Origin of the sequence: Wielerella bovis (assembly GCF_022354465.1) — a bacterium.
Lineage (GTDB): Bacteria > Pseudomonadota > Gammaproteobacteria > Burkholderiales > Neisseriaceae > Wielerella > Wielerella bovis.
Window position 1 is genome coordinate 1 of the sequence record NZ_CP092361.1, and the last position, 230,686, is coordinate 230,686.

221 protein-coding genes, 12 tRNA genes, 3 rRNA genes and 2 pseudogenes (1 of these 238 cut by a window edge) are annotated in these 230,686 nt (G+C 43.5%); 99 read left to right on the forward strand and 139 right to left on the reverse strand.

Going from position 1 to position 230,686, the window contains the following annotated elements:
* The 4 genes from dnaA (at position 1) to dnaN (ending at position 4,183) form a co-directional block, all read left to right on the forward strand.
* Positions 1–1,545 (forward strand): chromosomal replication initiator protein DnaA, encoded by a 1,545-nt coding sequence (gene dnaA / locus MIS45_RS00005; protein ID WP_249450600.1) that lies wholly within the window; start codon positions 1–3, stop codon positions 1,543–1,545.
* Positions 1,546–1,561: 16 nt separating this feature from the next.
* On the forward strand, positions 1,562–2,398 hold the full coding sequence (locus tag MIS45_RS00010) for a DNA adenine methylase (protein ID WP_249450601.1): 837 nt from the start codon (positions 1,562–1,564) through the stop codon (positions 2,396–2,398).
* A complete protein-coding gene (locus MIS45_RS00015; protein WP_249450602.1) occupies positions 2,395–2,940 on the forward strand; it encodes a hypothetical protein in 546 nt (181 codons plus the stop codon). The genes MIS45_RS00010 and MIS45_RS00015 overlap by 4 nt, the downstream gene beginning before the upstream one ends.
* 139 nt (positions 2,941–3,079) lie before the next feature.
* The gene (gene dnaN / locus MIS45_RS00020) at positions 3,080–4,183 is read left to right on the forward strand and encodes a DNA polymerase III subunit beta (protein WP_249450603.1); all 1,104 of its coding nucleotides are present in this window, start codon (positions 3,080–3,082) and stop codon (positions 4,181–4,183) included.
* Positions 4,184–4,251: 68 nt separating this feature from the next.
* Here the strand turns inward: dnaN and MIS45_RS00025 are convergent, their stop codons facing one another.
* Together MIS45_RS00025 and MIS45_RS00030 are read right to left on the reverse strand one after the other, a co-directional pair.
* Complete coding sequence (locus MIS45_RS00025) at positions 4,252–5,379, reverse strand: AAA family ATPase (RefSeq protein ID WP_249450604.1); 1,128 nt, start codon at positions 5,377–5,379, stop codon at positions 4,252–4,254.
* Between the two features lie 56 nt (positions 5,380–5,435).
* The gene (locus MIS45_RS00030; RefSeq protein ID WP_249450605.1) at positions 5,436–5,726 is read right to left on the reverse strand and encodes a hypothetical protein; all 291 of its coding nucleotides are present in this window, start codon (positions 5,724–5,726) and stop codon (positions 5,436–5,438) included.
* A gap of 57 nt (positions 5,727–5,783) precedes the next feature.
* Here MIS45_RS00030 and MIS45_RS00035 point away from each other — a divergent pair, with 57 nt between their 5' ends.
* Entirely contained in the window at positions 5,784–5,948 is a 165-nt protein-coding gene (locus MIS45_RS00035) for a hypothetical protein (protein ID WP_249450606.1), read from the forward strand.
* Between the two features lie 122 nt (positions 5,949–6,070).
* Here MIS45_RS00035 and MIS45_RS00040 read toward each other — a convergent pair whose 3' ends face one another.
* The 4 genes from MIS45_RS00040 to lspA all read right to left on the reverse strand — a co-directional run bounded on the left by MIS45_RS00040 (position 6,071) and on the right by lspA (position 9,644).
* Positions 6,071–6,859 (reverse strand): RNA ligase family protein, encoded by a 789-nt coding sequence (locus MIS45_RS00040; RefSeq protein WP_249450607.1) that lies wholly within the window; start codon positions 6,857–6,859, stop codon positions 6,071–6,073.
* 213 nt (positions 6,860–7,072) lie between these two features.
* A complete protein-coding gene (ispH, locus tag MIS45_RS00045; RefSeq protein WP_249448705.1) occupies positions 7,073–8,008 on the reverse strand; it encodes a 4-hydroxy-3-methylbut-2-enyl diphosphate reductase in 936 nt (311 codons plus the stop codon).
* Between the two features lie 195 nt (positions 8,009–8,203).
* A complete protein-coding gene (locus MIS45_RS00050) occupies positions 8,204–9,139 on the reverse strand; it encodes an Abi family protein (protein ID WP_249450608.1) in 936 nt (311 codons plus the stop codon).
* A gap of 22 nt (positions 9,140–9,161) precedes the next feature.
* Complete coding sequence (lspA, locus tag MIS45_RS00055; protein WP_249450609.1) at positions 9,162–9,644, reverse strand: signal peptidase II; 483 nt, start codon at positions 9,642–9,644, stop codon at positions 9,162–9,164.
* A gap of 140 nt (positions 9,645–9,784) precedes the next feature.
* On the opposite strand from lspA, the gene rpmE reads away from it, so the two are divergent.
* The 3 genes from rpmE (at position 9,785) to MIS45_RS00070 (ending at position 11,168) form a co-directional block, all read left to right on the forward strand.
* Positions 9,785–10,006 (forward strand): 50S ribosomal protein L31, encoded by a 222-nt coding sequence (rpmE, locus tag MIS45_RS00060; protein WP_249442679.1) that lies wholly within the window; start codon positions 9,785–9,787, stop codon positions 10,004–10,006.
* Between the two features lie 167 nt (positions 10,007–10,173).
* Positions 10,174–10,950, forward strand: coding sequence for a tetratricopeptide repeat protein (locus MIS45_RS00065; RefSeq protein WP_249450610.1), 777 nt, complete (start codon positions 10,174–10,176; stop codon positions 10,948–10,950).
* Entirely contained in the window at positions 10,926–11,168 is a 243-nt protein-coding gene (locus MIS45_RS00070; protein ID WP_249450611.1) for a tetratricopeptide repeat protein, read from the forward strand. Before MIS45_RS00065 ends, MIS45_RS00070 begins: the two co-directional genes overlap by 25 nt.
* Before the next feature lie 65 nt (positions 11,169–11,233).
* On the opposite strand, the gene pcnB is transcribed toward MIS45_RS00070, so the two are convergent.
* Positions 11,234–12,577 carry a polynucleotide adenylyltransferase PcnB gene (gene pcnB / locus MIS45_RS00075; protein WP_249450612.1) on the reverse strand — a complete coding sequence of 448 codons (1,344 nt, stop codon included), beginning with the start codon at positions 12,575–12,577 and terminating at the stop codon, positions 11,234–11,236.
* 131 nt (positions 12,578–12,708) lie between these two features.
* Here pcnB and MIS45_RS00080 point away from each other — a divergent pair, with 131 nt between their 5' ends.
* The 4 genes from MIS45_RS00080 to MIS45_RS00095 all read left to right on the forward strand — a co-directional run bounded on the left by MIS45_RS00080 (position 12,709) and on the right by MIS45_RS00095 (position 16,937).
* Positions 12,709–13,206, forward strand: a complete 498-nt coding sequence (locus MIS45_RS00080; protein WP_249450613.1) for a hypothetical protein — start codon at positions 12,709–12,711, stop codon at positions 13,204–13,206.
* A 294-nt stretch (positions 13,207–13,500) separates the two neighbouring features.
* The gene (locus tag MIS45_RS00085; protein WP_249444178.1) at positions 13,501–13,980 is read left to right on the forward strand and encodes an FKBP-type peptidyl-prolyl cis-trans isomerase; all 480 of its coding nucleotides are present in this window, start codon (positions 13,501–13,503) and stop codon (positions 13,978–13,980) included.
* A gap of 298 nt (positions 13,981–14,278) precedes the next feature.
* On the forward strand, positions 14,279–16,087 hold the full coding sequence (locus MIS45_RS00090; RefSeq protein WP_249450614.1) for an aminopeptidase P family protein: 1,809 nt from the start codon (positions 14,279–14,281) through the stop codon (positions 16,085–16,087).
* Between the two features lie 58 nt (positions 16,088–16,145).
* Positions 16,146–16,937, forward strand: coding sequence for a sulfite exporter TauE/SafE family protein (locus MIS45_RS00095; protein ID WP_249450615.1), 792 nt, complete (start codon positions 16,146–16,148; stop codon positions 16,935–16,937).
* A 170-nt stretch (positions 16,938–17,107) separates the two neighbouring features.
* Here the strand turns inward: MIS45_RS00095 and MIS45_RS00100 are convergent, their stop codons facing one another.
* Both MIS45_RS00100 and MIS45_RS00105 read right to left on the reverse strand, forming a co-directional pair.
* Positions 17,108–18,334 carry a capsule polysaccharide biogenesis protein gene (locus MIS45_RS00100; RefSeq protein ID WP_249450616.1) on the reverse strand — a complete coding sequence of 409 codons (1,227 nt, stop codon included), beginning with the start codon at positions 18,332–18,334 and terminating at the stop codon, positions 17,108–17,110.
* Positions 18,335–18,442: 108 nt separating this feature from the next.
* Positions 18,443–20,497 (reverse strand): capsule polysaccharide biogenesis protein, encoded by a 2,055-nt coding sequence (locus tag MIS45_RS00105; RefSeq protein WP_249450617.1) that lies wholly within the window; start codon positions 20,495–20,497, stop codon positions 18,443–18,445.
* 382 nt (positions 20,498–20,879) lie between these two features.
* Between MIS45_RS00105 and MIS45_RS00110 the strand changes: the two genes are divergently transcribed.
* From MIS45_RS00110 to MIS45_RS00135, 6 genes are all read left to right on the forward strand, one after another.
* Positions 20,880–21,749 carry a lytic transglycosylase domain-containing protein gene (locus tag MIS45_RS00110; RefSeq protein WP_249450618.1) on the forward strand — a complete coding sequence of 290 codons (870 nt, stop codon included), beginning with the start codon at positions 20,880–20,882 and terminating at the stop codon, positions 21,747–21,749.
* Between the two features lie 107 nt (positions 21,750–21,856).
* Complete coding sequence (locus MIS45_RS00115; protein WP_249450619.1) at positions 21,857–22,258, forward strand: TrbC/VirB2 family protein; 402 nt, start codon at positions 21,857–21,859, stop codon at positions 22,256–22,258.
* A gap of 17 nt (positions 22,259–22,275) precedes the next feature.
* Positions 22,276–22,704, forward strand: a complete 429-nt coding sequence (locus tag MIS45_RS00120; protein WP_249450620.1) for a VirB3 family type IV secretion system protein — start codon at positions 22,276–22,278, stop codon at positions 22,702–22,704.
* Positions 22,598–25,063, forward strand: coding sequence for a VirB4 family type IV secretion/conjugal transfer ATPase (locus MIS45_RS00125; RefSeq protein ID WP_249450621.1), 2,466 nt, complete (start codon positions 22,598–22,600; stop codon positions 25,061–25,063). The genes MIS45_RS00120 and MIS45_RS00125 overlap by 107 nt, the downstream gene beginning before the upstream one ends.
* A gap of 74 nt (positions 25,064–25,137) precedes the next feature.
* Positions 25,138–25,821 carry a TrbJ/VirB5 family protein gene (locus MIS45_RS00130; protein WP_249450622.1) on the forward strand — a complete coding sequence of 228 codons (684 nt, stop codon included), beginning with the start codon at positions 25,138–25,140 and terminating at the stop codon, positions 25,819–25,821.
* Between the two features lie 78 nt (positions 25,822–25,899).
* Positions 25,900–26,889, forward strand: coding sequence for a TrbL/VirB6 family protein (locus MIS45_RS00135; RefSeq protein WP_249450623.1), 990 nt, complete (start codon positions 25,900–25,902; stop codon positions 26,887–26,889).
* Between the two features lie 42 nt (positions 26,890–26,931).
* On the opposite strand, the gene MIS45_RS00140 is transcribed toward MIS45_RS00135, so the two are convergent.
* Positions 26,932–27,519, reverse strand: coding sequence for a hypothetical protein (locus MIS45_RS00140; protein ID WP_249450624.1), 588 nt, complete (start codon positions 27,517–27,519; stop codon positions 26,932–26,934).
* Positions 27,520–27,662: 143 nt separating this feature from the next.
* Between MIS45_RS00140 and MIS45_RS00145 the strand changes: the two genes are divergently transcribed.
* From MIS45_RS00145 to MIS45_RS00210, 14 genes are all read left to right on the forward strand, one after another.
* Complete coding sequence (locus tag MIS45_RS00145) at positions 27,663–27,836, forward strand: putative periplasmic lipoprotein (RefSeq protein ID WP_249450625.1); 174 nt, start codon at positions 27,663–27,665, stop codon at positions 27,834–27,836.
* Complete coding sequence (locus tag MIS45_RS00150; protein ID WP_249450626.1) at positions 27,829–29,946, forward strand: DNA topoisomerase; 2,118 nt, start codon at positions 27,829–27,831, stop codon at positions 29,944–29,946. The genes MIS45_RS00145 and MIS45_RS00150 overlap by 8 nt, the downstream gene beginning before the upstream one ends.
* A gap of 19 nt (positions 29,947–29,965) precedes the next feature.
* On the forward strand, positions 29,966–30,667 hold the full coding sequence (locus MIS45_RS00155; RefSeq protein WP_249450627.1) for a VirB8 family type IV secretion system protein: 702 nt from the start codon (positions 29,966–29,968) through the stop codon (positions 30,665–30,667).
* Positions 30,664–31,479: a TrbG/VirB9 family P-type conjugative transfer protein gene (locus MIS45_RS00160; RefSeq protein ID WP_249450628.1), complete on the forward strand. Its 816-nt coding sequence runs from the start codon at positions 30,664–30,666 to the stop codon at positions 31,477–31,479. The genes MIS45_RS00155 and MIS45_RS00160 overlap by 4 nt, the downstream gene beginning before the upstream one ends.
* An 11-nt stretch (positions 31,480–31,490) precedes the next feature.
* The gene (gene virB10, locus MIS45_RS00165) at positions 31,491–32,807 is read left to right on the forward strand and encodes a type IV secretion system protein VirB10 (RefSeq protein WP_249450629.1); all 1,317 of its coding nucleotides are present in this window, start codon (positions 31,491–31,493) and stop codon (positions 32,805–32,807) included.
* Positions 32,808–32,875: 68 nt separating this feature from the next.
* Positions 32,876–33,937, forward strand: coding sequence for a P-type DNA transfer ATPase VirB11 (virB11, locus tag MIS45_RS00170; protein ID WP_249450630.1), 1,062 nt, complete (start codon positions 32,876–32,878; stop codon positions 33,935–33,937).
* Between the two features lie 18 nt (positions 33,938–33,955).
* A complete protein-coding gene (locus MIS45_RS00175) occupies positions 33,956–36,073 on the forward strand; it encodes a type IV secretory system conjugative DNA transfer family protein (RefSeq protein WP_249450631.1) in 2,118 nt (705 codons plus the stop codon).
* Positions 36,070–39,561, forward strand: a complete 3,492-nt coding sequence (locus MIS45_RS00180; protein WP_249450632.1) for an LPD7 domain-containing protein — start codon at positions 36,070–36,072, stop codon at positions 39,559–39,561. Before MIS45_RS00175 ends, MIS45_RS00180 begins: the two co-directional genes overlap by 4 nt.
* Before the next feature lie 77 nt (positions 39,562–39,638).
* The gene (locus MIS45_RS00185; protein WP_249450633.1) at positions 39,639–39,818 is read left to right on the forward strand and encodes a hypothetical protein; all 180 of its coding nucleotides are present in this window, start codon (positions 39,639–39,641) and stop codon (positions 39,816–39,818) included.
* Positions 39,815–40,381: a plasmid mobilization relaxosome protein MobC gene (mobC, locus tag MIS45_RS00190; RefSeq protein WP_249450634.1), complete on the forward strand. Its 567-nt coding sequence runs from the start codon at positions 39,815–39,817 to the stop codon at positions 40,379–40,381. Before MIS45_RS00185 ends, mobC begins: the two co-directional genes overlap by 4 nt.
* Positions 40,356–41,483: a relaxase family protein gene (locus tag MIS45_RS00195; protein WP_249450635.1), complete on the forward strand. Its 1,128-nt coding sequence runs from the start codon at positions 40,356–40,358 to the stop codon at positions 41,481–41,483. Before mobC ends, MIS45_RS00195 begins: the two co-directional genes overlap by 26 nt.
* Before the next feature lie 461 nt (positions 41,484–41,944).
* Complete coding sequence (locus MIS45_RS00200; protein ID WP_249450636.1) at positions 41,945–42,370, forward strand: hypothetical protein; 426 nt, start codon at positions 41,945–41,947, stop codon at positions 42,368–42,370.
* Positions 42,371–42,383: 13 nt separating this feature from the next.
* On the forward strand, positions 42,384–42,632 hold the full coding sequence (locus MIS45_RS00205) for a hypothetical protein (protein ID WP_034292926.1): 249 nt from the start codon (positions 42,384–42,386) through the stop codon (positions 42,630–42,632).
* Entirely contained in the window at positions 42,633–43,001 is a 369-nt protein-coding gene (locus MIS45_RS00210) for a hypothetical protein (RefSeq protein WP_249450637.1), read from the forward strand.
* Positions 43,002–43,495: 494 nt separating this feature from the next.
* Here MIS45_RS00210 and MIS45_RS00215 read toward each other — a convergent pair whose 3' ends face one another.
* Complete coding sequence (locus MIS45_RS00215) at positions 43,496–44,275, reverse strand: hypothetical protein (RefSeq protein WP_249450638.1); 780 nt, start codon at positions 44,273–44,275, stop codon at positions 43,496–43,498.
* A 113-nt stretch (positions 44,276–44,388) separates the two neighbouring features.
* Positions 44,389–44,568, reverse strand: a complete 180-nt coding sequence (locus MIS45_RS00220; RefSeq protein ID WP_032133424.1) for a Cro/CI family transcriptional regulator — start codon at positions 44,566–44,568, stop codon at positions 44,389–44,391.
* Between the two features lie 105 nt (positions 44,569–44,673).
* Here MIS45_RS00220 and MIS45_RS00225 point away from each other — a divergent pair, with 105 nt between their 5' ends.
* From MIS45_RS00225 to MIS45_RS00260, 8 genes are all read left to right on the forward strand, one after another.
* A complete protein-coding gene (locus tag MIS45_RS00225; RefSeq protein WP_249450639.1) occupies positions 44,674–45,339 on the forward strand; it encodes a LexA family protein in 666 nt (221 codons plus the stop codon).
* Positions 45,340–45,860: 521 nt separating this feature from the next.
* The gene (locus MIS45_RS00230) at positions 45,861–46,286 is read left to right on the forward strand and encodes a hypothetical protein (RefSeq protein ID WP_249450640.1); all 426 of its coding nucleotides are present in this window, start codon (positions 45,861–45,863) and stop codon (positions 46,284–46,286) included.
* 118 nt (positions 46,287–46,404) lie between these two features.
* Positions 46,405–46,956, forward strand: a complete 552-nt coding sequence (locus MIS45_RS00235; protein ID WP_249450641.1) for a TrbM/KikA/MpfK family conjugal transfer protein — start codon at positions 46,405–46,407, stop codon at positions 46,954–46,956.
* A gap of 95 nt (positions 46,957–47,051) precedes the next feature.
* Positions 47,052–47,804: a nucleotide-binding protein gene (locus MIS45_RS00240; protein WP_249450642.1), complete on the forward strand. Its 753-nt coding sequence runs from the start codon at positions 47,052–47,054 to the stop codon at positions 47,802–47,804.
* On the forward strand, positions 47,788–48,228 hold the full coding sequence (locus MIS45_RS00245; RefSeq protein WP_249450643.1) for a hypothetical protein: 441 nt from the start codon (positions 47,788–47,790) through the stop codon (positions 48,226–48,228). Before MIS45_RS00240 ends, MIS45_RS00245 begins: the two co-directional genes overlap by 17 nt.
* 60 nt (positions 48,229–48,288) lie before the next feature.
* A complete protein-coding gene (locus MIS45_RS00250) occupies positions 48,289–48,513 on the forward strand; it encodes a hypothetical protein (RefSeq protein ID WP_034292940.1) in 225 nt (74 codons plus the stop codon).
* On the forward strand, positions 48,510–48,857 hold the full coding sequence (locus tag MIS45_RS00255; RefSeq protein ID WP_084693545.1) for a helix-turn-helix domain-containing protein: 348 nt from the start codon (positions 48,510–48,512) through the stop codon (positions 48,855–48,857). The genes MIS45_RS00250 and MIS45_RS00255 overlap by 4 nt, the downstream gene beginning before the upstream one ends.
* Complete coding sequence (locus tag MIS45_RS00260) at positions 48,797–49,795, forward strand: tyrosine-type recombinase/integrase (RefSeq protein WP_488153797.1); 999 nt, start codon at positions 48,797–48,799, stop codon at positions 49,793–49,795. The genes MIS45_RS00255 and MIS45_RS00260 overlap by 61 nt, the downstream gene beginning before the upstream one ends.
* Before the next feature lie 4 nt (positions 49,796–49,799).
* Here MIS45_RS00260 and MIS45_RS00265 read toward each other — a convergent pair.
* The 7 genes from MIS45_RS00265 to MIS45_RS00295 form a co-directional block, all read right to left on the reverse strand.
* Positions 49,800–49,875 (reverse strand) — tRNA-Lys (locus tag MIS45_RS00265).
* Positions 49,876–50,086: 211 nt separating this feature from the next.
* Positions 50,087–51,028 (reverse strand): Imm52 family immunity protein, encoded by a 942-nt coding sequence (locus MIS45_RS00270; protein WP_249450645.1) that lies wholly within the window; start codon positions 51,026–51,028, stop codon positions 50,087–50,089.
* A 43-nt stretch (positions 51,029–51,071) separates the two neighbouring features.
* Positions 51,072–51,428: a hypothetical protein gene (locus MIS45_RS00275; protein WP_249446947.1), complete on the reverse strand. Its 357-nt coding sequence runs from the start codon at positions 51,426–51,428 to the stop codon at positions 51,072–51,074.
* 332 nt (positions 51,429–51,760) lie between these two features.
* Positions 51,761–52,393 carry a nicotinamidase gene (locus MIS45_RS00280; RefSeq protein WP_249450646.1) on the reverse strand — a complete coding sequence of 211 codons (633 nt, stop codon included), beginning with the start codon at positions 52,391–52,393 and terminating at the stop codon, positions 51,761–51,763.
* 68 nt (positions 52,394–52,461) lie between these two features.
* Entirely contained in the window at positions 52,462–53,382 is a 921-nt protein-coding gene (locus MIS45_RS00285) for a DMT family transporter (protein ID WP_249451389.1), read from the reverse strand.
* An 84-nt stretch (positions 53,383–53,466) separates the two neighbouring features.
* The gene (locus MIS45_RS00290; protein ID WP_249450647.1) at positions 53,467–54,555 is read right to left on the reverse strand and encodes a hypothetical protein; all 1,089 of its coding nucleotides are present in this window, start codon (positions 54,553–54,555) and stop codon (positions 53,467–53,469) included.
* A 78-nt stretch (positions 54,556–54,633) separates the two neighbouring features.
* Positions 54,634–55,950, reverse strand: a complete 1,317-nt coding sequence (locus tag MIS45_RS00295) for a DUF2130 domain-containing protein (protein ID WP_249450648.1) — start codon at positions 55,948–55,950, stop codon at positions 54,634–54,636.
* 431 nt (positions 55,951–56,381) lie between these two features.
* On the opposite strand from MIS45_RS00295, the gene mnmG reads away from it, so the two are divergent.
* The 4 genes from mnmG (at position 56,382) to MIS45_RS00310 (ending at position 59,769) form a co-directional block, all read left to right on the forward strand.
* Positions 56,382–58,268: a tRNA uridine-5-carboxymethylaminomethyl(34) synthesis enzyme MnmG gene (gene mnmG, locus MIS45_RS00300; RefSeq protein WP_249450649.1), complete on the forward strand. Its 1,887-nt coding sequence runs from the start codon at positions 56,382–56,384 to the stop codon at positions 58,266–58,268.
* 32 nt (positions 58,269–58,300) lie between these two features.
* A complete protein-coding gene (locus MIS45_RS11290) occupies positions 58,301–58,429 on the forward strand; it encodes a hypothetical protein (protein ID WP_283397423.1) in 129 nt (42 codons plus the stop codon).
* A 10-nt stretch (positions 58,430–58,439) separates the two neighbouring features.
* Complete coding sequence (locus tag MIS45_RS00305) at positions 58,440–58,880, forward strand: hypothetical protein (protein WP_249450650.1); 441 nt, start codon at positions 58,440–58,442, stop codon at positions 58,878–58,880.
* Positions 58,881–58,971: 91 nt separating this feature from the next.
* Positions 58,972–59,769, forward strand: coding sequence for a formate/nitrite transporter family protein (locus MIS45_RS00310; protein ID WP_249450651.1), 798 nt, complete (start codon positions 58,972–58,974; stop codon positions 59,767–59,769).
* A gap of 48 nt (positions 59,770–59,817) precedes the next feature.
* On the opposite strand, the gene MIS45_RS00315 is transcribed toward MIS45_RS00310, so the two are convergent.
* Together MIS45_RS00315 and MIS45_RS00320 are read right to left on the reverse strand one after the other, a co-directional pair.
* Positions 59,818–60,093 carry a hypothetical protein gene (locus MIS45_RS00315; RefSeq protein WP_249442697.1) on the reverse strand — a complete coding sequence of 92 codons (276 nt, stop codon included), beginning with the start codon at positions 60,091–60,093 and terminating at the stop codon, positions 59,818–59,820.
* A 266-nt stretch (positions 60,094–60,359) separates the two neighbouring features.
* On the reverse strand, positions 60,360–61,298 hold the full coding sequence (locus tag MIS45_RS00320) for a D-2-hydroxyacid dehydrogenase (RefSeq protein ID WP_249450652.1): 939 nt from the start codon (positions 61,296–61,298) through the stop codon (positions 60,360–60,362).
* A 115-nt stretch (positions 61,299–61,413) separates the two neighbouring features.
* On the opposite strand from MIS45_RS00320, the gene MIS45_RS00325 reads away from it, so the two are divergent.
* Positions 61,414–61,740, forward strand: coding sequence for an FKBP-type peptidyl-prolyl cis-trans isomerase (locus tag MIS45_RS00325; protein ID WP_249448722.1), 327 nt, complete (start codon positions 61,414–61,416; stop codon positions 61,738–61,740).
* Positions 61,741–61,800: 60 nt separating this feature from the next.
* Here the strand turns inward: MIS45_RS00325 and MIS45_RS00330 are convergent, their stop codons facing one another.
* The 23 genes from MIS45_RS00330 to pdxH all read right to left on the reverse strand — a co-directional run bounded on the left by MIS45_RS00330 (position 61,801) and on the right by pdxH (position 75,216).
* Positions 61,801–62,466: a hypothetical protein gene (locus MIS45_RS00330; RefSeq protein ID WP_249450653.1), complete on the reverse strand. Its 666-nt coding sequence runs from the start codon at positions 62,464–62,466 to the stop codon at positions 61,801–61,803.
* Positions 62,467–62,548: 82 nt separating this feature from the next.
* Positions 62,549–62,917 (reverse strand): 50S ribosomal protein L17, encoded by a 369-nt coding sequence (rplQ, locus tag MIS45_RS00335; protein ID WP_249446958.1) that lies wholly within the window; start codon positions 62,915–62,917, stop codon positions 62,549–62,551.
* Positions 62,918–62,944: 27 nt separating this feature from the next.
* On the reverse strand, positions 62,945–63,931 hold the full coding sequence (locus MIS45_RS00340; RefSeq protein WP_249442701.1) for a DNA-directed RNA polymerase subunit alpha: 987 nt from the start codon (positions 63,929–63,931) through the stop codon (positions 62,945–62,947).
* A gap of 25 nt (positions 63,932–63,956) precedes the next feature.
* Positions 63,957–64,577, reverse strand: coding sequence for a 30S ribosomal protein S4 (gene rpsD, locus MIS45_RS00345; RefSeq protein WP_249450654.1), 621 nt, complete (start codon positions 64,575–64,577; stop codon positions 63,957–63,959).
* A gap of 10 nt (positions 64,578–64,587) precedes the next feature.
* Positions 64,588–64,983 carry a 30S ribosomal protein S11 gene (gene rpsK, locus MIS45_RS00350; protein WP_002216249.1) on the reverse strand — a complete coding sequence of 132 codons (396 nt, stop codon included), beginning with the start codon at positions 64,981–64,983 and terminating at the stop codon, positions 64,588–64,590.
* An 18-nt stretch (positions 64,984–65,001) separates the two neighbouring features.
* Positions 65,002–65,364: a 30S ribosomal protein S13 gene (gene rpsM / locus MIS45_RS00355; protein ID WP_249444189.1), complete on the reverse strand. Its 363-nt coding sequence runs from the start codon at positions 65,362–65,364 to the stop codon at positions 65,002–65,004.
* A 155-nt stretch (positions 65,365–65,519) separates the two neighbouring features.
* Positions 65,520–65,633 carry a 50S ribosomal protein L36 gene (rpmJ, locus tag MIS45_RS00360; protein WP_249450655.1) on the reverse strand — a complete coding sequence of 38 codons (114 nt, stop codon included), beginning with the start codon at positions 65,631–65,633 and terminating at the stop codon, positions 65,520–65,522.
* A 24-nt stretch (positions 65,634–65,657) separates the two neighbouring features.
* Entirely contained in the window at positions 65,658–65,876 is a 219-nt protein-coding gene (infA, locus tag MIS45_RS00365; RefSeq protein WP_003788578.1) for a translation initiation factor IF-1, read from the reverse strand.
* Between the two features lie 24 nt (positions 65,877–65,900).
* The gene (gene secY / locus MIS45_RS00370; protein WP_249444190.1) at positions 65,901–67,196 is read right to left on the reverse strand and encodes a preprotein translocase subunit SecY; all 1,296 of its coding nucleotides are present in this window, start codon (positions 67,194–67,196) and stop codon (positions 65,901–65,903) included.
* Between the two features lie 10 nt (positions 67,197–67,206).
* Complete coding sequence (rplO, locus tag MIS45_RS00375) at positions 67,207–67,644, reverse strand: 50S ribosomal protein L15 (protein WP_249444191.1); 438 nt, start codon at positions 67,642–67,644, stop codon at positions 67,207–67,209.
* A 1-nt stretch (position 67,645) separates the two neighbouring features.
* Complete coding sequence (rpmD, locus tag MIS45_RS00380) at positions 67,646–67,831, reverse strand: 50S ribosomal protein L30 (protein ID WP_249442706.1); 186 nt, start codon at positions 67,829–67,831, stop codon at positions 67,646–67,648.
* Positions 67,824–68,342: a 30S ribosomal protein S5 gene (gene rpsE, locus MIS45_RS00385; RefSeq protein WP_249442707.1), complete on the reverse strand. Its 519-nt coding sequence runs from the start codon at positions 68,340–68,342 to the stop codon at positions 67,824–67,826. The genes rpmD and rpsE overlap by 8 nt, the downstream gene beginning before the upstream one ends.
* A gap of 20 nt (positions 68,343–68,362) precedes the next feature.
* Positions 68,363–68,716, reverse strand: coding sequence for a 50S ribosomal protein L18 (rplR, locus tag MIS45_RS00390; protein WP_249442708.1), 354 nt, complete (start codon positions 68,714–68,716; stop codon positions 68,363–68,365).
* A 14-nt stretch (positions 68,717–68,730) separates the two neighbouring features.
* Positions 68,731–69,264 carry a 50S ribosomal protein L6 gene (gene rplF / locus MIS45_RS00395; protein WP_249450656.1) on the reverse strand — a complete coding sequence of 178 codons (534 nt, stop codon included), beginning with the start codon at positions 69,262–69,264 and terminating at the stop codon, positions 68,731–68,733.
* A gap of 15 nt (positions 69,265–69,279) precedes the next feature.
* Positions 69,280–69,672 (reverse strand): 30S ribosomal protein S8, encoded by a 393-nt coding sequence (rpsH, locus tag MIS45_RS00400; RefSeq protein WP_249442710.1) that lies wholly within the window; start codon positions 69,670–69,672, stop codon positions 69,280–69,282.
* 14 nt (positions 69,673–69,686) lie between these two features.
* Positions 69,687–69,992 (reverse strand): 30S ribosomal protein S14, encoded by a 306-nt coding sequence (gene rpsN / locus MIS45_RS00405; RefSeq protein WP_249442711.1) that lies wholly within the window; start codon positions 69,990–69,992, stop codon positions 69,687–69,689.
* 2 nt (positions 69,993–69,994) lie between these two features.
* Complete coding sequence (gene rplE, locus MIS45_RS00410) at positions 69,995–70,534, reverse strand: 50S ribosomal protein L5 (RefSeq protein WP_249442712.1); 540 nt, start codon at positions 70,532–70,534, stop codon at positions 69,995–69,997.
* Between the two features lie 2 nt (positions 70,535–70,536).
* A complete protein-coding gene (gene rplX / locus MIS45_RS00415; protein WP_249450657.1) occupies positions 70,537–70,872 on the reverse strand; it encodes a 50S ribosomal protein L24 in 336 nt (111 codons plus the stop codon).
* A gap of 12 nt (positions 70,873–70,884) precedes the next feature.
* Positions 70,885–71,253: a 50S ribosomal protein L14 gene (rplN, locus tag MIS45_RS00420; protein WP_027022366.1), complete on the reverse strand. Its 369-nt coding sequence runs from the start codon at positions 71,251–71,253 to the stop codon at positions 70,885–70,887.
* Positions 71,254–71,839: 586 nt separating this feature from the next.
* Positions 71,840–72,898, reverse strand: a complete 1,059-nt coding sequence (gene alr, locus MIS45_RS00425) for an alanine racemase (RefSeq protein ID WP_249450658.1) — start codon at positions 72,896–72,898, stop codon at positions 71,840–71,842.
* Between the two features lie 83 nt (positions 72,899–72,981).
* Positions 72,982–74,112: a M20 metallopeptidase family protein gene (locus tag MIS45_RS00430; RefSeq protein WP_249450659.1), complete on the reverse strand. Its 1,131-nt coding sequence runs from the start codon at positions 74,110–74,112 to the stop codon at positions 72,982–72,984.
* A 118-nt stretch (positions 74,113–74,230) separates the two neighbouring features.
* Positions 74,231–74,509, reverse strand: a complete 279-nt coding sequence (locus MIS45_RS00435) for a DUF3079 domain-containing protein (protein ID WP_249450660.1) — start codon at positions 74,507–74,509, stop codon at positions 74,231–74,233.
* A 74-nt stretch (positions 74,510–74,583) separates the two neighbouring features.
* Entirely contained in the window at positions 74,584–75,216 is a 633-nt protein-coding gene (pdxH, locus tag MIS45_RS00440; RefSeq protein ID WP_249442717.1) for a pyridoxamine 5'-phosphate oxidase, read from the reverse strand.
* A gap of 195 nt (positions 75,217–75,411) precedes the next feature.
* Between pdxH and hemA the strand changes: the two genes are divergently transcribed.
* The gene (hemA, locus tag MIS45_RS00445; RefSeq protein WP_249443864.1) at positions 75,412–76,659 is read left to right on the forward strand and encodes a glutamyl-tRNA reductase; all 1,248 of its coding nucleotides are present in this window, start codon (positions 75,412–75,414) and stop codon (positions 76,657–76,659) included.
* 342 nt (positions 76,660–77,001) lie between these two features.
* Here the strand turns inward: hemA and rpsQ are convergent, their stop codons facing one another.
* The 11 genes from rpsQ to MIS45_RS00500 all read right to left on the reverse strand — a co-directional run bounded on the left by rpsQ (position 77,002) and on the right by MIS45_RS00500 (position 82,478).
* The gene (gene rpsQ / locus MIS45_RS00450) at positions 77,002–77,265 is read right to left on the reverse strand and encodes a 30S ribosomal protein S17 (RefSeq protein WP_249442718.1); all 264 of its coding nucleotides are present in this window, start codon (positions 77,263–77,265) and stop codon (positions 77,002–77,004) included.
* Complete coding sequence (gene rpmC / locus MIS45_RS00455) at positions 77,265–77,456, reverse strand: 50S ribosomal protein L29 (RefSeq protein WP_249442719.1); 192 nt, start codon at positions 77,454–77,456, stop codon at positions 77,265–77,267. The genes rpsQ and rpmC overlap by 1 nt, the downstream gene beginning before the upstream one ends.
* Entirely contained in the window at positions 77,456–77,872 is a 417-nt protein-coding gene (gene rplP / locus MIS45_RS00460; RefSeq protein WP_249442720.1) for a 50S ribosomal protein L16, read from the reverse strand. Before rplP ends, rpmC begins: the two co-directional genes overlap by 1 nt.
* The gene (rpsC, locus tag MIS45_RS00465) at positions 77,856–78,557 is read right to left on the reverse strand and encodes a 30S ribosomal protein S3 (RefSeq protein ID WP_249442721.1); all 702 of its coding nucleotides are present in this window, start codon (positions 78,555–78,557) and stop codon (positions 77,856–77,858) included. Before rpsC ends, rplP begins: the two co-directional genes overlap by 17 nt.
* Positions 78,558–78,566: 9 nt before the next feature.
* Entirely contained in the window at positions 78,567–78,896 is a 330-nt protein-coding gene (rplV, locus tag MIS45_RS00470) for a 50S ribosomal protein L22 (RefSeq protein WP_249442722.1), read from the reverse strand.
* Between the two features lie 8 nt (positions 78,897–78,904).
* Complete coding sequence (gene rpsS / locus MIS45_RS00475; protein WP_009119027.1) at positions 78,905–79,183, reverse strand: 30S ribosomal protein S19; 279 nt, start codon at positions 79,181–79,183, stop codon at positions 78,905–78,907.
* A gap of 5 nt (positions 79,184–79,188) precedes the next feature.
* Entirely contained in the window at positions 79,189–80,022 is an 834-nt protein-coding gene (gene rplB, locus MIS45_RS00480; protein ID WP_249442723.1) for a 50S ribosomal protein L2, read from the reverse strand.
* Positions 80,023–80,024: 2 nt separating this feature from the next.
* Positions 80,025–80,339: a 50S ribosomal protein L23 gene (gene rplW / locus MIS45_RS00485; protein ID WP_179655859.1), complete on the reverse strand. Its 315-nt coding sequence runs from the start codon at positions 80,337–80,339 to the stop codon at positions 80,025–80,027.
* The gene (gene rplD / locus MIS45_RS00490; RefSeq protein ID WP_249446972.1) at positions 80,336–80,956 is read right to left on the reverse strand and encodes a 50S ribosomal protein L4; all 621 of its coding nucleotides are present in this window, start codon (positions 80,954–80,956) and stop codon (positions 80,336–80,338) included. Before rplD ends, rplW begins: the two co-directional genes overlap by 4 nt.
* Entirely contained in the window at positions 80,956–81,603 is a 648-nt protein-coding gene (gene rplC, locus MIS45_RS00495) for a 50S ribosomal protein L3 (RefSeq protein ID WP_249450661.1), read from the reverse strand. The genes rplD and rplC overlap by 1 nt, the downstream gene beginning before the upstream one ends.
* A gap of 302 nt (positions 81,604–81,905) precedes the next feature.
* Positions 81,906–82,478: a porin family protein gene (locus tag MIS45_RS00500; protein ID WP_249444202.1), complete on the reverse strand. Its 573-nt coding sequence runs from the start codon at positions 82,476–82,478 to the stop codon at positions 81,906–81,908.
* A 631-nt stretch (positions 82,479–83,109) separates the two neighbouring features.
* Here MIS45_RS00500 and ubiM point away from each other — a divergent pair.
* The 3 genes from ubiM to MIS45_RS00515 all read left to right on the forward strand — a co-directional run bounded on the left by ubiM (position 83,110) and on the right by MIS45_RS00515 (position 85,548).
* Entirely contained in the window at positions 83,110–84,288 is a 1,179-nt protein-coding gene (ubiM, locus tag MIS45_RS00505; RefSeq protein WP_249450662.1) for a 5-demethoxyubiquinol-8 5-hydroxylase UbiM, read from the forward strand.
* Positions 84,289–84,387: 99 nt separating this feature from the next.
* Positions 84,388–85,029: a LysE/ArgO family amino acid transporter gene (locus tag MIS45_RS00510; protein WP_249450663.1), complete on the forward strand. Its 642-nt coding sequence runs from the start codon at positions 84,388–84,390 to the stop codon at positions 85,027–85,029.
* A 78-nt stretch (positions 85,030–85,107) separates the two neighbouring features.
* On the forward strand, positions 85,108–85,548 hold the full coding sequence (locus MIS45_RS00515) for a YiiD C-terminal domain-containing protein (protein WP_249450664.1): 441 nt from the start codon (positions 85,108–85,110) through the stop codon (positions 85,546–85,548).
* A 63-nt stretch (positions 85,549–85,611) separates the two neighbouring features.
* Here the strand turns inward: MIS45_RS00515 and MIS45_RS00520 are convergent.
* Positions 85,612–85,685 (reverse strand) — tRNA-Gly (locus MIS45_RS00520).
* Positions 85,686–85,739: 54 nt separating this feature from the next.
* Positions 85,740–87,584 carry an excinuclease ABC subunit UvrC gene (gene uvrC / locus MIS45_RS00525; protein ID WP_249451390.1) on the reverse strand — a complete coding sequence of 615 codons (1,845 nt, stop codon included), beginning with the start codon at positions 87,582–87,584 and terminating at the stop codon, positions 85,740–85,742.
* A 296-nt stretch (positions 87,585–87,880) separates the two neighbouring features.
* Here uvrC and MIS45_RS00530 point away from each other — a divergent pair, with 296 nt between their 5' ends.
* Positions 87,881–88,318, forward strand: a complete 438-nt coding sequence (locus MIS45_RS00530) for a hypothetical protein (protein WP_249450665.1) — start codon at positions 87,881–87,883, stop codon at positions 88,316–88,318.
* Between the two features lie 57 nt (positions 88,319–88,375).
* Here MIS45_RS00530 and rnhB read toward each other — a convergent pair whose 3' ends face one another.
* From rnhB to MIS45_RS00645, 23 genes are all read right to left on the reverse strand, one after another.
* On the reverse strand, positions 88,376–88,978 hold the full coding sequence (gene rnhB, locus MIS45_RS00535) for a ribonuclease HII (protein ID WP_249450666.1): 603 nt from the start codon (positions 88,976–88,978) through the stop codon (positions 88,376–88,378).
* Entirely contained in the window at positions 88,971–89,156 is a 186-nt protein-coding gene (yacG, locus tag MIS45_RS00540) for a DNA gyrase inhibitor YacG (protein ID WP_249450667.1), read from the reverse strand. The genes rnhB and yacG overlap by 8 nt, the downstream gene beginning before the upstream one ends.
* A gap of 352 nt (positions 89,157–89,508) precedes the next feature.
* Positions 89,509–90,921 (reverse strand): SLC13 family permease, encoded by a 1,413-nt coding sequence (locus tag MIS45_RS00545; RefSeq protein WP_430472151.1) that lies wholly within the window; start codon positions 90,919–90,921, stop codon positions 89,509–89,511.
* Between the two features lie 175 nt (positions 90,922–91,096).
* The gene (lpxB, locus tag MIS45_RS00550) at positions 91,097–92,245 is read right to left on the reverse strand and encodes a lipid-A-disaccharide synthase (protein WP_249450668.1); all 1,149 of its coding nucleotides are present in this window, start codon (positions 92,243–92,245) and stop codon (positions 91,097–91,099) included.
* Between the two features lie 469 nt (positions 92,246–92,714).
* Complete coding sequence (gene rpoC, locus MIS45_RS00555) at positions 92,715–96,941, reverse strand: DNA-directed RNA polymerase subunit beta' (RefSeq protein WP_249450669.1); 4,227 nt, start codon at positions 96,939–96,941, stop codon at positions 92,715–92,717.
* A 138-nt stretch (positions 96,942–97,079) separates the two neighbouring features.
* Positions 97,080–97,550: a hypothetical protein gene (locus tag MIS45_RS00560; RefSeq protein WP_249442737.1), complete on the reverse strand. Its 471-nt coding sequence runs from the start codon at positions 97,548–97,550 to the stop codon at positions 97,080–97,082.
* 126 nt (positions 97,551–97,676) lie between these two features.
* Positions 97,677–101,864 carry a DNA-directed RNA polymerase subunit beta gene (gene rpoB / locus MIS45_RS00565; RefSeq protein ID WP_249450670.1) on the reverse strand — a complete coding sequence of 1,396 codons (4,188 nt, stop codon included), beginning with the start codon at positions 101,862–101,864 and terminating at the stop codon, positions 97,677–97,679.
* Positions 101,865–102,184: 320 nt separating this feature from the next.
* The gene (gene rplL, locus MIS45_RS00570) at positions 102,185–102,559 is read right to left on the reverse strand and encodes a 50S ribosomal protein L7/L12 (protein ID WP_249442739.1); all 375 of its coding nucleotides are present in this window, start codon (positions 102,557–102,559) and stop codon (positions 102,185–102,187) included.
* A 73-nt stretch (positions 102,560–102,632) separates the two neighbouring features.
* The gene (rplJ, locus tag MIS45_RS00575) at positions 102,633–103,130 is read right to left on the reverse strand and encodes a 50S ribosomal protein L10 (protein ID WP_249450671.1); all 498 of its coding nucleotides are present in this window, start codon (positions 103,128–103,130) and stop codon (positions 102,633–102,635) included.
* 422 nt (positions 103,131–103,552) lie between these two features.
* On the reverse strand, positions 103,553–104,251 hold the full coding sequence (gene rplA / locus MIS45_RS00580; RefSeq protein WP_249450672.1) for a 50S ribosomal protein L1: 699 nt from the start codon (positions 104,249–104,251) through the stop codon (positions 103,553–103,555).
* Entirely contained in the window at positions 104,251–104,685 is a 435-nt protein-coding gene (rplK, locus tag MIS45_RS00585; protein WP_249442742.1) for a 50S ribosomal protein L11, read from the reverse strand. Before rplK ends, rplA begins: the two co-directional genes overlap by 1 nt.
* A gap of 131 nt (positions 104,686–104,816) precedes the next feature.
* Positions 104,817–105,368 carry a transcription termination/antitermination protein NusG gene (gene nusG / locus MIS45_RS00590; RefSeq protein WP_249450673.1) on the reverse strand — a complete coding sequence of 184 codons (552 nt, stop codon included), beginning with the start codon at positions 105,366–105,368 and terminating at the stop codon, positions 104,817–104,819.
* A gap of 10 nt (positions 105,369–105,378) precedes the next feature.
* Positions 105,379–105,597, reverse strand: coding sequence for a preprotein translocase subunit SecE (secE, locus tag MIS45_RS00595; RefSeq protein ID WP_249442744.1), 219 nt, complete (start codon positions 105,595–105,597; stop codon positions 105,379–105,381).
* 86 nt (positions 105,598–105,683) lie between these two features.
* A tRNA-Trp gene (locus MIS45_RS00600) sits at positions 105,684–105,759 on the reverse strand.
* A 13-nt stretch (positions 105,760–105,772) separates the two neighbouring features.
* The gene (tuf, locus tag MIS45_RS00605) at positions 105,773–106,957 is read right to left on the reverse strand and encodes an elongation factor Tu (RefSeq protein ID WP_249442883.1); all 1,185 of its coding nucleotides are present in this window, start codon (positions 106,955–106,957) and stop codon (positions 105,773–105,775) included.
* Between the two features lie 43 nt (positions 106,958–107,000).
* Positions 107,001–107,075 (reverse strand) — tRNA-Thr (locus MIS45_RS00610).
* A 56-nt stretch (positions 107,076–107,131) separates the two neighbouring features.
* A tRNA-Gly gene (locus tag MIS45_RS00615) sits at positions 107,132–107,205 on the reverse strand.
* 26 nt (positions 107,206–107,231) lie between these two features.
* Positions 107,232–107,315 (reverse strand) — tRNA-Tyr (locus MIS45_RS00620).
* A 92-nt stretch (positions 107,316–107,407) separates the two neighbouring features.
* Positions 107,408–107,659: a YfhL family 4Fe-4S dicluster ferredoxin gene (locus MIS45_RS00625; protein WP_249444219.1), complete on the reverse strand. Its 252-nt coding sequence runs from the start codon at positions 107,657–107,659 to the stop codon at positions 107,408–107,410.
* 112 nt (positions 107,660–107,771) lie between these two features.
* Positions 107,772–108,341: a 16S rRNA (guanine(966)-N(2))-methyltransferase RsmD gene (rsmD, locus tag MIS45_RS00630; RefSeq protein WP_249450674.1), complete on the reverse strand. Its 570-nt coding sequence runs from the start codon at positions 108,339–108,341 to the stop codon at positions 107,772–107,774.
* Positions 108,342–108,612: 271 nt separating this feature from the next.
* Positions 108,613–110,508 carry a ribonuclease catalytic domain-containing protein gene (locus MIS45_RS00635; protein ID WP_249451392.1) on the reverse strand — a complete coding sequence of 632 codons (1,896 nt, stop codon included), beginning with the start codon at positions 110,506–110,508 and terminating at the stop codon, positions 108,613–108,615.
* A gap of 145 nt (positions 110,509–110,653) precedes the next feature.
* Entirely contained in the window at positions 110,654–111,310 is a 657-nt protein-coding gene (locus MIS45_RS00640) for a methylated-DNA--[protein]-cysteine S-methyltransferase (protein WP_283397424.1), read from the reverse strand.
* Positions 111,311–111,326: 16 nt separating this feature from the next.
* Positions 111,327–111,860, reverse strand: a complete 534-nt coding sequence (locus MIS45_RS00645) for a hypothetical protein (protein WP_249450675.1) — start codon at positions 111,858–111,860, stop codon at positions 111,327–111,329.
* Between the two features lie 226 nt (positions 111,861–112,086).
* Between MIS45_RS00645 and MIS45_RS00650 the strand changes: the two genes are divergently transcribed.
* Positions 112,087–112,326 (forward strand): hypothetical protein, encoded by a 240-nt coding sequence (locus MIS45_RS00650; protein WP_249442753.1) that lies wholly within the window; start codon positions 112,087–112,089, stop codon positions 112,324–112,326.
* The gene (locus tag MIS45_RS00655; protein WP_249442754.1) at positions 112,313–112,693 is read left to right on the forward strand and encodes a PIN domain-containing protein; all 381 of its coding nucleotides are present in this window, start codon (positions 112,313–112,315) and stop codon (positions 112,691–112,693) included. Before MIS45_RS00650 ends, MIS45_RS00655 begins: the two co-directional genes overlap by 14 nt.
* Positions 112,694–112,766: 73 nt before the next feature.
* Here the strand turns inward: MIS45_RS00655 and guaB are convergent, their stop codons facing one another.
* Entirely contained in the window at positions 112,767–114,233 is a 1,467-nt protein-coding gene (gene guaB / locus MIS45_RS00660; protein WP_249450676.1) for an IMP dehydrogenase, read from the reverse strand.
* A 167-nt stretch (positions 114,234–114,400) separates the two neighbouring features.
* On the opposite strand from guaB, the gene MIS45_RS00665 reads away from it, so the two are divergent.
* Together MIS45_RS00665 and MIS45_RS00670 are read left to right on the forward strand one after the other, a co-directional pair.
* Positions 114,401–114,814, forward strand: coding sequence for a hypothetical protein (locus tag MIS45_RS00665; RefSeq protein WP_249444226.1), 414 nt, complete (start codon positions 114,401–114,403; stop codon positions 114,812–114,814).
* Positions 114,815–115,230: 416 nt separating this feature from the next.
* Complete coding sequence (locus tag MIS45_RS00670; RefSeq protein WP_249450677.1) at positions 115,231–116,628, forward strand: chloride channel protein; 1,398 nt, start codon at positions 115,231–115,233, stop codon at positions 116,626–116,628.
* A gap of 58 nt (positions 116,629–116,686) precedes the next feature.
* On the opposite strand, the gene MIS45_RS00675 is transcribed toward MIS45_RS00670, so the two are convergent.
* Positions 116,687–117,094 carry a bacteriohemerythrin gene (locus tag MIS45_RS00675; RefSeq protein WP_249446991.1) on the reverse strand — a complete coding sequence of 136 codons (408 nt, stop codon included), beginning with the start codon at positions 117,092–117,094 and terminating at the stop codon, positions 116,687–116,689.
* A 329-nt stretch (positions 117,095–117,423) separates the two neighbouring features.
* Between MIS45_RS00675 and gyrA the strand changes: the two genes are divergently transcribed.
* Positions 117,424–120,159: a DNA gyrase subunit A gene (gene gyrA, locus MIS45_RS00680; RefSeq protein WP_249450678.1), complete on the forward strand. Its 2,736-nt coding sequence runs from the start codon at positions 117,424–117,426 to the stop codon at positions 120,157–120,159.
* Positions 120,160–120,239: 80 nt separating this feature from the next.
* On the forward strand, positions 120,240–121,811 hold the full coding sequence (locus MIS45_RS00685) for a phosphoethanolamine transferase (RefSeq protein ID WP_249450679.1): 1,572 nt from the start codon (positions 120,240–120,242) through the stop codon (positions 121,809–121,811).
* Between the two features lie 80 nt (positions 121,812–121,891).
* Here MIS45_RS00685 and MIS45_RS00690 read toward each other — a convergent pair whose 3' ends face one another.
* The 7 genes from MIS45_RS00690 to hemL form a co-directional block, all read right to left on the reverse strand.
* Positions 121,892–123,367 carry an aldehyde dehydrogenase family protein gene (locus MIS45_RS00690; protein ID WP_249450680.1) on the reverse strand — a complete coding sequence of 492 codons (1,476 nt, stop codon included), beginning with the start codon at positions 123,365–123,367 and terminating at the stop codon, positions 121,892–121,894.
* A gap of 403 nt (positions 123,368–123,770) precedes the next feature.
* Positions 123,771–124,754 (reverse strand): lipopolysaccharide heptosyltransferase I, encoded by a 984-nt coding sequence (waaC, locus tag MIS45_RS00695; protein WP_249450681.1) that lies wholly within the window; start codon positions 124,752–124,754, stop codon positions 123,771–123,773.
* Positions 124,755–124,916: 162 nt separating this feature from the next.
* The gene (locus tag MIS45_RS00700) at positions 124,917–126,920 is read right to left on the reverse strand and encodes a site-specific recombinase (RefSeq protein WP_249450682.1); all 2,004 of its coding nucleotides are present in this window, start codon (positions 126,918–126,920) and stop codon (positions 124,917–124,919) included.
* 316 nt (positions 126,921–127,236) lie between these two features.
* Positions 127,237–128,568: a murein transglycosylase A gene (gene mltA, locus MIS45_RS00705; RefSeq protein WP_249450683.1), complete on the reverse strand. Its 1,332-nt coding sequence runs from the start codon at positions 128,566–128,568 to the stop codon at positions 127,237–127,239.
* Positions 128,569–128,827: 259 nt separating this feature from the next.
* Positions 128,828–128,912 (reverse strand) — tRNA-Leu (locus tag MIS45_RS00710).
* A 154-nt stretch (positions 128,913–129,066) separates the two neighbouring features.
* A complete protein-coding gene (locus MIS45_RS00715) occupies positions 129,067–129,366 on the reverse strand; it encodes a hypothetical protein (protein WP_249450684.1) in 300 nt (99 codons plus the stop codon).
* 266 nt (positions 129,367–129,632) lie between these two features.
* The gene (gene hemL, locus MIS45_RS00720) at positions 129,633–130,919 is read right to left on the reverse strand and encodes a glutamate-1-semialdehyde 2,1-aminomutase (RefSeq protein WP_249450685.1); all 1,287 of its coding nucleotides are present in this window, start codon (positions 130,917–130,919) and stop codon (positions 129,633–129,635) included.
* A gap of 381 nt (positions 130,920–131,300) precedes the next feature.
* On the opposite strand from hemL, the gene MIS45_RS00725 reads away from it, so the two are divergent.
* Positions 131,301–131,843 carry a DUF924 family protein gene (locus MIS45_RS00725; protein WP_249450686.1) on the forward strand — a complete coding sequence of 181 codons (543 nt, stop codon included), beginning with the start codon at positions 131,301–131,303 and terminating at the stop codon, positions 131,841–131,843.
* Positions 131,844–131,897: 54 nt separating this feature from the next.
* Here MIS45_RS00725 and MIS45_RS00730 read toward each other — a convergent pair whose 3' ends face one another.
* Positions 131,898–132,200, reverse strand: coding sequence for a hypothetical protein (locus MIS45_RS00730; protein ID WP_249442769.1), 303 nt, complete (start codon positions 132,198–132,200; stop codon positions 131,898–131,900).
* A gap of 164 nt (positions 132,201–132,364) precedes the next feature.
* Here MIS45_RS00730 and MIS45_RS00735 point away from each other — a divergent pair, with 164 nt between their 5' ends.
* Entirely contained in the window at positions 132,365–133,624 is a 1,260-nt protein-coding gene (locus tag MIS45_RS00735) for a hypothetical protein (RefSeq protein ID WP_249450687.1), read from the forward strand.
* Positions 133,625–133,676: 52 nt separating this feature from the next.
* Here MIS45_RS00735 and MIS45_RS00740 read toward each other — a convergent pair whose 3' ends face one another.
* From MIS45_RS00740 to MIS45_RS00760, 5 genes are all read right to left on the reverse strand, one after another.
* The gene (locus tag MIS45_RS00740) at positions 133,677–134,993 is read right to left on the reverse strand and encodes a hypothetical protein (RefSeq protein WP_249450688.1); all 1,317 of its coding nucleotides are present in this window, start codon (positions 134,991–134,993) and stop codon (positions 133,677–133,679) included.
* Positions 134,990–137,722, reverse strand: a complete 2,733-nt coding sequence (gene mutS, locus MIS45_RS00745) for a DNA mismatch repair protein MutS (RefSeq protein WP_249450689.1) — start codon at positions 137,720–137,722, stop codon at positions 134,990–134,992. The genes MIS45_RS00740 and mutS overlap by 4 nt, the downstream gene beginning before the upstream one ends.
* Positions 137,607–137,870: a hypothetical protein gene (locus MIS45_RS00750; protein ID WP_249450690.1), complete on the reverse strand. Its 264-nt coding sequence runs from the start codon at positions 137,868–137,870 to the stop codon at positions 137,607–137,609. Before MIS45_RS00750 ends, mutS begins: the two co-directional genes overlap by 116 nt.
* Positions 137,871–138,035: 165 nt before the next feature.
* A complete protein-coding gene (gene ftsX, locus MIS45_RS00755; RefSeq protein WP_249442775.1) occupies positions 138,036–138,953 on the reverse strand; it encodes a permease-like cell division protein FtsX in 918 nt (305 codons plus the stop codon).
* Positions 138,950–139,603: a cell division ATP-binding protein FtsE gene (locus tag MIS45_RS00760; RefSeq protein ID WP_249442776.1), complete on the reverse strand. Its 654-nt coding sequence runs from the start codon at positions 139,601–139,603 to the stop codon at positions 138,950–138,952. The genes ftsX and MIS45_RS00760 overlap by 4 nt, the downstream gene beginning before the upstream one ends.
* 389 nt (positions 139,604–139,992) lie before the next feature.
* Between MIS45_RS00760 and ffh the strand changes: the two genes are divergently transcribed.
* The gene (gene ffh / locus MIS45_RS00765; protein ID WP_249450691.1) at positions 139,993–141,357 is read left to right on the forward strand and encodes a signal recognition particle protein; all 1,365 of its coding nucleotides are present in this window, start codon (positions 139,993–139,995) and stop codon (positions 141,355–141,357) included.
* A gap of 178 nt (positions 141,358–141,535) precedes the next feature.
* Here ffh and MIS45_RS00770 read toward each other — a convergent pair whose 3' ends face one another.
* A complete protein-coding gene (locus MIS45_RS00770; RefSeq protein WP_249450692.1) occupies positions 141,536–142,153 on the reverse strand; it encodes an inner membrane CreD family protein in 618 nt (205 codons plus the stop codon).
* A 317-nt stretch (positions 142,154–142,470) separates the two neighbouring features.
* Between MIS45_RS00770 and MIS45_RS00775 the strand changes: the two genes are divergently transcribed.
* The 3 genes from MIS45_RS00775 (at position 142,471) to dprA (ending at position 145,433) form a co-directional block, all read left to right on the forward strand.
* Complete coding sequence (locus tag MIS45_RS00775) at positions 142,471–143,148, forward strand: response regulator (RefSeq protein ID WP_249447008.1); 678 nt, start codon at positions 142,471–142,473, stop codon at positions 143,146–143,148.
* Positions 143,142–144,110 carry a histidine kinase dimerization/phospho-acceptor domain-containing protein gene (locus tag MIS45_RS00780; protein WP_249450693.1) on the forward strand — a complete coding sequence of 323 codons (969 nt, stop codon included), beginning with the start codon at positions 143,142–143,144 and terminating at the stop codon, positions 144,108–144,110. The genes MIS45_RS00775 and MIS45_RS00780 overlap by 7 nt, the downstream gene beginning before the upstream one ends.
* A gap of 120 nt (positions 144,111–144,230) precedes the next feature.
* Positions 144,231–145,433, forward strand: a complete 1,203-nt coding sequence (dprA, locus tag MIS45_RS00785; protein ID WP_249450694.1) for a DNA-processing protein DprA — start codon at positions 144,231–144,233, stop codon at positions 145,431–145,433.
* Positions 145,434–145,577: 144 nt separating this feature from the next.
* On the opposite strand, the pseudogene MIS45_RS00790 reads toward dprA, so the two are convergent.
* The 16 genes and pseudogenes from MIS45_RS00790 to MIS45_RS00865 all read right to left on the reverse strand — a co-directional run bounded on the left by MIS45_RS00790 (position 145,578) and on the right by MIS45_RS00865 (position 167,737).
* Positions 145,578–146,120 (reverse strand): annotated as a pseudogene (locus tag MIS45_RS00790) (IS630 family transposase).
* Positions 146,113–146,415 carry an IS630 transposase-related protein gene (locus MIS45_RS00795; protein WP_249441922.1) on the reverse strand — a complete coding sequence of 101 codons (303 nt, stop codon included), beginning with the start codon at positions 146,413–146,415 and terminating at the stop codon, positions 146,113–146,115. The pseudogene MIS45_RS00790 and the gene MIS45_RS00795 overlap by 8 nt, the downstream one beginning before the upstream one ends.
* A 318-nt stretch (positions 146,416–146,733) precedes the next feature.
* On the reverse strand, positions 146,734–147,588 hold the full coding sequence (gene tsf, locus MIS45_RS00800; RefSeq protein ID WP_249450695.1) for a translation elongation factor Ts: 855 nt from the start codon (positions 147,586–147,588) through the stop codon (positions 146,734–146,736).
* Between the two features lie 84 nt (positions 147,589–147,672).
* Entirely contained in the window at positions 147,673–148,401 is a 729-nt protein-coding gene (gene rpsB, locus MIS45_RS00805) for a 30S ribosomal protein S2 (RefSeq protein ID WP_249450696.1), read from the reverse strand.
* A gap of 264 nt (positions 148,402–148,665) precedes the next feature.
* Positions 148,666–148,777, reverse strand: a 5S ribosomal RNA gene (gene rrf / locus MIS45_RS00810).
* 133 nt (positions 148,778–148,910) lie between these two features.
* Positions 148,911–151,796 (reverse strand): 23S ribosomal RNA (locus tag MIS45_RS00815).
* A 335-nt stretch (positions 151,797–152,131) separates the two neighbouring features.
* Positions 152,132–152,207, reverse strand: a tRNA-Ala gene (locus tag MIS45_RS00820).
* 19 nt (positions 152,208–152,226) lie between these two features.
* A tRNA-Ile gene (locus MIS45_RS00825) sits at positions 152,227–152,303 on the reverse strand.
* Positions 152,304–152,397: 94 nt separating this feature from the next.
* Positions 152,398–153,934: ribosomal RNA gene (locus MIS45_RS00830) — 16S ribosomal RNA — on the reverse strand.
* Together the 16S, 23S and 5S rRNA genes with 2 tRNA genes alongside form the textbook arrangement of a ribosomal RNA operon.
* Positions 153,935–154,373: 439 nt before the next feature.
* Positions 154,374–154,811, reverse strand: coding sequence for a hypothetical protein (locus MIS45_RS00835; RefSeq protein ID WP_249450697.1), 438 nt, complete (start codon positions 154,809–154,811; stop codon positions 154,374–154,376).
* 233 nt (positions 154,812–155,044) lie between these two features.
* Entirely contained in the window at positions 155,045–155,611 is a 567-nt protein-coding gene (locus tag MIS45_RS00840) for an L-threonylcarbamoyladenylate synthase (RefSeq protein ID WP_249450698.1), read from the reverse strand.
* Between the two features lie 140 nt (positions 155,612–155,751).
* Complete coding sequence (locus MIS45_RS00845) at positions 155,752–156,150, reverse strand: murein L,D-transpeptidase (RefSeq protein ID WP_249451311.1); 399 nt, start codon at positions 156,148–156,150, stop codon at positions 155,752–155,754.
* A 41-nt stretch (positions 156,151–156,191) separates the two neighbouring features.
* On the reverse strand, positions 156,192–156,686 hold the full coding sequence (locus tag MIS45_RS00850; RefSeq protein ID WP_249450699.1) for an outer membrane protein assembly factor BamE: 495 nt from the start codon (positions 156,684–156,686) through the stop codon (positions 156,192–156,194).
* Positions 156,687–156,754: 68 nt separating this feature from the next.
* Positions 156,755–164,335: a YadA-like family protein gene (locus MIS45_RS00855; protein WP_249450700.1), complete on the reverse strand. Its 7,581-nt coding sequence runs from the start codon at positions 164,333–164,335 to the stop codon at positions 156,755–156,757.
* A 788-nt stretch (positions 164,336–165,123) separates the two neighbouring features.
* The gene (gene mnmE / locus MIS45_RS00860) at positions 165,124–166,506 is read right to left on the reverse strand and encodes a tRNA uridine-5-carboxymethylaminomethyl(34) synthesis GTPase MnmE (RefSeq protein ID WP_249442792.1); all 1,383 of its coding nucleotides are present in this window, start codon (positions 166,504–166,506) and stop codon (positions 165,124–165,126) included.
* Between the two features lie 85 nt (positions 166,507–166,591).
* Positions 166,592–167,737, reverse strand: a complete 1,146-nt coding sequence (locus MIS45_RS00865) for a Fic family protein (RefSeq protein WP_249450701.1) — start codon at positions 167,735–167,737, stop codon at positions 166,592–166,594.
* Positions 167,738–167,947: 210 nt separating this feature from the next.
* Between MIS45_RS00865 and tsaA the strand changes: the two genes are divergently transcribed.
* The 4 genes from tsaA (at position 167,948) to prfH (ending at position 171,615) form a co-directional block, all read left to right on the forward strand.
* Entirely contained in the window at positions 167,948–168,619 is a 672-nt protein-coding gene (tsaA, locus tag MIS45_RS00870) for a tRNA (N6-threonylcarbamoyladenosine(37)-N6)-methyltransferase TrmO (protein ID WP_249450702.1), read from the forward strand.
* Between the two features lie 334 nt (positions 168,620–168,953).
* Positions 168,954–170,069 (forward strand): RNA ligase RtcB family protein, encoded by a 1,116-nt coding sequence (locus MIS45_RS00875; protein ID WP_249450703.1) that lies wholly within the window; start codon positions 168,954–168,956, stop codon positions 170,067–170,069.
* Positions 170,070–170,175: 106 nt separating this feature from the next.
* Entirely contained in the window at positions 170,176–170,829 is a 654-nt protein-coding gene (locus MIS45_RS00880) for a hypothetical protein (protein ID WP_249450704.1), read from the forward strand.
* A 168-nt stretch (positions 170,830–170,997) separates the two neighbouring features.
* Entirely contained in the window at positions 170,998–171,615 is a 618-nt protein-coding gene (gene prfH, locus MIS45_RS00885; RefSeq protein ID WP_346766862.1) for a peptide chain release factor H, read from the forward strand.
* Between the two features lie 56 nt (positions 171,616–171,671).
* Here prfH and MIS45_RS00890 read toward each other — a convergent pair whose 3' ends face one another.
* Positions 171,672–172,535, reverse strand: a complete 864-nt coding sequence (locus MIS45_RS00890; protein ID WP_430472159.1) for a polyprenyl synthetase family protein — start codon at positions 172,533–172,535, stop codon at positions 171,672–171,674.
* Between the two features lie 16 nt (positions 172,536–172,551).
* A complete protein-coding gene (locus MIS45_RS00895; protein WP_249450705.1) occupies positions 172,552–172,776 on the reverse strand; it encodes an exodeoxyribonuclease VII small subunit in 225 nt (74 codons plus the stop codon).
* Between the two features lie 192 nt (positions 172,777–172,968).
* Here MIS45_RS00895 and rplU point away from each other — a divergent pair, with 192 nt between their 5' ends.
* Together rplU and rpmA are read left to right on the forward strand one after the other, a co-directional pair.
* Positions 172,969–173,274, forward strand: a complete 306-nt coding sequence (rplU, locus tag MIS45_RS00900) for a 50S ribosomal protein L21 (protein ID WP_115723608.1) — start codon at positions 172,969–172,971, stop codon at positions 173,272–173,274.
* A gap of 25 nt (positions 173,275–173,299) precedes the next feature.
* Positions 173,300–173,572: a 50S ribosomal protein L27 gene (gene rpmA / locus MIS45_RS00905; RefSeq protein WP_249442802.1), complete on the forward strand. Its 273-nt coding sequence runs from the start codon at positions 173,300–173,302 to the stop codon at positions 173,570–173,572.
* 133 nt (positions 173,573–173,705) lie between these two features.
* On the opposite strand, the gene MIS45_RS00910 is transcribed toward rpmA, so the two are convergent.
* Positions 173,706–173,912, reverse strand: coding sequence for an immunity 17 family protein (locus tag MIS45_RS00910; RefSeq protein WP_249450706.1), 207 nt, complete (start codon positions 173,910–173,912; stop codon positions 173,706–173,708).
* Between the two features lie 356 nt (positions 173,913–174,268).
* Here MIS45_RS00910 and MIS45_RS00915 point away from each other — a divergent pair, with 356 nt between their 5' ends.
* From MIS45_RS00915 to MIS45_RS00925, 3 genes are all read left to right on the forward strand, one after another.
* Positions 174,269–175,243 (forward strand): polyprenyl synthetase family protein, encoded by a 975-nt coding sequence (locus MIS45_RS00915; protein ID WP_249450707.1) that lies wholly within the window; start codon positions 174,269–174,271, stop codon positions 175,241–175,243.
* A gap of 2 nt (positions 175,244–175,245) precedes the next feature.
* Entirely contained in the window at positions 175,246–175,692 is a 447-nt protein-coding gene (locus tag MIS45_RS00920) for a DUF441 domain-containing protein (protein ID WP_249450708.1), read from the forward strand.
* Between the two features lie 38 nt (positions 175,693–175,730).
* Positions 175,731–175,802 (forward strand) — tRNA-Arg (locus MIS45_RS00925).
* Positions 175,803–175,855: 53 nt separating this feature from the next.
* On the opposite strand, the gene MIS45_RS00930 is transcribed toward MIS45_RS00925, so the two are convergent.
* From MIS45_RS00930 to gap, 4 genes are all read right to left on the reverse strand, one after another.
* A tRNA-Ser gene (locus MIS45_RS00930) sits at positions 175,856–175,946 on the reverse strand.
* 338 nt (positions 175,947–176,284) lie between these two features.
* Positions 176,285–177,601, reverse strand: a complete 1,317-nt coding sequence (locus MIS45_RS00935; protein ID WP_249450709.1) for an MFS transporter — start codon at positions 177,599–177,601, stop codon at positions 176,285–176,287.
* A 189-nt stretch (positions 177,602–177,790) separates the two neighbouring features.
* Positions 177,791–178,846, reverse strand: a complete 1,056-nt coding sequence (locus MIS45_RS00940) for a LacI family DNA-binding transcriptional regulator (protein WP_249450710.1) — start codon at positions 178,844–178,846, stop codon at positions 177,791–177,793.
* A gap of 156 nt (positions 178,847–179,002) precedes the next feature.
* Entirely contained in the window at positions 179,003–180,007 is a 1,005-nt protein-coding gene (gap, locus tag MIS45_RS00945) for a type I glyceraldehyde-3-phosphate dehydrogenase (protein ID WP_249450711.1), read from the reverse strand.
* A gap of 647 nt (positions 180,008–180,654) precedes the next feature.
* On the opposite strand from gap, the gene lpxC reads away from it, so the two are divergent.
* Both lpxC and MIS45_RS00955 read left to right on the forward strand, forming a co-directional pair.
* Complete coding sequence (gene lpxC, locus MIS45_RS00950; RefSeq protein WP_249449548.1) at positions 180,655–181,581, forward strand: UDP-3-O-acyl-N-acetylglucosamine deacetylase; 927 nt, start codon at positions 180,655–180,657, stop codon at positions 181,579–181,581.
* Positions 181,582–182,130: 549 nt separating this feature from the next.
* Positions 182,131–183,489 (forward strand): MFS transporter, encoded by a 1,359-nt coding sequence (locus tag MIS45_RS00955; RefSeq protein ID WP_249450712.1) that lies wholly within the window; start codon positions 182,131–182,133, stop codon positions 183,487–183,489.
* Positions 183,490–183,717: 228 nt separating this feature from the next.
* Here MIS45_RS00955 and MIS45_RS00960 read toward each other — a convergent pair whose 3' ends face one another.
* Together MIS45_RS00960 and gnd are read right to left on the reverse strand one after the other, a co-directional pair.
* Positions 183,718–184,071 (reverse strand): heavy metal-binding domain-containing protein, encoded by a 354-nt coding sequence (locus MIS45_RS00960; RefSeq protein WP_249442811.1) that lies wholly within the window; start codon positions 184,069–184,071, stop codon positions 183,718–183,720.
* A gap of 81 nt (positions 184,072–184,152) precedes the next feature.
* Positions 184,153–185,601, reverse strand: a complete 1,449-nt coding sequence (gene gnd / locus MIS45_RS00965; RefSeq protein WP_249450713.1) for a decarboxylating NADP(+)-dependent phosphogluconate dehydrogenase — start codon at positions 185,599–185,601, stop codon at positions 184,153–184,155.
* 457 nt (positions 185,602–186,058) lie between these two features.
* Here gnd and MIS45_RS00970 point away from each other — a divergent pair, with 457 nt between their 5' ends.
* The 6 genes from MIS45_RS00970 to MIS45_RS00995 all read left to right on the forward strand — a co-directional run bounded on the left by MIS45_RS00970 (position 186,059) and on the right by MIS45_RS00995 (position 190,305).
* Positions 186,059–186,805: an electron transfer flavoprotein subunit beta/FixA family protein gene (locus MIS45_RS00970; RefSeq protein WP_249450714.1), complete on the forward strand. Its 747-nt coding sequence runs from the start codon at positions 186,059–186,061 to the stop codon at positions 186,803–186,805.
* A gap of 11 nt (positions 186,806–186,816) precedes the next feature.
* A complete protein-coding gene (locus MIS45_RS00975) occupies positions 186,817–187,755 on the forward strand; it encodes an electron transfer flavoprotein subunit alpha/FixB family protein (RefSeq protein WP_249450715.1) in 939 nt (312 codons plus the stop codon).
* Positions 187,756–187,838: 83 nt separating this feature from the next.
* A complete protein-coding gene (fabZ, locus tag MIS45_RS00980; RefSeq protein ID WP_249442815.1) occupies positions 187,839–188,294 on the forward strand; it encodes a 3-hydroxyacyl-ACP dehydratase FabZ in 456 nt (151 codons plus the stop codon).
* 61 nt (positions 188,295–188,355) lie between these two features.
* Entirely contained in the window at positions 188,356–189,135 is a 780-nt protein-coding gene (lpxA, locus tag MIS45_RS00985; protein WP_249444266.1) for an acyl-ACP--UDP-N-acetylglucosamine O-acyltransferase, read from the forward strand.
* 137 nt (positions 189,136–189,272) lie between these two features.
* Positions 189,273–189,349 (forward strand) — tRNA-Met (locus tag MIS45_RS00990).
* Positions 189,350–189,456: 107 nt separating this feature from the next.
* Complete coding sequence (locus MIS45_RS00995; protein WP_249444267.1) at positions 189,457–190,305, forward strand: GNAT family N-acetyltransferase; 849 nt, start codon at positions 189,457–189,459, stop codon at positions 190,303–190,305.
* Positions 190,306–190,388: 83 nt separating this feature from the next.
* Here the strand turns inward: MIS45_RS00995 and MIS45_RS01000 are convergent, their stop codons facing one another.
* Positions 190,389–191,813: an OmpP1/FadL family transporter gene (locus MIS45_RS01000; RefSeq protein ID WP_249450716.1), complete on the reverse strand. Its 1,425-nt coding sequence runs from the start codon at positions 191,811–191,813 to the stop codon at positions 190,389–190,391.
* A gap of 313 nt (positions 191,814–192,126) precedes the next feature.
* Here MIS45_RS01000 and MIS45_RS01005 point away from each other — a divergent pair, with 313 nt between their 5' ends.
* The 10 genes from MIS45_RS01005 to MIS45_RS01050 all read left to right on the forward strand — a co-directional run bounded on the left by MIS45_RS01005 (position 192,127) and on the right by MIS45_RS01050 (position 201,834).
* On the forward strand, positions 192,127–192,939 hold the full coding sequence (locus MIS45_RS01005; RefSeq protein WP_249450717.1) for a hypothetical protein: 813 nt from the start codon (positions 192,127–192,129) through the stop codon (positions 192,937–192,939).
* A gap of 84 nt (positions 192,940–193,023) precedes the next feature.
* Positions 193,024–193,638: a hypothetical protein gene (locus MIS45_RS01010; RefSeq protein WP_249450718.1), complete on the forward strand. Its 615-nt coding sequence runs from the start codon at positions 193,024–193,026 to the stop codon at positions 193,636–193,638.
* A 25-nt stretch (positions 193,639–193,663) separates the two neighbouring features.
* A complete protein-coding gene (locus tag MIS45_RS01015; RefSeq protein ID WP_249450719.1) occupies positions 193,664–196,276 on the forward strand; it encodes an NAD-dependent DNA ligase LigA in 2,613 nt (870 codons plus the stop codon).
* A 1-nt stretch (position 196,277) separates the two neighbouring features.
* Positions 196,278–196,466: a hypothetical protein gene (locus MIS45_RS01020; RefSeq protein ID WP_249450720.1), complete on the forward strand. Its 189-nt coding sequence runs from the start codon at positions 196,278–196,280 to the stop codon at positions 196,464–196,466.
* Between the two features lie 262 nt (positions 196,467–196,728).
* Entirely contained in the window at positions 196,729–197,214 is a 486-nt protein-coding gene (locus MIS45_RS01025; protein WP_249450721.1) for a hypothetical protein, read from the forward strand.
* A gap of 542 nt (positions 197,215–197,756) precedes the next feature.
* Complete coding sequence (locus MIS45_RS01030; protein WP_249450722.1) at positions 197,757–198,143, forward strand: hypothetical protein; 387 nt, start codon at positions 197,757–197,759, stop codon at positions 198,141–198,143.
* Between the two features lie 147 nt (positions 198,144–198,290).
* Positions 198,291–198,746 carry a hypothetical protein gene (locus MIS45_RS01035; RefSeq protein WP_249451394.1) on the forward strand — a complete coding sequence of 152 codons (456 nt, stop codon included), beginning with the start codon at positions 198,291–198,293 and terminating at the stop codon, positions 198,744–198,746.
* 360 nt (positions 198,747–199,106) lie between these two features.
* On the forward strand, positions 199,107–199,985 hold the full coding sequence (locus MIS45_RS01040; RefSeq protein WP_249450723.1) for a meta-pathway of phenol degradation family protein: 879 nt from the start codon (positions 199,107–199,109) through the stop codon (positions 199,983–199,985).
* A 9-nt stretch (positions 199,986–199,994) separates the two neighbouring features.
* The gene (locus tag MIS45_RS01045; protein WP_249447052.1) at positions 199,995–200,633 is read left to right on the forward strand and encodes a C39 family peptidase; all 639 of its coding nucleotides are present in this window, start codon (positions 199,995–199,997) and stop codon (positions 200,631–200,633) included.
* Between the two features lie 124 nt (positions 200,634–200,757).
* Complete coding sequence (locus MIS45_RS01050; protein ID WP_249450724.1) at positions 200,758–201,834, forward strand: AI-2E family transporter; 1,077 nt, start codon at positions 200,758–200,760, stop codon at positions 201,832–201,834.
* A 110-nt stretch (positions 201,835–201,944) separates the two neighbouring features.
* Here MIS45_RS01050 and MIS45_RS01055 read toward each other — a convergent pair whose 3' ends face one another.
* Both MIS45_RS01055 and glmU read right to left on the reverse strand, forming a co-directional pair.
* Positions 201,945–202,262 (reverse strand): hypothetical protein, encoded by a 318-nt coding sequence (locus MIS45_RS01055; RefSeq protein ID WP_249444281.1) that lies wholly within the window; start codon positions 202,260–202,262, stop codon positions 201,945–201,947.
* 593 nt (positions 202,263–202,855) lie between these two features.
* Positions 202,856–204,226, reverse strand: a complete 1,371-nt coding sequence (glmU, locus tag MIS45_RS01060) for a bifunctional UDP-N-acetylglucosamine diphosphorylase/glucosamine-1-phosphate N-acetyltransferase GlmU (protein ID WP_249450725.1) — start codon at positions 204,224–204,226, stop codon at positions 202,856–202,858.
* 286 nt (positions 204,227–204,512) lie between these two features.
* Between glmU and MIS45_RS01065 the strand changes: the two genes are divergently transcribed.
* The 3 genes from MIS45_RS01065 to MIS45_RS01075 all read left to right on the forward strand — a co-directional run bounded on the left by MIS45_RS01065 (position 204,513) and on the right by MIS45_RS01075 (position 208,701).
* Entirely contained in the window at positions 204,513–206,573 is a 2,061-nt protein-coding gene (locus MIS45_RS01065) for an AAA family ATPase (protein WP_249450726.1), read from the forward strand.
* 184 nt (positions 206,574–206,757) lie between these two features.
* Positions 206,758–207,216 carry an FKBP-type peptidyl-prolyl cis-trans isomerase gene (locus MIS45_RS01070; protein WP_249450727.1) on the forward strand — a complete coding sequence of 153 codons (459 nt, stop codon included), beginning with the start codon at positions 206,758–206,760 and terminating at the stop codon, positions 207,214–207,216.
* Positions 207,217–207,747: 531 nt separating this feature from the next.
* A complete protein-coding gene (locus tag MIS45_RS01075) occupies positions 207,748–208,701 on the forward strand; it encodes an L-lactate dehydrogenase (protein ID WP_249442842.1) in 954 nt (317 codons plus the stop codon).
* Positions 208,702–208,793: 92 nt separating this feature from the next.
* On the opposite strand, the gene MIS45_RS01080 is transcribed toward MIS45_RS01075, so the two are convergent.
* The gene (locus tag MIS45_RS01080; protein ID WP_249450728.1) at positions 208,794–209,015 is read right to left on the reverse strand and encodes a hypothetical protein; all 222 of its coding nucleotides are present in this window, start codon (positions 209,013–209,015) and stop codon (positions 208,794–208,796) included.
* Between the two features lie 209 nt (positions 209,016–209,224).
* Between MIS45_RS01080 and aroQ the strand changes: the two genes are divergently transcribed.
* The 3 genes from aroQ (at position 209,225) to MIS45_RS01095 (ending at position 211,373) form a co-directional block, all read left to right on the forward strand.
* The gene (gene aroQ, locus MIS45_RS01085) at positions 209,225–209,668 is read left to right on the forward strand and encodes a type II 3-dehydroquinate dehydratase (RefSeq protein WP_249450729.1); all 444 of its coding nucleotides are present in this window, start codon (positions 209,225–209,227) and stop codon (positions 209,666–209,668) included.
* Between the two features lie 81 nt (positions 209,669–209,749).
* Positions 209,750–210,469, forward strand: a complete 720-nt coding sequence (gene pyrH, locus MIS45_RS01090) for a UMP kinase (RefSeq protein WP_488153796.1) — start codon at positions 209,750–209,752, stop codon at positions 210,467–210,469.
* A 313-nt stretch (positions 210,470–210,782) separates the two neighbouring features.
* Entirely contained in the window at positions 210,783–211,373 is a 591-nt protein-coding gene (locus MIS45_RS01095) for an LOG family protein (RefSeq protein WP_249451313.1), read from the forward strand.
* Between the two features lie 254 nt (positions 211,374–211,627).
* On the opposite strand, the gene MIS45_RS01100 is transcribed toward MIS45_RS01095, so the two are convergent.
* From MIS45_RS01100 to MIS45_RS01110, 3 genes are read right to left on the reverse strand one after another with little or no spacing between them, the layout of a single operon-like run.
* Entirely contained in the window at positions 211,628–213,076 is a 1,449-nt protein-coding gene (locus MIS45_RS01100) for an efflux transporter outer membrane subunit (protein ID WP_249450730.1), read from the reverse strand.
* 57 nt (positions 213,077–213,133) lie between these two features.
* Entirely contained in the window at positions 213,134–213,655 is a 522-nt protein-coding gene (locus MIS45_RS01105; RefSeq protein ID WP_249442831.1) for a disulfide bond formation protein B, read from the reverse strand.
* A gap of 33 nt (positions 213,656–213,688) precedes the next feature.
* Complete coding sequence (locus tag MIS45_RS01110; RefSeq protein ID WP_430472127.1) at positions 213,689–214,474, reverse strand: sulfite exporter TauE/SafE family protein; 786 nt, start codon at positions 214,472–214,474, stop codon at positions 213,689–213,691.
* A gap of 236 nt (positions 214,475–214,710) precedes the next feature.
* Here MIS45_RS01110 and MIS45_RS01115 point away from each other — a divergent pair, with 236 nt between their 5' ends.
* Positions 214,711–216,336 (forward strand): vWA domain-containing protein, encoded by a 1,626-nt coding sequence (locus MIS45_RS01115; protein ID WP_430472152.1) that lies wholly within the window; start codon positions 214,711–214,713, stop codon positions 216,334–216,336.
* 257 nt (positions 216,337–216,593) lie between these two features.
* On the forward strand, positions 216,594–217,772 hold the full coding sequence (gene ispC / locus MIS45_RS01120) for a 1-deoxy-D-xylulose-5-phosphate reductoisomerase (protein WP_249450731.1): 1,179 nt from the start codon (positions 216,594–216,596) through the stop codon (positions 217,770–217,772).
* A 181-nt stretch (positions 217,773–217,953) separates the two neighbouring features.
* Here the strand turns inward: ispC and pdxA are convergent, their stop codons facing one another.
* The 3 genes from pdxA to MIS45_RS01135 all read right to left on the reverse strand — a co-directional run bounded on the left by pdxA (position 217,954) and on the right by MIS45_RS01135 (position 220,672).
* The gene (gene pdxA, locus MIS45_RS01125) at positions 217,954–218,949 is read right to left on the reverse strand and encodes a 4-hydroxythreonine-4-phosphate dehydrogenase PdxA (protein WP_249450732.1); all 996 of its coding nucleotides are present in this window, start codon (positions 218,947–218,949) and stop codon (positions 217,954–217,956) included.
* 44 nt (positions 218,950–218,993) lie between these two features.
* The gene (locus tag MIS45_RS01130; RefSeq protein WP_249450733.1) at positions 218,994–219,713 is read right to left on the reverse strand and encodes an esterase/lipase family protein; all 720 of its coding nucleotides are present in this window, start codon (positions 219,711–219,713) and stop codon (positions 218,994–218,996) included.
* 254 nt (positions 219,714–219,967) lie between these two features.
* Positions 219,968–220,672 carry a hypothetical protein gene (locus MIS45_RS01135; protein WP_249450734.1) on the reverse strand — a complete coding sequence of 235 codons (705 nt, stop codon included), beginning with the start codon at positions 220,670–220,672 and terminating at the stop codon, positions 219,968–219,970.
* Positions 220,673–221,011: 339 nt separating this feature from the next.
* On the opposite strand from MIS45_RS01135, the gene MIS45_RS01145 reads away from it, so the two are divergent.
* Positions 221,012–221,545 carry a pilin gene (locus tag MIS45_RS01145; RefSeq protein ID WP_283397425.1) on the forward strand — a complete coding sequence of 178 codons (534 nt, stop codon included), beginning with the start codon at positions 221,012–221,014 and terminating at the stop codon, positions 221,543–221,545.
* A gap of 256 nt (positions 221,546–221,801) precedes the next feature.
* On the opposite strand, the gene MIS45_RS01150 is transcribed toward MIS45_RS01145, so the two are convergent.
* From MIS45_RS01150 to purD, 5 genes and pseudogenes are all read right to left on the reverse strand, one after another.
* Positions 221,802–223,229 (reverse strand): sulfatase-like hydrolase/transferase, encoded by a 1,428-nt coding sequence (locus MIS45_RS01150; protein WP_249450735.1) that lies wholly within the window; start codon positions 223,227–223,229, stop codon positions 221,802–221,804.
* A gap of 66 nt (positions 223,230–223,295) precedes the next feature.
* Complete coding sequence (locus MIS45_RS01155; RefSeq protein WP_249450736.1) at positions 223,296–224,528, reverse strand: sulfatase-like hydrolase/transferase; 1,233 nt, start codon at positions 224,526–224,528, stop codon at positions 223,296–223,298.
* 227 nt (positions 224,529–224,755) lie between these two features.
* Complete coding sequence (locus MIS45_RS01160; RefSeq protein ID WP_430472160.1) at positions 224,756–225,148, reverse strand: pilin; 393 nt, start codon at positions 225,146–225,148, stop codon at positions 224,756–224,758.
* Positions 225,133–225,235 (reverse strand): annotated as a pseudogene (locus tag MIS45_RS11455) (prepilin-type N-terminal cleavage/methylation domain-containing protein); the annotation flags it as partial. The pseudogene MIS45_RS11455 and the gene MIS45_RS01160, both read right to left, overlap by 16 nt.
* Positions 225,236–225,903: 668 nt before the next feature.
* Positions 225,904–227,175 carry a phosphoribosylamine--glycine ligase gene (gene purD / locus MIS45_RS01165; RefSeq protein WP_249450738.1) on the reverse strand — a complete coding sequence of 424 codons (1,272 nt, stop codon included), beginning with the start codon at positions 227,173–227,175 and terminating at the stop codon, positions 225,904–225,906.
* 41 nt (positions 227,176–227,216) lie between these two features.
* Between purD and MIS45_RS01170 the strand changes: the two genes are divergently transcribed.
* Positions 227,217–227,408, forward strand: a complete 192-nt coding sequence (locus MIS45_RS01170) for a hypothetical protein (RefSeq protein WP_249450739.1) — start codon at positions 227,217–227,219, stop codon at positions 227,406–227,408.
* A 68-nt stretch (positions 227,409–227,476) separates the two neighbouring features.
* Here MIS45_RS01170 and MIS45_RS01175 read toward each other — a convergent pair whose 3' ends face one another.
* From MIS45_RS01175 to ruvC, 3 genes are all read right to left on the reverse strand, one after another.
* Positions 227,477–228,109 (reverse strand): hypothetical protein, encoded by a 633-nt coding sequence (locus MIS45_RS01175; RefSeq protein WP_249450740.1) that lies wholly within the window; start codon positions 228,107–228,109, stop codon positions 227,477–227,479.
* A gap of 341 nt (positions 228,110–228,450) precedes the next feature.
* Positions 228,451–230,307, reverse strand: coding sequence for an ABC transporter ATP-binding protein (locus tag MIS45_RS01180; RefSeq protein WP_249450741.1), 1,857 nt, complete (start codon positions 230,305–230,307; stop codon positions 228,451–228,453).
* Positions 230,308–230,596: 289 nt separating this feature from the next.
* Positions 230,597–230,686, reverse strand: partial view of a crossover junction endodeoxyribonuclease RuvC gene (gene ruvC, locus MIS45_RS01185; RefSeq protein WP_249450742.1) — the 3' end only. It continues 441 nt past the right edge of the window; the window shows 90 of its 531 coding nt (coding positions 442–531); its start codon lies off the right edge, out of view; its stop codon occupies positions 230,597–230,599.

Sequence of the window (230,686 nt, forward strand, 5' to 3'; positions counted from 1 at the left end):
ATGAAATTAGCCGATTTTTGGGCGCACGCCCTGCGCCGTCTGTACGCTGATTTAAGCGAACAGCAATTTAACCGCGACATTGCCCCGATTACGGTGGGCGAAGATAATGGCGTGTGGGTAATTTATGCCAAAAATCAATTTGCAGTTAATTTGTTGCGCTCACAATATGCCAGCAGAATCATGGCATTACATACCGAACTCGCACCCAATGCGCCCGAATTGACGTATAAAGTCGGTGTGGGCGAATCTGTTGCAATGGCAGCAGAAAATCCACTTTCAGGCAGCCCGAAAACAGAAATATCCACAGAAAACACATCTTTTTCAGATAACCCAATCACACAGCCTGAAAACGAAATCGCACCAATTGCCAGCAAAAAAACGACTGCGCAAGATATTTTGGCGCAACGCATGAATAATTTGCGTCCTACCAAAAAAGAAGACAGCGTTCAGGCTGCCCCAAAATCACGCAGTGCGATTGAAGAAGAACGTGAGCGCGAAGAAGCTGAACAACGCCATACGCAAACCAATTTGTCGCCCGATTACACTTTTGACACGCTGGTGGAAGGCAAGGGCAACCAATTAGCAGCGCAAGTTGCCAAAAGCATCGCCGAAGCCCCCGGTGATAGTATGTACAACCCGTTTTTCGTGTATGGCAGCACAGGTTTGGGTAAAACCCACTTGGTGCAAGCAATTGGCAATGAATTGTTGCGCCTGAATCCAAAAGCGCGGGTGCGTTATATGCATTCCGATGAATATTTGAAAACCTTTATGGCGACCGTGCGTAACAAAACGTGGGATACATTTAAACAGCAATATTTGCATTACAATTTATTGATTATTGACGATATTCAATTTATTCAAGGCAAAGACCGCACGATGGAAGAATTTTTCTTCCTGTTTGAGCATTTCCATTCGCGCAATCAACAAATTATTTTGACCTGCGACCAATTACCCAGCAGCTTGGAAAACATGGAAAAACGCCTGATTTCACGCTTTTCGTGGGGCATGACCATTCGTTTGGAACCGCCTGAATTAGAAATGCGCGTGGATATTTTGGAACGCAAAGCGCATACCGCAGGCATTCGTTTGGAAGAAGATGCAGCTTTGTTTATCGCGCAAAATGTGAAGCAAAACGTGCGTGAATTGGAAGGCGCACTCAATCGCGTGATTGCGCGTTGTCGTTTTGAAAAACGCAGCACGATTGACATTGATTTGGCGACCGATGCGCTGCAAGACATTGTCGCCAGCAATTACAAACCGATTACGGTTGAGCTGATTATGAAAGCGGTTGCTGACCATTATCACATCACGATTCGCGATATTTTGGGCAAAAAACGCAGCCGCAACTTGGCACGTCCGCGTCAAATGGCAATGGCGATTACCAAAGAATTGACCAATTTGAGTTTACCTGCGATTGGCGAAGCATTTGGTGGGCGCGACCATACAACGGTAATGCACGCGGTTAAAACGATTGCGAAATTGCGACAGGACGACCCAGAATTGAAGCAAGATTATGATAAGTTGTTGATTGTGATTCAGCATTGATTGATGGCAGCCTGAAATGAGTAAACCTTTTTTAAAATGGGCAGGCGGTAAACACAAACTCGCTCCGCTTATTCAAGCGCAACTGCCACAAGCACAGCGTTTGGTTGAGCCGTTTGTGGGTTCGGCGGCGGTGTCATTGGCATTGGAATTTGACGAATATCTGCTCAATGACAACAACCCTGATTTAATTCATTTGTATCAAACATTAAAACAGGAAAAACAAGCGTTTATCGATTACGCGCAATCGTTTTTTACACCCGAAAATAATCAAGAAACGCGTTTTTATGATTTGCGTGAACAATTCAATCATAGTGATGATGTTACGGAACGATCGGCTTTGTTTGTGTATTTAAATCGTCATGCTTTCAATGGTTTATGCCGTTACAACAGCAAAGGTTTGTTTAATGTTCCATTTGGGCGTTACAAATCGCCGCATTTTCCAGCCGATGAAATGTGTGATTTTGTGGCAAAATCGGCGCGTATGGTTTTGATGTGTGGCGATTTTCAGGCTGCCTTTGCGCTGATTGAACCCGATGACGCGGTTTATTGCGATCCACCGTATGTGCCTTTGAATGAAACGGCTTCGTTTACTGCTTATTCGCAAAATGGATTTGCTTGGCAGGATCAACTGCGATTATTGCAATGTGTTGAGCAAAAAGCGAAAAATTGTCGTGGTGTTGTGTTGTCCAATCACGATACGCCACAAACGCGCGAATTGTATCGCCATGCCCAATTCATTGAAAACATTGAAGTTCAACGCAATATTGCCGCAAAAGGCAGCAGTCGGCAGAAAGTTAAAGAAATTTTAGTACATTGGAATACAAAAACTTTTATCAAGGAAATGATTTTATGATGAATTATAATTATGAACAAGGCGTAGAACATATGCGAACATTGGTAGAGAAGGCTACAAATAGAAATCAATATAGTAATTCTTTTAATACAAATACAAACTTAATTATTCAGTATCCTGGTCATAAACGAGTGGGAGATTATCGTTTATTAACTCATTTAGATGAACCACCACCTAAACATACTGATATTGTTCAAATAATATTTGATATGACAAATAATGAAAATTATTTATCTATGATACAAGATTTAGAGGAAATTTATTCAGCTGGATTAAAGGCACATACAGATACTATTCCTAATGACATCAAAGATTTAATATTTTGGATTACATTGCAAGAAGAGATTAATTATCCGCCACCTCGAATGGGTAGAAAATTACCTTTCCAACGATATTTTGAAGCCATTCTTGCAAAGCAATATCCAAACATTATTAAAATGCAAGAAGTAATTAATAGGACGAATAATCACGGTGGTAGAACTCCCAGCTTATTATCTAATCAGTTTAATAATAATATTGATTTTCCAATTTTTTATAATTAGAACTAATTTTAGAAGAATTTTCTATTACTTTTTGATGTGATGAAATTCCATTGAAATGGTTGGGTTTGCCACATGAAATAAATATTTTCAGGCAGCCTGAAAAAAAGATTTAACGGAAATAATTTAAAGGAAATTCAAAATGTTAATTTTACAAACCTCACGCGATGACTTATTAAAACCCCTGCAAGCCGTAACAGGCATTGTAGAACGCAAACACACGCTGCCGATTTTGTCCAACGTTTTACTGGAAAGCATCAACGGCAAAATCCAAATTCTTGCCACTGACTTGGAAATCCAAATCCACACACACGGCTCGGATAACGACAAAGGCGATTTTCGCATCACCACCAACGCCAAAAAATTGCAAGATATTTTGCGCGCGCTGCCTGATGATGCGATGGTGCAACTGGATTGGGCAGACAACCGTTTGACCTTGAAAGCAGGTAAATCACGCTTTAATCTGCAAACCTTGCCCGCCGAAGATTTTCCAACCATGAATGTGGCAAATACCACCAATGCCACATTTGCCGTGTCGCAAGAAGTGTTCAAAAACTTAATTTCGCAAGTGCAATACAGCATGGCGGTGCAAGATATTCGCTATTATCTCAATGGTTTATTGATGCAAGTGGAAGGCAATCAACTACGTTTAGTGGCGACCGATGGGCATCGTTTGTCGTATTCTGCCAGCACGATTGACGTGGATTTGCCCAAAACCGAAGTGATTTTGCCACGCAAAACGGTGCTGGAATTGAATAAATTATTGACCCAGCCAAAAGAAAACATCACGGTGGAATTGTTGGACAATCAAGTGCGTTTCCAATGCAACGACACGGTGATTGTCAGCAAAATCATTGACGGCAAATTCCCTGATTACAACCGTGTGATTCCGTTGGATAACGACAAAATTTTCGTGATGAATCGCATGGCTTTATTGGGCGCATTGGAGCGTTCGGCGATTTTGGCAAACGAGAAATTCCGTGGTGTGCGTTTGCAATTATCAGCGGGCATCTTGCGCGTGGTGTGCAGCAATAATGAGCAAGAAGAAGCGCAGGAAGAATTGGAAATTGCCTATCAAGGCGAAGAATTGGAAGTGGCGTTCAATATTGCATTTTTGATGGACGTGCTGCGTAATACGGCTGGCGATGATATTCAGTTGGCATTTGGCGATGCCACGCGTTCTACGCTGTTCACCATTCCGAATCAGGCGGACTTTAAATATATTGTGATGCCGATGCGAATTTGATGCGATAAACTATTTTCAGGCTGCCTTAATATTAAATAAGGCAGCCTGAAACCTTTGCAAAACCCTATTCAAGCAGCCTGAAACACAATTTCATGCGCTTCATCAAAACTCGGCACTTCCCATTTGCCCAACATTTGCGCCAACACTTTTTCTGGCACGCTGTGTTCGCGCTGTTTGTTTTGCGCCAACCATTGCGAATGCGGCACTTCCAAATACACAATCTTGATTTTCGCCCCATACGCCGCGAATATGCCCGTCCATTTGCTGCGTAAATCGCGGTTCAAATTGGTGGCGTTGAACACAAAACTGCGTTTTTCGCGCAAATATTGTTTCGCCAATTCTTTGCCAATCCGCACGGCTTCGGCGGTGTCGTGGCTGTCGGCTGGGTTGAATTTGTGGGTGCGACGAATGTCGTCCAGCGAAATCATGGGCAAATGCGATAAGTGTTTGTGAATAAACGTGTCTTTCCCCGAACCCGCCAAAGCACACATCATCACCACTTCGCAAGCAAAATCATCATACGGCACATAATCCGCGCTACCGCCTTGATTTAAATAATGATAACGCGCATTTTCCGTTGCAAAGGCGCGTGGTTTGCCCCAACAATCCAATTCTTGACACATTTCTTGAAACAAATCAATGCGTAATAAAATCTCGTCCTTGTCGGCACAAATGCGCCCCAACACGTCCGCGCGCGCCAACATCGCCAACAAGCGCGTATCCACAAGCAAACTGGCGGCAATGACGGCACGTTCGGGGTCGGGTTTGCTGATTGCCCAAAGCGGCAGCCCGTGCAGGCGCACCAGTTTGCAAATTTGCTCGCGCACGGCAAAGGGCGTGGCGATGTCGCGGTACAGGATTTGTCGCGCGGTGAGTTCGCCTTTTTGCGCGTGGCGTGGCGAGACAATGCGCGTTTTGCCGTCTCTGATTTCTTGGCGCGTGGTGCTGCGTTTTTCCACATCGTGCAACAGGGCGGTGGTAAACAGAATATGTTGATTTTGCAGCGATAATTCGGCAAATTCAGGCAGCCTGAACAATTCATCCACCACCATTTGCGTGTGGGTCAAAACATCGCCTTCGCCATGCCATTCGGGGTCTTGGGGGACGTGGCGCATTTCGTCCAGCCACGCATAACGGTGGGTCAGTTGCGCCCAATCAATCGGGCGGTGTGGGGTGTAATCGGGGAAAGTCCACATGGTTTATCCTTTTGTTTTTATTTTAGAAATGGGGTTTCAGGCTGCCTGAAAGTATTTTATGAACAAACAATGTTTCTTGCTTTATTGCATAAATTATCGGCAATATGATTGATTTCGTCTCGCATGGTTTTATCGTACATATCGGCTGATGATGTCAATGCTCCCCACATATCCAAAAACACATCAGCCAATTTTTTGGGTATCACATCTTGATTGGCATAATCGATTGATATCAGATACAGCAATGTCAAAAGTTCATCATACAGTTGGTAATCGATACCCGCTTTCTCTCTGATTTGCAAATCAAATTGCAGGAATTTTTCGATAAATAAATCGGTATTTGTCATGATTTAAATCCGTAACGAAGTTCTTGTAGGTCGGATACTTGTATCCGACATTTTCAGATGAAACCACACATTTTGTCGGATACAGGTATCCGACCTACGGGGTTTTTCAGGCTGCCTTTTAGTACACGACAAAAATCTTTGGATTGCCTGAAACCTGTCCCCTCTCCCGCTTGCGGGGGAGGGTTAGGGTGGGGGTGGCTCGTTGATTTACAAAAATATTGATTTATTTCCACAAATTTACCCCCACCCTAGCCCTCCCCCGTTGGAGACGGGGGAGGGGACAGATTGGCGTAAATCCCAAAAATTGTCGTGTACTGAAAGGCTGCCTGAAAATTGGGCGAAAACTAACCCTGCACAAATTGCCAACTTTCCCAATGATATTTTGTGTAATCAATCAGTTGGGCGGGCTGCCATGTTTTTGTCCAATGCACATCGGTTTGGACGTGTTTGGGGCGTACCAGTTTAAATAAATTATCAAATTCATTGGTTTGCACGGGCAAATTGCCGTTGTTGGTGGCGAAATCGGCGCGGTTGCGTATCACAAAACCTTCGCTACACGGTTCGCCTGTTTTGGGGTCGTAGCCGCCCAGTTGTCCGCTTGTTTGCACATAATCCATCCAAGCCATGCCCAAGTTGGCGGTCAGCCAGTTTTCCAGTTGCTTGTTTTCATTTAAATTGTTTTGCGTGAACGTGGCGAGTGCTTGCGTAATCGGGATTTCTGGCACGGTCGGAAAATCAAACATGGCGGCATAGAATTGCACTTCGTCCCAACTCAACCAACGCCCATTTTGGCGCACGGCAAACAGGTAAAAATAACTTTCCAAACGCGAATACGCAATGGAATGAATGCCATACAGATTTTCGCCAAACAATTCCAAATCGCCCAAATCGTCTTTAATCAGCCGCCAGCGTTCCAGCAGGGGTTTATCCCAAGCGTGTTGCGTGGGCGCGGCGTGGGAACGCGCAAACAGTCCTGCGGCGCAAAAACAGTTGTTTTGTCCGTCCAATTTTTCGGTCAGCACCAAATCAGGCAAGGCAGCAAAGTGGCGGACGTAATCGCGTGGCATAAAGCGGTCGTCTGATGTCGTGCCAAGACTGATGTGGGCGTGGAGACTGCGGGCGTATTTTTGCATGATTGACTCCTTGAAGTATTTTGGCAGAATGAAACTTTGATAGTCGTTTCAATATAGCATTAAAACTTGTAAGTTGGATACTTACATACAATAATTCTTAAATAAAAACATATGGTTATTTGGTTTTAAAAATATCAGACTCAAGAATCCGACCTATATCAGACTTTGTAAAGTTTTCAGGCTGCCTAAATCTATGTTCAGGCAGCCTGAAAACTATTTTCGCAATTCTTTTGGCAACACAAACACAATACTTTCCACTTCACCTTCGCCTTGCTGCACATCGTCAATGCCCCACGCACGGATTTGCTCAATCACACCTTGCACCAAAATTTCGGGAGCGGATGCGCCTGCGGTTACACCTACTTTGCTTTTACCATCAAACCATTGTTTTTCCAAATAAGATGCGTTATCCACCATATACGCATCTACACCAAAACTTGCCGCTACTTCGCGCAAACGGTTGCTGTTGGACGATGCGGGCGAGCCGACCACAATTACAATATCGCATTCATTCGCCAAATCTTTAACGGCTTTTTGGCGATTGGTGGTGGCGTAGCAAATGTCTTCTTTGTGCGGATTTTTGATGTTGGGGAAACGCGCTTGCAGGGCGACAATGATGTCTTTGGTTTCATCAACGGAAAGCGTGGTTTGGCTGACATACGCCAATTTGTCAGGATTTTGTACCGCCAAATCCGCCACATCCTCCACCACTTCCACCAATTTCATTTTGCCAGACGGCAGTTGCCCCATGGTGCCTTCCACTTCAACGTGTCCAGCGTGTCCAATCATGATGATTTCGTAGCCTTGTTCGTCCAAACGCGACACTTCTTTATGCACTTTGGTTACGAGCGGGCAGGTCGCGTCAAACACGCGGAAACCGCGTTCGGCGGCTTCGGCTTGTACGGCTTTGCTCACACCATGCGCAGAATAAATCAGCGTTGCACCTTGTGGCACGTCCGCCAAATCTTCAATGAAAATCGCGCCTTTGTCGCGCAAATTGTCCACAACAAATTTATTGTGGACGACTTCGTGGCGCACATAAATCGGTGCGCCGTATTCTTCCAAAGCGCGTTCTACAATGCTGATGGCTCTGTCCACGCCCGCGCAAAAGCCGCGTGGGTTGGCTAAGGTAATGGTTTTTTGGGTCATGTTTTTTCTCTTAAAAATGGGTGTTTGGGTTTTCAGGCTGCCTGAAAATAGAAAATGGCATAATATGGTTTAATATCGGTAAATATCGCTTGATAAAAGGGTTTTTAGTACATATAATTATACCAACAACACCCCCAATGTTTCCGAGCAGCGAAATGCTGTTGTAGTACGGACTTGGGGGTTTTCTGTTTTTGCCTATTTCCAAAGTTGCCAATGGCTTAAATTCATCAACTCGCCTGTTTTCGGGAAAATGCCAATGCCAAATTGTTGTAAATTCACTTCATTTGGCGCACAATTTTGATGTGGAAATGTTTTTAAGGCAGCCTGAAAGCGCATTCCCCAATCACACGCTCGTGTGGGGTCAATCACGTCCAGCATTCTTTTCATCAAACAAAATGCCACAAATGGCTTTTCATGATTCAGATATTGCCAATGAAATCCGTGTAATTTCTTGATTTTGGGAATACCAATCGCGCTTTTATTCCACAAACGCCCATGATGTGCTGCCACATTTCGCACAATATTCAACGCATGTAAATGGCTGCTTAATTCTTTGTGGGATAAGTGAAAGTGCTTTTCAATTTGTCTTTGGTCGCGCTCCGTCATCATTTTGTACAATTTGGACATCGCCCCAAAATCCCAAATTTCACATGCCACCCACACGGGCAATTCGCCATATTTCGCCAAATTGTGTTTCACAAAATCGTCTTTGGCGTGGTCGCGCAAATGTTCGTATTTTGCCAACCATTCGGCATGATTGAATTTGGGATTGAAATAATGCGCTTGGGTGTGGGCAATGGGATTTTGCTTGCCCAATGTGTAGGCAATTTGGGTACGCATGGCAATTTCAATATGCTGTATGGCTTCCAATGCCAAAATTTTAATTGCATTATCAAAATCATACAGCGCAATCACATCATCAAATTGCGTATTGGCAACAAACACATCAGCACGCCCACCTGTCGCCAAATGCTGCCTGAACGGATACCAATACGCACTCAAACGATAATAGCCAATCCGCGCCAATTCTTTTTCGGCTTGCTGTTTATCGTGGAAAACCATGCCGCGTTGTGCCAATAATTCAATTTGGTCGGCAAAGGTTTTCCAATCTTTAAATGGTTGTGAAACCATAAAATTATTCCCAATTCAATTTTCAGCCAGCCTGCTTTGCCTTTTTCGCCTGTTTGATGCCGTCAATCACGAGCAAAGCCGCGCCCACACAAATGAAACTGTCGGCAACATTGAAAGCGGGGTAATACCAGTTTTCATAATAAACCAACAAAAAATCAACCACTTTACCATGCACAAAACGGTCAATCACATTGCCCAGCGCGCCGCCGATAATACACGCCGCCGCCCAGTTACCCCAGCGACCAAATTCCCCTTTCACAATCGCGCGCGCCAACCATGCCGAAATCACAAATGCCAGCACAATAAAAAAATATTTTTGCCAACCGCTGTGGTTTGCTAAAAAACTAAACGCCGCCCCTGGGTTATAAACCAGCGTTAAATCAAACAGATTAGGGATAATATTCATGCGTTCCATGTATTCAAATTTTGCCAAAATTGCCCATTTGGTGATTTGGTCCAGCAAAATCGCTACAATCGCAACAAGCCAATAAGGAAGAAATTTCATGTTTTCAGGCTGCCTATTCAGAATAAAACGCGAGATTGTACTATACGCACTTGCCAAATAACAAAAAAATCAGCATAATGCGCGACTTCATCAATGAAGTGCAGGTACACTCCCTGCACCCGCTTTTTAAGGAAAAACAAATGAAACAAGATATTCATCCAGATTACCATGAAGTGAACATCACTTGCTCTTGCGGTAATAAATTCGTAACCAAATCTGCAATGGAAAAAACCGATTTCAATATTGAGGTTTGCTCACACTGCCATCCATTCTATACTGGCAAACAAAAAATTGTGGATACCGCTGGTCGCGTGGACAAATTCAACCAAAAATACGGCAATATGTTCAAACGCTCAATCTAATTGTTGCGGAACAAATAATAGGCAGCCTGAAAATGTTTTACCAACGTTTTCAGGCTGCTTTTTTATCCAAATAACCACAAAATATCAGTTGAACGCAAAATACTTGCTTTATGTAAAACAAGAACTTATACTTTTTGTGTTCGCAACAACCATGTAGAGTATTTCCTATGTTATCCCTTATCCCTCACCGAAAATTCACCCAATTATCCATAGCCTTATTGGCTGCGATGCTGGCATTGCCTGTTACTGTTGCGCCAAATACCTACACCACTACCACCACATCAACCAATGTTTCAGGGCAATTCCAAAACGATTTCGCTACCGATTTAAAATTGGCGCAACAAGGTAATGCACTTGCGCAAAATAATGTTGGTGCGCGTTATTTATTTGGTTTAGAAGGTGTACAAAAAGATTATGCTCAAGCCAAAGTATGGTTGGAAAAATCTGCTGCGCAAGATAATGCAGGCGGACAAAACAATTTGGGTTTGATGTATCAAAACGGTTGGGGTGTCAAACAAGATTATGCCAAAGCTAAATCATTGTTTGAAAAAGCTGCTGCGCAAGGAGATTCTCTCGCACAAAATAATTTGGGCTATATGTATGATGAAGGTTTGGGTGTGAAACAAGATTATGCCCAAGCTAAATCATGGTATGAAAAAGCTGCTGCGCAAGGATTGGCAGACGCACAAAACAATTTGGGCTATATGTATCAGCAAGGTTGGGGTGTAAAACAAGACTACGCCCAAGCCAAAGTATGGTTTGAAAAAGCTGCTGCGCAAGGAAATACAAGCGGACAAAACCAGTTGGGCTTTATGTATATGCAAGGTTTGGGCGTGAAACAAGATTATGTCCAAGCCAAAGCAGGTTGGAAAAAGCTGTTGCGCAAGGAAATGCAGTCGCACAAAACAATTTGGGCTTTATGTATCAGCATGGTTTGGGCGTGAAACAAGATTATGCCCAAGCCAAAGCATGGTATGGAAAAGCTGCTGCGCAGGGCAATGCAGACGCGCAATACAATTTAGGCTTTATGTATATGCAAGGTTTGGGTGTTAAACAAGATTATGCAAAAGCTAAATCATTGTTTGAAAAAGCTGCTGCGCAAGGAGATGCAGACGCACAAGATGCTCTAAACTATCTGCGCGAAAACGGTTTAATCCGCTAATTTTCTAATCAAAATAAGCAAAAGGCAGCCTGAAAACCTTATTTACAGTTTTCAGGCTGCCTTTTTTATTCAGAAACAACCGATTTTTTCTTTTTACGCGGACGGCGGCGTTTCTTTTTCATGCTGCCATCACCCAATGTTTCGGTTGCTTGCGGTGCATTTCTCGTCATGGCTTGGCGCGTTTCTTCATTGCCATATTGGAACTTTGTCCACCATTCACCCAATTCGCGCAATTCATCGCTTACTTGTCCGCGCAACAACAAAAAATCATATGCCGCACGAAAACGCGTTTGCGCCAATAATCTAAATGGACGACCACCGCGCTGATAGGCAAACTGCGGTTGCAATGCCCAAATTTCGCGCATCGTGGCGGAATAACGCTGCGGTACGCCCCAACCTTTTTCCATATCGTCGCGCAAACTGTTAATGGCTTCGTTCATGGCAGCGGCGGGGCTGGCACCGCGTTTTTGTCCGCTTAACCAACGTTTTTCTAATTGCCCCCAAAACAAAGCGGCTAACACAAATCCTACCGAAACCGATTTGTTTTCACGCAAACGCGCATCGGTTTGTTGCAATGCCAAATGTCCGATTTCAGGCTGCTTATCAGTAGCGGCGGCAGCCTGAAACATAGCGGTAAACAGGGGATGAATGCGTGCATCTTCGCCTAATAAATGTAATTGTTTCAGGCAGCCTAATGCACAGCCTGAAAACAAAATTTTCATCATTTCGTCAAATAAACGTGCCACAGGTTCTTTGCGTAACAATTTAGCATGTGATGCAATGGGTGTAGCGGTGGCTTCGTCCACACTAAAACCGAGTTTGCCTGATAAGCGCACCGCACGCAGCATACGCACGGGGTCTTCGGCATAACGCTCCGCCGCATCACCAATGATGACTAATTTTTTTGCTGCAATATCAGCCAAACCCGTATGAAAATCAATCACTTCTTGGTTGCGAATATCGTAATACAAGGCATTACAAGTAAAATCGCGGCGCAAAGCATCTTGTTCCATAGTGCCATATGCATTGTCGCGCATGATGCGACCAAATTCGTTTTGTTTCACTTTGCCGCCGCTGCGAAAAGTGCTGACTTCAATCGTATCCGCGCCCATCATCACATGCACAATTTGAAATCGCCGCCCAATAATGCGGCTACGGCGGAAAATTTGATGCACTTGTTCAGGCGTGGCATTGGTGGCAACGTCAAAATCTTTGGGTTGCACGCCCAATAATAAATCGCGTACTGCGCCGCCGACTAAATAGGCTTCGTAGCCTGCTTGATGCAAATGTTCCAGCACTTTAATAGCGGAATGGTTGTGAATTGCCAATTTAATGGCATGACGTGTACCCATTTGTTTTTTGGGTTTGCGTTTTTTGGGTAGGATAGCGCCTACAATTTTTTTTAACATTTTTCAATTACCTGCTCATCAAATTAAGAGAGTAGGCAGCCTGAAACCATCTTTGCAAAATAATCTTAATCAAATCATTTTGCAAAGATTTCAGGCAGCCTGAAAAAGATATTGTTAGTGGCTATTTTGCCGTGATTTTTACAAAAATAAAAGCTGAATACCGAAGCATTCAGCTTTTTGTGATGCCAACCGTTATGATAAACGGCTATGAATCAATGATTTATTTAACAGCAGATGCAACAGCCGCTTCAACAGTAGAAGCCGCTTCTGCAACTGTAGCAGAAGTTTCGCTAGCCACTTCTACAACCGCAGAAGCAACAGCTTCTGTTGTAGAAACAACGACATTAGCCGCTTCAGAAGCAATAGATGTACCTTCAGCTACAACAGCAGATGCAACAGATGCGCTTTCGGCTGCGACAGCAGATGCAGCAGATGCAGTTTCTGCAGCAACAGCAGATGCAGCAGATGCAACAGCAGCAGTTGTTTCAGCAGGTTTAGTTTCGCCGCCACAAGCAGCTACGAACAAAGACAATACGGCAGCAACAGCCAATGATTTTTTCATTTTTGATACCTATAAAAATGTGAAGTTTAAAATAAGAAATGACGTAATCGTTCTGAATTATATGTAATGATAACGTCATTTTTAGAACGTTCGTATTCTGCCTGAAATCTTATTACGGTGCAATTGTTATGCAAGAAAGTGGTATAAAATGGGGAAGTATACTTAATGCTATAGTATTGTTTTTTAAAAATTAAAATTTATGTGTAAAATAACATAAAAAAATGAGAATAAGTTCATTTTTTTATTAAATGTTGTGATTTAACGACATAAATCACGATGTTTGTTTCAGGCTGCCTGTGTTATACTGCGCATACTTTTGCGATTGTGTCGCAAAATCCATGTTATTTAAGGATATACCAAGATGAGTATTCAAAAAAATACCGTAGTAACCCTACATTATGAAATGTACGATGCTGACAATAATTTGTTGGATAAAACCGTTGAACCAATTGCCTATTTGCACGGTGGCTATGATGGCATTTTTCCATTGGTGGAAGAAGCCTTGCATGAAAAAAACGTGGGCGATGTGGTAGATGTTACGATGCAGCCTGAAGATGCTTTTGGTGAGCAAGAACCTGAATTGGTGCGCATTGAAGATGTGAGCGTGTTCCCTGTGGAAGTGGAACCCGGTATGATGTTTGAAGCAGATGACCCAGAACACGGTGGTGTCATTATTTATCGCGTAACCGATGTGGCAGATGGCAAAGCAGTTGTGGACGGCAATCACCCATTGGCAGGTATGGTCATTCGTTTCAAAGGCACAGTTCACGAAATTCGTGAAGCCACCGCCGAAGAATTGGCACACGGTCATGTTCATGGCGCACACGGTCATCATCACTAATTGATGCAGCTGTTTCAGGCTGCCTGAAAAAACATTTTTTCAGGCAGCTTTTTGTTTTCGGGATTGATGCTTTAATTTATAGTGGATTCACTAAATCAGGACAAAGCGACAGCGACCGCCGTGTACACATAGTACAACATAAGGGAACTGGTAACGCTGTACTTGAATTCACTATAAATATCCGACTACCCCAATATTTTAAACCATCATAAATAAACAGCCTGAAAAACAGGATGACGAAATTTTTTCAGGCTGCCTTTTAAACAAACAATCTACAACTCCAAAATAAAGAAAAAACATGATAAAACAAAGACTAAAAGCACTGCGCGACACTATGCGCCAACATCAATTACACGCGCTGATTATTCCCACCGCCGACCCCCACCTTTCCGAATACATTCCTGACCGTTGGCAAACGCGCCAATATTTTTCAGGCTTCACAGGTTCAGCAGGCGTATTAATCGTGCAGCCTGAAACCGCACAATTATGGACAGATTTTCGCTATTGGACACAAGCGACGGCAGAATTATCGGGCAGCGATATTGAATTGCGTAAACAAGATAAAGGGCAAAATCATCTGGCAGATTTAGTCGCCACGCTGCCTGAAAATGCGCGAGTAGGTATGGCAGCAGATATGTTGTCGCTGGCAGAATATCAGCGCATTCAGGCTGCCTTTACGCCGAAAAATATTATTTTGTGGCACGAACGCGATTTGGCGGCAGAAGTTTGGGGCGATGCGCGTCCTGTTTTGCCAAATGCGCCCGTGTTTGCACAAAAAGCAGAATTTGTACCACAATCGGCAGCCGAAAAATTGGCGCGTGTGCGCGAAAAAATGTGCGATTTGGGCGCGGATTATCATCTTGTTTCCGCGTTGGACGACATTGCATGGCTGACCAATTTGCGTGGCAGCGACATTGAATTTAATCCCGTTTTTTTGGCGCATTTATTGATTGGCGCGGACGATGCAGTATTGTTTATCGCTCCCGAAAAAATAAATGCAGAAATTCAGGTTGCCTTAAACGCAGCCAATATTAAGCTGCAAGATTATGCGAATGTAGCGGATTATTTGACGCAACTTTCAGGCTGCCTATTGCTTGACCCTGCGAAAATTGCTTTGGCTACGGTTGCGCCCATTTACAATCATGCAAAAAATGATTCAGGCAGCCTGAAAATATTGGAAGCGGATAATCCGTCCAGCCAATTCAAAGCACAAAAATCGTCTGCGGAAATTGCGCATATTCGCGCTGCCATGTTGCAAGATGGCATTGCCTTGTGCGGTTTTTTCGCCGAATTGGAACAAAAATTGGCGCGTGGCGATGTGTTCAATGAATACGATATTAGCGATTTATTGCTGCAACACCGCTGCCAACGCGAACATTTTGTTTCGGAAAGTTTTAGTACGATTGCAGGTTTCAATGAAAATGGTGCGATGCCACATTATCGCGCACCTGTTTCAGGCAGCCTGAATATTTCAGGCAATGGTTTATTGTTGATTGATAGTGGCGGTCAATACCACATGGGGACAACTGACATCACGCGCGTGGTGCCGATTGGTACGCCGTCCGCAGCACAAATTCGTGATTTCACGCTGGTATTGAAAGCGCATATTGCGTTGGCAACGGCGGTGTTTCCCGAAGGCATTTCATCTGGACAAATTGATGCGATTTGTCGTTTGCCTTTGTGGCAAGCGCAATGTGATTATGGACACGGCACGGGACACGGCGTGGGTTATTTTCTGAATGTGCACGAGCCACCACAACGCATTTCGTATCACGCGCCCAATACGCCGTTTTATGCGATGCGCGAAGGCATGCTAACCTCCAATGAACCAGGGTTGTATCGCCCAAATCAATGGGGGATTCGCATTGAAAATCTGGTGGTTAATCAAAAAGTCGTGCAACCGCAAGAAAGCGAGTTTGGCGAATATTTGCATTTTGAAACGGTAACGCTGTGTCCGATTGATACGCGCTTGGTTGATGTGGCGATGTTGCGCGAAGATGAGCGGGCATGGCTGAATGCGTATCATCAAAATGTACGCGAAAAATTGCTGCCGTTTGTGGCGGGTGCGGCGGAAGATTGGTTATTGAAACGGACGGAAGCAATTTAGTTTTTCAGGCTGCCTATTTTTAAAATGCAGCCTGAAAAATAGAGAAAGGATATACAAAATGTTATTGCTTGCTTATTTATTGATTGGTGCAATAACGGGGTTTTTGGCAGGATTATTTGGTATTGGCGGTGGCACGGTTATTGTGCCGATGTTGATGTTATTACTGCCCAAATCGGGCATTCCCGATGCACAGCTGATGACAACTGCGCTGGGAACTTCGTTTTCTACTATCGTGTTTACCTCCATCGCATCGGCACGGCAGCATCATAAATTAGGTAATGTGGATTTTCGGGTGTTCAAAATTTTTGTGCCAGCCTTGATGTTATCGGTATTTGTGTGTGGTTGGCTGGTAACATTTTTGCCCAAAGCGATGTTGATGAAAATGTTTGCGCTGATGATGTTGTATTTATCAGGCAAAATGCTGTGGTCTAGTCGCCAAAAAATTGCGCCCATTGCCAAATCTTTTACACCCAAAGTACAAATGGTCGCAGGAGCAACGATTGGCGCCTTGTCCAGTTTCGCAGGGATTGGTGGTGGCGGTTTTATTGTGCCGTTTTTGAACAGTCGCGGTTTTGAGATGAAACGTGCGATTGGGACATCATCCGCGTGTGGCGTACTGTTGGCATTGGGTGCGACGATTAGTTTTATGTTGAGCGGACGCAATGTTAGCAATATGCCTGCGTATTCGGTTGGTTTTGTGTATTTGCCTGCGTTTATTGGTATTGTGGCGACCAGCGTGTTTACGTCTAAATTTGGTGCGGTGGCGGCGAGTAAATTGCCTGTACCGATTTTGAAACGTGGGTTTGCGGCGTTTTTGTGTGCGGTGGCGATAAGTATGTTTTTTAAATGATATAGTGAATTCAATTTAAACCAGTACAGCGTTGCCAGCTCCCTTATGTACTATGTGTACACGGCGGTCGCTGTCGCCTTGTCCTGATTTAAATTGAATCCACTATATTTAAAATGATAAATAAGCAAAGGCAGCCTGAAAATATTTTCAGGCTGCCTTTTTTAAAACGATTACTTTGGCAATCTAACTTGCGTATAAAAATTACCATTAATTTGCGTATGATTGATGTGATACATCCGATACGCATGGAATAATGCCTCATCGGGCTGTTCAGGTTGCTTCCAAAATTGCGACAAATGTTGCTGACTGGTTAGCCCTTGCATATCATAACTTGCGTGCCCCAAAATTTTCACAGGCATATTGTGAATCAACGCCGATAAACCGCTGGTACTATTGACCGTAACCATGCCCATCCCATGTCGCAACAAATCAGGTAGTGGCACATCATGCACATAAATCACACGCCCTCGCATTTGCGGATGGCGGCGCAAAAAACGGCGAATATCACGCGCATAGTTCACAAACCCTCTGTCCATCGGATGATGTTTCACCACCAATTTCGTGTCATCAGGCGCATTAATCGCAAACGATGACAACACATGCTGCAAACACGCGCGTACCGTGCTGTAATCGCTATGCACCCGAATTTGACTATCTGTACTCACTTGCAAAGGCAAAATAAAAAATTTGCCCAGCTCGCCCTGTTTAATCTGTTGCGCCTTGTGTCGTTCGGTATGTTGATACCAAACATAACGCAAACCCGACAATAACCACGCTTTCACATAATAAGCAATGCTGCTACTGCGATGATGCTGATAATCGGGAAAACGATGTCGCTCAACAAACATTTGCCAATAATATTGAGCGGCTATCAAAGCCACAGGTCTAAAACCACCCGCCACAGGTTCAGGTTCAATATAATCCTGTTGTTTTAATTGCGAAAAGGCAGCCTGAAACCATTGTGCATCACGCGGTAAAGGCGAAAAAGCATTGACACCCGTTTCTTCCAACGTAACCCAATGTGGGCGAAAATAACCTTCTTCAAATGCCCAAAAGCGAATCTTTTTCGCCATACAAATTTCTTTGGCAACCCGATGATACATGCGCGTATCGCCAAAACAAACTACTGCATCAATTTGATTTTGATGGATAAAATCTTCCAGATAATCATGAAATTCAGAAAACGCCGCTTGATACGGATAAGTATCGGGTTGCGATTCGGGATAATAAAAACTATCGCCGCCGTTGAAATTGATTTTGAACACACGCGCACCGCCCTGTTTGAGCCATTGTGCCAATTCAAAGAAAAATGAGCCAATCGCACCTTGCAGCAACAAAATGCGGCGGTGCATAGCGAGTTTTTCTAGATTACTAAATGCAATGGTTTGCGTATTCATTTTATTTTTCTGTTTTCAGGCTGCATTTTATGATGAAAAGAAAATAGGCAGCCTGAAAAAATGGTTTATTGAAAGGATAATTCAGAACCTGTGTTCGTAATCCCTAAATTACATGGTCAGCGAACGCCACAACTGCTGCGCTTTGCCGATTTGTTTTGCCAGCCAACTGCGTTTGACCGCACCTTGTCCGCCAGCCATCGCTTTTTGTTGGCGCAATAATTCAATCGCCGCCGCCGCATCAATGCGCCGACCACGCGCATGGTTCACATATTGCGGATAATGCACCAAAGTGCCACTAATCAATTCAGGCAGCGATAATCGCCGCGTGCGCCGTGCCAATGGCAATTCATCGTGTGTCAGTCCCCAACCAGCGTAAAATGGCAAACCGTAACAATACACAGTTTTGCCGCGCAATAAAGCCTCAAAACCTGTTAGCGAAGTCATCGTATGCACTTCATCTGCCACATTAAGGCAGCCTGAAATATCCGCATCCACCGCCACATAATCCACCAATTCCGCCGCCACATCATCAGGTACCATACCAACACGATTACCGCTAACCACATCAGGATGCGGTTTATAAATCACAAACGCATCGGGATTGCGCTCACACACCAAACGCAGCAAATCCGCATTTTTATTGATTTTCGGCGAACCAAATCGGATAGAAGCATCATCTTCCACTTGCCCCGGAACCAGCAAAACACGTTTGCCTACCGCCGTTTCAGGCAGCCTGAAAGTTGCCGCGCCAACATTGTATTTGCTGATATTGGCTTGCGTGAGAGCTTGCTGCAAATGTTGTGCCAGTTCACTATCTTGTGGCGAAAAAATGTGATGTTGCAAAATGTGTTCTAAACGAGACGGTGTCCGCGCATCAAAATAAATGCCAACATCGTCCACCACCAACGACAAGGGCGGCACCAAATTTGACCCCAAACCAACCGAGCGCACAAAACCATCTTCCATACGCAGCACGCCGATTTGATGCTGTTGCGCCCAATCCAAAACTGCTTGTTTGCCCGCGCCCCACAACAATAATCGCGCATTTGCCGCCATGTTTTCAGGCTGCAATTTGTTGACTGATTTCACAAAATGCAAACGACACGCTGGCACGGCAAAAAACGGTTTCACCACCGCTCGTTTCCACAACGACATGCCGACACAATACACATCGCCCCGTACGCGCTCATTGAAGGCACGCGCTTGAATTAAATACTGAATCACATCATTCAGGCAGCCTGAAAGCCCTGTATTCGGATTGATATAACGCGAATATTGCAAATATGCCGCCGCAAATAATTGCGTCAAACTGCGCGGCGCACGGCGACCTTGTTCACGCAATGCCGCCATATCCGCATGTCTATCGTCCGTCAATCCCCAGCCTGCGTACCAAGCTCGCCCAAATACCACCACCTGCTTGCCACACAACAAGGCTTCAAAACCCAGTTGCGAAGTGGCGCAATACACTTTGTTCACATGCGCCAACAAAGAAATCGGGTTCACATCGTCCGTCAAAACACGCACACGTTCACTCGCCAAGTGTGTATCAAAATAACCACGTTTTTTGCCGCTCAACACATCGGGGTGGGTTTTAATCCAAATTTCCGCATCGGGATTTTCATCACAGGCAGCCTGAAACAATGCCGCAAATGTGGTTTCATCTGCGCCACCATGTTTTACCGCCATATCGCCAAAAGTTTGGTCAATCAGCAACACAATTTCACGTTCTGGAACGCAGCCTGAAAAATCGGGCGCATGATTGTATTTGGATAAATGATGCGCCACAATTTGCTGCATCGCTTGTTCAGCAGCAGTCAAATCTTCGGTTTTCAGGCTGCCTTCGCTCGCCAAAATCAAATTTTCCAAACGCGATGGGCGCGATGTGTCGTAATAAATGCCGACATCGTCCCACACCAGCGCAAATGGCGGATAGCCGTTCACGCCCAAACCCAGCGAGCGCAGAAAACCATCTTCCAGCGCAATATAGGGAATTTGGTGCTTTTGTGCATACTCACGCGCTTTATTTGCCGTTGGACGCAAACCCCAGCCCAATACACACTCGTCCGCGCCACGTTGCGGTTTAGCAATGGCGTATTCGGGGAAAAACAAGGATAAATCGGGAATGGCGCGAATCCCGCGCGAGAAAACGGCTGCTTTTTTCACGGTGTTTTGGGGTGTGGGAAAACGTGAGATTGTAGCAAATTGCGTGCGTGGATTTTGCTAACAAACGTAAATATGATGATTGCCGATAATAGAAATGCAAAAAAGCCAAGTTCCGAAAAACTTGGCTTTTTAAAATTTGGTGGGTCGTGAGCGATTCGAACGCTCGACCAACGGATTAAAAGTCCGATTAAGCCTATTTTAAAATTTTCTAAACTATTGATTTATTAAGTATCAAAAAAATGTGATGCCTGTACACACCATCACATACAGCTACAAATATATCACAAACTGGCACAATTTGGACACACAAGAAAACACACTTAAAACCGCGTTCACTCGCTTTTTTAAGTGTGTTTTTTCGTCTTAACAAAAAGGAATGTGAATGAAATTAGCCCATTTTCTGATGATGGGCGTAGCAATGACAACGGCTCTGCCCACGCTCGCCGCGCCCTTACCCCAAAAAACCACCGTAGGCATGACCCAACCGCGTTTCAACGACTTGGCGGCACAATGTACCAATGCTGTACACCCCAACACCTTGCAAGCAGTCGCGCGTGTGGAAAGTGGTTTTAACCCCTACGCCATTGGCGTTGTGAAAGGCAGATTACAACGTCAGCCGCGCACACTCGCCGAAGCGGTCGCCACCGCCAAATCGCTTCACGCACAAGGCAAAAATTTCAGCATGGGTTTAATGCAAGTAAACCGCTACAACTTGGCAGCCTACGGATTGAATTATGAAACCGTGTTTGAGCCATGCAAAAACATCAATGCTGGCGCAAAAATCCTGAAATCGTGCTTTGACCGCGCAGGGGGCAAAGGACAGGCAGCCTTACAAAAAGCGTTCAGTTGCTACTATTCGGGCAATTTCAAATTTGGTTTCAAGAGTGATTTTAAAGGGCAACCACCCTACGTTACCAAAATCATCATGTCGGCATTAAACAATTCGCCGAACCAAACCATACGCTTTTCAGGCAGCCTGAAAGTCAATCACACCGCGACCGATTTAAGCAAAAATCAATTAGTTGCGAGCGTACCGCCCATTCAGCAAGCCCAAAGGCAGCCTGAAACGGCGCAATATATTCCCATGCCAGCCGAATATCAGAACGCCCAAACTTCTGTTTCTGATGAAAAATCTGTGGTCGTGGCAGCCCAAAAACCACCGCCACCACCGCCCGAATGGGACGTATTCGCCTACGCGGAATACCGCGAAAAATACGGCGGTAACAAGCCTGAATGGGATATTTCGCCATAATCCAATTTCAATTTAAACGGTCTAACCGTTTGAAACCGCCCAACAGGGCAATCCGTGCCGATACGAAAGTGTCGGCTTTTTTTATTTTTTACATAGGAAACAAAAAGATGAACAAATTTTTGAATTTCATCAACAAAAAATCCGCTCAATACAGCCCTGAAATCATGGAAGCAGAAGCGAAAATCAATGAATTGCTTGCAAAACCCAAAATGCAAGTGTTGGTATATAGCTGTGCAATGTTTGTGGCTATGACTGCAACCCCAATGGCATCAGCAGCAGGATTTGAAGCAGAAGGCAAGTCAATGGCAGATACCGTTTTTAAAGGTATTTATGCGATTGTTGGTGTTGTCGCACTTATTGTTGCATTGTGGCAGGCTGTGGAAGCATGGTCGGGGCGTAAAAGCTGGATGGACTTTTTTCATACCCTGATTTGGATTGTGGTTGCCGCAGCTACTCCCGCATTGGTAGCTTGGCTTTGGAAAAAAGGGCAGCAAATGGTATTTGGTTAATTTAGGCAGTCATCAGCATGAACCATATAAATAATATTGATGTGGAATACCCAACATTCAATGGCTTAAATCGCCAAGCCATGATTTTGGGCGTTCCGCTCATTCCATTTGTTGTGTGTCTTTTCGTGCTGATGATGCTTTTCATGGTGTCAATGACTTTTCTTGGTGGAAAGTCATTGTTCATCTTATTGCTGGTTATTCCGATTTTCCTAGCATTGAGAAGCATTTCAGCCAATGACGACCAAGCCTTTAAAATTTACGGCATTGAAATCAAATGGTGGTTACGCCGACAACACGCCGAACTGTTCAACGGCGCAACCACCATTGTTTCAACCAAATATGGGAGACAAACCAGTGATTATCAGCGATTTTTTCAGCAAAATTTTCAAGAAACTGCCCGCCCAATCGGAATTTCTACCGAAAATCTGCCAACACGTTACCAATGAAATTGTCTATTTCGAAACAGGACATTATGGTTTTGTCATCAAAATGGAGGGTTTGGCGTTTGACGGTGTGGACGACAAACATTTGTTTTCCAGCTTCGTGGGTTTGAAAGATTTGTTTTCCGCAATCGGCAAAACCTTTGGTAATCGTGCCGCGATTTGGACAACTTTACGGCGCAGCAAAATTGAATTTAATCAACAATATGACTTTCAGGCTGCCTTTTGCCAACAATTTGCCGACCACTATTTACAGCGTTTCCAAACCGAAGATTATTTTGAAAACACTTTTTTCCTGACGCTCATCATCAAAAACAACAGCATGGACGCTGGGATTAAAGAATGCCAAGAGCAAATTCAAATCCTGCTCCGCGCGCTGGAAACGTACAGCCCAACCGTGCTGACCGCCTACCAAAATCAAAACGGCGTAGGCTTTTCCGAAGTGTATCAATTTTTTGGCAGCCTGATTAACGGCAACAACGAGCCTATCCCCCTTTCCGCCACCAATGCCTACCAAGTTATCCCAGCGTCCGTGCTGCATTTTGGTTCAGACGTGGCAGAAATTCGCCCCGAGCAGGGACAACGCAAATGGGCAACAATTTACGATTTGAAAGATTTTGGTGTCAGCAAACCCAAGATTTTAACCAGTATTTTGACTTTGCCTTGCGAATTTACCTTGACGCAATCCATGATTTTCATCAACCCTTACGATATGCTCGGCAATATCAAAAAGCAAATCAATAACTTGCAATCGGTGGGCGATTTGGCAACTGAACAAGTTGAAGAGTTGGAATACGGCATGGGTGGCTTAACGGCTGGCGAATTGATGTTTGGCGATTACAGCGCGGTTTTGACCGTGTTTGGCAAAACACCGCAGGAAGCGGCGGATAATGGCGCACGAGCCTATTCCACTTTTCTCAATTCGGGGGCGTATCGTTTTGCCAAAGCTGGCGCGTCCGCACCGTCCACTTGGTACGCGCAAGTCCCCAACAGCGCGGAGCGTCCACGCTCGTTTCCCAAAACCACCGAAAATTTAGCCTGTACTTTTGGCATTCACAATTACAGTTATGGCAAAAAATACGGCAATCCATTGGGCAACGGCTCGGCGGTTATGCCCCTGCAAACGGTGTCCAAAACGCTGTTTCACTTCAATTTCCACTTTTCCAATCCCAAAGAAGACAATGTGGGCGACAAAATCGCAGGGCATACGCTGATTTTGGGCGCGACTGGTACAGGTAAAACCACTTTGCAAACTTCGCTGTTGGCGTTTGCCGAGCGGTTTCAACCGCACCTGTTCGCGCTGGATTTGGATAGGGGCATGGAGTTGTTTATCCGCGTGATTGGTGGCAATTATTTTGCGCTGGAAGCTGGGGTGCCGACTGGCTTAAATCCGTTCCAACTGCCCGACACACCGACCAACCGCGAATTTCTGTACGAATTGGTCGGCATTTGTGGACGCGATGAACACGGCAAATTGACCGCCCAAGAACGCCAAGACATTCAAAACGCGGTTAATGCTTTGTTTGAAATGGATTTTGAATACAGAAGTTTCAGCTATTTGTTACAGAGCATTCCGCACAATGCGACCAATCCCGATAGTTTGCGTGTAAGGCTGTCTGAATGGTGTCGCAGCGAAAACGGACGCTTTGCATGGGTTTTGGACAATGAGCGTAACTTATTCAATCCTGATGAATTTTGGCGCATTGGTTTTGATTTGTCGGACATTTTGAAAGACAAATACAAACCGACCGAGCCAGTTTTAGCCTATTTGTTCCATTTGCGTGAACTGATGTTGGACAAAGTGGCAGAGAAAAACGGCTTACTGGTTAATATCATTGAAGAATTTTGGTATGCCTTGCGCTTCAAATTCACGGAAGAATTGATGTTGAAAATGCTCAAAACCGACCGTAAACGCGGTTCTTGGTTGATTTTGGTATCGCAATCGCCCGAAGACGCGATTAAAGCGGATATTTTCCCCGCGATTGTCCAGCAAACACCGACCAAGATTTTTCTGCCCAACCCCGATGCCGAATTTACAGACAGCTACGAGCGTTGTGGCTTGACCCTGAAAGAGTACCAAGAATTGATTAAGTTGTCGTTGGATAGCCGTACATTTTTGGTTAAACAATCCAAGCAATCCGCCTTTGCAAAACTGGATTTGTATGGTTTTAAAGACGAAATGGTTTTCCTTTCAGGCAGCAGCGATAATATTGAATTGTTGCATGAAACGATGTCGGTTTATGGCGATGACGTTCATCAATGGTATCAACCATTTATGCAAACCGTCCGCCGCATTCGGGCGGAAAAATCCCAGTCTAAATTGAATGCGCCCACGCAAGCGGTGGAAGCGTTCGCCATTTGTTGAGTTTGCCCCAGTAATGGGGCTTTTTCGTGCCGTGAAAACGGCATTTTTTCTTTTTGATATAAGGACTTTGAGATATGAAAGTAAAAATCAAAACCCCCATGAAAACTTTGTGTGTGGCAATTTTGACTGGCGTATTGGCAGTTGCCAATCCCATGTTCAGCGAGCCTGTTCATGCCAAAGGCATTCCTACATTTGATTTGAAAGGTATGTTGGAAAGCATTGAGCGTGGAAAACAGCTTGCCGAACAAATTAATAACCAAGTTCGCCAAATCCGTGAATTGGAAAATCAAGTAAAAGCCATGAGTGGCTGGCGCGATGTAGGTAAAGTTGCTCGCAGTACGCTGGACACAACGACCAATATTGGTAGTGAATGGGCTGAACTGTATGGACAAGCCAAAATTACCGCCAATATCCAGAATGATTTAAATGGCAAAAAGTATTCCCATGAAAACAATTTGCAACATTTGCTCAAAACCCAACAACTGAACATCAAATCGTTGGAAGAAGCCCAACAACGCATGGAAAATCTCATGGACTTGGGGCAACAGGCTTTACAAACCCAAGACGTAAAAGCGGCTGCCGATTTTGCCAACCGCATTGCGATTGAACAAGGCTACATTCAAGCCATGCAAATGAAGTTGGACATGGCAGAGCGTGTCGCCAAGCAGCAGGAAAAAATCCAGCAGCAGCAATATGCCCAACGGCAGGAGTGCATGGCAAAACAAATCCGCAATCGCAATTATAAAGCCTGTTTATAAGCCATTTTAGCATTCAGGCAGCCTGAAAAGACGTATTTTGTTTTTTCAAGCTGCCTGAATAAAACAAGGAAAAAAAACATGAGTGATACTTTTTGGAAAGATACCACCGATTTCCTGCTTACAGGTATGGGAACGGATTTATTTGATAAAAGTGCTAACCTAATTACCAGTATTGCGCCCTTATTTTCAATGGGATTTGGTATTTATTTCATGATAATCATCTTAAACGCCTATGGGCGTGGATTTGATGGGAATGCCGTTGATTTAGCGAAAAAAACGGTGGCATGGCTGATTATTATTGCTTGTGCCTTTAATGCAGCACAATATCAAAAAATTGCGAATATGGCGTATGAATTTCCCGAATGGTTAGCCAGTACCTTTAATGGTAGATTTGAAGCCAGCGCGATTGATGCCGCATGGGACAGTATTATGCAACTCATTGAAAAACTTTTAGCAAAAGCTGCACAATTAACTGGTCTAGCTCAATTACCTGATAAAATTATGGTATTTATGGCTGCTGGTATCATTATTTTATTAGGGGGGATATTTTTTGGCATTGTACTTGCCTATTATTTGGTGGCAAAAATTTCATTGGCAATGGTGTTGTTAATCGGTCCACTTTTTCTAGGCATGATGTTGTTTTCATCAACAAGACAATACGCAATGAATTGGATAAGCCAAATTTTCAACTATTCTGTAACCATTTCATTTTTCACAATTTTAATGTCATTGCAAATGAAGTTTTTTGATGCCCATCTCAAACCCCTTGCAACAGGAGACACGATAGATGATGTGGTACAAATTTTCGGTATCTTGCCCATGTTTATTACTGTTACCATGTTGTTTGTGATTGTGGCATTCAATATTCCGTCTATTGCGTCCGCTCTGACAGGTGGCGCAGGTGCTGGGGGGTTCTCTACTATGGTTAATTTTGTACGCCAAGCCTTGAATGGTGGCAAACATTCAAGCCCATTAACAGGGAGCGGATTAGGTATTCGTAACAAATCTCGTGCTGCATTCAGTAAAGTAGCTTCAAGATTTGGTAACTCCATATCATCTAAACGCTAAAAATTTAGCTGCCTGAAAAACCTTGTTTCAGGCAGCTAAATTTTATTGAATTACTTGTTTTAAATGCTTTTTTAGAGTGGAATTTAACCGTCTCCATTGGATATTATAAAAAATAAAACAACCCAAAATGGAATAAACAACAAGATTTGAAATAATATTGCCCAATGTATTATTCAAATGTATGTCCAAAAAGACCAATGTCATGCCAAAAATCAACGATACCACAACCAAGCCAATACCCATTAAGTAAGACAACGCATAGCACGATTGGGAAAACTCTTTAATCATTTCATAATTGATTGCGGTATCGCCAACATTGGTATTTTTAATGGCTACAATCAGGTCTTTATTTTCTTTATTTTTTGTGAAATTGGGAAGTAAAGTAAAAACTTGAATATTATACCCAACTCGCATAGGAAAATCCCAATTTGTGATTTGGAAATCTTTTTCCGCCCCATTTTCATCAGCAAGAAAAAATCTCAAATGATTGGTTACTTTGCTGTTGATTTCTACCGAACCCTCCGAGCCACTACCTGAAACGTGCGTTTCGGAGCGTTGAGAAAAATCGGTTACAGTACCTGAATAAATCTCAATAAAATAATGCTTATTTTGAATGGTTTGGCTTTTCATAGTAAACACCCATTTAATTTGAAATTACTGAATATTATACACATTTTTCTCAATAAAATCAATTAGAAAAATGATTTTTTCTCTTTTTAAACCCAGTCTTAAATCCCAACGATTTAAGGCTTTTTTCTTTGGAGTATCGCACCATGAAACACGCTTTTTTCTTGATGATTGTGCCGCTCGGTTTGGCAGCGTGTAGCCACAATCCGCCCAAACCATACGGCAAATTCTTTCCGATTAACGGTCAAGAAACCGTTTACGCCGCCCCTAATTCTTTGATGAACATGAATAATCAACCATTGGAGTTAAAACATGAGTAAAACCCTAATCATCGCCGAAAAGCCCAATGTAGCAAAAGAAATCGCCGCCGCTTTGGGTGTGCCACGCAGTAAAAATTACTATGAAAACAATGAATTGATTATCAGCAACTGCATTGGACATTTGGTGGATTTGTATGTACCTGAATTGGAAAGTAAAAATGTGCCTTTGCCGATTGTGCCACGCCCATTTCAACTGAAAACCAAAGAAAACACCCAGCAACAATATGATTTATTGAAACATTTGTTGCACCGCTCGGACGTTTCTGTGGTTGTCAATGCTTGCGATGCGGAGCGCGAGGGCGAGAGCATTTTTTACCGCGTTTACGAGCTTTCAGGCTGCATGAAACCTGTTAAACGTATGTGGATTACGTCCACCACCCAAGACGGCTACTTGGACGCATGGCGCAATCTGAAAGACGGCGCAGCAGTCCACCACCTGCACATGGCAGCCAAAAGCCGAGCGGAAGCCGACTGGCTCTTGGGCATTAACGGCAGCCGCGCCCTGTTTCATGCGGTCGGTCGCGTGATGACACCCACGCTGGCTATGGTTGTGGACGCTTACCAAGCCAACAAAAATTTCAAACCGCAGGATTATTGGGAAATTCATGGTGATTTCACGGTGAACGGTGGTGATTTTACCGCTAAATTATTGGATAAAAACGATAAAGTCGCCAAATTTGATGATTTTAATCAGGCAAAAGCCGCTTTGGTGAACATTCAGCAAATCCCTGATTTTATGGTAAAAGATGATTTCACGGTCAGCAAAAAATCCGCGCCGTATTTGTTCTCGGCAACCGCTTTACAAAAACAAGCCAATAAGCAATTCAAATTTTCGGCGGATAAAACTTTGCAAATCATGCAGTTGTTGTATCAGGATTACAAATGTTTAACTTATCCACGTTCCGATTTTGACGCGCTGCCCGAAGATTTTTTACCGACCATGACCGCCACTTTGAACGGTTTGGGCGCATTGCAGGAATATCAAGACATTGTTTTAAATATGAACAATCAAAACTTGATTGTGCAAAATCCGCGTGTTTTTGATAATTCGCGTATTGATTCACACTATGCCATTGTGCCGACTGGTTTTATTGTGAAAAACGGTGTGGAAATGCCTTTGTCGCAACTGTCTGATTGTGAATTGAAACAGATTTTGCCAGCCGATGAATACGCCATTTTCAATATGGTAGCGTTGCGGACAATGGCGGCATTTTTTCCGCCAGCCGAATACGCGGTTACAACCCGAACGGCGCAATCGGGCGATGTGGTGTTTCAGACAACAGGCAAGGTGTTGAAAGTGTGGGGTTGGTTGTCGGTGTACGGTGGCATGGACGAAGACGAAGAAAAAGGTTTCAGGCTGCCTGAAATCCAAAATGGCGAAAGCACATCTTCCCAAACCATTGATTTAAAAGCACTCAAAACCCAAGCCCCCAAATTGCTCAATGACAGTTCCTTGCTCACGGCAATGGAAACCGCAGGGCGCAAATTGGACGATGCCGAGTTAAGCGACATCATGCGCGAAACAGGCGGCTTGGGAACGGCGGCAACACGACCGCCAACCATTGCCAAACTCAAAGAAGCCAAAGGCGATAAACCGCCGTTTGTGGTGGTGGAAAAAAATCAGCTTATCCCCACCGAACGCGCCATTGCCGTGATTGAACATTTGCGGCGACATTATCCTCTGCTCGTCAATCCAATGGTTACGGCGCAATGGGAACAAAAATTGGCGCAAATGGCAAAAGGGCAATGTGAGCGCGAACAATTTATGGCGGAAATTGAGTGGGCGGTGCGCGAGTTGGTGCAGATTTTGCAAACCCACAAAATGCCATTTGTGGATTTGAGCGGTGTAAAACAAGCCAAAACCTTTGTTTGCCCATGCTGTTCAGGCAGTCTGAACGACAAAAGCAAATTATTGGAATGCGATTGCGGTTTCAAATTGTGGAAAACCATTGCTAGCAAAACCTTGACCGATAAACAAATCCACGTCTTGATTGAAAACGGACACACGGACGAAATCAAGGGATTTGTGGGCAAATCGGGCAAGTCGTTTAACGCCAAATTGAAAATTGACCGTGAAAACAAACAAGTGAAATTTGAGTTTACTAACTGATTTTGAAAAAGGATTTTGTATGTCAAACAAAACACAAACGCAGGTTCAAAGCCACCGTACCGCCCTGAAAATGGTGGACGAAGCCAAGAAATTTCATCAGTCCGACATTGAGCGGACAAAAAAAGTGGCGAAAATTGCTTGGTATGTGGCAGGGGGGTCTATGGTTTTGACTGGCTTGGCGGTGGGCGCGGTGTTGGGCTTAACGCCGCTTAAAACTGTGCAGCCTTTTGTTATTCGGGTGGACAACAATACTGGCGCAACCGATATTGTTACCACCATGAAAAAGCAGGAAAAAAGCTATGGCGAAGTCATGGACAAGTTTTGGCTCGCGCAATATGTCCGCTACCGCGAAGGCTATGACTGGCAAACGGTTCAAGATACGTTTGACGCGACCAATTTATTGAGTTCGCAACAAGAACAAGCCCAATTTAGCCAAATCTACAAAGACAATCCCAACGCACCACACAAAATCTTGCGCGACACCGCAAAAGTGGTGGTTAAAGTGAATGCGATTGCCTTTGTGGGCAATATGGCACAAGTTCGGTTTGAAAAAGCGGTTATTCCCCTGAATAAAAGCGATGTGCAACCTGCACCGCAACGCTACATCGCCACGATTGCCTACGAGTACAAAAACGCTGGCATGAAAGACGAAGACCGCTTAATCAATCCTTTGGGTTTCCAAGTAACCAGTTACCGTGTGGATAAGGAGCATATCCAATGAAACATTCTTTTTTGATGAAAACCACCGCCGCCACAATTTCTGTGGCGGCTTCTTTTTCGGCGATTGCCGATGGGCGCATTCGCACTGAAACCTACAATCCCAATCGCGTTTATCCGATTTTCGCGGAAATTGGTAAGGCAGCAATGGTGCAGCTTGAAGAAAACGAACGTATCAGCGATGCAAACGCTTTGGTGGGGATTGGGCATTCCGAAGCATGGACACACGCAACACGCGGTAACAATGTCATTTTCAAGCCCAAATCTGCCGACCCTGTTACCAATATGATTATTGTGTCCAATAAACGGACGTATGCCTTTGATTTGAAAATGGCTAATCCGAAAAATCCGCCCACTTACATTCTGCGCTTTGATTATCCCGACACACGCAAAGCCAAGCAAGCAGAACAACGCCAAAAACAGGCAGCCTTACGCGCCAAACAAGACCAAGCACTCAAAACCTTGACCGATACAGGCGCGGTGCATGATGTGATGTCGTCCAATCAGTTGTATTTTGGGCAAGGTAGCCAAAAACTTGCGCCGACTGCGATGTGGGACAACGGACGTTTTACTTATCTGAAATTCAACAATGGGCGTGATGTTCCCACCATTTACCGTGTGGAAACAGACGGCTCGGAAACGCTGCTCAACACCCATCGCGAAAATGACACCACCGTCATTCATGAAGTGAACGAAAAAATCATGTTGCGTTTGGGGCGTGCGGTTTTGCTGATTGAAAATCGCGGTTTCAATCCACAAGGCACGTTCAACCATACAGGCACGGACGACAATCAATCCGTGCGTTTATTGAAATAAGGGGAATAAAAATGGTATTTTTCCAGAAAAAAACCACCGAAGCCACACCCGAAACCACCGAACCGAGCTTGGCGGAAAAAATCGGCGACAGCCAAATTGAGAAAGGTATGCCCGATTTGGACAATCCACAAGGCAAGTCCAATATGGGCAAAGTGGGCTTGTTTTTGGGTTTGCTGTTTGCAACTGGGCTGATTGTGGCTGGGGCGATTGTGTTTACTGGTGGCGATGAAGAAACCGCCACCAACACCAAGCCCGAAATGGACATGGTGCAAAACAACCAAAGCCACAATTTCAACCAAGACAAATCCGACATCAAAGAGCGTGAAAGTTTGGAATTGGCGGTGGCTTCGGAAGCAGTCGCCGCGTCCCAACCGCAGGAAGTCCCACCCATTCAAACGGTAGAAACCCAAGCGCAACCGCAACCCCAGCCAGTTCAAGAAACCCAAGTTGTTCAGGTGGAACGCGAACCCGAGCCACCGAAAGAAAAGCCCATCAATCCGCGTTTATTGGGCGATGTGCTGGTTAGTTCGGGGAGTGGTTTATCGGCGGACGGTAGCGCGGACAATTCAGGCAGCCTGAATGCGGAAAATCAAGCCGAAAACAGCCCATTTATGGCAACCGCTTCACAATCTTCACAAACTGATTTTGCTGATGATGACGAGCGCAAACTGCAAGAAAACGCCTTTGCCAACAGCCTGAAACCCACCCAAACGCCGTCTGTTCGCGCCATGCAACGCGGCAAAATGGATTATGTGTTAGCCAAAGGCACAAACATTCTCTGCACATTGGACACGCAAATCATCACAACCCGAGCAGGTTTTACACGTTGCCTGATTACCCGAGACATTTACTCGGCAAACGGCAAAGTTTTGTTGCTGGAAAAAGGCTCAAAAATCATCGGCGAGCAAACCGCCGCCATGTTGCAAGGTCAGGCGCGCGTGGGAATTTTGTGGAACGAAGTTACCACGCCCAAAGGCGTAACGGTTTCACTTGCCAGCCCAGCCGCAGGGCAACTGGGCGCGGCTGGCGTGGGCGCACGAGTGAAATACCATTTTTGGCAGCGTTTTGGTGGCGCAATCATGATTAGCTTGATTGGCGATTTGGGAGACAGCTACGCCAACCGCCAAAATTCAGGGGACGGACAGCGCATTTCCTTTGAAAATTCGTCCGAAGCCGCGCAGGACATGGCGACCGAAGCCCTGAAAAACAGCATTAACATTCCGCCCACCGCCTACATCAATCACGGCACTTTGATTAACATCATGGTGGCGCGAGACGTGGATTTTAGCGGTGTGTATGAAGTGGTTAAACCGTATGAAATGTTTTGATTTTTAAATGATTTTCAGGCTGCTTGATATTTCAGGCAGCCTGAAATATTTGAATAAGGAATTGCACAATGCAAAATCAATCAATCCGAGCCGATGCGTCCGCGCGCAATTTGCTGGACAATCTCGGCATTACCGAATTGTTGAACCAAAGTGGCGTTACCGAAGTCATGATAAATCGCCCACAAGAATTGTTTGTGGAGCGTCCAAATGGCACGGAACGGCTGGAAATCCCCGAATTGACATTGGATAAATTGCGCCATTTGGCGAATATTTTAACCACGTTCAATCAAAAACACATCAGCGAAAAAGACCCCATTCATTCCGTTACCCTGCCTGACGGCGAACGCGGACAAATCCTTATTCCGCCGTCTTGCGAAAATGGGACAATCGTGTTTTCGTTTCGCAAACCGTCCAACAGCCGCTTTTCCCTTGATGATTATGTCAAAACGCAGCGATTGAGCGGTTTTGCAGACGTGGCAGACATCAACGGCAGCCAATTTGCCGATGTTTCAGGCAGCCTGAAATTGACCCATGATGTGAAATTGCAAGATTGGGAGTACAAATTATTGGAATACAAAGAAAATCGTGATTTAAACGCCTTTTTCAAATTGGCGGTAGAAAAGCATTTGAACATTTGCATGGTAGGCGGTACGGGTTCGGGCAAAACCACGTTTACCAAAGCCATTGCCGACCTGATAGACCCCAAAACGCGCATTATCACGATTGAAGACACGCACGAATTGGACTTGCCCAAACACCCAAACCACGTCCACCTGTTCTACAAAGAACACATCACGGCAAAACAGATTATCGCCGCTTGTATGCGCCTGAAACCCGACCGCATTTTCTTGACCGAGTTACGCGGCGATGAAGCATGGGATTACCTTTCCGCGCTGAACACGGGACACGCTGGCGGTTTGACTTCCGTCCATGCCAACAATGCGGAATCCGTGTTTTACCGCATTGCCCAGCTTGCCAAAGAATCCGCGACAGGGCGCACAATGGACTATGATTTTATTTTAAATACCGTCCGTTCCACCATTGATGTTGTGTGTTTTTTCAACCGAACCTACATGACTGAACTGTATTACAACCCAGTCGCCAAACTTCACGCCTTGCAAGGGCGTTAATCATCAAAAGGAAAAACCATGTCTGAACCCAAACGCCCCATACTCCCCCTAATTGTTTTTTTGGCTGTACTTGAACCGCTTGCTTTGGCAGGCGGTTTTTATTTGGGCGCGACCGTTTTTGTGGATTGGCTCTCGCTCAAAAAAACCGAACCCAGCCCATTCTTGTTGCTGAAATATTGGCAGATGAACAGGCTGCCTGAAACCATGTTTGTGCCTTTGGTCGCGTCCACGATTTTATCGGCTCTGCTGGGCTTTTTGCCTTTGATTGTTGTGATGTTGGCTCTGATTTTGGGCAAACCCAAACGTGAATTGCACGGCTCGGCGCGTTTCGCAAACGATATGGAAATCCGCCAAGCTGGGCTGCTCCAAAACGCCAAAGAACGCGAAAAACAAAAAATGCCCGACATTCTGATTGGCAAACACAAAGGGCAATATTTGCGCTGGTTTGGCAATGAATTTTTTGAATTGGACGCGCCTACACGCTCGGGTAAAGGTGTCGGCATTGTTATTCCCAACTGTCTGCATTATCGGGACAGTATGGTGGTTTACGACCCCAAATATGAAAACTTTTTGATTACAGGCGGTTTTCGGCAAAAAAATGGGCAAGAAGTTTATTTGTTCAATCCAGCAGGGGTGTTGCCGAGCAGCGAAGAGAACCCCGACCCCACTTTACAAACCATGTCGCCCCTGATGTCGCATTGTTGGAATCCGTACACCTATATTCGCCGAGATTCACGCTTTACTTACAAAGACTTAATGAATATGGCGCACATTCTGCTCGCTTCGGGCAACAACGATAGCGGCAGTTCCACGTTTTTCACGGAATCTGCGCGTAAATTGTTTGTCGGATTGAGTTTGTTTTTGATTGAAACCGAACCCGAGCGCGATTTGTCCGACTACCGCCAACGCACCACATTGGCAAATCTGTTCCGCCTGACTTCGCCGACCGATGGGCGACCGCTCAATGAATGGCTGAAAGATGAAATTGAAAGCCGCCCCCATTTGAGTTCGCAATGCCAAACTTTGCTGTTGGGATTTGTGAACGGCTCGCCGAAAACGGGCGCGGACATTTTGTCATCGCTGACCGCGCCATTGGGTATGTTTCTTGACCCTGTTGTGGAAAAAGCCACGTCTTCCGATGATTTCCGTCTTGATGAATTGCGGAAAAAGCGCATGACAATTTACATCGGCATTGTGCCTACGGAAATGGGGACGTTTCGCAATTTGATGAATTTGTTTTTTAATCAACTGATTGACGTGAATGTTCAACAAGGGCTGCCTGAAAACAATCCTGCGCTGAAATACCAATGTTTGCTGTTAATGGACGAGTTCCCAGCATTGGGCAAAATGTCCGTAATCGTGAACGCGGTCGCGTTTATTGCTGGCTACAATTTGCGTTTGCTGATTATCAACCAGTCGCCGTCCCAGTTGGAAGACATCTACGGCAAAGAAGCTGCGCGGACGCTTACCACCAACTTTGCCTGTCGGGTGCTGTACACCCCACGCGACCAAAAGGACGCGCAGGAATACAGCGAAATCATTGGTTACGAGACGTTCAAAAGCCGTTCCACTTCGCGCTCTTCGGGTCGTGGCACGAGCCGCAGCCAAAGCATTTCCGACCAAAAACGCGCCGTGATGAACCCTGACGAGATGAAAACCATGCCCGCCAGCGATTGCATTGTTACGCTGAACAAAGTCCGTCCGATTTACGCGCAAAAAATCATTTATTGGCAAGACCCTGTTTTTACAGCACGTTTGGACAAACAAAAATACCCAGTTCCCAAAATTCCTGAACTGGATTTGCCTGTTCCCAAAGTGCATTATCAGGAAAATTTAGCCCCAAATCACATTCAGCCAGCCACCGAAACCAATTTCAGGCAGCCTGAAAATCCCCAAACCCAAACCGAACCATTGAGCGCAGAAGAAATGGCAAGTTTTGAGTGGGAAAAATGCGTGAACAAAGAAGCGGTAAGCGAAAGCGTGTTGGCTTTGATGATACGCAAGGGAACGAATGATACGCCTGAAAATATGCAGGCAGTCAAAAACTTACCCGATTTGTGGCTGCTGGATAAAATGCCTGAAATCGCAGCTTTGTTAGCAGAAAATTCAATAGAAACAACGGAGAATAAAACATGAGCGATTACGACAACATTCAAAACGCCCTGAACCACATTGACCCACAAGACCGCGAGACATGGTTTCGCATGGGTGCGGCGATTAAAGACGAATTGGGCGAAAACGGCTTTGAAATGTGGGACAACTGGTCTCGCCAAGCCGACAATTACAAGCAAACGGACGCGCAGTCGGTGTGGAAATCCATTAAAACAGGACACATTCACATTGCGACTTTGTTCAAAGTGGCGCGTGAAAACGGCTACCGCCCTGAACACCCTTACACGCCACCCAGCCCCGAAACGCTCGCCCAGCGCGCCCAAATTGCCCAAGAAAAGCAACGCGCCGAAGCCGAGCGCATTGCCCAAGCCCATGCCAAAGCGGAAAAAACCGCTTACGGTATTTGGAAAAATGCCAGCCCAGCCGACCCCAAACACGCCTACGCCCAAAACAAAGGCTTGGGGTTGAGCGAAGCCGCCATGAGCGTTATCCGCCAAAACGAATACAACGGCAAAAAGCAGTTGATTATTCCCATGTATTCAGAGAAAAAATTGGTCAATGTGCAAACCATTGATGAAGACGGCAACAAAAAATTCCTGAATGGCGGTCAAAAGCAAGGCGCGTACACGATTATTGGCGATTTTAAGCAAAATCAACAAGGCATTATTTTGGCGGAGGGTTTTGCGACCGCCGCCAGCGTTCATAAAGCGACTGGCAAGCCTGTTGTGGTGGCGTTTGACGCGGGCAATTTAAGAGCGGTTTCGGAAAAGCTGTTGAACGTGCTGCCTGAAAACGTGCCTGTTTATTTCGCCGCCGACCAAGACCCCAGTCAAACAGGTTTACACAAAGCCCAAGCCGCCGCCGAAGTGTGGGGCGAGCGCGCCCAAATTCTGCTACCTGAATTTAGCGATAAACAAATCGCTGAATTTCAAGAAAAATTTGGCGAAAACAAAATCCCGACCGATTTCAACGATTTGCACAAATTAGCAGGAATTGACGCGGTGCGTGAACGGTTTGACGGCTTGGCAATGGCGCGAGAACCTGAAATGAAAGCGGACACGGATTTCAGGCAGCCTGAAATGGAACACGTTAAACCCGAGTTATCGCGTGAAGAATTGTTGAAAAACAATTATTGGCGCGTGGCAAATGGTTACGACCCTTTGCCCGAGCAGGAAATCAGGCAGCCTGAAAATGCCGAGCCGCAGGAAATCCGTACTGCATGGAACGATTTTCCGCCCGTGATTAGTAATGGAAAATTGGGCGATTTGAAAAATGAACCCGAATACCCAGCCGCCAAAGCTGGCGATGTGGTGCAATCGGCTTTATTGGTGGAAAAGCTGTTGAAAGATGAAACCATTCAAGAAATCAAAAACTTGATTGGCGACAATCAGCCCATTCTTGTACCCATTCAATCCGAAGAAGCGAGCGGTAAAAATCGCATTCCACACGCCACAGCACACGCATTAGCGGATAAATTGGGATTACAGGTGGACACGGATATTGTTCAAAGTAATACCGTTAAACGCACCGATACAGGCATTTACCACCGCTATGTTGCCCCACCCGAGTTTAAAGGCGAAGTTCAGGCTGGCAAATCGTATTTGATTGTTGATGATACGCTTTCTGTTGGCGGTACGATTGCCACGCTCAAAGGTTATATTGAGAACAAGGGCGGAAAAGTCATTGGTTCAACCGTGATGACGGCACACGCTTTAAAAGTGGATATTCCTATTCAGCCCAATATGTTACAATCTTTGCAACAAAAACAAGGTTTAAACGAATATTGGAAACAGGAATTTGGTTATGGTGTGGACAAATTGACCCAGCAAGAAGCAGGACATTTGCGGAAACCCACGCTGGAACAAATCCAAGAGCGTGTTCAAGAAGCACGGCAAAACCTGAATTTATCACAAAATAAGGAATTAAATCATGAACAAACAACCCAATCTGTTGAAACCCAACAACGACCAGTACACCCAGCACCTGAAATTGACGGAGCAAGAATTTCAGGAACTGAAACAGTATGGCAAGGACGCGGACAGGTTCTTCAAAGCGTTTTTCAGCAACCGCAACCACCAAGAAACGAAGAAGTAAGCCCACCCACCCAAGCAGCCACATCAGAAAAAGATGTGGCTGTTTCTTTTTCTGAAAAGGAAAGCAGTATGGAAAACGAAAACCCACAAAAGCACGATTTACCCGAACCCGAGTTCAGGCAGCCTGAAAACGAGCGCGCCCCCGATTTCTACAATTACAATTTTGAAGATTTACCCAAAGAACGTCCACAAGTCGCGCAAAATCAGCAAGAAGCCCAAACACCTGAACCCGAAACCACCCCTGCCGATTTCAGGCAGCCTGAACCCGAGACAGCCACATCAGAAAATGATGTGGCTGTTTCCGTTTCAGAAACCAATCAAGCTGAACAAGAAACACCCAGCGAAAAAATCGGGCAGCCTGAACGCCCCAACCTTGAACCTGATGAACCCGAACAGGAAATGCACAATACCATTGAATACGAAGCATTCCAGCGTGAAATTGCCCCTGCCGAATCTGAAAAGACCGAGTTCAGGCAGCCTGAAAATCCCAGAGTAGCGCAAACACCGCCCACGACCGAGCTTGAAACCGAAGAACCCAAGCAAGAAAAAAACGAACCTGAACGCCCTACCCCCGAGCAGGAAAAATCCCAAGCGAATACAGGCTTGGATTACACAATCCCAGCCCATTTGCAAAGTCGCATGATTGCCGTAGATGCCCAGCGTTTCCGCGTGATGAACCACGAAATGGGCGCACATTTATTGCGTTACACCGCGCCTGACAATCCCAAAACCGTGTTGTTTGAAGACAAAGGCAAAACCATTCACACCGCCCGAGACGACAAACAAACCATTCAGGATATGTTGGACGTGGCAAAAGCCAAAGGTTGGGACAGTATCAAAATTTCAGGCAGCCAAGAATTTAAGCAGCAGATGTGGTTAGAAGCCGAAAGTCGCGGCATTGCCACCAAAGGCTACAAACCCAGCCCCGAAGATTTAGCCATTTTGGAACGCCGCCGCGAAGAACGCGCCACAAACAGCATTGCCGAAGCCGAAAAGCTGAAACAGCAATCCGCAACCCCTGAACGTCCCGAAAGCACCATAAAAACCATTCCTACCGAAGCAGTTAAAGCGGCGGACACGGTCAAAGCCCATGCCACGCAAGCGCAACAGACTAACGCCCCCAAACCCAGCGACACCGCCAAAGCGCAATACGAAAGCAAATTGGCAACCTTGCCGACCGAACAGCAGCACAAAGCACGGTTTTACGAGCGGCAAGCATTGGCAGCCATGCGCCATATGCCAGCCGAGTTCCACGAAAAAACGCGGCAAGCCATTTACGAGAACCAAACGGATTTAATCCGCAATGGCAAATACCACGCGCCCGACCCTGCGAAAACGCAAGACAGGCAGCCTGAAAAAGCGCAAGAAAAAGCCCACGAGCGCGCGCCCAGCCGTGATGATTGGGAAATGGAACGCTGATTTGATTTGTTGATTTTTGAAACCAAAAACCCTGTTTAGCCAAATGGTTAAGCAGGGTTTTGTATTGGGAAAACACCATGAAAGTCAATCAGTTTAGTGGCGACTTGACATTACCACGTCAATTTTATTGCCAAAATTGCGGTGTGGGCGTGGTCGTTACCGAAGCCAGCGACCGCCGCTTTCGCTATTGCTGCCAACGCTGCGAAAAACAGTATTGGCGGCGCACTTCAAAACGCAATAATCGGAGAAAAAAGTGAAAAATTCATCAAAGAAAATAGATGTTTACGGCTTAACAACTGATGAAATTCAGCAGTTGCGGCAAATCGCCAAAGAACGCTACGGTAAAGCCAGCGTTTCGCTGCTCGCCAAAAAATTGTTGCAAGCGCAAATCAGGCAGCCTGAAATAATAAATACACATGAAGAACAATTATTTGAGCGTTTAACCTTGCGATTACCGCCCAAGCAACAGGTTTATTTGACCCAAAAAGCCAAAGAACAACATAGCACCCTAAACGAAGTAGCCCGAGACATCATCGCCGAATACATTACCCAAAACCCTGTTTTAGGCAATGACGCGGTTCAAGCTCTGTTTCAATACAATTACCAGCTTTTACGGATTGGGCGAAATATCAATCAGATAGCAAGACAATTTAATGAAATGTCGCCCCAATCACTTACCACCAAACAGCTTAATGAACTTGTGGAATATTTGGACTATCACACGGATATTGTTCATAGGGTACTGGAAAAGCAAGAAAAACCGCTTAAATTTAGTGAAAGTTGGAGATTGATGTATGAAGCAGCTAAACAGGCAAATTGATGATTGGTTTATCGGCTACAAAACCCATGCCGTGCAGCCCAAGCGCAGTTCTTTGGGTGGTGGCAGCCCAAACCGTAGCCCCAAGCCATTTGCCAAAACAGGCTTGAAATCGGGTACAGGTTTGAAAAATTTACAGGCAGCCGCCGCCAAAAAGCCCGAAGTTATGGTTAAAATCGCCAAACGTGTCAGCAAAAATTCCAAAGGAATTAACGGTGTACAAAATCATATGAAATACATTTCGCGCAATGGCGAATTGCCACTTGAAACCAATCATGGCGACAAAGTTCAAGGCAATCCAGCCATTCAATCCCTGATGAACCATTGGCAGAAATCAGGCATTCCCCAAAATTCCGACAAACGCGAAGCGATTAACATTGTGCTGTCCATGCCAGCAGGTACGCCACCGCAAGCCGTGTTGAATGCGGCGCGTCAATTTGCGGCTGAACAGTTTGAAAAACATGAATATGCCTTTGTGTTGCACCATGAAAGCGAGCGAGACGGCGAGCCACCCCACCCACACGTCCACTTGTGTGTCATGGTTCGTGATGAAGACGGTATCCGCTTAAATCCACGCAAAAATGATTTGTTTGAATGGCGTGTCCGCTTCGCCGAAAAAATGCGTGAACAAGGTGTAGAATGCACCGCCACGCGGCGACAACATCGTGGGCAGAGCATTAAAGGGCAGAAAGCCGACATTCGCCAAATCATTATCCGAACCATGCAGGAAGAAAAACAGGGCAAGCAGCCTGAAAACATCAAGCGTAGCCACATTGCCCAAGCCAATGTTGAAGCGATTTTAGAAGCCCTGAAAGCGCAACAGCGACCGCAACACCCTTTTCAGGAAAAAGCCCAGCAAGCCAAAGACCACATTACAGGGCAGTACAGCTTGATTTCAAGGGAATTGTACAAATTGGGTTACAAAACCGAAGCCAAAATCATGAAAGATTTTGCCAACGAAGTTTCAGGAAAAAGTTTGGACACCCAAGCCCAACAAATCTACGACCGCCACGCGCATTCTCTCCAACAATCTCAAACCCAAACCAGCGAGCCGAAAGCCGAGCCGAAAAATCCCAGTCGTGATGATTGGGAAATGGAACGCTGACGCGCTGCCCTACTTTCTTTCTGATACCAAAGGCATTCCGAAGTCCACTATGGGCTTCGGAGTGCCTTTTTTTGTGCCTGATGAACCAGCCCCACAAGGGGCGTTTCCGCGAACGCGGAATGTAAAACATCGCATTTAGCGGTGTTTTTGGCACGTTGTGCCTATCCTGCGTTCTAAATTTTTAAGGTTTTAAAATAAAGAAAAATCAGCCCACCCCGTCTATTTAGTACAAATTTAGCCATTTTTGGTAGCAATTTGGTAATGATTTGGTAAAATTAGGAACAAAATATTCATCAAAAGGAAATTAAAAATCCAACTATGGTAAAAATGAAACAGTAAATTAGGGGGAATAATCCTTTCTTGATAAAATAAATTCCTAATTTGGAAATAATTTGGTAATTATGTGTATAAAAATGGAAATTTATGGTACGATTTAGGGAAATAATTTAGGAATTTTGCTTATGAGTGATTTAGATGATTTTATGGCAGAAAACACGCCGACTTTCCGCTCAAAATTACAGCCGTATTTGAGTGATATTCAAACTTTATGGCAACACGATTATTCCGAGCCTGACATTCTGCGTTATTTGTCCGAGAAAAAAATGCTGGTGGTTACACGAAAAACGCTACACGCTTTTATCGTGAAAAACATTCAGCCCAAAACACCGACACCCCAAACGGTTGTTGAACCGCCCAAGCCGATTATTCATCAAAAGGAAAAAGTGGTTTCTCCACCTAATGCACCTGCTCCCGAAAATACACCCAACACACAAACCAGCGAAGTATCCACCGAGCAGGAAAAGCCCACACCTACGGATAAGCCCAAACTGAAAAAAGGCATCAAAAAATTTGACTGGAAAAACGCCACTTCGGACGGTTTAGTTTAAGAAAGGAAAAATCATGAGTGCTGTTTTAAATTTGATTTTGTCTGATGAAATCAATCAAAAATTGGAAAAATTGGTTTCTATTAAGGGGCAAAACAAATCAGAATATGTTACAGAATTGTTAATTAACCACGTTCATAGCCAAAATACTGATGAACCATTTAATTTTGATTTAGAACGCATGAAATCACGGGTTGAAGATGATTTCGTGGCTGTTCCTAAATTTGAAAATAGAGATGATTTAATCAAGTGGTTGGAGCAGTAAATGAACGTAGAATTAGGAAAACGCTTTCAACAAGAGTTAAAAAACTACCCTACCGCCGACAAAATCAAAATTGCTGATTTTATCCTGCATATTCAAAAGCATGGCTTTACTGGTTTAGCTGGCAGAAATAAACCGTCTCACGAAGTCCCCAAAGATGACCCAAAATGGCTAGAAAAAGTCCAATATGCCCAACAGCATAGACTTTGGCATTACCACATCGGCATTCCTGAATATGATGTGAATAAACCATTTGGTGAGCAGACATCAAAATATGTGTTGCACTATATGAAATGGGATAATGCCATTAGAATTGTGGATTTTTCAGAACACCCACCGTTTTCATTACCAAACGAATTGTATTTGGAATAATTTAAATAGCCTATTTTCCTTGTGGGAATAGGCTTTTTTTACTGTTTCAGACAGCCTAAAACCATTTATCAAGAAAAAATGTAGATAGACAGCACACGCATTTTCTTTCTGATAAACAAAAAATCCAAATACCACCGAGCGCGACCGCGCTCATTTTCTTTGCCGTAATCTATGAAAGAAATCTTTGTATAGAGCCTGTACGATTGGGACAAAGTACAAGGTTCAATTTGGACAAAGTACATCGTTCAAAATGTACAAAGACATGATTTTAAAACATTTTCTACTTGATGAATAAATGCTGATTTTTGCTTAAAAAATAGGCAAAAATCCTTTTCAGGCAGCCTGAAACAAAGTTCAGCGAAAGCCAAAATAAAAAAACACCCATTTTGGGTGTTCTATGGGTGCATTTCGGGAAAAAATGAATAAAAATCCAAACAAAAGATACATTTATCCTACAAAAAAAACACGACCAAAACGGCAAAGTCATCACGACTTTACCATTTTTTAGCCTTGTCCAGGTGAGCTATCATTTCAGCAAGGTAACGGCGGTCTTTCTGCCTTTTCTCGGCTGTCGGTGGTGGCTCTGCACGTTGCTGGATTTGCTCTTGGATTTCTTTTTGAACGGCTTGAATGTGCTTTTGCTCTTGATAGGTATTCGCTTGGCTGGGCTGATATTCAGGCGAATAAAAGCCAATCCAACCAGCAACAATACTGCGTTCCATAACCACATTCAAATCAAATTTACTACGCAAACGCGCCAACTGCTTAATCAAGGCACTTTTTTGTTTATTGCTGGGAAACTTGCCTTTTTTCTCTTTGTAAACATCAAGATAATCATTCCATTTGTCCAATGGAATAAATTTGGGAATGGTGTAATTGTTGCGGTCAATTTGGGTTTGCAAAATATTTTTTGGGGCGACCATGCCTTTGATTTCATAAACCATTTCCAGCAAACGCCCAAAATTCACGCAAAAGTGCATTTTACCGTGAACGCCACCGCGTCTATATTGTAATAAACCTTGTGAAATCAAAAAGTTTCGTCCTTTTTCATAGCCACGACGGGTTAAGCCCAATTCATCGTAGAGATGTTGGGCGGTTTTGTAGAACCAGCCGCATTTTTGCGGCTCGGCGCGATGAACGACATCAGACCAATACACGAATTTGGACAACATCGCGGCAGCCTGAACATTTGTGCCACAAATTGCGCTAAATTCGCGGTAAACAATGGCGCATTCTTCGTTGAGATGTGATTTAAGGGTTTGTAATAAAATCATTTTATGATACAATTCGCTTGTTTTTTGGGAATGCAACAATGTGAACCGACCAAAGTTTTATTGTTGCGTTTCAATTCATTAAGTCCCTTAATTTGATTAAGGGACTTAATTTTTTAATGTTTGTACAATTCGGGATTAACCGTTAAAGCATTATTACTTAATCGCTGTAAACGGTATGCCTGTCTTTCAGGGATAATGTCTTTCCATTGGCTGATTGCCGATGGGGAAATTTTCAATATTTCCGCTAACTTAACAAGCGTTCCATAGTAATTCAGTACGTCTTTTTTATACATGGCATTGCTTCCAAAAATTTAAGATTTCTTAAAATTATAAGTGTAAAGCAATCTTAAATCAATATGTTTTAAGATTGCTAAAACTGTAAAATTTTAGGTGGTCTTATGATTGAAACACTTGGGCAAAGAATAAAAGAGCAAAGGAAAGCCTTAAAACTCACTCAGGTAGATTTAGCAAGGAAAATGCAGGGAGTAAGCCATGCAGCGATTTCGCAATGGGAAAACGATACCACAAAGCCTAATGCAGAAAACTTGTTGGATTTGTCCATTATTTTAAATTGTGAATTTAGCTGGCTATTGCGCGGTAGCCCAAAACGAGATAGACCGTTAGCGGTAACTCCATATTCTCCTATTGATGATATTCGTCTGCCTATTTATGACTGGCATTCATTAGACAAATTAAAAGAATGTGATACTACTCAACTTGTTAAACTAACAATAGAGTACATTATGACTGATTTTAAAATGTCTAAAAATGCCTTTGGTCTGAAAATCAAAGATGATTCCATGTCTCCCGAATTTGAGATTGGCGATGTCATTATTATTGACCCTGATGTAGAGCCGCAAGCAGGAGAATTTGTCATTGCCAAATATGGCAATCAATTTATTTTCCGCAAATACAAGTTAGATAATGATAATTCAGGGGATTTAAAACATTTTATTTTAATCCCCCTGAATGATGACTATGGGAAACTCCATTCAGCCAATGTGGAAGTAAGCATTATTGGCACAATGGTTGAGCATCGTATTTACAGACGAAAACGCGGATAACTATTTGATTTAAAATAAGCCTGTTACTTAACCAAAAAGTAACGGGCTTTTTTACATTAAAAAATTTAAGAAAACTTAAAATTTTTCTTGTTTTTTATTTTAAGTTATCTTAAAATATTTTCAGTTAGTAATTTTAAGTTCTTTAACAATTTGGAAACGCAAGTAACCCAACTTCCCTGATTGATTTCAGAAAGTAAGCCGTTAATGGGTTACAGGCTGCATTCAATCAGCCCCAAGCAGTTGAAATGTCCGTGCATACGGGTAGCGCGTTGTGCGTCCGTGAATAGGCGGCAATTTGAACGTATCTTGTTTAATTGGGACGTATTCCCAATGCTGGAACATATCTACGGAATTGTTCTAACGCTATCGGCAGTATGGATAGCGAATACAGGATTTCAGGCAGCGTTGAGCCTTGCTCCGCGATGAAATCGTGTGCTTGTTTTTTTCATGCAATATTGCACCGTTCACTTGGCTGTCCTACCCGAGTGAACGGTCGCAATTTTTTATTATAGGTGCTTGTTATGAAAAACAATACTTTGGCGCGTATTCTGCGCCCGATTGCTGCCACCAAATATCAAGAGCAGCGCAATCACATTCACAACCAGTTCAAAAAAATGCTGGCAAATGGCATGAGCCGCGAAACCGCGCTGGCACACGCGCAATTCAGCGTGGACAGCTTGACTGGTAATTACGCCAAAATCACTTACGATGATTTGAACCGCGAAACGGTTACGCTGGTACGCGAACGCAACGGTTTGGTTGAAGTAATTGCCGTATGCCGTCCGCCGAAAAATGGGCGCGGTCAGGCAACACTAGAAATGGTCGGAAGTAGGAAAAAACGCAAGTTTCCCAACGTCCGAGCCGCGTATGAGCGTTTACAGAAAAGCATTTACCGCCGTTACCCGAACACTTATTTTTCTGATGAAAAAGTGTTTCAGGCTGCCTGAAATGGTTGCAAATTCAAGCTAATTCAGTTTGGTTTTGTAGAGTTGGCTTGGGTGTGTAACCATTTCAACCCAAAAGGATTATGAAGTTTAACCAACCTACTTTCAGGAGTGTTTTATCATGAAAATTAAAAACTTATTGGCGGTAACGGCTGTTTCCGCCACTTTTTTTGCACCTATGGCAGCCCATGCCGATGACAATGTTTTGGGTGGCGATGTGGGCTTGGCTTGTGAAGCGATTTTGTGCTTGTCCAGCGCAGAGCGTCCGAGCGAGTGCGCCAAATCCTTGCGCCGTTATTTTTCAATCAAATTGAAAAAGCCCCACAAAACCATTCAGGCACGAAAAGATTTCTTGAATATGTGTCCGTCCAGCAAAGAGCCGAATATGCCACAACTGGTTAATGCGTTGGCGAATGGCGCAGGGCGTTGTGATGCCGCCGAGTTGAACAAAATCGGGCGTTACGTTGGCAGCCGTGAAGACCGCCGCTTTGTGATTTCTACGGTCAAACCGAGCTATTGCGCGGTTTACGAAAATCACGAATACACGACCGTCCCCAAAACCAAATTAGAGCCTATTTATTGTACGCGCACAGTTGATGATGGCTCGCATTGGCGCAGTAAACCACGCACCGAAAAATACCAATGCGGTCATAAGTGGGTGGACGTGAAATAATTTTCAGGCAGCCTGAATATTCTCAAACATTCTTTTTTTGATAAACAAATAGCCCCTTATCGGCACATAAGGGGCTTTCACATAAGGATAATCTTATGCAAGAAGTTCACATGGTAGCACAAGGCAAAGGCGGTGTGGGGAAATCTTTAATCAGCAGTTTTATTGCCCAATATTTGCAACCCAAAACAGCAAAATTGCATTGCTACGATACCGACCCAGTTAATCCGACTTTCAGCCATTATCAGGCATTAAATCCCAAAGTCGTGAACATTCTGACCGAAGACAACAACATCAACACACGCTTTTTTGATGATTTGCTGGAAGATTTGTTGAATTTGGACGGTATCGCGGTGGTGGATAACGGAGCGGCAACATTCGTTCCCTTAATGGCGTACATGGCGGAAAATGATGTGGCGGATATGCTGGCTGAAAATGATGTCCGCCTTGTCGTGCATATTCCTGTAACAGGTGGGCAAGCCTTGAATGAATGCTTGAAAGGCTTGAACCAAAGTTTGCAAACCATTAACGCGGAATTTGTGATTTGGCTCAACGAACACAACGGCAAAGTGGAACAAGACGGCAAATCATTTGAACAATTTGGCATTTACCAACAATATCAAGATGATATTTTGGGTATTGTGAAGTTGGAAAGTTTTTCGGCGGATACCTATGGACAAGACATTGCTCAAATGACATCGCTCAATTTGACCTTTGAAGAAGTGAAAACGTCCCCCGATTTCCGAATTATGGCGAAAAATCGGCTCAAAAAGTTCAAAGAATACGTTTTTGAACAATTAGATGCCCTGCCATTAACTGACGCGGAATTGAACCATGACGGCGCAGAATGACGAAATTCAAAAAATCATGGTATCGGTGTTTGAATTGACAGGTTGCAAAATGACGGCAGACGACCCGATTATTGCCATGATGTTAATTCAACGCCGAGAAATGGCGGAACTGGTGGCACAACATCAGGAGCAACAGCAATTTTTCCTTGATGAATTGACGAAAAAAGCCAACGCGATTGTCGGCTCGGCTGATGCCTTTGAACAGCAAAAAAAGTTTGTTTTGCAGGAAATTTTGCACACCAACGCGCAAGAGTTGGCGCAAGCGGAAAGCAAAATGTTTGCCCAAATCAGCCAACGCGCACAAAACCAGTTTGATGAAATGTCGGCGGATTTGTTCAAAAACTTGGAAACACGCACCTTTCGCTTGATGATGATTTTGCTGGTGGTACAAGTGGGCGTGTTGATTGCGTCATTGATTTTGTAATGGCTCGGGCAGTTTGGATTTTTTCAGGCTGCCTGAATTTTGTTCAAAAGGAAAATTAATATGGATAAAGATGAAAACGGGTTTGGGATTATATTAGGTTTTGCCATAGCACTTTCCATAATAGTTTCGCTGATTGCATGGATTACTCCAAGCCAAAAAGAAGTTGAAATTATAGAAAAATGCCAACTAATTAAACAGGATATATCAGTTAGAAAATCACACTATCGTTGTGCTGATGGCGTGGAATATATCCTTAATAGGCTACCTAAACAGGAAAAACCATGAAAACCTACACCGTAACCGAAGCTGCCAAACTCGCCCATTGCCACCCTGAAACCCTACGCGAATACATCAGAGCAGGAAAACTGGTTGCAGCAAAAATCGGGCGCGCCTATTGCATTCGTCAGGCGAAACTTGACGAGTTTCTTCAATCACTTGAAAATGATGTCGTACAGACATCACTTCAACAACGGAGTGAACAACAATGTCAAAAAAGCAAAGTAAAAACAAAGGTCTCTATCAAAGAGACGGCGTTTGGTATCTTGACATCAGAGCAGGCAATCAGCGAATTAGACGCTCTACTGGCACCAGCGACAAGGCGAAAGCCCAAGCGTACAGAGTACAGTTAGAACATGAAATTTGGCAGCAACAGCGTTTAGGGGTGCTGCCAAAACATTTATGGGACGAAGCCGCCGCCAAATGGATTAAGGAGAAACAAGACAAAAAGAGTATTGAAGACGATATTTGTCGCATTCGGCAATTAACCGCCTTGCGTGGTCGGTATTTGCAAGATTTAGACCGCAAAACCATTATGAAAGTAGTAGGCGATTTACCATGTAGTAACAGCACCAAAAACCGCTATTTGGCGTTAATTCGTTCCATTTTGAACAAATGCGTGAATGAATGGGATTGGTTAAGTAAAGCTCCCAAACTCACATTGTACAAAGAGCCGAAAAAACGCATTCGCTGGCTCAAACCGCAGGAAGCCCAAAAATTGGTTCATGCCTTTGAAAATTTGCCCTATATGCAGCACATGATTATTTTTTCGCTGGCAACAGGTTTGCGAAAGAGTAATGTGTTGAATTTAAAATGGGAACAGATTGATTTGAAACGGCGTATCGCATGGATTTATCCTGATGAGACCAAAAACAGTCAGGCTTTGGGCGTACCGCTTAATCAGGTGGCATTGCAGGTTTTAGCAGTCCGACAGAAAACCACACCTTTTGTCTTTAATAACAGCAAAGGGCAGCCTGTAAAAGCAGTCAGTCATCGTATTTGGAAAAAAGGCTTAAAAGAAGCTGGGATTAGTAATTTCAAATGGCATGACTTGCGGCATACTTGGGCAAGTTGGTTGGTGCAAAGTGGCGTACCGCTTTTGGCTCTGAAAGAAATGGGCGGTTGGGAAAGTTTGGAAATGGTGCAGAAATACGCACATCTTTCATCACAACACTTGCAAGACCACGCGGATAATTTGCTGTTAAATTGGGACACAATTTGGACACAGTCCAAAAAATCCGACAATTTGGATAGCAAAGAAAAAAGCCTAAACAACTGTTTAGGCTTGTAAAATATGGTGGGTCGTGAGCGATTCGAACGCTCGACCAACGGATTAAAAGTCCGCTGCTCTACCGACTGAGCTAACGACCCGAAAGACCAACATAATACAGATTCAATTTTAATTCGTCAAGGATTTCTTGCATAAATTTGTGGGTATTTGGGTAAATGGTTTAATTTTAATGGAATTTATCTGAATGATTTAATCAATCAAGGCAGCCTGAAAGGAAATTTCAATGCCAAAATAATGAATAAGAAATAGCATAGAATGCGTGGGTGTAAACACCCACGCTACGTTTGCTGATTATTGAGACCGTGTATTACGTAACCTTTGTTCACGCGATACAAACGGTAAATCATCAATAGTTGGACTGTATCCCTGTGCCGTAATCGGCAGTAAACCCAAGTGATAAAGCTCCTTTTCTATATTGGCGGCTGTCTTTCTCATGGCTGGATTACGGTAATTGTACACTTTTTCCGTAGCAATAATCAGGCTACCAACGTTAGGAAAATACATCACTTCATGTGCACTAGGAACTTCTTCAGGCAAAATTTCTGCAGGTAAAAAAGTCAGCCAATCTACTGCCATGCGGTCGCTAAAAATGGATTCTGCTGTGTCATAATGGTCAAAATAACGGATATATTCCATAAATAGAGATTGAGGACTACTTTGAGCAATCATCAATACAATGTTTTTTATCCATTCTTTGCTGATACTCTGCTCATTAGCTATTATTCTTAATGACAATGTTCCAGCGGGACGAGCTTGAAGTGGTCCAGCTAAACCAAAATCAACAAAATAGTCGCCATTTTGAATTTTACTTGGCTCATCACGAGCTTCCCTTATCCGTTCTGGTTCAATATTGGTAAGATGTACCAAAAAACGGTCGCGGTATTGAAAAAATTCAGATTGTTGCACCAGTTTCTTGACCCAATCAAATTGGCGATTATCCATCTCAATAGCAACAACACTCTCAATCTCTTCATAGAAACCTTCCCCTTCTAAAAGTTCATTGATTTTAAAACGCTGTCCTTGAAATTCTAAATAATGTTCATTGGTCAGGTTTTCTGTAGGATAATCCATTTCTGCAAAAATTTTACTACCGATTTGTGCTGGCATGTGCTGATAGACGCGGTTAAATAGGTCAAATAATTCATTGATACCAAGATTTAATCGGGTAAATGCGAAGTAAAAATGTACATTATTCATTATATGAATCTCCATTATTTCAGTAAAATGGTGCATGGTACGCACCCTACCATTTAACATTTTGTGTTAATTGCACAGGCTATGCTGGCTGTTTGCGTTTTACAAAAATTTCATAATCTTCCAATACTTCGTCAAATTGTCCTTGCAGCTTATTTTTCGAAGGCAGTGATTTGAAAATAGTTATCCATTTCTCAATATCTACATGATGACCATTAAGGCGAATGACATGACCTAATGCGACTAATGCAACTCTTGCCATATCCTCATTAGTTCCTGTTAAAAATAGTTTAATTATACTTTCTGTTTTTTTTATATCATATTGATAAAGCGATAATGATAGGACTAATTCTGATTTGTCTTCATTACTCCCATATTGAAGAATCTCAGTAATTTTATCTTCATTAAACATTGGAATTTCTTGATAGATTAATGCCATTTAATTTTTCCTTTGCTATTTGTTATAGTGGATTCACTAAATCAGGACAAGGCAACAGCGACCGACGTGTACACCTAGTACATAAGAGAGCTGGCAACGCGGTACTGGTTTAGTGAATTCACTATACTAAGCCTGCGTTCTGCAAAGCAAGCGTAGAGTGGGCAACTTATTGCCCACGCAATTTAACGCAATCTTACTATCAGGCAGCCTGAAAGCCCATTTTAATCATTAAGTTATTGATACAAAATTATATTTATATCAAAATATTAAAGATATTTATAATTAATAGGCAGCCTGAAAATATGTATTACGTTTTTCAGGCTGCCTTTGGCTTATTTTTGCAAATAATTTGCGATTTGCGCCGCATTATCCAACACAATCGCGCCTTGTTCCGCCATATCTTGCCACGCCAACGCAATGGTTTCAGGCGCAATACCACGACACGCGGCGCGATTGACGATAACTTGCCAATCGCCACCACGCAGCAACTGCAACACGGTGGTTTTTACGCAATAATCGGTCGCCAAGCCGCCCACAATCAAAGTTTTCGCGCCTTTTGCATGCAGCCATTCAATCAAACCTGTACTCAATTTTTCCGCCAAATCGTGATAACACGCGCCGTAGGGGTGCATATCGGGTTCTACGCCTTTCCACACGCAATAATCGTATTCGGTAATGGCTGGCAAACCGTCCAGCAGCCTGAAACCTTCTGTACCGACTATGGCGTGTGAAACCCATGTTTCGCGTGCATTGGGCAAACCTGTGTCGCGCAATTGTTCGGCGTGGCTGCTGACCAACCATTGTGCAGATGGACTGTGCGCGTCTTTACTCATCACGCGTAAGTCGGCAAGTGCGGCTTGGGCGTTGAGTTCGGCGACAATTTGTTCGCCTTCGGGAATGGGTAATTCGCTTGGGCACAAGGGTGTGAAGGTTTTTTGTGCGTCAATATCCAAAGATACAATCATGTTTTTCCCCGTTAATATGAATGATGATGTGTTTTTCAGGCTGCATATCACAAAAGGCAGCCTGAAAACTATTTATGCCGCAATAATTTATCGCCAACTGCTGCCAAAATCGCACCTGCTACGACAATAAATGCGCCCAAATAACTCAATGTATTCATTGCCAAAGGTGGAAATGTTGTCGGCGCAATCCAATGGGCAATGAGTGAAAACAGCATGGTAAAAATCGGCAACATGGTGGTAATCACGCTGATTTTGGATGCATCCCAATGGTTCAGCGATTCGCCGTATGCTCCATACGCAATGAGCGTGTTGGCGCAGCAATAGACAAAACACAGTAAGGTAAATCCGTTCAGGCTGCCTAAATCGCTGGGGCTGACAATCGGTGTGAGCAAAATGCCGCAACCAAAATACAGCATCATCAATACTTGTGCCGATGAAAAGGTTTTCAGCAGTAATTTTTGCGCCACTGCATACACCACCCAAATAATGCTAGCGGCTGAACCCAATAAGACACCCAATGCGTAAGTTCCCAGTTGCAGAATTTCGGCAAATCGGTCGTTGAAAAATGCGATTAAACCGATAACCAACACCAGCGCACCGATTTTTTGAAATCGTCCCAAAGTTTCTTTGAAGACGATGATGCCGCATGTCATCATGGCAAAGGGTGCGAGTTGCCACAAAATTTGAATGGTGGTGGGCGAAATATAGTTTAACGCTTTGGCAAAAAAGGTAAAATTACCTGTCAGCCCAATCACGCCCATTAGCAACAAAAGTACGTGTCGCTGGCTAAATTGCGACCATTTGGGCAAATGTCCGCGCATCGCCAATATACCCAGTAGCACAATCGCCGCCGCCCAAAATCGTCCCCACACCAAAGTTTGCGCGTCCATCACTTTCAGCACTTGTTGCGCCGCCAAAGGCAATGTGCCCCAAGTTGCCGTTGCCAATAATGCCAACGAAAAACCCAATATTGGTTTTTGTGCCATGATTTTTATCCTTTTGTTTGATGGAAATTAAAGGTTTCAGGCTGCCTGAATATTTATTTATATATTTAAAAAGGCAGCCTGAAAAATTTATTCCACATACGATACACGCAGATAATGAGGTTTCCAATCATATTTATCTACCGTAACTAATTGAATTATTGAAACCATCTCATCTAATTTATATTTTCCCAACGACCCAGTTTGTGCCAAATGATAAGTAAACACAATCCGTGAACGAGGGTGTGGCAGAATATCCACTTCTAAAATATATTGTAATCGCCCACTGCCACGAACAAGTTGGATTTGTGTGTCATGAATTTGCGCCCAATCAAAATGCGTGCTTTGCAAAAATGGTGTATTTTTGTGTATGGTTAAACCACGTTGGGATAAAGTCAGGCGCGTTGGCAAAACAATTTCTAGCAAAAAATAGAGATAAGCAAAAATCAATGCGCCAGTCAAAAGCAACATTGCCAATCCTACCAAAGTATGCGTCCCAAAATTGATTGTCCAATTTTGCCATGATGATGGCACATTTTTCAAATAAAACAAGTAAATAACACCCAAAAGCGGAAAACTGGCAAGATTCAATAAGCCAAAGAGTAGCCAATCTGCCCATGGATAAAAACGCCATGTTTTCGGATTGGGCAAATGTTGCAAATTCAGCGTGGGCATGGGTGGGACGTTTTCATTTAAGCAATGTTGCAAAATGCGTTTTTGGTATTGGTATAAAAGATTTTGTCTTTGTTTTTTCGTTAATTTTTTCTGGGCAAGTTCAAAGTGTTTGGTGGCAATGCTTAAAGTGATTTTTTCACTATCATCTCCATGTCGGATAATAATATGGAGCTTTTTGATTTCATTGTGTTTATTTTTAATGGTGTAGGCGTATAAAATATCCACCCATTTGATTTGCTCATGCGATAAATGTACTTTAAATGACTGATGATATTGATGAATCAACAAACCATGTTTATTCAAAACGATGTAGGGCATGTCTGCCAAAAGTCGCCACAAACGAATGTAAAATTTTAGCCAAAAATAAAAAATCCAGCCCAAAAAGACCAGCGCAACGATTTTACTTTCGCCATCTAGGTAATAGAAAATCACGCCGCAAATCAGCAGCAACAAAGTATGGACTAGAATGCGAAATAGAGAAATAGGCAAAAATAAAGTAGGCATTTAATGTGCTTTCAAAAATATTTAGGCAGCCTGAAAAATATTTTTTTCAGTTTTCAGGCTGCCTATCAACCCCAATCATCAATCCAAATCCAATTTCCCCAAAGCCTCAAACTTCGCCTTCATGGTCGGATTTTTGCGTACCAATTTTTTCACCGTCAAATCTTCCGCCTTATTATTTGCCAAGCGCAGATTGTTTTCCGAAGACAATAGTGCCTCTTTGGTTTTTTCTAACTGTTTAATGGTCTTATCAATCCCATCAATCGCTTCTTGGAAACGGCGACTCGCCAATTCATAATTCTTGCCAAATGCTGCTTTAAATGTGTTCAAATCATTTTCAAAATTGGTAATATCCACATTTTGCTCGCGCATAGTTGCCAATTCCTGCTTATATTGCAGCGCATTCAACGACGCATTACGCAACAAAGAAATCAGCGGTACAAAAAATTGCGGACGCACCACATACATTTTCGGATATTCGTGCGACACATCCACAATGCCCGCGTTATACAACTCACTTTCGCTTTCCAACAACGACACCAGTACCGCATATTCACATTTTTTCTCGCGCCTATCCTTGTCCAATTCCTTGAAAAAATCGCCATTTTTCTTCTTGGTAGCCGTTGTATCGTTTTCGTTTTTCATCTCAAACATAATGGACACGATTTCATTGCCCAGTTCATCGCACTCACGATAAATATAATCGCCCTTACTGCCGCTGGAAACATCATTATCCTTCCCAAATTGCGCGCGCGGAAACGCCGCCGCCCGAATGCGATTAAATTCAATCTCACAATGCTGCTCCAAACTTTCCCCCAACATTTTGGTGGACAATTTAGCCTTATAATTTTTATACAACTCAATTTCATCGTCTTTCAATTTCAAGGCAATCGCATGATTCTTTAGCAGATTTTGCCGTTCCAGCGCAAATTCTTTTTCCTGCATCGCTACTTGATTTTGCAACATCAACACCTGTTGCTGCTGCGCGTTTGTTTGTTCCAACAAGCGCAACTGGTTTTCGCTGTCCTTTTGCAACAATTTTGCTTCCGATTGCGCTCGTAATTGCGCCAACTCGCGCTCACTATCCGCCAATTTTTGCTTCAAAATTTCTTCCGCCTGCGCCACCGCCAAACGACTGTCCGCTTCATGATTTTGAATTTTCGCATTTAATTGCACAATTTCTTGTTCTTTTTGCGACAAGGCAGCCTGAAAATCCTGTTGCGCGCGCGTGTTTGCCAATGTCAAATCACTATTGAATTTTTCTTGCAACTGCGCCACGCGCTTATTGATTTCGCGTTCAAATTCCTGCGTGCGTACCTGATTTTGAATATCGGCATAACCCGCTTTGTCAATGGTAAACGCCGTTTGGCAATGTGGGCATTGGATTTTGTGCGACATGATGATTTCCTTTTTCTGTATCAATAGGCAGCCTGAAAAATAGCTTGCGTATTGTAACGCGAAAAGTTTTCAGGCTGCCTATTGCGTGCGACAAAAGTCAGATAAGCACCGATTATTTTGTATAGTGGATTCACTATAAACAAATAGGCAGCCTGAAAACACTATCCATATAAGCAATTCATTGCCAACTCAAATAAACCTTTCGTACCAATTTTCAGGCTGCCTAAAATCGCGTAAAATCCGCCCTAATTATTTTGAATGAATAAGGCAGCCTGAAAACATATAGTCGTTTAAAATAAAAATAAGACAAGGCGGAAGCGACCGCCGTGTACATTTAGTGCATAAGGGAGCTGGTAACGCGGTATTATTTTTATTTTAAACGACAATACTTTCAGGCTGCCTGAAACTATTGTAATGAAAGCAAAACACACATGATTTACCCCAAAACTTACGACATCATCGTTGTCGGTGGCGGACACGCTGGCACGGAAGCCGCACTCGCCGCCGCACGCATGGGCGCACAAACCCTTCTTTTGACACACAATATTGAAACTCTGGGACAAATGTCCTGCAATCCGTCCATTGGTGGCATCGGCAAAGGGCATTTGGTGCGCGAAGTGGACGCGCTGGGCGGTGCCATGGCGTTGGCGACCGATATGTCGGGCATACAATTTCGCCGTTTGAATGCGTCCAAAGGTGCGGCGGTTCGTGCCACGCGTGCCCAAGCCGACCGTGTGTTGTACAAAGCCGCCATTCGCCACATGCTTGAAAATCAAGAAAATCTGGATTTATTCCAACAAGCGGTGGAAGACATTATTTTGGATGGCGACCGCGTTTCAGGTGCGAAAACTGCAATGGGCGTGGTGTTCAAATGCCGCGCTTTGGTGCTGACTGCTGGCACATTTTTGGCGGGCAAAATCCACATTGGTTTGGAAAATTACGCAGGCGGACGCGCTGGCGACCCTGCCGCGCAAGGACTTTCAGGCTGCCTGAAAGAATTGAATTTGCCACAAAGCCGTTTAAAAACAGGCACGCCGCCACGCATTGACGGGCGCACCATTGATTTTTCGCAACTGGAAGAACAAGCTGGCGACACGCCCGTGCCCGTATTTTCGGTGCGCGGCAACGCAGCCATGCACCCCCGACAAATCCCATGTTGGATTACGCATACCAACACAAAAACACACGAAATTATTCGCAGTGGCTTTGACCGCAGCCCGATGTTTACAGGCAAAATTGAAGGCGTGGGCCCGCGCTATTGCCCGTCCATTGAAGACAAAGTCAATCGCTTTGCAGACAAAGACAGCCACCAAATTTTCCTTGAACCAGAAGGCTTGAATACCAACGAATATTATCCCAGCGGTCTGTCCACCAGCTTACCCTTTGATATTCAATTAGGTTTGATTCGCAGCATGAAAGGGTTGGAAAACGCCCATCTTTTGCGCCCTGGTTACGCGATTGAATACGATTATTTTGACCCGCGCAATTTGAAAGCCAGCTTGGAAACGAAAACCGTGCAAGGTTTGTTTTTCGCAGGACAAATCAACGGCACAACGGGCTACGAAGAAGCCGCCGCGCAAGGCTTGTTGGCTGGTGCGAATGCTGTGCAATTTGTGCGCGAACAAGACCCGCTTTTGTTGCGCCGCGAACAGGCGTATCTTGGTGTTTTGATTGATGATTTGATTACCAAAGGCGTGAACGAGCCGTATCGCATGTTTACCAGTCGCGCGGAATACCGTTTGCAGTTGCGCGAAGACAATGCGGACATGCGTTTGACCGAAGACGGCTACAAAATCGGTTTGGTGTCGGAAGCACAATGGCGTGCGTTTGAGCAAAAACGCGAGCAAATTGAATTGGAAATTCAACGTCTTAAATCCACATGGTACACGCCACAAAAATTGGCGGAAGACGAGCAAATGCGCGTGTTGGGGCAAAAATTGAGCCGTGAAGCAAATTTGCACGATTTGTTGCGCCGCCCGAATGTGAATTATGCGGATTTGATGAGTTTGCCCAACGCGCAGCCTGAAAATATTTTGGCGGATGATGTGGCGGAACAGGTTGAAATTCAAGTGAAATATCAGGGCTACATTGACCGCCAAAACGAAGAAATTGACGGTCGGCGTGATTTGGAAACATTCAGGCTGCCTGAAAACATGGATTACAGCAAAGTCAAAGGTTTATCGGTAGAAGTACAGCAGAAATTGACGCAACACCAACCCGAAACTTTGGGGCAAGCGAGCCGCATTTCTGGGGTTACGCCTGTGAGCATTGCTTTGTTGATGGTGCATGTGAAGCGTGGGTTTAAAGACGCGAAATAGGTTTTCAGGCAGCCTGAAAAATAAATTACCTTATGAAATCACTCAAACAATTATTCACCGCCCTGTGTTTATGGGCATTGTGGTTTGGTTTGACTATCGTGTTGGCTCAAACCTTCAAAATGCTCAATACCACACATTACCAATCAGACGACGCCCGATAAACCGTTCCGCGTGGCGATTGTGGCAGCAGACGGTTCACGGTACGCCGTGCCGTTTCAAGAAGCGCAGACCATGCCCGAAGTGTGGAACAGGCAGCCTGAAAAATCTTGCCAACAAGAAGATTGCCTGTTTCAGGCAGATGATGGCAGCCTGATTTTCCATAACGAAGGCGCATTGTGGTACAGCGAATCGCGTTACCGCATTGTGGGCAATCGGCTTGAACCTGTGTCGCATGTGGTGTTTAATGTGGGCGATGTATTTTTTGCGGGGATTGGGGCATTTATTTTATTGAAATTGGGCAAATATGGTTTTTACCGTTGGCGATACCGCCGTGCGCCCGAGCAATTGGCGGCGTATCATCGGGCAGTGTGGGCAAGTGTGAAACGGTGGTTAATTTGGGTAGCGGTGTTGATGTTTTTTATTTTGGGAATCAGTGTATTACAGGCAGCCTGAAAATTTCCGCTATATCATTTATGAAATTTGATTCTTATGAAAATCCATTTTAAATCGTTAAAATGGATTTTTTTATTTGGATTGCATAACCATGGACACCCAACGCGACTTATACCCCCACGAAATCTTGCAAGAAATCATCAGCAAAACTGAAAGCAAAGCCAATGCCAGCCTGAAAATGCTGTCAATTTTAAGTTTTCTAGGTGGCGCATATGTCGGATTTGGTTATTTGGCATATTTGAAAGTGGTCAGCGGCATACCTGCACAATGGAGTGGTTTGGCAGCATTGCTAGGCGCGGCGGTGTTTCCCATTTGCCTGATTTGCATTTTGATTGGTGGTGGCGAACTGGCAACGGGCAATATGATGATTATGGCATTGGGCAAATACACACGCCGTGTGCGCTTTTCCAAATTGCTGCGTAATTGGTTGCTGGTGAGCGTAGGTAATTTGGTAGGCGCATTGTTTGTGGCGTATTTTTTGGGGCATTATGTCGGCTTGTCAGAAGGGGCTACTATCAACAAAACCATCGCTATCGCACAAAGCAAAGTAAACATGGATTTTGGTCGTTCTTTTGTGTCGGCAATTGCGTGTAATTGGTTGGTTTGCATGGGGATTTGGTTTTATTTTGGCGCAAAACAAACTTCGGGGCGCATTTTGGCGATGTGGTTTCCTGTGATGATTTTTATCTTGATTGGTTTTCAGCATTTTGTGGCGAATATGGTGATGATTCCAGCAGGGATTTTTGCAGGTGCGCCGATTACTTGGGGGCAATTTTTTACCAATATGTTGCCTGTGTTTTTGGGTAATGTGGTGGGTGGCACATCGTTTGTGGCGGCTTCGTATTTGTATGCCTACAAACATTTATTAAAAGACGATTATTCCATTTAATCAATAATATGGGCAGCCTGAAAAATATTTTCAGGCTGCCCATGTCTATTATTTCGCTTTTTTCGCGGCTGCTCTTTCCAATGCTTCCAAACGATTTTTCAGATGTTCATGCAGCAAATCGCGTTTTTCCCAAAAAAACGTTTCAAATTTTGCCAATGAATAGATTTTTTGTACCATTTTTGGAAAACCTGCGTGCAAAATAGCCGCTACTTCTTTGCTGGTGGTTTCATCATCCATCGCTTGTCTCAAGGTCAGCGATTTTTCTACCAAATAAATATCCAGCTGTTTTTTAACGTAATTGTTAATCTCAAATTGGTTAATCATGATGCGTTTCCTGTTAATGTAGATGTTATTCAGACACGTTTTGAGGCAGCCTGAAAATAAGATTATATACGTCTAGCAAAAATTACACCATTTTTCAATGATAAATAAATTATAGTAAATTCAATTTAAACCAGTACAGCTCCCTTATGTACTCGGTGTACACGGCGGTCACTGTCGCCTTATCCTGATTTAAATTAGATCCACTATAACACTTTATTGATACCCAAAAGGCAGCCTGAAAATATTTTTCAGGCTGCCTTTTTTAATTACAAAATATTCTGCGGTTTACCTGCAACAAATTGATTAACGTTGTCTTCCACACCCGATACCAAGTTTTCAATTGCTTCTTCGCTCGCCCATGCCATGTGCGGCGTTACGATTAAATTAGGCAACGATGTCAGCAAGGGATTACCTTCGCGTGGTGGTTCGGTAGTCAAAACATCAAAACCTGCACCACCTAATTGTCCATATTTCAGCGCGGCAATAACGGCTTGTTCATCTGCCAAGCCACCGCGTCCGACATTAATCAAAATCGCGTTGGGTTTCATCATTTTCAATTCGGCTTCGCCTATCATATTGCGTGTTTGTTCGCTAAGCGGACAATTGAGCGAGATGGCATCGGCTTGTTTTAAGGCAGCCTGAAACTCGGTGTAACCTTCGCGCACGGTGTGGGCATGTTTGTGTTCGCCCCAAATCACATTCATGCCGAATGCGCTCGCTAATTCGCCCAAACGTCCACCGATGTTGCCACGTCCAAAAATGGCGAGAGTTTTGCCGCGCAAATCACGCAGTGGTGCGCCATAATGGCAATAGGTGAGCGATTTTTGCCACATGCCTGCGGACACATCACGCATATAAGCGGGCAAATTTCGCGCTAGGGCAAGCATCAACAAAAAAGCGTGTTCAGCAACACTGTCATTGCCGTATGCTCGGACATTGCACACTGATATGCCTGCGGCTTTGGCGGCGGCAACGTCAATATTATTGTAACCTGTGGCAGTAACGGCAATGAGTTTGAGTTGTGGATTGGCAGCAATGTGTTCAGCGGTGATGACTACTTTGCTGACAAGGAGAATATCTACATCTTTCATTCGCTCCAAAATTTGTTCGGGAGCAGTCAGGGGATATTCAATGTATTCGCACGGAAAGTTGAATTGAATGGGACGAGAACGCAAGCCTGCGCGGTCTAAAAAGGCAATTTTCATGGTGTTTTCCTTGTGTGTGGTATATTTTTGTGATTTTGGCATGTTTTCAGGCTGCCTGAAAGAGATTTTTGTGATACGCTTGCATTTTTATCACGCAATGAAATAAGGAAATATTATGGGTTTGATTATTGAAGATTTGCAAGTGGGCACAGGCAAAGAAGCGGAAAAAGGTAAAGGCATTACGGTGCATTACACGGGCTGGCTGGAAGATGGAACTAAATTTGACAGCAGCCTTGACCGCAATGACCCTTTGCGTATCACTTTGGGTGTAGGGCAAGTGATTAAGGGGTGGGACGAAGGTTTCAACGGCATGAAAGAAGGTGGCAAACGCAAATTGACCATTCCGCCTGAAATGGGCTATGGCGCACGGGGTGCAGGTCGCGTGATTCCGCCGATGGCAACTTTGATTTTTGAAGTGGAATTATTGCAAGTGCATGATTAATCAATGATGCAGCCTGAAAACGGTACAGAGTTTGTACCGTTTTTTGTTTTTCAGGCTGCCTTATGCGGCAAGACTTGGATGTAATAATCCCAATTGTTTTAACAATAGAATTAATAAGATGATACAGACAAAATACACCAAAATTCCTATTAACAACACAATAATCGGTTTAAGCCAACTTTTGTATTCATACACATTATCCAATTCATTACGCACAAAATTAAGTTGTTCCCGACCCAGCAAACCGAACCAACACGCCCACACAAATACTGCCACCATAACGGACAGAAGTGGAGATACAACCATGCCTGTTACGCTGCTTACCAGCACCATCAACAAAGCAAGTGCAATCAAACCCCATACCACGTATAAATTAAATTGAGCATCCGCATCTTCGCCGATTTCGCGCCAATTCATCGCCACCAACCACGCACCAAAAATGGGAGAAAAGATGAGTGCCAGCAGCATAATGATTTCAGGCTGCCATAATTGCAGGATAGATTGCTCGGCTTCATTTTCCACAAGTCCATCAATCTGAAAAAATTCAGGATAAACTTCTTGGAGCTTGGCATCGTATCGCACACGAACATCAGCTACCAACAACCATGCTTGTATGGCTTGGATAATTTTAGGTTCAAGTTGTGCTTGCTTACTGATTAAGGCAGCCTGAATTTCTGCTTCGGAAGCAGTCGGTAAAATATCCAATTTTTGATAGAGATTAATCATATCTGCGTATCCTAAACATAAAAAACCGAACTGAATTCAGCTCGGTTTTCTGATACAAATCTATGATTTGCAAGTATCTTACTTATTCGGCAGCAGCTTTATCAACTAACTCAACCAAAGCCATTGGCGCATTATCGCCAGCACGGAAGCCACATTTCAAAATGCGAACATAACCACCATTGCGAGTAGCGAAACGTGTACCCAAATCGTCAAACAATTTCACCACCACATCGCGGTCACGAGTACGGTCAAATGCCAAACGACGGTTAGCCAAAGAAGGTTTTTTACCCAAAGTAATCAAGGGTTCAACCACACGACGTAACTCTTTTGCTTTTGGCAAAGTAGTTACAATCGTTTCGTGAGTTAATAAAGAGTTTGCCATATTACGCAACATTGCAGCACGGTGGCTACTAGTGCGATTCAATTTGCGGTTACCATTACGATGACGCATGTCATAATCCTTTAATAATCTTAAAGCTTAGGGCTTTTCCAAGCCAGCGGGAGGCCATGATTCCAGCTTAGAACCCAAAGTTAAACCTTTAGAAGCCAAAACCTCTTTGATCTCATTCAAAGATTTACGACCTAAGTTAGGCGTTTTTAACAACTCTGTTTCAGTGCGTTGAATCAAATCACCAATATAATAAATATCCTCTGCCTTCAAACAGTTTGCTGAACGAACGGTCAATTCTAAATCATCAACTGGACGCAACAATACTGGGTCAATTGGAGGGGCTTTTTCTTCTTCAACTTCGGCAGGTGTACCTTCCAAATCAGCGAAGATGGACATTTGGTCAATTAAAATACGCGCTGCTGTACGAACTGCTTCTTCTGGGTCAATAGCTCCATTGGTTTCTATATCCAAAATTAAACTATCTAAGTCAGTACGTTGTTCTACACGAGCTGCTTCAACATCAAAACTAACACGGCTAATGGGCGAAAAGCTCGCATCCAATTGAATAGCACCAATCTTATTTTGTTCCTTCGCATTACGACGACCAGAAACAGTTTGGTAACCACGACCCTGCTCAACTTTAACTTCCATTTCAATGCTGCCATTATCAGCCAAATGGCATAAAACTTGTTCTGGATTGATGATCTCAACATCATGTGGCAATTCAAAATCACCAGCAATAACAGGACCAGAACCTGTTTTTTTCAAAGAAATGACTGCCTCAGTACGAGCGCCTTGCAACTTGAATACAATCCCTTTTATATTCAACAAAATATCTACAACATCTTCTTGAACACCGTCAAGAGTTGAATATTCATGCAAAACACCTGTAATTGTTACTTCTGTAGGAGCAAAGCCATTCATGGATGACAGTAAGATACGACGCAAAGCATTACCTAATGTATGCCCAAAACCACGTTCAAACGGTTGCATTGAAACTTTGGCGCGAGTGGCAGACAGAGTATCCACATCAATTTGACGAGGTTTCAAAAATTCGGTTGTGCTGTTTTGCATTTAACTGTCCCTCACTGTGCTAGCATTATTTAGAGTAGAACTCTACCACCAGCTGTTCATTAATATCGCTGTACAATTCAGCGCGGTCAGGTACATTTTTGAAAGTACCTTCCATTTTATTCACATCAACAGAAACCCAACTTGGCATACCAATTTGCGTTGCCAAACCTAAAGCTTCTTGAATGCGTACTTGTTTTTTTGCTTTTTCGCGCACTGCCACCACATCACCTACTTTCACTTGGAAAGAAGGAATGTTCACCACTTGACCATTTACGGTCAGAGCTTTGTGTGAAACCAGTTGGCGCGCTTCAGCGCGAGTAGAGGCGAAACCCATGCGGTACACCACATTATCCAAACGAGATTCCAACAGTTGCAGCAACAATTCGCCAGTAGAGCCTTTACGGCGATCAGCTTCCGCAAAATAGCGACGGAATTGACGCTCCAACACACCATAAATGCGACGAATTTTTTGTTTTTCGCGTAATTGCAACCCGTAGTCAGACAAGCGAGGTTTTTTTGCGCCATGTTGACCAGGTGCAGATTCCATTTTACATTTAGATTCCAAAGAGCGACGTGCGCTTTTCAGATACAAATCCGTGCCTTCGCGGCGAGCCAATTTACATTTTGGGCCAATATAACGTGCCATGCTTTACTCCTTAAATACGACGCTTTTTAGGCGGACGGCAACCGTTGTGTGGCAACGGAGTAACATCGGTAATGCTGGTAATTTTGAAACCCAGAGCATTGAGCGCACGCACAGAAGATTCGCGACCAGGCCCTGGTCCTTTAATGCGAACTTCTAAATTTTTCACGCCATACTCTTGGGCAACTTTACCAGCGGCTTCTGCTGCAACTTGGGCAGCGAAAGGTGTACTTTTACGAGAACCTTTAAACCCCGCACCGCCAGAGGTAGCCCAAGACAATGCATTGCCTTGACGGTCAGTGATTGTAATGATGGTATTGTTGAAAGATGCATGAACATGCACAATACCTTCACTCACGGTTTTGCGTACTTTTTTGCGTACACGTGAGGCTGTGTTTGCTTTAGCCATCAATTAATTCCTTAAAAATTATTTTTTACCAGCAATCGCTTTGCGTGGACCTTTGCGAGTACGCGCATTTGTGCGAGTACGTTGACCGCGACAAGGCAAACCGCGACGATGACGGAAACCACGATAGCAGCCCATGTCAATCAAGCGTTTGATGTTCATAGTAACTTCACGACGCAAGTCACCTTCTACTTCGTATTTGGCAACTTGTTCACGCAAAGCATCTAATTGAGACTCATCCAAATCTTTGACTTTAGTGCTGGGCACAATGCCAGCCGCTTCGCAAATGTTTTTAGCACGAGTCGCGCCAATACCGTAAATGGCTTGTAAACCAATAACGATATGGGCATTGTTGGGGATATTTACCCCTGCAATACGAGCCATATTTTTTCCTTAAAGGGCAAAAGTTTGTCACTATACCACAAAAATCAAAATTACGTTATTACACAAATATTATGTATGCTTTTCAGGCTGCCTGAAAGATTGTTTTTAAAAGAAATTTTCTTTTAAAACCATACACCATATTGGTGCAAATGCCATTAACCTTGACGCTGTTTGTGACGAGGATCAGTACAAATGACGCGAACTACGCGATTACGACGAATCACTTTACAGTTGCGACAAATGGGTTTTCCTGAAGGTTGTACACGCATGATTACTTCCTTGTAACAACGAGTTTATCGAGCTCTGAAAACAATGCGAGCGCGAGTCAAATCATAAGGTGTCATTTCTACCGTCACTTTATCACCAGGTGAAATACGGATGTAATGCATACGCATTTTACCTGAAATATGACCCAACACTTCGTGTCCGTTTTCGAGTTTTACTTTAAAAGTTGCATTAGGCAAAGTTTCCAAAATCTCACCTTGCATCTGAATGGTATCTTCTTTAGCCATAGTTACTTACATATAAAGAAAGGATTATGCATCTGATTTCTTAATCAAATATTCATATTGCTGCGTCATTTGATAAGAAGCTATTTGCGTTTTAAAGTCCATCGTAATCACAACTAAAATCAATAACGATGTTCCACCTAAATAAAATGGAATACCAAGGGTACTAGTTAATAATTCAGGAATTAAACAAACTATTGTAATATACAATGCGCCAAATAAAGTTAAGCGCAATACGACTTTCTCTAAATAACGAGCAGTATATTCACCAGGACGAATACTCGGAATAAACGCACCACTTTTTTTCAAATTTTCTGACATTTCTTTTGGACTAAAAGTTAATGCCGTATAAAAATAACAAAAAAAGATTATTGTTGCTGCAAACAAGGCAATATAAATAGGTTGACCATGTTGCAACCAACCAGCTATCTTATTAAGTAATCCAGTTGGATTAGAACCACCAAACCAACCAGCAAACATACCTGGAAACATAATAATACTTGACGCAAAAATTGGAGGAATAACCCCTGCCATATTTAATTTAAATGGCATATGTGTATTTTGAGCCTGTATTACTTGCCGTTTAGCATATTGGATTGGCACCTTACGCAAAGCACTTTCAATAAATACAACAGCATAAGTTAATAGCAAAACACCTAAAACCAATCCTATCACTACTAATGGATTAATTGCATTCTGACTAACCAATGCAATTAATTGAACGATACCCGATGGAATACCAGCCACAATCCCTGCCGAAATGAGCAAAGAGATACCATTACCAATACCACGCTCTGTTATCTGCTCCCCTAGCCACATTAAAAACATTGTCCCACCAACTAAACAAGTTACGGTAGATACAAAAAATTCAAATTGACTAGTAATCACAACATTTTGATGATAAATAAAGCTTGCAACACCAAAACTTTGGGCAGCTGCTAAAAACACTGTACCTATTCGTGTATACTTTGTAATGATTTTGCGACCAGCCTCACCTTCCTTCTTTAAAGCTTTTAGAGAAGGAACTATTTCCCCTGCCAGTTGCATAATAATAGAGGCAGAAATGTAGGGCATGATACCGATAGCAAAAATACTAAAACGTTCAAGGGAGCCACCTGAAAACATGTTTAACATGCCTAAGATGCCACTCCCTGCAACGTTCTGGTACAATTTAGCTAGAGCGGCTGCATCTACACCTGGAACAGGAACATGTGCACCAATACGAAATACAATCAGTGCACTGAGCAAAAACATTAAACGCTTACGCAAATCAGGATTGCTCCATAATTTTGCTTTTCCTGATGAAGAGAGTTGAGTAGCCACTACTGTCGCCTTATTCTTCTACTTTGCCACCAGCAGCTTCAATCGCAGCTTTTGCACCTTTAGTGGCTTTAATACCGCCTTTCAAGGTAACCACTTTGTTCAGGCTGCCTGAAGCGATGATTTTCACCGTTTGTGCATTCGCAGCAACCAAGCCAGCTTGTTTCAAAATCAATACATCAATTTCATCAACGGCTACAGCATTCAATTCGCTCAAACGAACTTCAGCGTTGAAAGCAGCAGTCAATGAGTTGAAACCGCGTTTGGGCAAACGGCGTTGCAAAGGCATTTGACCACCTTCAAAGCCGACTTTATGGAAACCACCCGCACGGCTTTTTTGACCTTTATGACCGCGACCGCCTGTTTTACCGATACCACTACCGATACCACGACCGACACGGCGTACTGCATGGGTTGCACCTTCAGCAGGCTGAATCGTATTCAAAAACATATTAATCCTCCACTTTCAACAAGTAGCTGATTTTGTTAATCATGCCACGGTTCGCAGGGGTATCTAATACTTCAACAGTATGCTCACGACGACGTAAACCTAAACCACGTGCACAAGCACGATGCGATTCAATTGTACCAATCAAGCTTTTTGTCAAAGTTACTTTAATCTTTTTTTGCTCAGTCATGGTTTGCTCCCAAGATTTCTTCTACGGTCAAACCACGTTTTGCAGCGATGTCCGCAGGTGTGTACAATTTAGACAAACCATCCAAAGTTGCGCGAACAATGTTGTAAGGATTAGTAGAACCGTGTACTTTTGCAGAAATGTTATGCACACCCAAAGCATCAAATACCAAGCGCATCGGACCACCCGCTTTCACACCGCTACCTTCTTTTGCAGGCTGCATGAAAACACGGGTTGCACCATGTTTGCCAATCACTTCGTGATGAATTGTACCGTTTTTCAAAGGTACGCGAATCATATTACGGCGTGCTTGATCCATTGCTTTTTGTACAGCAACAGGCACTTCACGAGATTTGCCTTTACCCATACCAATGCGACCATCGCCATCACCTACTACGGTCAAAGCGGAGAACGCCATAATGCGACCACCTTTAACCACTTTGGTTACGCGATTGACAGCAACCATTTTTTCAATCAAGCCATCGCCACGTTCTTCTGTTTCATGTTTTGCCATTTTGGTCTCCAAAATCTTTCTTAGAAGCTCAAACCGTTTTCACGGGCAGCCTCAGCCAAAGCTTTCACGCGACCGTGATATTGAAAACCTGAACGGTCAAAAGCCACTTTCTCAATGCCAGCCGCTTTGGCTTTTTCAGCAATGCGTTTGCCAACAACAGTTGCGGCTTCAACGTTACCACCTGATTTCAGGCTGCCACGCACTTCTGCTTCAACAGTAGAGGCAGAAGCCAACACTTTGTCGCCTTCAGCACTGATGATTTGAGCATAAATATGGCTGTTGGTGCGGAACACGCACAAACGCACCATTTTCAAATCTGCGATACGCGCACGGGTTTTGCGTGCACGGCGCAATCTTGCGATTTTTTTATTCATGGTTACAGCCTCAATTATTTCTTCTTAGCTTCTTTCATGACCACCACTTCGCCAACATAGCGAACACCTTTACCTTTATAAGGCTCAGGCGGACGGAAAGCACGAATTTCAGCAGCTACTTGACCGACAGCTTGTTTGTCTGCACCAGTCAAAACGATTTCAGTTTGAGAAGGTGTCGCAACACTCACACCCTCAGGCATCTCATAGTTTACAGGATGAGAGAAACCCAAAGACAAATTCAAAGTTTTGCCTTGTGCTTGTGCGCGATAACCCACACCAATCAATTGCAATTTTTTCTCAAAACCCTCAGATACGCCTTTAACCATATTGGCAACCAAAGCGCGAACTGTGCCAGACATGGCAGCAGCATGCTTGCTTTCATTTGCCACAGCAAAAGTCAACTGACCATCGGTCAATTCTACTTTTACATCACCTTTCAAGGGCAAAGACAAAACGCCATTTTTACCTTTTACGATCAATGCATCTGTTCCGATATTTACTTCTACGCCAGCAGGAACAGTTACTGGATTTTTCGCTACGCGAGACATCGTTAAACGCTCCTATTAGGCAACAATACACAGCAACTCGCCACCAATACCAGCAGCGCGCGCTTTACGGTCAGTCATCACACCTTTTGAAGTGCTGACAATGGCAACGCCCAAACCGTTCATCACAGCAGGGATTTCATCAGAGCCTTTGTAAACACGCAAACCTGGGCGTGAAACACGTTTAATCTGTTCAATTACAGGGCGACCTGCATAGTATTTCAAGTTAATGGACAACACAGGTTTCGCATCAGCAGATACAGAAAAATCTTCGATATAACCTTCTTCTTTCAAAACTTTTGCGATGGCGCATTTCAATTTTGAAGAAGGCATTGCTACGACAACTTTGTTAGAGCGTTGCGCGTTGCGAATGCGGGTCAACATATCGGAAATAGGATCATGCATACTCATTTTTTCTACTCCTATTACCAAGAGGCTTTAATCACGCCGGGAATCGCACCACGCATGGCAATTTCACGAATTTTAATGCGACCCAAACCAAATTTACGGAATACACCGCGTGGACGCCCTGTAATTGCGCAACGACGACGTTGACGCACTGGAGCAGCATTACGAGGAATGGATTGCAACTTCAAACGTGCTTCAAAACGCTCTTCATCAGTTGCATTTGAATCATTGATAACGGCAAAAATCGCCGCGCGTTTGGCTGCATATTTTTTTGCCAATGCCACACGCTTTGCATCACGATTAATAAGTGCTTTTTTCGCCATGATTAACCTTTAAATGGGAATTTAAACAATGACAACAAAGCTTTCGCTTCTTCGTCCGTTTTCGCAGTAGTGGTAATAGTGATATTCAAACCGCGCAACGCATCAATTTTATCATACTCAATTTCTGGGAAAATGATTTGTTCGCGCACACCCATATTGTAGTTACCACTACCATCAAAAGATTTGCCACTCACACCACGGAAGTCGCGTACACGAGGCAAAGCAATCGTTACCAAACGATCCAAAAATTCAAACATGCGCTCACGACGCAATGTTACTTTACAACCAACTGGATAGTTATCACGGATTTTAAAGCCTGCGATTGATTTACGAGCTACAGTTACTACAGGTTTCTGACCTGCAATTTTTTGCAAATCAGACACAGCATGCTCCATCACTTTTTTATCAGCAACCGCTTCACCAACACCCATATTCAAAGTAATTTTTTCAATACGAGGCACTTCCATGATAGATTTGTAACCAAATTGTTTCATCAACTCAGGCACAACAGTGTTTTTGTAATATTCTTGTAAACGCGCCATGATTAAGCTCCACGATTAGCAGGCACTTCTGCACCATTTGATTTAAATACGCGAACACGCTTTACCTTGCCCTCGCCTTCAATCAATTTAATACCAACACGGTCTGCTTTTTTGGTTTCAGGATTAAAAATGGCTACATTAGAAATCGCCAAAGGCATTTCTTTGTTGATAATACCACCTTCAACACCACGCATAGGATTAGGTTTTTGGTGACGTTTTACAACGTTAACACCTTCCACAACCACCTTATCACCCAATACGCGAACAACCTGACCTTGTTTACCTTTATCCTTACCAGCAATTACGATTACTTGGTCACCTTTAATGATTTTGTTCATTGTCTGCCTTCCTTATAGCACTTCGGGTGCCAATGAAACAATTTTCATAAAACGTTCGCCACGCAATTCGCGGGTTACTGGTCCAAAAATACGAGTCCCCATAGGCTCTAACTTATTGTTCAACAACACAGCCGCATTGTTGTCAAATTTAATTAATGCGCCATCAGGACGACGAATACCTTTTGCAGTACGAACCACAACCGCATTGTAAACATCACCCTTTTTAACGCGCCCACGAGGAGCAGCATCTTTAACTGCTACTTTAATAATGTCGCCAACATTAGCGTAGCGACGCTTGGAGCCACCTAAAACTTTGATACACATCACACGGCGCGCACCAGAGTTATCAGCAACATCCAAGATGGTCTGCATTTGAATCATGTTAAATAACCTTAAAAAAATCCAACTTAATTTACCACTTTCAAACTACCTAAAATATCTAAATTCTCAATTTTTAGATTAGCATGAAACCTACAATGGTTCTAGTAAACCAGTCTTGGCCCCAAAGGGAAGATGCTCTGTAATAGAGCTAAATTGAAGTCGCGTAGTATAATCATATTTTCAAATTAATGCAAGAATTTATTGAAAATATTTTTACCTACAATTCCAACAAACCTAACAATCTCTCAAAAAGCAATCCTATTCACTAACACAGATAGGATTGCCTATCCTTATCTCAAGTTAAGTTATATAGTCATTTAAAATAATACCGCATGGTCAGTTCTCTTGTGTACTTAAATTTATACGCCACGATAGCTGCTACCTTGTCTTAGCTTCTATTTTAAGCGACTACATTTTGAAAGGTGCATACTATAGTGGATTCAATTTAAATCAGGACAAGGAGACAGCAACCGCCATGTACACATAGTACATAAGGAAGCTGGCAACGCTGTACTGGTTTAAATTGAATTCACTATAAATACCTTTCAGGCTGCCATAAATTTGGCTAGATTTTAATCTAAGCATTTCATCTTGAATAAACACGCTTCGCGCGTTTTATATTGCATAAAATCTCATAAGGAATCGTCCCTGCTACATGGGCGACTTCATTAATATTGACCATATCCCCAAATAATTCTACTTCTGCTCCTACACCTACCTGACTGCTATTTAACTCAACTGTCAGCATATCCATAGAAATCCGACCGATTAAGCGAGAACGTACGCCATTAATTGCAACAGGCGTATCTGTGCCAGCACGGCGCGGATAACCATCAGCATATCCGCCCGCCACTAATCCAACGCGCGTAGAACGTTTGGTATAAAAACTTGCTCCGTAACCAATTGGCTCGTGTGGCTGCAAAACGCGCTCGGCAAATACTTTGCTGCTTAATCGCATCACAGGTTTCAGGCTGCCTGATAATTTGCCAAATGGGTCAATACCATACAATGCTAAACCTGCGCGCCCCCAATCGCGGTGTGTTTCTGCATAATCCAACATGGCAGCTGAATTGGCAACGCTTTCCTCGCCTGCCAAACCTTCGCAACCTAAATCAAACGCTTCCATTTGCATTTCCGTCATGCCACGGTCGGCATCATCAGCGCACGCCAAATGGGTCATTTTCACAATTTTGGCTACTTTGGGATTTTGTTTCAATGCGGTGTAAGCTGCCGCATAATTATGTGGAAAAAATCCTGAACGATGCATACCACTGTCCATTTTCAACCAAACGGTTACAGGTTTCTGCCAATCATATGCCAATAATTCTTCCAATTGTGATTGTTGATGAACCGCTGTCCACAAATCATAACGCTCAACAGATGCATATTCGGCAGCCTGAAAAACACCTTCCAAAACCACAATCGGCTTGGTAATGCCATTTACGCGCAATTCTATGGCTTCATCTACAAACGCAACGGCAAAACCATCTGCAATATCGTGTAACGCATGAGCACATTGTACTGCACCGTGTCCATAGGCATTGGATTTAACAACAGCTAATAATTTGTTTCCATGAATATTTTTTAGAATTTGATAATTTTCACGCAAATAATTTAAACGAATTTCGCATACTAATGGTCGCATAGACAGTCCTTTCAGGCAGCCTGAAAATAGGGAATAAAAAATTTTCAGGCTGCCTTATCAACCAAATGCAGCCTGAAACATCATTACAAAATGTGTTTGGATTGAATTAAAGACATAAATGTTTTCACACCGACTTCAATCAATTCATCAGGAAAATCAAAATTATAAGTATGTAAAGGTGGCGCATTTTCGCCATTACCTAAAAACAGCATCGCCCCTGTTACGCATTGTAAGAAATAACCGAAATCTTCCGAAGCACGGAAAAATTCAGGCAATTCTTTGATAGGCTGCCCAACGGTTTGACACGATTGCCAAATTTTTTCTACCGCCGCATCGTGATTCACGGTGGCGGGGAAATAATCCTGCTCATCGGTATGGAAAATAATCCCTTGTTGTTCCGACATTTCACGCGCTGCATCCACAATCAAGCGTTCTAATTTAGCTAAATCATGGTCGTGATAGGCGCGAATGGTTAAACGCAACACGCCATCGCCAGCCGCCACGCCAAACGCGGCTTCACCAACTTCCACATGAACAATCGTGCAACGGATAAAATCATCAAATAAAGTTTCATCTGATTGAATTTGCTCAATTTTTTGAATCAATTTCGCAATGGTGTAGGCAGGATTGATGCCGTTTTCAGGCTGGCTGGCGTGTGCATTTTTGCCTTTGAAATACAAACTCAATCCTTTGGAAGTTAAGCAAATCGTGCCTTTTTTCAGCGATACGGTTTTGAATGGCTCGCTGGGATAATTGTGGTAGGCATAAAATTCGCTGATATTTTGCTCGTCAAATACGGATAAACAAGATTTCGCGCCTTGCCCTGTTTCTTCGGCAGGCTGAAACAGGAAAATAACCGAACGTTCAGGCTGCACGCGTTCCACTTCCAATGCCAAAGCGCATAAAGTTGCTGAATGCCCATCGTGTCCACATTTGTGTCCCACACCTGCGTATTGCGAGCGATGGGGCGCGTCAATTTCGTCTTCAATCGGCAGCGCATCAAAATCGGCACGGAATGCAATCGCAGACGCATCGCTTGTGCCTGTATAAACAGCGTAAAAATAATGATTGTGGTCAATGAGTTGCAAAGATGTGTGTTCACGCAAAAAATCCATCAAGCGTTGTTTTGTCCACGTTTCCTGACCCGATAATTCAGGATGCGCGTGCAATTCATGGCGCAGCGCAATACATAAATTCAAATGTTCGGCTTGCATAAGGGTTTCCTGTGAAATGATATAGATGGGCGTGATTGTATGCTTTACGCGCTTCAAGTTCAATCATCAATGTTTTCAGGCTGCCTATTGATTTGAAAAGGCAGCCTGAAAACGATGATTAACGACGATTTAATGGTAATTTAATATGCGGTTTAACGGTTTTGCTTGCCACAGGTTCAGCTTTGGGCGCGATTAAACCCAATTCCATTTGTTGCTCTTCGCTTAAAACACCACTCCAATCGCCCGTTTTGTACCAATCTTCGCCGTCCAATTCACTTGGATGTTGGATACGTTCGCTGCCGTTGCCGCACGCCAAATCGTCATCTTTGCAATATTTATCGCAGCCCCAACAAATACGTTCAGGGCGTTTGGGGAAAATGGGAAATTTTTTAGCCATATGTGTTCCATTGTTTTTTTGATTATTTTTTCAGGCTGCCTATTTATTTAAGATAAGGCAGCCTGAAAACAATTTTAAGGTGCCAATCTTTCTTTTTTCCAAATATTATTTTCTAAATAATACGAAATGCGGTCATGCAAACGACTGGGTCTGCCTTGCCAAAATTCCACTCGTTCAGGTACAACCAAATAACCGCCCCAATGCGGTGGGCGTGGCACATGCAAAGGATGTTTCGCACCAAACATGGCAGCGCGTGCCACAATGATTTGCTTGTTGGCAATCGGCTGACTTTGCTCACTTGCCCATGCTCCCACACGGCTTGTATAGGGACGGCTATCAAAATATTCGTCCGACAAATGTGCCGCCAGTTTTTCCACACGCCCTTCAACGCGCACTTGTCGCTCCAATTCTGCCCAGAAAAATGTCAGCGCAACAAAAGGATTAACCGCCAAATCCTGCCCCTTGCGGCTCAAATAATTGCTGAAAAACACAAAACCCTGCTCGTTTACTTCTTTGAGCAACAACACCCGATTACTTGGGCGACCTTGTGCATCAGCCGTTGCAACATTCATCGCGGTGGGTTCAGGCACTTTTGCCGCCATCGCCTCGTTGAGCCATACTTCAAATTGCGCCAATGGATTGTCCAAACATTGTTTTTTGGATAACTCTCGTTTACTGTATTCCTGCCTAATGCCATGTAAATCCATATTCCCACCTACAAATATGCTTGAAAGATTAGGATTATAGTCTCCATCTTCATTGTGCACCAGTTTTCAGGCTGCCTTATCATTGATTTGAGATATATTCTCATTTAATAAACAAAATCTTAAATAATTTAACGAGCGTTAATTTTTTGCTATAATCCAATTAATTCATAAAAATATCAATCACAAACCACTATGATGAAACTCACTGTTATTGGGCTCAATCACCAAACTGCGCCCTTGAATATTCGTGAAAAATTGGCATTTTCTGCTGCCAATTTATCCGAAGCCGTTCGCGACTTAAACGTGAACGTTGCTGCTGAAGCCGTTATCTTATCCACTTGCAATCGTACCGAATTATATTGTGTAGGCGATGCTGATATCATCATAGATTGGTGGGCAAATTCGCGTGGCGTGGCGGTTGCTGATATTCGTCCATATTTGTATGTATTAGGTTGCAGCGAAACCATTCGTCATGCGTTTCGTGTGGCTTGTGGCTTGGACAGCATGGTTTTGGGTGAACCACAAATTTTAGGACAAATGAAAGAAGCGGTTCGTATTGCGCGTGAACAAGATGGCGTTAGCACGTGGCTCAACGCGCTGTTTCAACGCACATTTGCCGCTGCGAAAGAAGTACGCAGTTTAAGTGGTGTGGGTGATAATGTTGTGTCTATGGCAAGCGCAGCGGTGCGTATGGTGGAACAAACTTTGGGCGATATCGGCAGCTTGAATGTATTGTTTGTGGGTGCGGGCGAAATGAACGAAAACGTGGCGACTTATTTTGCCGCACGTCAGCCCAAAAGTTTGATGATTGCCAATCGCACTTTGACACGCGCCGCGCATTTGTGTAGCAAATTAGGTCATGGCGCACAAGCGTGTAAATTAGATGTGTTGCCTGAAATTTTGACACGTTATGATGTCATCATCGCGTGTACAGGCAGCGAAACGCCATTGATTACAGCAGATATGTTTCAGGCTGCATTAGGTAAGCCATTATTTATGTTAGATTTGGCGGTACCGCGTAATATTGCAGCAGATGTAGCGGATATTGATAGCGTGATGCTGTACACAGTAGATGATATGGCAGAACGTGTGGCGAGCGGCAAAGAAGCGCGTGCGTTGGCAGCAGCACAAGCAGAAACGATGGTGCAAGAAAAAGTTGGCGAATTTGTGGCGTGGCAGCAAAGTCGTCAGCGTGTGCCTTTGATTTGTGCTTTGCGCGATGAAGGCGAGCGAGCGCGTCAACAAGTATTGAACAATGCTTTGCGTCAATTAGCGAAAGGCACCCCCCCTGAAGAAGTATTGGAGCGTTTGTCAGTACAATTAACCAATAAATTATTGCATTCACCCACTCGTGCGCTGAATAAGGCAGATACGCACGATGCACATGTAGTTAAAGCATTAGCAGAAGTGTATCATTTACAGCGTTCCACCACAGTTAATTAAACCATTGAAATAGGCAGCCTGAAACCTTTACAAAACTCAGTCATAGAGGTGGATTTCATACTCATAATTTAAAAATATTTAAATTTATTAATAATTTAAAAATATAGTGGATTCAATTTAAATCAGGACAAGGCGACAGCGACCGCCGTGTACAATAGTACATAAGAGAGCTGGCAACGCTGTACTGGTTTAGTGAATTCACTATAGAAGACTATCAAATCCGCTCTCGCATCCATTGAAGCAAAGGTTTTGATTCAGCACTAACACAAATTTCAAACCAATATTTAAAAAGCGAAGTTTACAGAAATCTGCAAACTTCGCTTTTGATTTATTTACTGTAAATTAAACAGTACGCGCTTTTTCAACCAGCTCTTTCACAACCCAAGATTTGGTTTTAGACAATGGGCGAGATTCTTCAATCACCACCACGTCGCCAATACCATATTGGTTTTGCTCATCATGAGCGTGGATTTTGGTAGAGCGGCGAACAATTTTACCGTACAAAGGGTGTTTTACTTTGCGTTCAACCAATACGGTAACGGTTTTGTCCATTTTATCGCTTACCACTTTGCCTTGCAAAGTACGAATGGTTTTTTCAGTACTCATTATTTAGCACCTTTCTCAGCGATGATGGTTTTCACACGAGCGATGTCGCGGCGCACTTGTTTGATTTGGCTGGTTTGACCCAACTGACCCGTTGCGTGCTGCATACGCAAACCGAATTGTTGTTTCAGCAAATCTGCCAAAACTTGATTCAGTTCTGCCACTGATTTTTCTTTCAATTCATTGGCTTTCATTATTTACCCACCTGTCTTGTTACGAAAGTGGTCGCAATGGGCAATTTGGCAGCCGCCAACGCAAACGCTTCACGCGCCAACGATTCGGCTACACCGTCCATTTCATACAACACTTTACCGGGTTGGATTTCAGCAACGTAGTATTCCACAGAACCTTTACCGCCACCCATACGAACTTGGATTGGTTTAGCAGTAATCGGTTTGTCGGGGAATACGCGAATCCAAATGCGACCACCACGTTTGATGTGGCGCGTCATCGCACGACGTGCTGCTTCAATTTGACGAGCGGTCAAACGACCACGCGCCACCGCTTTCAAACCAAAGTCGCCAAAGCTAACAGTGTTACCGCGTGTGGCGATACCTGTGTTGCGACCTTTATGTTGTTTGCGGTATTTCAGTCTAGTTGGCTGCAGCATTGCGACCTCCTTTGCGGTTATTGCGGCGGTTTTCGCGTTGTTCAGGCTGCGCTTGAACTTGACCTACTTCGCCTTTGTATACCCACACTTTCAAGCCCAAGATACCGTAAGTGGTCAAGGCTTCGCTGGTAGCGTAATCCACATCAGCGCGCAAAGTGTGCAAAGGTACACGACCTTCACGATACCATTCGCTACGCGCAATGTCCGCACCGTTCAAACGACCAGACACCATGATTTTGATGCCTTTTGCGCCAGCGCGCATTGCGTTTTGCATAGAGCGTTTCATCGCACGGCGGAATTGAACACGTTTTTCCAATTGTTGAGCGATACCGTCAGCAATCAGTTGTGCGTCCAATTCAGGTTTGCGGATTTCTTCAATGTTCACATGAACCGCAACGCCGAGCAATTTTTCCAAATCGCGTTTCAACACTTCAATGTCTGCGCCTTTTTGACCAATTACCACACCAGGGCGGGCAGTATGAATGGTAATGCGCGCAGATTTAGCAGGACGCTCAATCACGACACGGCTCACAGAAGCGTTTGCCAAGCGTTTACGCAAATAGTCACGTACATCAATATCTTGTTTCAAAACGGCGGCAAATTCGGTGCTTTTCGCAAACCATTTTGAAGACCAGTCTTTATTGACTGCCAGTCGGAAACCAACTGGATGAATTTTTTGTCCCATGGTTATTCCTTAGTTGCCTACCACCACATTGATGTGGCAAGTTTGTTTTTCAATACGGTTGCCGCGACCTTTGGCACGAGCTTGGAAACGTTTCAGGCTAGGACCTTTGTCCACGAAAATCGTTACGACTTTCAATTCGTCAATGTCCGCACCGTTGTTGTGTTCGGCATTGGCGATGGCAGATTCCAAAACTTTTTTAATCAATTCCGCGCCTTTTTTAGGGCTGAATGTCAAAATGTTCAAGGCTTGGGCAACGTCTTTACCGCGAATCATGTCAGCCACCAAACGGGCTTTTTGTGCAGAAATGCGGGCGTTGTTATGTTGTGCAGTTACTCTCATGTTTCACCTTATTTTTTCTTGGCTTTTTTGTCAGCCAAATGACCTTTAAAGGTACGGGTCAATGAGAACTCACCCAATTTATGACCAACCATGTTGTCGCTGATGAAAACAGGCACATGTGTGCGACCGTTGTGTACAGCGATGGTCAAACCGATAAAATCAGGCAAAATGGTAGAACGGCGCGACCAAGTTTTAATTGGACGCTTGTCGTTGTTCGCACGAGCCGCATCTACTTTTTTCAATAAGTGCAGGTCAACGTATGGACCTTTTTTCAATGAACGAGCCATGTTAATTAACCTTTGTTAGAGTAGCGGCGGCGAACAATCATGTTGTCCGTGCGTTTGTTGTTGCGAGTGCGGTAACCCTTAGCAGGTGTACCCCATGGGCTAACAGGTTCACGCGCTTCGCCTGTGCGACCTTCACCACCACCATGTGGGTGGTCTACTGGGTTCATCACAACACCGCGTACTGTTGGGCGGATACCGCGCCAACGGTTTGCACCTGCTTTACCGATTTTTTTCAGGCTTTGCTCTTCGTTGCCCACTTCACCGATGGTTGCACGGCAATCAACGTGAATGCGGCGAACTTCGCCAGAACGCAAACGCACTTGCGCGTAAATGCCTTCTTTTGCCAACAATACGGCAGAAGCACCAGCAGAACGTGCAATTTGCGCGCCTTTACCTGGTTTCATTTCAATGCAGTGAATGGTCGTACCAACAGGAATGTTGCGAATAGGCAAAGTGTTACCCACTTTAATCGCAGCTTCCGAACCGCTTACCAATACCGCGCCAGCTTGAATGCCGCGTGGAGCGATGATGTAACGGCGTTCACCGTCTGCATAGCACAACAATGCGATGTGTGCAGTGCGGTTTGGGTCGTATTCAATGCGTTCTACTTTTGCAGGGATACCGTCTTTATTGCGTTTGAAGTCAATCACACGGTAATGGTGTTTATGACCACCACCTTTATGGCGAGTGGTAATGTGACCATTGTTGTTGCGACCTGCGGTAGAGTTTTGTTTTTCCAACAAAGGTGCATAAGCCGCGCCTTTGTACAAACCTTCTGTTACCACGCGAACCATGCCGCGACGACCAGCAGAAGTTGGCTTCATTTTGATAATCGCCATGCTTATTCCTTATCTGCAGCGGCTGCGGCTGCTTCCAAATCCAGCTCTTGACCTGCAACCAAGCTCACATAGGCTTTTTTCACATCGCTGCGGCGACCCAAAGTGCGACCGAAGCGTTTGGTTTTGCCTTTGGTCGTGGTGGTCGTTACAGAAGCAACCTGAACATTAAACAACAATTCTACTGCTGCTTTGATTTCGGTTTTGGTTGCGTCTTTCAATACTTTGAAAACCATTTGGTTGCGTTTTTCAGCCAGCATATTGCTTTTTTCTGAAACAATAGGTGCCAAAATCACTTTCATCAAACGTTCTTGATTCATACCCATTGCTCCTCTAATTGTGCAACTGCCTCTTTAGTCAGCACCACTTTTTTGTAGCGCAACAAGCTGTATGGGTCAGTTTGCGTGGCTTCCAACACCAATACATTTGGCAAATTGCGTGAAGACAAGTACACGTTTTCGTCCAATTGTTTGGTGATGAACAAAACTTGCTCCAAGCCCAAGTTTTTCACTTGCTCGGCAAATTCTTTGGTTTTGGGCGTAGCGGCAGACAGGCTGTCAATCACAAACAAACGCTCATCACGAACCAATTGAGACAAAATGGTCGCCATACCAGCGCGGTACATTTTGCGGTTGATTTTTTGTGAGAAGTTTTCATCGGGTTTGTTTGGGAACGCACGACCACCTTTGCGCCACAATGGAGACGAAGTCATACCAGAACGAGCACGACCTGTACCTTTTTGACGCCAAGGTTTTTTGGTAGAGTGTTTCACTTCGGCACGGGTTTTTTGAGCGCGGTTGCCAGAACGGGCATTCGCCAAATAAGCCGTAACCAGTTGGTGAACCAACGCTTCGTTGTATTCACGCGCAAACAAGGCATCAGAACCAGCCACACTGCCTGAAACTTGACCTTGTGCATTAATCAGTTTCAATTCCATTACGCACCTGCTTTCTTCACGCTGTGGCGAACCACCACATTGCTGTTTGCCGCACCGGGAACTGCGCCTTTAACCAGCAACAAATTGCGTTCCACATCCACGCGGATGATTTCCAAATGTTGCACGGTAGATTGGGTGTTACCGTATTGACCTGCCATGCGTTTACCAGGGAACACGCGACCAGGGTCTTGTGCCATACCGATAGAACCAGGAACGCGGTGCGAACGGGAGTTACCGTGAGAAGTGCGTTGTGCGCCGAAATTGTGGCGTTTGATTGTGCCAGAGAAGCCTTTACCTTTAGACGTGCCAGTTACATCAACCAACTGACCCGCTTGGAACAATTCCACGGTAATCACATCGCCAGCTTTCAATTCAGCCGCTTTTTCTTCAGAAACCACAAACTCGTGCAAACCACGACCAGCTTCTACGCCAGCTTTGGCGAAATGACCTGCTTCGGGTTTATTCACACGATTTGCTTTTTTCTGACCAAAGGTAACTTGTACGGCTGTGTAGCCATCAGTTTCTTTGGTTTTTACTTGGGTAACGCGATTGGCGGTTAACTCTAACACAGTTACAGGAATAGAAACACCCTGCTCTGTGAATACGCGAGTCATGCCAATTTTGCGTCCAACCAGACCTAAAGCCATGATTTTTTCCTTGTTAATTTAAGGGATTGCCTACGATTGGGCAATCTTTCGGACATAAAAATAAACTTGGTATTGCTACCAAGTCTGCTACTATAACATGCTTTCCAGCTGAAAGACAAGAAAAACTTTTTATTTCAAATGGAAATGAGGATTTTCTAGTCTTCAGGCAGCCTGAAAAGATTTCGTTCACAATGAATAAAATTTGCTCAAGCTAGCATCATCACAAAACTTAACTTTTAGATATTTTTAATTTTAAAAAGGGCGGAGATAAAACCCGCCCTTACATCAGTTTAAAAAATGAATTATTTAAAGCGATACGCTATACCTACATTGAATGCGTTACCCGACAATTTATCATCACCTTTTTTTAAACGGCTGCGAACATATTCCGCACCCATCTCGATACTATCGGTTATGGCATATTTCGCACCCACACCCACACCAAACCCACTATAGCGTTTTGAAAAGCCTTTTCCGGATTCAGTGTCCAAAAACGCCAATTTACTGTTTTGGTATTCTGCTTTCACATAAGGCATCAAATCGGATGTTACACGATAGCCTTGTGCATAACCAATGCTGTAACGGTCTTTTTGTTTAACATTGCCTGAAAAGTCTTCGTTCTCTTTCAAAATGGTAGCTGAGTTCAACTTGGAACGCAATTCCACAACACCAACAAAATTATTGCCATAATCAAAGCCTACATCGCTTTTCAAAACCACGCTACCTGAATTTTTGCTGCTCAAACCACCTACTTTATCTTTGTATTTGGTGGTTTCAATATCCAAACCCACACTTGTACCTGTAAATTTGCCAGCAGCCATTGCACCTGTAGACAAAGTTGCAGCCAAAATCGCCAAGATTAATTTCTTTTTCATATAGAACTTTCCTTAAATGCAAGTAAAAAAGCAAGTGAATTTAAACGCATTATAATAGATTTACTTTATAACTGGAAAGTCCAAAATCTGGTAATTTAGCTTAATTTATTTTACTTAACTTTAATGTCGTATTTTTTAACAAACCCACATTTACAGGTTGGTGCCATCAGTTGAATATTTGCATCCGATAAATCTTGTGAACTCATCGGAAAATGACCAGATACAACTATCTGATCTAGCCATATTTTCAGGCTGCCTATTCTTTAAGTAGTGGTTTAAAATAAAGTGTACCATGATGTACATGGCAGTCGCTGCCACTCTATTTTAATTTTAGCCAGTTATAACTCCATATTTGGAAAATTCTCATCATAATTAGTTAATTTTTAGTTAGTTTAATGCATTGTTGTACGCCAAGACATTATCAACTCGCGTAAACCTTTTTACACATCATCAAAGATTGAGTTAATTTTATTTTCAGGCTGCCTGAAAGTGCTAAAAATAGTAAGTTTTACATTATTTTCAGGCTGCTTTGGGTGTACAATAAGCGCGTTTTTATCTTTACATATTAATTATGTCGTGTACGCATAGGGTATGCCTGAAAAATGGTACACAAAATAAAAAAGGAAATAATATGGATACGGATATTGTTGTAGTAGGCGGAGGTCCTGCTGGTTTGGCATTTGCGCGACAATTTAAAAACACAGGTGTGCGTGTAACTGTGGTAGAAAAATCGCCCGAAGACAGCCTGAAAAATCCTGCTTACGATGGACGTGAAATCGCTTTAACGCATCGTTCACGCGAAATCATGCAACATTTGGGTATGTGGCAACGCGTTCCTGAAAACGAAATTTATCGTTTGCGCGATGCCAAAGTATTCAATGGTACTTCGGATTACACGCTGCATTTTCCCGAGCCAACCCAAGCACGCGGTGGCAAAACCGACCGTTTGGGCAATTTGATTTCCAATCACAATATTCGCCGCGCCGCGTATGAAGAAGTGAAAACGTGCGACAATGTGCAATTATTGTGCGGCGTGGGCGTGAAAAGCGTGGAAAGCAACGAAAATCGCGCTTTGGTTACGCTGGAAAATGGCGACACCGTTAGCGCAAATTTGTTGATTGCGGCGGATAGTCGTTTTTCCAATACGCGCCGTCAATTAGGCATCGCGGCGGATATGCATGATTTTGGTCGCACCGTCATCGTGTTCCGCACCCAACACACGATTTCCAATCAACACACCGCCAGCGAATGTTTCTTTTATGGACGCACACTCGCGCTGTTGCCATTGGAAGAGCATTTGACCAACTGCGTGATTACCATCACCAATACCAAAGCGCATGAATTATTGGATTTATCGCCCGAAGAATTGGCAAAAGAAGCGCAAAAAATGTTGGGCGGACGTTTGGGCGAAATGGAAATTGCGGGTACGGTACACAGTTATCCATTGGTCGGTGTACACGCGGAAAAATTTTATGGTACACGTTGCGCGTTGATTGGCGATGCGGCGGTCGGTATGCACCCAGTTACCGCGCACGGTTACAATTTGGGCTTGGAAAGCACGGATATTTTGTCCAAACTGATTATTCAGGCTGCCCAAAAAGGCAAAGATATTGGCAATCCAGATTTACTGGAAATGTACAATGTTAAACACCAACTGCACACGCGTCCCTTGTATCACGGTACCAATGCGATGGTTACTTTCTTTACCACCGACACCGCACCTGTGAAATTGCTGCGTGGCGCGGTTTTGCGTATCAGTAATAATTTACCGCCGTTGAAAAAATTGATTAGTAAACAATTAACAGGTTAATTCTGTTTTATGATAAAAAGGCAGCCTGAAAAATATTTTTCAGGCTGCCTTATTGTATCATCCACCCATTTTAAACACATTATCCAAAAGGTTATCCCCATGTTATCCACAATACTCAAAGGATTTGCCGTATCAGGCGGACTGATTATGGCAATTGGCGCACAAAACGCCTTTGTCCTGAAACAAGGCTTGTTACGCCAACACACTTTTTGGGTAGCATCTATTTGTTTTGTTTGTGATTTTGTTTTTATTAGTGCAGGCGTAATGGGTGTGGGTGGCGCATTAAGCAAAAGTCCACTTTTGTCCGCCTTATTATCGCTGGCAGGCGGCATATTTCTGTTTTGGTACGGTTTCAATTCGCTGCGTTCCGCTTTATCCACAGAACAACACAGTTTGGTTGCACAAACAGAAAACAGCAATCAAGGCAGCCTGAAAACCACAATTTTGGGTGTACTAGCGGTAACATTGCTCAATCCGCACGTTTATGTGGATACCTTAATGCTGATTGGCGGCATCGCAGCAACCTTGTCCGATTCTGATAAAATATGGTTTTTGCTGGGTGCATTGTCCGCCTCATTTATTTGGTTTTTTGGATTAAGCTACGGCGCACGTTTATTACGTCCCATTTTCGCCAATCCACGCGCATGGAAAATATTAGAAACGCTCATCGGCATCGGTATGTGGTGGCTCGCATCGGGCTTGTTTCATTATTTTTATCGCTGGCTGACGACATCGCTTTAATCCATCCGAAATCCTATTTTTCAGGCTGCCTATTTCAGCCGCAACCCATTTGTTATTTAATAAACCATAGAAATCCATATGACTCCAACCGAATTACAATCTTTTTTACACACCTACATTCCAGCCACCGCCGCTTTGGGCATTACTGTACAAGAATGCCATCACGACAAAGTATCGCTTGCCATGCCGCACGCTGGCAATCAAAATCACAAAAACACCGTATTTGGCGGCAGCATCGCGCTGGCAGCCACCACTTGTGGCTGGGCGTTAACTTATCTCAATTTCCCCGAAGCCAACGGCAATATTGTTATCCAACAAGGGCAAACCCGTTATCTCCGCCCTGCAACAGGCAATTTAATTTTGACGGTACGCAGCGTATCAGATACCGATTGGCTGATTGCACACGATGAATGGCAACGGCGCGGTAAAGGAAAAATTTTATTAGAAACAGAAATTTATTCAAATAATCAACTGGTTGCAGTATTTGCTGGAAGATATGTTGTATTAAATAAAGATTAAGGCAGCCTGAAAACCGAAAAGCAGCCTGAAAAACACGCGTTTTTCAGGCTGCTTATTATTTTTTGGAGCGGGCGACGGGAATCGAACCCGCGTCAGGAGCTTGGGAAGCTACTGTCTTACCATTAGACGACGCCCGCAATGTGGCGCATTATACAGGTTTTTTTATGGATTCAGGCAGCCTGAAAACGCATTCACCCATGAAAATAATCATAAATCTTCTGTGCCAACGCCAAACTAATCCCATCTACGCTCGCCAAATCCTCCACACTCGCCGCCTGCACGCCACGCAAACCACCAAATCTCATCAATAAAGCCGCCTTGCGTTTCGCCCCCACCCCAGCAATATCGTTTAATGAAGACGTAATCCGCGCCTTATCCCGTTTCGCACGCATGCCCGTAATCGCAAAACGATGGCTTTCATCGCGCACCGTTTGCAATAAATGTAAGGCTGGTGAATTTTCAGGCAGCCTGAAACGCTGATTTTGAAACGGTAAAATCAATTCTTCCAAACCCGCTTTGCGTTCCACCCCTTTGGCAATGCCAATAATCGGAATCGTCAGTCCCAATTCTGCCCACACCGCCACCGCCATATTCACCTGCCCCATGCCGCCGTCAATCAATACCGCGTCTGGGAAACGCACCGCTTCGCCGCGCGCCGCCGTTTCCACCAATTTACCGTAACGCCGCGTCAAAACTTCGCGCATGGCAGCATAATCATCGCCTGCTTTTGCCGTTTTAATGTTATAGCGGCGATACTGGCGCGGCTGCATGGCAAAATCATCGTACACCACACAGCTCGCCATCGTTGCTTCCCCCTGCATGTGGCTGATGTCAAAACATTCCAAACGGCGCAATTCATTTTCAGGCAGCCCCATCAGTTCCGCCAACGCCACCACGCGCACGTGTTGATTCACATTTTGTAATTGGTGTTGTGTCAAAGCATTTGCCGCATTTTTCGCCGCCATATTCAGCCAAACTTTACGCTCACCACGTTCCCCAGCCGAAAACACCATTTGCCGCCCATGTTCCTGATTCAAAGCATTTTGTAAATTTTCAGGCAGCCTGAAATTCGCAATCAACACATCGGGTTTTTGTTTACCCAAATAATGCTGTGCGACAAAGGCTTCTGCATAATCCTGACCATTTGGATTCGGGTCGTGGCGCGTGTCGGGAAAAAAACTGCGGTCGCCCACGTGCCGCCCACCGCGTATGCTCACCCAATGCAAACACACATCGCCGCCGCCCACCGCCAACGCCACCACATCAATATCCCCTTGATGATTCAAATTATTACTGTCCACAAATTGTTTAGACTGAATCACGCCCAAAGCCTGAATCTGGTCGCGCAATTTCGCCGCCAATTCAAAATCCAATTCATCGGCAGCCTGAAACATCTGCGTTTCCAAATCTTTCAACAAATCCGCCGTTTTCCCATTTAAAAACGCCGCCGCGTGGCGAACTTGCGCTGCATAATCATCAGTCGTAATTGCCCCCACGCACGGCGCAGAACAGCGTTTGATTTGGTGTAACAAACACGCGCGGTCTCGGTGGGCAAATACGCTGTCTTCACACGTTCTTAATTGAAAAACCTTTTGCAAAATTTCAATGCTGTCGCGCACCGCGTAACCATTGGGATATGGACCAAAATACTGATGCGGTTTTTTCGGCGTGCCACGAAAATACGCCAATTTTGGAAATTCGTGTCCGCTCAACATCAAATAGGGATACGATTTATCATCACGAAACAAAATATTGTATTTGGGCGACAAAGATTTAATCAGATTATTTTCCAAAATCAAGGCTTCCGCTTCCGAGCGCGTGAGCGTGATTTCTACTCGCGCCACTTGTTTTAACATCAACTGAATGCGCGGCGAATGGTCGTTTTTTTGGAAATAGCTGGACACGCGCCGTTTCAAATTCACCGCCTTGCCCACATACAAAACCGTGTCATCGGCGGCAATCATGCGGTACACGCCTGAAGAGTGGGGCAAGGATTTGAGGAAAACTTCTAGGTCAAATGGTGGTTTGGTGGACATGGTTTCAGGCTGCCTGAAAAACAATAAAGCAAAATCATAACAAAAAGGCAGCCTGAAAACAAAAGTTTGGTTTTTATGGCGCATATGCTATGATTCATGCGTGGAAGGCAGCAACAAGGCAGCCTGAAACATTTTTATCATGACTAAACAGGAGTCTATTTATGTTGTCCAAATGTTTTAAAATTGTTGCCGTATGTGCATTGACTGCTGCGTTAGGTGGTTGTTACATCGTTCAACCCGCCCCTGGTACAGCGGTAACCATTCAAAATCCTGCCAACTGATAAATGAAAGGTTATATGATGAAAAACAGTATCAAAATATTGGGTGCGCTGCTGATTGGTAGCGCATTGAGCGCGTGTTACGTTGTTCCTGCTGGCAATGCGCGTGTTGTCGCTTCGGCAAATGGCACACCAGTCGCTACAAACAGCGTAAGCAGCCATACTTTGAATGCACGTTTGTATCCCAGTAATGCCGAAGCGCAACGTTTTGGCGGCGTGCATGGAACCGTTACCGTTGACCAAGCAGGTCATGGTCGCTTGAATGCCGTGATTGGCGGCGAAAGTTTTTCGGGCGATGCGACTCGTGATTTAAATTCACGGCGCGGCACAGGCAACGCCAGCGCACCAAGCGGTCGTTACATTTCCTGTGATTACACCATGCACTCGGCAACTTTGGGCAAAGGCGAATGCAAAATGTCCACAGGTGCGATATTTGAAATGCACATCAGCAAATAAATCCCAAAAAGGCAGCCTGAAAACATTTTTCAGGCTGCCTTTTTGTTTATGCAAACATTATTCAAACAATTTCCCCTGCGCCAACATCATTTTAACTGGCGCAAAATCCACCCGATGTTCAGGCAATGCGCCAAATTGCTGCAATGCCGCCAAATGTGCTGCCGTGCCATAACCTTTGTGTTGAGCAAAACCATATTGCGGATAACGCTCGTGCAACGCGTACATTTCTGCATCACGCGCCGTTTTCGCCAAAATAGATGCCGCAGAAATCAGCGCGATTTTGGCATCGCCTTTGACCACCGCTTCGGTTGGCATAGTCAAATCTTTGGGAACACGATTGCCGTCAATCCACACTTTTTCAGGCTGCATTGCCAAACCTTGCACAGCACGAGTCATTGCCAACATGGTTGCGTGTAAAATATTGTATTGCAAGATTTCTTGTGGATTGGCAGATGCCACACACCACGCCACAGCCTGTTCTTTGATTTGCGCTGCCAACAAATCACGTTTTTTTTCGCTCAATTTTTTGGAATCGGTTAAACCTGTCAGTGCATAATGTTCAGGCAGCATCACAGCGGCGGCAAACACGCTGCCAACCAAACAACCGCGTCCTGCTTCGTCCACACCTGCGTGGCTGGGTAAAATCAAATAGTTATTCATGATGCAGCGCGTCCCATTCTTCTGGCGTGTCGGGCAGCGTGGGAATGGCGCGTTTTTCTTCCACCCATTCGCCCAAATCAATTAATTTGCATCGCTCGCTGCAAAAAGGGCGATAGCGGTTTTCAGGCTGCCATAATACAGATGTTTGGCAGGTGGGACATTTGACGGTATTTATCATTTTTTGTTTCCAAATAAGTTTTCAGGCTGCCTATTTTGATATTTTAATATACGATAAACAATCAAAAGGCAGCCTGAAACCAAGAATTTGTATTCATAAAATTGATGGCTTGATTTTATAGTGAAGTAAAATAAGAAAGATGCAAGGCGACCACGCCCGCCGTGTACAAATCGTACATAAGGGCGTGGGCAACGAAGCAGATTTCTTATTTTAATTTACTATATTGTCCATGCGTGCAAATGCAAGGCGGTTTTTCATGCCAATATCGGGACTATTGGCATGAAAAACCAATACAGTAGTCGCATGAAGTGGCGATAAAACAAGCTCAATATTGTGAATACAGGTTCTAAAATCACATTAAAAATAACCAAGCCCATGCGGATAGGATGGCAATACTCAACACGCTCAATACAAAACCAACATTGACCATGTCTTTTTGACGGATTTGACCTGTTGCAAAAACCAGCGCATTAGGTGGTGTGCCAACTGGCAACATAAATGCACACGATGCACCAATGCCGATAATCAACACTAAAACTTGTTCAGGCAGCCCCATTTGTGTGGCAATGGTGGCAAACATGGGAACAAATAGTGCGGCGGATGCGGTATTACTGGTAAAGTTGGTCAGCAATATAATAAATGTTGCCACCGCCACAATAATAACCAAGGGCGATGCACCACTTAATATTTGTGCCACCTCATTCCCCAAAGCAGATGATGCGCCTGATTTGCCCATCAATACGCTCAATGTAATACCTCCACCAAATAAGAGTAATACGCCCAAATCGGTATTTTGTGCAACATCGCGCCAACTGACCGTTCCCAAAATCACAACCATTGCTGCTGCTATCAAGGCGATAATACTGTCAATAGAGGTAATGCCTGTGGCTTTGGCAATGTATGAGCTAAATATCCATGCTAATGCGGTGGCAACGGCTATGCATACCGTTAATACGCGCGAGAGTGTCCAAGGAATCGTTTCGGTTTCCAGAGAAACGGTGGTATGCAAATTCGGGCGTAACACAACATATAGGGACAATAGCATCGCGGGTAATAATACTAAAGCAATAGGTAAGCTGAGTGTCACCCAGCCCGTAAAATCTACCCCTAATGCTTTGGCAGCAATGGCATTGGGTGGTGAGCCAACCAATGTACCGATACCCCCCAAACTGGCGCAATAAGCAATGCCAAGTAATACAAATGTGAATGTATTGCGGTCTTTTTCGGGATTAAGATGCGAGAGTAAACCCATGGATAGGGGTAACATCATGGCAGCGGTGGCGGTATTGCTTATCCACATAGATAAAAATGCGGTTACGGCAAAAATCAACAATATAGCGGAAAATAAGTTACCACGCGATAGAGCGATGACTTTCAAAGCAATTTTTCGGTCAAGTTGTTGAACATGCAATGCACTGGCTAATGCAAAACCACCAAAAAAAACGTAAATCACGGGGTCAGCGAAATTGGATAAGGCAGTTTTGGTATTCATGTCAGGGATTTGAAAAACCACTGCCAACACAGGAATCAATAGCGCGGTAACGGTAATATGTACCGCTTCGGTCAGCCACAATAAGCCAATGAATAATAGAATTGCCAAGCCTTTGTTGACGTTGGTATCGTATGGCAATAGGAAATAAGCACCAAAACTCACAGCAGCCGCGATGATAATGAAGATGACATTACGCCAGTTGGTTGTCGGTGGTGGCATACTTTTAGGCGATGCATTCTGGGGAGGGGTATGATTATGGATAGGGTCAGACATGTGTGCTCCTAGTATATTTATAAACAATCAAATTTGATTATGGTGGATTAAAATAGAAATAAGACAAAAGCTGGCAATGCTGTACTATTTTAAACAACCATATCGTATCAAAATAACAATATAAATTGAAACAATGCAGCCTGAAAAATGTTTTCAGGCTGCCTATGATTTATTTTTATCGTGCTTCTGCTAACACCGCATCCGCAGCTAATTTATCCGTATCTAATTTCAACATTTCGTGTAATGCCGCAAATTCCTGTTCTACTTGCGCGATTTTTTCAGGCTGCCGATACCAATCCAACATTGCCGCTGCCAATTTATCGGGCGTGGCATCGTGTTGCAATAATTCAGGCACGACTTCTTTGCCCAACAAAATATTCGGCAAACCAACGTGCGCCACTTGGATTTTGCGTTTGACCAAAAAATAAGTGAGTGGCGAAATTTTATAGCTAATCACCATTGGTCGTTTGCACAATGCCACTTCCAGCGTTGCCGTGCCGCTGGTAACCAAAACCACGTCTGCCGCCGTACACGCTAAATCTGCTTTGGCAGCTTGCAGACGAATGGGCAATTTTTCAAATTCAGGCTGTGATAAATAATGCTGCAAACGTTCGCGTGATGCAGCGGTGGCATACGGCGAAATAAATTGCGCGTTAGGCAATTCACGCAAAATCAGTTGCGCGGTGCAGAAAAAAATTGGTGCCATATAATCAATTTCGTTGACACGGCTGCCTGCCAAAATGGCAAATACGGGAATGCTGGTGTCTAATTTTAAGCGTTCGCGTACAGCGGCTTTGTCGGCAATCATCGGCAAAGTTTGCGCCAATGGATGTCCGATAAACAAAGCGCGTCCACCAGCCGCTTGGTACAACGGTGCTTCCATCGGAAACAAACACAATACTTGATTGACTTGCTTAACAATTTTGTTCACACGTTCGCGTTTCCACGCCCACACCGATGGGGAAACATAATGCAACGTAGGAATCCGTGCCGCTTTTAATTGTTCTGCCACACCCAAATTGAAATCAGGCGCATCAATGCCGATAAAAACATTGGGGCGGATTTGTTTTAATTTTTCCACCAATTCGCGGCGGATTTTTAGGATTTCGGGCAAGCGTTTGATGACTTCTACATAGCCGCGTACAGCAAGGCGTTCTTGGTCAAACAAACTTTCGCAACCTGCGGCAATCATGCGCGGTCCACCGATGCCGATAAATTTAGCATCGGGGCGTTGCGCTTTGATGGCTTCAATTAAATGTGCGCCTAGTAAATCGCCAGAGGCTTCGCCTGCGCACAGAGCAATGGTTAGGGATTGTGTGGACATTGTAAAGTTTTTAAAATAAATGAATAGGTGTGATTGTATCGTGAAATGAAGTTTCAGGCTGCTTTTTATTGGATAAGGCTGCCTGAAATATAGCCGTTATAAAATAAAAATAATACAGCGTTGCCAGCTCCCTTATGTACTATGTTGTACACGGCGGTCGCTGTCGCATTGTCCTGATTTAAATTGAATTTACTATAAATGTACACGGCGGTCGCTGCTACCTTGTCCTGATTTAAATTGAATTCACTATACAAAACGGACAAGCGAATTTCATCGTTTGTCCGTTTTTATTTAGCTCACATCATTGGTTTCAGATATATAGTGAATTCAATTTAAACCAGTACAGCGTTGCCAATTTCCTTATATACTAGGTGTATACAGCGGTCGCTGTCGCCTTGTCCTGATTTAAATTGAATCCACTATATTTCTATACAACTGCTTGAATATTCAGGCAGCCTGAAAACCAAATTTATGCTTCGCTACTTTCGTTTTCTTCGGTTGTAACTTCATTGTGGCTAGCAATCGCTGCGGCACCACGTTGCGCTGCCCAAGCTGCACGACGCGAACGGTGATAACTTAAACCTGTACCTGCTGGAATCAAGCGACCCACAATCACGTTTTCTTTCAAACCACGCAAGTCGTCTTTGCGACCCATAATTGCAGCTTCGGTCAAAACACGTGTCGTTTCTTGGAACGATGCAGCTGAAATGAAACTGTCGGTACTCAAAGAAGCTTTGGTAATACCCAACAATACATTTTCAAAACGTGCAGGTTCTTTGCCTGCTGCAATGGCTTGTTCGTTAGCAATCAATACTTCAGCACGTTCAACCTGTTCGCCTGTAATGAAGTTGGTATCGCCTGTATCCACAATGCTTACACGGCGTAACATTTGGCGAATAATCACTTCAATGTGCTTGTCGGAAATTTTCACACCTTGCAAACGGTACACTTCTTGTACCTCTTGCACAATGTAGCGTGCCAATTCCTCAATGCCTTTCAAACGCAAGATATCATGTGGGTCTACCGCACCATCCACAATGGTTTCGCCACGATTGACTACTTGACCATCGTGTACCAGCAGTTGTTTCTCTTTAGAAATCAAGGTTTCGTATGCCACACCGTCCAAGTCAGTGATAACAAGGCGTTGTTTACCTTTGGTTTCTTTACCAAATGAAACTGTGCCTGTAACTTCTGCCAACATACCTGCATCTTTTGGCACACGCGCTTCAAATAATTCGGCTACGCGTGGCAAACCACCCGTAATATCGCGTGTTTTAGTTGAGGCTTGTGGGATACGTGCCAACACGTCGCCTTTACCAATTTCTTGACCTTCGCGCACTTGGATAATCGCGCCAACTTGGAATGCCATAGATACAGGGGTTTCTGTACCAGGAATCATCACAGGTTCACCGTTTTCATCCAACAGTTTTACGGTTGGACGCAACAATTTGCTGGTGCTGCCACGACGTTTACCGTCAATCACTACCAAAGTAGACAAGCCTGTTACATCGTCAGTTTGGCGGGTAACAGTTACACCTTCCTCCACGTTTTCAAACTCTACACGACCTGCGTGTTCGGTAATCATTGGGTGCGTATGTGGGTCCCAAGTTGCCAGCGTGGTACCTGCTTTCAACTCTTCGCCATCTGTTACTTTCAAAGTTGCGCCATAAGGGATTTTGTGCAATTCGCGCTCGCGACCTGCCGCATCCAAAATCATGATTTCACATGAACGACCGATAACAATCAATTCGCCTTTTTGGTTGGCAATGTAACGCATTTGTCCACCAAAACGCACCGTACCGTTGGATTTAGCTTCCACTTGGCTGGCTGCTGCTGCACGCGAAGCCGCACCACCGATGTGGAACGTACGCATCGTTAATTGTGTACCTGGTTCGCCAATAGATTGTGCTGCAATCACGCCGACTGCTTCGCCCGCATTGACCAATTTACCGCGTGCTAAGTCACGACCATAGCATTTCGCACACAAACCATAACGTGTTTCACAAGTAATTGGTGTGCGAACTTTCACTTCGTCCACGCCCGAATTGTCAATCAAATCAACCAATTTTTCGTCCAGTAATGTTCCTGCTTCAATCAATGTGCTACCTGTTGATGGGTCAATCACATCTGATGCAGTTACACGACCCAAAATGCGGTCACGCAATGGTTCAATAATGTCGCCACCTTGTACTACAGCTTTCATAGAGAAGCCTTCGCTAGTGCCGCAATCATCTTCCACTACCACCAAATCTTGGGTTACGTCCACCAAACGGCGCGTTAAGTAACCAGAGTTTGCAGTTTTCAATGCGGTATCCGCCAAACCTTTACGCGCACCGTGTGTCGCAATAAAGTATTGCAATACTGTCAAGCCTTCGCGGAAGTTTGCCGTAATCGGTGTTTCAATAATCGAACCATCTGGTTTTGCCATCAAGCCGCGCATACCTGACAACTGCTTAATTTGCGCTGCCGAACCACGCGCACCCGAATCCGCCATCATGTAAATGGAGTTGAATGACTCTTCCATTAAGGTTTTGCCATTTTCATCTTTGTACACTTCACCTGTTTTATCATTTAATACAGGCTGTTGTCCCAAATTATCCATCATGGCTTTGGCAATTTTATCGCCAGCACGTCCCCAAATGTCTACGACTTTGTTGTAACGCTCGCCATTGGTTACCAAACCTTGACGGTATTGGTCTTCAATTTCTTTCACTTCAGCTTGGGCTTCAGCCAGCAAAGCAGGTTTTTCTTTTGGAATTTCCATGTCATCCACGCAAATGGAGATGCCACCTTTCGCCGCCAATGCAAAACCTGTATACATCAAATGGTCGGCAAAAATAACCGTGTCACGCAAACCGCACAAGCGGAACGATGCATTAATCAGCTTGGAAATTTCTTTCTTTTTCAAAGCCTTGTTCACATATTCAAATGGCAAGCCTTTGGGCAAAATTTCAGACAGCAAAGCACGACCCACAGTCGTTTCATAACGATTCATCACAGGTTCAAATTCGCCTGCATCATTTTTTACCCATTCGCGCAAACGCACGGTAATTTTAGTACCCAATTTCACTTGTTTGGTGTGATACGCACGATGTACTTCTTTCACATCAGCAAACAAAGTGCCTTCGCCTTCAGCTTTTTCTTTGGCACGAGTCATGTAATACAAGCCCAATACGATGTCTTGCGATGGCACGATAATCGGCTCGCCGTTGGCTGGCGCGAGTACGTTGTTGGAAGCCAACATCAATGTACGCGCTTCCATTTGCGCTTCCAAGCTCAATGGCACGTGTACCGCCATTTGGTCGCCGTCAAAGTCCGCGTTAAACGCCGCACACACCAATGGGTGCAACTGAATCGCTTTGCCTTCAATCAAAATCGGCTCAAACGCTTGAATACCCAAACGGTGCAAGGTCGGCGCACGGTTCAACAGAATTGGGTGTTCGCGAATCACTTCTTCCAAAATATCCCAAACTTCAGGTACTTCTTGTTCTACCAATTTTTTGGCAGCCTTAACGGTGGTGGCGAGTTCGCGTTTTTCCAATTTGTGGAAAATAAAGGGTTTGAACAATTCCAATGCCATTTTTTTCGGCAAACCGCATTGGTGCAAACGCAAGTAGGGACCTACGGTAATCACGGAACGACCTGAATAGTCCACACGTTTACCCAGCAAGTTTTGACGGAAACGACCGCTCTTACCTTTAATCATGTCAGACAATGATTTGAGTGGGCGTTTGCTTGCGCCAGTCATGGCTTTGCCACGGCGACCGTTGTCCAACAAGCTGTCAACGGCTTCTTGCAACATGCGTTTTTCGTTGCGGACGATGATGTCGGGCGCGCGCAATTCCAGCAAGCGTTTCAAACGGTTATTGCGGTTAATCACGCGACGATACAAATCGTTCAAGTCAGACGTAGCAAAACGTCCGCCGTCCAATGGCACCAATGGACGCAAATCGGGCGGCAACACGGGCAACACGTCCATAATCATCCATTCCAATTTCATGCCTGAGCGTTGGAAGGCTTCCAAAATTTTCAAGCGTTTGGCGATTTTTTTGATTTTGGTGTCGCTGCTGGTGGATTGCAATTCTTCGCGCAACAATTCAATTTCGCGCTCAATGTCCAAAGTACGCAGCAATTCGCGGATGCCTTCTGCGCCCATGTGTGCGTCAAATTCTTCGCCAAATTCGTCCAATTTGTTGTAGTAATCTTCTTCGCTCAACAGTTGGCGGCGTTGCAAGCTGGTCAAACCAGGGTCGGTAACCACAAACGCTTCAAAATACAACACGCGCTCAATATCGCGCAAAGTCATGTCCAACACCATGCCCAAGCGAGACGGCAGCGATTTCAAAAACCAAATGTGGGCAACGGGCGCAGCCAATTCAATATGACCCATGCGCTCGCGGCGCACTTTGGTCAGGGTAACTTCCACGCCGCATTTTTCGCAGGTTACGCCTTTGAATTTCAAGCGTTTGTATTTGCCGCACAAGCACTCGTAATCTTTGACTGGACCAAAGATTTTCGCGCAGAACAAGCCATCGCGTTCGGGCTTGAAGGTGCGGTAGTTAATCGTTTCGGGTTTTTTCACTTCGCCATACGACCACGAGCGAATCGTGTCGGGCGATGCGATGCCAATTTTAATGGCATCAAATTCTTCTGAACCTGCTTGTTGCAGGGGGGCGAATAAATCGGTTAAGTTCATTTTTGCTCCTGTTTTTAAGGGCGATTTTGAATTTTTTTTGGTGGATATTTTTTCAGGCTGCCTGAAAACGAAATTTTTGATTTTAGGAAATTTTCAGGTTGCCTGAATTGGCGACAATGTCGGTTATGAGTATCCGACCTATACCTGCTTCTGACAAATCATGTTAGCACTTTCATCAGTATTATCTTTCAACCGCATTTGCTTATCTGTCATATCCATAATGGTATATTGCTGCTGATATTGTTTACCAATATTTTGCTTTAAACCTTCTATAACAAAATCATCACGCTGAGCTGCTGGAATACGCTCTACTTTATCCAACATACGCATATCTAAATCAAGCTGTTGATGAATAATCTTCCAATTACCAGCGAAATACTGTTTATAAACCACATTGTCCATTGTAAATTGCGAACTTCCTTGAAGATGATTTTGTTTATTTAACATCAAAAGCATCTCTGCATTATCTTGTGTTTTACACAACCAATTCCCAATCATTTTGGGATTAGATTGAGATAACTGATTTTGACTGGGAGTCATAACTTGTGTATTAGTACACGCCAATAATCCCAATGAAAGCAATGCGCTCATTACCAATTTTTTCAACATGATTGTTTCCTTATTTTCGCAAATTTAGTTTTCAAGCTGCCTTTCAGTACACGACAAAATTTGAAGCAGCGTTGTGTCGGGCATAAATGCCCGACCTACCTTTTCAGGCTGCCTGAAAGCAGATTGTTAATTCTGCTCCAAATCAATATCCAAGCCCAGCGAACGGATTTCTTTCACAATCACATTAAACGATTCGGGCATGCCCGCATCAATTTTGTGTTCGCCTTTGACGATGTTTTCGTACATTTTGGTGCGACCTGTTACGTCATCGGATTTCACCGTCAGCATTTCTTGCAAGGTGTATGCCGCGCCGTATGCTTCCAGCGCCCATACCTCCATCTCACCGAAACGCTGACCACCAAATTGCGCTTTACCGCCCAATGGCTGTTGCGTTACCAAGCTGTATGGACCTGTTGAACGGGCGTGCATTTTCTCATCAACCAAGTGGTGCAGTTTCAGATAGTGCATCACGCCCACCGTTACGCGGCGGTCAAACGCTTCGCCTGAACGTCCATCGTACAAAGTAATCTGCGTTTTGCTTTCGTTGAAGCCCAATTTCTCCACTTCAGGGTCATCGCTTGGGTACGCCAAGTTCAGCATATCGTAAATTTCTTGCTCTTTCGCGCCGTCAAATACGGGGGAAGCAAATGTCGCGCCACGTTTCAGGTTTTCAGCCAGCGTGATGATTTCATCGTCATTCAGGCTCTCCAAATCTTCTTGTTTGCCGCTACCGTTGTAGAGTTTTTCCAAGAAGGCGCGGATTTCGCTCACTTTGCGCTGTTCAGCCAGCATTTTTTCAATGCGCTGACCGATGCCTTTCGCCGCCCAACCCAAATGCACTTCCAAAATCTGACCGATGTTCATGCGCGATGGTACGCCCAATGGGTTCAACACGATGTCCACAGTGCGACCGTCCGCCATGTATGGCATGTCTTCCACAGGCAAAATGCGCGATACCACGCCTTTGTTACCGTGGCGACCCGCCATTTTGTCGCCTGCCTGCAAACGGCGTTTGATGGCGATAAACACTTTCACCATTTTTTGTACACCAGGGGGCAACTCGTCGCCTTGGGTCATTATTTTTTTCTTTTTGACTTCGTACAACACTTCCGCTTCTTCGCGTTTTTGTTGCAAAGACAATTTAATCAATTCAAGCTGTTTGGCGATTTCTTCGTCTGCCATGCGCACGTCAAACCAATCATGACGAGACGGCAAACCATGCAAATATTCCGCCGTAACCACCGTGCCTTTTGCCAATTTCATTGGACCGCCGTTTGCAGGCTGCCCCACAATCATGCGCTCAATACGGTCAAACGCATCGTTGTCAAAAATGCGGATTTGGTCATTCAAATCTTGGCGATAGCGTTTCAATTCCGCGTCAATAATGGACTGGGCGCGTTTATCGCGGGTAATGCCTTCGCGTGTGAACACTTGTACGTCAATCACCGTGCCGCTCATGCCCGTTGGCATACGCAAAGAAGTGTCTTTCACGTCAGACGCTTTTTCGCCGAAAATCGCACGGAGCAGTTTTTCTTCTGGGGTCAGTTGCGTTTCGCCTTTGGGCGTTACCTTGCCGACCAACACGTCGCCCGCTTCCACTTCTGCACCGATGTACACAATACCGCTTTCGTCCAAACGGTTTTGCATTTTTTCAGACAGGTTGGGAATGTCGCGTGTGATGTCTTCCGCGCCCAATTTGGTATCACGCGCCACCACGTTCAATTCTTCAATGTGAATAGACGTGTAGCGGTCGTCCGCAGCGACTTTTTCGCTAATCAAAATGGAGTCTTCATAGTTGTAACCGTTCCATGGCATAAAGGCGATGGTCATGTTTTGACCCAAAGCCAATTCGCCCAAATCGGTGGACGCGCCGTCCGCAATCAAATCGCCTTTTTGCAACACATCGCCTGCTTTCACGGCTGGGCGTTGGTTGATGTTGGTGGATTGGTTGGAGCGTGTGAATTTCACCAAATTGTAAATGTCCACACCGCCTTGTTCTGCGGTTGCTTCTTCATCGTGTACGCGCACCACAATGCGGTTGGCGTCCACATATTCCACCACGCCGCCACGGCGTGCCACAATCGCAGTCGCGCTGTCCACGGCTACGGCGCGTTCAATGCCCGTGCCGACCATTGGTTTTTCGGCGCGTAAACATGGCACGGCTTGACGTTGCATGTTCGCACCCATCAAAGCGCGGTTCGCGTCATCGTGTTCCAAGAATGGAATCAACGATGCGGCTACGGACACCACCTGACCTGTTGCCACGTCCATGTATTGCACGCGGTCGGGGGTTGCCAAAATGGTTTCGCCTTTTTCGCGGCAAACCACCAATTCATCTTTCAGGCAGCCTGAATCGTCCAATTCCGAGTTGGCTTGGGCAATCACATAGCGACCTTCTTCAATCGCCGACAAGTAGTCAATTTCATCAGTTACTTTGCCGTCCACCACTTTGCGGTAAGGCGTTTCCAAGAAACCGTAATCATTGGTACGCGCATAAACGGACAAGGAGTTAATCAAGCCGATGTTTGGACCTTCGGGCGTTTCAATCGGGCAAACGCGACCGTAGTGCGTTGGGTGTACGTCGCGCACCTCAAAGCCTGCGCGTTCGCGAGTCAAACCACCAGGACCCAAAGCGGAAACGCGGCGTTTGTGCGTAATTTCCGATAATGGGTTGGTTTGGTCCATAAATTGCGACAACTGGCTTGAACCGAAAAATTCTTTAATCGCCGCAGAAACAGGTTTCGCATTAATCAAATCAGTAGGCATCAAACCTTCGCTTTCCGCTTGGTTCAAACGCTCTTTCACGGCACGTTCCACACGCGCCAAACCGCTACGGAATTGATTTTCCACCAATTCGCCAACGGAACGCACACGGCGGTTACCCAAGTGGTCAATGTCATCTACTTCGCCATGACTGTTACGCAATTCCACCAAAGTGGCGATGGTCATCACGATGTCTTCATGGCTCAAAATAAAGCTGGTTTTATCGGTTTTTTCCGACATTTCGTTCAACAAACGTTCGTACCAAGTCCCTGTTTGTTCAGGCAGCAATTTTTGCTCATAAGTACGCGTATTGAATTTCATGCGACCCACGCGAGACAAATCGTAAGTTTCTTCTTGGAAGAACATGCGTTTGAACAAAGCCTCTACCGCCTCTTCTGTTGGCGGTTCACCTGGACGCATCATGCGGTAAATGGCAACACGTGCGGCGTTTTGGTCAACTGTCTCATCTGTTTGCAGCGTGGCTGAAATATAATTGCCCGCGCTGGTTTCATTAATAAACAAAGTTTGGATTTCTTTGATGCCATTGATGTCCAGCTGCGCCAGCAATTCTTCAGTAATTTCACTGTTGGCAGCCGCAATTACTTCGCCATCTTCACTGATAACATCACGCGCCAAGACTTTACCAACCAAAACATCGGTTTCTACAGTTAAACGCGTTAAACCAGCTGCCTGAATGTCGCGCACATTTTTGGCATTGATGCGTTTGCCTGTTTCCACCAACACTTTACCGTTGCTGTCCACAATATCAAATTTCGCCAATTCGCCACGCAAACGCTCTGCCACCAAATCAATTTCTACGCCATTTTTAGACAAATAATAAGTTTCTTTGTCGTAGAACATGTCCAGCATTTGCTCATCGTTATAACCCAAAGCACGCAACAAGATGGTTACGGGCATTTTACGACGGCGGTCAATACGGAAATACAGCAAATCTTTCGGGTCAAATTCAAAATCCAACCACGAGCCACGATAAGGAATGATGCGCGCAGAGAACAACAATTTACCCGAAGCATGCGTTTTACCACGGTCGTGTTCAAAGAATACCCCTGGTGAACGGTGCAATTGCGACACAATCACGCGCTCTGTACCATTAATCACAAACGAGCCGCTTGGTGTCATGAGCGGAATTTCGCCCATATAAACTTCATTAGCACGAATCTCTTTAATTTCACGCTCTTCTAATTTATTTGAGCCTTCTTTATTGAAGATTGCTAGTTTAATTTTAGCCCGCAAAGGCGCAGCATAAGTGATACCACGCAACTGACATTCTGGAATATCAAATTCAGGCTCACCCAAAACATAATGATCAAATTGCAATTCAGCATAACCATTATTGCTCACAATCGGAAAAATTGAACTGAATGCAGCCTGCAAACCTTCATCTAAACGATCATGTATCGTACGATTTTGCTGCAAAAATTTATCGTAAGACTCCAACTGCGTAGTCAGCAGGTAAGGCACTTCCAAGACAGTTTCACGTTTCGCAAAACTTTTACGGATACGTTTTTTCTCGGTAAAGGTGTAACTCATTGTTAGATACTCCAAGGCGGGTAACGATGACAAAATAATAGGATGGATGAGACACAGCCTGAAAATAATATTATCCATTTCTAAATAGAATCAATCTTTTAAATTAAAGAAAGAAATTTTTCAGGCTGCCTGCCATAAATTATTAATATAAATTTACTAAAATTTTACTTCCCTTAACTTTTTTAAAAGTAAAATTTAGTAAATTTACACATTTTTGAGATATAAAAGCGCAAACAAGGCTGGTAGAGAATAACCTACCAGCCTAATGATTAACCACAAACTAAACCACGGTTAATCTGAATTGTCTAACCAAAAATGGATTATTTAATTTCCACTTTCGCGCCAGCTTCTTCCAATTGTTTCTTGATGTCATCAGCTTCAGCTTGAGATACGCCTTCTTTCAAAGTCTTAGGTGCGCCGTCTACCAAGTCTTTAGCTTCTTTCAAGCCCAAGCCAGTGATGGCACGAACCACTTTAATCACGCCAACTTTTTGGTCGCCAGCAGATGCCAAGATTACGTCAAATTCAGTTTTTGCTTCAGCAGCAGCGGCACCGCCAGCAGCAGGGCCTGCAGCAACTGCAACAGCAGCAGCAGAAACGCCGAATTTTTCTTCAAACGCTTTAACCAACTCATTCAATTCCATAACGGTCAAGTTGCTTACCGCTTCCAAAATGTCTTCTTTAGTGATAGCCATGCTATTCAACTCCATAAAAAATATTGAATTAAAAATTTAATTTAAAAAACAAAAATCAGGAAAGAGCGGAAAATTAAGCCGCTTCGCTTTCTTTTTTCTCTGCCAACGCAGCCAAACCACGCGCAAAGCCAGAAACAGGCGCTTGCATAACGAACAACAGTTTGGACAACAGTTCTTCGCGTGATGGAATGGATGCCAGTTCAGCCACTTGTGCGGCGTTCAACACGTCGCCATTGTAAGCACCAGCTTTGATGATGATTTTGTCGTCTTTTTTCGCGAATTGGTGCAGCACTTTTGCAGCAGCCACGGCGTCTTCAGACGCAGCGTAAACCAAAGGACCAACCATTTGGTCAGCCAAACCTGCAAAAGAAGTTCCTTCAACCGCACGGCGAGCCAAAGTGTTTTTCAGAACGCGCAAATAAACGCCTTCTTTACGCGCATTGGCACGCAGTTCGGTCATGCTGGCAACACTGATACCGCGATATTCAGCAACGACCATAGTTTGTGCGCCAGCAATGCCTGCGGCGATTTCTTCTACGGTTGCTTTCTTGGTTTCAATATTGAGACTCAAGGTCTACCTCCCACTGTTTAAATTCAGGCTCATCAACATGATGAACCAACCAGCGGCAACCTGATTTTAAAGACACTTTGCAAGCGATACCTCGCTCAACAAAAACTTTTTTCAGGACTACCGTCTGCGTAGGGTATTCAGAACCTGCATTTACAATCATCACGATGACTTTTGCGATTATTAAACACATCTGCTACGTTGATTTTCATTTGGACAGAACCACTATCCAAATGAAAATCGCCTTGCATCTGCATTCAGTAATCGCAAAATTCATTCGTTCTGATTGCAAATACAGGTTCCATTATTAAAACTTGCGTTCCCTACGGTCTTGGACACCTACTTAATATTTTAAGTAGCCCCATTTTCAGGCAGTCTGAAAACCAAAATTGCCCTTTTCAGACTGCCTGAAAGATTTGTTTAGATTATTTAGCGGTTACGCTAGATACATCTACGCGCACACCCAAGCCCATGGTGCTGGATACAGCGATTTTTTTCAAATATTGACCTTTGGCAGCAGCTGGTTTGGCTTTCACCAAAGCGTCCAACAATGCCTCAAAGTTTTCTTTCAAATCTGCTTCTGCAAAAGAAGCGCGACCGATGGTGGCGTGAATGATACCTGCTTTATCAGTACGGTATTGTACTTGACCCGCTTTGGCATTTTTCACTGCCTCGGCAACGTTAGGGGTAACGGTACCCACTTTGGGGTTTGGCATCAAGCCGCGCGGACCCAAAATCGTACCCAATTGACCCACGATGCGCATCGCGTCAGGAGACGCAATCACCACATCAAAGTCCATATTGCCTTTTTTGATTTCTTCTGCCAAATCTTCAAAGCCCACGATGTCCGCACCAACCGCTTTTGCCACTTCTGCGTTTGCACCTTGTGTGAATACAGCTACGCGAGTAGTTTTACCCGTGCCTTTTGGCAACACAACTGAGCCACGAATCACCTGGTCAGATTTACGAGGATCAACGCCCAAGTTGAAAGACACATCAACCGATTCATCAAATTTAGCGGTTGCAGCTTTTTTCACCAAAGCAATCGCTTCATCAATCGCATACAATTTATTGGCTTCAACTGTTGCGCGAATGGCTTTCAAACGCTTAGACACTTTTGCCATTATACAACCCCTTCCGTGTTCAAGCCCATAGAACGTGCAGAACCCGCAATTGTGCGAACCGCAGCATCCAAATCAGCAGCCGTTAAATCAGGCTGTTTAGTTTTAGCAATTTCTTCCAATTGAGCACGAGTAACCGTACCCACTTTATTTGTTAATGGATTAGAGCTACCTTTTTGCAAACCTGCAGCTTTTTTCAACAATACAGTTGCTGGCGGCGTTTTCATCACAAACGTGAATGATTTATCCGCATAAGCAGTAATCACAACTGGAACAGGCAAACCAGGTTCCATTCCCTGCGTAGCAGCATTAAACGCCTTACAAAATTCCATGATATTCAAACCACGCTGACCCAAAGCCGGACCAACCGGTGGCGACGGATTGGCTTTACCTGCAGGAATTTGCAGTTTGATGTAGCCGATGACTTTTTTTGCCATGTGTATAAACTCCAAAAAAACGGGTATAACGCAGACAATTCTGCTCCCCAAAAATTTAAGCTAATTATTTTAGCGCGTTTTATTTATTTTGACAAGGATTTAATATTTTTTCCAAATTATCCAAGAGAATATTAAACCACTTTTTCAACTTGATTAAATTCCAATTCCACAGGTGTTTCACGTCCAAAAATTTGCACAGTTACACGCAATTTATTTCGCTCATAATCCACATACTCCACAACACCTGTGGTTTCAGCGAACGGCCCATCAGTAACTCTGATTTTCTGACCCACATCAAATTCAACACGCGGTCTAGGTTTTTTCACCCCACCCGACTCACCCAGATTAACAACCTGAGACATCATTGCGTCCACTTCTCGCTGAGCAATCGGCAAAGGACGATGCAAAGTACCTCCGATAAAGCCATTCACGCGTGGCGTACTTTTAACTAAATGCCAAGAGCTATCCGTCATTTCCATTTCAATTAACACATAACCAGGAAAAAACTTGCGCTCCGAAACCATACGACGACCATTTTTAATATCCACCACTTCTTCCACAGGCACAAGAATTTGCCCAAAATAATCGCCCATATTTTCGCGTTCAATACGCTCTTTTAACGTTTTTTGCACATTTTTTTCAAAACCTGAATAAGCTTGCACCACATACCAGCGTTTAGACATGATAATCCCTTTATCTTACTAAAATAAAATTAAACAGCAACGAAATAACACTATCTACGCCGTAAATAAACAAGGCAAAAATCGCCACAAAAAATAACACAAAACCCGTCATACGGACTGCATCAGGACGCTTAGGCCAAACTACTTTTTTAACTTCTGTAATGGATTCTTTTACATAACGAAAGAATTTGAAACCATTTTGTTTTTCCTGTTCTATTTCTTGGCTCATTATTTTTTCCAATTCTGCTGCATTTCAGGCAGCCTGAATATACAAGAAAAAACTAACCAAGTTTTTGTCTTGGTTAGTTTTTTATTTGGCAGGCCAAGTAGGTCTCGAACCTACAACCCTCGGTTTTGGAGACCGATACTCTACCAATTGAGCTATTGGCCTATAAACTGTTCAATTAAGCGATTACGTTAGCCACAACGCCCGCACCTACGGTACGACCACCTTCACGAATCGCGAAACGCAAGCCGTTTTCCATTGCGATAGGCGCAATCAATTCAACGGTGATTTTCACGTTTTCACCCGGCATAACCATTTCTACGCCTTCAGCCAAAGTAACTGCGCCAGTTACGTCAGTTGTACGGAAGTAGAATTGTGGGCGGTAGTTTGCGAAGAATGGGGTATGACGACCACCTTCATCTTTGCTTAATACGTACACTTCTGCTTCAAATTTGGTGTGTGGTGTGATAGAACCTGGTTTAGCCAATACTTGACCGCGCTCAACTTCTTCACGTTTGGTACCACGCAACAATACACCTACGTTATCGCCTGCTTGACCTTCGTCCAACAATTTGCGGAACATTTCCACACCAGTACAAGTGGTTTTTTGCGTGTCTTTCAAACCAACGATTTCAATCTCTTCGCCTACTTTAATTACACCGCGTTCTACACGACCAGTAACTACTGTACCGCGACCAGAGATAGAGAATACGTCTTCGATTGGCAACAAGAATGGTTTGTCAATCGCACGTTCTGGAGTAGGAATGTAGCTGTCCAATGCAGCAGCCAATTCAAAGATTTTTTCTTTGTAAGCTGCGTCGCCTTCCAAAGCGCGCAAAGCAGAACCTTGAACGATTGGGCAGTCATCTCCTGGGAAATCGTAGCTAGACAACAAGTCGCGGATTTCCATTTCAACCAATTCCAACAACTCAGCGTCATCAACCATGTCGCATTTGTTCATGAACACGATGATGTAAGGAACGCCTACTTGGCGAGCCAACAAGATGTGTTCGCGAGTTTGTGGCATAGGACCGTCAGCAGCAGAACATACCAAGATTGCGCCGTCCATTTGAGCCGCGCCAGTAATCATGTTTTTCACATAGTCTGCGTGACCTGGGCAGTCTACGTGTGCGTAGTGGCGAGTTTCGGTTTCGTATTCAACGTGAGCGGTGTTAATGGTAATACCGCGTGCTTTTTCTTCGGGAGCCGCGTCAATTTGGTCGTAAGCTTTTGCTGTACCGCCGAATTTTTCAGCCAAAATGGTGGTCAATGCAGCAGTTAAAGTGGTTTTACCATGGTCAACGTGACCGATGGTGCCAACGTTTACGTGCGGTTTGCTACGTTCAAATTTTTCCTTTGCCATGGCAAAATTCCTATAAAAAATAGTTGATAACAAAAAATAAGTCTGGTGCCCATGGGCGGAATTGAACCGCCGGCCTCTCCCTTACCAAGGGAGTGCTCTACCCCTGAGCTACATGGGCTTATTCATTCTTATAGCTACAATTTAAGAATAAATTGTAGCTATGTAAATTTAATTTGGAGCGGGTGAAGGGAATCGAACCCTCACCGTAAGCTTGGAAGGCTTCTGCTCTACCATTGAGCTACACCCGCTTGTCTCTGCTCCAAATACGGAATTTTGGTGGTGGGAGAAGGATTCGAACCTTCGAAGCTTTCGCAACAGATTTACAGTCTGCCCCCTTTGGCCGCTCGGGAATCCCACCAGAAGAGAAACCGAACTATATCTACTTTCCCTAACTCTGGTCAAGCTATTTTTTTAGATTATTTTATACAGCCTTGTTTTATTATTGCTTATTTATTTTGCTGCGATGATTTTATGATACTTCGCCATTAGCTCATCAGGCGTTTCTGGATGCTCTTCATCTATCAAAATACAATCTACTGGGCAAACTTGTTGACATTGTGGCTCATCATAATGCCCTACGCATTGGGTACATAAATTAGGATTAATTTCGTAAATTTCTTCGCCTTGAGAAATCGCATCATTAGGGCATTCGGGTTCGCATACATCGCAGTTAATGCATTCATCTGTAATAAATAATGACATGGTTGTGTTCTCGTTTTAGTCTGTTTTTTGGAGTGCAAATTATAGCATATTTTATTTTTCAGGCTGCCTGAAATTTTCAGTAACTCATATTAATTTATTTTAAATCAAAGTTTTACTCATAATAAAATAAAGCAAAATAGCTTTGCCCAGCTCCACCTTCTCGGTGCTTATACAACCAATCAGGTGTGTCAGGCAATCGCCCTGCTTCGATGTAAACGGACGCATTTTCTTGCAGACAAGGTTGCAAAATTGTCCACAAGTCAGTCCAATTTTGCCATGCGAAAGGAGGGTCTAAAAATACGGTATCAAATTTTTGTGCACTCTGTTTCAAATATGCCAAACCATCTTGAGGATGAATGTGTAGTCTACCTGAAAAACCTAATTCGCGTGATAAATGCTGTAATTGACGTGTCATTTCGCGATTGGTTTCACACATAACAACTTGTTTTGCATGGCGACTGGCTGCTTCAAAACCCAATGCGCCGCTGCCTGCAAATAAATCCAAGACATTTTGTCCAGTCAAATCCTGTCCCAACCAATTAAACAATCGTTCACGCACGCTGTCAGGTGTAGGGCGCAATCCGTCTGCATGGATAAAGTTTAGTTTTCGACCACGATGTGTACCGCCAATAATACGGACTTGATTATTGTGTTTGGGATTGATTTTTTGGGAGGGTTTCATGTTTTCAGGCTGCCTATTACTGAATTGATAATATAATATAGTCAATTAAAATAAACACAAACAATTTTTATCTTAACCAACAATACATTTTTTTATAGTAAAGGCAGCCTGAAAGAATTCATTTTATAGTCAATTAAAACAAGAAATCTGCTTCGTTGCCCACGCCCTTATGTACGATTTGTACACGACGGGCGTGGTCGCCTTGCATCTTTCTTATTTTACTTCACTATAATTATCTAAAAATTAACGATTTTTCAGGCTGCCTTTCCATTTAAGGTTCATCTACTTCATCTACCATGACTGGCATGGCACTTGGCACAACATTTTTATATTTCAATGCCATAAATTGTTGTTCAGAATTGACTTCGGTTATGCTCAATTTGATAACCGTTTTGGGCGCAATTTCCATGGGAATGCCAGTCGCCCTTGCCACCAAAGGCACGCCTTCCAAACGCACCAAATCGTCTTTCAACAAAATCGCATTGATTTCACGCACGTTTTCCTGTTGCAGCCACACCATTGCCCAGTAACTTTCCATTTGCTCTTGGAATGCGCGATAGGCATTGTAGGTCACGTCAAAATTGTTCATGGCGACAAACAAATCGCTGTCGTTTTTGCCAAAACGCGGTGCGCTGCCGTTTAAGGCTGCCTGTAATTGTTTTTGGTTGATGTAGTCGCAAGCGCGGCGCAGGGGCGATGTGAACCAGCCATAATGCGCCACATTCATGCCAATGTGCGGCTCGGAATGCGTGGACATTCTCACGCGACCGCTCGGCTGAACGCGGAACAAGCCGCCCATTTCTTGCTCGTGCAGCAATTTTGCCCAACTCGTGTTCGCCAAAATCATCATTTCGCTGACCAAGGTGTCTATCGGCGAACCGCGTTCGCGGCGCGTGATGATGACTTTGTTGTTTTCATCAAAATCAATGCCGTAGTCGTATTTTTTCGGCAAGGTGGGGTCGGGGAGACGGTCGCGCTGTTTTTGCAGGGCTTGTGCCAATTCCAATAAATACAAACATTCGGCGTGATGCGGAAATTGGGGATTGTCCGCGCTGCCCGTGCCTGTGTCGCTGTTGAAAAACGGCTCAATGTTTTGAATGCGTAAATTGGTGGCAATCGGCACAAGCTCAATGCGGCTTTCGGGTTCGGAAAGCTGGAAATCCGCGTCCACATCAAAATAAATGCTGAATGCTGGCACAGGTTTGCCCTCGTCCAAACTGAACGCGGCAACCCAGTTTTCAGGCAGCATGGTGATTTTATTGGCTGGGAAATAAACTGTGCTTAATCTTTGCAAAACAATGTCTTCCATTGCGCTGGCAGCCTGAATGCCCAAAGACGGCGCGGCGATGTGTATGCCAACACGTTTCGCGCCACCGCCCAAATCCTGCACGGAAAGCGCATCGTCCACTTCTGTGGTGGACAAATCGTCTATGGAAAAAGCTTGCACATTCGCCACAGGCAAATTTTCAGGCAGCGCAGGCACGTCAATTTGCGGAAAACCTGTACCACGTGGAAAATATTTCACTTCAAAGCGTTGCAACAAATATTGTGGTACAGATGTGATGCCGCCTGTGTGTTTCGCCAATTCATAAGCGGACATTTTCAGCGCGTCCGCCGCCTTGTGGTAGGCTTTGTACGCCAAAGATTGCTTGTCGGGCGCGTGCAGAATTTGCGGCAATTCGGCAGCGATTTCATCGGGCAGGCTGCCTGAAACCAGCGCGTCTGCCCAAGTTTGCATTTGGGCTTCTTGTTGTGCTTTGCGTTCAATGGCGGCAAGGGCTTGTTTCAATACGTCTTCGGGCGCGGCTTTGAACGTGCCTTTGCTTTTTTTGTGGAAATACATGGGCACGGCATACAGCGCGATGAGCGTGGCGGCTTGTTGGATTTTGCTGGGGCTGCCGCCGAAATATTCTTGCGCGGCTGCCTGAAACGTGAACTCGTCTTCGCCCACAGATTCCCACAGCAATGCTGTGTCCATGTCGGCGGATTCGTTTTGGGCGGACTGCATGAAATCGTCCATGCTGCCATCAAATTCAAAAAAGACGTTGTTGGCTTTGATTTTGACGCGCTTGCCGTGTTGGGTGTCGGCTTGGTAGGTTGCGTCATTTTTTTGAATGATTTGAGCGGCTTTGAATTGTCCGCTTTCTTCGTAGAAAATGTGAGACATGATAGTTATTTGATTACTAAAATTTTTATTTAAGTCGCCATTATAACGGAAAAGGCAGCCTGAAATGGGATTTTCAATGACACCAGCCTTTATACCGATATGATTACTGGTTTTCAGGCTGCCTGAAAAATAGATTTTCTTCATATTATATTTTCAGGCTGCCTGAACGCGATTCTAAATCCAATAAAAATTGTTTGCGCGGCAAACCGCCTGCGTAGCCTGTGAGTTTGCCATTGCTACCAATCACTCTATGGCACGGCACGATAATAGAGATTTTGTTTTGCCCATTTGCCGCAGCCACCGCGCGGACGGCTTTCGGATTGCCTAATTTGGCGGCTTGTTCAGCGTAAGAGATTGTTTCGCCATAGGGAATGGTTTGCAGAACGCGCCACACGCGCTGTTGAAAATCCGTGCCAACAAAGTCTATTGGCACGGAAAATGGTTTCAGGCTGCCTGAAAAATACGCTTGGATTTGCTCGGCAGTTTCTTGAAGTAAATCATGGGATTGAAACAGAATTTGCGCTTGTTTGGCTTGGGCGATTTGGTGGATTTCGCGTTCCAAGCGCGTTTGCCCGACAAATTCCAGCAAACACAAACCTGTGGCGGAACAGATTGCCAGCATTTCACCCAAAGGGGTGGGGATAATTTGGGCGTGGAGTGGATTGGCGGTTTCAGGCTGCCTGAAATTGAGTTGGGTGAAATATTGGGCGATTGCAGATTGGGTATTCATATTCTTGATGTAGGGTGCGTACCACGCACCAAATAATTGAAAATTTTGGGGAAAATGGTGCGTGGTACGCACCCTACATGGCTATTTTTTAGATACAGTTCCCAGTTATGACTTCATCTAATCCTAATTTCCATTTAGGTAACTGAATTCTATCAATTTGATTAAAATCAGTAGGTACTTTATGTGTCAGATGAAAACCATTATCTAATTTCTTCCAATATGTCGCCTCCCTGTTGTGCAACGATTTAATTTGGCATCCTGTTAAAATGGACTTATGTTGTACCAAGAATAAATTGATGATTTCTTCAGATGAGCAATAGAAATCAAGTTGTTCTGTTTCTTCACAAAGGGTCTCAAACCAACAATCATGAAATAATGCCCAATTAACCTGAAATATGTTTTCCCAATATTTACCGCCTTGAGAACTGAGCTTACACCGACCATCATTCATCACAACTAAATTATTTTTAATCATAGAATCTAAAGCTAATTGAAGTTCTTTTTTGGAAAGTTCTAAATTATTTGGCGTATTAAATAATATTTCCCAATCTTCACGTAAAAAATCTGTGTATTTAGTATGTAATAGCCACAGTGAATCTAATATAAAATATTCAGCATTCATTTTATTCATTTTTAAGGGATAAATCTAAAATCATATTTCAGTTGCGTAGGATGTGCCATGCGCACCAATTAACCACAATATTTTGATTTTGCGAATAAATCGGTGCGCACGGCGCACCCTACAAAAGTTCAGGCTGCCTGAAAAGTATTTTTTATTTTTCAGGCAGTCTGAATGTCATTTTCACGCTATAATTCATTTACCTAATTGATTTTTTGGGAGTAAGCAAATGATTACCCTTGATTTGCCACCACAAACCGTGCAAATGATTGAGCAAATTGCCCAACAAAAAGGGCAAAGTCTTCAAGATTTTATCATGATGAGCGTGTATGAAAAAGCCTTGCAAGTTGCCGTTCAGCCACAGCAAAATGATGAATTATTAGCCGATTTTATCCAAACCATGCCCAAAGCCGAATTAACCCAAAATGGCTTAGACATTCAAAGGGAATTGCGTGATGAATGGCATTAAATATTTGCTAGATACCTGTTTTATTTTGGAGTTTCACAAGCAAAATGCCGATGTTTTAGCCATTTTACAGCAAAAGAATATCCGATTTTCAGAATGCGCCATCAGCGTTGTGAACCGCTTGGAAGTGTTGGGCTATGCCAATATCAGCGAAAACGATGCACGAAATTTAACGATATTGCTGTCCAAAATGACCAAATTGCCCATCAATTTACCGATTGAAAACAAAGTGATTGACTTGCGAAAACAGCATAAAATCAAATTGCCTGACGCGATTGTTTTGGCAACGGCTTTAAGTCATGATTTGGAATTATTGAGCCTAGACATGGGTTTAATCAACAAATATCACAAAGAAATTCAAGCCAAATAGCATTCAGGCTGCTTGAAACGTGTTCTCCACATTTTCAGGCAGCCTGAATTTCATTTACCAATCAAATCAAAAATCACCCACGCTGATAATTCGGTGCTTCTTTGGTAATTTGCACATCGTGAACATGCGATTCGCTCATGCCCGCCGATGTGATTTCCACAAATTCCGCTTTCTCGTGCATTTCAGCGATGTTGGCGCAACCCAAATAACCCATGCTGGAACGCAAACCGCCCACCAACTGATGAATAATATTCACAATCGGGCCCTTGTGCGGTACGCGACCTTCAATGCCTTCGGGAACGTATTTGTCGGTGCTTTCCTGTTTATCTTGGAAATAGCGGTCGTTGGAACCTTGACTCATCGCGCCCAAGGAACCCATGCCGCGATACGATTTGTACGCACGTCCTTGATACAATTCAATTTCCCCTGGTGCTTCGTCCGTACCAGCGAACATGCCGCCCAACATCACGCAATGCGCCCCTGCCGCCAAGGCTTTCGCAATGTCGCCCGAAAAACGAATGCCACCGTCCGCAATCACGGAAACGCCCGTGCCTTTTACCGCTTCGGCAACATTGTGAACCGCAGTCAGTTGCGGCACGCCCACGCCCGCCACAATGCGCGTGGTACAAATGGAACCAGGGCCAATGCCGACTTTGACCGCGTCCGCGCCAGCCGCCACCAAATCACGCGCCGCCGCCGCAGTCGCAATATTGCCACCAATCACTTGCACTTCGGGGAAGTTTTGTTTCACCCAACGCACGCGGTCAATCACGCCTTGGCTGTGTCCGTGTGCCGTGTCCACCACAATCACGTCCACGCCAGCCGCAACAAGGGCGCGTACACGCTCTTCGGTGTCCGCGCCCGTGCCTACCGCCGCGCCCACGCGCAAGCGACCTTCGCCATCTTTGTTGGCGTTGGGGAATTCGGTGGTTTTGATGATGTCTTTCACGGTAATCAAACCGCGCAATTCGTCTTTATCGTTCAAGACCAAAACGCGCTCAATTTTGTGTTGGTGCATCACTTCACGCGCTTCTTCAATGGATGTGCCTTCGGGTACGGAAACCAATTTTTCGCGCGGTGTCATAATTGCTGATACGGGCAAATCCAAACGCGTTTCAAAACGCAAATCGCGCGTGGTAATGATGCCGACCACTTTGCCGTCTTGCACCACAGGCAAACCCGACATTTTGCGTTTGCGTTGGGCGCGTTCCGCCAACAAATCGCCAATCAATGTATCGGGCGATACGGTAACGGGGTCTTTCACAATACCGCTTTCGTGGCGTTTCACTTTACGCACGGTTTCGGCTTGTTGTTCGGGCGTCATGTTTTTGTGAACAATGCCGATGCCGCCTTCTTGCGCCATAGAAATCGCCAAACGCGCCTCAGTTACCGTGTCCATCGCGGCAGAGAGCAAAGGTAAATTCAAGGTAATTTGTTTAGTGAGTGGAGTTTTGAGCGAGACATCGCGCGGGAGAATAGTTGAATGTGCTGGAACAAGTAAAACATCGTCAAAAGTGTAGGCTTTTTCTACAATACGCATGGTGCATTTACCTCATGTTATTATGGTTGGAAGATTTTGGTTAAATGCACAGTATTGTAACATATTTGCGATTTTCAGGCAGCCTGAAAGTGTTTTTTCATGACAATATAAAACGAACACAGTACAATTATCCACCTTGAATAAATAATTTTCAAAAAGGAAACAATATGAAAAAATTAGCATTTGTAGCAGCAGCTTTATTGGCAGTTATCCCGACTTTATCAACGGCTGAAACTTATTATTCTTGTGGCGGTGGCTATTATTCTGATGTGCCACTCAACATGAAAGCAGCCCAATGTGCTTTGAAAACAGCCCAAGGTTCTACTATTAAAGCAGCAACCCCGGCCGCAGCACCCAGCAGACCTATGACTTTGGCAGAGCAGCAAGCTGATTTAAATAACCGCATCGCGGAAGAAAACAGAAGACGCGAAGAAGAAAGTGCAAAAGCAGCTGCGGAAGTTAAAGCAGAAAACTGTAAAGCGGCTCAAATGAACAAAGAAACCGTTGAACGCACCAATGCGCGTAATAAAGCAGAATTGTTGCCTAAATACGAAGCAGATATTGCAAAATACTGTAACTAAATCTATCTGACATTAAAAGGCAGCCTGAAACATTTTCAGGCTGCCTTTTTGTTTATAGTCGTTTAAAATAGAAATTAAGCTGCCGTGTATCAATTAAATCCAGAAGAAAACTGGCAATATTAATAGTGGCAATTTAAATCAGAACAAGGCGACAGCGACCGCCGTGTACACATATAGTGAATTCAATTTAAACCAGTACATTTTAATCTCACATCAAATGCAGCCTGAAACCATTTGAAAACGAGTATTAAATAGCGATAAAATACATGGCATAAATTTTAAACGACTATACACCCCTTCTCTATTACCACTTTGTATCACATTTCATTTTTTTGACCCTATTTTCAGGCTGCCTTTTGTATCAAATCATACAAAAGGCAGCCTGAAAAAACTATATATTCTTTGTTTTATTTATCATGAATAATACGTTCACTCATTTTCATCGCCGCCTGCGTTATATTTATCACCACAAATCTCGCCAAGTTCGCCGCTTATCGCACAAATGGGTTGCCCTATTTTATGCGTTTATTGGCGCATCCTTGGTGGCGGGTGTGTCCATGTTGTTTGCGTATATGGCAGAGTGGGCATTGCATAAAAATACCGAATTGGTCAAACAATATCCATGGTTTGCATGGGTGGCATTGCCGCTGGGTTTACCGCTGATTTTGTGGCTCACGCGCACTTTCGCGCCTTATACGGCAGGCAGCGGCATTCCGCAAGTTCTGGCGTCGCTGTCCCTACCCTATGGCAAGCCGAAAAAACACGCGGTGGGTTTTCGGGAAACCTTGTACAAAATTCCGCTCACGTTTTTGGGTATGCTGGCAGGTGCATCTATTGGGCGTGAAGGTCCATCGGTACAAGTTGGTGCGGCGGTGATGGCTTCGTGGGGACGATGGTGCAAAAAACGCAATTTGGCATTTACGGGTTTGCAAGACAATGATTTGTTGGCAGCAGGCGCGGCGGGTGGTTTGGCAGCGGCGTTTAATGCGCCATTGGCAGGGGTCATTTTTGCGATTGAGGAAATGGGGCGCGGCGTGATGTTGCGTTGGGAGCGCACTATTTTTATCTGTATTTTGATGGCAGGTTTTGTGCAAGTGGCGATGAACGGCAACAATCCGTATTTTTATGGTTTCTTTGGTGTTGCTTTACCGAATATGTTTGTATGGGTCATCGTGGGCGCATTGATTTGCGGTGTAGCAGGTGGTTTATTTGCACGTTTATTGCTTAAAGGTGCCGCATGGGTCATGCCTAAACGTAGCCGCGCGTGGGTCGGCAAACATCCTTTTTTATTGGCTGCCATCATGGGTTTGTTGATTGCGGCGATTGGCACATTAAGCGGTGGCGATACCTTTGGCACAGGTTATCATCAAGTTTCCGATGCCTTACGTGGTTCGTATGATGCACCGATGGGCGTAGCATTAGGCAAATGGCTTGCCACGATTTTTTCATATTGGGCAGGCATCCCCGGTGGGATTTTCACACCCAGCTTAACCATTGGTGGCATGATTGGACAGCAAATCGCCGATTGGACACATTTAGGCACGGGCAGCAACGTGGTAGTTTTGATTTGCATGGTGGCATTTTTATCCGCTGCCACACAATCGCCACTTACCGCCAGCGTGGTTGTAATGGAAATGACAGGCAGCCAACATTTATTAATTTGGCTGTTATTGGGTGGTTTGGTAGCCGCGATTGTTTCACGCCAATTTTGCCCCAAACCGTTTTATCACGCCGCTGCCGCCCGTTTCCGTCAGCGTATTTTGGACGATTGCACCAGCAAACAAACCGTATTATTGATTGAATATAAAAAATAAAAAGTTTTCAGGCTGCCTAAATACACAAAGGCAGCCTGAAAACTTTTTATTTTAATTTTTAAGCACGAACACCAGCCTGTTTCACACTTTCCACATAACCATGGTCATTCAATCTAATGTGACGGAACAACCAACCTTCCAAAATATCCAACAACTCTTGCGCCGCTTCAATTTCGCCATTCTCATAGCGACTTTGCAAGCCTTCCATTTTTGCCACAAAATTAGCATGCACTTTTTTATGCGGTTCCAGCATATGATAATTTGCCTCTTCCAGCATTTTTTCTTCGTATGCAAAATGTTCAGCCGTGTAATCAATTAAATCTTGCAATGCAATTTTGCTGTCCACAAAATTACCACTTTGCATTGCATCATAAAAACCATTGATTCTTGCCAACAAAATTTGATGTTGCTCATCAATATCCGCAAAACCAGTCGCCAAGTCAGCCGTCCATAATACAAAAGACATAAGCATTCTCCGTATAAATAAAATTTATGAAAATGAATACACCAACAAATTAGATAAATGATTTATCTGCAAGCAGTATAGGCAGCCTGAAAAACGAATTCAATCAATTTAGAGCAAATACCTTAAAAGATTTCATCATAAAAAATACATTTCCATCAAATCCATATAACCATATGATAAATAAATATTTTTAAAAATTATTGAAATAATAAAGATTTCTATCTTGTTGTACACTCACAACAAACCATTCCCAAGCAGCAGGCAGCCTGAAACCTTGTTTTTATGATAAAATTGCGTGTTTTTTTATGAATTTCAGGAACGCGCCCATTATGAGCCAAACCGACCAACAATTTGCCAAAGAAACCATCGCCGTCAGCCTAGAAGACGAAATGAAAAAGTCCTATCTGGACTACGCCATGAGCGTGATTGTGGGACGTGCTTTGCCCGATGTGCGCGATGGCTTGAAACCCGTCCACCGCCGCGTTTTGTACGCCATGCACGAGCTGAAAAACAACTGGAACAGCACGTACAAAAAATCCGCCCGCGTGGTCGGCGATGTCATCGGTAAATACCACCCACACGGCGACAGCGCGGTGTACCAAACCATTGTCCGCATGGCACAACCCTTTTCCATGCGCTATATGTTGGTGGACGGTCAAGGCAACTTTGGTTCGGTAGATGGCGACGCCGCTGCCGCCATGCGTTACACAGAAATCCGCATGGCAAAAATCGCCCACGAAATGCTTGCCGATATTGAAGAAGAAACCGTCAATTTTGGCGACAACTACGACGGCAGCGAACGCGAACCCCTTGTTTTGCCAACCCGTTTTCCTGCTTTGCTGGTCAATGGCTCGGAAGGCATCGCGGTGGGCATGGCAACCAGCATTCCGCCCCACAATTTGCGCGACACGCTTTCAGGCTGCCTGAAATTGTTGCGCGAACCCGAAACCGACATCAACGAATTGATTGAATTGATTAAAGCCCCCGACTTTCCCACAGGCGGCACGATTTTCGGGCTGAATGGCGTACGCGCAGGCTACCACACGGGGCGCGGTCGCGTGGTCATTCGCAGCAAAACCCATATTGAACCCATCGGCAAAAATGGCGAACGCGAAGCCATTATCGTGGACGAAATCCCCTACCAAGTTAATAAGTCCAAACTCGTTGAAAAGATTGGCGAATTGGTGCGCGACAAGCAAGTGGAAGGCATTGCCGAATTGCGCGATGAATCCGACAAAGACGGCACGCGCATCGTCATTGAATTGAAACGCAATGAAAACGCAGAAGTCATTTTAAATCAATTATTTAAACTCACTCAACTGCAAGACACGTTCAGCATGAACATGGTGGCTTTGGTGGACGGTCAGCCGCGCGTGTTGAATTTAAAACAGATTTTGAGCGAATTTTTGCGTCATCGCCGCGAAGTGGTAACGCGCAGAACCTTGTTCCGCCTGAAAAAAGCGCGTGCGGAAGGACACATCGCGGAAGGTAAAGCGGTTGCCCTGTCCAATATTGACGAAATGATTGTTTTGATTAAACAATCTGCCGATGCGGACGCGGCGCGTGAAGCCTTGTTGAGCCGCGCTTGGCAATCCAATTTGGTCAGCGAAATGTTGAGCCGCAGCGATTTGGATTTGAGCATGGCGCGCCCCGAATGGCTGCCTGAAAAATGCGGTTTGCAATCAGATGGTTATTGGTTGAGTGAAGAACAAGCGCGCGCGATTTTGCGCATGAGTTTGCGTAATTTGACAGGTCTTGACCAAGACGAAATCATCAAAGAATACAAAGATTTAATGGCAATTATTGTGGATTTATTGGACATTTTGGCGAAACCCGAGCGCGTGCGCCAAATCATTGACGATGAATTGACCGCCATGCAAACGCAGTTCGCAGACGAAAGACGCAGCGAAATCAATGCCTTTGGTGGTGGCGACATTGCCGATGAAGATTTGATTCCGCCACGCGAAATGGTGGTAACGCTGACGCATGGCGGCTACATCAAAACGCAGCCAACCAGCGATTATCAGGCGCAAAAACGCGGTGGGCGCGGCAAACAAGCGGCTGCCACAAAAGACGAAGATTTTATTGAAACACTGTTTGTGGCGAACACGCATGATTATTTGATGTGTTTCACGAATTTGGGGCGTTGCCATTGGATTAAGGTTTACAGGCTGCCTGAAGGCGGTCGCCAGTCGCGTGGTCGCCCGATTAACAATGTGATTTCATTGGAAGAAAATGAAAAAGTCAGCGCGATTTTGCCCGTGCGCGATTTCCCTGATGACCAATATGTGTTCTTTGCTACCGCGCAAGGTGTGGTGAAAAAAGTGCAGTTGTCCGCGTTCAAAAACGTGAGCGTGAAAGGCATTAAGGCGATTGCTTTGAAAGAAGGCGACAGTTTGGTGGGCGCGGCGAAAACGTCGGGTTCGTCCGATATTATGCTGTTCTCCAATTTGGGCAAGGCGATTCGTTTTAACGAATATTACGCAGGTTCGGCTGGCGATGAAGACGAAGACATTTCAGGCAGCCTGAACGATGAAACCGTTGAAAATGAAGACGAAAACAACGGCGAATTCAATTTGCAAACGAATAAGGGTGTGCGTCCAAGCGGTCGCGGTTCGGGCGGTTTGCGCGGCATGAAGCTGCCTGAAAACGGTCGGATTGTGAGTTTGTTGGTGGCGGAATTGGGCAGCGATTTGCAAGTTTTGACCGCCACACAAAACGGCTACGGCAAACGCACGCCGATTGACGATTATTCGCGCAAAGGCAAAGGCGGTCAGGGCATCATTGCGATTGACACGGGCGAACGCAATGGCGAATTGATTGGCGCGACTTTGGTGTCGCCAAACGATGATTTGATGTTGATTACGTCTGGTGGCGTGTTGATTCGCACGAAAGTGGAGCAAGTCCGCGAGACGGGTCGGGCGGCGCAAGGTGTGCGTTTAATCAATTTGGACGAAGGCACAACTTTGGTCGGCATTGAGCGTATCATGGAAGAAAGTTCGGAAAATGACGCAACCTCTCTTTCAGTAGATGATAATAACGTTGATACTGAAAACGACGTGTAATTAAGAAAATAATGCAGCCTGAAAAGTATTTTTCAGGCTGCATTCATTAATATGTAGTCGGTTAAAATAAAGGATTTTATATGTTGACTCAATTAAAACGGTATTGCTTTATTTGGGCAGTACTTACTTTCTCTCTCATTTCTTCTTATGGACTAGGCTACCCTCTTACTAACGGCTATTTTTTAGCGATGGCATGTTTTTGGCTTGTTTTACATCAAGTCAATAAAACAACATTTAACATTGTATTTATCATTAATTTGATTGTTTGTGTTGGATTTGCGCCCATCGCACGATTATACGGTCAATTAAGCATTGGTCTGATTGCATCGGTATTTGAAACAAATACACAAGAGTCTGTAGAATTTTTAGCATCGCTACCTTGGCACAGCTGGATGGCTGCTATCATTGTCCTGTGTAGCGGGGTAGGTGTACTTATCGCAAACAAGCCAGCCAAAAAATTATACTGGCTTTCTAAACATAGTACTTTAATTTTATTTAGTTTATTTGTTATTTTAACGTTACATAAACCTCTTTCAGGCAGCCTGAAACGTCATCTCCCATTCACTTTAGAACGTACGTTGGTTGGAAACATTCATTTTTATGTCCGTGCAGTACAATTAATCAAGCAATATCAGTTAGAAAAACAAGAATCCCAGCAAATTCTATCGGGTCAGCCCGCATGGCAAATTCAAAGTGTTACGCCAAAATACAAAAACTATGTCTTAATTATCGGAGAAAGTGCGCGCGCCGATTACCAATCTTTATATGGCTTCCCATTAAACACCAGCCCCTATTTATCTCAAAGTAAAGGCTTAGTTTTAGATAACTTTATCGCACCTGCACCTAATACGCAACCGTCATTAACTCGAATGTTGCACTATACGCAAAATGATAAGGTCAGCTATCCCAATAATATTATCTCATTGGCAAATGAGGCGGGATTTTTAACGTATTGGTTATCTACCCAACCCACAGGACACGATGCGGATACAGCAGCATCTCGTGTGGGCATCCAAGCCAAACAATCCTATTTTTCCTCTCCCAATGCCTCACGCCACTCAATTGGCATAGGAGATAAAAGTGATTTTGCATTATTGGATAAACTAAATTATTTTTTGAATCAAAATAATGATAATAAAAATGCCTTATATGTATTACACATTAATGGGTCTCATCCAATTTTTTGTCGGCGTTTGGTTCAGCCTGTTTCCGAGAAATTTAAAAATGATGATATGTCGTGCTACCTAGAAACATTAAAACAAACAGATAAACTATTGGAGCAAATAGAAACTTCATTGAAACAACATGGAAGTTATTCCATATTGTATTTATCTGATCATGGTCTAGCTCATTCAGATAAAGAAACATCGCATGTTAATTTATATAATTCAAATCAATATAAACAAGCTTATCATGTGCCATTTATTATTATTTCTAGCGATGATGTACAACAAAAACGTCAGCAAGCAGCACGCAGCGGTTTTCACTTTATTCAAGGTTTTGCTCAATGGTTAGGTATTGCAGATAACCGATTAACTTTGTCCTACTCATTTTTTTCTGAAGAACCTGCCACAGAAGAAATAAACGTCTTTAATTGGGAAAAAATTGTACCGTATCAATCTTTGCAAGATGACCCTGCGTTAAAACCTTAATTTTATACAGTCAATTAAAAAGGCAGCCTGAAAACAGAATATCCCGTTTTCAGGCTGCCTATTTATTTCAACATATCAAATCAATACATACCTTCACGTTCTTCGCGAGTGCTGATATAGATATTTTTCACTTGTGTATAAGCGTCCAACATCATTTTATGCGTTTCGCGTCCAATACCCGAAGTTTTGTAACCACCAAATGGCGCACCCGCAGGCAGACGGTTATAGCAGTTTACCCACACGCGACCAGTTTCCAATGCACGCGATACGCGCAAAGCTCGATTGATGTTAGTTGTCCAAACACCGCCACCCAAGCCATATTCGCTGTCGTTCGCCATTTGAATCACTTCTTCTTCGGTTTTGAATTTGATAACTGTTGCCACAGGCCCAAAAATTTCTTCCTGTGCCACACGCGCATTATTGCTGCTGGCTTCAATCAAAGTCGGTTCCAAAAATTCGCCGCCTGCCAAATCGCCAGCCACTTTTTTACCACCTGTGATGATGCGGCAACCTTCTTGTTCACCAATTTTCACATATTTCAAAATGGTTTCCAGTTGTCCACCATTTACTTGCGCACCCATTTGGGTATCATCTTCCCATGGCAAACCCACTTTGACTTTTTTGAATTCTTCCGCCAACGCATTTACAAATTTATCGTAAATGCCTTCTTGCACGAAAATACGTGAACCCGCGCAGCACACTTGACCTTGATTGAACAAAATCCCTTTTTGTGCGCCTTCCAATGCTTTATCAAACGGCATATCATCAAAGAAGATGTTGGCAGATTTACCACCCAATTCCAATGTCGATGGAATCAACATTTCAGCAGCAGCAATACCAATACGACGACCAATTTCGGTAGAACCTGTAAATGCCAATTTATTGAAACCTTTGTGGTGCAACATATATTCGCCCGATTTGCTACCCTTGCCTGTAATCACATTCAATACACCTTTAGGCAACAAATGATTGATTTTTTGTGCAAATGACAACAAACTCAACGATGTGCTAGATGATGGATGAATCACAATGGTACAACCAGCCGCCAAAGCAGGCGCGATTTTCCACGCAGCCATCAAAAATGGGAAGTTCCAAGGAATGATTTGTCCAACCACACCAATCGGCTCGCGCAAAATCAAAGACAAATCTTCCTCGTCCAATTGCGTTGCCGAGCCTTCTTCGCCACGAATCACGCTGGCAAAATAACGGAAGTGGTCAGAGGCCAAAGGAATATCTGCCGCGCGTGTTTCACGAATCGGTTTACCATTGTCCAATGTTTCTTGCAAGGCAAACAATTCGGCATTTTCATCAATCACATCAGCAATTTTATTCAAAATTGCTGCACGTTCAGCGGTCGTGGTTTTGCGCCAAATTTTGAACGCTTCTTGTGCCGCAGCCACTGCCAAATCCACATCGGCATTGCTGGCATCTACAAATTTCGCCAACTCCGCACCGTTAGCAGGATTGTGAGAAGGCAGCAAATCGCCACCCATTTTCCATTCGCCATTAATCAACAAACCATATTCTTTATCAAACACGTTTAAATCTTTTGCCATTTTTTTGCTCCTTGATGTGTTAGCGTTGCCAAGATTGCCCTGTTTTCAAACCACCTTCGTGCCACTTAAACTCATAAACAAGTGGTTCAAATTTCACAGAACGATACCCTGAAACAGAGTATAGCCCCCACCACACAAAAATTACAAGGGATTACATCATCTTTTGCATGAAAATAATATACAATTTATTTAACTATATGATTTAAAATAAAAGTAATTATCTATCAGCATAAATGATTATTTTTATGACAAATGCACAAAAGGCTGCCTGAAAAACAAAAACATGGTTTCAGGCTGCCTATTATTATCTGATTTTAAATTAAAAAATAAACAAAATTTAAACTATCCATTCATCATCAATATGTAGTGTGATTTTATAATCAGATACAAGTTTTCAGGCTGCCTAAATGGGTTTTGCAAATGCTTTCAGGCAGCCTTGTACCGCTTGAACTACTTCATCTACGCTGGGCGATTGTCCTATTCCGCCCAAATTTCGCGTCCATGCCGATGGTTGCACGCCTGTTTTGACAGGGTCGCTATCGGTATAAATGCCGACTAATGGGCGATTAACTGCGTTTGCCAAATGCAGCAAACCTGTGTCTACGCCAATTACGGCGTGTGCATTGGCAAGCATATACGCGGCTTCCAACAAATTGACGCGCGGGCAAACTTGCGCGAATGGCAATTGGCTGGCAATGGCTTCGGCGCGTTGTTTTTCGGTGGGATTGCCCCACGGCAGCAACACGGGTAAGTCATCGGTTTGATGCAATTTGGTGAGCAAATCCAACCATTTTTCCATTGCCCATAATTTGCTGTCGCGGCTGGTGGCGTGTAGTGCAATGTAATATTTTTCGGGTAATTGGTTTTTCAGGCTGCCTATAGCATCGGGTGGCAAAACTACACCAAAATCTGGTGCCGTATCAAATGTGTAATCAAAGGCTTGGGCAAATAATTGGCGATTGCGCCAAATGGCATCTTTGCCTTTTTTGACGGCATAAGTTTGTTGATAAAAATGTGCAGCAAATGATTCGCGTGCGGATTGGCTATCCAAGCCAACAATCGATGCGTGGGCAAATTTGGCAAATGCGGCGGATTTAATTAATCCTTGACTATCCAAAACTTGCGTATAATTTTCATTGCGTAATGCGGTTTTCAGGCTGCCTATTGCTTGCCATGTGGCAGCCTGAAACAGATTTTTGCGCCATGTACGCCAACTCATCGTGTGTACGCGTTTGACGAATGGATGCAAGCGAGCGATGTCGGCAAAACTGGTTTCGCAGAGCCAATGCAATTCTACATCAGGGTGATGTTGTGCCAAATCGCTGACGGCGGGGAGCGTGTGAATCAGGTCGCCCATGCTGGATAGGCGTACGAGTAGGATTTTCATGGTATTTTTGAATTGGGAAATAAAGTTGTCAGATTATAATAGGCAGCCTGAAAAAACAAAAATATAGTCGCAGAATTGAAAAAGTACTACGGCGTTGGCTTGTCTCGCCGCCTTGTATGCATTTTCACTTCTGCGACTAGAGCGTTTTCAGGCTGCCTATGTTTATTTTGTGATTTCTTTCGGAGTTTCATTGGCTTCATCCGTAGCCAAACCAATCGGCAATATCAAGCTCAATGGACGTGCCTGGACAATATCACGCACGCAACGCCAAATGGCTAACCAACTGCCAATTTTGGTTTCTCGCGAACGCAAGGCAACTGCCAATGTCAGCGAAAAACTGACCCATAAATTAACACAGCCAATCATTAAAACAAACACGATACTTTGTATAAATAACCATACGCCCACGCCACCCGAAGCGACGGCATAGCCAATATTTGCTGAAGAAAACGCCACATGCCGAATATCCAATGGCAAACCGAGCGCGTGTCCAACAAAGCCCGTCATACCCAACAGCATACCAAAGCAGATATTACCACCCAATGAACCGTAATTTTTGTGGATATAATCAGCCATTTTGCCTCGCCATTTTTCAGGCAGCATTCGGCGCAAAATGGGGTGGTGGCGCAAACGCATCCGCAAATTCAAATAATCTGCCCGATTATCCAAAAAACCTGAAATAATCCCCGATAAAAACAACCATACACCAGCAATCGTGGCATACCATAAAGTTGCGCCAAATGGATTGACGGATTTGAGCTGATATGCCACTTCTTCCGCTGTTAAAATTGGTGTTTTTTGTGTCAGCCAAAAACCTGCGCCCACCAGCATCGCCACCGAAATCGCTACCAACACATTACCTGCCACTGCCGCCATTTGCGAACGCGCTACGTCCACCAATAATTGTGCCAACTTCATATTAACCGCCGTACCCTTATCGTTGCGTTCTACAACTTTGGCAAATAAGGATGCGGTCATCGCAGGCTGCTTGGTCGCTACCGTAAAATGCAGCATAAAAATCAAGGCAAAACCCAAGCCGTAATTTAATCCAGATGCGATGCCATACATCAAGGGATTATCAATTTGTCGCCCTAAATAAATTTTCAGCAATGCCATCAGCGCAATCAATACGCCGCCGCCAGCCGCCGACCATACCATACCCATGTATTCTTTTTTATTGCGCGTAATGTAATGCTCGCCATGCCCACTCGTATTTTGCGTGATACTGCGCGACAACATACCCACGCTGCTTTTCCACAAACGCGAAACGCTGTGTTGTTCCGCAGAAGCATTGGCAAGTGTACCGACTAATTGGAGCAAGCATTTTGCGGACGGTTTTTGCCGTGAAAATACGCGAAACAACAATATCATACGGTCAAATGTTTGGTCTAAACGCTGCAATAAGTGCGCCACATTCATAGATGAACCAGCACCCACACCTGCACCTTTTTTGCGCAAACTTTCCACTTGTCGCCGACATTGTCCCAACATCACATGTAAATGACTGTCATCAAATTCCTGTTGATGCTCTTTCGCTGCCAACCACATGGCTACTTCGCGTTTGAGTGCGACAAATGCCGAATCGCGGTCAAGTAATTTATTATCCAAGCGAATCAAATTAGGTTCCAATGCTTCCGCCGCCACCCAAATAGACAACATTTCAATCGCATGAAATCCTTCACGATGCAAATAGCGTTGTGCGGTTTCACGGTCGTTTTCAGGGGTATTTTTGCGTAATAAATGAAAGAGTTTTAACCATGTTCGCGGTGGTACGGCTTCTATCCAACTGCGGTCGCTGGCACGAATAAACAAACGCAAAAAAACATCGCGCAAGGCATGGGGGTCTTTATAGGCGGGATTGAATTTTTCATAAAGACGGTCAATTAATTCGCGTGAAAAACCATCGCGCGAGAAAATTCCTGCGCCAATAAACAGGGGGTACAAACGCAAACTACATAACCAGCGACATAATAAAATCGCTGTTTGCTGACACAATGCGGTATCGTTTTGCAAAATCTGTATCAATAAAGCAATACGTTCGGGCGCACGTTTGGCTTTGCCTTGTCGCAACCATATAGTCAAACCTTTGAGCAGCGTAAACGCATCTTGTTGGGCGATTTTTTCGGTCAAAAATTCGTGCAAATGGTTATTTTTGGGTTTCAGCATGATGTTGTCCTTTGGTATAGCTGATGCGCAAAAACAGTTATCGCTAACCTTATTGGCAAGATTTTCAGGCTGCCTTTCAGTACAGCAAAAAATAACATTTTTTGAATTATAGCATAGTGATTTTTGAGTATTTTCAGGCTGCCTGAAACACAAATGCAGCCTGAAAATGTATTCAAACACATTTTCAGGCTGCATTTTGTTGATTTGATAGTCATGTCAAATAAAAATCATACCGCGTTGCCAGTGCCCTTATGTACTAGGTGTACACGGCAGTCGCTGTCACCTTGTTTTAATTTCTATTTTAAACGACTATGATTTATGGGCGATAAGTTGGCATCACACCATGTGGCAATAATTGCCATACATAGCCTGTTGCATTTTGCTTGCCTGCTGTTTGTCCAGCCGCCTCACCGTAGCCCCAGAAATAATCCACACGCACCGCGCCTTTAATTGCTGCACCTGAATCTTGTGCAACCAATAAACGATTCAAGCCGACTTTGGGATTATCGGGGTGTGTGGTTGCCAAAAATAATGGCGTACCCAATGTAATAAAACGCTTGTCCACCGCACCCGAAAAACCTGCTGTCAATGGCACGCCCATCGCACCAATCGGACCTTGTTCAGGCGAACCATCCAACACGCGGAAAAACACATAGCGTGGATTTTGTCCCAACACTTCTGCCAAATGCAAAGGATTAGCGTTTATCCATGTTTTGATACCCTGCATAGACGTTTGCGCCAACGGCAAATAATTTTTACGCGCCATATATTGCCCAATAGAGCGATACGGCAACCCATTTGCATCAGCAAAACCCAAACGCACCATTTGACCAGTTGGCGTTACCAATCTACCCGAACCTTGCACATGCAAAAAGAATAATTCCACAGGGTCATTGGCATAACCCAAAATTGGCGCACGCCCTGTTAAAGCACCGGCGTTAATTTCAGCACGCGTAAAATAAGGCACAAATTGTTTACCAACAAATCGCCCTTTTAGCACAGAACCTCGCGTTTCCACGGGAAATTGAGCCAAATTTGCTGTGTATGCACCATTGGATTGAATCGCACCCATATTTGCCGTAGTTGGATTAATACGAACCACGCCCTTACTATTTCGCAAATTGTTTGGCAATGGCACAGAAACCAAATCCATAGGTATACCATAAATAGGGAAACGCGCAGTCGTTGTAGACTGAACATTGCCTTGCAACACAGGCTCATAATACCCTGTTACCTTACCACCTAGCTGACCATTTGTACTCACTTGCCATGGAGTAAAAAATTGTTCAAAGAAGTTTTTTGCTGCCAAATCTGTATCAGGCGTTTGTGCCGCACGAGCGCATACATATTGCCATTGCGCTTGCTCAACCAATTTTAAACAACTGTTTTTAAAAGATTTCAGGCTGCCTGAAAAAGGTTGTGCATACCATTCTGGCAATTCCGCAAACGATGCCACACGATATTGCGTATTGCTATTGCTTGGGGTATGCACCAAACCATAAGGTGCAGGCGTACCTGCTGGCATCGCATTAACAGGCAATGTTGCATAATTAGGAACGGAAGCCACAGGGTCGTTTGCGCAAGCGGTTAAAGTCAGCAAAGTAGAAAGTATTAAATAAGAGAAACAACGTTTAGACACGCGGCTCATACAAAGTTTCCTTCATCAGTAAATTTAAATTTATATTTGTAATATTGATGTGTGTTGAATAAAATTTTTTCAATTATCCACTAACTTCCCACTATTTCACAAAGGAAAATTACCAATTTGGATAAAAAATTTTAATTTGTGTCGCAACTGTGTATGATACAGACATCAAAACAAAAAGGCAGCCTGAAAACCATTTTTTCAGGCTGCCTTAAAGTTGAATAGGAAAAACCCTGTTCACTTGGAACAGGGTTTAAATATTTGGTGCCCAGGGTCGGACTCGAACCGACACACCTTGCGGCGGGGGATTTTGAGTCCCCTGCGTCTACCAATTTCGCCACCTGGGCAGGTGATGAAGAAACACATTATACCGTTTTTTTTATTTGTGTAAACCACATTTTTTTATTTTTCGTTATTTATTTGTTTATAAATTATATTTTATTGTCAAAATACACAAAAAAGCAGCCTGAAAACAACTTTCAGGCTGCCTAAAAATATAAATTATTTAGCCACTTCTTCTACAACATGAACATGGTATTCACATTGGCTAGCTGTACATGCTACCATTTTTGGACGAATAGTGTATTTGCCAGATGTTGATGGTGTGAACGTAAACAAAGGATAAGTATCCGCTTCGGTGTCAGACTCAATCACTTTGCCACCGAACAACAAATCCATATCTAAATTTTTGCACGCATTTTCTTTGCAATCAGAATAAATGCCATATTGTTGTCCTGCTTTCAAATTCACAGCATAATCTTTGCTGCCACCTTGTGCCAATTTACCGCGTTGATAGAACACTTCGGCGCGTGGTGTTGCACCAAATAAATTTAAGTTTTCGCGGCGTTCTTATGACAAAGCGTCGTTCTCATCAAAAGATGGTGTAGCTATACCAACCGAACCACAAGCAGACAATACGCTTGCCACCAATACGCCATACACTAATTTTTCAGCATACAAATGTCTCCAAAAAAGCAGCCTGAATCAATGGATAACGCGGTTTCAGGCTGCTTGTCCACCGCGTTATGATTTAACGCAATGTAACATATATTTACATTTCAGAAAACTTATTTTACCATGGTTGCAAATGCTTTTTGTGCCACCGCAATGGTTTCGTCCACCAATTCTGATGTGTGCGCGGCAGACATAAAACAGGCTTCGTAAGCCGAAGGTCCAAACGCTACGCCGTTTTCCAACATGGCGTGGAAGAATTGTTTGAAACCGTCAATATTGCTGGCTGCCATGTCCGCGTAAGTATTGGGGAACTGGTCGGCAAAATACAAACCAAACATACCACCAATGCTGTCGGCGCAGAACGTTACGCCCGCATCTTTGGCGGCTTGATTGAAACCGCGTACCAAGCGTTCAGTCAGCGCGGTCAAGTTTTCATAGAAACCTGCGCGTTGGATAATTTCCAGCGTTTTCAAACCTGCGGCAACGGCAACGGGATTGCCCGACAATGTCCCTGCTTGATACACGCCGCCCAATGGCGAAATGCAATCCATGATTTCTTTTTTGCCGCCAAATGCCGCCAATGGCATACCACCGCCAATCACTTTACCCATTGTGGTCAAATCAGGTTTGATGCCGTGAATGGCTTGTGCGCCGCCCAATGCTACGCGACAACCAGTCATCACTTCATCATAAATCAGCACCGTACCGTGTTTTTCGGTAATTTGACGCAATGTTTGGACAAATTCTTGGCTGGGTTTCACCAAATTCATATTGCCTGCAATTGGTTCCAAAATCACACAGGCAATTTGTTCGCCCATTTTGTCAAAACATTCTTTCAGGCTGCCTGTATCGTTGTAGGGCAATACGATGGTGTGTTGCGTGAAATCGGCTGGCACGCCTGCAGAACTTGGATTGCCAAATGTCAGCAAACCTGAACCTGCTTTGACCAGTAAGCTATCGGAATGTCCGTGATAACAGCCTTCAAATTTGATGATTTTGTCGCGTTTGGTGTAGCCGCGTGCCAAACGAATGGCGGTCATGGTGGCTTCTGTACCAGATGAAACCAAGCGCACGCGTTCTACGCTGGGCATAATTTTGGCGATTTCTTCGGCGATGCGGATTTCGGCTTCGGTCGGCGCACCAAAAGACAAACCGTCCAAAGCGGCTTCGCGTACAGCTTCAATCACTTCGGGGTGGGCGTGTCCGACAATCGCGGGCCCCCATGAACCAACGTAATCAATGTAACGCTGACCGTTTTCGTCCCACACATACGCGCCTTGTGCTTTTTTGATGAAACGTGGAATGCCGCCCACGCTACCAAATGCGCGTACAGGCGAGTTTACGCCACCAGGGATAATGTTTTTGGCGCGAGTTAAAAGTTGTTCATTGCGATTAGTCATGATGATGTCCTTTGTTGAGGGTTGAATATTTTTCAGGCAGCCTTACAGTACACGACAAAAATCTTTCAGACTGCCTGACATCTGTTCCCTCCCACGTTGGCGGGGGTGAGTTAGGGTGGGGGTGGTTCGTTGATTTTCAAGACAACTAAATTTATTCCACAAATTTTCCCCCACCCTAGCCCTCCCCCATTGGAGATTGAGGAGGGGACAGGTTTGCGGTAACTTCAAAAAATTGTCGTATACTGTAAGGCAGCCTGAAAACCGATAATCTGACATAAAATAGTGCAAAAACGAAATTTTAACGTTTTTTCCTATTTTCAGGCAGCCTGAAAACGGTAAAATAATACTTTTGACATAATATATCAGTTGAGAGCAAATAAAATGGTGGAGAACGCACAAAATATTTTGGATTTTTGGTTTGACGAAATTAGCAAACCGTTTTGGTTTAAACAAGAAAATGAGTTTGACAACATTATCCGACAAAATTACTGGGATACTTGGACGGCGGCAGTAGCAGGAGAATTATCTGATTGGCGCGAAAGTATTTATGGTCGTTTAGCAGAGATTATTGTGATTGACCAATTTTCGCGTAATTTATTCCGTGATGATGCCCGCGCATTTGCGTATGACAGCATGGCGTTGGTATTGGCGCAAGAAGCGGTACGCGACGAAGAATTTCCTTATATGCTGACCGATTGGAAACATTTTATGTTGATGCCATTTATGCACAGCGAAAGTGCTTTGGTTCATGAACAAGCACGACGTTTATTTTCCAAACATACTTCTGCATATGCGTTGGAAGCAGAATTAAAACACAAAGAAATCATTGACCGTTTTGGGCGTTATCCACATCGTAATGCGGTATTGGGACGCACTAACACAGCGGAAGAGAATGCTTGGTTAAAGGAAAATAAAGGGTTTTAATTTTTTCAGGCTGCCTTAAACTTAATTGTATTTAAGGCAGCCTGAAAAAATTATTTACAACACCATATTTACCAAATACCGCACACCATAACCCACGCCATACAAAATCGCTGCCATAATCACCGAACTGATTAATGTAGCAAAATTGCGTACCGCAGGCATGGCAGCCTGAATTTTATTCAGTTCTTCCGCCTTGCCCTGCGCATTTTGTTCCGCTTTCACATACGCTTGGCGCACCAACAACAAACCAATCGCCAATACAAAAATGCTCGCCCAATGCAGTTGCAAAATCCCTACTGCTACACCAACAATCGTCAGCAGCGTTCCCATAAAATTGATTGTTTTTAGATTATTCATCCAATTTTCCTTTCCTAAATAAATGGCATTATAAACAAACATCGTGTTTTCAGGCTGCCTTAATGCAATCATTCAATATTGTCCACACAAAACAAAAATTTCTCTCATCTGCCATAAAATCCTTTATGATACGGTTTTTCACAACCACCCATAAAGGAAACAAAATGTCTCGTAAACCCTTATTGCTTGCCTTGGCATTGTCTGCCGCATTCTCATCAAACACATTCGCCGATACTTTGGACAATGCGCGTTCCGTCAATCAAGGTTTGAGCTCCTTGCACAAAAATCAATCCGAAGTATTTTACCAACGCAGCAGCTTGGCAAAAGGCAAAACGGCTGACCACAAAATACGTTTGGAAGCGGGTAAATATTACGCGGTGTACGGCGATTGCGATGACAACTGTACCGATTTGAATACCGATTTGCTGCTCAACGGCGCGGTAGTGGACAAAGACCATATGCAAGATTCTGCGCCCATCATCAACGTTTCGCCAGAACGCAGCGCGGATTATGTGGTACGCGCCAGCATGGTGGAATGTTCCAGCGATAAATGTGATTATCATATCAATGTCATCAATCATGGCGAAGCACCGCAAACCAGCTACAACAGCGATGAAAATGTATCGCCAACCGAATTTTTGAATCGTGAACGTGAACGCAATTTGGACAGTACGGGCAATACCAAAAATAGCGCAGGCGAAGTGTTGTACAAACGCAGTAGCATGGCAACAGGCGCACACCAAACCTTTCATGTGAATTTGAAAGCGGGTCAGCCCTATAAATTTTATGCCGATTGCGCCCCCAATAATTGTGGCGACATCAATTTGAAATTATCACACGGCGGCAAAACGCTGGAAGAAGATACTTTGGACGACCGCTATCCAATATTGCATCATACACCTGAAAAATCAGGACGTTATACTTTACGTGCGGATATGAAACAATGTCAGACCAATAAATGTGAATTTCATGTTCACGCGCTGGTGAATAATCACAACTATGAAGAAAATGATGACAGCGATGAAGTGCGCGCCGAAAACCTGACACCTGAACAGTATTTGGATTATGAACGTAAACGCAATTTAGAAATGGTGGGACAAGGCGATAATCAAGATGCGGAAATCTTTTACCAACGCGATAAATTGGCAACGGGCAAATCAGCAGATTTCAGCGTGAATTTGAAAGCCAAACAAAACTACCGCATTTTTGCAGATTGTTCGCCCAAATCATGTGGCGACATCAATATGGAATTGCTGCACGATGGCAAAGTAGTGGACAAAGACACAGACGCAGATGTGTACCCGATGTTGTTTGTTGAGCCAGAGCAAGAAGGCAAATACACCGTGCGCGTGAACATGGAACAATGCAAAGAAGAATCTGCTTGTGAATTTCAAGTTCAAATTATTGATTTAAAAAATAATTAAATATAAAAAGGCAGCCTGAAAAAATATTTTTCAGGCTGCCTAAAATTCATACTTACAATTTTACTGCTATCGTTCCTATCTCGCGTTCACCATTTTTCGGCGCATACCATTCAAATTCAATATCTTGCTGTGTCGGGCTTAACCACAATTTCCGATATGGGCTACTCCATTGTTGCAACACATTTTCCGCCTGATTTTTTCGCTCTGCTTCGGGCAATTTTGCCAAAGTTAAGGCAGCCTGAAACGCACGTAATTTCATATCCGAATCCTGCAAACGGCGCGGATACACCGTATAAGATGGCTCTGCCAGATACAATAACACACAACCCGCTACATTCCGCACACACGCAATGTGTTCCCAAACCTTATCTTGCGACACGAATTCATCAACCATTTCATCGCTAATCATTTGCTGCTGTACCAATGGGGAACAAGTATACGCCAAAGAAGGGGCGCTTTGTGCAATGGTCATATCTGCATTGTAAAACAATTTTGTATACCATTTTTCCATACGCTGGAACGTGTTTTTCAGAAACAAAAATTCCCCTTTCATTGCTGCACACATGACTTGCGCAGTACGTTCCGTTTGTGGCTGCAAATGGCGCACACAACTTTCAGGCAGCCTGTGCGCTAATTCAGGCTGCTGTTGTATAAAATACGCCAAATAATCCGCACTTTGATTCAACATCACGCTGCTAATCATCGCATCAAGTAACATTTGATGAGTCGTATTTTGCAATTTTCGCGCCAAATCCGCTTGTGTGCACATATTCAACACCGCTTGCTCACGCTGATTATTGTGCCAATTCATTGTGGCTTGAGCTTGTGGAAAACGCACCAAAATCTGAAAAGCAGGCAAACGCATTTGCACCATCATGTTTTCATCGCCCCAATTCTTTTCCGCAAAATGCGCCATCTCATAACCATCATATTGATTTAAATCAGCAATATTATTCAATACCGCCTGATATTGATTGTGCCATTGTTGATACTGTGCCCCATGTTGCGCTACTTTTTCCACACATTTGCTGGGCGTAGCGCATTTCAAAAAATCTGCTTCCCCAATCAAATCCATGCCCAAATTGCGCTCCGCCAACGCCGCAGGCTCATCGCCGCCCCACAATAAATAATGTTGATGTTTTTCAAATAATTCATAGGCTTGCTGTGCATTTTCCGTGCGATACGGCAATAAATACAAAGCCGCCGTGCCATCACGCGCAATCAGCGCAAGTGGCTTTGGCTCTTGCAAGATTTTCAGGCTGCTGTTTTGTTTATCCGCCAACTGATTTTGCGCCAACATCGCCGCCACAAAACACAATAACACCAGCCCCAATATTGCCCATAATCCACGAATAAACCATTGTTTCATAACAAACCTTTCAACTCATACACCAAATCCAAAGCCTGCCGCGCTGTCAATTCATCGGGATTGATTTGTGCCAATTTTGTCGCAATCAGGCTGCCTGAAATATTTTCCGTTTCATCTTCTGTTTCCACTGGCGCAAACAAATCCAATTGCCTGTCTGCATGTTGATTTTCCAATGATTTCAACTGCTTCTGTGCCGCTTTTAAAGCGCGTGGCGGCAAACCTGCCAATTTCGCCACCGCAATGCCATAACTTTTCTCCGCCGCACCATCTTGCACATTATGAAGAAAAACAATGTCTTGCCCCTGCTCCAACGCCGACAAATGCCGATTAAACACAGCTGAATAATTTTCAGGCAGCCTTGTTAATTCAAAATAATGCGTGGCAAACAGCGTGAGTGATTGATTTTTCTGCAACAAATGTTCCGCAATCGCGTGCGCCAATGCCAAACCGTCAAAAGTGGATGTGCCGCGCCCCACTTCGTCCATTAAAACAAGCGATTGCGGCGTAGCGTGGTGCAAAATATACGCCGTTTCCGACATTTCCACCATAAACGTGGAACGGTTGCCCGCCAAATCATCGCTTGCGCCAATCCGCGTAAAAATCTGGTCAATTTTGCCAATAAGTGCTTGTTCTGCTGGCACAAAACAGCCCGTGTGCGCCAACAACACAATCAACGCCACCTGCCGCATATAAGTGGATTTACCGCCCATATTCGGGCCCGTCAGCAAACACACGCGCTGCGCCGAATCCAGCCGCGTATCATTCGGCGTAAATCGCGTAAGCTGTTGTTCCACCACAGGATGTCGCCCTGCCACAATGCTCAATTCCGCGCCATCGCTGAATTGCGGCATGGTGTAAGCATACTGCTGCGCCGTGTGCGCGAAACTGCACAACACATCCAAAGTCGCCGCCGCTTTCGCCGCCTGCTGCAACACATTTAAGGCAGCCTGCAATTGGGTAAGCAATTGTTCATACAATACTTTTTCCAATGCCAATGCTTTATCTTGCGCCGCCAAAAATTTGTCTTCAAACGCTTTCAATTCGGGCGTGATAAACCGCTCGGCATTTTTCAGCGTTTGGCGACGTTGATAGTCGCTAGGTGCTTGTTCTGCCTGATTTTTGGATAATTCAATATAAAAACCATGCACGCGGTTAAATTCCACTTTCAGCGTGGACAATTGCGTGCGCTCGCGTTCACGCTGTTCTAATTCACGCAAAAAATCATCGCCATGCGTTTGCAAATGGCGTAATTCATCTAACTCATTGTTATAATGATTGTTTATTACGCCACCATCTTTCAGCCACACCGATGGTTCGGGCAATAAGGCAGCCTGCAATAATTCGCCCACCGCTTGCGTTTGCGGAAAACATGCCGCCAATGTATCCAATAAACTGCTGTTTGGTAAACGAATCTGCTGCAAAATCAGCAAACCATCACGCAACGCCGATAAATCACGCGGTCGCGCCGTTCCCAACGCAATTCGCGCGACAATGCGTTCCATATCCGCCAGATTTTTCAGGCTGCCTGAAATTTCCTCGCGCGATTGAGGATTGTGTGAATACATTTGAGATTGCGCGACACTTGCCCCCTCCCCCGACTGGCGGGGGAGGGTTGGGGTGGGGGTGGCACTTTCGGGCGTAGACAAATTTGCATTATCCTCGCTGTTTTGCCCCCACCCTAGCTCTCCCCCGTTAAGGACGGGGGAGGGAATAGCTTGCAGGCTGCCTGAAAACGAGTTGCCCGAAATCAAGGCTTGCACCGCGTCCAAACGCGCCTGAATATGCTCACGATTTCGCAAAGGATGGTGCAACCAATGCGCCAACAAACGGCTACCCATGTGCGTCACACATTCATCTAAAACCGAAAACAGCGTAGGCGATTTTTTGCCACTCAAAGTGGCGGTGATTTCCAAATTGCGCCGCGTTGCCGCGTCCAGCGCGATAAACTGGTTTTCCGTTTCCAAAGTCAGCGCATCCATATGCGGTGGAAGCTGATTTTGCGTTAATTTCAAATAGTTAAGCAATGCACCCGCCGCCGAAATCGCCGCTGAATGCTCGTCTAAATCCAAACCAAAACCGCGCAAATCTTGGCTACCAAAATATTCGGTTAATAATTTAAACGCGGTATCGGGTGCAAATTGCCATGAATTCAAACGGCTAACGGGGATTTTTGGACAATTTTCAGGCAGCCTGAAATTGGAATCACACAATAATTCCGCCACATTCAGCCGCGCCAATTCGTCTACTAATTTATTGATGTCAATGATTTTTACCCGAAACTCGCCGCTTTCCAACGCCGCCCACGCCAAAGCACTTTGTTTTTTGCCAACAAACAAGGCGGCGACACGGTTGGTTTCCTTGTCTTCCAGCAGCGCAGAATCGGTCAGCGTGCCAGCCGTTACAATGCGAACGACTTTGCGCTCCACGATTTTTGCCGCGCCCACTTCGCCCACCTGCTCGCAAATCGCCACGCTGCAACCGAGTTTGACCAATTTCGCCAAATGCTGCTCCACCGCGTGATACGGAACGCCCGCCATTTTGATGGCTTCGCCATTGTGTTGCCCGCGTGTGGTGAGCGTGATGTCCAATAATTTCGCTGCCTGCACCGCGTCATCAAAAAACAATTCGTAAAAATCGCCCATGCGGTAAAACACCAGCTTGTCGGCGTGTTCGGCTTTGATGGTTAGGTATTGTTGCATCATGGGCGATGGCGGTTTGGTGGCGGTCATGGTGTGTTCCTGTGAATGAAAATGCGCGGATTTTACGAGATTTCAGGCTGCCTGAATATGTTTGGAATGTATTTTCCAGCATATTTAGGCAGCCTGAAAAGCTAAAATCGTGAATGGTATGTGGATTAGATACAATCATTCCATTCACGATAAAAATACAAAAAGCAGCCTGAAACAATATTTTCAGGCTGCCTTATTTGTATAGTCGTTTCAAATTAAAATAGGACAAGGCAACAACGACCGCCGTGTACGAGTAGTACATAAGGGCGTTGGCAACGCTGTACTATTTGTATTTGAAACGACTATAAAACATCTAATTGCGTTTTGCACGGAAATGATACAAATGCTGCGTAACCGCCAACCATGCACCACCCATACCCAACGCACACGTTACCAACAACACCAGCACAATTTCCCACACATTAAACGTGCGCCATTGCAAACTAATCCCGTATGGCGAAAAAATCTGTGTAACCAAAGGCTGACTTGCTTTCATAATCCAAGTACACAACGCCAAACTAATCCCAGCCGACAGCAAACTTTGCCACGCTGCCTGATACAAAAACGGGCGACGCACAAACGAAGACGGCGCACCCAATAATTTCGTGATTTCAATTTCTTCCTTGTGGCTCAAAATTTGCAAGCGAATTGTGTTATGCGCGACTAACACAAACGCCAAACCCAAAGTAATCGCCAAGAACCAGAAAATTTTGTCCACCAATTTATTGAATTGATACAAAGTTTGCATCCATTCTTTGTCCATTTGCGTACTTTCCACCATCGGATAATGCGACAATTCATCTTGCAAAGCCGCAATGGATTCAGGATTATTTTCCGCTGGCGTAACCACAAAAGCATCAGGCAAAGGATTTTCATCTAACATAGACACAATATCCTGCGTGCCCATTGCCTGCTGCATTTCCGCCAAACCATCGTCTTTGCTGACAAATTTACTCTCTTTCACGCGACGGTCGCCCGACAACAAATTGCGTACATTTTCATTATCCGCCTCGTTGGCTTCCTGCTCCATGTACAACGTGATTTGTGGCACTTCGCTCAATTTATCCAACACATCTTTGCCACTTTGTACACTCAAATACAAAGTCAGTGGCAAAGTCATCGCAATCGCCAACATCGCCAAAATCAGCAACATCGCCACAGGTTGTTTGAAAAAATACTGCGCCGCACGTTTCGCACTTTCCGCGTGCAACGAAAGATAATTACTGTTCATGATGCAAATCTACCTTCCTGCAAACGCAAAATACGATGCCCATAATCCTGCATCAAAGTTTCATCGTGCGCTGACACAATTACCGTTGTACCCACCTCGTGGAAAGTTTTGAACAATTCCATAATATCCAGTGCATAAGCACGGTCAAGGTTGGCAGAAGGTTCGTCCGCAATCAGCAAACTGGGTTGATGCACCACCGCACGCGCAATACACAAGCGTTGTTGCTCACCGCCTGATAAACCATTGGGGTCATCTTTTTCACGTCCACTCAAACCCACTTTTTCAATTGCCACACGCGCCCGTTTTTCGGCAGATTTATTGTCGTAACCAATAATTCGCAAGGGTAACATCACATTTTGCAACACATTGCGGTCGTACAAAATTTTGTGGTCTTGGAACACGATGCCAATGTGTTGGCGCAAATAGCACAGTTGGTTATCGGTCAGCGAACCCAAATCATGTTTGTTAATCAACACCTTGCCCGTAGTCGGCTTGGTAATCCCAGCAATTAAACGCAAAATGGTGGATTTGCCCGCACCCGAATGTCCAGCCACGAAAATCATTTCGCCTTTGCCAATATTGAAGCTGACATTTTTCAGGGCTTGAAAACCTCCAGGGTAAGTTTTGGAAACAGATTCAAAACGTATCATTTTCTTATGCTTGTGTAAAAAAATCAGGCTGATTATACGCGATTTTGTATTTTCAGGCAGCCTGAAACAATATGTGGATAAAATTGTGAATTATCTGTGTGGTTTTTGTGTAAATAAGGCAGATAAGTTGTGTATATTTCAGGCTGCTTTGTAGATAAATTTGGGGATAAGGTGTGATTTATACACAATGATGTTTAAAATAATGCGTTTGTATCAAGGTAGCCTGAAAAACCATTAGCTGCTACACATCGAAAACCGCTATCTTGTTATATATTATGATAAAATACGTCAATTTTAACATTTTTTATTTTTCAGGCAGCCTTTGATTGTCTATTTCATATAGGTAGCCTGAAACCCAACTGTATATTAATCTTATTTTAGAGAACATCATGTTAGATAATTTAACCCAACGATTTGGCAAAGTATTCAAAAACATACGCGGACAATCCAAATTAAGCGAAGACAATATTAAAGAAGCCTTGCGCGAAGTACGCTTGGCGTTGCTGGAAGCGGACGTGGCTTTGCCGATTGTGAAAGATTTTGTGAACCAAGTGAAAGAACGCGCTTTGGGACACGAATTTGCTAATCATTTAACGCCAGACCAAGCCTTTTTCGGCATCGTGAACGAAGCTTTGGTTGAACTGATGGGCAAGGAAAACAGCGGTTTGAATTTGGCTGCTGTGCCACCTGCCACGGTCTTGATGGCAGGTTTGCAAGGTGCGGGTAAAACCACAACCGTTGGTAAATTGGCGCGTTTAATCAAGGAACAAGATGCGAAGAAAAAAATCTTGCTCGTGTCTGCTGACGTGTATCGCCCTGCCGCGATTGAACAATTAAAATTGTTAGCGGAACAAGTTCATGTGGATTTTTTCCCATCAGATGTGTCGCAAAATCCCGTGCAAATTGCGCGTGAAGCGCAGGAATATGCCAAAAAACATTTTTATGATGTGTTGATGGTGGATACGGCGGGTCGTTTGGCGATTGATTCGGAAATGATGGCGGAAATTCGTGCCATTCATGTGGCGATTAAGCCTGTGGAAACCTTGTTTGTGGTGGATGCGATGCTGGGTCAAGATGCGGTCAATACGGCAAAAGCGTTTGACGAAGCTTTACCGCTGACAGGCGTGATTTTGACCAAAATGGACGGCGATTCGCGCGGTGGTGCGGCGTTGTCGGTGCGTCAAGTTACAGGCAAACCGATTAAATTTATTGGTATCGGCGAAAAAATCAATGGTTTAGAGCCATTTTATCCTGACCGCATTGCCAGCCGCATTTTGGGCATGGGCGATGTGATGACGCTGATTGAAGATGTGCAAAAAGGCATTGATGAAGATGTTGCCAAAGAAATGGCGCAGAAATTAAATCGCGGCAAAAACTTTGATTTGAATGACTTTAAAGCGCAAATTCAGCAAATGCGTAATATGGGTGGTTTTGAGAATTTGCTGTCTAAAATGCCGGGGGAATTGGGGCAGTTGTCCAAACAAATCCCCGAAGGTACGGCGGAAAAGGCGATGGGTCATGTGGAAGCCATCATCAATTCTATGACGCCAAAAGAACGTGCCAATCCTGCTATCATCAAGGCGAGCCGCAAAAAACGCATCGCAGCGGGTTCGGGTACAACGGTGCAAGAAGTAAACAAAATGCTGAAACAATTTGAGCAGTCGCAACAAATGATGAAGATGTTTAGTGGTAAAAACATTCAAAAATTGATGCGTATGGCGAAGGGAATGAAAGGAATGTTCCCTGGTATGTAACAGAATTCTTCAGGCTGCTTTTATGTGGAACTTTTACACATAGGCAGCCTGAAAACTGTGTGTATCATTTGTGGATAAGTTCATTATCTGACTGAATCATATTCATATTTTTAAATTGCACAAAAAATAGGCAGCCTGAAAAGATTTTGCGTTTTTCAGGCTGCCTATTTTGTTGTAATTACAATTCCATGTATCGGTCTTCTCGTATCATACGTCCTTTTCTTTTTGGTTTGCTGTGTTTTTCGCTTTCGGCATACCAATCTACATAGCGCGTGCTGTACATCACGCCAAATAAAGTGGCAAACAATAAGCATGAACCCACCAATAAATTATATTGCTGCATTCTCAACAAGATAAACATGGTTGCGTATGCCAAACACAATAATCCAACCATAATCAACACGCCGCTTGCGTTGGCAAGCACAAACCGCAAATACCAAAAGAGCAAGCCAATACAAGCAATTGCGCCAAGCAGATATGCCATCTCAAAACCAATGTGTTCCGCAAACGATAGCAACAGCAAATAAAATATGGACAATGCCGCGCCCACCAAAACATATTGAATTGGATGAATGCGCCAATCTTGCAAAATTTCGCTCAAAAAGAAAGCGGCAAACACCATAATCACCAACACCATGCCATATTTCACGCTGCGAATAATCATGCGGTAATCTTCCACGCTCAATAATTCGCTGGAATGATAATAGCCGCGTTGCACCGCCAATGCATGAATAATTTGCAAAACCAGTGCAAACACCACGCATAAACCCAGTATGCTCCATAATTTTTTTGTCATTTTAAACCTCGTTTCTGTTTATTTCAGGCAGCCTGAAAAATATGTTTTTCTTGCAAAATAATCTTTTTCAGGCTGCCTACTGAATTAGTGGATTCAATTTAAATCAGGACAAGGCGACAGCGACCGCCGTGTACACCTAGTACATAAGGGAGCTGGCAACGCTGTACTGGTTTAAATTGAATTCACTATACAACGGTACGCATTATGCAAAATAAACATAAAACTTCTGTGAGCAAATTATGAAGAATTGATGAAGATTGAATGCACGACACACGGTTCAGATTGCGAGAGCTTGCCGATTCATGCACAATAAGCACATGAATCCACATATCCTTATTCTTGAAGACGAACGCGAAATTGCCGAATTGGTGGAAATGGCGTTATCACGCGCCCATTGTTCCGCGCGCATCGCCGTTACCGCACACCAAGCCCAACAATTATTGGCGCAAGAAACATTTGATTTATTGCTGCTTGATGTGGGATTGCCCGACATCAACGGCTTTGATTTTCTCAAAATCGTACGCGCACAATACGATTTACCCGTGATGATGCTGACCGCGCAAGACGAAGAAACCGACCGCATTTTGGGTTTAGAATTAGGCGCAGATGATTATTTAGGTAAACCATTTAGTCCACGCGAATTGGTGGCACGCATCAAAGCCATATTGCGCCGCACACACATTCAAAAGCAGCCTGAAAACGACAACACAACGCTGTGGCAAGATGATATCCAAGCGCATTGCATTCGGTATCGTGGACAAGCGTTGCCGCTTACTGTCGGCGAATACCGTTTATTGCGTACCTTGTTGCAACGCCGCGAACGAGTGTTCAGCCGCGAAGAATTGCTCACCGCCATGTTTGGCGACCATCATCCGTCCGACCCCACTACAATCAATACCCATATCCGCGCCCTGCGTCAAAAATTACGCGCCGCCAATATTGACGAAAGCTGTATTCGGACACATCACGGTTTGGGATACAGTTTCACATGTTGAAATATTTTAAACACATCAGCTTACGTTTATTTTTTATCTTACTCGGCATATCCACGCTGCTGACCGCATGGGCATGGTTTAATCATCAAGCCTATATTCACTGGCTCATTGGCTTGAATTTATTGGTATTGGCAACACTCGCATGGTGGCTGGCACGCAGCATCAATCGCATTCGGGATTATGCAGAAGCAATGGCAGCCAACCGCATCGCCCAAAAACCACAATTTGGCGACAGTTATTTGTATCGGCTCGTCAATGCCATTGCCCATTTGCGCGATGAACTGAATCATCGGCAACACATTGAAAACTATGTTTTGGGTTTAACGCACGAACTTAAAACCCCACTTACCGCACAACAAGCCGCATTAGAATTGCTGCAAGACAGCGAACTTTCCGCCGAACAACAACAATTAGTCAGCAGAATTTTGCGTAATAGCCAAAAACAACAACAATTGATTACGCAATTATTAGAATTGGCACGTTTGGAAAATTGCGACAGCTTGCAAACCATGCAAACCGTTGATTTATTAGCCATCAGCCAGCAAGCCGCGCAAGATTGCGAAACCAATTGTCAAGCCAAACAATTGCAGATTAGCGTGGCGAGTGAACAAATTTATTATTTACAAGGCGACCCCGTTTTGTTGCGGCAAGCGGTGGATAATTTGCTGTATAACGCGCTGGATTTTGCAACCGCCCACAGCCAAATCCACATTGGTTTACTGGATACGCCAGAAAAAATCCATTTGTATGTGGATAATCAAGGCGAACACATTCCCGATTACGCGCTAAACAAAATCCCACAACGATTTTATTCTTTACCGCGCGCCAATGGTCGGCGCAGTAGTGGCTTGGGTTTAAATTTTGTTTCCGAAATCATGCGTTTGCATCATGGCGATTTGATTTTAAGCAATCAGCAAAATGGTGTGCGTGCCACTTTGGTTTTCACAAAAAATACAGATTAGTGTTGCTGAGAAACAGAAGAATTGGATACTAATATTGGTTTAACCATATTTTCAGGCTGCCGATTGCGTTTTACAGAAAATTTAATCAACAAAATTTGAAAGATAAATAAAGGAACATACATGACTGAATCCGAACGCTACGCATGGTTGCAACTGGCTTTCACACCCTATGTTGGTGCGGAAACTTTTGCGCAGTTGCTGGCAACATTTGGCACACCGCAAGCAGCTTTGAGTGCCCCAGCCGATGCCATCGCCCAGCAAGGCAAACACGCCAAACAAGCAGCAGCAAAATGGCACGACACCACATTAGCACGACAAGCAACTGATGCCGCGCTGACTTGGGCACAACAAGATGGCTGCCGTTTGATGCTGTCTTGCGATGACGATTATCCTGCGCTATTGGCAGAAGGCATCACCGCACCACCCGTATTATTTTTGCGTGGCAATACGGCATTGTTACATCAAACATCGGTTGGCATAGTCGGTAGTCGCCACGCGACACCACAAGCCATGCGGATTGCCCAAGATTTTGGTAGGGCATTGAGTGAACATAATATTACGGTTATTTCAGGCATGGCAGCAGGCATTGATACCGCCGCGCATATTGGCGCATTGTGTGGCGCAGGCAGCACGATTGCCGTATGGGGAACAGGCATTGACCGCATTTATCCCGCATCCAACCAAAAATTGGCACGCGATATTGCCGACAAAGGCTTGATTATTTCCGAATTTCCCTTGGAGACCCGTCCATTGGCAGGCAATTTTCCGCGCCGCAACCGCATCATCGCCGCGCAAAGCCACGCCGTTTTGGTGGTGGAAGCCGCATTGGAAAGTGGTTCGTTGATTACTGCCAGACAAGCCGCCGAAATGGGGCGCGATGTGATGGCAATACCTGGTTCCATAGACAATCCGCACAGCAAAGGCTGCCACAAACTCATCAAAGAAGGGGCAAAATTAGTAGAATGTTTGGACGATATTTTGAGTGAATTGGGACATATTTTGCCTGATAAGGCTTATCCACAATTTTCAGGCAGCCTGAAAACATCTGTTAAAGCACATACCAAACACAATTTATCCACAAAAACATCCACAAATCCTGTGATGATAAATAATGCCAGTTTTCAGGCTGCCTCTACGCCCATTACAACAATAGATACGGCTCATTCCTTGTTGCAACAAATGGGCTACGACCCTGTTCATCCCGATACTTTGGCAGCAAATAGCTCATTATCTGCCAGCGATATTTATGCCTTGCTGACAGAATGGGAATTGGAAGGAATTGTGGCAAGTTTAGCAGGTGGACGCTATCAACGAATTAAATAATCCACATTTTATCCACAGAATAATTTATAGTGGATTCAATTTAAACCAGTACAGCGTTGCCAGCTCCCTTATGTACTATGTGTACACGGTGGTCGCTGTTGCCTTGTCCTGATTTAAATTGAATCCACTATATAGATAAAGAAATTAAAATTCGGTACACAACCAAGTAAAATAAAAAAACAAAGAGTGAATGCAATCCAATAACCAATCTTGACGTAAATGTTTAATCCAAGCCCAAGTGTGCTCAATTAAATTCAAATCAGGACAGTATGGCGGTAACCATAAAATCACATGCCCTTATAAAACAATAAGCTCTTGAATGTCCTGACGTTTGTGAAAAGTCGCATTATCCATTACCAAAACACTGTTGGGCGGTAATTGTGGCAGTAAAACGTTTTGAACCCATGAATAAAACACATCTGAATTGATGCTGAATTCATACAAACCCACTGCAATCAATTGATTTTGGTACAGTGCGCCAATGGCATTGGTTGTGTTTTTGATTTGCCAGTTGTGATTGCCATGACAAACTTGTCCTCTTGGCGCATAGGCATAAGGACGATAAGTTTGGTTTTTAAAACCACTTTCATCAATATAAACAATAGGACGTTTCTCTTGCTCATACTGTTGTTTTAATGAGAGAAATTGTTCAATTGTTTCGGGTTGAGCTTTGGGGTGTTTAAGAATCTTTTTTTTGAGTGATTTTTAGCCGTTTAAGTGCCACACCAATGGCTCTTTGTGAACAGTTAAAGCGAACAGCGCGTTCTCTTTGAAAATCATCAGGAAATTGTTCTACGTCTTTTCGCAATAATTCATCATTGATTTTATTGGTTCTTTTGGGGTAGGGTTTACGTTCAATGCATTTTTTCCATAGTTGAATGGTACTGCGACTGATGCCATATTCCGCTGCCAATTCACGGTAGCTGTAACCCGAATTTAATTTTTCTAAAATCATTTGGCGATAATCTTGTGAATAAGCCATAACTGTTCTCCTGTGTGTACCGTTTATTTAATTCTACACCTATATTTGATATTCATAGTCGGAAACATTTGCAAATGCAAAACCTATTCAAGCAGCCTGACAACTCGTAGGTCAGATACTCGTATCCGATATTTTTAAATTATAGTTATTCCAAATTAACACAGACAAGGCGATAGCGACCGTCGTGTACAATGAGTACATAAGGGAGCTGGTTAAATTGAATTCACTATATTTTTATTTCAACCGACTATAAAATACAAAAGGCAGCCTGAAAACTTTGTCCAAATTTTCAGGCTGCCTATTATATTAAATAACAGATTAAACTTTTGCTGCTGCTGCAACTTCAGCTGCGTAATCCACAACGGCTTTCTCAATGCCATCACCCACTTTGTAGCGTGCGAATGACAAGATTTCTGTGCCGTTTTCTTTTGCAAATTGAGCCACAGTTTGGTCTGGGTTCATCACGAATGCTTGACCGTTCAAAGACACTTCTGCCAAGAATTTTTTAATGCGACCTTCAACCATTTTCGCTGCAATTTCAGCAGGTTTACCAGATTCAATCGCTTGTTGCGTGTAGATGTGGCGTTCTTTTTCAACGGTTTCAGCATCCACTTGATCTTCGCGCACGCATTGAGGTTTAGAAGCAACGATGTGCATACCAATTTTACGCGCCACTTCTTCGCTGCCGGTGTACTCAACCAATACGCCTTCGGTCGCCAAAGCACCGTGAATGTAAGCCACCAATTCGCCAGAAGTTTCAATTACTTGGAAACGGCGTACAGACATGTTTTCGCCCAATTTAGCGATAACGGCTTTGCGCTCTTCTTCTACCAAAGCAGACAATTCTTCAACAGTCGCAGGTTTTTTCTCAAGCGCAGTTTTCGCAACAGAGTTTGCAAATGCCACAAAACCCGCGTCTTTTGCCACGAAGTCAGTTTCGCAGTTTACTTCCACCAACGCACCTACTTTGCCTTCAATCGCAAATGCCAACACGCCTTCAGCAGCCGTACGACCAGCCAATTTACCAGCTTTAGCACCTGATTTAATACGCAAAATTTCTTCGGCTTTTTCAAAATTGCCTTCGGCTTCTACCAGCGCTTTTTTGCATTCCATCATGCCCAAACCAGTCGCAGCACGCAAATCAGCAACCATTTTTGCAGTAATTTCTGCCATGTTGTTCTCCAATATATTGAAATTAATTAAATTCAAAATAGGCTGCCTGAAACGGTTTTCAGGCAGCCTGAAAAAACAAAAGCCTTATTCAGCCGCTTGTTGAGCAGCTGCTACAGTTTCTGCAACCGCTTGATTTTTGCCTTCCAATACCGCGTCAGCAATACCACGACAGTATAAACGAATAGCTTTAGCAGAGTCATCGTTACCAGGAATAACGTGTTTTACCAAATCAGGGCTATTGTTAGTATCCACAACAGCAATCACAGGAATACCTAATTTAGCAGCTTCAACCAAAGTACCGTGTTGGTAACCTGTATCAATCACGAAAATTGCATCAGGTAAACCTTTCATACCTTTGATACCACCCAAAGAGCGTTCCAATTTTTCCACTTCGCGGGTCATGTCCAACAATTCTTTTTTATTGTAGCCACTACTTTCCGCGTTTGCCAACAAAGCAGCTTTTTCTTCCAAGCGTTTGATGGATTGTTTCACAGTTTTGTAGTTGGTCAACATACCACCCAACCAGCGATAATCAACGTAAGGCATACCAGCGCGTTGTGCTTCTTCTTTAATAATTTCACGAGCTTGGCGTTTTGTACCTACAAACAAGATAGTACCTTTATTGGCAACCAAACGGCGTACCACTTCTTGCGCTTCGTTAAACAAAGGCAAGGTTTTTTCCAAGTTGATGATGTGGATTTTGTTGCGCGCACCAAAAATGTATTGCGCCATTTTTGGATTCCAGTAACGAGTTTGGTGACCGAAATGTACGCCAGCTTCAATCATTTGGCGCATAGTAACTTGAGAAGACATTGAATTTCCTAAAAAATATAAGGGTTAAAAAGCATACACATTTCTGCCAGAATTCTCAAACATCTGAAAACACCCTTAACGCGAAATGTGCTGTGCATAAAATTTTCAAAAAGAAAACTTTTCTATTATATTCCTTTTAATTTATTTATACAAGTAGTTAACACTATAATTGATATTCTAACACTACCACTCTGACAAATTACTTCATACTGATAAAAAGATAAACCCCCTAGCACTATGTGAGCTAGGGGGTTAGGATTAAGAGTTTGGCGATGACCTACTTTCGCATAGGGACTATACTATCATCGGCGCTAGTTCGTTTCACTGTCCTGTTCGAGATGGGAAGGAGTGGTGCCAAACCGCTATGGTCGCCAAACATAAACTGTCAAACTGGAAAGCCTTTATCTTTGGTATTTGTTTTTGGTGATGACTGAGTCATCAGTAAGCTTTATTTTCATTTTTGTTTACTTTGATTTCAGTTTTTCTATTTTCAAAGTCCTTCAAATGATAGAGTCAAGCCTTACGGGCAATTAGTATCGGTTAGCTGCACGCATTACTGCGCTTCCACACCCGACCTATCAACGTTGTGGTCTACAACGACCCTTCAATGCGGTTAAATCGCAGGGGAAGTCTCATCTTTGGGCGAGTTTCGCGCTTAGATGCTTTCAGCGCTTATCTCTTCCGAACTTAGCTACCCGGCTATGCTTCTGGCGAAACAACCGGTACACCAGAGGTTCGTCCACTCCGGTCCTCTCGTACTAGGAGCAGCCCCCGTCAAACTTCCAACGCCCACTGCAGATAGGGACCAAACTGTCTCACGACGTTTTAAACCCAGCTCACGTACCACTTTAAATGGCGAACAGCCATACCCTTGGGACCGACTACAGCCCCAGGATGTGATGAGCCGACATCGAGGTGCCAAACTCCGCCGTCGATATGGACTCTTGGGCGGAATCAGCCTGTTATCCCCGGAGTACCTTTTATCCGTTGAGCGATGGCCCTTCCATTCAGAACCACCGGATCACTATGTCCTGCTTTCGCACCTGCTCGACTTGTCGGTCTCGCAGTTAAGCTACCTTTTGCCATTGCACTATCAGTCCGATTTCCGACCGGACCTAGGTAACCTTCGAACTCCTCCGTTACTCTTTGGGAGGAGACCGCCCCAGTCAAACTGCCTACCATGCACGGTCCCCGACCCGGATTACGGGTCTGGGTTAGAACCTCAAAGCCACCAGGGTGGTATTTCAAGGACGGCTCCACAGAAACTGGCGTCTCTGCTTCTAAGCCTCCCACCTATCCTACACAAGTGACTTCAAAGTCCAATGCAAAGCTACAGTAAAGGTTCACGGGGTCTTTCCGTCTAGCAGCGGGGAGATTGCATCTTCACAACCATTTCAACTTCGCTGAGTCTCGGGAGGAGACAGTGTGGCCATCGTTACGCCATTCGTGCGGGTCGGAACTTACCCGACAAGGAATTTCGCTACCTTAGGACCGTTATAGTTACGGCCGCCGTTTACTGGGGCTTCGATCCGATGCTTGCACATCTTCAATTAACCTTCCAGCACCGGGCAGGCGTCACACCCTATACGTCCACTTTCGTGTTAGCAGAGTGCTGTGTTTTTAATAAACAGTCGCAGCCACCGATTCTCTGCGACCCTGATTGGCTTACGGAGCAAGTCCTTAACCTTACAGGGCATACCTTCTCCCGAAGTTACGGTATCAATTTGCCGAGTTCCTTCTCCCGAGTTCTCTCAAGCGCCTTAGAATTCTCATCCTGCCCACCTGTGTCGGTTTGCGGTACGGTTCTGATTCAACTGAAGCTTAGTGGCTTTTCCTGGAAGCGTGGTATTTGCTACTTCGTAACCGTAGTTACTCGTCATCACGTCTCGGTGTTAAGAAAGAGCGGATTTGCCTACTCTTTCCACCTACTGGCTTAAACAAACTATTCCAACAGTTTGCTAGCATAACCTTCTCCGTCCCCACATCGCATTGAATCAAAGTACGGGAATATTAACCCGTTTCCCATCGACTACGCATTTCTGCCTCGCCTTAGGGGCCGACTCACCCTACGCCGATGAACGTTGCGTAGGAAACCTTGGGCTTTCGGCGAGCGGGCTTTTCACCCGCTTTATCGCTACTCATGTCAACATTCGCACTTCTGATACCTCCAGCAGCCTTTACAAGCCGCCTTCACAGGCTTACAGAACGCTCCCCTACCATGCTTTAAAAGCATCCGCAGCTTCGGTTACAGATTTGAGCCCCGTTACATCTTCCGCGCAGGAAGACTCGACCAGTGAGCTATTACGCTTTCTTTAAATGATGGCTGCTTCTAAGCCAACATCCTGGCTGTCTGTGCCTTCCCACTTCGTTTACCACTTAATCTGTCATTTGGGACCTTAGCTGGCGGTCTGGGTTGTTTCCCTCTTGACACCGGACGTTAGCACCCGATGTCTGTCTCCCATGATTGCACTTTCTGGTATTCTGAGTTTGCAATGGGTTGGTAAGTCGCAATGACCCCCTAGCCATAACAGTGCTTTACCCCCAGAAGTGATACATGAGGCACTACCTAAATAGTTTTCGGGGAGAACCAGCTATCTCCGAGTTTGTTTAGCCTTTCACCCCTATCCACAGCTCATCCCCGCATTTTGCAACATGCGTGGGTTCGGACCTCCAATGCGTTTTACCGCACCTTCATCCTGGCCATGGATAGATCACTCGGTTTCGGGTCTACACCCAGCAACTATGCGCCCTATTAAGACTCGGTTTCCCTACGCCTCCCCTACTCGGTTAAGCTCGCTACTGAATGTAAGTCGTTGACCCATTATACAAAAGGTACGCAGTCACACCATAAAGGTGCTCCCACTGTTTGTATGCATCAGGTTTCAGGTTCTATTTCACTCCCCTCCCGGGGTTCTTTTCGCCTTTCCCTCACGGTACTGGTTCACTATCGGTCGATGATGAGTATTTAGCCTTGGAGGATGGTCCCCCCATATTCAGACAGGATTTCACGTGTCCCGCCCTACTTGTCGTGCGCTTAGTACCATTAATGTGTTTTCGGATACGGGGCTATCACCCACTATGGCGGACTTTTCCAAGTCCTTCTCCTAACGCATCAATTATCACGCACAGGCTGCTCCGTGTTCGCTCGCCACTACTTACGGAATCTCGGTTGATTTCTTTTCCTCGGGGTACTTAGATGGTTCAGTTCTCCCGGTTCGCTTCACCAGTCCTATGTATTCAGACTGGGATACTGTACAAGTACAGTGGGTTTCCCCATTCGGACATCGCGGTATCATTGCTTTTTTGCCAGCTTCTCCGCGCTTTTCGCAGGCTTACACGTCCTTCATCGCCTATCATCGCCAAGGCATCCACCTGATGCACTTATTCACTTGACTCTATCATTTGAAGAACCTCTGACTTTGCAAAAACTGGCGTTGACTACCAATCTTTACTTAAATTCTCAAACAATAAAGCTTACTGCTTTGTTGTGAGTAGTTTGTGCCTTTTGTGTTTCACAAACTACTTGATACAATCATCACCCAAATTCGCACAATCTTTCATTTCTATATTTAAAGATTGCTTTGTCTTTGTTTGTTGATTTCGGCTTTCCAATTTGTTAAAGATCGATGCAATCATTTCCCGACTTTGTCAGGAAATTGCAAATTAAAACAAGCAAACTATTCATTCTACACAAACTCGCTTTAATTTGCAATTTCATTTTATTTAATCTTGGTGGAGGCAAACGGGATCGAACCGATGACCCCCTGCTTGCAAAGCAGGTGCTCTACCAACTGAGCTATGCCCCCAGTATTCCTGTGCTGCAACTGGTGGGTCTGGTAGGACTTGAACCTACGACCCCACGCTTATCAAGCGTGTGCTCTAACCACCTGAGCTACAAACCCATGTACTTTTGACTCTTAAACTTCTGTTTAATCATCCTTGCATCTTCTGATTACCGATAAGTGTGAGTACCTAATAATCTCTTCTTTTCTCTAGAAAGGAGGTGATCCAGCCGCAGGTTCCCCTACGGCTACCTTGTTACGACTTCACCCCAGTCACGAAGCATACCGTGTTAAGCGGGCTCCTTGCGGTTACCCTACCCAATTCTGGTATCCCCCGCTCCCATGGTGTGACGGGCGGTGTGTACAAGACCCGGGAACGTATTCACCGCAGTATGCTGACCTGCGATTACTAGCGATTCCGACTTCATGCACTCGAGTTGCAGAGTGCAATCCGGACTACGATCGGTTTTCTGGGATTGGCTCCACCTCGCGGCTTGGCTACCCTCTGTACCGACCATTGTATGACGTGTGAAGCCCTGGTCATAAGGGCCATGAGGACTTGACGTCATCCCCACCTTCCTCCGGTTTGTCACCGGCAGTCTCATTAGAGTGCCCAACTAAATGATGGCAACTAATGACAAGGGTTGCGCTCGTTGCGGGACTTAACCCAACATCTCACGACACGAGCTGACGACAGCCATGCAGCACCTGTGTTACGGCTCCCGAAGGCACAAGCATATCTCTACGCTCTTCCGTACATGTCAAGACCAGGTAAGGTTCTTCGCGTTGCATCGAATTAATCCACATCATCCACCGCTTGTGCGGGTCCCCGTCAATTCCTTTGAGTTTTAATCTTGCGACCGTACTCCCCAGGCGGTCAATTTCACGCGTTAGCTACGCTACTAATGCATCAAGTGCACCAACAGCTAATTGACATCGTTTAGGGCGTGGACTACCAGGGTATCTAATCCTGTTTGCTACCCACGCTTTCGAGCATGAACGTCAGTATTATCCCAGGAGGCTGCCTTCGCCATCGGTATTCCTCCACATCTCTACGCATTTCACTGCTACACGTGGAATTCTACCCCCCTCTGACATACTCTAGCTTGCCAGTTTCAAACGCCGTTCCCAAGTTGAGCTCGGGGATTTCACATCTGACTTAACAAACCGTCTGCGCTCGCTTTACGCCCAGTAATTCCGATTAACGCTCGCACCCTACGTATTACCGCGGCTGCTGGCACGTAGTTAGCCGGTGCTTATTCTTCAGGTACCGTCATCAGCAACTGATATTAGCAATCGCCTTTTCTTCCCTGACAAAAGTCCTTTACAACCCGAAGGCCTTCTTCAGACACGCGGCATGGCTGGATCAGGGTTGCCCCCATTGTCCAAAATTCCCCACTGCTGCCTCCCGTAGGAGTCTGGGCCGTGTCTCAGTCCCAGTGTGGCGGATCATCCTCTCAGACCCGCTACTGATCGTCGCCTTGGTAGGCCTTTACCCCACCAACTAGCTAATCAGACATTGGCCGCTCAAATAGCGCAAGGTCCGAAGATCCCCTGCTTTCTCTCTCAAGACGTATGCGGTATTAGCTAATCTTTCGACTAGTTATCCCCCACTACTCGGTACGTTCCAATGCATTACTCACCCGTTCGCCACTCGCCACCAAGTACAAGTACTCGTGCTGCCGTCCGACTTGCATGTGTAAAGCATGCCGCCAGCGTTCAATCTGAGCCAGGATCAAACTCTTATGTTCAATCTCTAACTTATTTAACTTCTGGTCTGCTTCAAAGAAATTAACAAAAACTTAATAGGAAAATTCCAAATCAAATCTTGTATCTCTCAAAACAGTGTGAGACCATCAGGCACTCACACTTATCGGTAATCTTGCTTTTAAAGAACTCTTCTCAATCAAAATCTTGAAATATCTAACCATATGCCTTACAATCAAATATTTCTCTCTTTTAACCTCACCGCCGTAGCAGCGAAAGTCAGAACTATACGCCTACTACCCAAAACTGTCAAATCAACCTCAAATTTATGAGAGAAATCTATTAACATTATGAAACATTAATGAATTTTCTATTCATTATTTTTAACACAACTATAACTTTGAACTAAATAATTAGCACCTCCATTTACAAAACATACAAAATGCAGCCTGAAAATTGTTTTTCAGACTGCATTATTTTGCCTTAATGCACTAATTGAAATTGATTGGGTTCAAATTCTTTGCCATTTAATTGTACTTTGTGCTGATACAATCCAACTGGGTCGCTATTTCCGAATCCCCAACATGCCATGTAATGTCCTTCTTCATTTGTATGAATTGGATAGGCAAGAATATGTTCTGTTGCATTTTCATTAATCTGTGTAACTGTTGCTACTCGTTCAAATACGCTACCTGCTGGGCTATTAAATGTTTCTACAACTTTATATGGTGTTTTAGCAGGTAGCTCTTTAACTAACCAACAAACAAGCTCCCCTTTGCTGCGCGATACTTCTGATACAGCATTCAAAACTGGGCTGCCTGATGAATTATCCAAAACGCCAAAATAAATTTGGCTTTCATCGTTCGCCATTGCACTTGAAAAACTACTTGCCAATAAGATAGCCATTAATGTTTTTTTCATTTTATTTCCTTATTTATTCAATGAATTTAAACGTAATAATGGTAAGACAATCAACTGATTTTTGTCAAAGAAAAGGCAGCCTGAAACAATTTTTCAGGCTGCCTTTGTGGTTTATTTGTCCGCTTTATAACTTTTTGCAGAAAAAACAAACGCTGTACTCAATCTAAAATAACTACTTCAGATTAATTTACAAACCAGAACCTTTACCAAATTCATTCAGGCAGCCTGAAAAACTATCGCAATCGCATCTTACTGCTCCAATCAATAATCTCACTAGGCTGACGGCGTTTGCCCACACGTCCACCAATGACCCATACTTGTCGACCAAATTGGCGTCGCACTTCACGTTCATTGCGACATGGTCGCCCACCCGAACGATTGCACGATGTAGATACTAAGGGCGATTGCACCACGCGACACAATCGTCGCGCAATTTCATGGTCTGGCACACGCACCGCTAATTTATTGCGTCCACGCCCGCGCAGTTGTGGCAAAATATTTTTTCGTGCAGGCAAAATAAAAGTTTTTGGGGCGGGATAAATATCGTTTAATGTTTGTAGTACGGGTTCAGGCAGCCTGAAAAGTAAGGTTTGCAAGCGACTTACATCATCGCCAATCACAATTAAACCCTTGTGTTGTGGTCGTTTTTTCACGCGCAAAATTTGGCGTAATGCTTGTGCATGCGTTGGCAATGCACCGATGCCATAACAAGATTCGGTGGGATATGCAATCAACCCGCCACGTTGCAAATGTGTACGTAATCGGCGCAAGGAATAAGATGATGAAATTCGGGAAAACATCGGTTAAGGCAGCCTGAAAAAAGTAAGCATCGTACACAATTTTCAGGCTGCCTTTCAAATTTTTATTAAAAATGCAGCCTGAAAAACAAAAAAACCGCATTCAAAAGAATGCGGTTTGGTTTATTTCATCATAGCTGCATCTACACGATTTCCAGTACAAAATACTGTTTCAGTTTTGTGTACACATCATCATTAACGTTGATGCAACCATTTGTCATGATACGGTCAGCAACATTTTTTGATGCAATACGCTCCAATCGGCGTTCAGAAGGTTTGCCCAGCCACACGCGATGCAGCGCGAACAAAAAATCACCTTCTTTCTTAAATCCAATCACATCGCCGTCATAATAGGGTTTATCCGTAGCGAAAATGCGCAAAGGGAAAGTACCTTTTGGTGTAGTTTTACCAATCAAAACAGGATGGCAATCTTTGGTATCCGCAAAACATAACTCTGCTTTTTGCGTATCCACAATCACTTTTTTGCTTTGCATATAGGCTTGTACCACATCGTTTGCATAGGCATGGCTACTCAACATCATGAATGTACCGAGTAATGCCGCAGCTATATTGCGTTTTATCATTACTGACGAACCTTCATTGGTGTATTCATAATCTCACGAATGATGATTTGTGGTTCTGCTTTTGGTGTAGCAGGTGGAGGTGGTGGGCAAGCCGCACCAACTGGGTCAACCGCACGCCAATGGAAACTACGCGCAAATTTTTTGTTATCAAACAAAATTTTGTATTGGCAAGTCGTTACACCTTCTGTACCGACTCCAGGTGTATTGAAATGGAATAAATAATCCCACTCGCGTACACGGAAACCTTCATCAAAGTGTGGGCGACCAATCAAATCATACAACTGGTCTTTGCTCATCCCTGGACGAATGCTGCGTAAGCTATCCAAATTTGGGAATGTACCACGGTCTTTGTTGAATGTGGTGCTAACAGGGTCTGGCCAACGCAAAGTTTCCGCAGTGCCTTCGCTGCTCACTTTTGTACCTGAAGTAGTACACGCACCCAACGTTGCAACTGCTGCCAGCATCAGGGCAACACTTTTCATTTGTTTCAACATATTTTTTCCTTAAAGTATTCCTTTCAGGCTGCCTGCCCGAAGATAGGCAGCCTGAAAAAGGAAGTTAATTACCACTGATAACCAGCACCAACGGTTGCACCAAAATGACCTTTGCTGTTACCGCTCGCAGTACCTTTGATAATCCAGTTACCGCCGTCAGTAATTGCAGAGAAGCCAACTGCGTAACCTTGTTTACCACGGTAGGTACTACCTGCCACAGCTACCATGCTCTTACCAGCTTCAAACACTTGTGGTAAGCCTGCGGTTGCCATTGCACTTGCTGTACCTGCATCGGCATCGTCTGCTACGTTATCAATCTTATTATTCAAGTTGTTAGCAAATTGTTTCAACTGACTTACATTTACAGCATCAGTGTCTTTTTTACCTGCCGCAACATTGTGAATGGTTACATTGTTGTGAACAGTTTTACCGTTTTGGTCAACAACGGTCTTGCCATTCGCATCTGTTTTCGGTGTACCGATGAATGTTACTTCATTGGTTGTGTTATGCATTACATTACCAGCTTCATCCACATACGTCATTGGTGTATTGATAGTAATGTTATTACCATCGTGAACCACAGTCGTACCATTACCATTGCTGAAGTTAATGTTACCGCCTGCCACACTAGTCGGATTTCCACCATTTGTAGAAATCGTCAATGAAGATTTAGCAGTAAACTCTTGCAATGAGTGGTACAACTGACTACCGTTAATCGCATCAGTAGAGTTGCTGGAAATCACACCTGCTGCCACGCCTTGAATTTGACGAGTAGCATTGTCATTACCTACACTCACTACACCTACAACATTATGCACACCTTTCGCTTTCTCTGAACTATTGTTCAAGTTTTGGTATGTGTATGCACTCGCAGCTGTATTCAGAGCTTCGTGTACACCTGTCGTACCATTCAGCGTAGAGCTGTTTTGTGCAAATTTGCCAGATTCATCACCCAAGAATACAGAGTTATCAGTTGTATTGGTAATGTTGCTACCCAATGCATAAGTGCTATTGGTACTTACATTGTTGTGATTACCAACGCTGTAAGAACTATTACCGGTTACATTAGATGGGTCACCAAATGCACCAGAGTTATTACCTGTAACCTTATTTTTATAACCAATACTGATTGATTGATTGCCAGTTACAGTTACATTCTGACCAATCGCAATGGCTTGTTCACCTGATATGGTATTTGCATAACCAATACCAATTGCTTGCGTTGCTGTTGCGGTTACATTCACACCATGACCAAATGCAATGCTGCTTTCAGCTTCTGCCACAGTATCTTGTTTAGAGGTGTAGTTAGTGCTATTAGGCAATCGACTGATACCAATCGCAGAACCAATCGCCAAGCTGTGATTACCTTTTGCTTGTGCACGTGCACCAATAGCAGTTGAGTAAGCACCTGCTGCACTAGAGTCCACTGTGTTATTAGCTTGAATGAGTGATTTACCCACATCATCATCGTTGGTATGGAAGAATTTAATACCTTCTTCATTCATACGACCAATTGCTTCAATCACGTCATTGGTCAAGTACTCTGTTTGGTCTTTCACGTTGTAGGTCTTCATGGTGTGGTTATTAGATACTGCAACGCTTACATTTTTACCATTATTCAATGTTACATTGGTAGTTGAAACGTTTTGTGTATTACCACCCACAACTTGGTAGATTTGATACAACTGACTACCATTAACCGCATCAGTAGAATTTGCTGACACATTACCTGCTGCTACGTTGGTAATTTGTACAGGTCCACCTGTGCTGTTGTTCAATGTCAAAGCAGGGCTACCATTAGTACCGTTGGTTACTGTCATATTAACAGTATTGCCAGTAGTCGTATTACCAATGCTTACGCTGTTATTAGCATGAACATTTGTAAAGGTAACGTTTTCTTTGGTTGCAACGGTTACATTGTTACCATCTTGCGTTACTTCCATGTTCGAACCAGCATTAATGCTTACAGTTTTACCTGGGTTAATCAAGGTTTCATTGCTTGCATTGTTGTTAGTTGTCAAATTCCAGCCTGAATTATTAATGGCGTTAATAACGTCTGTGTTAGTTACCAAACCTGTGCCATTGTTCACCACAGTACCATTCGGATTAGCATCAATCTGACCTGACACTACTTCAAATGTTACGTCTGCTGCACCTGTTGTTGCATTAGGCGTTACTTTTGAAACCAAAGTGCTGCTGTTCACAAAGTTCACTTGTTCACCAGGTGTTACATTTGCAACTTCCGTACCTGTGCTATCGCCAACTTTCCAACCTTCATTTACATATTTATTCAGGTTAGTAATTGCATCACCTATTGTTGTAGATGGGCTGCCATAAGTTGTGCCATTTGCATAAGTGGTATTCAGTGTAAAGCCATCAATACCGCCAGTTGTTGTATTGAATGTGCTATTGCCACCAATAATGTTTGCAGTGGTATCACCCAACGCATACAGCTGACTGCCATTAATTGCATCAGTACTTGTGTTGCTGATTGTACCATTTGCAACATTAGTCAAACTCATTGGTGTAGTGGTGCTGTTGTCTCCATTATTCATGGAGGCAATCACATCACCGTTATTCACAGTTGTGCCATTTGCATAAACAAAGCCACCTTTACCATCTGAATATACTTTATTACCATCTTTGTCCGTGTACACAACTGGGCTGTTATCTGATACCAGTTTTGTACCATTCACATTGAAGGTTACATTGCTCACATTACCATCGCTGGAAATGTTCGCTGTTGTGTAAGTACCATCTACAAAGTTCACAGTATCGCCTGGCTGTACAGCATCTTTATTTACACCGTTTTCAGACAAGTTCCAAGAAGCATTGTTAATTGCGTCCACTACTGTGCTGGCGTTAACTAAACTGTCGCCGTTTACGTTATCGCCTAATTTCACTGTGCCATCTGTGGTGGTGGTGATGTCGCCTGTTTTGGCTGTAATTTCACCTGCATCGTTGATGGTTACTGTGTTGCCATCCACTTTGGCTGACACGTTGTAAACCGTTGTGCCGTTGTCGTTTTTAGTAGTGTTGTCTACTTCTACGCCGTTACCTGCTACTACGGTTACTTGGGTATCGCCATCTGCACCTTCGCCTGCTTTGGCATTCACTGTGTAGGTAATGCTGCCATCGCTGTTGGTTACGCTGTTTACAACTACGTTGTCGCCTGCTTCTACTATTGATTTGCTGGCGTTCAGTTGATCTAAATTAACTGCGTCTGTGCCGTTTGTACCGTTCGATACGTTGGTAATGGTGTTACCTGCGGCATCAATACCTGTGGTGCTGATGCTTGGACCTGTGTCGCCAATGCGAATGGTGTCGGTTGCCGTTACGTTGGTTACGTTAATGGATTCGGTTAAACCGAAGGCAATTACGTCTCCTTCTTGGTTCACAACTAAGTTCTTACCTGCTTGGTAAGTGATGTTACTACCTGCTTTAACGGTGGTATTGCCGTCTTTCGCTACAACTTGGTCTTCTGTGTTTTGGCTGTTTACAGCAAAGGAGGCATTGTTAATTGCGTCCACTACTGTGCTGGCGTTAACTAAACTGTCGCCGTTTACGTTATCGCCTAATTTCACTGTGCCATCTGTGGTGGTGGTGATGTCGCCTGTTTTGGCTGTAATTTCACCTGCATCGTTGATGGTTACTGTGTTGCCATCCACTTTGGCTGATACGTTGTAAACCGTTGTGCCGTTGTCGTTTTTAGTAGTGTTGTCTACTTCTACGCCGTTACCTGCTACTACGGTTACTTGGGTATCGCCATCTGCACCTTCGCCTGCTTTGGCATTCACTGTGTAGGTAATGCTGCCATCGCTGTTGGTTACGCTGTTTACAACTACGTTGTCGCCTGCTTCTACTATTGATTTGCTGGCGTTCAGTTGATCTAAATTAACTGCGTCTGTGCCGTTTGTACCGTTCGATACGTTGGTAATGGTGTTACCTGCGGCATCAATACCTGTGGTGCTGATGCTTGGACCTGTGTCGCCAATGCGAATGGTGTCGGTTGCCGTTACGTTGGTTACGTTAATGGATTCGGTTAAACCGAAGGCAATTACGTCTCCTTCTTGGTTCACAACTAAGTTCTTACCTGCTTGGTAAGTGATGTTACTACCTGCTTTAACGGTGGTATTGCCGTCTTTCGCTACAACTTGGTCTTCTGTGTTTTGGCTGTTTACAGCAAAGGAGGCATTGTTAATTGCGTCCACTACTGTGCTGGCGTTAACTAAACTGTCGCCGTTTACGTTATCGCCTAATTTCACTGTGCCATCTGTGGTGGTGGTGATGTCGCCTGTTTTGGCTGTAATTTCACCTGCATCGTTGATGGTTACTGTGTTGTCATCCACTTTGGCTGATACGTTGTAAACCGTTGTGCCGTTGTCGTTTTTAGTAGTGTTGTCTACTTCTACGCCGTTACCTGCTACTACGGTTACTTGGGTATCGCCATCTGCACCTTCGCCTGCTTTGGCATTCACTGTGTAGGTAATGCTGCCATCGCTGTTGGTTACGCTGTTTACAACTACGTTGTCGCCTGCTTCTACTATTGATTTGCTGGCGTTCAGTTGATCTAAATTAACTGCGTCTGTGCCGTTTGTACCGTTCGATACGTTGGTAATGGTGTTACCTGCGGCATCAATACCTGTGGTGCTGATGCTTGGACCTGTGTCGCCAATGCGAATGGTGTCGGTTGCCGTTACGTTGGTTACGTTAATGGATTCGGTTAAACCGAAGGCAATTACGTCTCCTTCTTGGTTCACAACTAAGTTCTTACCTGCTTGGTAAGTGATGTTACTACCTGCTTTAACGGTGGTATTGCCGTCTTTCGCTACAACTTGGTCTTCTGTGTTTTGGCTGTTTACAGCAAAGGAGGCATTGTTAATTGCGTCCACTACTGTGCTGGCGTTAACTAAACTGTCGCCGTTTACGTTATCGCCTAATTTCACTGTGCCATCTGTGGTGGTGGTGATGTCGCCTGTTTTGGCTGTAATTTCACCTGCATCGTTGATGGTTACTGTGTTGTCATCCACTTTGGCTGATACGTTGTAAACCGTTGTGCCGTTGTCGTTTTTAGTAGTGTTGTCTACTTCTACGCCGTTACCTGCTACTACGGTTACTTGGGTATTATCGTTTTTTGCATCTACTGTGTAAGTAACACTACCATTAGCGTGAGTGGTGCTGGTAATAGTCGTGTTTTCGCCTGCCGCTGTTACTGTTGGCATTGCATCTTTTAAGCCATTAGCAACCAAATACAATTGCGAACCATTGATGGCTTCGGTAGAGGTTGCAGAAATATTACCTGCTGCTACATTAATGATTTTGCGCTCATCGCCTACTGCGCCAACGCTAACAAAACGACCTTTATCTTTTACCGTACCTGCAAAATCGCCATAAGTAATACCATTTACAGTCGCATTTGTTACGTTCGCAATTTCATGAGAACCTGCTGTGCTGGCGTTTTGACCCAAAATTACTGAGCCACCTAATTCTTTATTTGCATCAACCGTGATATTGTTACCCAATACCATCACATCATCGGCATTAACTGTGTTATTGAAACCGATAACCATTGAATAGTTAGCACCTGCTGCTGCATTTTCAATAGCAGTAATATCCTTACTACCATCTACTATACCTGAGCCACGAGGTGCATCACCACCAAGTTTATTTTGCCCACCAATAGCAATGGCATTATTAGTATTATTAGCAATAACATGGTTATTACCAAGCGAGTAAGAATCGTTACCAGCGATAAACGATGGATCACCAAATGCACCTGCTCTATCACCTGACACCTTATTACCTGTACCAATAGCAATAGACTGGTTACCAGAAACCGTAGCATTAGAACCAAACGCAATCGCATCAACGGCACTAGCATTAGCATAGTAACCAATAGCAGTTGCGCGTTCTACACTTTCATCTTGTACATCCAATACATAAGTACTTGCATTAGTTGGATTACCTTGAGCATCAAGATTAGTAATAGAACCTTCCTGTGTCAATTTACCTGCACGAGCATGCGAACCAAATGCAATAGAGTTATTACCAGCGGCAATTACGCGACCATCATAATCATAATGCTCATCTTGAGTAGACATACCAATTGCAATAGAACGAGTACCCAAAGAAGTAGCAGAATGTCCCATTGCCAATGCACCTTGTCCCACCGCGGCCGATGATGCACCATAAGCTTGAGCAGAAGCATTTGCAGCAGTTGCTTGACGACCGACAGCAATAGCATTTACACCAGAAGTTGAAGCTGATGCCCCAATAACCACACCACCACCTGCAGACAAGGCATTTGCACCAATAGCGATACCCAATGCACGCGCAGCACCACCAGCATTATTGGTTCTGGTTACAGTTGCATCAGAACCAATTGCTACACCACTGTTATCTGCTTTGGCATTGTAACCAACCGCAACAGCAGAAGACATAACAACCTGATACCCGTTGTTACTGATTGCCGTATCACCAGTATAACCTTCACGGGGTGCAACACCACCCACAACGCGCGTATTGGTTACGACATTATAAGGATTGCGGTATTGCGCATGCACAGAACCATTTTGAGCCCAATCGGAAGTAGCAGTTTCTGCTTTCGCACCAATTGCAACAGCATTATGGAAATTATTAGAAGTAGCACCTTGACCAATAATTACAGAATTAATAGTAGAAGCATTAGCTGCTGTACCAATAGCAATAGAATCCTGTCCATTAGCAATCGATTGAGCACCAATTGAATTGGAATGTAAACCTACTGCATTAGCAGCAGGACCTACTGCAATTGAACCTTCACCTTGAGAGTTCGCTGCAATACCAATTGCAGTAGAAGCTAAACCTATCGCCTTAGTTTTTGTACCAAATGCAGTAGATAAATGACCTAGTGACTCTGCTTGCACACCTACTGCAACAGATGCAGTACCTGATGCTGTTGTACCCACATATTGTCTATTTGTATCTACCAAATCTTGACCAGAAATTTCTTTATATCGCTCATTCACCTTACCTCCATTAACCCCTCCAGATGAATAAGTGCTGTCAAAATTCTTTTTAGATGCTTCATCTAAATCATCACCACCAATAGCAATAGAAGAATCCCCTGATACTATTGTATTCGCACCCAAGGCAACCGATTGATTACCTGTCCCCTGTGCCAACATACCAATCGCGATCGTTTGATTACCAGAAACATTTGTATTAGCACCTAAAGCAATAGCTTCATTGTTTGTAACAGTTGCATTAGAACCTATCGCGACTGTATTTTCTCCTGCTAGTGCACGACTATTATTACCAATAGCGATACCAAATTTACCACTTACTTCTGCATCTTTACCAACCGCTACCGAAGTTTGACTTCTAGCAGAAGCATTAGAACCTATTGCAATAGCATTCTCACCAGTTGCAGTAGCACCTTGTGTTGAACCTAATAAGTAGGTACGTCCACCTGTTGTATAACTGCCTGTTGTGCTATCAATAGCTATCGCTGCCTGCACTGTTAATGGCACCAACTGCAAAGCAACCATGATCGCTGCTGCAATGACTTTTTTAGATTTTGAAGATTTACCTTTGGCAGTTGCAATCTCAGCAACCGCCGTATATGTATTGGTCGTTTCATTGTAAACGACTCGATAGGTATGATTCATTTGCGTATTCCTAAATTAATTTTATGTGAATCAATTGCATGACAATTTTTGTAACTTTTTAACTGCCATACTCACTTATTTCAATTAATCCAATTTTCTGGATTACCTCTATTTCTCTTTTAATTTGATTTTAGAACTTGTATTCACGATATTGTTTTTTGTTTTATTGCTTTTTGTGTGCTTACTTCATTGGTTCTTCATGCTAATCATATTGTCATTAGTATAAAAAACTGCTTGGTATTCACATAATTAGGCAATAAAATCAAATTATCCATATGATGAATATTGATTCTTAATTTTTATTACTTATATCGGTTAAACACTTGTTGTGTGATTGCGATATAGCTTACCAAATCCAAATGATTTGTAGCAACTTTTATGCCACCAATCGTGAAAATAAATGCTTGTATGCTTTTTTTGACTAAAAAATGATACAGAATTTTTTATTAAATATAGATAATTTATTGATTTATCTTGTTTGATTTAATTCAAAAATTAAAGTTGAGTATTTAGGTGTATCTAATGATATTTTGAAACTTTTGTATAGTGAATTCAATTTAAACCAGTACAACGTTGCCAGCTCCCTTATGTACTAGGTGTACATGGCGGTCGCTGTCGCCTTGCCCTGATTTAAATTGAATCCACATACATATTACCTAATCACACACTAATGCGTTGATTTTTTTCATGTTTTTTCTATAAAATTCATCTATCAATCTTACGAATACAGGTTCTTAAAACTTTCCATAATTTTGCAAAGTTTTCAGGCTGCCTTTTTTATGGATAATTTATTTCCCAATACAAAAACGGGAGAAAATCACACCCAGCAAATCATCAGCCGTAAATTCGCCCGTGATTTGGCTGCACGCCACTTGCGCCAAACGCAAATGTTCCGCCAACAATTCCAATTGATGATTGCCACACATCGCCGCATTGTCCAATTCCGTTTGCGCAGCTTGTAAGGCGTGAATATGGCGCGTGCGTGCCAGAAACAAACCTTCGCTTTCGCCTTGCCAACCAATTTGTTGCAGCAACGCAGTTTTCAGCAAATCCAAACCAGCCCCTGTTTTGGCGGACAATTTGATTAAAGTGTCCGCACCGCTTTTCAGGCTGCCTGAAAGATTATCCAAACGTTGCGCGGTTTCATTTTTTAAATCAATTTTGTTTTGGATTTCAATGCGTTTTAAATTTTCAGGCAGCCTGAATAAAATATCGCGCGTGGTATCGTTCAAGCCTTCGTCTGGGTCAATCAGCACAAGGGCAACATCGGCGTTTTGCACGGCTTTTTCGCTGCGTTCAATGCCGATTTTTTCCACAATATCATCGGTTTGGCGCAATCCTGCGGTGTCGGTAATGTGAATGGGCACGCCGTCTAGCGTGATGTGTTCGCGCACCGTATCGCGCGTTGTGCCTGCGATGTCGGTTACAATCGCCACGTCATCGCCCGCCAAAGCATTGAGCAGACTGGATTTGCCCACATTTGGCGCGCCCACCAAAACGACATTCATGCCTTCGCGCAAAATCGCGCCCTGTTGGGCATTGGCTAAAATGTGCGCCAATTGGGTTTGCAGGCTGCCCAGTTTGCCTTTGGCGTCGGCGGCTTGCAGAAAATCAATTTCTTCTTCGGGAAAATCCAGCGTGGCTTCCACCAGCATACGCAGGGTGATTAAATCGTCCACAAGCTGATGAATTTGTTGTGAAAAAACGCCTTTGAGTGAACGCAAAGCCATACGCGCAGCAGATTGGCTGGACGCGTCAATCAAATCCGCCACGCTTTCGGCTTGCGCCAAGTCCATCTTATTATTGAGAAAAGCGCGTTTGGTGAATTCGCCTGCTTCGGCAATGCGCGCGCCCAATTCCAAACAGCGTTGCAACAGCATTTGCAGGACGATTTGTCCGCCATGTCCTTGTAATTCAATCACATCTTCGCCTGTGAAACTGGCTGGCGCGGCAAAATACAGCAGCAAGCCGTTGTCAATCGCGCTGCCGTCTGCGGCGAGAAAATCGGTGTAGAGTGCGGTGCGCGGTTTGGGCGTTTTGCCGCCCGAAATGGCTTGGGCGAAAGGCAGTAAGTCCTTGCCTGATATGCGAATAACGCCTACGCCGCCGCGCCCGTTGGCGGTGGCGATGGCGGCAATGGTGGGGGATTTTGCGGTGTTTGTGGATAACATAAAGGCAGCCTGAAAAAATAAATGGATGATACGTGATTATAACAAAGGCAGCCTGAAAAGAGATTCAGGTTGCCTAGTTTAAGCATTATTCTAATCCACCAATAAATCCATTATGACGCAATGATTCTATGACACCACGAATTAAGTAGGATTGTGTGAAATTAGGCATGTAAATTCGAGCATTCTTCTCAATGGGTGTAATGAAGTTTTGTTCCAATAACTTTTTGATTTGGTATGTTCGTTGACTACTATTCATATTAGGAAATAGAGGCTCCAAATCTTTTGCTTTGAATTCTCCTTTTTGTACTGCCATCAGAAGTATTTTGCTTTCATCTGATGTGATTAATTGACGTTCTTGAGAGTATTTAATAGCAGGTTGTAAAATCTTCTCATATAGAAAATCTTGTTTAGTTAAGTTATCTACTTTTTTTAGTTCAGTGGAAATTCCAGATAAAACATAAGTACACCATTGTTCTAAACCTTTATTTGTTCCTTGGTCAGCTACGGAAAGCATCTCATAATAGCGATTACGGTCGCTGCAAAAAACAGCAGTTGGATTAAGTACACGCCCACCTGCTTGTACATTAAACCCATATTTCACTAATAATGCATAAGTTAATAAACGAACTGTTCTTCCATTACCATTACCAAATGGATGAATCCAACCAAATCTATGATGTGCGAGGGCTATTTTCATCAAATCATATTTAGGTTTATCTGCATGATTGATAAAAGCTACGAGTTCTTGCATATATTGAGGAACAAGGATTGCATTGGGAGGTAAATGTGTGGACTGTGCAATCGCTACCGAGTGTTGACGATATTGTCCAAGTGTTTTATCGCCCTCTTGATGAAGATTTAGTACGGTTAATTGATGTAATTCTCGAATAAAATGTTCGGTAATTTCACTATGTTGCTTAATAGATTCATCAATGTAGTGCATAGCGTTTTCAATATTTTTGATTTCATCTAATTGTTCATCATGCGAATCTGTGGATAACTGAATTTCTACGTAATCTGCTAATGTTGCATGATTGCCTTCAATACGCGCAGAACCTAAACTTTCTAACATATGGAATAATGTTTTTAATTGCATGAAAATGTGCGGATGTACATCGCCTTGTAATTGAAGATGACGCAATACTTCTAATTCTGTCAAAACATCTAATAATTCTGAATCAAAATTTGGATTAAGTAATTTAAGTGGAAAATCTTGAAACGTTGCTTTCATTATCTGTAATTTTAATTTTTTAAAAAAACAGATTTTAAATATTATTATTTGAATTTATAAAATAATTTTTAAAAATTAAGTAAATTAAATTTGTATAAAAAATTAAAATTATCTTTAAAAAGAAAATAAATTATCTTTAAAAAAATGCTAAAAATCAGTTTGTGGATAAATGTTATAATCACGCCATAATTATTTTTCAGGCTGCCTATTATGCAACATCTTATCCACAGTATCGGCATCGTTTCATCGCCTTATACGCAAAAATTTGGTATTCCGCGCCAACCGCAACTTGTGCCAGCCGCCAAAATTTGTATTACATTAAATCCTGAATTTTCAATGGATTGTGTACGCGGTTTGGACGGATTTGACTATATTTGGGTGCAATTTTTGTTTCATGATGCGATTAGCGAAGGCTGGTCGGAAATGGTGCGTCCCCCACGTTTGGGCGGCAAAAAGAAAATGGGGGTGTTTGCGACACGCAGTCCGCATCGTCCGAATCATATTGGGTTGTCGCTGTTACAATTGGAATATGTGGATAACTTGAACGGGCGCGTGCAAATTTGGTGCAATGGCGGAGATTTATTGGACGGTACACCCGTGTTGGACATCAAGCCCTATATTCCATTTGTGGAAGCCAAACCCGATGCACAAGCAGGATTTGTGAGCGGCGCACCTGAACAATTGGCGATTGAATGGCAGCCTGAAAGTGGCGTAACAAACTTATCCACAGAAATCCGCAATTTGATTGAACAAAGTTTGGCGCAAGACCCACGACCAGCCTATCAAAATATACCCGAACGCGTGTATGGCATGGAAATTGCAGGCTTGGATGTCAAATTTAGGATTGTGGATAACACAGTATTGGTTTTATCATGCAAATAGTTTTCAGGCTGCATTGTGGTATTTTTGATGCAAAAAGGCAGCCTGAAAACATAATTTATTTGCCAATAAACAAGATTATATTCATAATCCGCTCTTCATTATTTTTCAATTCTGCGTTATAGAAAGGATAATATCATGCAAAATCAACCATCTATCCACATTCAAACACGCAGCTCAAACGCGGACAACGCCGTTTAAACCTTTCTGATTGTCCGTTTTGGGACTGCTTTCTTTTCACTTATCCACAATTTATGTTTTTCAATCATGATGCCGTTATTTTGTTTTTCAGGCAGCCTGAAACACGTCTTGTGGAAAAAACAGAAAGTTATTCACAATGGGCAATTCCATTACAATCATCAAAAATTCAAATACTTGGATTGAAGGCAACGCCATTCAACAATTAGAACGCACCGCCACGTTGCCAAATATGCAGCGCGTGGCAGGCATGCCCGATTTGCACGCTGGGCGCGGTTATCCTGTGGGCGCGGCATTTTTCAGCGTGGGGCGGTTTTACCCCGCTTTGATTGGCAACGACATCGGTTGCGGCATGGCGTTTTGGCAGACCGATTTGCCTGTGCATCAATCCAAAAAACACAAATTAGCCAAACAATTAGGCAGCATTGACGCGCCATTGGATGACACTTGGGCGGAACGCATTGCCGAACTTTTGCCAAATTGCACTTATCCACAAGCGTTGGGGACAATCGGTGGCGGCAACCATTTTGCCGAATTGCAAGCGGTGGACAAAATCTACGCACCCGAAAAGCTGCCTGAAAACTTTAATCCCAAATATTTACAATTACTTGTTCATAGCGGTTCGCGCGGATTGGGGCAAGCCATTTTGCGCGAACATGTGGATAAGTTCAGCCACGCAGGTTTAGCGGAAAACACACCCGAAGCCCTTGATTATTTGGCAAAACACGATGCCGCTTTGCAATTTGCCAAAGCCAATCGCCAACTGATTGCAGAACGCATGTTGGCAAAATGGGGCGCGGAAGGCGCAATGTTGTTGGACGTGCATCACAATTTTTTGCAACAAGTTCAACTGGATAATGAAACAGGCTGGCTGCACCGCAAAGGCGCAACGCCTTCGGATTGCGGTTTAGTGGTCATTCCAGGCTCACGGGGAGATTACAGTTATTGGGTGCAGCCGATTGTGGATAATGCCGCCAACGCGCTGTTTTCATTGGCACACGGTGCAGGGCGAAAATGGCAACGCAGCGAATGCAAAGGGCGTTTGTCGCACAAATATTCTGTGGATAAGCTGCGCCAAACCGATTTGGGCAGCGTGGTCATTTGCGAAGACAAGGCTTTGATTTACGAAGAAGCACCGCAAGCCTACAAAAACATTGACGATGTGATTGCGGCGATGTTGGATTTTGGTTTGATTGAATTGGTGGCGCGTTTCAAGCCCGTTTTGACGTATAAAACGGCTGGGGAATGCTGCTAGTTATCCACATTGTAGGGTGCAACTTGTTGCACCATTTTCCGAATGATGTTGAATTTGGTGCAACAAGTTGCACCCTACGTTTCAGGCAGCCTGAAAGGAAAAAAACATGAAAATCATCAGTAAATTCAAAGATTATTATGATTATTTGGTTGGGATTTATAGCGAAGACCCTTTGTTGGTATTTGACCGCCGTAGTCAAAACGGCACAGTTATCCACAAATTTTCTGCCTTGCCTGAAGAATGGCAGGCTGAATATGGCGATTGCGTGGGTCTGGCACATTTATTTGTCGGAAATTGGCATACTTGGCTTTTTTATACAGGGCAGGAAGTTTATACAACATCGGATATAGAAACTGTCTACAGCCATGTTCGCCATAATAAAAAATACGCGCCTATTGTACGTTTTAAGAATGGCAAAGAATATGCCATTCCATCAGAAAGTCGATGGCATATACCACATGATTATTTTCTTGCAACGGTTACACGTTCGCATTATGAAATGGCGGCTTATCGTCATGTACCACTTGTGCTTATTATAAAAAAACATTATTGGAACGAATCGGATAGCTACTATGCCAATCCACAACTGGTTTCATTGGGCATTTATGTGGACGAGAATGTGGTTTGGCAAGAAATTTCCGCCTATTTGGGACAACTTCGTAGCGAGCAGGAAACCAGTCCGCCTGTTCCCGACAAAAACAAAATTGAAAACAAAGGCTTTGACGTGAAACATTCGTTTTGTCCCGAAATGAAAAAATGATTTTTCAGGCAGCCTGCAACATTCAATACGCCAGTAAGCTGCCCCCTCTCCCGCTCGCGGGGGAGGGTTGGGGTGGGGGTGGCTCTGCCTACCAAACAAATTGGACTTCATGCCCCATATTTATCCCCCACCTAGCCCTCCCCCGCAAGCAGGGGAGGGGACAGCGTGGTGGCAAGCATTTTCACTTTCAGGCTGCCTGAAAAACAAAAACAGGAATATTTGATGATTTATTTACAATTATCCACAGGGCAATCGCCAGCCGAATGCCAATTTTTCGCCAAACACATTTTCCACAAAATCTTGAAAGAAACAGAAAAATACGATTTATCCACCGATATCATCAGCGAAACGCCCAGCAAATATGGACTGTTATCGGCGGTCGTGGCGGTTTCAGGCAGCCGCGAAACGGAATTTGCGGCACGTTGGCTCGGTTCTTTGCAATGGATTGCGAAAAGCCCGTTTCGTCCCAATCATTTACGCAAAAATTGGTTTATTGCGGTTTCGCGGCTGCCTGAATTGCCCGCCTTGCCCGAAAACCATGAAATCCGTGTAGAAACCTGTCGTTCGGGCGGCAAAGGCGGTCAGCACGTCAATAAAACGGAAAGCGCAGTGCGAGCCGTACATTTATCCACAGGTGTGGCGGTGCGCGTGGAAAGCGAACGCAGCCAACATGCCAACAAAATCAGCACAGCCAACTTTACCAACTGGAACGCGGTAATGCGGTTCGTGTGTTTCACGGTATGGATTTTGTGGAAAAATAAATTAATTTATTGTTTATTGATATGATTAAGGCAGCCTGAAAACTTATTTTCTAGTTTCAGGCTGCCTTTTATTGAATATGTTTAATTTTTTCGCACTATTACAAATTCCGCCAATGCGCGTAATCGTTCCGCTTTGTCGCCAAATGGTTCAAGTGCTGCAATCGCTTGTGTAACCAAATCTTCCGCATAATGTCGCGCTGTGGATAATCCCAGCAATTTCACATAAGTTGGTTTGTCCGCATCGGCATCTTTCCCCGCCGTTTTGCCTAGTGTTGCTGTGTCTGCTTCACAATCCAATACGTCATCAATCACTTGAAATGCCAAGCCTAATCGGCGTGCATACACATCTAAATGCGCCAACTGTTCTTCGCTAATATCAGGGCAAGATAAACCGCCTAATTGTACCGCAGCATGAATCAGCGCACCTGTTTTCAGGCTGTGCATTTGTTCCAATGCGGTTTGCGATAAGTGTCGTCCTACATTTGCCAAATCAATCGCTTGTCCGCCTGCCATGCCTGTGCTGCCCGATGCTTTTGCCAACACTTGAATCATGCGTAATTGTCGCGCTGGGGATAAATCAGTCGGTGTGGATAACACATCAAACGCCAAAGTTTGTAGTGCATCGCCTACCAATAATGCGGTTGCTTCGCCAAATTGCACATGACAAGTCGGTTTACCGCGCCGCAAACTATCGTTGTCCATCGCTGGCATATCATCGTGTACCAATGAATAAACGTGAATGCACTCAATCGCCACCATTGCCAATTCGCAGGCAGCCTGAACACTATTGCCCAATTCTGCCGCCGCCAAAACCAATAATGGGCGCAATCGTTTGCCGCCGTCCAATGCGCTATAACGCATTGCTTCGTGTAAATCATGTGGTATGACTTGGCTTTCAGGCAGCATTTTTTGTAAGAGTAATTCAGTTTGCGCTGCCGCACGCATTTGCCATTGTGCCAATTCATTCGCTTTCAAGATTCAACTCCTTCAATTCATCGTTATCCAATACCTGAATCGCTTGTTCTACTGCGGACAAACGTTGCTGACAAAAACGCACCAATTCCACACCTTCTTGATACGTTGCCAATGCTTCTTCCAAAGGTAACACACTGGTTTGCATGGTTTGCGTAATCGCTTCCAAACGCGAAAGCGCATCTTCAAAATTTTTAGGGGGTTTACGAGCCATAATCTGTTTACTTATTTTTTAAGATAGAGTGAGTGAATTATACCGTTTTCAGGCTGCCTTCGCATAAACAAGCAATAGGCAGCCTGAAAAATATTTTGACAAAACAAAATAATACTGTAATAATCCCATATTTCTCGTTTCGCGCCTTGCGAAACATTTTTGTAAAACCATAAAATTCTCATGGAGTTGAGTATGTACGCGGTCGTAAAAACTGGCGGTAAACAATACAAAGTTACCGTTGGCGAAAAATTAAACGTAGAACAGATACCTGCCGAACTCGACAGCCAAATCGAACTTGAAGTTCTGATGATTGCTGACGGCGAAAATGTCAAAGTAGGTGCGCCTACTGTTGCAGGTGCAAAAGTAGTAGCGAAAGTGGTAGCGCATGGTCGTGGCGAAAAAGTACGCATTTTCAAAATGCGCCGTCGTAAACACTATCAAAAACGTCAAGGTCATCGCCAAAATTTCACGCGCATTGAAATTTTGTCTATCGCCTAATCCAAATTAATCAGGAGTATAAATCATGGCAAGTAAAAAAGCTGGCGGTAGCACCCGCAACGGTCGCGATTCAGAAGCAAAACGCTTGGGCGTGAAAGCCTTTGGTAACGAGTTGATTCCTGCTGGTTCAATTATCGTTCGCCAACGCGGCACCAAATTCCACGCTGGTAACAACGTGGGTATGGGCAAAGACCACACTTTGTTTGCAAAAGTTGATGGTTATGTTGAATTTTCGGTTAAAGGCGCATTAAATCGCAAAACCGTAAGTATTCGTCCATACGAAGGTGCAGAAAACTAATTTTTGCATTTTTAATAAAAAACGGATTCTGGTGAAGAATCCGTTTTTTTTTATTGATAGCTATTTCAAATTAACACAGCCAACGTTGTATGATTTTAATTTGAAACCATAAATAATGAATAAACATTCGGGACTAATGGCCAAATACAGTCAAGCGACCAGCTACCATAATCAAAAATACGCCCAAAATAGCATAAAACCATCGTGCGCCCTCTCTGCCGAATAAAGCAACGAATGGGCGAGCGCGAAAATTGTCAAAGAACCAATCCCAATCATAAATAGCAGCAGCAATACACAATATCCCACCACCAAACGCAAAAAAATAAGTGAAGACATCCATTTCATTACTCCTTGCAATCAATCAAAATAGGGTAAAAATCATTTTATAGCCAGTTCTCTTATGTAGGCAATCGCTGCCTCCTTGTTTTGTTTTTATTTTAAACGACTTATAGGATTGATTAAAGGTTTCAGGCTGCCAAGAGAGGAACATGGTAAATTATATTTGTGTTGAAAATATGCGACAAGAAACATCTATTTTGAAATGGCTATACATCTACAACTTTTTGAGTATTACTTTGAATCATGTGCTAATCTAGGATTTTGCACAGGTTTAAGCTGCCTGAAAAATATAAATTTGCTATAATTCCCAGCCTTTGCTCTATTTTTAACTGAATTTGAATCACACACGAGAAGTTCATGCTGACCGCCATTCCCTATTTTCAACAACATTTGGAACACGATTTAAACCGAGTAAATGCGGTTGTGAATCAAGCCGTGCAATCGGATGTTGCGCTAATTTCCCAAATTGGCACTTACATTATTGGCGCAGGCGGCAAACGTTTACGCCCCATTTTGACTATTTTGTCGGGAAAATGCTTGGGCTACGATGATGACAAGCTCTATTCATTGGCGGCGATGGTGGAATTTATCCACACTTCCACGCTGCTACACGACGATGTGGTGGACGAAAGCGAATTGCGACGCGGCAGAAAAACCGCCAACAATCTGTTTGGCAATGCGGCGGCGGTGTTGGTAGGCGACTTTTTGTACACACGCGCATTTCAACTTATGGTGGGTTCAGGCAGCCTGAAAATCTTGGAAGTAATGGCAGACGCGACCAACATCATTGCCGAAGGCGAAGTGATGCAGCTGATGAACATTGGCAATGTGGACATCACCGAAGCACAATATCTGCAAGTCATTCAATACAAAACCGCGAAATTGTTTGAAGCTGCCGCGCAAGTGGGCGCAATCTTGGCAGGTGCCACGCCCGAACAAGAACGCGCATTAAAAGATTTCGGCATGTATATGGGTACGGCATTTCAGATTATTGATGATGTGCTGGACTATTCAGGCAGCGTGGAACAAATCGGCAAAAATGTGGGCGATGATTTGGCAGAAGGCAAACCCACTTTGCCACTCATTTATTTGATGCAGCAGGGTTCAGAGCAAGCCGCGCAAGACGTGCGTACCGCCTTACAAAATGCCGACCGCGAATATTTCAGCAAAATTCATCAACACGTTACTCAATCCGATGCGTTAAATTATTGCATGAAACAAGCGCAACAAGCGGTAGATAAAGCAATAGGCAGCCTGAAAGCATTACCCAACAATGAAATTACCCAAACTATGCAACAAATGGCACAAAAATCCATAGAAAGAGCAGCCTGAAAATGAGCGTTAATCCCATCGCCTTATTTTTAGTCATGTTAATTTTATTGGGCGTATTGAGCAATAATGGCGCGATTACTCTATCAGCAACCATTTTGCTATTAATACAACAAACCATGTTGGCAAAATACCTCCCAATTTTAGATAAATATGCACTTAATGCAGGGATTGTATTATTAATGATTGGTGTACTCAGTCCAATTGTTTCAGGTAAAACAAAATTGCCAGAATTATCCACTTTTCTCAACGTTAAAATGATGGCAGCCGTCATCATTGGTATAGGGGTGGCATGGATAGCAGGGCGGGGAGTGCCATTGATGAGTACCCAGCCACTTTTAGTAGTAGGCTTGTTGATTGGTACAATCATAGGCGTTGCATTTTTAGGTGGCATTCCCGTAGGTCCACTCATTGCCGCAGGTATTTTGTCGTTATTAATTGAAAAAGTTTAAGAATCTGTATTCACTATATAATGAATACAAATGAATATCTCGCCATAGTTCAACGGATAGAACGCATGCCTCCTAAGCGTGAAATACAGGTTCGACTCCTGTTGGCGGGGCAAAATAAAGAAAATGCAGCCTGAAAATGTTTTCAGGCTGCATTTTCTTTATTTGGCAGAGAGGAAGGGATTCGAACCCTCGATACGCTATTCACGTATACACGCTTTCCAGGCGTGCGACTTAAACCACTCATCCACCTCTCTAAAAATAGGGATAGCAATTTGAATTGCGTATTTTAGCGTTTTTTTACCCCAAAGCGCAAATTATCTTGTAAAAATATTAGTAGTATACGAAATTGAAAAAGGAAATATTGTATTATCAAATTGTTTTTAAAATATAATTTATGCATTTTGCCTATAGTTGTTTCAAATTAACACGGCAGGGAAACAACACCACAGCGTACACGGCGGTCACTGTCTCCTTACTCTGATTTAAATTAAATCCACTATATCATAAAAAACACGCAAATAATAAATTATTATTTGCGTGTTTTTTTTAATTTTTCATCTGCATAGGCAGCCTGAAAACTAATTTATGTGATTTATGCGTTCAAATTTTGTCCTTGTTTGGTTTGAATACGCAATGTGAAGAATGCAGCTAAACCAAGTAGAACACCTGCAAACATCATAGCATTCGTTGGATTAGCACCCAAAACATAATTGAATATTGAACCAAATGTTACGGTTTGAATCAACATCGGTATCACAATCATCATGTTAATTACACCCATGTACACGCCATAGCGTTCTTTGGGAATTTCGGCGGTGGCAATCAAGAATGGTACGCCCATAATAGATGCCCATGCAATACCAAAACCAATCATTGGGACAAACAGCAAGTATTTATCGGTAATGTGTGGGAACACCAGCAAAGCAATCGCTGCCAATGAAACGGCACCTGCGTGTACTACTTTGGCTGGATATTTTCTCGCTAATGTCATCAAGCCAAATGCGGAAATAAAGGTTACAACGTTGTACCAGCCATTTACCCAACCTGTCCAACCAACGGCTTGGGCGAATAATTCTTTATTTTCTGGTGTGGCATTCCAAACAGATTTGGCGATACTTGGTGTAACAAATTGCCAGTAAATAAACAATGCGTACCATTGAAACAAATAGACAACAGCTAATTGGCGCAAGGCTTTTGGCATATCTTTAATGGCATCAAAGATGTCTTTAATAGCAACACCCAAACCGCGTGGTTTTGCGCGTAATGCAGCAAGTTCTGCATCAGTTGGACGATGTTCTGTGGTAGAAAATACGGAAATCAACACAGTACCAATAGAACAGAATGCACCAATATAGAATGAACCATATACCCAGTAAGGAATACCTGCGGCTGATTCACCTGTAATCAGATGTTGGAAAATAGGTAGTGAAACATTTGCTAGTGTAATACCCAAACCTGTGAATACCGATTGCATCAAAAAGCCTGTACCTTGTTGTTTTTCAGGCAGCGTATCAGCGATAAATGCACGATAGGGTTCCATCGCGGTGTTGTTGCTGATGTCTAGCAACCATAACATTAATACTGCCATCCACAGCGCGGTAACATGTGGGAAGAAGAATAAACAAATGGAGCAACCAATCGCACCAATCAGGAAATAAGGACGACGGCGACCTAAACCATTGACCCATGTTCGGTCAGATAATGCACCAATAATGGGTTGAACAATCAAGCCTGTTACTGGACCTGCCATATTCAGTAAGGGGAGACTGCCGTAGTCTGCACCTAAAAAACTGTAAATTGGATTAATCGCGGTTTGTTGAAGACCAAAGCTGTATTGAATCCCGAAGAACCCGAAATTCATCAGAATAATCTGTCGAAAAGTCATCATTAACTGCTGTTGCTGTGTCATGATTTTAAGCTCCTAAACATTTATGAGGGGATAAATTTTATTTTTCAGGCTGCCTATGTTTATGGGTAGCTGAAATAGGCAGCCTGAAAAATATTTTCTCCTGCGAAACAAAAGTAGCTTGGATACTGGTATCCAATTCTGCTTATTTTCAGATTAGCCATTCAGTTTCACAGAAAATCTTTATTTACATTAGGGTAATATTGCTCGCGTTAATACAGATTCACGCCATGCTACTTCGCCCATTATGCGTTCGGCTTGTAAAGGCATATTTTCAGGCTGCTTGTTGTGGATAAGTTGCAATAATAATTCCGCCGCCCGTTTGCCCATTTTGACATAAGGTAATTCCACCGTTGTCAGTGCGGGATAGAGCGTTTCCGCAATTTGACGATGGTCATCAAATCCTGCGATTGACATTTCTTCGGGGATTTTTACCCCCTGTACTCGCAACATACCATACACACGCATCGCCATTTCATCGTTCCCACAACAAATAACCGTTGGTTTTTCAGGCTGCCTCATGATGTAATTTAATGCAGCCCATAAATCATCAATTTTATTGCTACGGTCTGTGTAGCCTGTGGCAATGAGTGCATTATCCACAACCAAACCTGCATTCCACAAAGCGGCTCGATAACCTTGTAAGCGTTGTTGTGTCGCTACAATATGAGTAGGCAACGTGATATACGCAATACGCTGGTGCCCATGCGCAATCAATCGTTCAGTTAATCTGCGCTGATTATTTTCATCATCGGGTAAAATCGCTGGCGTTCCTGCATCATCAAAACAATTCAACAACACCACAGGACAATTTGGCTGAAAGGGTAACCGAATTTTTTGATGCGACTCCGACACACAAATCATTCCTTCAGCACGATATTGCTGAAATTGGCGTATCAAATCGGGAACACGTTTACTATCGCCACCACAATCGGCAATCATCAACGTTTTACCCATTTGCGCTGCAATTTGTTGCGCACCTTGCGTCAAAAACATTTCGGGCAAGCCACCGTGTACATCAGTTTGCTGCATATTCTCATCTGCAACACCCATAATGACACCAATTAAACCCGACCTTTGCGAACGTAATGCGCGAGCAGCGCTAGACGGAATGTAACCCAATGTTTGTATTGCCTGCTCTACCGCTTCACGCGTGGTTTCTTTCACAGGCACGTCATTGTTCAATACGCGGCTAACTGTTTTGGGCGAAACACCTGCAAGGCGGGCAACGTCATAAATAGTAGTCATATCAAACAAATATTTTGGTTGCACATAAAATGACATCGGTGTCATTTTTTATGACATTGTAAAATAGCCATACATAAAGTACAAGTAAAATTTCTGTGGAAAAACAAAAATGCAGCCTGAAACGGTTTTCAGGCTGCATTTTATATAAAAAATTAATTAAATTTTTTCAGCAAAATATTTCAATACGCGTACCAACTGCGCAGTATAAGACATTTCATTGTCATACCAAGCAACGGTTTTAACTAGTTGGTTTTCGCCAACAGTTTGTACACGAGTTTGTGTTGCATCAAACAAAGAACCAAAGCTCATGCCAATTACGTCAGAAGACACAATTTCATCTTCAGTGTAACCAAAAGATTCATTTGCCGCAGCTTTCATAGCAGCATTCACTTCTTCTTTGCTAACTTTTTTCTCTAAAATGCACACCAATTCAGTCAAAGAGCCTGTTGGCACAGGAACACGTTGTGCAGTACCGTCCAATTTGCCATTTAATTCAGGAATTACCAAACCAATCGCTTTAGCTGCACCAGTGCTATTTGGCACAATATTTGCCGCAGCAGCACGCGCACGACGTTTATCACCTTTGCGATGTGGAGCATCCAATGTATTTTGGTCGCCTGTGTAGCCGTGAATAGTTGTCATCAAACCTTGTACCACGCCAAATTGTTTTTGCAACACAGCTGCCATAGGTGCCAAACAGTTGGTGGTGCAAGATGCAGCAGAAATAACTGTTTCACTGCCGTCCAAAATGTCATGGTTCACATTGAATACAACGGTTTTCACATCGTTGCCACCTGGGGCAGAAATCACCACTTTACGCGCGCCCGCACGAATGTGCGCTTGGCATTTTTCATTGCTGGTAAAGAAACCAGTACATTCCAATACCACATCAACACCCAAATCTTTCCAAGGCAATTCTTCTGGATTTGGGTTAGCAAATACTTTGATTTCTTTGCCATTAACAATCATCGCATCATCTTTTAATTCTACTGAACCGTCAAAACGACCTTGCGTGGTGTCATATTTAAACAAATGCACCAGCATATCAGCAGGAGTTAAATCGTTTACTGCAACCACTTCAATACCTTGTGTTTGCAAAATACGACGCAATGCCAAGCGACCAATACGACCGAAGCCATTAATTGCAACTTTAACGCTCATGTTATTTTCCTTCATGTTGTTAGAGGGGTTTGGACAAAATACCTTTTTATTTTACTGCACTTTTGCGGTACTGTGTTGTTATTTTGGATACTCAAACTTATGTAAAATGTATTCAGGCAGCCTGAAAACTCGTAGGTAGTATACAAAAATCTGACAAATTTTAAATAAAAATAAATAGTTGTTAAATTTAGAAAATGTCAGCTTTTTGTATTTGACCGACAATTTTGAGTTTTGAAAAAATTGCAAACTATTTTTGTTGCAAAATAACATACGCAATAAATAAAAAAACAAAATATTAAAATATAAAAAGATGATTTTTATGATGCTACTACTATTTTGTGGATAAGTATACTAAATTTTTGAAAAATAATAGAGATAATGTGTGATTGTTTTTGTGATTGTTTCCCATAAGAAAAAAAGAATAATTGTGGATAAAAAGGCAGCCTGAAATATATTTTGTGGATAAATTAGCGTTATCACGATTGTATCGTTGTTTTAAATAGAAATAGCACATCAATGAACTAGCAAAGCGATATTATTTTTATTTAAAACGACTATAAATTGACTTAAACATACTTTCAGGCAGCCTGAAAACCTGTATAGTTCGCTTAAATTTTATTTTCAGGCTGCATTTAGGATAAAAAACGATGAAACAAAGAACTCTGAAACAAATAGTAACTGCCACAGGCGTAGGCTTGCATTCAGGTGAACGCGTGGCTTTGACATTGCATCCTGCTGAGGAAAACACAGGCATTCAATTTCGCCGCACCGATTTATCAGGCGAACAAGGCGAAATCATCAAACTGTCGCCCTATTTGATTAACGACACTCGCCTATCTTCCACCGTGGTTACCGAACACGGTACACGCGTGGGTACGATTGAACACATTATGTCGGCATTGGCAGCGTATGGTGTGGATAACGCACTGATTGAATTGAATGCGCCCGAAATCCCAATTATGGACGGTTCCAGTTTGCCATTTATCTTTTTATTGCAAGATGCGGGTATTGTGGAACAAAATGCGCCCAAACGTTTCTTGCGAATTTTAAAAGAAGTGGAAGTCAAAGAGCCAAGCAAATGGGTCAAATTTATGCCTTACGATGGCTTTAAAGTGGGCTTGACCATTGAGTTTGACCATCCTGTTTTTAACCGTAGTTCGCCGCGTTTTGAGATTGATTTTGCAGGAAAATCTTACGTTGAAGAAATTGCTCGCGCCCGCACATTTGGTTTTATGCAAGAAGTGGAATTGATGCGCTCAAATAATTTAGGTTTGGGTGGGAATTTGTCCAATGCGATTGTGATTGATGATACCGATGTGCTCAATCCCGAAGGTTTGCGCTATCCCGATGAATTTGTGCGCCACAAAATTTTGGATGCGATTGGCGATTTGTATATTGTTGGGCATCCGATTATTGGCGCATTTGAAGGTTATAAATCGGGGCACGCTATTAATAATGCCTTGTTGCGTGCGGTTTTGGCAGATGAAAGTAGTTATGAATGGGTAGAATTTGGCGAAGATGATGAAACGTTGCCAAATGCGTTTTTCGGTGTGGATACTTTACGCGCTGCGTAATTATCCTAAGTAACAAAAGGCAGCCTGAAAACATGTTATTCACAGTTTTCAGGCTGCCTTTTTATTTAAGTTATACCATATATTTTTAATATAAAACAACGTTTTACTCCCTTATTCACAAAGTTATACACAATTTTAACCAACTATAATAGATTTGTATTTCGCAAAATAATCTGTCAAAGGTATAGATTCTGTAAAGGTTTGTTATTTTATCAAATTTATTCAATTATTCTTTATTTTAATTTTAAGTTGATTAAATTGTCAAAAAAACAACTTAAAATTGGATTTATGTCAAAAAATATGCATAAATTGAAATTTAATGGTGCTTGAATTGATTTGTATCAAAAAAATAATGTAAAAAAATGATAATGTTCATTTCATAAATGTTGGGTACATGCTATGTGTTTTTTAGCATTTTTTTAGAAAGCTACTCGATATTTGTGTTCTTTAAAATAATTCATTTGATTATTAGACTTCCTATTAAACGTTAAACTGGTTTAGAAATAAATCAATGGTTTGATAGGCGGTTTATTCATTTTGGAGATTGTCATGTTGTCATTTTTAGCTTCAAAACCTGGAAAACCTGTTCCTGATGCCGAAGTGCTTCAACGGTATAACCGCTTACGTTGGCAAGCCTTATTTGGAATTTTCATTGGTTACGCGGCGTACTATATTCTGCGTAATAACTTTTTATTATCCTCTCCTGACTTAATCCGTGATTTTGGTTTTACCAAAAAAGATATTGGTTTTGTATCAGGCACAATGTTAATTGTGTATGGTGTTGGTAAGGGGGTTATGTCGGCATTGGCAGATAAATCTAATCCAAAACATTTTATGATTTTTGGTCTAGTGATGTCTGCATTAGTCAATTTGATGATGGGGTTTACTACTGCATTTTGGATTTTTTTCTGCTTGTGCATGCTTAATGGTATTTTTCAAGGCATGGGTGCAGGTCCTGCTTATGTTGTATTGGCAAGTTGGTTTCCTCGTAAATCGCGTGGTGTAACAACCGCTGTATTCAATATTTCGCATAATGTGGGTGGTGGTCTGGTTGCTCCAATTGCAGGTGGTGCGGTTGCTTGGTTAGGAGAAACACATTGGCAAGCAGCACACTTTGTTGTACCTGCGGCAATTGCGGCAATTGTGGCAGCAATTTTCTTCATTTTTGGTGCAGGACGTACTTATAATGAAGGCTTGCCACCAATGAATCAAATTCTAAATAATGCGGATGAAGAATTAATTGCAACCAAGCAAGAAAACGTGGATATGAGTACTTGGGAAATTTTCCGCGAATATATTATGAAAGATATTAACGTATGGTTTGTATCATTTATTGATGTATTCACTTATATGATTCGCTTTGGTGTTTTGACTTGGTTGCCATTATATTTACTGGAAACAAAAGGCTTTTCCAAAAAAGATATGCATATTGCATTTGCGATTTTTGAGTGGGCTGCCATTCCATCCACATTATTAGCAGGCTGGGTAACAGATACTTACTTCAAAGGTAAACGGATGCCATTGTCTATGATTACATTAGTGGGTGTAGGTTTATCTATCTTGCTCTACCGTAATGGAACGAGCTTGACTACTGTAACCATTGGTGCAGGTCTGGTAGGTTGTTTGATTTATGTACCGATGTTCTTATCATCACTACAAACAATTGAATTAGTACCATCATTTGCGGCAGGTTCTGCGACTGGTTTACGCGGTTTGTTAAGCTATGTATTGGGTAGTGCAGGTGGTACAGCATTATTCGGTATTTTGGCAGACAGATTTGGTTGGGATGCTGGCTTTTATTTATTATTGTTCGCTGTAGTGGGTTGTATTTTCTGCTGTGCGATGGTGCATCGTGGTGTGCTTAAATTAGAAGCGAAGAAATTAGCTGCAGCACAAAATAATCAATAAAAAATACAATATAATGCAGCCTGAAAAAAGTTTCAGGCTGCTTTTTTTATAGTTAGATTAAAGGTTTCAGACTGAAATCTTTACAAAATTCAAAATTATAGGTCAGCTTTTTGAATCTGGCATTTCTTATATTTCACAATAATTGTTTTTATGTAGAAACTGTTGGATGCAAGTATCTAATCTACAAATTTTCAGGCTGCCTGAATACATTTTGCAAAATGTTTCAAATTATGTCGCAATTTTAACTGCCGTACCGCTGACTGTAACCATCATCATACCATTGGTTTCGCCCAATACTTCATAGTCAAAATCCACACCAATCACACCATTCGCACCCATTTCTATTGCCGCCGCTTTCATTTCTTCCAACGCTGCATCGCGTGCACCTGCTAATGCGCGTTCGTATCCCCCAGCGCGTCCGCCTACTACATCACGAATGGAGGCAAACATATCACGAAAAATGTTTGCACCAATAATCGCTTCTCCATTGACTACGCCCAAATATGCTTGAATAGGTACATCTTTGGGTTCAATGGTGGCAATGAAAAATCCTTTTTCTTTATTAGATGAAAACCAACCCATTTTAGTACTCCTGTGGATAAATAATGTGATTAAGGCAGCCTGAAATATTAAAAATAATCTTTCAGGCTGCCTTGTGGATAATTAAACTTGGTAGGTACTAGAAGCGGTGTCGCCGCCACGACCTGTCCAGTTGGTGTGGAAAAACTCACCACGTGGTTTGTCGGTACGTTCGTAAGTGTGCGCACCGAAGTAATCGCGTTGTGCTTGCAACAAATTGGCTGGCAAACGTGCGCTGGTGTAGCCATCTAAGAAAGTAATGGCAGCAGTCATACACGGCATAGGAATTGCCGCTTCTACCGATTTGGCTACGACTTTGCGCCAAGATGGTAAGGCATTTTGCAAAATATTGCGGAAATATTCATCTTCTGCCAACCAAGTCAGTTGTGGATTATTGATATAAGCATCGCGAATATTACCCAAGAATACGCTACGAATAATACAGCCTTCACGCCACAACAAAGCGGTATTGCCGTAGTTCAAATTCCAGTTAAACGTTTTGCTGGCTTCGTGCATTAACATAAATCCTTGTGTGTAAGAAATAATTTTTGATGCCAATAAAGATAAACGCAAGGCTTCCAGCCATTCTGCACGGTCGCCTGAAATTTTTTCAGCAGTATGAGTGAATAATTTAGATGCGGCAACGCGCTGCTCTTTGAATGATGAAACGCAACGCGCAAATACCGATTCTGAAATCAAAGTCAATGGAATACCCATATCCAGCGCATTGATGCCTGTCCATTTACCCGTGCCTTTTTGACCAGCGGTATCCAAGATTTTTTCTACCAATGGAGTGCCATCCGTGTCTTTAAATGCCAGAATATCGGTGCTAATGTCTATTAAATAAGAATTTAACTCGGTTTTTTTCCACGCTTTAAATGCTTCGTGCATTTCATCGTAGCTCATACCCAAGCCATCTTTCATAAATTGGTAGGCTTCACAAATCAACTGCATATCGCCATATTCAATACCATTGTGTACCATTTTGACAAAATGACCTGCACCATTGTCGCCAACCCAATCGCAACATGGTTCGCCATCGGGTGTTTTAGCAGAAATGGCTTGAAAAATCGGTTTAACGTGTTCCCATGCGGAAAAATGTCCACCTGGCATGATAGAAGGACCATGACGCGCACCTTCTTCACCACCTGATACGCCTGCGCCGATAAAACGCAAACCTTTTGCCGCCAATTCTTCGCAACGACGATTGGTGTCGGGGTAATTTGAGTTACCACCGTCAATAATAATGTCGCCTTCTTCCAAATAAGGCACCAGTTGTGCGATAAATTCATCTACTACGCTACCTGCACGAACCATTAGCATAATTTTGCGTGGTTTTTCCAATTTATCCACAAGTTCTTGCAAACTGTGCGCGCCAATAATATTCGTGCCTTTGGCTGCTCCATTCAAAAATTCATCTACTTTACTGGTAGTACGGTTAAATGCTACTACTTTAAAACCTTTGTCATTCATGTTCAAAATCAAATTTTGACCCATTACTGCCAAACCAATAACGCCAATATCGCCTTTCATTTGAGTATCCTTGAAGTGAAGTCAATAAACTTTGAAACTTTACCTTATTGCAGGGGGGGAAGACAATATTTTACTGCTAAATAAAAATACTTAATTTAAAAAATAAAAAGATTATGATAATAAAGAAGTTCTAATTGTTTTGTGGATAAGTTTAAAAATATAGAATTTTCATTTAGTTGTGTTAATTTTTTCGTTAAGGATAAATTCACATAAGCAGTTTGAATAAAATGTGTATGATTGTGGATAAAATAAACAATAAAAAATTAGATTGTGGATAAGTGAAACTTAATTCTGTTTTCAGGCTGCCTTATGTATTGAATTTATACTCTAAAACTATTCAATCGCGTAACTTTCCTTTAAAATAACGTGTTAAACTTTTCAGGATGCCTGAAAACAATTATTTGATTATTATACTAAATCCCATTTTTTAGGATTGGTAAAACCAGCGGGAGCAAATATGAAAGCATTGGTTGCAGTAAAACGTGTGGTGGATTTCAACGTGAAAGTACGCGTGAAAGCAGATGGTTCAGGTTTGGATATCGGCAATGTCAAAATGTCCATGAATCCATTTGATGAGTGTGCGATTGAAGAGGCGGTACGCTTGAAAGAAGCAGGTAAAATCAACGAGATTGTGGCTGTTTCATTGGGTGAGAAAAAATGTGAAGATGTATTGCGTACCGCTTTGGCGATGGGTGCAGACCGTGCCATTCATGTGGAAACAGATGAGGAATTAGATAGTCGTGCGGTGTCAAAAATTTTGCAAAAAATTGTAGAAAAAGAACAACCTCAAATTATTTTATTGGGAAAACAAGCGATTGATGATGATGCAAACCAAACCGCACAACGTTTGGCAGCTTTGTTGAATGCGCCACAGGCAACGTTTGCCAGCAAAGTAGAAGTGAATAATGATGAAATAGTGGTTACGCGAGAAATTGATGGTGGTGTTGAAACATTGGCGTTGAAATTGCCTGCGGTCATTAGTGCGGACTTGCGTTTAAATGAGCCACGTTTTGTGAAATTACCTAATTTAATGGCTGCAAAGAAAAAAACTTTGGAAAAACAATCTATTGAAGATTTAAACGTGGATATTTCAGGCAGCCTGAAAATGGTTAGTGTTGCTGAACCAAAAGCACGTCAAGCGGGCGTTAGAGTAGCAAATGTATCTGAATTAATTGAAAAATTGGCAGCTGCCAACGCAATTTAAGGGAGTGGAAAATGACAGTTTTAATTGTAGCGGAACACAATGGTAAGCAGTTGGCTACCGCAACTTTGAATGCGATTACCGCTGCACAAAAATTGGGCGAAGTACATGTGTTGGTAGCAGGTTCAGACTGCCTGAATTTAGTAGAACAAGTTAGTAAAATCAATGGAGTAGCAAAAGTTTTACATGCAGATGCCCCTCATTTTGCTGAATTGTTAGCAGAAGAAATTGCGCCTTTGGTGGTATCGTTGGCTGCACCCTATACTCATTTGGTGGCGGCAGCGAGCGCGTTTGGTAAAAATATCATGCCACGCGTGGCAGCATTGTTGGATTGTTCGCAAGTATCTGATTTAACAGAGATTGTGGATGAAAAAACTTTTGTACGTCCAATTTATGCAGGTAATGCGTTTGTTACTGTGCAAAGCGATGAACCAAAATTGGTGCTAACGATTCGTGCTAGCGCATTTTCTGCGGCAGTTTCAGGCAGCCAAAATGCGCCGATTGAAGCGGTAATGGCAACGCCTGCACAGGACTTGAGTCGCTTTGTGGGACGCGAATTAACCGCATCTGACCGTCCTGAATTGACACAGGCGCGCGTGGTAGTATCGGGCGGTCGCGCATTTGGTAGTGCAGAGCAGTTTGATGCATTGCTTACACCATTGGCGGATACATTGGGTGCTGCGATTGGTGCCAGTCGTGCAGCAGTTGATGCAGAATACGCGCCTAATGATATGCAAGTAGGACAAACAGGCAAAATTGTTGCACCTGAACTGTATTTTGCGATTGGTATTTCGGGTGCGATTCAGCATACTGCTGGTATGCAAGATAGTAAAATTATCGTGGCAATTAACAAAGACCCTGATGCGCAAATTTTCAATGTAGCAGATTTTGGCATAGTAGGTGATTTGTTTGAAATTGTGCCCGAATTGACCAAACAGTTACAAAATCGTTAAATATGTTTCACGTGAAACATAAGGCAGCCTGAAATATTTTCAGGCTGCCTGTATGAATAACAATATATTTATAGATAAACAAAATGAACATTACCTTACCTATTGAAGCAAAAGATATTCAAAAATTGATTCCTCATCGTTATCCTTTTATGTTGCTTGACCGAATCACGGCATTTGAGAGTGGTAAAAGTTTAACAGCGTTGAAAAATATTAGCATGAATGAGCCACAATTTCAGGGGCATTTTCCTGATTTTCCTGTGATGCCAGGTGTGCTAATTATTGAAGCAATGGCGCAAGCGTGTGGAGCATTGGCAATTTTAACCGAAGGTGGTCGTCAGCCCGATGAAATTTTCTTTTTTGCAGGCATTGATAATGCGCGATTTAAGCGTCAAGTGATTCCGGGCGACCAATTAATCTTTCAAATTGAATTACTGCAAAGTAAACGCGGAATTGGTAAATTCCAAGCGCGTGCATTTGTGGGCGAAGATTTAGCGGTTGAAGCAGAAATTATGTGTGCAAAACGCAAAGTTCAAGTATAAATTAAGTTTTCAGGCTGCCTATATTTTACAGGCAGCCTGAAAATATACCGAAAGGAAAAATATGAATCATTTAATTCATCCAACAGCGATTATTGACCCAAAAGCAGAATTGGATAGCAGCGTTAAAGTGGGACCATATAGCGTGATTGGTGCGAATGTACAAATCGGTGCAAATACGGAAATTGGTGCGCACGTTGTGATTGATGGATATACCACGATTGGCGAAGAAAACAAAATTTTTCAATTTGCTAGTTTAGGTGCGCAGCCGCAAGATAAAAAATACCGCGATGAGCCAACCAAATTGATTATTGGTAATCGCAATACTATCCGCGAATTTACGACATTCAATACGGGAACGGTAACAGGTATTGGCGAAACGCGTTTGGGTGATGATAATTGGATGATGGCGTATGTGCATTTGGCGCATGATTGCGTGGTGGGTAATCACACGATTTTTGCCAACAATACCAGTTTGGCTGGACATGTGGAAATTGGCGATTATGTGGTAATGGGTGGTTACACGCTGGTATTCCAATTTTGTCGCATTGGCGATTATGCGATGACTGCATTTGCGGCGGGGGTGCATAAAGATGTGCCACCATATTTTATGGCATCTGGTTATCGTGCCGAACCTGCTGGCTTAAATAGCGAAGGAATGCGTCGCAATGGATTTACGGCTGAACAAATTGCAACAGTTAAAAATGCGTATAAAGAAATTTATATGCGTGATTTGCCTTTGGAAGAAGCAAAAAACAATATCGCAAAAATGGCGCAAGAACATCCTGAATTATTGCGATTAAGTAAATTTTTGGAAACTTCTCAACGTGGGATTATGCGATAATAAAATTGATTAAGGCAGCCTGAAAATTTATAGTCTTACTATGCCTTGTTTTATTTCTATTTTGAATGATTGTAATGTAAAAAAATATAAAATATTTGACAAGCGGTTCTTTATTCTGTATAGTACAGTTCTTCTGACGCGGGATGGAGCAGCATGGTAGCTCGTCGGGCTCATAACCCGAAGGTCGTAGGTTCGAATCCTGCTCCCGCAACCAATTTTAAAAAACCGCTTAGTCTTGTTGTCTAAGCGGTTTTTTAATTATGTAGGATGATGGATTTATATCATCATACCATTTTGATAAATTCTTTTAAATAATTCATCATGTCATCTTTCCAACAGAATGAAATTATTATTCATGGTACAACCAGTAGTGGCAAGGTTTTTCGTCCCAGCGATTGGGCAGAACGCTTGTGTGGTATTTTATCGTCTTTTAATAAAGACAATCGTTTAGCGTATCATGAGTGGGTGCATCCTATTTTATTGAATAAAGTGCGTTGCGTAGCCATTGATGCACAGTTACAAGAAATTAATCCTGCTATGTTTCGTTTTTTGATGGATTTTGCTGCGGATAATGACTTGCGTATTATGACTGCAGAAGAAGTTGCTTCGCAGGAAAGGCAACCTGAAAAAAATCAAACAAATCATCAAAATATAGAATCTCAACAAGTAAAAATCAATCAAATAGAAGAAAATCAATCGTTATTGCAGACAGAGTTTGAACCAACAGCAGAAAACTATGTTTTGCGAGAAATTAATCCAAATGAAATTGCCAGTGCTTTTGCTGCATTAAGCGTGCTGCGCCCTGCTTTGACGGATATTAATCGTTTTGTGGAACAAGTTAATATGATGCAACGCAAGCAAGGTTATCGCTTATTGGGTATTTTTGAAGATGGAAAAAGCAGTGCAGTAGCGGTATGTGGTTTTCGTGAGAAAACCGATTTATCAAGCGGTCATCAGCTTCATGTTGATGATATTGTTACCATTCCGCAATGTCGCCGCCGTGGTTATGCAACATTGTTATTAAACGAAGTGCGTAAAATCGCCATGCAGATGGGTATTCCTCAAGTGCATGCGGATTGTTTGGTTGGAACAGAGCGGACAACTGCCCATCGTATGTATTTTCAAAATGGATTTGAAATTTTATCGCATCATTTTATTTGTAAAATTTAATTTGGTTACGATGAAATGATTTAAGGCAGCCTGAAAACATTTTCAGGCTACCTTTTTATTTTGATTGACTGTAAATCATTAAATTAGAACTTATAGGTATATTGCACACCCAAAATGCTAGCATAGGTTTTAAATCGAGCAGAAGTTGCACCTTTACTGTCTACATCAGACCCTGTTGATTGTTCTGCTTTGAAATCAGAATCTTTGATATCAACATAAGTAAATGCTGTTTCAAATACATGGTTCTTTTTGTGTGTATAACGTGCGCCAACTGAATACCAAATACGATTAGCATCAGGCATGGTATTCAAACGGTCTTGCGAAGTTTTAATAGGGCTTTGGTCAAATGCGATACCTGCGCGAAGTTGCAAAGGTTCGCTGTATTGATACGAGCCACCAACTGCAACTTTATAAGTATCACGCCAGTTGGGTGTAATGACCGTTTTATTAGACCTTGTACCACCAGCCACTTGTTTTTCGTTTTCAAACATCAATTCTGCTTTATTAAAACGGCTATGGCGTGTCCATGTAATATCACCAAACAGATTAACTTTATCAGTTGCGCGATACATACCGTGTACCGACAAGGATTCTGGCGTTACAATTTTAACTGATGCTTTTTCAGATGGCACATAACCGCGTCCTGTCGTTGAACCGAATGGAGTAACAACGGTTTGAGAAGTTGGCGACTGGATAACTTTTTGTAATAACGCGCTAGTGGGTGTACTACCATTAACTGCCGAACCCACCGCGTCCCATTTTGCCGTACCTTTTAGATTATGTTCCACTTTTGAACGATAGTTCACGCCAACACGAACACGGTCATTCACATCAAACATCCAACCCAAATGGTAGCCAAAGCCCCAATCATTTCCTTTTACATCGCCACGACCATCAGAATGACCTTGTCTTAACAAAGGATTTGTACCACTTGCACCCCAATCGGCATATTTACGCAATTCTGCTTGCGAATATTGTCCAATCAAACCCGCACCAAACGAATGTTGAGGCGTCGCCTGATATGCAATCGCAGGTTCAATCGCAATGGTGGTAAGACCTAATTTATTGATGTTGTAACGCAAAACAGAATCTTCATCGTATTCCGTTTTAGAACCAAATGGAATATACATACCCAAACCAAGCGTTACTTTATCGTTGAGTTTGTATGCACCGTACATATGTGGCGCAAAAGTTACTTCGGTAATTTTGCCGCTATCAGAACCTGTAACAGGCACAGTACTGTTGTAATATGTCCCTTTGGCTTCACCATATTTAATAGATGGAAAAACCAAGTTGCCTGAAATGGTAAATTCACCGCGACCATCTAATTTCGTTAAACCTGCGGGATTGGAAAAAATGGTAGAAGCATCAGCCGCTTCGGCAGCAGCATTAGCGGTACTTTGTGCACCAACGGATTGTGTACCAAAATGATAGCCCGATGCGATTGCATTTTGTGCAAAGAGCGTAGAAATCAATAATGTAGAAATCTTAAACGAAACATGTTTCATAAAGTGCTTCTTTCTCTCTTTTAAAAGACTTTCAGGCTGCATCAGGTATCTAAAAATATGCAGCCTGAAAAGTTGTTTTTAGAATGACAACTCTATTGTAAACCAGCAATATGATTATGCCTAGTGTTTTTTATCTAAAAAATAAAACAACCATGAAATTTCGTTTTCAGGTGGTTGTTTGAAATTATTTTCAGGAATTTTCCCATTTGAGATTGTCTTAATCTTTATAGTTAGTAAACTTAAAATAGCTTATTTCAGGCTACCTTTTTTCGGTAAAATAATCTTCATCTTTGCATTTTCACAGTCAAGTATCATGAATCATACATTCAGCCAAATCCATTTACCCGAACAATTAGCCAAAATGGAAGCCAAAGAATTGGCATACCTACAAATTCTCGCACCTAATTGGATTTTCAACGACCCTCTCATCAAACAATTACAAAAATTACCCGAACTCTACGAACAAGGCAAAATCGTCTTGGCTGCCATTGTGCAAGCCAACCGCATTTTATTCTCGGAAGAACACGCCTATCCGTCAGCCGCCGAAATCGTTTATGACCCCAAAGGCATTGCCAGTGCAGCAGAACTGCAAGCCGCCGCCCACGAATTATACAAACTGAAAAACACCACCCCCGATGACCCTGAACTCGCCGAATTTGCCGCCCACATTACCGATAAATACGACCGTAAAGCCTTTGATGTGCCACATAAAATCAGCCCTTTGGGTTTGAAAACCAGCATTATGTTGGTTTGGCGATTGCATTTGCCCGATGGCATGTTGCGACAAAATATGGTGCCAATTTTGGTTTATGAAGATGTGCAGACCATTTTGCCTGCGCGTTTTTGGCAGCAGACCGATTTGTATCAAGAATGGATTTCAGACAGCCAAATGGACATGAGTGCAGCATTTTATCAATTAAATCAAGGCGGATTATTTTGGGAAAAAGGCGGATTATTGCGTTTAATCGGCATAGGGAAAAACAAAAACCTGTTTCCACAAAAACAAAACTTACACCATTTCGCCCAAAATCCTGAACCTTATCCAACGCCAAACGCCAGCCGAAAAGCCCTACAATTCGCCCAAGAATGCAAACGCTGCGCCCAAGAAGCCGCTGAAAATCAATAAAAAATTGGAATTGTCATGCAAAATAAAATCAAATACTTACATAACTTAATTTGCGGTAATGCTTATTTTCAGGCTGCCTGAAAAATGCTGACATTTGACCAAGCCAAGCAACTGATTTTGCAAAAAATCCCCCATTGCACAAGCAACAACCCAGAATGGCTAATTGACGACACACATTGCTGTGAATATCCCGATTATTGGTATATTTGGGGCAATGCGCGTGGTTTTGTGGAATATGGCGACACTTTATATTTATTGGTGGGCAGCAATGGTTATTTGGTGGATAAATGCAGTGGTGAAATCATTGCATTAAACAATCGCCTTTCGCCACAACAATACATGCGCGACCGCCAAGATGAACGTGCAGCCGCAGGCAAGCACCATGTATTGTGTTATGTGCCGCCTGAAAATCCCCATGCACGAAAAATCGAATTATTGAAATTAAAACATCTGTTTTCATGCAATTATGCAAAAATTTCACAATTACAAAATCAAAGCGAATGGCTGTCCACACGCTTGTTTACGCTACAAAATATTCAAAATGAATTGGCAAAACATGGCATTACCACACAAATTATTTTGTGCGATGAATTGGCAGAACACATCATCGTTTGGCAATATGATTGTGGCGAACACGATTATTTAAAATTAAGCCATTTCATTAAAGACATACAAAAACAATGTTTTCAGGCAGCCTGAAAAAAATCCCACAGGAAACATCATCATGCAAAACAAAATCAAGCAATTAACCGAGCTACTCAACCGCTACGCCCACGAATATTACACTTTGGACGCGCCCACCGTCCCCGACAGCGAATACGACCAACTCTACCGCGAATTGGAACGCCTAGAAAGCGAGTTTCCGCAATTCAGGCTGCCTGAAAGCCCCACGCAGCGCGTAGGCGGCGCGGTTTTGAGCGAATTTGCCAGCGTTGCCCATGCCGTGCCGATGTTGTCGCTGAACAACGCCTTTTCGCCACAAGACGAAAACGGCTCATTTGACCACGCCGAAACATGGGCGTTTGACGAGCGCGTTTGCAAAGATTTGGGCGTGGCAACAACGGTTTACACCATTGAGCCAAAATTTGACGGCTTGGCAATCAGCTTGCTGTATCAAAATGGCGTACTGGTTCAGGCAGCCACGCGCGGCGACGGCACGACTGGCGAAGACGTTACCGAAAATGTCAAAACCATACGAAATATCCCATTGAAATTACACGGCAATCGCATTCCCGAAATGATGGAAGTGCGCGGCGAAGTCCTGATGTTGAAAGCCGATTTCAGCGCCCTAAACGAAAAACAAATCGCGCTGCAACAAAAACCTTTCGCCAACCCACGCAACGCCGCCGCAGGCAGCCTGCGCCAACTCAATTCGCGCATTGCGGCAGAGCGCAAATTGCATTTTTTCGGCTACGGCATTGCGCGATTTGACGGCATGCCGCCCGAAAATGCGCCCCAAACCCATGCGGAAGAATTGTTGTGGTTGGCGGAACTCGGTTTCAGCCTACCGCAATCTCAATCGTGCCAACAATCTGTCCCCTCCCCTGCTTGCGGGGGAGGGCTAGGGTGGGGGCAAAACGGTGTCACGCCACAAAATTCATTTGAAAATCAACAAGCCACCCCCACCCCAACCCTCCCCCGCCAGACGGGGGGGGGGGCAGATTGGAGGCAGCCTGAAAGTTACGACTGGAAAATCTGCGCCAATATCGCCGAAGTTCTCCAATTTTACGAGCAAATGTCCGCCAAACGCCCCGATTTACCCTACGAAATTGACGGTATGGTCATCAAAGTGAACGATTTGGCGCAACAGGTAAAATTGGGCTTTGTTTCACGCGCACCGCGTTGGGCAATCGCGCACAAATTCCCTGCGGAAGAAGCCTTGACACAAGTTGAAGCGATTGACGTGCAAGTCGGGCGCACGGGCGCAATCACGCCTGTGGCGCGGCTCAAACCCGTGTCGGTGGGTGGCGTGGTGGTTACCAACGCGACTTTGCACAATCAAGACGAAGTGGCACGCAAAGACGTGCGCGTGGGCGACACCGTCATCGTGCGTCGCGCTGGCGATGTGATTCCCGAAGTGGTGCGCGTGATTTTGGAACACCGCCCAAAAATTATTACACATACAATAGGAAATAAATCAGAATTTGGGCAAGCATCAATAATGCATACACCGCCTACACAAACAATTTTTACACTTGGTATCCAAGGGGAGTTATTTGGAGAAGCTAATATTAAACAAGAACAAGAAATAGATGAATTTCCAGCATTCAGGCTGCCTGAAAAATGCCCCGTTTGCGCCAGCCCGATTGTGCGCGAAGAAAACGAAGCTGTGGCGCGTTGCACAGGCGGCATGCTCTGCCAAGCGCAACGCAGTCAAGGACTTATCCACTTCGCCAGCCGCAAAGCGATGGACATAGTCGGCTTGGGCGACAAGCAAATTGAAGCATTGGTAGAACAAAATATTTTGACGAATTTTGCCGATATTTATCAACTGGATATTCCCAAATTACAAAAAATCAAAGACCCCAAATCCAGCGCAAGCAAATGGGCAGAAAACATTTTGCAAGGCGTGGAAAACAGCCGTAAACCTTTGTTATCGCGATTTTTATTTGCGCTGGGCATACGCCACGTTGGCGAAAGCACCGCCAAACAACTCGCTGCCGCTTTTGGCGATGTGGCGACCGTGCGCCGTGCGCCCGAGCCTGTGTTGGCGTGTTTGCCCGATATTGGGGGCGTGGTGGCGCAGTCCATTGCCGCGTATTTCAGGCAACCTGAAAACAATCAACAGCTTGATTTATTGTTGGATTTCGTTACACCTCAAACCGCAATGATTAACACGAATGTGCGTGAATTGGCAACACCAGCGCGCTGGATTTCCCGTTTGCCCAACATCAAAATCAGCGAAAAACGGGCGCAAGAATTGTGGGATTTGGCTGGTGCAAGTATGGACGGTTTGTTGAACGACAAAGTGTTGCCAAGCGAATGGCAAAATTGGCGCAATATTGATGAAAATCGCACATTATTGTTGCAAATTGATGAATTTTTATCGCAAATGCCCGATTTATCCACACAACAAAACGCGAGCGAAGTTTCAGGCAGCCTGAACGCGCAAATTGTTGGCAAAACCTTTGTTTTAACAGGCACTTTGCCCACGCTGAAACGCGATGAAGCGGCAGCTTTGATTGAAGCGGCTGGCGGCAAAGTTTCAGGCAGCGTGTCCAAGAAAACGGATTTTGTGGTGGCAGGCGCGGAAGCGGGCAGCAAATTGGAAAAAGCGCAGAGTTTGGGCGTGGCGATTTTGTCGGAAGAAGAGTTGTTGAGTTTGTTGGGGAATTAAAATGCGCGAATTTTGTCGCTTTATTGAGTGTTGGTACACCAATTCTTTTTCAGATATGGATTGGAAAATCACGCGTTTGCACCGCTATGGTTTGATTAGCGATGATGATTTGGCTGATTTTACCGATAATACGCGTGAGCGTTTGTTGCGACAAAGTCGTTTGAGCGAAGAGTGGCAAAATGATGATTAGCCGTAGGGTGCGCTGTGTGCACCAATTTGCAGCAAAATTGGATTTTTATGGCGATTTGATGTGCATGGTTAGGTTTTCAGGCTGCCTGAATAAGTTTCTGACATTTTAATAAAAATATTTTATTAATATTCAATAAGTTTAAAAAAACGCTAACTTTTTGACTGAAAAGGCTTTACTTTGCATTTGAAAACTACTACTATTTTCATCGGCAACGTTGCTTCACAAACATTTTTCTTTTCGCTTTTTCATAAGGATAAATACCATGAAAAATAAATTTGCTGCTTTGATTATGGCAACTTTCGTGGCTATGCCAGTAATGGCACAAGATTTCAATAACCAAGTTTTTGCTAACCAAAATGTGAAAGCGATTGAGTTGTCGCAAACTGAAATGAAAGAGACGCAAGGGGAATTTATTCCTTTAGCAATTTTAGGTGGGGCGGCAGTCAGCGGTGCCATCACTCATGGAGTTAGCTACTATCAGTACGGTAGACCTGCCCCTTTAAAACAAGTAATTCCATCTATGGCATTAGGAGGTGTTACAGGCGGTTTAGGTAAAGCTGGGCAAGCTGCTTTTGTTTCAAGAGGAGTGATTAAGCCATTAGCAACAAGAGGTTCATATGGAGTTACTGTTCCCTTAAATACAAGTGGTCAAATTATTAATGGTCATTTTAATGGTCATTTTAATGGTCATTTTAATGGTCATTTTAATGGTCATTTTAATGGTCATTTTAATGGTCATAAGAAATAATTTATTTCATTAATTATTTAAGAGTAAGAGATAGTAAATCTCACTAATTCATCATTTTGATTTACTATCTCTAAATACGACAATTTAAACAAAATGATTATTTTAATTTTATTTCTCTTTGTTCCCATTTGTTCTTATACATTTGCCAATTTAATTTTTAGTAATAAGAAATTATTACAAATTATTGCTATATTTTTAATATTAATTAAATCTGCATTATTAACATATTTTTACAACTTTCTTTTTTTCTTTGTTGTGCCATTGGCAACTTTGGGTTGTTTAATTAGTCTAATGATTGATAAAGATAAAAATATTGATATTATAGATGCTCTCCTATCCTTGAAAAAAATGAAATTTTAGCAAACGTAGCAAGCATAAAGTGGAGGCCTACTAGAGGCTATGACAATTTGGTTATATTATTTTGTTTTTGAATAAAATCCTATTTTTGATAAATCATCTAACTTTTTAATTTTAAATTAAAATTTTCTCAATTATCTTTGCCTCTAATCCATTAAATAATTATTTCTTTCCCAATCAAAATCATGAAATCCAAAATCCTATTTGCCATTTTCACATTTCTCCTTTGCACTTTTGCTCGCGCTGATTTGCCATTAAGTCTAGAAGACATTTTGACCGACAAAGGCAAATTCAAATTAGAAAGCAGCCTGACCTATGTCAATAGCGAACGCAATCGCAACCAATTCGCCAACCCCATTTACATTCAAACCACCAACAACACGCTGGTCGCCGTCCCCACCACTTTGGGTAATACCGACAGCAACAGCGATGTGGTGGTCGGCACGGTGGGTCTGCGCTACGGCTTAACTGGCAAAACCGATGTGTATGCCAGCGCAAGCCATTTGTGGCGCAGCGAACGCGAATTTAGCGGTTCAGGCAGCCTGAAAAGGGTTTTTGGTAATTTTGTGTGAACTTAAAATCAATAAATTATAAATAGATATTCATCTGTTGATAAAAATCACTTTACTTTATTAATATTTATTCTTATTATTAATATCAGTAACGTTACCAACAAGCAAAAAATTTTTTTAATCAACTTTTTCATAAGGATCAATGCCATGCAAAATAAAATTGCTGCTTTGATTATGGCGACTTTCGTTGCCACGCCAGTAATGGCACAAGATTTTGATAAACAAGTGTTTGCTAACCAAAATGTGAAAGCGATTGAGCTGTCGCAAACTGAAATGCAAGAAACGCAAGGAGAGTGGGTAGCAAATGCTGTTGGTGGAGTTGTTGGTGGTGTATCAGCTGGTGCTGGATATTTATTGGGTGGTGGCAAAGACCCATATAAATTTATGGGGCAAGTTGGTTTAGGTACAGCAGGTGGCGCTTTAAATCCATTGAGAGCAGGAGCACAAGCTACCGCAGCATTGGCAAAGGCTGCTACTCATGCAAGTATTAATCGCGCAGCTAAACATATTGCCACAGATATTGGTAAAAAAGCATTAACTACTGGTGTATCTGCTGGGGGTGGTTCATTCGTATCTACAAAATTCTCTGGCAAATATTTCTGATGCAGTTTCTTTTTTAAGAAAAAATAAATAATTTGCAGGGTAGAGACAAGATGTACCAATATAAAATTGGCAACAATCTACCCTGCAATAAATTTTTTTAGATTATTCCAAAATGAGCCAATTCTTTATTCTAATCATCAAATATCTAATAATTTTAACATTATTTGTATTAGTAAATATGTTAATTAGCTATTACTATCCTAACGAAGATATGTTATTTATGCGGACAGGAATATGTCTTTTTTTAGGTATCTTGCTAAATAAATTTTTATCCAAGAACAAATCAGTATAAGGCAATACATACCCAATATTATTCAATTCATTAAAACAATATAAATTAACTCTTTACTTTTCAAAATCATGAAATCCAAAATCCTATTCGCCATTATCACATTTTTGGCTTGCGCTTTTGCCCATGCTGATTTGCCATTAAGTTTGGAAGACATTTTGACCGACAAAGGCAAATTCAAATTAGAAAGCAGCCTTACCTATGCCAACAGCGAACGCAATCGCAACCAATTCGCCAACCCCATTTACATTCAAACCACCAACAACACATTGGTCGCAGTCCCCACCGCTTTGGGCAATACCGACAGCAACAGTGATGTGGTGGTCGGCACGGTGGGGCTGCGCTATGGCTTAACGGGCAAAACCGATGTTTACGCCAGCGCAAGCCATTTGTGGCGTAGCGAACGCGAATTTAACGGTTCAGGCAGCCTGAAAAACCGCGACCGTCAATTTTCCGATGTTTCGCTGGGCGTGAGCCACACTTTTATGCAAGATGGCAAAAATCCCGCACTGATTGGTTTTGCTGAAACAACGGTTTACGAAAAATCGCAGGGTAAATCATCATCGGGCAAATCGTGGACGGTCGGCGCAACCACCTACAAAGCCATAGACCCTGTGGTTTTGTCGTTTACAGCCGCGTATCGCCATAATTTAAAAAAGAAAATCGCAGATGGCGACACCTTTCAGGCTGGCAATTACATCATGCTTAATCCGTCCGTGAGTTTTGCGGCAAACGACAAAATCAGTTTGACAGGCGGTGTGCAATGGCTCAACGCGCAAGCCGATAAAATCAATGGCAAAAAAATGGCAGTGCGTACCACTTCCACCTATGCTCATGCTGGTGTGGGTTTTGGTGTAACGCGTGATACTTCGCTCAATGCTTCGGTACGTTGGAAAGTGTCAGGGCAGAGTAGTTCGGAATTGAAATTAGGTTTGACCCACAATTTTTAAGCAAAACTCATGAAAAAATCTCTGTTTTTGTTATTTTGGCTGCCTGAAATGGTGTTTGCCAATCCTGTTTTCAATGAAAATCCGATTGTTCATCAAAAAGTGCAAGTGCAAAGTTGGAAAGCGCAGCGGGATTTTGGCATTGTGAAACAGGATTTGGATTTTTCCTGTGGTGCGGCTTCGGTGGCGACTTTGTTAAATAATTTTTATGGGCAAAATGTTACCGAAGAAGAAGTGTTGGACAAAATGGACAAAACCCAAATGCGGGCTTCATTTGACGATATGCAGCGCATTATGCCCGAATTGGGTTTTGAAGCAAAAGGTTACGCGCTGCCGTTTGAGCAGTTGGTGCAGTTGAAAATTCCTGTGATTGTGTATTTGAAATATCGCAAAACCGACCATTTTTCGGTATTGCGTGGGATTAATGATGATGTGGTTTGGCTGGCTGACCCGTCTTTGGGGCATGTTTCCATGAGCAAGGCGCAATTTTTGGACGCTTGGCAAACGCGAGACGGAGAAATGGCTGGAAAAATTTTGGCGATTGTGCCAGCCAAACAAAATATCGCCCAAAATGGGGCATTTTTTGTGAAAAATCCCACGCGTAAAACACAGTTCATCACGCAACAAATGCAGTTGAAACGTGTTTTTTGATTTTAAGATAGGCGTCAGGTTCTAAATGTTTTCAGGCTGCCTTTTCGTTTTTTACACAAACAATAGGCAGCCTGAAAGCATTTTCCGCTACAATTGTCATTTTTATCTTTTCCTATCTATATCTATGTACCAACCCAACAAAAAACGCCTGTGGTTACCATGGCTAGCAGGATTTCTGCTCATCACTTTTTTGGTGTTATTTTTTCGCTATCTCGGCGGCATACTCACTCCGTTTATCATCGCCGCTGTGTTGGCATACATTCTCAATCCATTAGTTTGTAAACTGGAAGCACGCCATATCAAACGCGGACGTGCATCCATGTGGGTAATGTTGCTTGCCTTATTTGTGATTGTCTCATTATTGTTGGTTATCGTTCCCATGTTGATAGGGCAATTTCAAATTATTGTGCGCCGCATTCCCGAATTGGTGGACTATACTCAAACCCATGCCCTGCCTTGGTTTAATGCCAAATTTGGTGAATACATCACACTCAATTCAGAAACCGTGATTACATGGTTACGCAACAACGCGCAAAGCATTCAACAATCGCTACAAAAAGCCATGCCCATTCTGATGCAACAAAGTGGTGCAGTGGCAGCAGGTATCAGCAATATTATTTTGCTGCCCCTATTGTTGTATTATTTTTTGCTGGACTGGTCGCGCTGGGAAGAAGGCATACGCACACTTATCCCACGCCGTTATCTCGCCACCTACACGCGCGTTACCACCGAAATGGACACCGTATTGGGTGAATTTCTGCGTGGGCAACTGCTCGTCATGATGATAATGGGCATATTTTACGGCGCAGGGTTGATGTTTATCGGATTGGAATCAGGTTTTGCCATCGGCATGGTAGCGGGGATTTTGGTGTTTATCCCCTATTTGGGCGCATTCACAGGCTTATTATTGGCAACATTAGCCGCTATTTTGCAATTTGGCTCATGGGGCGGATTACTGGCAGTTTGGACGGTTTTCTTGATTGGACAATTACTAGAAAGTTTCTTGATTACGCCTAAAATTGTTGGCGACCGCATCGGCTTATCGCCATTTTGGGTGATTTTCGCGCTGATGGCATTTGGACAACTGCTCGGATTTGTGGGTATGCTCGTTGCCTTGCCACTTGCCGCTATTTGTTTGGTGCTTATCCACGAAGGTAAAAATGTTTATTTAAATAGCAAATTTTATCATCGTGAAAAATAATAAAAGGCAGCCTGAAAAATAGTTTTCAGGCTGCCTTTTATTATTTCACAGGAAATATTAGGGACGAATGACAACATAACGGTGTCATTAGTCCCTATTTTCAATCGTCATCAACGCAAGAAAACGGGCACTTTCTTTTTATAATTATTTGCCAAATACGATTGCTGCAAAATCACAGGTTTGGACGCAGCAGATGGTTTATCTGCCAAAACAGGATTAACTTCCGCAACAACCATCATATCGGGATGTTGTTTTAATTTATGTAATTCTTGCGCCACTTCGTTGTAGCGTTTGACCAAATGTTCCACAAAAGTAACGGTATCAAAAACCATCACAGGTTTTCCACATTGGCTGCATTGGGTCGGAGTGAAGTTTGGGTTTGTGCATTCACTAACATGTTTACAATATTTACAACGATAAATAGACATTTTTTTCTTCCTTAATTTTAGGGAATGATGGCAAATTTAAGTCCGTGTTAATTTACCTGTAGCTTACCACTTTGTTTTAACTTAGAACTTGTATTCACAATCTTAATAACTTGCTTTTATCGACACTTTATGCGCCTATTGCGTTGGCTTTTCATGCCAATATTTCAATATTGGCATGAAAAGTCGCCTTGTATTCGTACGAATTGACAATAAAATCAAGCCATCAATTTTACGAACACAGGTTCTAAATTGAATCCACTATAAAAATTGTCATTAACTCCTATGGGAAAATCCAATAGGCAGCCTGAAATGTATAATAAAATTTCTATTTATAAATTTTAATTTTTTTATGATGAAATGATTGAAACATAATTACTTATCAAAGACAAGAGTAAATATTCAAAAAAATGAAATAATGAGACATATTGAGTATTTTTGTTGCTAAAAAGCAGCCTGAAATTGATAGCAATTTGATTTTTAGAGAATAATGCTAGATTATAGTCGTTTAAAATAAAAAATAACACAGCGGTTGCTGTCACTTTGTCTTATTTCTACTTTAAACGACTATATTAGCCCCTAACGGCAATGTTTTTTTATTTTTTCACAGGTTTTTCGGGGCGCACCCAACCTTCAATTGTAACTTGTTTAGCACGTGCCACCACCAATTTATTGGGTTCGCAATTTTTGGTAATCACGCTACCTGCGGCGGTAGTGGCTTTGTCGCCGACCGTTACGGGCGCAACCAACATCGTATCCGAACCAATGCGAACTTCATCGCCAATCACGGTTTTGTATTTGTTCACGCCGTCATAATTGCAAGTAATTGTGCCTGCGCCGATATTGGTTTTGGTGCCGATGGTCGCATCGCCCAAATAAGTCAAATGATTGGCTTTGCTGCCTTTGCCGATGGTGCTGTTTTTCACTTCTACGAAATTGCCGATGTGTACTTCGTCCGCCAATACCGCATTGGGGCGCAAACGGGCAAATGGCCCAATTTGTGCGTTTGCACCAATCTCGCAATCTTCCAAATGACTAAATGGCGCAATCACCGTGCCTGCACCAATTTTTGCGTTATGAATCACGCAATTTGCGCCAATTTGCACATCATCTGCCAGCTCCACGCAGCCTGAAAACACGCAGTTCACATCAATCACCACATCTTGACCGCATTTCAGGCTGCCTCGTACATCAAAACGCGCAGGGTCGCGCAAAGTTACGCCTTGTTTCAATAATTCATCAGCACGATTATTTTGATAAATTCTTTCTAATTCAGCCCGTTGTACTTTATTATTCACGCCAGCCGCCAAATACGATGCGCGTACCGCCAATGGATGCACGGCAATATTGTCCGCATTCGCCAAGCCAATCACATCGGTCAAATAATATTCGCCTTGCGCGTTATTGGCATTGAGCGCGTTCAGCCAGCCAGCCAGTTTGTTGTTGGGCAAAACAAAAATGCCTGTATTGATTTCAGTAATGGCTTTTTGTTCGGCATTGGCATCTTTTTCTTCCACAATCGCGGTTACTTGATTATTTTGATTGCGGATGATTCTGCCGTAACCTGTTGGATTGTCCAAAATATCAGTCAGCAAACCGACTTCTTCGCCAGCCGTATCCAATAATTGTTGCAAAGTGGCGGTATCAATCAGCGGCACATCACCATACAACACCAGCGTGCGACCTGTTTGCGGAATATGCGGTAAAGCGGATTTGACCGCGTGTCCTGTGCCAAGTTGTTCGGTTTGCTCCACCCAATTCACATTTTTGTGTGAAAGTTGCGCCAATACTTGCTCTTTGCCATGCCCAATCACAACATTAATGCTTTCAGGCTGCAATTGTTCAGCGGTGTTAATAACGTGTTCCAGCATGGATTTGCCACCAATTTGGTGCAAAACTTTGGGCATTTTGGAATACATGCGTGTGCCTTTGCCTGCGGCGAGAATAATGATGTAAAGATTTGACATGGTTTTTTCCTTAAAAATGAGGTTTCAGGCTGCCATTATTGTGGATAAGCTATTCAATACATTATAGTACAAAATACTATAAGTCGTTTAAAATAGAGATAAAACAAGGCGACAGCGATTCTCGAGTACAAATCGTATTTGTACATAAACTAACAACACGGCATTATTTTTATTTTAAACGACTCTATTTTTCAGGCTGCCTTTTCATATTTCACAACTATGCAGCCTGAAAAACAATTTATAGTAAAATACACTACAACTTATTGAAAAGAAAAAAATAGTTATCATGACAATCTTAACATACAATGAACAACTCAAACCCCTCTTCACTTATTTCCTGTGGGATATTTTGTACACCCTAGACGGACAAAAAGACTTTGTCGGCAGCGAAGGCTTTGACAATACCCAAATCGCCAAATGTTTAAACGCTGATACTTGGTTCAGCGAAGACAATCCCTATGATTCCACCAAAGCGCGTGAATACATCAAACAGCATGCTGAAAACTGGTTTGCTCAAAACGATTTTAACAATGTATGGGAAAACAGTATCCCTGCCATTTTGCGCGACAATGTAGCAGAATGGGTTAAATTATTTCATTTCAATGAAGTAGAAAAACGCTTACTCACATTTTGCGTGTTGCTACACAGCCAAAACATCTTGGCACGGTTTACCGCGCAACTAGACGATTTGGACGACTCCGAAGCTTATCATGCCTTGTCGGTGCTGTTGAGGCTGCCTGAAAGCGAGATTATTGCCGCTTTCTACTACAAATCCAAATTGACTACGATTGGTTTATTGAAATTGGACAGTAGTAACACCTATATGCTGCGCAACAAAATTGACATTTTGTCCAACAAATTCGCCGAATTGATGATGAAAGAGCGCATGTCGCCTGTGGATATGTTGAAAGCGCACATTCAGGCTGCCCCCAGCACGCAACTGACACCGCAAAACTTCGCGCATTTGGGCGTGTTGAACGAAGCGGCTTTGCAGCATGTGAAACACGCTTTCGCCACGCAACAAAAGGGCTGCAACATTTTGCTGCACGGCGCGGCAGGTGTGGGCAAAACTGAATTCACGCGCGTATTGAGCCAAGCGGCTGGCGTGGAATTGTTTGAAATTTCATGGGAAGACGAAGACGGCGAACCCGCAGACCGCGATGACCGCCTGAACGCGCTGCGCATGGCGCAAAGCATTTTGGCTGGACAAAATGTCATGCTGATGTTTGATGAAGTGGAAGACGTGTTTGACCGCTCGCAACGCAATTATACGCTCAACAAAGCGTGGCTCAACCGCCATTTGGAAAACAACCCTGTGCCAACCGTGTGGATTTGCAACCATGTTCACATGATAGACCCATCTGTGATTCGCCGTTTTGATATGGTCATTGAAATGAAAGCGCCGCCCACCAGCGTCCGCGCCGAAATGATACGTGGCTACACGCATACGTTTTACAATGAATCGCAAATTCAAGGTTTGGCGGAACACGATACGCTCGTTCCCGCCATTTTGAAGCAAGCCCACAAAGTGACCCAAAATATGCCAAATTGGCAGCCTGAACAACAAGGCGAATTATTCCGCACTCTGTTGAAAAACACGTTGCACGCGCAAGGCAATTTCCAGCCCCTACAAAGCCAAAGCAAGCTGCCTGAAATCTACAACATAGAATGGGTAAATAGCAAACAAGACCTGAACGCTATCGCGCAAGGCGTGGCAAAAGCTGGACGTGGCACCATTTGCCTGTATGGCGCGGCAGGCACAGGCAAATCCGCCTACGCCGCATGGTTGGCAAAACAAGCCGACAAACGCCTGATTTACAAACGCTCATCCGATTTGCTGGACAAATACGTTGGCGAAACTGAACAGCGCATCGCCGCCGCCTTTGAAGAAGCGCAAGCGGAAGACGCTGTATTGGTGTTTGACGAAGTGGACAGCTTTTTGCAAGACAGACGCGGCGCGCGCCAAAGCTGGGAAGTAAGCCATGTCAATGAAATGCTGACACAAATGGAAAGCTACACAGGTATTTTCATTGCCAGCACCAATTTGATGCACAACCTAGACCAAGCCGCCTTGCGCCGCTTTGATTTCAAAATTGAGTTTGGCTATTTGCGCGGCGAACAGGCGTGGGCTTTATTTTGCGCGTATGCAGAAAAAATGAATTTGAGTGTTTCAGGCAGCCTGAAAAGCGAAATTGTACGTTTGAAAAATGTAACGGCGGGTGATTTTGCGGTGTTGATAAAACAGGCACGGATTATGCACTTTGCCAACTCTGAAGCAATGCTCAAAGCCTTGCAAGCCGAATGCGCGATGAAAGAAGGTGCGAAAGGGACGATGGGCTTTTTTTAAATAATTGGAAAAGCAGCCTGAAAACTTTTCAGGCTGCCTGAAACGCTATGTATAGTAAATTAAAATAAGAAATCTGCTTCGTTACTCACGCCCTTATGTACTATTTGTACACGGCGAGCGTGGTCGCCTTACATCTTTCTTATTTAAATTCACTATAGTATTAATTTAACAAGGACTTAATATCATGAAAAACTCTTTATTATGGTTTACAACTTCGACATGGCTAATTTTAAGTAGCACGGCTTACGCTCAGTCTCATACTGATGCAACTTTGCCACCTATTTCTCTGCCTATCACACGCATTGCGGCAGAACATATCCCCTTGCAATACACCTCTTCGGGTCTAACATACAAAGTACTGAAAAGCGGAACAGGACAACGTCCTCGTGCTCACAATGAAGTAGAAGTGCGTTTTGTTTCCTACGATACCACAGGTCAAGTTAACGATGGCACATTGAATAATGTCCCCGTAATTTTACCTATTTCTGCCATGTTTGAGGGATTGCGCGAGGGCTTGATGTTGATGCCAGCAGGTAGCGTGTACGAATTGTACATTCCTGCCCATTTGGGTTATCGTGAGGAAGGGCAAGCGCGTTCCAAGGCGATAACTTATCGCATTGAATTATTAAATATTCTCCCTTAATACAAACTCGAGATAAAAAATCTACAATTTCTATATAAATTTCCTGCGAAATTAATATAGATTTGGATACTTGTATCCAATAAAAGTCAGAAAATGTCGCCTACCAGAATCCCACCTATTTCTCAGGCTAAAACCTTTGCAAACCCCCAGATTTGAGCACAGTTCAAAGCGATAGTATCGCAAAACGCCGCAGACATATCATATAGATAGGCAAGCGTTTGAGAAACGCATCGCGCAGAAATGTGCCAAAGATGGGGATTTTGCAAAGGTTTCAGGCTGCCTATTCTTATTAGTTGTTTCAAGTACAAATAGTACAGCATTACCAACGCCCTTATGCACGTTAGATGTACACGACAGACATTGTCGCTTTGTTCGTGTTAATTTGAAATAACTATATTTTGCAGGAATGCTAATTTGTAAATGCAGGTTCTAAAATTTAATCCGCTTTCTAAATTTATAAGAAAAGCAGCCTGAAATCTTTTTTTCTATTAAAATACGCACTTTTTTAACATAAATCAAGGAAACTTCAAAATGGCTAATCAATCAGGTAAAAAAATTGTCGTCATCGGCACAGGGGCGGTGGGAATCAGTTACGCGTTTGCGGTACTGAACCAAGCTTTGTGTGATGAGTTGGTACTTATTGATTTAAATGAAAAAAGAGTTCAGGCCGAAGCGCGTGATATGCGACATGGCATATTGTATGCACCATCGCCCATGAAAGTGAAAAACGGAAATTACAGCGATTGTGCTGATGCCGACATCGTATGTATTTGCGCGGGCGTGGCACAAAAAGAAGGCGAAACACGCTTGGATTTGATTGACCGCAATTTAGCTGTATTTAAAAATGTGGTTTCACAAGTGATGCAAAATGGTTTTAACGGCATTTTCTTGGTAGCAACCAATCCTGTAGATGTATTAAGCTATGCAACTTGGCGTTTTTCGGGTTTGCCAAAAGAGCGCGTGATTGGTTCAGGCACGATTTTGGATACGGCGCGTTTGTGTAATTGCTTGGGCAAAGCATTTGATGTATCGCCATGCAGCGTAGATGCACACATGATAGGCGAACATGGCGATAGCGTGATTGCAGCATGGAGTACAGCAAACATTGCAGGTGTGCCGCTTAAAGAAGCATTAGAAAAATTGGGCGATGGCGAAGCGCGTATGGCAGAATTCCATGAAAGTGTCCGCAGCGCAGCTTATTCTATTATTGAGGGCAAAGGTGCAACTTATTATGGCATCGCTATGGGTTTGGCAGGCATTACGCAGGCAATTTTGCGCAATCAACAGGTTGTTTTGACGGTATCGGCATTGTTGGAGGGCGAATATGGCGAGCATGATGTGTATATTGGCACACCAGCCGTATTGAACGGTACAGGTATTGCGCGTGTGATTGCAAAACCTTTGGACGCAGACGAGCAAGCTAAATTTACGCATTCCGCTAATATCTTGCGTGAATATCAGAAAAAAGTCGCGGATTATTTGTAATTTACAAAGGGATTTTCAGGCAGCCTGAATGTTAAGGCTGCCTGAAAGCCTATATAGGGTATTATGTACGGATTGTGTGGCAAGAAAAGGTGTTATTTGTACTTCATTAAAATTTCATCACGTTTTTGAGTCGTAATCAAAATACCTAATACATCATACGCAGCTTCCAACAACATTCCATTTGTGAGCATTTGAATTTCTTGAATAAAGTCATTGACCATCGCAGGGTCATTTGGGAACAAATTGTGTAAATATGTTTGATATAGTGGATTCACTAAATCAGGACAAGGCGACAACGACTGCCGTGTACACATAGTATAGTCGCTTAAAATTAAAAATACTACTGCGTTGCCCACGCCCTTATGTACTAGATGTACACGGCGGGCGTGGTCGCCTTGTCCTATTTTTATTTTAAGCGACTATACATAAGGGAGCTGGCAACGCTGTACTGGTTTAGTGAATTTACTATACATATTGCATAAAAAGTATGACTGAAAACATCATCATAAAATGAAGGAAAAACATGAATATCTTAGTCATCAACGGACCTAATCTCAATTTATTAGGTTTGCGCGAACCACATATTTATGGCGCAGAAACCTTATCTGACGTATGTACCAAATTGGACACCATTGCGGCAGAATCAGGCGTGATGCTGCATCATTTTCAAAGCAATCACGAAGGCGCGATTGTGGACAAAATCTACGAAGCGCGTGGCAAAACCGATGCAATTATCATCAATGCAGGCGCGTACACCCACACCAGCGTGGCGATTCGGGACGCGCTGTCGGGCGTGGCAATTCCATTTGTAGAAGTGCATATTTCCAATGTTCATGCGCGTGAATCGTTCCGCCATCATTCCTATTTGTCCGACAAAGCAGTGGGTGTGATTGTGGGATTGGGAACTTATGGTTATGAAGCGGCATTGCGTTTTTGTATGCGCCATATTCAGCAAAAGGCAGCCTGAAAATGCATGATTTCTTTTTTCAGGCTGCCTGAAAGCGCGTATAATTCGCGCCGTTTATCCATCTTCTCCAAGAAAGGCAATATCATGAGTCAAACCAAATACAAACGCGTGTTGTTGAAATTATCAGGCGAATCGCTGATGGGTAACGACCCATTCGGCATCAACCGCGAAACCATTATGAAAATTGTGGGGCAGGTAAAAGAAATTGTGGATTTGGGCGTACAAGTTGGCATCGTTGTGGGCGGCGGCAATATTTTTCGTGGCGTATCTACACAAGCGGGCAGCATGGACAGAGCCACCGCCGATTACATGGGCATGATGGCAACTGTGATGAATGCTTTGGCATTGAAAGATGCGTTTGAAAGTTTGGGTGCAAAAGCGCGTGTGCAATCGGCATTGTCTATGCAGCAAATCGCTGAAACCTACGCTCGCCCGAAAGCGATTCAATATTTGGAAGAAGGCAAAATCGTGATTTTCGCAGCAGGTACGGGCAATCCATTTTTCACAACGGATACGGCTGCGGCATTGCGTGGCGCAGAAATGGGCTGCGAAATCATGATGAAAGCCACCAATGTGGACGGCGTGTACACCGCTGACCCGAAAAAAGACCCTTCCGCCACACGCTATAAACAAGTTACTTTTGACGAAGCGATTCAGAAAAAACTGAAAGTGATGGACACCACTGCGTTTGCCTTGTGCCAAGAACGTAATTTGAATATTGTCGTATTCAGTATTCACAAAAAAGGCGCATTGAAAAACGTGATTTTGGGCGAAGATGAAGGTACTTTGGTACGCAATTAAAATCATGCATACAAAAGGCAGCCTGAAACTTTTTTCAGGCTGCTTTTTATAGTGGATTCACTAAATCAGGACAAGGCGACAGCGACCGCCGTGTACACCTAGTACATAAGGGAGCTGGCAACGCTGTACTGGTTTAGTAAATTCACTATAATTGGTTTAAATAAAAATTAAGACAAAGCAACCATAACCGCCGTGTACACATCGTACATAAGAGGGCTAGTAATCCAACATTATTTTAAACAACTATAATTCACTAAAAAGGCACATTATGTCGCATCACAAACACGCTAAAAACCATCCGGCCACCGAAGCCATGCAAGAATGGCTCGCTGCTGATGTAGCTTTACCAAAAACACACCCAGCTGTCAGCATTTATGGCAGCGCACGCATTCCCAGCAACCATTCTGATTATCAACAAGCAGAACAACTGGCACGAAAATTGTCTGATGCAGGTTTTGCTGTTATTTCAGGCGGAGGGCCTGGCATTATGGAAGCCGCCAATAAGGGTGCATTTGCAGGCGCAAGCCAAGCGGTTGGTTTGAATATTGTTTTGCCACACGAGCAGCATCCCAATCCTTATCAAAATCTATCGCTTAAATTTCAACATTTTACTTCGAGAAAAACCGCATTTGTGCAACATTCCGCCGCATTTATCGTGTTTGCTGGTGGTTTTGGCACATTAGATGAATTATTTGAAACGCTGGTGTTGATTCAAACAGGAAAATTACCGATGCGCCCTGTGATTTTAGTTGGACGAACATTTTGGCAAGGTTTGCTAGATTGGATAGAAGAACAACTGGTGGCGCGTAATTTGATTGCCAGTGGCGATATGAATTTATTGCAAATTATTGATGATGCAGATGAAATTGTACGCGTGATACAAAATAGCATGAAGGCAGCCTGAAAACTCGTAGGTTGAATACAAGTATTCGACCTACAGTTTAGGGTCTTGCAAAGGTTTCAGCCAGTTAAAATATAGTCGTTTAAAATAGAAATTAAGACAAGACAATAGTGACTGTCGTGTACACCCAGTACATAAGAGAGCTGGCAACGCTGTACTGGTTTAAATTGAATTCACTATATTTTAAACGACTATACAAATAAGACAAGGGGCTAATGACACCGCTATGCTGGCATTAGCTCCTAGTATTTAGGCACTCATTCCGTCCAACCGCCACCCAATGCTTTATACAATCCTACCAAGGCTTGCGCGCGTGCCAGTTGCGATTGTACTAATTGTTCCTGCGCTTGGGCATCGCTGATGCGAGCGCGTAAAGCATCGTCCAATGTTTTGTTGCCGTATTGGAATAATCGTTGTGCATCGCTGGCTTGTTTGGCTGTTTGACGTTGCGCTTGGGTCAGCCAATCATTTTGGCGCGATAAGGCAGCCTGAATATGGTACGCGTTGTCCACATCTGCCAGCGCTTGCAGCAAATTTTTATCGTATTCCAACAATGCGGTTTTCAATCGCGCATCTGCCGCATCAATATTGGCTTGAATGCGCCCGTTGGTAAACAAGGGAACCTGTATGCCCACGCTCAATAAACTCGCCCAGCCTTTGAGCGCGTCATCGCCACTAATCCCAATTCGTCCACCCTGTCCCAAAAAATTAATGGAAAAACGTGGCAACAAATCCGCTTTTGCGCTGGCAACTTGTGCCGCTCGCGCTTGTACCGCCGCCGCTCGCGCACGCAAATCAGGACGGCGATTGATGACATCTTGTGGCGCATCGGCAATCGGCGCGGCGGCTGGATTTGCCAATACATTCACAGAGCTTTCAGGCAGCCTGAAACTTTGTGGCACATCGCCAATTAACACCGCAATCGCACGAACGTGTTGTGCATATTGCGCGTGCAAAGTTGCGGCTTGACCGCGCATCGCCGTTAAATTGCTTTGCGCTTGATTCACTTCATACGCGCTAACGTGTCCCGCCCGAAAACGTCCTTGCGTGTATTGCACCAATCGTTCCAGCGCAGCAATGCTTTGTGCGGTAGATTTTTGTTGCGCTTGCAAGGCGCGTGCGTGGAAATAATGCTCGGCAATATCGCCCGACAGCAAAACTTGTGCACCATAAAATTGTTGTTGCTGGCTTAACGCGGCTGCGGTTGCGGCATCACGGTCGCTGCGTTTGCCACCAAAAATATCGGGTTCCCACGATGCACTGATGCCTGCAAATGCGCTGTTGCCTTTAATATCCACATCATTTTGCGTGAATGGCGCGGTCATTGGCATGGCGGCAAGTGGCGTATTGGCGAGCGGATTGTCCACCGCGCCGCGTGTTGCGCCAATATTACCTGTTAAGCCCACTTGTGCGCCCAAATCGGCTTGGGCTAATCGGGCTTGGGCGCGTGCTTCGTCCAAACGACTTTGTGCGATTTGAATATCGGGACTGGTTTGCAAGCCACGTTCAATCAGTTGATTTAACACAGGGTCGTGCCAGTTTTGCCACCATTGGGCGAGATTAGTTGCTTGTGCATTGGCATCGGCTTGCGAAAAACTTTCGGGCAAATTGATTTGGCTGGATGTATCCACCGTTGTGGATTGGCACGCGGATAGGGCAAATGCAAGTAATAGGCAGCCTGAAAAAGTGTGGAATGTTAATTTCATGATGATTATCTTGTATTTAAATAGAAATTTGTACAAAACAATGTTTCAGGCTGCCTTTTATACTGTTTTGCGTGTATGCCACCACATTCCCCAAATCACCAGCGTAATCACGCTAAATGTGATTGCACTCCACACAGGTAGGGAAATACCAAATAAATAATGGATTTCGCCACAACGCCCTGTGCCGCGAATCAAGGGTTCGTATAAATCAAACAAGGGTGCGCCACGCAAACGAAATGTCCATGGTGCGCCACAATCGGGTTGTTGGAGTGGTGGCAAACTTTGCAGCCATGTTTGTTTCACGGCAATATACAAACCGAATAATGTTGGCACGCTCAACAAAATCGCGGCAAGGGTGCGCCCGCCCAATTTTCGCAACGGCAAGCATAAACACAGTAGCGAAATCAGCGCAATAAACACCAGCGCCATGCGTTGTTGAATACACATCACGCATGGATTCATTTTCAGCACATATTGCGAAAACAGGGAAACTAGCGTGCCGCCAATCCCCATAATCAGCGTGGCAAGTACGGTTAAGCGATAATGTGGCAAAGCGAGTAATTTTTGGATGATAGTCATATTTGTCCTTTCTATATCAGGCAGCCTGAAAAATTAAATCCCTAATTCTTTCAAGGTATCCCAACCAAATTTACCAATTAATATCACGAGTAAGCACATAAATCCAACTCGCAAAAATTTCGTGCCACCGCGTATGGCAATGTATGACCCGACAAATCCACCTGCGAAATTGGCAAGAGCAAGTGGAATCGCCCAATGCCACATAATGTGTCCGTTGGGTACAAAAAAACTCAATGCGGCGAGATTGGTTACAACATTGATGATTTTAGCAGATGCGGTTGCGAGTAAAAAATCAAAGGCGAAAATCCGTACAAACGCAAATGCAAGCAAACTGCCTGTTCCTGGCCCAAAAATACCATCATAAAAGCCAATCGCGGTGCAAGTGAACAAACCAAGATAGTGTTCTTTGCGAGACAAAGTGGTTTCTCGAATATGCTGACCAAAGTCTTTTTTGTTGAATGTATAGACAAACATGGCAGCCATAATCACAAGCATAACTGGTTTCATATAATGTACAGGCACATTTGCTGCCAGTTTTGCGCCTAGAAACGATGCAATAAATGCCAATAATGCGGCAATACTCAACATTTTCCATGGCAAAGTGCGCCGTGTACGCCATGCGTATTGGCTGGCTGCTACTGTTGTGCCAATACAGGAGGAAAATTTATTGGTACCTAAAATGGCTGGTAGAGCTGCATTGGGCAGCAGAGTAAACAAAGACGGTAGTTGCAATAATCCACCACCGCCTACTGCCGCATCCATCAATCCTGCAGCAAAACCAGTCAATATGAGTAAAATCAGCGTTGTATCCATGATTATATTGGCTCCTTTTGTAGACTATGATAAATATTATGATGCGACAACATATTTTTTGAGACCAGTTTATGCAGCCTGAAATATAAAAAATATGATTATGCACCCATTTAATTACATCATGCAAAAAAGCAGCCTGAATTAGATGAATTGGAATAATTGAAACTTTTACAAAATCCATTCAGGCTGCCTATTTCTTTTGCTACAATGTGTTATCTCAACCACCTGCAAAGGGCATTATCATGCGTCATACACAAAAACGGATTGGTTTAGCGGTTATTGCTGCGATGTTGGCGGCGTGTGGGCAAGTATCTGCACCATCTATTTCTGCAAACGAAAGAACAGTATCTGCTGCCCCTATGCCAACAGAATCTTACGCAGAAGTCGTATACGAAGCAAAAATGGTTGCACAACCACAAGTTATGCTTACACGACCTGTTATGCTCAATATGCAGCCTGAAAATACAGAAAAATATGGTCAAATTGACCCCAATCCTGTTCACGCAGTCGCACAATCGCCCATTTCCACATTCAGCGTAGATGTGGACACAGGCAGCTACGCCAATGTGCGCCGTTTCTTAAACAAAGACAATCGTTTGCCGCCTACTAATGCGGTACGCATAGAAGAATTGATTAATTATTTTGACTACGATGATGCACAACCACGCGATAACAAACCCTTTGCCGTGCATACCGAAGTGGCTGATTCGCCATGGAAAACCGATGCCAAACTGATTCGCATCGGCATCAAAGCACAAGACATCGCCACCAAACAACTACCACCAGCCAATCTCGTTTTCTTGGTAGACGTTTCAGGCAGCATGAATAGTGAAGACAAATTACCACTCGTCAAACAAACCCTGCATTTATTAACCGAGCGATTGCGTCCACAAGATAAAGTTACTTTAATTACTTATGCAAGTGGCGAAAAATTACTGTTATCTGCTACATCTGATAAAGAAAAAATCATTGCAGCGGTAGATAGTTTGCAAGCCAATGGTGCGACACACGGCGAACAAGCCATTCAAATGGCGTATCGTGAAGCACAAAAACACTTTATCAAAAACGGCATCAACCGCATTTTGCTGGCGACCGATGGCGATTTTAACGTTGGCATCACCGATTTTAACGCGCTAAAAGATTTGGCTGCCGAAAAACGCAAATCGGGCGTATCGCTGACGACATTGGGTTACGGCACAGGCAATTACAATGAGCATTTGATGGAACAACTGGCAGACACGGGCGATGGCAATTACAGCTACATTGACAATATCAAAGAAGCACAAAAAGTATTGCAACGCCAATTATCGTCCACGCTGGCAACGGTCGCGCAAGATGTGAAAATCCAAGTGGAATTCAATCCTGCCACCGTGCAAGAATACCGTTTGGTCGGCTATGAAAATCGTATGTTGAAACAAGAAGATTTCAATAACGACAAAGTGGACGCGGGCGATATTGGCGCAGGACACAGCGTAACCGCCATTTATGAAATTGTGCCAACGGGTAAACAAGGTTGGTTGGATAAATCGCGTTATCAAGATGCGCCCAAAGTTTCAGGTAGCCTGAAAGAATACGGTTTTGTGAAATTGCGTTACAAAAAACCGAATACGCCCAATAGTTTATTGATTGAACAGCCGATTGCGGTGGGCAGCAAACCTTTGGCACGCGCCAGCAATAATATGCAATGGGCGGTGGCGGTGGCTTCCTACGGTCAGCAACTGCAAGGCGGCAAATACAATGGCAATATGACGTGGGCAGATATGCTGAAATTGGCGCAAAACAACGCCAAACCTGACCCATACGGTCTGCGCGAAGAATTTATCTCTCTGCTGCAAAAAGCACAAAGTTTGAGTAGCCAAGCGAAATAAATGATTGGTTTTAGAGATACAAAATTTGTCAGACTCAAAAATCTGACCTACTGTTATCCTGTTTTCAGGCTGCCTTTGTATAGTCGCTTAAAATTAAAAATACTACTGCGTTGCCCACACCCTTATGTACTAGATGTACACGGCGGGCGTGGTCGCCTTGTCCTATTTTTATTTTAAGCGACTATAACAAAAGGCAGCCTGAAAATATTAGCACGCGTATAATTCGCACATTGAAAAAATAAACGCAGGCATAAATCATGCAAATTTTAACCATACTCGGCAGCACAGGCAGCATTGGCGTTTCCACTTTGGACGTGATTTCACGCCACCCCGACAAATTTTCGGTTTTCGCATTGGCAGGACATTCACAAGTGGACAAATTGGCAGAGCAATGCCATCAGTTTCAGCCACGCTATGCGGTGGTTGCTGATGAACAACGCGCCCAAGCATTGCGCTCATTATTAGGCAGCCTGAAAACCGAAATTTTGTTTGGCGAACAAGCCTTAATTGACGTGGCGACTGCCAGCGAAGTAACAGGCGTTATGTGTGCGATTGTGGGTGCGGCAGGTTTACCATCGGCGTTGGCGGCGGCACAATCGGGCAAAACAATTTATTTGGCAAACAAGGAAACACTGGTGGTTTCAGGCAGCTTGTTTATGGAAACGGCGCGACAACACGGCGCAAAAGTGTTGCCCATTGACAGCGAACACAATGCGATTTTCCAAGTGTTGCCCCAAAATTATTCAGGCAGCCTGAAAAAACATGGCATTCATTCCATTATTTTGACAGCGAGTGGTGGCTCGTTTTTGCATACAGATTTGGCGGATTTGCCCAATATCACGCCCACACAAGCCATTAAACACCCAAATTGGTCTATGGGACAGAAAATTTCCGTAGATTCATCTACCATGATGAACAAAGGCTTGGAATTGATTGAAGCGCATTGGTTATTTAACTGCCCACCTGAACAATTGGAAGTGGTGATTCATCCGCAATCCATTATTCACAGTATGGTGCGTTACGCGGATGGCAGCGTGTTGGCTCAAATGGGTAATCCTGATATGCGTACACCGATTGCCTATTGTTTGGGGCTGCCTGAACGGATAGATTCGGGCGTGGGCGCATTGGATTTCAGCAAAATTGCTGCGTTGACGTTTCAAGAACCTGATTTTGCGCGTTATCCTTGTTTGAAATTGGCGTATGACGCAATGTATGCGGGTGGTTCTGCGCCATGCGTGTTGAATGCGGCAAATGAAGTAGCGGTGGCGGCGTTTTTGCGTGGGCAAATTCGGTTTACGGATATTGCTCGGGTGGTGGAACACAGTTTGGCGAAACACGTTTCAGGCAGCCTGAACAGTATTGATGATTTATTGGCTTTGGATAAACAAATTCGGGCGGAAGCAGAACAGTTTGCAGGCAGCCTGAAATCTTTATAAAACGCAAAATTATGAGTCGGATTTTTTGAATCCAACAAATCTTATATAGTCGGTTAAAGTAAACACAGACAAAACGATAGCGACTGCCGTGTACAAATCAGCATATAAAGGAGCTGGCAACTCGGTTTAAAATTAAAATAATACAGCGTTACCAGCTCCCTTATTCATTTTCACAAAAACGCTACTTATTTTGCGCTTGCACCATTTGCCATGCCATTTCCACCGCCGTTTTCAGGCTGCCTGAATGCGCTTTGCCTGTGCCAGCCAAATCCAACGCCGTGCCATGGTCCACCGATGTACGGATAAACGGCAGCCCCAGCGTAATATTCACGCCGCCGCCAAAACTGGCATATTTCAACACAGGCAAACCTTGGTCGTGATACGCTGCCAAAATCGCATCGGCGTGTTGCAAATAATGTGGCTGAAACAAAGTATCCGCTGGCAAAGGGTCGCTAATCTGAATGCCTTGTTCACGCAATTTTGTCGCCGTTGGTTGCATGATTTCCAATTCTTCACGTCCCAAATGTCCGCTTTCTCCCGCGTGCGGATTCAATCCTGCCAACAAAATTTTGGGCGACTGAATACCAAATTTCTTTTTTAAATCATCATGTAAAATTTTTGCCACGCTGCTGATTAATTCGGGCGTGATGGCATCAGCCACATCGCGCAAAGGCAAATGGGTCGTCAGCAACGCCACGCGCATTCCGCCACCTGCCAACATCATAACTACTTGTTTGGTGTCAGATTGTGCCGCCAAATATTCCGTATGCCCGCTAAAATACAAACGCTCGCCAAAATAATCGTTTATCACACCTTTGTGAATGGGCGCGGTTACCATTGCCGCAAACTCGCCATACGCGATACCTGCCATTGCTTTATCCAATAATTCAAGTACATAAGGCGAATTTTGTGGATTCAGTTGCCCTACGACACAGGTTTCACGCAAAGGAATATGCAACACGTCCAATGTGTTTTTTTCAGGCTGCCTTGTGGCATCAAATGCGCGGATTTTGACCGATTTTTGTAATAATTGCGCTCGTTGTTGCAGCAAAGATTGGTCGCCCAGCACCACGATGCGACAGGGTAAATCCATGGTGGCTAAATCTAGGCAGATGTCTGCGCCAATGCCAGCGGGTTCGCCTGCGGTAATGGCTAATATTTTTTGATTGGTTTGCATAATTGTTCTCGGGTAAGGCAGCCTGAAAATGTTTTTCAGGCTGCCTATTCATTTAAAAATGTACCATTTTGCAGAAAATAAGCGACTTGTTTTGCGACTTTTTCGCTAAATAACAAGCCAGTATGTCCGCATGGCACAACAAGCTGTACACTTTCGGGTAATTGTGTTTCTGCCAGCGCAACTGTGCCATCATTTGGCTCGGGTAGTGCCAACAATAATCGCCCTAATCCTGTGCCCAAATTGCCTGCGATATTGCCGCAAGGAACGGGAAAGGGTTGCGGTGGTAAATCGCCGTCCAGCGCGTTTTGCCATGAATCGCCCAATAATCCAGCGTGAATATGATGCACGCGTTTGGCTGCGGCGCTGCCTTGATGTGGCGAACCCAATGTTACCACTCGTGCTTGCATCAATTCGGGCGCAATGTCTGCCAAATGGCGCAACAAAAGTCCGCCCAAACTGTGCGCGACAAAATGGCAGGGCGATAAATTTTCGCGGCGCACAAAATCAGCAAGCGCGTGGGCGTGTTGGCGTAAAGATTGGTGTGTGGTGGTGTAGGCAAAATAGTGTGGTGTAAAACCGTGTGCGGCAAGGCGTGTGCCGAGCGGTTTCATAATCAGCGGGGAAGTGTAGAGTCCGTGTAGGAGAATGACTTGTTTGCTGTTCATGGCGGTAAAAAGGGGAATGTGATGGGGGAAGTATAAATGAATTATGATGTGTGTGTTTATTTTGATAAAAAGGCAGCCTGAAACTTTTACAATACTCATTCAGGCTGCCTTTCAGTATACGACAATTTTTAATTTGACCAACCATCTGTCCCCTCCCCCGTCTTAAACGGGGGAGGGCTAGGGTGGGGGGAATCTGTGGAACAACTTAATTATTGTTTTGAAAATTAAAGAGCCACCCCCACCTTAACCCTCCCCCGCCAGCGTGGGAGGGAACAGGTTTCAGCCTGAAACTTTTACAAGACTCATTCAGGCTGCCTGAAAAAATTCAACTCATCAATTTCATACATAATGTCTTAATGCAAATCACGCTGACCAAACGTACCAATCAAATTCTGTTGTTCATCCAACGCAACAAATACTCCTTGATATTTTCCCATTACACCAAACACATACAATTTACCATGCTGTTTTTCTAAATCAGCTAATGCCTGTTTATCTTCATCGTACACCATAGTTTGTCGTACCATTTTGTCAGCATTTTTCAAGTCAGCCAAATTTAATTTAGCATGATGCGTTGTACTGTTACGTTTATGAATTGTAGCAATCGGCACATCAGCCAACTGACCAAACTCATGCAAATTTTCAGGCAATACAAATTGTTCTTTACTAATTTCTCGCTGAGTTACGGTTACTGCCATACCATAATCGTAAAAAGCAATCAAACGTGGGTGTTCTTGATACATAGTATGCAAACCATAAATCAAAGCCACAACTTGCACCATTCCTGCAATAGTAAAATCACCCACTTTTTCGCGTTTAGATTTAGCAGAATGGTAAACCAACAATGTAATCAATGGACCTAAAACCAAATCTACACCCGCAACTAAACGCAAACCATACCACACGCCATTTAATTCAAAATGGAAATTAGGGTACAACACCCAAGTAATCCAAGCCAATACCAGCAAAAACACCAGTACAGAACATACAAAATGAATAAAAGCTGCCTTCATTTTGGAAACAATAACCGATTTATCAATTGGGTAGGATTTTTTCATTATCCATCACTCCTAAAAACAATTCTTAAACGACTATAACCATATAAAAATACCTAAACTTTAAGAACCTGTGCTCTCAAGATTTCTGGATTAATTTCATTGACAATTCTTGCAAATACAAAGCGATTATTTAAATCACCGCAGTAAGCGCATGAAGTGGCGATAAAAGCAAGCTATTAAGTTATGAACACAGGTTATAAGAATAGCAAACATATTTAACTGGTATAGAATTTGCTACAAATCAACATCGCTGCATTTTTTCAGGCAGCCATACTTTTTGATTTTACCTCGTATTAAACAAGATAACCAATACAAACCCAATAATGAAAGTATAAAAAAATGATTCCACACAAAATTCAACAACAAGGTTTTACTCTGATTGAACTGATGATAGTTATTGCCATTATTGGCATATTGGCAGCGATTGCGTTGCCAATGTATCAAGATTACGTTGCCAAAGCACAAATCACGCGCGTGTTTTATGAAGTAAGCAGCACACGCAGCGCAATAGAAGATATTATCGGCAACGGCAACACACCTACTACAGACCCAGAATTAGACAGTCAAGCAGATGGCAAAGGGGGATACTATGTGAATATTGAACTAAATGCCAAAAATGGTTCAGGTGGAAAAGCAAAATCTAATTTGATTTATAAAGCCATAATTTACAACGATCCACAAGGCAATTTTTTGAATGTAACCGCGGAATTCAGCGACAATGCCTATACTGCTATTAAAGGTTTGAAATTAAGCATGACACTCAACGAAACAGAATGGAAATGCACAGTTAATAATGCTTTAATTGGCAACAGCTGGAAAGACAAATTTTTGCCAGCAGGCTGTGTCATTAATAACAGCATTCCTGCGGGTTAAAAGCACAAGTCAAACGCGGTTCATAGGGGCAGATTTCATATCCGCCCCTTTTCTGTGTTCGGATATAGTCGTAAAAGTGAAAATGTAATACAAGGCGGTGAGCCAACGCCGTAGTACTTTTTCAATTCTACGACTATAGCACTATCAGCTTCCTTATGTGCTTACTTGTATATGGCGGTCACTGTCATCTTATCTTCTTTTTATTCCAACGACCTATAAAATCAAACCATCAATCTTGTGAATACAGGTTCTAAACTTATTTAATTTTAAAATGTACCCAGCTAACAGATGTCCAATTCAAATGATGATGAATAGGCTTTAATGTCCCCATGATAGGTGGCATATGATCGCCCACAATAATCACTTCCACGCCTTTCATAGCAGGGTCGTCAATCAATTTGGCAAAATCATCGAAAAATTGCGTTTCTAATCGCATATTATTGCAAATATCGCCTTCAGGAAGCTGATATTTTGCACAATTTAAGCGTGGATTGCGCATGTCTTCTGTAGCATAAGGCACATGAGCAGTGAGCGTAAGCCAATAGAAAAAGGTTTTACCGTTAGGATTATCGGCAAAAGCTTGACGAACATAAGGTAATAATTCGCTATCACAAATGCCATTAAAAGCATAGCAACGTTTTTCAGACGGCATTTTTTCAGGAAACCATGTTTTGTCAAAACCTGCTTTTTCATACCAGCTATTGCGGTCATACAATAAACTACTAGCACCATGCATCGCGATGGTTTGATAACCTAATTTTTTTAACTGATTGGGAAAACAATCAGCATATTTTTCAGACGGCACATTGCGCAAAGCATAGCCACCTCGGGTATCTAAACGACATAATTCGCGCAATTCTCCTTGAACAGTTGAGCCTGTTGTGGTTAGCTTGCCATCGTGCAAAAATTCTAATTGATTTTGTTTGTCGTAAATTTTTTGTAAAGTAGCACGTTGTACTTCAGGATTAACAGGATAACCCCATGATTCAGCAATAATGAGTAGCAGTTTATCTGATTGCGGTTGCATAAATTTAAAGCGAGCAGCATCATACTCAGCAGGAATTAAATCTGGTACTTCTTGGGCAGCTTGGAAAAATCCTTTATACATTTGTCTTTCAAATAAAAAAACTTGGCTATTGCCAAAATAATGATTGCCCATGCCAAAAAGGTCAGGATGTTTTTTTGTTTCATCAACATATTTTGCAAAACGCATATCATAGCTAATCGCTAGCAACAATAAATATAATGCAATTGTTAAGCCTGTTTTTACATATTGACTGGATTTCCACATTACCGCGGGCATTACCAAAGCGTAAACTGCACCAGCAACAACAATGATGATGTATCTTAATGGTGCGTTCACAATAAAAGGTGCTAAATAGCTGATTGCTGCTAAATCCATGAAAGGAAAAATTTGCATAGTCAGCATAACAATATCAAATAATAAGAAAAATAAAAATAAAGCAACGGCGATGAATTTAATGAAAGGAGATGAAACCAACATTAATATCGTTGGGAAAGCATAATCCCAGTTGATTAATGGGCGAGAAATTCCCAAAGAAAGAGCAGTAATATCCAAAAAGATATTAGGCAATAAAATAAACATTAAAGCTTTGCCAATATCTCGCCATGAATAATACAAGAAAGCAGGTATTTTAAAATCAGCTGTTAATATATTTTTCATTGATAATTCCTTGAAATAAGGCAGCCTGAAAATAATATTTCAGGCTGCTATCAGAGATATGATGTTTTATTTAATTTTAAAATGCAACCAGCTTACTTCATTCCAGCGTAAATGCTGACGAGTATCTTCACCGTCTAAAATAGGAGGCATATGGTCGCCTACAATAATCACTTCAACTCCTTTCATTTCAGGGCGAGCAATCAGGGTAGCAACTGAATCCATTAATTGAACGTTGAGTTTACTGTTTCTACACATTTCTCCTGCTGGATTAAGACCATATTGTTCGCATTGAAATCGGGTAGTTTTAATATCTTCCGCATAATAAGTATTATGAGCACTTAACGTAAGCCAATAATAAAAAATTTTTTGATTGGTATGCGCCGAAAAAGTTTTCATGATTTGATTAGGCATTTCCCAATCGCAGATACCATTAAATGCGGTGCAGCGTGTTAGTCCACTCATTCCATCACCAAACTGAATATGTTGAAATCCTGCTTTAGGATACCAATCCACACGTTCATAAAGCTGTCCATTGGTGTTATGCAATGCAAAAGTCTGATAGTTTTGTGCTTTTAAAACATTGGGTAAACAAGTAGAAAATTGATTTTTCTCCAAGAGATTCAGGGCAAAACCCGTATCAATTCTTAATTGGCACAATTCTCGTATTTCACCTTGCACAGTCGCGCCCGAAAAATCAAAATATCCAGCATGAATAAATTCCAATAAATTTTCTTGTTGATAAATATTTTTTAAAATATCTTTTTGCATAGAATCTTTACGAGCACTCCCCCAAGATTCAGCTACGATGTATAAAATTTTATCAGAATTCGGTTGCAAAAGACGCCGTGAAGCAGTTTCTTTATTTGCAGGATAAGGAGATAAGGTGGGCATTTTTTGGCTGAAAATGGCAAAATTGCTTTTACTAACTTTTTTATAAAAACCAAATTGGCTGGAAACCCAACTTAATCCCAAATCTTTATCAACCACAGAGAACATCATAAAAATTGCGATGGCAGCAGTTGCTAACCAAGGATTTTGCCATTTGGCTATTTTTTTCATGAAAATGGGTAATATTAGTGCATAAGCCAAAAAAACGAATGTAGTAATTTGATAAATTTTCGGTGCAATACTGAAAAAAGGTAACAAATAACGAAGAGAACTTAAATCAATAAAGGGAAAAAAATAAATAGTAAACATGATGGCATCAAAAAATACAGCCAACCAAAAAATAATGACGCCTAAAATTTTAGTTATTCTAAACGGTAGCAGAAAACAAATCATGGCAATCAGATAATCCACGTTGAATATCGTGCGTTGCCCGATGGTAAACCATGTTAATAGCCAAAATAGGATATTAGGCAAAATGAGGCACAATGCCAAAGCCCCCCATTGCTTACATGATGGGCGAGGTAATGAAAAATCGCGTTGAAACAAAGAAAAATTGAGCATGGTGTTATTTTAACCAAAATAAGGATACACCCAATTGCAATTTGGCAATTGGGTGTATGAACTTCTAGATTTATAGATTATTTATCTGAACAACCAGTAGGCATGAATTTAGCTTTCCAACCTTTACCTTGTACACCAGTAATAGTGCATTTCCATGCACCATCAGGAGTACGAGTCAATTTAATTTTGGTACCAGCGATACCTGAATTGGTGTTATCACCCATAGTACCTTCAATATGACCACCAGCTGCTGAAGACCAAGATTCTTTATTAGAAATTTCTGCGTCGCTCAACAAGTTAGAAGTAGGTTTAGCAGTAATACCGATAAATTCTTTACTAGCGCTTTGGTCAGTTGAAGTCAAGCTAGGTTCTTTGTTTTCAAACAAAGCTGCTTCAATTGCAGTTTTAACGCCAGACAATTCACCGTAAGCACGAGTAACTTGTGCTTTAGAAATGTAGTCTTGGTACATAGGCAATGCGATAGCAGCCAAAATACCGATAATTGCGATTACGATCATCAACTCGATTAATGTGAAACCTTTTTGCATAGTTTTCATGTTTTTTATCTCCAAGATAAGTAATTAATAACAGCACGTGGGATTAAGGAATGCGCTTACCTTAACGTGCTGTGAATATGAGGTAAGTGCGTTACATGTCTTGTATTGAGCACAGCAAATGCCAGCGAAAAATAAACTTTTAATACTTTGATTATAAAATACATTTTATTAATTTGACGTTTTGTGTCAGTGTCGAAAGTGATCGTTTTGGCAAATTTTGTTGTTTTTAGCTGACAGTTTTTGTCAGAATTATAATGTAACAGCAGCCTGAAACAGGTTTCGAGTTATGTAGTGGATTTAAATTGCATCCACTATATATAGTGAATTCAATTTAAACCAGTACAGCGTTACCAGCTCCCTTATGTACTAGGTGTACACGGCGGTCGCTGTCGCCTTGTCCTGATTTAAATTGAATCCACTATTAAAGATAATGTAAGTTGAAATCTTTGCAAAATCCAAAACAACAGGTCGGATTTTTGAATCTGACATCTCTTATATTTAACAACTATTTGTTTTGATTTAGAAATTGTCAGATACAAGCATCCGACCTACGAGTTTTCAGGCAGCTTTTCAATACACAACAATTTGTAGTCGGGCATAAAATAAATGCCTGACTATGGAAATCATTTTTTGTCACACACAAAAAGGCAGCCTGAAAAACTGCAAAATCAACGATTGATGGCTTTATCCGCAATATCCTTGCGGAACTGCATGCCGTCAAAATGAATGTGGCTCAACGCGGCATAGGCTTGCGCTTTGGCTTGCGCCACGCCATCGCCCAAACCCACCACGCACAACACGCGACCGCCATTGGTGATGACTTCGCCCTGCTCGTTCAAAGCCGTGCCAGCGTGGAACACTTTGCCCATTTCATTTGCTGCTTCCAAACCTGAAATCACATCGCCTTTTTTCGGCGTATCGGGGTACAGATGCGCCGCCAACACCACGCCTACCGCCGCTTGATTTGACCATTTGGCTTCGGTTTGGTGCAATTTTTTGTCCAAAGCTGCCTGAATCAAATCCACCAAATCGCTTTCCAAACGGCTCATAATTGGCTGCGTTTCGGGGTCGCCAAAACGGCAGTTGAACTCAATCGTGCGCGGTGCGCCAGTCGCGTCAATCATCAAACCTGCGTACAAAAATCCTGTAAATTCATTGCCTTCTGCTTTCATGCCACGCACGGTGGGCAAGATGATTTCATTCATCACACGCTCATGCACTTCGGGCGTAACCACAGGCGCTGGACTGTACGCGCCCATACCGCCTGTATTCAAACCCAAGTCATTGTCCAATAAGCGTTTGTGGTCTTGGCTGGTCGCCATTGGCAACACGTTGTCGCCGTCCACCATGACGATAAAGCTGGCTTCTTCACCCGACAAATAATCTTCAATCACGACACGGCTGCCTGCGTTGCCCATTTTGTTGCCGAGCAACATATCGTCAATCGCGGCGTGGGCTTCGTCCAAAGTCATGGCGACAATCACGCCTTTGCCAGCCGCCAAACCGTCTGCTTTGATGACAATCGGTGCGCCTTTTTGGTTCACATAATCATGGGCTTGCTCGGCATTTTCAAAGGTTTGATATTGCGCGGTGGGAATACCGTGTCGCGCCATAAACGCTTTGGCAAAATCTTTGGAGCTTTCCAACTGCGCGGCGGCTTTGGTGCAACCGAAAATCGGCAAACCTGCGGCGCGGAAATCGTCAACAATGCCCGCCGCGAGCGGTGCTTCGGGTCCAACCAATGTGAACGCGATTTGTTCATCGCGGCAAAATTGAATCAAATCATCGTGTTTTGTTAAAGAAATATTTTGTGTGTTTGGTTCATGCGCGGTGCCAGCATTGCCTGTCGCCACAAAAACGGTGGACACTTTGGGTGATTGCGCGAGTTTCCAAGCAAGGGCGTGTTCGCGTCCGCCATTGCCGATGACGAGTAATTTCATATTTTGGGCTTTCGTTTGTGGGTTAAAATAATGATATTTTAATGGAAAATGGGATTTCAGGCAGCCTGAAAAGCGAAATTGTACGTTTAAAAAATGTAACGGCAGGTGATTTTGCGGTGTTGATAAAACAGGCACGGATTATGCCCTTTGCCAACTCTGAAGCAATGCTCAAAGCCTTGCAAGCCGAATGCGCGATGAAAGAAGGTGCGAAAGGGACGATGGGGTTTGTGTGATGTGATTAGTGAATAAAATAGTTGTAGGTCGGATTCAAGAATCCGACCTACGCATGTTCAATGACACATTACGCAATTTTGCAACGTTCCACTTCTTTTTTGATGATTGGTGCGGTAAATTCCATCGCCTCTTGCTCGCTCATTGCATCCGTTTTGGCTTTCACTTTAATAAAAAACGGTTTCAATAAAGCAGCCGCAATTTCTTTTTTCTCATCAGCGGACGGTTCAACGAATGGAGGCAGATTTTCTGCGCCAATCTGTTTTAACATCATTTCATTGAATTTGCGTCCCGCATCGCTGGCGAAAAATGCATCGGCTTCTTGGATTTCGCTTTCACTCAAAATACCTTTGAAATAAGGTTCCAGCACGCTTAAATAACTCGGGTTGCTTTCCAAGCCCAACAAACACGCATTTTGCTCGGGGCTGACTTGAAATTCAGATTTGATTGCCGCAATCACAGTCACGCGACTGGCATTTACCTGAAATTCCATATAAGGGCTTTTAATCAGTAATTTCTCAATATCAGCAGGCATAGCATTGGTTTGTGGACTTGATGCGCTGCTAGCTGTTTGTGCTACTACAGATTTGGACTCGCTGGCTGCGGCGGTTTTTGACGATTCACTGGCTGATTGGTTGTTACAAGCACCCAATGCCAATGCAATAATTAATGCTAAACTTGATGATTTGAATGAATTATTCATACTTGTCTCTTTAAGTGATGGATAAATGAAAAAATTGATTTTGATATTATCTCAAATTAACAAAAAAAAAAACAACTTTTCTTTTATTTACATTTTTACTTTGCCGAATTTGCGTAGGTCAGATTCTTTGAGTATGACAAATTTGAGTGATGGATTGGAAAATGTCGGATACAAGGGTTGGTGCTTCACACACCATCATACCAAAATATAGTGAATTCAATTTAAACCAGTACAGCGTTGCCAGCTCCCTTATGTACTCGGTGTACACGGCGGTCGCTGTCGCCTTGTCCTGATTTAAATTGAATCCACTATAAATCAAAAACTTTCAGGCAGCCTGAAACTCAACTCTCCACATTTTCAGGCAAAAATCCGCCACTCTGGTGCGCCCACAATTTCGCGTACAAACCGCCTTTCGCCAACAATTCCGCGTGGCTGCCTTCTTCCACGATTTTGCCTTTGTCCAGCACAATCAATCTGTCCATCGCCGCAATCGTGGACAATCGGTGGGCAATCGCAATCACGGTTTTGCCGTCCATCATCTTGTCCAAACTTTGCTGAATGGCGGCTTCCACTTCGCTGTCCAATGCGCTGGTGGCTTCGTCCAACAACAAAATGGGCGCGTCTTTCAACATCACACGCGCAATGGCTATGCGTTGGCGTTGTCCGCCCGACAATTTCACGCCACGTTCGCCCACATGCGCGTCATAGCCTGTTCTGCCTTTCGCGTCCGATAATTGGGGAATGAAATCTGCGGCTTCCGCTTTTTGGGCAGCCTGAAACATTTCTTCATCGGTTGCATTCGGGCGACCATAAACAATATTGTCGCGCACGGAACGGTGCAGCAAACTCGTGTCCTGCGTTACCAAACCAATTTGGGCGCGTAAACTTTCCTGCGTGATGTGCGTGATGTCTTGACCGTCAATTTTAATCGTGCCGCTTTGCGCTTCGTAAAATCGCAACAGCAAATTCACAATCGTGGATTTGCCCGCGCCACTTCGCCCAATCAAGCCGACTTTTTCGCCTGCCTTAATATTCAAATTAAAGCCATTTAACAAAGGCTTACCGCTTTCATACGAAAAATCAATGTGTTCAAAACGGATTTCGCCTTGTTCCACTTTCAGGGGCAAGGCGGCGGGTTTGTCCAAAATCGTGTGTGGTTTGGACAGGGTTTTCATGCCATCGGTAACCGTGCCGATGTTTTCAAACAATGCCGCGCTTTCCCACATAATGTATTGCGATAAACCATTGATGCGGAATGACATCGTAATCGCCACCGCCACCGCACCAGCCGACACGCTGCCTGAATGCCACAACCACACACCAATCACGGCGGTGGACAAAGTCAAAAACGCATTCACGGCAAACGTGCAAGAATCCAGTAAAGTCGCCAAACGCATTTGTGCGTGTACGGTTACCATGAATTCTTCCATGCTTTCTTTGGCGTAACGCGCTTCGCGTGCGCCGTGCGAGAAAAGTTTCACGGTGGCGATGTTGGAATACGCGTCCGTAATGCGACCCGTCATCAGGCTGCGTGCGTCTGCTTGGCGTTGCGCGGTTTTGGCGAGTTTGGGAATTAAAATTCGCATGGTTAATGCAAACAAAGTTATCCACAATAAAAACGGCACGAGCAACCAGCCGTCCAATGCCACCAAAATCACACCTGTGCTGATGAAATACACCAACACATAAACCACCATGCCAACAATCGTCATCACGACTTCGCGTACCGCCAACGCGGTTTGCATGACTTTGGCGGACACGCGCCCAGCAAATTCATCTTGATAAAAACCCAGCGATTGCGCCAACATCAAACGATGAAAATTCCAACGCAAACGCATGGGAAACACGCCTTGCAAAGTCTGCAAGCGCACCAGCGAATTCACAAACCGCCAACCCACCGACAAAATCAACACCAAAGCCATGCCAAACAACGCCCAACCGTGTTCGCCAAAAAAGGTTTGTGGCGTGGACGCGCCAAGCCAATCCACAATTTTGCCCATAAATTGAAACAGCAAGGCTTCCAAAATGCCCATGCCTGCGGAAAAAATCGCCAACACCAAAATCCAGCCACGCAAACCGTCTATGCACGACCAGATAAAGGGGAAAAGCCCTTTGTTGGGCGTAACGGGTTGGCTATCGGGGTAGGGTTCAATGCGACTTTCAAACCATGTGAATATTTTTGCTAATTTTTGTTTCATTATCATCATTTCTGGATAAGTTTAGGCAGCCTTTCTGTACACAACAAAAATTTTCAGGCTGCCTGCAACCTGTTCCCTCCCACGCCGGCGGAGGAGGGAACAGGCTTGTGGTAATTTAAAAAAAATTGTTGTGTACAGAAAGGCAGCCTGAAAATTTCAGGCTGCCTGATTTAATTAAATAAAGTATTGTATTTTAACGCAACCATATAAATGGGAAAAGGGCGAAATCAATTTGTTTGGGAAAAACTATTTTTTAATGAGATTTCAGCAAAAGCAGCCTGAAAAATGTTTATTGAAATCGCCCACCTTTAATACTGACACTTCCTAATCTTGCAGCAAGCCCTTGATTACGCAGCGCATGTGTCAGCGCAACCGCCAA

Coding starts and splice junctions, on each gene's coding strand:
- dnaA (WP_249450600.1), top strand. CDS start 1: ATGAAATTAGCCGATTTTTGGGCGCACGCCCTGCGCCGTCTGTACGCT.
- MIS45_RS00010 (WP_249450601.1), top strand. CDS start 1,562: ATGAGTAAACCTTTTTTAAAATGGGCAGGCGGTAAACACAAACTCGCT.
- MIS45_RS00015 (WP_249450602.1), top strand. CDS start 2,395: ATGATGAATTATAATTATGAACAAGGCGTAGAACATATGCGAACATTG.
- dnaN (WP_249450603.1), top strand. CDS start 3,080: ATGTTAATTTTACAAACCTCACGCGATGACTTATTAAAACCCCTGCAA.
- MIS45_RS00025 (WP_249450604.1), bottom strand. CDS start 5,379: ATGTGGACTTTCCCCGATTACACCCCACACCGCCCGATTGATTGGGCG.
- MIS45_RS00030 (WP_249450605.1), bottom strand. CDS start 5,726: ATGACAAATACCGATTTATTTATCGAAAAATTCCTGCAATTTGATTTG.
- MIS45_RS00035 (WP_249450606.1), top strand. CDS start 5,784: ATGAAACCACACATTTTGTCGGATACAGGTATCCGACCTACGGGGTTT.
- MIS45_RS00040 (WP_249450607.1), bottom strand. CDS start 6,859: ATGCAAAAATACGCCCGCAGTCTCCACGCCCACATCAGTCTTGGCACG.
- ispH (WP_249448705.1), bottom strand. CDS start 8,008: ATGACCCAAAAAACCATTACCTTAGCCAACCCACGCGGCTTTTGCGCG.
- MIS45_RS00050 (WP_249450608.1), bottom strand. CDS start 9,139: ATGGTTTCACAACCATTTAAAGATTGGAAAACCTTTGCCGACCAAATT.
- lspA (WP_249450609.1), bottom strand. CDS start 9,644: ATGAAATTTCTTCCTTATTGGCTTGTTGCGATTGTAGCGATTTTGCTG.
- rpmE (WP_249442679.1), top strand. CDS start 9,785: ATGAAACAAGATATTCATCCAGATTACCATGAAGTGAACATCACTTGC.
- MIS45_RS00065 (WP_249450610.1), top strand. CDS start 10,174: ATGTTATCCCTTATCCCTCACCGAAAATTCACCCAATTATCCATAGCC.
- MIS45_RS00070 (WP_249450611.1), top strand. CDS start 10,926: ATGTATCAGCATGGTTTGGGCGTGAAACAAGATTATGCCCAAGCCAAA.
- pcnB (WP_249450612.1), bottom strand. CDS start 12,577: ATGTTAAAAAAAATTGTAGGCGCTATCCTACCCAAAAAACGCAAACCC.
- MIS45_RS00085 (WP_249444178.1), top strand. CDS start 13,501: ATGAGTATTCAAAAAAATACCGTAGTAACCCTACATTATGAAATGTAC.
- MIS45_RS00090 (WP_249450614.1), top strand. CDS start 14,279: ATGATAAAACAAAGACTAAAAGCACTGCGCGACACTATGCGCCAACAT.
- MIS45_RS00095 (WP_249450615.1), top strand. CDS start 16,146: ATGTTATTGCTTGCTTATTTATTGATTGGTGCAATAACGGGGTTTTTG.
- MIS45_RS00100 (WP_249450616.1), bottom strand. CDS start 18,334: ATGAATACGCAAACCATTGCATTTAGTAATCTAGAAAAACTCGCTATG.
- MIS45_RS00110 (WP_249450618.1), top strand. CDS start 20,880: ATGAAATTAGCCCATTTTCTGATGATGGGCGTAGCAATGACAACGGCT.
- MIS45_RS00115 (WP_249450619.1), top strand. CDS start 21,857: ATGAACAAATTTTTGAATTTCATCAACAAAAAATCCGCTCAATACAGC.
- MIS45_RS00120 (WP_249450620.1), top strand. CDS start 22,276: ATGAACCATATAAATAATATTGATGTGGAATACCCAACATTCAATGGC.
- MIS45_RS00125 (WP_249450621.1), top strand. CDS start 22,598: ATGGGAGACAAACCAGTGATTATCAGCGATTTTTTCAGCAAAATTTTC.
- MIS45_RS00130 (WP_249450622.1), top strand. CDS start 25,138: ATGAAAGTAAAAATCAAAACCCCCATGAAAACTTTGTGTGTGGCAATT.
- MIS45_RS00135 (WP_249450623.1), top strand. CDS start 25,900: ATGAGTGATACTTTTTGGAAAGATACCACCGATTTCCTGCTTACAGGT.
- MIS45_RS00140 (WP_249450624.1), bottom strand. CDS start 27,519: ATGAAAAGCCAAACCATTCAAAATAAGCATTATTTTATTGAGATTTAT.
- MIS45_RS00145 (WP_249450625.1), top strand. CDS start 27,663: ATGAAACACGCTTTTTTCTTGATGATTGTGCCGCTCGGTTTGGCAGCG.
- MIS45_RS00150 (WP_249450626.1), top strand. CDS start 27,829: ATGAGTAAAACCCTAATCATCGCCGAAAAGCCCAATGTAGCAAAAGAA.
- MIS45_RS00155 (WP_249450627.1), top strand. CDS start 29,966: ATGTCAAACAAAACACAAACGCAGGTTCAAAGCCACCGTACCGCCCTG.
- MIS45_RS00160 (WP_249450628.1), top strand. CDS start 30,664: ATGAAACATTCTTTTTTGATGAAAACCACCGCCGCCACAATTTCTGTG.
- virB10 (WP_249450629.1), top strand. CDS start 31,491: ATGGTATTTTTCCAGAAAAAAACCACCGAAGCCACACCCGAAACCACC.
- virB11 (WP_249450630.1), top strand. CDS start 32,876: ATGCAAAATCAATCAATCCGAGCCGATGCGTCCGCGCGCAATTTGCTG.
- MIS45_RS00175 (WP_249450631.1), top strand. CDS start 33,956: ATGTCTGAACCCAAACGCCCCATACTCCCCCTAATTGTTTTTTTGGCT.
- MIS45_RS00180 (WP_249450632.1), top strand. CDS start 36,070: ATGAGCGATTACGACAACATTCAAAACGCCCTGAACCACATTGACCCA.
- MIS45_RS00185 (WP_249450633.1), top strand. CDS start 39,639: ATGAAAGTCAATCAGTTTAGTGGCGACTTGACATTACCACGTCAATTT.
- MIS45_RS00195 (WP_249450635.1), top strand. CDS start 40,356: ATGAAGCAGCTAAACAGGCAAATTGATGATTGGTTTATCGGCTACAAA.
- MIS45_RS00200 (WP_249450636.1), top strand. CDS start 41,945: ATGAGTGATTTAGATGATTTTATGGCAGAAAACACGCCGACTTTCCGC.
- MIS45_RS00205 (WP_034292926.1), top strand. CDS start 42,384: ATGAGTGCTGTTTTAAATTTGATTTTGTCTGATGAAATCAATCAAAAA.
- MIS45_RS00210 (WP_249450637.1), top strand. CDS start 42,633: ATGAACGTAGAATTAGGAAAACGCTTTCAACAAGAGTTAAAAAACTAC.
- MIS45_RS00215 (WP_249450638.1), bottom strand. CDS start 44,275: ATGATTTTATTACAAACCCTTAAATCACATCTCAACGAAGAATGCGCC.
- MIS45_RS00220 (WP_032133424.1), bottom strand. CDS start 44,568: ATGTATAAAAAAGACGTACTGAATTACTATGGAACGCTTGTTAAGTTA.
- MIS45_RS00225 (WP_249450639.1), top strand. CDS start 44,674: ATGATTGAAACACTTGGGCAAAGAATAAAAGAGCAAAGGAAAGCCTTA.
- MIS45_RS00230 (WP_249450640.1), top strand. CDS start 45,861: ATGAAAAACAATACTTTGGCGCGTATTCTGCGCCCGATTGCTGCCACC.
- MIS45_RS00235 (WP_249450641.1), top strand. CDS start 46,405: ATGAAAATTAAAAACTTATTGGCGGTAACGGCTGTTTCCGCCACTTTT.
- MIS45_RS00240 (WP_249450642.1), top strand. CDS start 47,052: ATGCAAGAAGTTCACATGGTAGCACAAGGCAAAGGCGGTGTGGGGAAA.
- MIS45_RS00245 (WP_249450643.1), top strand. CDS start 47,788: ATGACGGCGCAGAATGACGAAATTCAAAAAATCATGGTATCGGTGTTT.
- MIS45_RS00250 (WP_034292940.1), top strand. CDS start 48,289: ATGGATAAAGATGAAAACGGGTTTGGGATTATATTAGGTTTTGCCATA.
- MIS45_RS00255 (WP_084693545.1), top strand. CDS start 48,510: ATGAAAACCTACACCGTAACCGAAGCTGCCAAACTCGCCCATTGCCAC.
- MIS45_RS00270 (WP_249450645.1), bottom strand. CDS start 51,028: ATGCACCATTTTACTGAAATAATGGAGATTCATATAATGAATAATGTA.
- MIS45_RS00275 (WP_249446947.1), bottom strand. CDS start 51,428: ATGGCATTAATCTATCAAGAAATTCCAATGTTTAATGAAGATAAAATT.
- MIS45_RS00280 (WP_249450646.1), bottom strand. CDS start 52,393: ATGATTGTATCTTTGGATATTGACGCACAAAAAACCTTCACACCCTTG.
- MIS45_RS00290 (WP_249450647.1), bottom strand. CDS start 54,555: ATGCCTACTTTATTTTTGCCTATTTCTCTATTTCGCATTCTAGTCCAT.
- MIS45_RS00295 (WP_249450648.1), bottom strand. CDS start 55,950: ATGTCGCACAAAATCCAATGCCCACATTGCCAAACGGCGTTTACCATT.
- mnmG (WP_249450649.1), top strand. CDS start 56,382: ATGATTTACCCCAAAACTTACGACATCATCGTTGTCGGTGGCGGACAC.
- MIS45_RS11290 (WP_283397423.1), top strand. CDS start 58,301: ATGAAATCACTCAAACAATTATTCACCGCCCTGTGTTTATGGGCATTG.
- MIS45_RS00310 (WP_249450651.1), top strand. CDS start 58,972: ATGGACACCCAACGCGACTTATACCCCCACGAAATCTTGCAAGAAATC.
- MIS45_RS00315 (WP_249442697.1), bottom strand. CDS start 60,093: ATGATTAACCAATTTGAGATTAACAATTACGTTAAAAAACAGCTGGAT.
- MIS45_RS00320 (WP_249450652.1), bottom strand. CDS start 61,298: ATGAAAATTGCCTTTTTAGACCGCGCAGGCTTGCGTTCTCGTCCCATT.
- MIS45_RS00325 (WP_249448722.1), top strand. CDS start 61,414: ATGGGTTTGATTATTGAAGATTTGCAAGTGGGCACAGGCAAAGAAGCG.
- MIS45_RS00330 (WP_249450653.1), bottom strand. CDS start 62,466: ATGATTAATCTCTATCAAAAATTGGATATTTTACCGACTGCTTCCGAA.
- rplQ (WP_249446958.1), bottom strand. CDS start 62,917: ATGCGTCATCGTAATGGTAACCGCAAATTGAATCGCACTAGTAGCCAC.
- MIS45_RS00340 (WP_249442701.1), bottom strand. CDS start 63,931: ATGCAAAACAGCACAACCGAATTTTTGAAACCTCGTCAAATTGATGTG.
- rpsD (WP_249450654.1), bottom strand. CDS start 64,577: ATGGCACGTTATATTGGCCCAAAATGTAAATTGGCTCGCCGCGAAGGC.
- rpsK (WP_002216249.1), bottom strand. CDS start 64,983: ATGGCTAAAGCAAACACAGCCTCACGTGTACGCAAAAAAGTACGCAAA.
- rpsM (WP_249444189.1), bottom strand. CDS start 65,364: ATGGCTCGTATTGCAGGGGTAAATATCCCCAACAATGCCCATATCGTT.
- rpmJ (WP_249450655.1), bottom strand. CDS start 65,633: ATGCGTGTACAACCTTCAGGAAAACCCATTTGTCGCAACTGTAAAGTG.
- infA (WP_003788578.1), bottom strand. CDS start 65,876: ATGGCTAAAGAAGATACCATTCAGATGCAAGGTGAGATTTTGGAAACT.
- rplO (WP_249444191.1), bottom strand. CDS start 67,644: ATGTTTTTGAATACGATTCAGCCTGCTGAAGGTGCAACCCATGCAGTA.
- rpmD (WP_249442706.1), bottom strand. CDS start 67,831: ATGACTGAGCAAAAAAAGATTAAAGTAACTTTGACAAAAAGCTTGATT.
- rpsE (WP_249442707.1), bottom strand. CDS start 68,342: ATGGCAAAACATGAAACAGAAGAACGTGGCGATGGCTTGATTGAAAAA.
- rplR (WP_249442708.1), bottom strand. CDS start 68,716: ATGAATAAAAAAATCGCAAGATTGCGCCGTGCACGCAAAACCCGTGCG.
- rplF (WP_249450656.1), bottom strand. CDS start 69,264: ATGTCTCGCGTAGCGAAAAATCCAGTAACTGTTCCTGCTGGCGTAGAA.
- rpsH (WP_249442710.1), bottom strand. CDS start 69,672: ATGAGTATGCATGATCCTATTTCCGATATGTTGACCCGCATTCGCAAC.
- rpsN (WP_249442711.1), bottom strand. CDS start 69,992: ATGGCGAAAAAAGCACTTATTAATCGTGATGCAAAGCGTGTGGCATTG.
- rplE (WP_249442712.1), bottom strand. CDS start 70,534: ATGGCGCGTTTACAAGAATATTACAAAAACACTGTTGTGCCTGAGTTG.
- rplX (WP_249450657.1), bottom strand. CDS start 70,872: ATGAACAAAATCATTAAAGGTGACCAAGTAATCGTAATTGCTGGTAAG.
- rplN (WP_027022366.1), bottom strand. CDS start 71,253: ATGATTCAAATGCAGACCATCTTGGATGTTGCTGATAACTCTGGTGCG.
- alr (WP_249450658.1), bottom strand. CDS start 72,898: ATGCGACCATTAGTATGCGAAATTCGTTTAAATTATTTGCGTGAAAAT.
- MIS45_RS00430 (WP_249450659.1), bottom strand. CDS start 74,112: ATGCAAGCCGAACATTTGAATTTATGTATTGCGCTGCGCCATGAATTG.
- MIS45_RS00435 (WP_249450660.1), bottom strand. CDS start 74,509: ATGGCTAAAAAATTTCCCATTTTCCCCAAACGCCCTGAACGTATTTGT.
- pdxH (WP_249442717.1), bottom strand. CDS start 75,216: ATGGATTTACATGGCATTAGGCAGGAATACAGTAAACGAGAGTTATCC.
- hemA (WP_249443864.1), top strand. CDS start 75,412: ATGAAACTCACTGTTATTGGGCTCAATCACCAAACTGCGCCCTTGAAT.
- rpsQ (WP_249442718.1), bottom strand. CDS start 77,265: ATGAGTACTGAAAAAACCATTCGTACTTTGCAAGGCAAAGTGGTAAGC.
- rpmC (WP_249442719.1), bottom strand. CDS start 77,456: ATGAAAGCCAATGAATTGAAAGAAAAATCAGTGGCAGAACTGAATCAA.
- rplP (WP_249442720.1), bottom strand. CDS start 77,872: ATGCTGCAGCCAACTAGACTGAAATACCGCAAACAACATAAAGGTCGC.
- rpsC (WP_249442721.1), bottom strand. CDS start 78,557: ATGGGACAAAAAATTCATCCAGTTGGTTTCCGACTGGCAGTCAATAAA.
- rplV (WP_249442722.1), bottom strand. CDS start 78,896: ATGAGAGTAACTGCACAACATAACAACGCCCGCATTTCTGCACAAAAA.
- rpsS (WP_009119027.1), bottom strand. CDS start 79,183: ATGGCTCGTTCATTGAAAAAAGGTCCATACGTTGACCTGCACTTATTG.
- rplB (WP_249442723.1), bottom strand. CDS start 80,022: ATGGCGATTATCAAAATGAAGCCAACTTCTGCTGGTCGTCGCGGCATG.
- rplW (WP_179655859.1), bottom strand. CDS start 80,339: ATGAATCAAGAACGTTTGATGAAAGTGATTTTGGCACCTATTGTTTCA.
- rplD (WP_249446972.1), bottom strand. CDS start 80,956: ATGGAATTGAAACTGATTAATGCACAAGGTCAAGTTTCAGGCAGTGTG.
- rplC (WP_249450661.1), bottom strand. CDS start 81,603: ATGGCTTTAGGTCTGGTTGGACGCAAAATTGGCATGACTCGCGTATTC.
- MIS45_RS00500 (WP_249444202.1), bottom strand. CDS start 82,478: ATGAAAAAGAAATTAATCTTGGCGATTTTGGCTGCAACTTTGTCTACA.
- ubiM (WP_249450662.1), top strand. CDS start 83,110: ATGGATACGGATATTGTTGTAGTAGGCGGAGGTCCTGCTGGTTTGGCA.
- MIS45_RS00510 (WP_249450663.1), top strand. CDS start 84,388: ATGTTATCCACAATACTCAAAGGATTTGCCGTATCAGGCGGACTGATT.
- MIS45_RS00515 (WP_249450664.1), top strand. CDS start 85,108: ATGACTCCAACCGAATTACAATCTTTTTTACACACCTACATTCCAGCC.
- uvrC (WP_249451390.1), bottom strand. CDS start 87,584: ATGTCCACCAAACCACCATTTGACCTAGAAGTTTTCCTCAAATCCTTG.
- MIS45_RS00530 (WP_249450665.1), top strand. CDS start 87,881: ATGATGAAAAACAGTATCAAAATATTGGGTGCGCTGCTGATTGGTAGC.
- rnhB (WP_249450666.1), bottom strand. CDS start 88,978: ATGAATAACTATTTGATTTTACCCAGCCACGCAGGTGTGGACGAAGCA.
- yacG (WP_249450667.1), bottom strand. CDS start 89,156: ATGATAAATACCGTCAAATGTCCCACCTGCCAAACATCTGTATTATGG.
- MIS45_RS00545 (WP_430472151.1), bottom strand. CDS start 90,921: ATGTCTGACCCTATCCATAATCATACCCCTCCCCAGAATGCATCGCCT.
- lpxB (WP_249450668.1), bottom strand. CDS start 92,245: ATGTCCACACAATCCCTAACCATTGCTCTGTGCGCAGGCGAAGCCTCT.
- rpoC (WP_249450669.1), bottom strand. CDS start 96,941: ATGAACTTAACCGATTTATTCGCCCCCCTGCAACAAGCAGGTTCAGAA.
- MIS45_RS00560 (WP_249442737.1), bottom strand. CDS start 97,550: ATGTTGAAAAAATTGGTAATGAGCGCATTGCTTTCATTGGGATTATTG.
- rpoB (WP_249450670.1), bottom strand. CDS start 101,864: ATGAGTTACACCTTTACCGAGAAAAAACGTATCCGTAAAAGTTTTGCG.
- rplL (WP_249442739.1), bottom strand. CDS start 102,559: ATGGCTATCACTAAAGAAGACATTTTGGAAGCGGTAAGCAACTTGACC.
- rplA (WP_249450672.1), bottom strand. CDS start 104,251: ATGGCAAAAGTGTCTAAGCGTTTGAAAGCCATTCGCGCAACAGTTGAA.
- rplK (WP_249442742.1), bottom strand. CDS start 104,685: ATGGCAAAAAAAGTCATCGGCTACATCAAACTGCAAATTCCTGCAGGT.
- nusG (WP_249450673.1), bottom strand. CDS start 105,368: ATGTCTAAACGCTGGTATGTGGTGCAAGCTTATTCAGGTTTTGAAAAA.
- secE (WP_249442744.1), bottom strand. CDS start 105,597: ATGAGCCAAGAAATAGAACAGGAAAAACAAAATGGTTTCAAATTCTTT.
- tuf (WP_249442883.1), bottom strand. CDS start 106,957: ATGGCAAAGGAAAAATTTGAACGTAGCAAACCGCACGTAAACGTTGGC.
- MIS45_RS00625 (WP_249444219.1), bottom strand. CDS start 107,659: ATGTCATTATTTATTACAGATGAATGCATTAACTGCGATGTATGCGAA.
- rsmD (WP_249450674.1), bottom strand. CDS start 108,341: ATGAAACCCTCCCAAAAAATCAATCCCAAACACAATAATCAAGTCCGT.
- MIS45_RS00635 (WP_249451392.1), bottom strand. CDS start 110,508: ATGTCTCACATTTTCTACGAAGAAAGCGGACAATTCAAAGCCGCTCAA.
- MIS45_RS00645 (WP_249450675.1), bottom strand. CDS start 111,860: ATGAATGCTGAATATTTTATATTAGATTCACTGTGGCTATTACATACT.
- MIS45_RS00650 (WP_249442753.1), top strand. CDS start 112,087: ATGATTACCCTTGATTTGCCACCACAAACCGTGCAAATGATTGAGCAA.
- MIS45_RS00655 (WP_249442754.1), top strand. CDS start 112,313: ATGAATGGCATTAAATATTTGCTAGATACCTGTTTTATTTTGGAGTTT.
- guaB (WP_249450676.1), bottom strand. CDS start 114,233: ATGCGTATTGTAGAAAAAGCCTACACTTTTGACGATGTTTTACTTGTT.
- MIS45_RS00665 (WP_249444226.1), top strand. CDS start 114,401: ATGAAAAAATTAGCATTTGTAGCAGCAGCTTTATTGGCAGTTATCCCG.
- MIS45_RS00670 (WP_249450677.1), top strand. CDS start 115,231: ATGAATAATACGTTCACTCATTTTCATCGCCGCCTGCGTTATATTTAT.
- MIS45_RS00675 (WP_249446991.1), bottom strand. CDS start 117,094: ATGTCTTTTGTATTATGGACGGCTGACTTGGCGACTGGTTTTGCGGAT.
- gyrA (WP_249450678.1), top strand. CDS start 117,424: ATGAGCCAAACCGACCAACAATTTGCCAAAGAAACCATCGCCGTCAGC.
- MIS45_RS00685 (WP_249450679.1), top strand. CDS start 120,240: ATGTTGACTCAATTAAAACGGTATTGCTTTATTTGGGCAGTACTTACT.
- MIS45_RS00690 (WP_249450680.1), bottom strand. CDS start 123,367: ATGGCAAAAGATTTAAACGTGTTTGATAAAGAATATGGTTTGTTGATT.
- waaC (WP_249450681.1), bottom strand. CDS start 124,754: ATGAAAATCCTACTCGTACGCCTATCCAGCATGGGCGACCTGATTCAC.
- MIS45_RS00700 (WP_249450682.1), bottom strand. CDS start 126,920: ATGCTGAAACCCAAAAATAACCATTTGCACGAATTTTTGACCGAAAAA.
- mltA (WP_249450683.1), bottom strand. CDS start 128,568: ATGAGCCGCGTGTCTAAACGTTGTTTCTCTTATTTAATACTTTCTACT.
- hemL (WP_249450685.1), bottom strand. CDS start 130,919: ATGACTAATCGCAATGAACAACTTTTAACTCGCGCCAAAAACATTATC.
- MIS45_RS00725 (WP_249450686.1), top strand. CDS start 131,301: ATGGTGGAGAACGCACAAAATATTTTGGATTTTTGGTTTGACGAAATT.
- MIS45_RS00730 (WP_249442769.1), bottom strand. CDS start 132,200: ATGAATAATCTAAAAACAATCAATTTTATGGGAACGCTGCTGACGATT.
- MIS45_RS00735 (WP_249450687.1), top strand. CDS start 132,365: ATGTCTCGTAAACCCTTATTGCTTGCCTTGGCATTGTCTGCCGCATTC.
- MIS45_RS00740 (WP_249450688.1), bottom strand. CDS start 134,993: ATGAAACAATGGTTTATTCGTGGATTATGGGCAATATTGGGGCTGGTG.
- mutS (WP_249450689.1), bottom strand. CDS start 137,722: ATGACCGCCACCAAACCGCCATCGCCCATGATGCAACAATACCTAACC.
- ftsX (WP_249442775.1), bottom strand. CDS start 138,953: ATGAACAGTAATTATCTTTCGTTGCACGCGGAAAGTGCGAAACGTGCG.
- MIS45_RS00760 (WP_249442776.1), bottom strand. CDS start 139,603: ATGATACGTTTTGAATCTGTTTCCAAAACTTACCCTGGAGGTTTTCAA.
- ffh (WP_249450691.1), top strand. CDS start 139,993: ATGTTAGATAATTTAACCCAACGATTTGGCAAAGTATTCAAAAACATA.
- MIS45_RS00770 (WP_249450692.1), bottom strand. CDS start 142,153: ATGACAAAAAAATTATGGAGCATACTGGGTTTATGCGTGGTGTTTGCA.
- MIS45_RS00775 (WP_249447008.1), top strand. CDS start 142,471: ATGAATCCACATATCCTTATTCTTGAAGACGAACGCGAAATTGCCGAA.
- MIS45_RS00780 (WP_249450693.1), top strand. CDS start 143,142: ATGTTGAAATATTTTAAACACATCAGCTTACGTTTATTTTTTATCTTA.
- dprA (WP_249450694.1), top strand. CDS start 144,231: ATGACTGAATCCGAACGCTACGCATGGTTGCAACTGGCTTTCACACCC.
- MIS45_RS00795 (WP_249441922.1), bottom strand. CDS start 146,415: ATGGCTTATTCACAAGATTATCGCCAAATGATTTTAGAAAAATTAAAT.
- tsf (WP_249450695.1), bottom strand. CDS start 147,588: ATGGCAGAAATTACTGCAAAAATGGTTGCTGATTTGCGTGCTGCGACT.
- rpsB (WP_249450696.1), bottom strand. CDS start 148,401: ATGTCTTCTCAAGTTACTATGCGCCAAATGATTGAAGCTGGCGTACAT.
- MIS45_RS00835 (WP_249450697.1), bottom strand. CDS start 154,811: ATGAAAAAAACATTAATGGCTATCTTATTGGCAAGTAGTTTTTCAAGT.
- MIS45_RS00840 (WP_249450698.1), bottom strand. CDS start 155,611: ATGTTTTCCCGAATTTCATCATCTTATTCCTTGCGCCGATTACGTACA.
- MIS45_RS00845 (WP_249451311.1), bottom strand. CDS start 156,150: ATGATGTTGAGTAGCCATGCCTATGCAAACGATGTGGTACAAGCCTAT.
- MIS45_RS00850 (WP_249450699.1), bottom strand. CDS start 156,686: ATGTTGAAACAAATGAAAAGTGTTGCCCTGATGCTGGCAGCAGTTGCA.
- MIS45_RS00855 (WP_249450700.1), bottom strand. CDS start 164,335: ATGAATCATACCTATCGAGTCGTTTACAATGAAACGACCAATACATAT.
- mnmE (WP_249442792.1), bottom strand. CDS start 166,506: ATGTTATCCACAAACACCGCAAAATCCCCCACCATTGCCGCCATCGCC.
- MIS45_RS00865 (WP_249450701.1), bottom strand. CDS start 167,737: ATGAAAGCAACGTTTCAAGATTTTCCACTTAAATTACTTAATCCAAAT.
- tsaA (WP_249450702.1), top strand. CDS start 167,948: ATGCAACATCTTATCCACAGTATCGGCATCGTTTCATCGCCTTATACG.
- MIS45_RS00875 (WP_249450703.1), top strand. CDS start 168,954: ATGGGCAATTCCATTACAATCATCAAAAATTCAAATACTTGGATTGAA.
- MIS45_RS00880 (WP_249450704.1), top strand. CDS start 170,176: ATGAAAATCATCAGTAAATTCAAAGATTATTATGATTATTTGGTTGGG.
- MIS45_RS00890 (WP_430472159.1), bottom strand. CDS start 172,535: ATGCGTGCGGCAGCGCAAACTGAATTACTCTTACAAAAAATGCTGCCT.
- MIS45_RS00895 (WP_249450705.1), bottom strand. CDS start 172,776: ATGGCTCGTAAACCCCCTAAAAATTTTGAAGATGCGCTTTCGCGTTTG.
- rplU (WP_115723608.1), top strand. CDS start 172,969: ATGTACGCGGTCGTAAAAACTGGCGGTAAACAATACAAAGTTACCGTT.
- rpmA (WP_249442802.1), top strand. CDS start 173,300: ATGGCAAGTAAAAAAGCTGGCGGTAGCACCCGCAACGGTCGCGATTCA.
- MIS45_RS00910 (WP_249450706.1), bottom strand. CDS start 173,912: ATGGATGTCTTCACTTATTTTTTTGCGTTTGGTGGTGGGATATTGTGT.
- MIS45_RS00915 (WP_249450707.1), top strand. CDS start 174,269: ATGCTGACCGCCATTCCCTATTTTCAACAACATTTGGAACACGATTTA.
- MIS45_RS00920 (WP_249450708.1), top strand. CDS start 175,246: ATGAGCGTTAATCCCATCGCCTTATTTTTAGTCATGTTAATTTTATTG.
- MIS45_RS00935 (WP_249450709.1), bottom strand. CDS start 177,601: ATGACACAGCAACAGCAGTTAATGATGACTTTTCGACAGATTATTCTG.
- MIS45_RS00940 (WP_249450710.1), bottom strand. CDS start 178,846: ATGACTACTATTTATGACGTTGCCCGCCTTGCAGGTGTTTCGCCCAAA.
- gap (WP_249450711.1), bottom strand. CDS start 180,007: ATGAGCGTTAAAGTTGCAATTAATGGCTTCGGTCGTATTGGTCGCTTG.
- lpxC (WP_249449548.1), top strand. CDS start 180,655: ATGAAACAAAGAACTCTGAAACAAATAGTAACTGCCACAGGCGTAGGC.
- MIS45_RS00955 (WP_249450712.1), top strand. CDS start 182,131: ATGTTGTCATTTTTAGCTTCAAAACCTGGAAAACCTGTTCCTGATGCC.
- MIS45_RS00960 (WP_249442811.1), bottom strand. CDS start 184,071: ATGGGTTGGTTTTCATCTAATAAAGAAAAAGGATTTTTCATTGCCACC.
- gnd (WP_249450713.1), bottom strand. CDS start 185,601: ATGAAAGGCGATATTGGCGTTATTGGTTTGGCAGTAATGGGTCAAAAT.
- MIS45_RS00970 (WP_249450714.1), top strand. CDS start 186,059: ATGAAAGCATTGGTTGCAGTAAAACGTGTGGTGGATTTCAACGTGAAA.
- MIS45_RS00975 (WP_249450715.1), top strand. CDS start 186,817: ATGACAGTTTTAATTGTAGCGGAACACAATGGTAAGCAGTTGGCTACC.
- fabZ (WP_249442815.1), top strand. CDS start 187,839: ATGAACATTACCTTACCTATTGAAGCAAAAGATATTCAAAAATTGATT.
- lpxA (WP_249444266.1), top strand. CDS start 188,356: ATGAATCATTTAATTCATCCAACAGCGATTATTGACCCAAAAGCAGAA.
- MIS45_RS00995 (WP_249444267.1), top strand. CDS start 189,457: ATGTCATCTTTCCAACAGAATGAAATTATTATTCATGGTACAACCAGT.
- MIS45_RS01000 (WP_249450716.1), bottom strand. CDS start 191,813: ATGAAACATGTTTCGTTTAAGATTTCTACATTATTGATTTCTACGCTC.
- MIS45_RS01005 (WP_249450717.1), top strand. CDS start 192,127: ATGAATCATACATTCAGCCAAATCCATTTACCCGAACAATTAGCCAAA.
- MIS45_RS01010 (WP_249450718.1), top strand. CDS start 193,024: ATGCTGACATTTGACCAAGCCAAGCAACTGATTTTGCAAAAAATCCCC.
- MIS45_RS01015 (WP_249450719.1), top strand. CDS start 193,664: ATGCAAAACAAAATCAAGCAATTAACCGAGCTACTCAACCGCTACGCC.
- MIS45_RS01020 (WP_249450720.1), top strand. CDS start 196,278: ATGCGCGAATTTTGTCGCTTTATTGAGTGTTGGTACACCAATTCTTTT.
- MIS45_RS01025 (WP_249450721.1), top strand. CDS start 196,729: ATGAAAAATAAATTTGCTGCTTTGATTATGGCAACTTTCGTGGCTATG.
- MIS45_RS01030 (WP_249450722.1), top strand. CDS start 197,757: ATGAAATCCAAAATCCTATTTGCCATTTTCACATTTCTCCTTTGCACT.
- MIS45_RS01035 (WP_249451394.1), top strand. CDS start 198,291: ATGCAAAATAAAATTGCTGCTTTGATTATGGCGACTTTCGTTGCCACG.
- MIS45_RS01040 (WP_249450723.1), top strand. CDS start 199,107: ATGAAATCCAAAATCCTATTCGCCATTATCACATTTTTGGCTTGCGCT.
- MIS45_RS01045 (WP_249447052.1), top strand. CDS start 199,995: ATGAAAAAATCTCTGTTTTTGTTATTTTGGCTGCCTGAAATGGTGTTT.
- MIS45_RS01050 (WP_249450724.1), top strand. CDS start 200,758: ATGTACCAACCCAACAAAAAACGCCTGTGGTTACCATGGCTAGCAGGA.
- MIS45_RS01055 (WP_249444281.1), bottom strand. CDS start 202,262: ATGTCTATTTATCGTTGTAAATATTGTAAACATGTTAGTGAATGCACA.
- glmU (WP_249450725.1), bottom strand. CDS start 204,226: ATGTCAAATCTTTACATCATTATTCTCGCCGCAGGCAAAGGCACACGC.
- MIS45_RS01065 (WP_249450726.1), top strand. CDS start 204,513: ATGACAATCTTAACATACAATGAACAACTCAAACCCCTCTTCACTTAT.
- MIS45_RS01070 (WP_249450727.1), top strand. CDS start 206,758: ATGAAAAACTCTTTATTATGGTTTACAACTTCGACATGGCTAATTTTA.
- MIS45_RS01075 (WP_249442842.1), top strand. CDS start 207,748: ATGGCTAATCAATCAGGTAAAAAAATTGTCGTCATCGGCACAGGGGCG.
- MIS45_RS01080 (WP_249450728.1), bottom strand. CDS start 209,015: ATGTGTACACGGCAGTCGTTGTCGCCTTGTCCTGATTTAGTGAATCCA.
- aroQ (WP_249450729.1), top strand. CDS start 209,225: ATGAATATCTTAGTCATCAACGGACCTAATCTCAATTTATTAGGTTTG.
- MIS45_RS01095 (WP_249451313.1), top strand. CDS start 210,783: ATGCAAGAATGGCTCGCTGCTGATGTAGCTTTACCAAAAACACACCCA.
- MIS45_RS01100 (WP_249450730.1), bottom strand. CDS start 213,076: ATGAAATTAACATTCCACACTTTTTCAGGCTGCCTATTACTTGCATTT.
- MIS45_RS01105 (WP_249442831.1), bottom strand. CDS start 213,655: ATGACTATCATCCAAAAATTACTCGCTTTGCCACATTATCGCTTAACC.
- MIS45_RS01115 (WP_430472152.1), top strand. CDS start 214,711: ATGCGTCATACACAAAAACGGATTGGTTTAGCGGTTATTGCTGCGATG.
- ispC (WP_249450731.1), top strand. CDS start 216,594: ATGCAAATTTTAACCATACTCGGCAGCACAGGCAGCATTGGCGTTTCC.
- pdxA (WP_249450732.1), bottom strand. CDS start 218,949: ATGCAAACCAATCAAAAAATATTAGCCATTACCGCAGGCGAACCCGCT.
- MIS45_RS01130 (WP_249450733.1), bottom strand. CDS start 219,713: ATGAGTATTGTAAAAGTTTCAGGCTGCCTTTTTATCAAAATAAACACA.
- MIS45_RS01135 (WP_249450734.1), bottom strand. CDS start 220,672: ATGAAAAAATCCTACCCAATTGATAAATCGGTTATTGTTTCCAAAATG.
- MIS45_RS01145 (WP_283397425.1), top strand. CDS start 221,012: ATGATTCCACACAAAATTCAACAACAAGGTTTTACTCTGATTGAACTG.
- MIS45_RS01150 (WP_249450735.1), bottom strand. CDS start 223,229: ATGAAAAATATATTAACAGCTGATTTTAAAATACCTGCTTTCTTGTAT.
- MIS45_RS01160 (WP_430472160.1), bottom strand. CDS start 225,148: ATGTACCAAGACTACATTTCTAAAGCACAAGTTACTCGTGCTTACGGT.
- purD (WP_249450738.1), bottom strand. CDS start 227,175: ATGAAATTACTCGTCATCGGCAATGGCGGACGCGAACACGCCCTTGCT.
- MIS45_RS01170 (WP_249450739.1), top strand. CDS start 227,217: ATGGAAAATGGGATTTCAGGCAGCCTGAAAAGCGAAATTGTACGTTTA.
- MIS45_RS01175 (WP_249450740.1), bottom strand. CDS start 228,109: ATGAATAATTCATTCAAATCATCAAGTTTAGCATTAATTATTGCATTG.
- MIS45_RS01180 (WP_249450741.1), bottom strand. CDS start 230,307: ATGAAACAAAAATTAGCAAAAATATTCACATGGTTTGAAAGTCGCATT.